This window comes from Arthrobacter sp. MW3 TE3886 (assembly GCF_041262145.1).
GTDB lineage: Bacteria > Actinomycetota > Actinomycetes > Actinomycetales > Micrococcaceae > Arthrobacter.
This window is the reverse complement of the sequence record NZ_JBGCAN010000001.1, coordinates 1-230686: the sequence shown is the minus strand read 5'-3', so window position 1 is coordinate 230686 and position 230686 is coordinate 1. Positions and strand designations below refer to the sequence as shown.

The 230686-nt window shown below is 67.3% G+C and carries 207 protein-coding genes, 2 tRNA genes, 1 rRNA gene and 6 pseudogenes (1 of these 216 cut by a window edge); 126 read left to right on the top strand and 90 right to left on the bottom strand.

The genetic code is table 11. The annotated features are described in order from the left end of the window. Positions 1–1470, top strand: the 3' portion of a protein-coding gene (pknB, locus tag ABH915_RS01080; protein ID WP_370116836.1) for a Stk1 family PASTA domain-containing Ser/Thr kinase. It extends 501 nt beyond the left edge of the window; the window shows 1470 of its 1971 coding nt (coding positions 502–1971); its start codon lies beyond the left edge, outside the window; it ends in the stop codon at positions 1468–1470. A gap of 66 nt (positions 1471–1536) precedes the next feature. On the opposite strand, the gene ABH915_RS01075 is transcribed toward pknB, so the two are convergent. Further along, positions 1537–2178 (bottom strand): aminodeoxychorismate/anthranilate synthase component II, encoded by a 642-nt coding sequence (locus ABH915_RS01075; protein WP_018775653.1) that lies wholly within the window; start codon positions 2176–2178, stop codon positions 1537–1539. A 170-nt stretch (positions 2179–2348) separates the two neighbouring features. Beyond that, positions 2349–3116 (bottom strand): class E sortase, encoded by a 768-nt coding sequence (locus tag ABH915_RS01070; RefSeq protein ID WP_370116832.1) that lies wholly within the window; start codon positions 3114–3116, stop codon positions 2349–2351. Positions 3117–3293: 177 nt separating this feature from the next. Between ABH915_RS01070 and ABH915_RS01065 the strand changes: the two genes are divergently transcribed. Together ABH915_RS01065 and ABH915_RS01060 are read left to right on the top strand one after the other, a co-directional pair. Beyond that, entirely contained in the window at positions 3294–3548 is a 255-nt protein-coding gene (locus ABH915_RS01065; RefSeq protein ID WP_026266806.1) for a cell division protein CrgA, read from the top strand. Positions 3549–3652: 104 nt separating this feature from the next. Beyond that, on the top strand, positions 3653–4258 hold the full coding sequence (locus ABH915_RS01060) for a DNA-3-methyladenine glycosylase I (protein ID WP_370116828.1): 606 nt from the start codon (positions 3653–3655) through the stop codon (positions 4256–4258). Positions 4259–5400: 1142 nt separating this feature from the next. Here the strand turns inward: ABH915_RS01060 and ABH915_RS01055 are convergent. Next, complete coding sequence (locus tag ABH915_RS01055; protein ID WP_370116825.1) at positions 5401–6270, bottom strand: rhomboid family intramembrane serine protease; 870 nt, start codon at positions 6268–6270, stop codon at positions 5401–5403. A gap of 9 nt (positions 6271–6279) precedes the next feature. After that, entirely contained in the window at positions 6280–6825 is a 546-nt protein-coding gene (locus tag ABH915_RS01050) for a peptidylprolyl isomerase (RefSeq protein ID WP_370116823.1), read from the bottom strand. A gap of 155 nt (positions 6826–6980) precedes the next feature. Here ABH915_RS01050 and ABH915_RS01045 point away from each other — a divergent pair, with 155 nt between their 5' ends. Together ABH915_RS01045 and ABH915_RS01040 are read left to right on the top strand one after the other, a co-directional pair. Continuing rightward, on the top strand, positions 6981–7979 hold the full coding sequence (locus tag ABH915_RS01045; RefSeq protein ID WP_370116820.1) for a hypothetical protein: 999 nt from the start codon (positions 6981–6983) through the stop codon (positions 7977–7979). Between the two features lie 188 nt (positions 7980–8167). Then, positions 8168–9040: a glycosyltransferase family 2 protein gene (locus ABH915_RS01040; RefSeq protein WP_370116818.1), complete on the top strand. Its 873-nt coding sequence runs from the start codon at positions 8168–8170 to the stop codon at positions 9038–9040. A 43-nt stretch (positions 9041–9083) separates the two neighbouring features. On the opposite strand, the gene ABH915_RS01035 is transcribed toward ABH915_RS01040, so the two are convergent. Next, on the bottom strand, positions 9084–10013 hold the full coding sequence (locus tag ABH915_RS01035) for a DMT family transporter (protein ID WP_370116815.1): 930 nt from the start codon (positions 10011–10013) through the stop codon (positions 9084–9086). 131 nt (positions 10014–10144) lie between these two features. Between ABH915_RS01035 and ABH915_RS01030 the strand changes: the two genes are divergently transcribed. Then, positions 10145–10513, top strand: coding sequence for a cupin domain-containing protein (locus ABH915_RS01030; protein WP_018775662.1), 369 nt, complete (start codon positions 10145–10147; stop codon positions 10511–10513). 58 nt (positions 10514–10571) lie between these two features. On the opposite strand, the gene ABH915_RS01025 is transcribed toward ABH915_RS01030, so the two are convergent. The 11 genes and pseudogenes from ABH915_RS01025 to dnaA form a co-directional block, all read right to left on the bottom strand. Then, positions 10572–10647 (bottom strand) — tRNA-Ala (locus tag ABH915_RS01025). Positions 10648–10719: 72 nt separating this feature from the next. After that, positions 10720–10836: a DLW-39 family protein gene (locus ABH915_RS01020; RefSeq protein ID WP_018775663.1), complete on the bottom strand. Its 117-nt coding sequence runs from the start codon at positions 10834–10836 to the stop codon at positions 10720–10722. A gap of 69 nt (positions 10837–10905) precedes the next feature. Further along, positions 10906–10979: transfer RNA gene (locus ABH915_RS01015), tRNA-Ile, on the bottom strand. A 98-nt stretch (positions 10980–11077) separates the two neighbouring features. Then, positions 11078–11710 (bottom strand): DUF3566 domain-containing protein, encoded by a 633-nt coding sequence (locus ABH915_RS01010; RefSeq protein WP_370116811.1) that lies wholly within the window; start codon positions 11708–11710, stop codon positions 11078–11080. Continuing rightward, positions 11703–14434 (bottom strand): annotated as a pseudogene (gene gyrA / locus ABH915_RS01005) (DNA gyrase subunit A). The gene ABH915_RS01010 and the pseudogene gyrA overlap by 8 nt, the downstream one beginning before the upstream one ends. A 61-nt stretch (positions 14435–14495) precedes the next feature. Then, positions 14496–16595, bottom strand: coding sequence for a DNA topoisomerase (ATP-hydrolyzing) subunit B (gyrB, locus tag ABH915_RS01000; protein WP_018775666.1), 2100 nt, complete (start codon positions 16593–16595; stop codon positions 14496–14498). Positions 16596–17009: 414 nt separating this feature from the next. Continuing rightward, positions 17010–17570 (bottom strand): DUF721 domain-containing protein, encoded by a 561-nt coding sequence (locus tag ABH915_RS00995; RefSeq protein WP_018775667.1) that lies wholly within the window; start codon positions 17568–17570, stop codon positions 17010–17012. Then, a complete protein-coding gene (gene recF, locus ABH915_RS00990; RefSeq protein ID WP_370116806.1) occupies positions 17567–18793 on the bottom strand; it encodes a DNA replication/repair protein RecF in 1227 nt (408 codons plus the stop codon). The genes ABH915_RS00995 and recF overlap by 4 nt, the downstream gene beginning before the upstream one ends. Before the next feature lie 45 nt (positions 18794–18838). Then, positions 18839–19723 (bottom strand): phosphogluconate dehydrogenase (NAD(+)-dependent, decarboxylating), encoded by an 885-nt coding sequence (gene gnd / locus ABH915_RS00985; protein WP_026266810.1) that lies wholly within the window; start codon positions 19721–19723, stop codon positions 18839–18841. Positions 19724–19822: 99 nt separating this feature from the next. Beyond that, complete coding sequence (gene dnaN, locus ABH915_RS00980) at positions 19823–20947, bottom strand: DNA polymerase III subunit beta (RefSeq protein ID WP_018775670.1); 1125 nt, start codon at positions 20945–20947, stop codon at positions 19823–19825. A gap of 585 nt (positions 20948–21532) precedes the next feature. Further along, the gene (gene dnaA / locus ABH915_RS00975) at positions 21533–22954 is read right to left on the bottom strand and encodes a chromosomal replication initiator protein DnaA (protein ID WP_018775671.1); all 1422 of its coding nucleotides are present in this window, start codon (positions 22952–22954) and stop codon (positions 21533–21535) included. Between the two features lie 464 nt (positions 22955–23418). Here dnaA and rpmH point away from each other — a divergent pair, with 464 nt between their 5' ends. From rpmH to ABH915_RS00935, 8 genes are all read left to right on the top strand, one after another. After that, on the top strand, positions 23419–23556 hold the full coding sequence (gene rpmH, locus ABH915_RS00970) for a 50S ribosomal protein L34 (RefSeq protein WP_003800212.1): 138 nt from the start codon (positions 23419–23421) through the stop codon (positions 23554–23556). 41 nt (positions 23557–23597) lie between these two features. Further along, positions 23598–24008: a ribonuclease P protein component gene (gene rnpA / locus ABH915_RS00965; RefSeq protein WP_026266811.1), complete on the top strand. Its 411-nt coding sequence runs from the start codon at positions 23598–23600 to the stop codon at positions 24006–24008. Beyond that, the gene (yidD, locus tag ABH915_RS00960) at positions 24001–24396 is read left to right on the top strand and encodes a membrane protein insertion efficiency factor YidD (protein WP_026266812.1); all 396 of its coding nucleotides are present in this window, start codon (positions 24001–24003) and stop codon (positions 24394–24396) included. Before rnpA ends, yidD begins: the two co-directional genes overlap by 8 nt. A 16-nt stretch (positions 24397–24412) precedes the next feature. Continuing rightward, complete coding sequence (yidC, locus tag ABH915_RS00955; RefSeq protein ID WP_018775674.1) at positions 24413–25390, top strand: membrane protein insertase YidC; 978 nt, start codon at positions 24413–24415, stop codon at positions 25388–25390. Then, positions 25390–25980: a protein jag gene (locus ABH915_RS00950; RefSeq protein WP_370116797.1), complete on the top strand. Its 591-nt coding sequence runs from the start codon at positions 25390–25392 to the stop codon at positions 25978–25980. Before yidC ends, ABH915_RS00950 begins: the two co-directional genes overlap by 1 nt. A 16-nt stretch (positions 25981–25996) precedes the next feature. Continuing rightward, positions 25997–26647: a 16S rRNA (guanine(527)-N(7))-methyltransferase RsmG gene (gene rsmG, locus ABH915_RS00945; protein ID WP_370116794.1), complete on the top strand. Its 651-nt coding sequence runs from the start codon at positions 25997–25999 to the stop codon at positions 26645–26647. An 87-nt stretch (positions 26648–26734) separates the two neighbouring features. After that, entirely contained in the window at positions 26735–27802 is a 1068-nt protein-coding gene (locus ABH915_RS00940; protein WP_081627369.1) for a ParA family protein, read from the top strand. A gap of 68 nt (positions 27803–27870) precedes the next feature. Then, entirely contained in the window at positions 27871–29133 is a 1263-nt protein-coding gene (locus ABH915_RS00935; protein WP_370116791.1) for a ParB/RepB/Spo0J family partition protein, read from the top strand. Between the two features lie 6002 nt (positions 29134–35135). On the opposite strand, the gene trxA is transcribed toward ABH915_RS00935, so the two are convergent. The 5 genes from trxA to ABH915_RS00910 all read right to left on the bottom strand — a co-directional run bounded on the left by trxA (position 35136) and on the right by ABH915_RS00910 (position 41138). Next, positions 35136–35462 (bottom strand): thioredoxin, encoded by a 327-nt coding sequence (gene trxA / locus ABH915_RS00930; protein WP_018775302.1) that lies wholly within the window; start codon positions 35460–35462, stop codon positions 35136–35138. A 37-nt stretch (positions 35463–35499) separates the two neighbouring features. Continuing rightward, positions 35500–36456 (bottom strand): thioredoxin-disulfide reductase, encoded by a 957-nt coding sequence (gene trxB, locus ABH915_RS00925; RefSeq protein ID WP_018775303.1) that lies wholly within the window; start codon positions 36454–36456, stop codon positions 35500–35502. Positions 36457–36737: 281 nt separating this feature from the next. Then, positions 36738–38291 carry an ABC transporter substrate-binding protein gene (locus ABH915_RS00920; RefSeq protein ID WP_370116787.1) on the bottom strand — a complete coding sequence of 518 codons (1554 nt, stop codon included), beginning with the start codon at positions 38289–38291 and terminating at the stop codon, positions 36738–36740. 172 nt (positions 38292–38463) lie between these two features. Then, positions 38464–40527, bottom strand: coding sequence for a murein biosynthesis integral membrane protein MurJ (murJ, locus tag ABH915_RS00915; RefSeq protein WP_370124906.1), 2064 nt, complete (start codon positions 40525–40527; stop codon positions 38464–38466). Positions 40528–40589: 62 nt separating this feature from the next. Further along, complete coding sequence (locus ABH915_RS00910; RefSeq protein WP_231386393.1) at positions 40590–41138, bottom strand: NUDIX hydrolase; 549 nt, start codon at positions 41136–41138, stop codon at positions 40590–40592. A 171-nt stretch (positions 41139–41309) separates the two neighbouring features. Here ABH915_RS00910 and ABH915_RS00905 point away from each other — a divergent pair, with 171 nt between their 5' ends. From ABH915_RS00905 to ABH915_RS00885, 5 genes are all read left to right on the top strand, one after another. Next, entirely contained in the window at positions 41310–42788 is a 1479-nt protein-coding gene (locus ABH915_RS00905; RefSeq protein WP_370116783.1) for a CCA tRNA nucleotidyltransferase, read from the top strand. Continuing rightward, positions 42789–43373, top strand: coding sequence for a histidine phosphatase family protein (locus tag ABH915_RS00900; RefSeq protein WP_018775308.1), 585 nt, complete (start codon positions 42789–42791; stop codon positions 43371–43373). 746 nt (positions 43374–44119) lie between these two features. After that, a complete protein-coding gene (locus ABH915_RS00895; protein WP_370116780.1) occupies positions 44120–44254 on the top strand; it encodes a hypothetical protein in 135 nt (44 codons plus the stop codon). A gap of 231 nt (positions 44255–44485) precedes the next feature. Then, entirely contained in the window at positions 44486–45964 is a 1479-nt protein-coding gene (locus ABH915_RS00890) for a glycosyltransferase family 87 protein (protein WP_370116777.1), read from the top strand. Further along, a complete protein-coding gene (locus ABH915_RS00885; protein ID WP_370116774.1) occupies positions 45961–47409 on the top strand; it encodes a phytoene desaturase family protein in 1449 nt (482 codons plus the stop codon). Before ABH915_RS00890 ends, ABH915_RS00885 begins: the two co-directional genes overlap by 4 nt. Here the strand turns inward: ABH915_RS00885 and ABH915_RS00880 are convergent. Next, positions 47406–48134, bottom strand: a complete 729-nt coding sequence (locus tag ABH915_RS00880; RefSeq protein WP_370116771.1) for an ABC transporter ATP-binding protein — start codon at positions 48132–48134, stop codon at positions 47406–47408. The genes ABH915_RS00885 and ABH915_RS00880 overlap by 4 nt on opposite strands. A 42-nt stretch (positions 48135–48176) precedes the next feature. Beyond that, on the bottom strand, positions 48177–49286 hold the full coding sequence (locus ABH915_RS00875; protein ID WP_370116768.1) for an FtsX-like permease family protein: 1110 nt from the start codon (positions 49284–49286) through the stop codon (positions 48177–48179). A gap of 206 nt (positions 49287–49492) precedes the next feature. Here ABH915_RS00875 and ABH915_RS00870 point away from each other — a divergent pair, with 206 nt between their 5' ends. The 14 genes from ABH915_RS00870 to ABH915_RS00805 all read left to right on the top strand — a co-directional run bounded on the left by ABH915_RS00870 (position 49493) and on the right by ABH915_RS00805 (position 67422). Then, entirely contained in the window at positions 49493–50935 is a 1443-nt protein-coding gene (locus ABH915_RS00870; RefSeq protein ID WP_370116765.1) for a sensor histidine kinase, read from the top strand. Then, on the top strand, positions 50932–51588 hold the full coding sequence (locus ABH915_RS00865) for a response regulator (protein WP_370116762.1): 657 nt from the start codon (positions 50932–50934) through the stop codon (positions 51586–51588). Before ABH915_RS00870 ends, ABH915_RS00865 begins: the two co-directional genes overlap by 4 nt. A 76-nt stretch (positions 51589–51664) precedes the next feature. Continuing rightward, on the top strand, positions 51665–53698 hold the full coding sequence (locus tag ABH915_RS00860; RefSeq protein WP_370116759.1) for a penicillin-binding transpeptidase domain-containing protein: 2034 nt from the start codon (positions 51665–51667) through the stop codon (positions 53696–53698). A gap of 35 nt (positions 53699–53733) precedes the next feature. Beyond that, on the top strand, positions 53734–55416 hold the full coding sequence (locus ABH915_RS00855; protein WP_018775317.1) for an ABC-F family ATP-binding cassette domain-containing protein: 1683 nt from the start codon (positions 53734–53736) through the stop codon (positions 55414–55416). A 119-nt stretch (positions 55417–55535) separates the two neighbouring features. Beyond that, positions 55536–56309, top strand: coding sequence for a DeoR/GlpR family DNA-binding transcription regulator (locus tag ABH915_RS00850; RefSeq protein ID WP_370116756.1), 774 nt, complete (start codon positions 55536–55538; stop codon positions 56307–56309). Further along, on the top strand, positions 56306–57508 hold the full coding sequence (locus ABH915_RS00845; RefSeq protein WP_370116753.1) for an MFS transporter: 1203 nt from the start codon (positions 56306–56308) through the stop codon (positions 57506–57508). Before ABH915_RS00850 ends, ABH915_RS00845 begins: the two co-directional genes overlap by 4 nt. Positions 57509–57584: 76 nt before the next feature. After that, positions 57585–59081, top strand: coding sequence for a bifunctional phosphatase PAP2/diacylglycerol kinase family protein (locus ABH915_RS00840; protein ID WP_370116749.1), 1497 nt, complete (start codon positions 57585–57587; stop codon positions 59079–59081). Between the two features lie 148 nt (positions 59082–59229). Further along, the gene (locus tag ABH915_RS00835) at positions 59230–60171 is read left to right on the top strand and encodes an ABC transporter ATP-binding protein (RefSeq protein WP_370116746.1); all 942 of its coding nucleotides are present in this window, start codon (positions 59230–59232) and stop codon (positions 60169–60171) included. A 3-nt stretch (positions 60172–60174) separates the two neighbouring features. Continuing rightward, on the top strand, positions 60175–61059 hold the full coding sequence (locus ABH915_RS00830) for an ABC transporter permease (protein ID WP_370116743.1): 885 nt from the start codon (positions 60175–60177) through the stop codon (positions 61057–61059). Positions 61060–61095: 36 nt separating this feature from the next. Next, positions 61096–62475, top strand: coding sequence for a sensor histidine kinase (locus tag ABH915_RS00825; protein ID WP_370116740.1), 1380 nt, complete (start codon positions 61096–61098; stop codon positions 62473–62475). After that, on the top strand, positions 62435–63169 hold the full coding sequence (locus ABH915_RS00820; RefSeq protein ID WP_370116738.1) for a response regulator: 735 nt from the start codon (positions 62435–62437) through the stop codon (positions 63167–63169). The genes ABH915_RS00825 and ABH915_RS00820 overlap by 41 nt, the downstream gene beginning before the upstream one ends. 285 nt (positions 63170–63454) lie before the next feature. Then, positions 63455–64918, top strand: coding sequence for an amino acid permease (locus ABH915_RS00815; protein ID WP_370116735.1), 1464 nt, complete (start codon positions 63455–63457; stop codon positions 64916–64918). Between the two features lie 238 nt (positions 64919–65156). After that, positions 65157–66050, top strand: a complete 894-nt coding sequence (locus ABH915_RS00810) for an intradiol ring-cleavage dioxygenase (protein WP_370124905.1) — start codon at positions 65157–65159, stop codon at positions 66048–66050. Positions 66051–66105: 55 nt separating this feature from the next. Further along, positions 66106–67422, top strand: coding sequence for a M18 family aminopeptidase (locus ABH915_RS00805; protein WP_370116732.1), 1317 nt, complete (start codon positions 66106–66108; stop codon positions 67420–67422). A 66-nt stretch (positions 67423–67488) separates the two neighbouring features. Here the strand turns inward: ABH915_RS00805 and ABH915_RS00800 are convergent, their stop codons facing one another. Further along, entirely contained in the window at positions 67489–68172 is a 684-nt protein-coding gene (locus ABH915_RS00800; protein ID WP_370116729.1) for a DUF1345 domain-containing protein, read from the bottom strand. Between the two features lie 278 nt (positions 68173–68450). On the opposite strand from ABH915_RS00800, the gene rpsF reads away from it, so the two are divergent. From rpsF to rplI, 4 genes are all read left to right on the top strand, one after another. Then, a complete protein-coding gene (rpsF, locus tag ABH915_RS00795) occupies positions 68451–68756 on the top strand; it encodes a 30S ribosomal protein S6 (RefSeq protein ID WP_026266755.1) in 306 nt (101 codons plus the stop codon). A gap of 55 nt (positions 68757–68811) precedes the next feature. After that, the gene (locus ABH915_RS00790; protein WP_018775330.1) at positions 68812–69387 is read left to right on the top strand and encodes a single-stranded DNA-binding protein; all 576 of its coding nucleotides are present in this window, start codon (positions 68812–68814) and stop codon (positions 69385–69387) included. 125 nt (positions 69388–69512) lie between these two features. Continuing rightward, the gene (rpsR, locus tag ABH915_RS00785) at positions 69513–69752 is read left to right on the top strand and encodes a 30S ribosomal protein S18 (RefSeq protein ID WP_003800144.1); all 240 of its coding nucleotides are present in this window, start codon (positions 69513–69515) and stop codon (positions 69750–69752) included. A gap of 17 nt (positions 69753–69769) precedes the next feature. After that, positions 69770–70222, top strand: coding sequence for a 50S ribosomal protein L9 (rplI, locus tag ABH915_RS00780; protein WP_018775331.1), 453 nt, complete (start codon positions 69770–69772; stop codon positions 70220–70222). Positions 70223–70326: 104 nt separating this feature from the next. Here rplI and ABH915_RS00775 read toward each other — a convergent pair whose 3' ends face one another. After that, positions 70327–70749 carry a DUF1801 domain-containing protein gene (locus ABH915_RS00775; RefSeq protein WP_370116714.1) on the bottom strand — a complete coding sequence of 141 codons (423 nt, stop codon included), beginning with the start codon at positions 70747–70749 and terminating at the stop codon, positions 70327–70329. A 136-nt stretch (positions 70750–70885) separates the two neighbouring features. On the opposite strand from ABH915_RS00775, the gene ABH915_RS00770 reads away from it, so the two are divergent. Beyond that, positions 70886–71512 (top strand): FMN reductase, encoded by a 627-nt coding sequence (locus tag ABH915_RS00770; protein WP_370116712.1) that lies wholly within the window; start codon positions 70886–70888, stop codon positions 71510–71512. 69 nt (positions 71513–71581) lie between these two features. Beyond that, on the top strand, positions 71582–71989 hold the full coding sequence (locus ABH915_RS00765) for a zf-TFIIB domain-containing protein (RefSeq protein ID WP_370116709.1): 408 nt from the start codon (positions 71582–71584) through the stop codon (positions 71987–71989). Positions 71990–72046: 57 nt separating this feature from the next. Here ABH915_RS00765 and ABH915_RS00760 read toward each other — a convergent pair whose 3' ends face one another. Next, positions 72047–72619: a hypothetical protein gene (locus tag ABH915_RS00760; protein ID WP_370116706.1), complete on the bottom strand. Its 573-nt coding sequence runs from the start codon at positions 72617–72619 to the stop codon at positions 72047–72049. Positions 72620–72622: 3 nt separating this feature from the next. Beyond that, on the bottom strand, positions 72623–73069 hold the full coding sequence (locus ABH915_RS00755) for a hypothetical protein (protein WP_370116703.1): 447 nt from the start codon (positions 73067–73069) through the stop codon (positions 72623–72625). Between the two features lie 694 nt (positions 73070–73763). Between ABH915_RS00755 and dnaB the strand changes: the two genes are divergently transcribed. Continuing rightward, positions 73764–75149 (top strand): replicative DNA helicase, encoded by a 1386-nt coding sequence (gene dnaB, locus ABH915_RS00750; protein ID WP_018775337.1) that lies wholly within the window; start codon positions 73764–73766, stop codon positions 75147–75149. 21 nt (positions 75150–75170) lie between these two features. On the opposite strand, the gene ABH915_RS00745 is transcribed toward dnaB, so the two are convergent. Then, the gene (locus tag ABH915_RS00745; protein ID WP_370116699.1) at positions 75171–76145 is read right to left on the bottom strand and encodes an acyl-CoA thioesterase; all 975 of its coding nucleotides are present in this window, start codon (positions 76143–76145) and stop codon (positions 75171–75173) included. Between the two features lie 168 nt (positions 76146–76313). Further along, positions 76314–76748: a DoxX family protein gene (locus tag ABH915_RS00740; RefSeq protein ID WP_370116696.1), complete on the bottom strand. Its 435-nt coding sequence runs from the start codon at positions 76746–76748 to the stop codon at positions 76314–76316. A 148-nt stretch (positions 76749–76896) separates the two neighbouring features. Here ABH915_RS00740 and ABH915_RS00735 point away from each other — a divergent pair, with 148 nt between their 5' ends. The 3 genes from ABH915_RS00735 to ABH915_RS00725 all read left to right on the top strand — a co-directional run bounded on the left by ABH915_RS00735 (position 76897) and on the right by ABH915_RS00725 (position 79366). Then, positions 76897–78252 carry an MATE family efflux transporter gene (locus ABH915_RS00735; protein ID WP_370116693.1) on the top strand — a complete coding sequence of 452 codons (1356 nt, stop codon included), beginning with the start codon at positions 76897–76899 and terminating at the stop codon, positions 78250–78252. 75 nt (positions 78253–78327) lie between these two features. Further along, positions 78328–78921, top strand: a complete 594-nt coding sequence (locus tag ABH915_RS00730; protein WP_370116690.1) for a hypothetical protein — start codon at positions 78328–78330, stop codon at positions 78919–78921. An 82-nt stretch (positions 78922–79003) separates the two neighbouring features. Next, entirely contained in the window at positions 79004–79366 is a 363-nt protein-coding gene (locus tag ABH915_RS00725) for a hypothetical protein (RefSeq protein WP_370116687.1), read from the top strand. Positions 79367–79413: 47 nt separating this feature from the next. Here the strand turns inward: ABH915_RS00725 and ABH915_RS00720 are convergent, their stop codons facing one another. Then, positions 79414–79956, bottom strand: a complete 543-nt coding sequence (locus tag ABH915_RS00720; RefSeq protein WP_370116684.1) for an ABATE domain-containing protein — start codon at positions 79954–79956, stop codon at positions 79414–79416. A 204-nt stretch (positions 79957–80160) separates the two neighbouring features. Between ABH915_RS00720 and ABH915_RS00715 the strand changes: the two genes are divergently transcribed. Both ABH915_RS00715 and ABH915_RS00710 read left to right on the top strand, forming a co-directional pair. Further along, on the top strand, positions 80161–81114 hold the full coding sequence (locus ABH915_RS00715) for a DMT family transporter (protein WP_370124904.1): 954 nt from the start codon (positions 80161–80163) through the stop codon (positions 81112–81114). A 32-nt stretch (positions 81115–81146) separates the two neighbouring features. Further along, positions 81147–81419, top strand: a complete 273-nt coding sequence (locus ABH915_RS00710; protein ID WP_028277626.1) for a DUF2277 domain-containing protein — start codon at positions 81147–81149, stop codon at positions 81417–81419. Between the two features lie 27 nt (positions 81420–81446). On the opposite strand, the gene ABH915_RS00705 is transcribed toward ABH915_RS00710, so the two are convergent. From ABH915_RS00705 to ABH915_RS00690, 4 genes are all read right to left on the bottom strand, one after another. Next, entirely contained in the window at positions 81447–83750 is a 2304-nt protein-coding gene (locus ABH915_RS00705; RefSeq protein ID WP_370116680.1) for a heavy metal translocating P-type ATPase, read from the bottom strand. 118 nt (positions 83751–83868) lie between these two features. Beyond that, positions 83869–84099: a heavy-metal-associated domain-containing protein gene (locus tag ABH915_RS00700; protein WP_370116677.1), complete on the bottom strand. Its 231-nt coding sequence runs from the start codon at positions 84097–84099 to the stop codon at positions 83869–83871. 67 nt (positions 84100–84166) lie between these two features. Continuing rightward, positions 84167–84526 (bottom strand): metal-sensitive transcriptional regulator, encoded by a 360-nt coding sequence (locus ABH915_RS00695; RefSeq protein ID WP_018775348.1) that lies wholly within the window; start codon positions 84524–84526, stop codon positions 84167–84169. A 214-nt stretch (positions 84527–84740) separates the two neighbouring features. Beyond that, positions 84741–85238 (bottom strand): universal stress protein, encoded by a 498-nt coding sequence (locus tag ABH915_RS00690; protein WP_370116674.1) that lies wholly within the window; start codon positions 85236–85238, stop codon positions 84741–84743. Between the two features lie 151 nt (positions 85239–85389). On the opposite strand from ABH915_RS00690, the gene ABH915_RS00685 reads away from it, so the two are divergent. The 3 genes from ABH915_RS00685 to ABH915_RS00675 all read left to right on the top strand — a co-directional run bounded on the left by ABH915_RS00685 (position 85390) and on the right by ABH915_RS00675 (position 87161). Beyond that, on the top strand, positions 85390–85602 hold the full coding sequence (locus tag ABH915_RS00685) for a hypothetical protein (RefSeq protein WP_370116672.1): 213 nt from the start codon (positions 85390–85392) through the stop codon (positions 85600–85602). A gap of 93 nt (positions 85603–85695) precedes the next feature. Further along, a complete protein-coding gene (locus ABH915_RS00680) occupies positions 85696–86820 on the top strand; it encodes a WD40/YVTN/BNR-like repeat-containing protein (protein WP_370116669.1) in 1125 nt (374 codons plus the stop codon). Between the two features lie 14 nt (positions 86821–86834). Beyond that, entirely contained in the window at positions 86835–87161 is a 327-nt protein-coding gene (locus ABH915_RS00675) for a MoaD/ThiS family protein (protein ID WP_370116666.1), read from the top strand. 4 nt (positions 87162–87165) lie between these two features. On the opposite strand, the gene ABH915_RS00670 is transcribed toward ABH915_RS00675, so the two are convergent. From ABH915_RS00670 to ABH915_RS00660, 3 genes are all read right to left on the bottom strand, one after another. Continuing rightward, positions 87166–87402: a hypothetical protein gene (locus tag ABH915_RS00670; protein WP_018775353.1), complete on the bottom strand. Its 237-nt coding sequence runs from the start codon at positions 87400–87402 to the stop codon at positions 87166–87168. 149 nt (positions 87403–87551) lie between these two features. Continuing rightward, on the bottom strand, positions 87552–89285 hold the full coding sequence (locus tag ABH915_RS00665) for an alpha-amylase family protein (RefSeq protein ID WP_370116663.1): 1734 nt from the start codon (positions 89283–89285) through the stop codon (positions 87552–87554). Further along, the gene (locus tag ABH915_RS00660) at positions 89282–90277 is read right to left on the bottom strand and encodes a TIGR03885 family FMN-dependent LLM class oxidoreductase (RefSeq protein WP_370116660.1); all 996 of its coding nucleotides are present in this window, start codon (positions 90275–90277) and stop codon (positions 89282–89284) included. Before ABH915_RS00660 ends, ABH915_RS00665 begins: the two co-directional genes overlap by 4 nt. Positions 90278–90382: 105 nt before the next feature. Between ABH915_RS00660 and ABH915_RS00655 the strand changes: the two genes are divergently transcribed. Then, positions 90383–91468 (top strand): ATP-dependent DNA ligase, encoded by a 1086-nt coding sequence (locus ABH915_RS00655; protein ID WP_370116657.1) that lies wholly within the window; start codon positions 90383–90385, stop codon positions 91466–91468. 141 nt (positions 91469–91609) lie between these two features. Here the strand turns inward: ABH915_RS00655 and ABH915_RS00650 are convergent, their stop codons facing one another. Then, entirely contained in the window at positions 91610–92926 is a 1317-nt protein-coding gene (locus tag ABH915_RS00650; protein WP_370116654.1) for an MFS transporter, read from the bottom strand. Positions 92927–93151: 225 nt separating this feature from the next. On the opposite strand from ABH915_RS00650, the gene ABH915_RS00645 reads away from it, so the two are divergent. From ABH915_RS00645 to ABH915_RS00590, 12 genes are all read left to right on the top strand, one after another. Further along, a complete protein-coding gene (locus tag ABH915_RS00645; protein ID WP_370116651.1) occupies positions 93152–93994 on the top strand; it encodes an IclR family transcriptional regulator in 843 nt (280 codons plus the stop codon). 181 nt (positions 93995–94175) lie between these two features. Next, positions 94176–95057 (top strand): shikimate dehydrogenase, encoded by an 882-nt coding sequence (locus ABH915_RS00640; RefSeq protein ID WP_370116648.1) that lies wholly within the window; start codon positions 94176–94178, stop codon positions 95055–95057. Further along, positions 95057–97087, top strand: coding sequence for a bifunctional sugar phosphate isomerase/epimerase/4-hydroxyphenylpyruvate dioxygenase family protein (locus ABH915_RS00635; protein ID WP_370116645.1), 2031 nt, complete (start codon positions 95057–95059; stop codon positions 97085–97087). Before ABH915_RS00640 ends, ABH915_RS00635 begins: the two co-directional genes overlap by 1 nt. Before the next feature lie 41 nt (positions 97088–97128). Beyond that, entirely contained in the window at positions 97129–98037 is a 909-nt protein-coding gene (gene pcaH / locus ABH915_RS00630; protein ID WP_370116642.1) for a protocatechuate 3,4-dioxygenase subunit beta, read from the top strand. 7 nt (positions 98038–98044) lie between these two features. After that, positions 98045–98620, top strand: coding sequence for a protocatechuate 3,4-dioxygenase subunit alpha (pcaG, locus tag ABH915_RS00625; RefSeq protein ID WP_370116639.1), 576 nt, complete (start codon positions 98045–98047; stop codon positions 98618–98620). Continuing rightward, positions 98617–100197 (top strand): lyase family protein, encoded by a 1581-nt coding sequence (locus tag ABH915_RS00620; protein WP_370116636.1) that lies wholly within the window; start codon positions 98617–98619, stop codon positions 100195–100197. Before pcaG ends, ABH915_RS00620 begins: the two co-directional genes overlap by 4 nt. After that, positions 100190–101008, top strand: coding sequence for an alpha/beta fold hydrolase (locus ABH915_RS00615; RefSeq protein WP_370116634.1), 819 nt, complete (start codon positions 100190–100192; stop codon positions 101006–101008). The genes ABH915_RS00620 and ABH915_RS00615 overlap by 8 nt, the downstream gene beginning before the upstream one ends. Further along, the gene (gene pcaC / locus ABH915_RS00610; protein WP_370116631.1) at positions 101005–101490 is read left to right on the top strand and encodes a 4-carboxymuconolactone decarboxylase; all 486 of its coding nucleotides are present in this window, start codon (positions 101005–101007) and stop codon (positions 101488–101490) included. The genes ABH915_RS00615 and pcaC overlap by 4 nt, the downstream gene beginning before the upstream one ends. After that, a complete protein-coding gene (locus ABH915_RS00605) occupies positions 101487–102701 on the top strand; it encodes an acetyl-CoA C-acyltransferase (RefSeq protein WP_370116628.1) in 1215 nt (404 codons plus the stop codon). Before pcaC ends, ABH915_RS00605 begins: the two co-directional genes overlap by 4 nt. Before the next feature lie 5 nt (positions 102702–102706). Next, entirely contained in the window at positions 102707–103366 is a 660-nt protein-coding gene (locus ABH915_RS00600; RefSeq protein WP_370116625.1) for a 3-oxoacid CoA-transferase subunit A, read from the top strand. Position 103367: 1 nt separating this feature from the next. Beyond that, a complete protein-coding gene (locus ABH915_RS00595) occupies positions 103368–104075 on the top strand; it encodes a 3-oxoacid CoA-transferase subunit B (protein ID WP_370116622.1) in 708 nt (235 codons plus the stop codon). Between the two features lie 60 nt (positions 104076–104135). After that, complete coding sequence (locus tag ABH915_RS00590; RefSeq protein ID WP_018775369.1) at positions 104136–104942, top strand: IclR family transcriptional regulator C-terminal domain-containing protein; 807 nt, start codon at positions 104136–104138, stop codon at positions 104940–104942. A gap of 67 nt (positions 104943–105009) precedes the next feature. Here the strand turns inward: ABH915_RS00590 and ABH915_RS00585 are convergent, their stop codons facing one another. Continuing rightward, the gene (locus ABH915_RS00585) at positions 105010–105249 is read right to left on the bottom strand and encodes a hypothetical protein (protein WP_018775370.1); all 240 of its coding nucleotides are present in this window, start codon (positions 105247–105249) and stop codon (positions 105010–105012) included. A 172-nt stretch (positions 105250–105421) separates the two neighbouring features. On the opposite strand from ABH915_RS00585, the gene ABH915_RS00580 reads away from it, so the two are divergent. Further along, positions 105422–106372, top strand: coding sequence for a diacylglycerol kinase family protein (locus ABH915_RS00580; protein ID WP_370116617.1), 951 nt, complete (start codon positions 105422–105424; stop codon positions 106370–106372). A 35-nt stretch (positions 106373–106407) separates the two neighbouring features. On the opposite strand, the gene ABH915_RS00575 is transcribed toward ABH915_RS00580, so the two are convergent. The 3 genes from ABH915_RS00575 to mscL form a co-directional block, all read right to left on the bottom strand. After that, complete coding sequence (locus ABH915_RS00575) at positions 106408–107289, bottom strand: ACT domain-containing protein (protein ID WP_370116614.1); 882 nt, start codon at positions 107287–107289, stop codon at positions 106408–106410. Positions 107290–107385: 96 nt separating this feature from the next. Then, positions 107386–107979: a DinB family protein gene (locus ABH915_RS00570; protein WP_370116613.1), complete on the bottom strand. Its 594-nt coding sequence runs from the start codon at positions 107977–107979 to the stop codon at positions 107386–107388. Positions 107980–108076: 97 nt separating this feature from the next. Then, the gene (mscL, locus tag ABH915_RS00565; RefSeq protein ID WP_370116611.1) at positions 108077–108607 is read right to left on the bottom strand and encodes a large conductance mechanosensitive channel protein MscL; all 531 of its coding nucleotides are present in this window, start codon (positions 108605–108607) and stop codon (positions 108077–108079) included. Positions 108608–108838: 231 nt separating this feature from the next. On the opposite strand from mscL, the gene ABH915_RS00560 reads away from it, so the two are divergent. Then, the gene (locus ABH915_RS00560) at positions 108839–109921 is read left to right on the top strand and encodes an FUSC family protein (RefSeq protein WP_370116608.1); all 1083 of its coding nucleotides are present in this window, start codon (positions 108839–108841) and stop codon (positions 109919–109921) included. A gap of 13 nt (positions 109922–109934) precedes the next feature. Here the strand turns inward: ABH915_RS00560 and ABH915_RS00555 are convergent, their stop codons facing one another. Beyond that, positions 109935–111197 carry an MFS transporter gene (locus ABH915_RS00555; RefSeq protein WP_370124903.1) on the bottom strand — a complete coding sequence of 421 codons (1263 nt, stop codon included), beginning with the start codon at positions 111195–111197 and terminating at the stop codon, positions 109935–109937. A 219-nt stretch (positions 111198–111416) separates the two neighbouring features. Here ABH915_RS00555 and ABH915_RS00550 point away from each other — a divergent pair, with 219 nt between their 5' ends. The 4 genes from ABH915_RS00550 (at position 111417) to ABH915_RS00535 (ending at position 115084) form a co-directional block, all read left to right on the top strand. Further along, positions 111417–112190: an IclR family transcriptional regulator gene (locus ABH915_RS00550; RefSeq protein ID WP_370124902.1), complete on the top strand. Its 774-nt coding sequence runs from the start codon at positions 111417–111419 to the stop codon at positions 112188–112190. Between the two features lie 96 nt (positions 112191–112286). Then, complete coding sequence (locus ABH915_RS00545) at positions 112287–113477, top strand: 4-hydroxybenzoate 3-monooxygenase (RefSeq protein ID WP_370116605.1); 1191 nt, start codon at positions 112287–112289, stop codon at positions 113475–113477. A gap of 117 nt (positions 113478–113594) precedes the next feature. Continuing rightward, positions 113595–113987, top strand: a complete 393-nt coding sequence (locus ABH915_RS00540; RefSeq protein WP_370116602.1) for a nuclear transport factor 2 family protein — start codon at positions 113595–113597, stop codon at positions 113985–113987. Between the two features lie 44 nt (positions 113988–114031). After that, positions 114032–115084: an FAD-dependent monooxygenase gene (locus ABH915_RS00535; protein WP_370124901.1), complete on the top strand. Its 1053-nt coding sequence runs from the start codon at positions 114032–114034 to the stop codon at positions 115082–115084. On the opposite strand, the gene ABH915_RS00530 is transcribed toward ABH915_RS00535, so the two are convergent. From ABH915_RS00530 to purB, 5 genes and pseudogenes are all read right to left on the bottom strand, one after another. Beyond that, on the bottom strand, positions 115023–115457 hold the full coding sequence (locus tag ABH915_RS00530) for an acyl-CoA thioesterase (RefSeq protein WP_018775381.1): 435 nt from the start codon (positions 115455–115457) through the stop codon (positions 115023–115025). The two genes, ABH915_RS00535 and ABH915_RS00530, sit on opposite strands and share 62 nt — an antisense overlap. A 119-nt stretch (positions 115458–115576) precedes the next feature. Continuing rightward, entirely contained in the window at positions 115577–116080 is a 504-nt protein-coding gene (locus tag ABH915_RS00525) for a GNAT family N-acetyltransferase (RefSeq protein ID WP_370116599.1), read from the bottom strand. 155 nt (positions 116081–116235) lie between these two features. Further along, positions 116236–121093 (bottom strand): annotated as a pseudogene (locus tag ABH915_RS00520) (NAD-glutamate dehydrogenase). A 141-nt stretch (positions 121094–121234) separates the two neighbouring features. After that, on the bottom strand, positions 121235–121906 hold the full coding sequence (locus tag ABH915_RS00515; protein ID WP_018775384.1) for a histidine phosphatase family protein: 672 nt from the start codon (positions 121904–121906) through the stop codon (positions 121235–121237). After that, positions 121903–123345 carry an adenylosuccinate lyase gene (gene purB / locus ABH915_RS00510; RefSeq protein WP_018775385.1) on the bottom strand — a complete coding sequence of 481 codons (1443 nt, stop codon included), beginning with the start codon at positions 123343–123345 and terminating at the stop codon, positions 121903–121905. Before purB ends, ABH915_RS00515 begins: the two co-directional genes overlap by 4 nt. Before the next feature lie 149 nt (positions 123346–123494). On the opposite strand from purB, the gene ABH915_RS00505 reads away from it, so the two are divergent. Then, positions 123495–123857, top strand: a complete 363-nt coding sequence (locus tag ABH915_RS00505; RefSeq protein ID WP_231494301.1) for a hypothetical protein — start codon at positions 123495–123497, stop codon at positions 123855–123857. After that, positions 123857–125308 (top strand): hypothetical protein, encoded by a 1452-nt coding sequence (locus ABH915_RS00500; protein ID WP_370116594.1) that lies wholly within the window; start codon positions 123857–123859, stop codon positions 125306–125308. The genes ABH915_RS00505 and ABH915_RS00500 overlap by 1 nt, the downstream gene beginning before the upstream one ends. Here the strand turns inward: ABH915_RS00500 and ABH915_RS00495 are convergent. Beyond that, positions 125259–125645 carry a phage holin family protein gene (locus tag ABH915_RS00495; protein WP_026537954.1) on the bottom strand — a complete coding sequence of 129 codons (387 nt, stop codon included), beginning with the start codon at positions 125643–125645 and terminating at the stop codon, positions 125259–125261. The two genes, ABH915_RS00500 and ABH915_RS00495, sit on opposite strands and share 50 nt — an antisense overlap. 128 nt (positions 125646–125773) lie before the next feature. Here ABH915_RS00495 and ABH915_RS00490 point away from each other — a divergent pair, with 128 nt between their 5' ends. From ABH915_RS00490 to ABH915_RS00475, 4 genes are all read left to right on the top strand, one after another. Then, complete coding sequence (locus tag ABH915_RS00490; protein ID WP_370116590.1) at positions 125774–126892, top strand: histidinol-phosphate transaminase; 1119 nt, start codon at positions 125774–125776, stop codon at positions 126890–126892. Positions 126893–127039: 147 nt separating this feature from the next. Beyond that, positions 127040–128320: a thiamine pyrophosphate-dependent dehydrogenase E1 component subunit alpha gene (locus ABH915_RS00485; RefSeq protein WP_370116587.1), complete on the top strand. Its 1281-nt coding sequence runs from the start codon at positions 127040–127042 to the stop codon at positions 128318–128320. After that, entirely contained in the window at positions 128320–129300 is a 981-nt protein-coding gene (locus tag ABH915_RS00480; RefSeq protein ID WP_370116584.1) for an alpha-ketoacid dehydrogenase subunit beta, read from the top strand. The genes ABH915_RS00485 and ABH915_RS00480 overlap by 1 nt, the downstream gene beginning before the upstream one ends. Before the next feature lie 9 nt (positions 129301–129309). After that, on the top strand, positions 129310–130851 hold the full coding sequence (locus ABH915_RS00475; RefSeq protein WP_370116581.1) for a dihydrolipoamide acetyltransferase family protein: 1542 nt from the start codon (positions 129310–129312) through the stop codon (positions 130849–130851). 122 nt (positions 130852–130973) lie between these two features. Here ABH915_RS00475 and ABH915_RS00470 read toward each other — a convergent pair whose 3' ends face one another. Continuing rightward, on the bottom strand, positions 130974–131312 hold the full coding sequence (locus ABH915_RS00470; RefSeq protein WP_370116579.1) for a hypothetical protein: 339 nt from the start codon (positions 131310–131312) through the stop codon (positions 130974–130976). Positions 131313–131554: 242 nt separating this feature from the next. Between ABH915_RS00470 and ABH915_RS00465 the strand changes: the two genes are divergently transcribed. After that, on the top strand, positions 131555–133198 hold the full coding sequence (locus ABH915_RS00465) for an AMP-binding protein (protein WP_370116576.1): 1644 nt from the start codon (positions 131555–131557) through the stop codon (positions 133196–133198). 4 nt (positions 133199–133202) lie between these two features. On the opposite strand, the gene ABH915_RS00460 is transcribed toward ABH915_RS00465, so the two are convergent. From ABH915_RS00460 to ABH915_RS00450, 3 genes are all read right to left on the bottom strand, one after another. Continuing rightward, positions 133203–133631, bottom strand: coding sequence for a universal stress protein (locus ABH915_RS00460; protein WP_026537949.1), 429 nt, complete (start codon positions 133629–133631; stop codon positions 133203–133205). A gap of 107 nt (positions 133632–133738) precedes the next feature. Next, positions 133739–135031, bottom strand: coding sequence for a PLP-dependent aminotransferase family protein (locus tag ABH915_RS00455; RefSeq protein WP_370116572.1), 1293 nt, complete (start codon positions 135029–135031; stop codon positions 133739–133741). A gap of 161 nt (positions 135032–135192) precedes the next feature. Continuing rightward, positions 135193–135756: an NAD(P)H-dependent oxidoreductase gene (locus ABH915_RS00450; RefSeq protein WP_018775397.1), complete on the bottom strand. Its 564-nt coding sequence runs from the start codon at positions 135754–135756 to the stop codon at positions 135193–135195. Positions 135757–135882: 126 nt separating this feature from the next. Between ABH915_RS00450 and ABH915_RS00445 the strand changes: the two genes are divergently transcribed. From ABH915_RS00445 to ABH915_RS00420, 6 genes are all read left to right on the top strand, one after another. Then, on the top strand, positions 135883–136515 hold the full coding sequence (locus ABH915_RS00445; protein WP_026266763.1) for a TetR/AcrR family transcriptional regulator: 633 nt from the start codon (positions 135883–135885) through the stop codon (positions 136513–136515). Positions 136516–136889: 374 nt separating this feature from the next. Continuing rightward, positions 136890–137876 (top strand): ABC transporter permease, encoded by a 987-nt coding sequence (locus tag ABH915_RS00440; RefSeq protein WP_370116568.1) that lies wholly within the window; start codon positions 136890–136892, stop codon positions 137874–137876. Between the two features lie 2 nt (positions 137877–137878). Further along, entirely contained in the window at positions 137879–138880 is a 1002-nt protein-coding gene (locus ABH915_RS00435; protein ID WP_370116565.1) for an ABC transporter permease, read from the top strand. Beyond that, entirely contained in the window at positions 138877–141045 is a 2169-nt protein-coding gene (locus tag ABH915_RS00430) for a dipeptide ABC transporter ATP-binding protein (protein WP_370116563.1), read from the top strand. Before ABH915_RS00435 ends, ABH915_RS00430 begins: the two co-directional genes overlap by 4 nt. 69 nt (positions 141046–141114) lie before the next feature. Then, entirely contained in the window at positions 141115–142812 is a 1698-nt protein-coding gene (locus ABH915_RS00425; protein WP_370116560.1) for an ABC transporter family substrate-binding protein, read from the top strand. A gap of 135 nt (positions 142813–142947) precedes the next feature. After that, positions 142948–144003, top strand: a complete 1056-nt coding sequence (locus tag ABH915_RS00420) for a Gfo/Idh/MocA family oxidoreductase (protein ID WP_370116557.1) — start codon at positions 142948–142950, stop codon at positions 144001–144003. A gap of 165 nt (positions 144004–144168) precedes the next feature. Here the strand turns inward: ABH915_RS00420 and ald are convergent, their stop codons facing one another. After that, positions 144169–145287, bottom strand: coding sequence for an alanine dehydrogenase (ald, locus tag ABH915_RS00415; RefSeq protein ID WP_018775404.1), 1119 nt, complete (start codon positions 145285–145287; stop codon positions 144169–144171). Between the two features lie 246 nt (positions 145288–145533). Here ald and ABH915_RS00410 point away from each other — a divergent pair, with 246 nt between their 5' ends. Next, a complete protein-coding gene (locus ABH915_RS00410) occupies positions 145534–146754 on the top strand; it encodes a PucR family transcriptional regulator (protein ID WP_370116554.1) in 1221 nt (406 codons plus the stop codon). Positions 146755–146762: 8 nt separating this feature from the next. On the opposite strand, the gene ABH915_RS00405 is transcribed toward ABH915_RS00410, so the two are convergent. The 3 genes from ABH915_RS00405 to ptsP all read right to left on the bottom strand — a co-directional run bounded on the left by ABH915_RS00405 (position 146763) and on the right by ptsP (position 149237). Then, positions 146763–147032, bottom strand: a complete 270-nt coding sequence (locus ABH915_RS00405) for a hypothetical protein (RefSeq protein WP_370116551.1) — start codon at positions 147030–147032, stop codon at positions 146763–146765. Between the two features lie 74 nt (positions 147033–147106). Next, positions 147107–147529, bottom strand: coding sequence for a helix-turn-helix domain-containing protein (locus ABH915_RS00400; RefSeq protein WP_018775407.1), 423 nt, complete (start codon positions 147527–147529; stop codon positions 147107–147109). A gap of 22 nt (positions 147530–147551) precedes the next feature. Beyond that, positions 147552–149237 (bottom strand): phosphoenolpyruvate--protein phosphotransferase, encoded by a 1686-nt coding sequence (gene ptsP, locus ABH915_RS00395; protein WP_370116548.1) that lies wholly within the window; start codon positions 149235–149237, stop codon positions 147552–147554. Between the two features lie 184 nt (positions 149238–149421). On the opposite strand from ptsP, the gene ABH915_RS00390 reads away from it, so the two are divergent. From ABH915_RS00390 to ABH915_RS00370, 5 genes are all read left to right on the top strand, one after another. Then, positions 149422–150150 carry a TetR/AcrR family transcriptional regulator gene (locus ABH915_RS00390; RefSeq protein ID WP_370116545.1) on the top strand — a complete coding sequence of 243 codons (729 nt, stop codon included), beginning with the start codon at positions 149422–149424 and terminating at the stop codon, positions 150148–150150. Between the two features lie 58 nt (positions 150151–150208). Then, a complete protein-coding gene (locus tag ABH915_RS00385) occupies positions 150209–152194 on the top strand; it encodes a PTS mannitol transporter subunit IICBA (protein WP_370116542.1) in 1986 nt (661 codons plus the stop codon). Then, positions 152194–153342, top strand: a complete 1149-nt coding sequence (locus ABH915_RS00380; protein WP_370116540.1) for a mannitol-1-phosphate 5-dehydrogenase — start codon at positions 152194–152196, stop codon at positions 153340–153342. Before ABH915_RS00385 ends, ABH915_RS00380 begins: the two co-directional genes overlap by 1 nt. Positions 153343–153701: 359 nt before the next feature. Continuing rightward, complete coding sequence (locus tag ABH915_RS00375) at positions 153702–153986, top strand: MarR family transcriptional regulator (RefSeq protein WP_370116537.1); 285 nt, start codon at positions 153702–153704, stop codon at positions 153984–153986. A 39-nt stretch (positions 153987–154025) separates the two neighbouring features. Then, positions 154026–155252 (top strand): MFS transporter, encoded by a 1227-nt coding sequence (locus ABH915_RS00370; RefSeq protein WP_370116534.1) that lies wholly within the window; start codon positions 154026–154028, stop codon positions 155250–155252. A gap of 119 nt (positions 155253–155371) precedes the next feature. Here ABH915_RS00370 and ABH915_RS00365 read toward each other — a convergent pair whose 3' ends face one another. The 3 genes from ABH915_RS00365 to rraA all read right to left on the bottom strand — a co-directional run bounded on the left by ABH915_RS00365 (position 155372) and on the right by rraA (position 159287). Then, a complete protein-coding gene (locus ABH915_RS00365; RefSeq protein WP_018775414.1) occupies positions 155372–156847 on the bottom strand; it encodes a sugar porter family MFS transporter in 1476 nt (491 codons plus the stop codon). A gap of 201 nt (positions 156848–157048) precedes the next feature. Beyond that, complete coding sequence (locus ABH915_RS00360; RefSeq protein ID WP_370116529.1) at positions 157049–158707, bottom strand: MDR family MFS transporter; 1659 nt, start codon at positions 158705–158707, stop codon at positions 157049–157051. Positions 158708–158810: 103 nt separating this feature from the next. Next, entirely contained in the window at positions 158811–159287 is a 477-nt protein-coding gene (gene rraA / locus ABH915_RS00355; protein WP_370116526.1) for a ribonuclease E activity regulator RraA, read from the bottom strand. A gap of 155 nt (positions 159288–159442) precedes the next feature. Between rraA and ABH915_RS00350 the strand changes: the two genes are divergently transcribed. The 7 genes from ABH915_RS00350 (at position 159443) to ABH915_RS00320 (ending at position 165732) form a co-directional block, all read left to right on the top strand. Further along, positions 159443–160708 carry an MFS transporter gene (locus ABH915_RS00350; RefSeq protein WP_370116523.1) on the top strand — a complete coding sequence of 422 codons (1266 nt, stop codon included), beginning with the start codon at positions 159443–159445 and terminating at the stop codon, positions 160706–160708. A gap of 181 nt (positions 160709–160889) precedes the next feature. After that, positions 160890–161447 (top strand): helix-turn-helix domain-containing protein, encoded by a 558-nt coding sequence (locus tag ABH915_RS00345; RefSeq protein WP_370116520.1) that lies wholly within the window; start codon positions 160890–160892, stop codon positions 161445–161447. 303 nt (positions 161448–161750) lie between these two features. Continuing rightward, positions 161751–162944: an NADP-dependent malic enzyme gene (locus tag ABH915_RS00340; protein ID WP_051533080.1), complete on the top strand. Its 1194-nt coding sequence runs from the start codon at positions 161751–161753 to the stop codon at positions 162942–162944. A 366-nt stretch (positions 162945–163310) separates the two neighbouring features. Then, positions 163311–163646 carry a hypothetical protein gene (locus ABH915_RS00335; RefSeq protein ID WP_370116518.1) on the top strand — a complete coding sequence of 112 codons (336 nt, stop codon included), beginning with the start codon at positions 163311–163313 and terminating at the stop codon, positions 163644–163646. Between the two features lie 64 nt (positions 163647–163710). Next, positions 163711–164211, top strand: a complete 501-nt coding sequence (locus tag ABH915_RS00330) for a DUF456 domain-containing protein (RefSeq protein ID WP_370116515.1) — start codon at positions 163711–163713, stop codon at positions 164209–164211. Between the two features lie 33 nt (positions 164212–164244). Further along, a complete protein-coding gene (locus ABH915_RS00325) occupies positions 164245–165294 on the top strand; it encodes a hypothetical protein (protein WP_370116512.1) in 1050 nt (349 codons plus the stop codon). An 81-nt stretch (positions 165295–165375) separates the two neighbouring features. Beyond that, entirely contained in the window at positions 165376–165732 is a 357-nt protein-coding gene (locus ABH915_RS00320) for a nuclear transport factor 2 family protein (protein ID WP_026266765.1), read from the top strand. 21 nt (positions 165733–165753) lie between these two features. Here the strand turns inward: ABH915_RS00320 and ABH915_RS00315 are convergent, their stop codons facing one another. Further along, the gene (locus ABH915_RS00315; RefSeq protein ID WP_370116509.1) at positions 165754–166416 is read right to left on the bottom strand and encodes a LysE family translocator; all 663 of its coding nucleotides are present in this window, start codon (positions 166414–166416) and stop codon (positions 165754–165756) included. A 117-nt stretch (positions 166417–166533) separates the two neighbouring features. Between ABH915_RS00315 and ABH915_RS00310 the strand changes: the two genes are divergently transcribed. Next, entirely contained in the window at positions 166534–166989 is a 456-nt protein-coding gene (locus ABH915_RS00310; RefSeq protein WP_079555658.1) for an Lrp/AsnC family transcriptional regulator, read from the top strand. A gap of 13 nt (positions 166990–167002) precedes the next feature. Here ABH915_RS00310 and ABH915_RS00305 read toward each other — a convergent pair whose 3' ends face one another. Next, positions 167003–167461, bottom strand: a complete 459-nt coding sequence (locus tag ABH915_RS00305) for an Lrp/AsnC family transcriptional regulator (protein WP_370124900.1) — start codon at positions 167459–167461, stop codon at positions 167003–167005. 332 nt (positions 167462–167793) lie between these two features. Between ABH915_RS00305 and gluQRS the strand changes: the two genes are divergently transcribed. From gluQRS to ABH915_RS00290, 3 genes are read left to right on the top strand one after another with little or no spacing between them, the layout of a single operon-like run. Further along, positions 167794–168729, top strand: coding sequence for a tRNA glutamyl-Q(34) synthetase GluQRS (gene gluQRS, locus ABH915_RS00300; protein ID WP_370116506.1), 936 nt, complete (start codon positions 167794–167796; stop codon positions 168727–168729). 9 nt (positions 168730–168738) lie between these two features. Continuing rightward, positions 168739–169434 (top strand): HD domain-containing protein, encoded by a 696-nt coding sequence (locus ABH915_RS00295; protein ID WP_370116504.1) that lies wholly within the window; start codon positions 168739–168741, stop codon positions 169432–169434. 2 nt (positions 169435–169436) lie between these two features. Beyond that, a complete protein-coding gene (locus tag ABH915_RS00290) occupies positions 169437–170438 on the top strand; it encodes an NADP-dependent oxidoreductase (protein WP_370116501.1) in 1002 nt (333 codons plus the stop codon). Here ABH915_RS00290 and ABH915_RS00285 read toward each other — a convergent pair. The 8 genes from ABH915_RS00285 to ABH915_RS00250 form a co-directional block, all read right to left on the bottom strand. Beyond that, positions 170428–171051, bottom strand: coding sequence for a hypothetical protein (locus tag ABH915_RS00285; protein ID WP_370116498.1), 624 nt, complete (start codon positions 171049–171051; stop codon positions 170428–170430). The two genes, ABH915_RS00290 and ABH915_RS00285, sit on opposite strands and share 11 nt — an antisense overlap. 29 nt (positions 171052–171080) lie before the next feature. Next, positions 171081–172397, bottom strand: a complete 1317-nt coding sequence (locus ABH915_RS00280; protein ID WP_026537917.1) for an ATP-binding protein — start codon at positions 172395–172397, stop codon at positions 171081–171083. A 94-nt stretch (positions 172398–172491) separates the two neighbouring features. Beyond that, a complete protein-coding gene (locus ABH915_RS00275; RefSeq protein ID WP_370116495.1) occupies positions 172492–174006 on the bottom strand; it encodes an amino acid permease in 1515 nt (504 codons plus the stop codon). A 27-nt stretch (positions 174007–174033) separates the two neighbouring features. Further along, positions 174034–175449 carry an aspartate ammonia-lyase gene (locus tag ABH915_RS00270; RefSeq protein WP_370116492.1) on the bottom strand — a complete coding sequence of 472 codons (1416 nt, stop codon included), beginning with the start codon at positions 175447–175449 and terminating at the stop codon, positions 174034–174036. Between the two features lie 8 nt (positions 175450–175457). Continuing rightward, positions 175458–176504, bottom strand: a complete 1047-nt coding sequence (locus ABH915_RS00265; RefSeq protein ID WP_370116489.1) for an asparaginase — start codon at positions 176502–176504, stop codon at positions 175458–175460. Between the two features lie 116 nt (positions 176505–176620). Next, complete coding sequence (locus ABH915_RS00260; protein ID WP_370116486.1) at positions 176621–177316, bottom strand: FadR/GntR family transcriptional regulator; 696 nt, start codon at positions 177314–177316, stop codon at positions 176621–176623. Positions 177317–177457: 141 nt separating this feature from the next. After that, positions 177458–178195 carry a YcnI family protein gene (locus ABH915_RS00255; RefSeq protein ID WP_370116483.1) on the bottom strand — a complete coding sequence of 246 codons (738 nt, stop codon included), beginning with the start codon at positions 178193–178195 and terminating at the stop codon, positions 177458–177460. 111 nt (positions 178196–178306) lie between these two features. Further along, positions 178307–178924, bottom strand: coding sequence for a hypothetical protein (locus ABH915_RS00250; RefSeq protein WP_370116480.1), 618 nt, complete (start codon positions 178922–178924; stop codon positions 178307–178309). Between the two features lie 335 nt (positions 178925–179259). On the opposite strand from ABH915_RS00250, the gene ABH915_RS00245 reads away from it, so the two are divergent. Then, positions 179260–179556: a type II toxin-antitoxin system Y4mF family antitoxin gene (locus ABH915_RS00245; protein ID WP_370116477.1), complete on the top strand. Its 297-nt coding sequence runs from the start codon at positions 179260–179262 to the stop codon at positions 179554–179556. Further along, positions 179553–180806, top strand: a complete 1254-nt coding sequence (locus tag ABH915_RS00240; protein ID WP_370116474.1) for a type II toxin-antitoxin system HipA family toxin — start codon at positions 179553–179555, stop codon at positions 180804–180806. The genes ABH915_RS00245 and ABH915_RS00240 overlap by 4 nt, the downstream gene beginning before the upstream one ends. A 67-nt stretch (positions 180807–180873) precedes the next feature. On the opposite strand, the gene ABH915_RS00235 is transcribed toward ABH915_RS00240, so the two are convergent. Together ABH915_RS00235 and ABH915_RS00230 are read right to left on the bottom strand one after the other, a co-directional pair. Then, positions 180874–181491: a uracil-DNA glycosylase gene (locus ABH915_RS00235; RefSeq protein ID WP_018776064.1), complete on the bottom strand. Its 618-nt coding sequence runs from the start codon at positions 181489–181491 to the stop codon at positions 180874–180876. Between the two features lie 445 nt (positions 181492–181936). Further along, positions 181937–183311: pseudogene (locus tag ABH915_RS00230) on the bottom strand (HNH endonuclease). 96 nt (positions 183312–183407) lie between these two features. On the opposite strand from ABH915_RS00230, the gene ABH915_RS00225 reads away from it, so the two are divergent. The 3 genes from ABH915_RS00225 (at position 183408) to ABH915_RS00215 (ending at position 186063) form a co-directional block, all read left to right on the top strand. Then, a complete protein-coding gene (locus ABH915_RS00225) occupies positions 183408–183551 on the top strand; it encodes a hypothetical protein (RefSeq protein ID WP_370116471.1) in 144 nt (47 codons plus the stop codon). Between the two features lie 208 nt (positions 183552–183759). Beyond that, positions 183760–185481 carry a serine hydrolase gene (locus ABH915_RS00220; RefSeq protein ID WP_370116468.1) on the top strand — a complete coding sequence of 574 codons (1722 nt, stop codon included), beginning with the start codon at positions 183760–183762 and terminating at the stop codon, positions 185479–185481. Between the two features lie 72 nt (positions 185482–185553). Continuing rightward, positions 185554–186063, top strand: a complete 510-nt coding sequence (locus ABH915_RS00215; protein WP_370116465.1) for a hypothetical protein — start codon at positions 185554–185556, stop codon at positions 186061–186063. On the opposite strand, the gene ABH915_RS00210 is transcribed toward ABH915_RS00215, so the two are convergent. Then, complete coding sequence (locus tag ABH915_RS00210; RefSeq protein WP_370116462.1) at positions 186060–187589, bottom strand: amidohydrolase; 1530 nt, start codon at positions 187587–187589, stop codon at positions 186060–186062. The genes ABH915_RS00215 and ABH915_RS00210 overlap by 4 nt on opposite strands. A 247-nt stretch (positions 187590–187836) precedes the next feature. On the opposite strand from ABH915_RS00210, the gene ABH915_RS00205 reads away from it, so the two are divergent. The 4 genes from ABH915_RS00205 (at position 187837) to ABH915_RS00190 (ending at position 191954) form a co-directional block, all read left to right on the top strand. Then, positions 187837–188172 carry a hypothetical protein gene (locus ABH915_RS00205; protein ID WP_026266881.1) on the top strand — a complete coding sequence of 112 codons (336 nt, stop codon included), beginning with the start codon at positions 187837–187839 and terminating at the stop codon, positions 188170–188172. Beyond that, the gene (locus ABH915_RS00200) at positions 188169–189224 is read left to right on the top strand and encodes a zinc-dependent alcohol dehydrogenase family protein (protein ID WP_018776072.1); all 1056 of its coding nucleotides are present in this window, start codon (positions 188169–188171) and stop codon (positions 189222–189224) included. Before ABH915_RS00205 ends, ABH915_RS00200 begins: the two co-directional genes overlap by 4 nt. 155 nt (positions 189225–189379) lie before the next feature. Next, entirely contained in the window at positions 189380–191083 is a 1704-nt protein-coding gene (locus ABH915_RS00195; RefSeq protein WP_370116458.1) for a DUF4389 domain-containing protein, read from the top strand. 91 nt (positions 191084–191174) lie between these two features. Further along, entirely contained in the window at positions 191175–191954 is a 780-nt protein-coding gene (locus ABH915_RS00190) for an SDR family NAD(P)-dependent oxidoreductase (protein ID WP_018776074.1), read from the top strand. Positions 191955–191958: 4 nt separating this feature from the next. Here ABH915_RS00190 and ABH915_RS00185 read toward each other — a convergent pair whose 3' ends face one another. The 4 genes from ABH915_RS00185 to ABH915_RS00170 form a co-directional block, all read right to left on the bottom strand. Further along, a complete protein-coding gene (locus ABH915_RS00185) occupies positions 191959–192618 on the bottom strand; it encodes a GntR family transcriptional regulator (protein ID WP_018776075.1) in 660 nt (219 codons plus the stop codon). 118 nt (positions 192619–192736) lie between these two features. Further along, positions 192737–193729: a transketolase family protein gene (locus ABH915_RS00180; protein ID WP_370116454.1), complete on the bottom strand. Its 993-nt coding sequence runs from the start codon at positions 193727–193729 to the stop codon at positions 192737–192739. Continuing rightward, the gene (locus ABH915_RS00175; protein WP_370124899.1) at positions 193726–194607 is read right to left on the bottom strand and encodes a transketolase; all 882 of its coding nucleotides are present in this window, start codon (positions 194605–194607) and stop codon (positions 193726–193728) included. The genes ABH915_RS00180 and ABH915_RS00175 overlap by 4 nt, the downstream gene beginning before the upstream one ends. A gap of 90 nt (positions 194608–194697) precedes the next feature. Next, positions 194698–196035, bottom strand: a complete 1338-nt coding sequence (locus ABH915_RS00170) for an MFS transporter (RefSeq protein WP_370116451.1) — start codon at positions 196033–196035, stop codon at positions 194698–194700. Between the two features lie 194 nt (positions 196036–196229). Here ABH915_RS00170 and ABH915_RS00165 point away from each other — a divergent pair, with 194 nt between their 5' ends. From ABH915_RS00165 to ABH915_RS00150, 4 genes are all read left to right on the top strand, one after another. Next, positions 196230–197054 (top strand): sugar phosphate isomerase/epimerase family protein, encoded by an 825-nt coding sequence (locus ABH915_RS00165; protein ID WP_370116448.1) that lies wholly within the window; start codon positions 196230–196232, stop codon positions 197052–197054. Between the two features lie 98 nt (positions 197055–197152). Beyond that, entirely contained in the window at positions 197153–197926 is a 774-nt protein-coding gene (locus ABH915_RS00160) for an SDR family NAD(P)-dependent oxidoreductase (RefSeq protein ID WP_370116445.1), read from the top strand. A 46-nt stretch (positions 197927–197972) separates the two neighbouring features. Next, on the top strand, positions 197973–199730 hold the full coding sequence (locus ABH915_RS00155) for a dihydroxyacetone kinase family protein (RefSeq protein ID WP_370116443.1): 1758 nt from the start codon (positions 197973–197975) through the stop codon (positions 199728–199730). 14 nt (positions 199731–199744) lie between these two features. Further along, positions 199745–200209, top strand: a complete 465-nt coding sequence (locus tag ABH915_RS00150) for a ribose-5-phosphate isomerase (RefSeq protein ID WP_370124898.1) — start codon at positions 199745–199747, stop codon at positions 200207–200209. 48 nt (positions 200210–200257) lie between these two features. On the opposite strand, the gene ABH915_RS00145 is transcribed toward ABH915_RS00150, so the two are convergent. The 4 genes and pseudogenes from ABH915_RS00145 to ABH915_RS00130 form a co-directional block, all read right to left on the bottom strand. Then, entirely contained in the window at positions 200258–201376 is a 1119-nt protein-coding gene (locus tag ABH915_RS00145; RefSeq protein ID WP_370116440.1) for a sulfite oxidase, read from the bottom strand. Positions 201377–201540: 164 nt separating this feature from the next. Beyond that, positions 201541–202396, bottom strand: a pseudogene (locus ABH915_RS00140) (SDR family oxidoreductase). 4 nt (positions 202397–202400) lie between these two features. Then, positions 202401–203405, bottom strand: coding sequence for an aldo/keto reductase family protein (locus ABH915_RS00135; RefSeq protein ID WP_370116438.1), 1005 nt, complete (start codon positions 203403–203405; stop codon positions 202401–202403). Positions 203406–203445: 40 nt separating this feature from the next. Next, entirely contained in the window at positions 203446–204081 is a 636-nt protein-coding gene (locus ABH915_RS00130; RefSeq protein ID WP_370116435.1) for a hypothetical protein, read from the bottom strand. Between the two features lie 290 nt (positions 204082–204371). Between ABH915_RS00130 and ABH915_RS00125 the strand changes: the two genes are divergently transcribed. After that, the gene (locus ABH915_RS00125) at positions 204372–204800 is read left to right on the top strand and encodes a YchJ family protein (RefSeq protein ID WP_370124897.1); all 429 of its coding nucleotides are present in this window, start codon (positions 204372–204374) and stop codon (positions 204798–204800) included. Between the two features lie 25 nt (positions 204801–204825). Here the strand turns inward: ABH915_RS00125 and ABH915_RS00120 are convergent, their stop codons facing one another. From ABH915_RS00120 to ABH915_RS00105, 4 genes are all read right to left on the bottom strand, one after another. Then, positions 204826–205605 carry a hypothetical protein gene (locus ABH915_RS00120; RefSeq protein ID WP_370116433.1) on the bottom strand — a complete coding sequence of 260 codons (780 nt, stop codon included), beginning with the start codon at positions 205603–205605 and terminating at the stop codon, positions 204826–204828. A 116-nt stretch (positions 205606–205721) separates the two neighbouring features. Beyond that, positions 205722–207734: an acyl-CoA dehydrogenase family protein gene (locus ABH915_RS00115; RefSeq protein ID WP_370124896.1), complete on the bottom strand. Its 2013-nt coding sequence runs from the start codon at positions 207732–207734 to the stop codon at positions 205722–205724. A 117-nt stretch (positions 207735–207851) separates the two neighbouring features. Beyond that, the gene (locus tag ABH915_RS00110; RefSeq protein WP_370116430.1) at positions 207852–208190 is read right to left on the bottom strand and encodes a hypothetical protein; all 339 of its coding nucleotides are present in this window, start codon (positions 208188–208190) and stop codon (positions 207852–207854) included. A gap of 204 nt (positions 208191–208394) precedes the next feature. Then, the gene (locus ABH915_RS00105) at positions 208395–208775 is read right to left on the bottom strand and encodes a PepSY domain-containing protein (protein WP_370116427.1); all 381 of its coding nucleotides are present in this window, start codon (positions 208773–208775) and stop codon (positions 208395–208397) included. A gap of 163 nt (positions 208776–208938) precedes the next feature. Between ABH915_RS00105 and ABH915_RS00100 the strand changes: the two genes are divergently transcribed. The 3 genes and pseudogenes from ABH915_RS00100 (at position 208939) to ABH915_RS00090 (ending at position 215040) form a co-directional block, all read left to right on the top strand. Beyond that, the gene (locus ABH915_RS00100) at positions 208939–210411 is read left to right on the top strand and encodes a DUF3375 family protein (RefSeq protein WP_018776092.1); all 1473 of its coding nucleotides are present in this window, start codon (positions 208939–208941) and stop codon (positions 210409–210411) included. 2 nt (positions 210412–210413) lie between these two features. Next, positions 210414–211277 (top strand): annotated as a pseudogene (locus tag ABH915_RS00095) (DUF4194 domain-containing protein); the annotation flags it as partial. A gap of 209 nt (positions 211278–211486) precedes the next feature. Further along, positions 211487–215040: pseudogene (locus ABH915_RS00090) on the top strand (ATP-binding protein). A 97-nt stretch (positions 215041–215137) separates the two neighbouring features. Here the strand turns inward: ABH915_RS00090 and ABH915_RS00085 are convergent. Next, a complete protein-coding gene (locus ABH915_RS00085; RefSeq protein WP_370116424.1) occupies positions 215138–215632 on the bottom strand; it encodes an FBP domain-containing protein in 495 nt (164 codons plus the stop codon). Between the two features lie 543 nt (positions 215633–216175). Between ABH915_RS00085 and ABH915_RS00080 the strand changes: the two genes are divergently transcribed. The 6 genes from ABH915_RS00080 to ABH915_RS00055 all read left to right on the top strand — a co-directional run bounded on the left by ABH915_RS00080 (position 216176) and on the right by ABH915_RS00055 (position 222747). Next, entirely contained in the window at positions 216176–217285 is a 1110-nt protein-coding gene (locus ABH915_RS00080; RefSeq protein WP_370116421.1) for an iron-siderophore ABC transporter substrate-binding protein, read from the top strand. Between the two features lie 9 nt (positions 217286–217294). Next, the gene (locus tag ABH915_RS00075; RefSeq protein WP_370116418.1) at positions 217295–218362 is read left to right on the top strand and encodes a FecCD family ABC transporter permease; all 1068 of its coding nucleotides are present in this window, start codon (positions 217295–217297) and stop codon (positions 218360–218362) included. Positions 218363–218523: 161 nt separating this feature from the next. Continuing rightward, entirely contained in the window at positions 218524–219546 is a 1023-nt protein-coding gene (locus tag ABH915_RS00070) for a FecCD family ABC transporter permease (protein ID WP_370116416.1), read from the top strand. Position 219547: 1 nt separating this feature from the next. Then, positions 219548–220378: an ABC transporter ATP-binding protein gene (locus ABH915_RS00065; protein WP_370116413.1), complete on the top strand. Its 831-nt coding sequence runs from the start codon at positions 219548–219550 to the stop codon at positions 220376–220378. A 119-nt stretch (positions 220379–220497) separates the two neighbouring features. Beyond that, positions 220498–221502 carry a siderophore-interacting protein gene (locus tag ABH915_RS00060; protein ID WP_370124895.1) on the top strand — a complete coding sequence of 335 codons (1005 nt, stop codon included), beginning with the start codon at positions 220498–220500 and terminating at the stop codon, positions 221500–221502. A gap of 396 nt (positions 221503–221898) precedes the next feature. Beyond that, positions 221899–222747: an SGNH/GDSL hydrolase family protein gene (locus ABH915_RS00055; protein ID WP_370116410.1), complete on the top strand. Its 849-nt coding sequence runs from the start codon at positions 221899–221901 to the stop codon at positions 222745–222747. A gap of 10 nt (positions 222748–222757) precedes the next feature. Here the strand turns inward: ABH915_RS00055 and ABH915_RS00050 are convergent, their stop codons facing one another. Next, on the bottom strand, positions 222758–223045 hold the full coding sequence (locus ABH915_RS00050) for a YciI family protein (protein WP_018776102.1): 288 nt from the start codon (positions 223043–223045) through the stop codon (positions 222758–222760). Between the two features lie 103 nt (positions 223046–223148). On the opposite strand from ABH915_RS00050, the gene ABH915_RS00045 reads away from it, so the two are divergent. Beyond that, a complete protein-coding gene (locus ABH915_RS00045; RefSeq protein ID WP_370116406.1) occupies positions 223149–223628 on the top strand; it encodes a MarR family winged helix-turn-helix transcriptional regulator in 480 nt (159 codons plus the stop codon). Positions 223629–223714: 86 nt separating this feature from the next. Beyond that, on the top strand, positions 223715–224476 hold the full coding sequence (locus ABH915_RS00040; protein ID WP_370116403.1) for an SGNH/GDSL hydrolase family protein: 762 nt from the start codon (positions 223715–223717) through the stop codon (positions 224474–224476). 8 nt (positions 224477–224484) lie between these two features. Here the strand turns inward: ABH915_RS00040 and ABH915_RS00035 are convergent, their stop codons facing one another. From ABH915_RS00035 to ABH915_RS00025, 3 genes are read right to left on the bottom strand one after another with little or no spacing between them, the layout of a single operon-like run. Then, positions 224485–225255, bottom strand: coding sequence for an FAD:protein FMN transferase (locus ABH915_RS00035; protein ID WP_370116400.1), 771 nt, complete (start codon positions 225253–225255; stop codon positions 224485–224487). 40 nt (positions 225256–225295) lie between these two features. Continuing rightward, a complete protein-coding gene (locus ABH915_RS00030) occupies positions 225296–225805 on the bottom strand; it encodes an FMN-binding protein (protein WP_370116397.1) in 510 nt (169 codons plus the stop codon). Further along, on the bottom strand, positions 225802–227244 hold the full coding sequence (locus ABH915_RS00025; protein ID WP_370116393.1) for a ferric reductase-like transmembrane domain-containing protein: 1443 nt from the start codon (positions 227242–227244) through the stop codon (positions 225802–225804). Before ABH915_RS00025 ends, ABH915_RS00030 begins: the two co-directional genes overlap by 4 nt. Before the next feature lie 503 nt (positions 227245–227747). On the opposite strand from ABH915_RS00025, the gene rpmB reads away from it, so the two are divergent. From rpmB to ABH915_RS00005, 4 genes are all read left to right on the top strand, one after another. Beyond that, the gene (gene rpmB, locus ABH915_RS00020) at positions 227748–227984 is read left to right on the top strand and encodes a 50S ribosomal protein L28 (RefSeq protein WP_011693744.1); all 237 of its coding nucleotides are present in this window, start codon (positions 227748–227750) and stop codon (positions 227982–227984) included. Beyond that, a complete protein-coding gene (gene rpmG, locus ABH915_RS00015; protein WP_003798558.1) occupies positions 227984–228151 on the top strand; it encodes a 50S ribosomal protein L33 in 168 nt (55 codons plus the stop codon). Before rpmB ends, rpmG begins: the two co-directional genes overlap by 1 nt. Positions 228152–228155: 4 nt before the next feature. Further along, positions 228156–228461, top strand: coding sequence for a 30S ribosomal protein S14 (rpsN, locus tag ABH915_RS00010; RefSeq protein ID WP_026266887.1), 306 nt, complete (start codon positions 228156–228158; stop codon positions 228459–228461). A gap of 676 nt (positions 228462–229137) precedes the next feature. Beyond that, positions 229138–230664, top strand: a 16S ribosomal RNA gene (locus ABH915_RS00005). The last annotated feature ends 22 nt before the right edge of the window (positions 230665–230686 follow it).

Below are 230686 nucleotides of genomic sequence, written 5' to 3'. Positions count from 1 at the left end.
GATTCAAACAGCGTCAAGGTCATGGACTTCGGAATCGCCCGCGCCATGGCGGACTCATCCGCCACCATGACGCAGACGCAGGCCGTCGTCGGCACCGCCCAGTACCTGTCCCCGGAACAGGCCCGCGGCGAAGCGGTCGACGCGCGCAGCGACCTGTACTCCGCAGGATGCCTTCTCTACGAGATGCTGACCGGCCGGCCGCCGTTCATCGGCGACAGCCCCGTCTCTGTGGCCTACCAGCACGTTCGCGAGATCCCCGAGCCCGCCAGCAGCCTCAACCCGGACGTCTCTGCCGCGCTGGACAGCGTGTTGATGAAGGCCCTGCAGAAGAACCGCGCCGACCGTTTCCAGGACGCCGCCGCCTTCCGCCGCGCCCTGCGGGCCGCACGCAGTGGCGTTCCGGTGACGGCGCCGTCCGCCAGCGAGGCCCCCACCGACCCCACCAACGCGGTTCCCCGGCACGACCCCCTGGCGCCCACGGCGGCTTTCTCCCTGACCGGAGCCAAGTTCCTCGACGATTCCCCCGGCGGCCGGCTGCGGCCCGCCGAAGAAACGCCCGACGACGAGGAAGTGCTGCAGCCGGCAGGCACCGAACTCTATGGCATTGCGGACACCGGAAGCCTGCCCCTGGCGCTGCCGGTCGAACGCGAGCACACCCCGCGCCAGAAGACGCGCCGCCGCACCTGGATCGCGACGCTCGTGGTCCTCACACTGCTGGTGCTGGCCGGCGGCGGCCTCTGGCTGTACAACCTCATGAATCAGGCCCCGCCACAGGCAACCAAGGTGCTGGTTCCCACAGTGACGTCCCTGACGGAATCGGAGGCCCTGCAAAGGCTGTACAACGCAGGCTTCAAGCCACAGCTCCAACGGCTGCAGCACGAGAGCATCCCCAAAGGCACCGCGATTGGCACCGTGCCGACGTCGGGGAGTTCCATGGACGCCAACTCGGACATCATCCTCAACATCTCCGAAGGCCCCAGCGCGATCACCATCCCGACGGACCTGCCCGGCCGGACCGAGGCGGCCGCCCGCGATCTTCTCCACCAAACGGGACTGACTGGCGCCCTCACCACCAAGATGTCCAACAGCCCCACGGTTCCGGTCGGCATTGTCATCACCACCAACCCGGCCCCGGGCCAGGTTGTGGCCGTGGCGGACCCGGTCGAAATCGTCGTCTCCACGGGCAAGGTGGCTGTGCCGCAGCTGATCGGGCTGCCGCTGGCGGAGGCGGAAGCGAAACTGAAGGAGCAGGGCCTGGTGCTCAAGGCCACCGAAGTGGAGAATTCCCAGGTGGCTCCTGGCAAGGTGACAGGCCAGGCCGATGCCGCGGATTCGCTCGTGGAACAGGGCAAGACCATCACCGTGACCGTGGCGAAGGCACCGGCTCCGCCTCCACCGCCGTCGCCCACGCCGTCGCCCACCAAGAGCGCGTCGAAAGAAGACGCAGCCCTTGGCGGACTGTTCCCCTAATCCGGTCGGGGAACCGAACGTGCCGGCGGCCGCCGCACTGTCCGCGCCGTCACGTGCAGTGCCGGGTCAGTGCTTGATGAGCGGGCTCAGGTCCGCTGCCCGTTCGGCAGCGCCCGCCATGCCGAGTGACTCCAGCCAATTGCCGAGCATCTGGTAGCCGCCTTCGGTCAGGACGGATTCAGGGTGGAACTGGACGCCGCACAGCGGGGCGGTGCGATGCTGCAGGCCCATCACCACACCGGTGCCCGTTTCCGCGGTGATCTCCAGGACCTCGGGGATGCTCTCGCGGACAGCGGCCAGCGAATGATAACGGGTGGCCGTGAGGGGCGAGGGGAGCCCCGCAAAGACGCTGGTTCCATGGTGTTCGACGAGCGAAGTCTTGCCGTGCATCAGTTCGGGAGCGTGCGTCACGGTTCCGCCGTAGGCCTCCGCCAGCGCCTGGTGCCCCAGGCACACACCCAGCATGGGCTTCTCGTGGCTGCCGCACCACTTGATCAGCTCAATGCAGACGCCGGCCCCCGCCGGATTCCCCGGACCGGGAGAGATGAGGACCCCGTCCCGCGCCTCGGCCATCTCGATCGCCTCGGCGAGCGTGACGTCGTCGTTGCGGACCACGGTGGTCTCCGCACCGAGCTCCTGGAGATAGCCGACCAGGGTGTAGACAAAGCTGTCGTAGTTGTCTACGACCAGGATCTTGGTTGTGCTCATGGGTGCCTTGCTGAACCAATCGTTGAATCTGTTAACTGGGTGAATTGCGCCAGCCAGGGAAAAAGGAACTGAACCATCAATACCAGTGCTCCGGCCACCAGCACCAGCGCGGTCGCAATCCTGAGCCACAAGGGCCCGGGAAGGCGGCGGAAAAGCCAGCCATACATGCGTCAGCCGGCCCCGGCCGCGCGGGCCGCCCGTGAAATTTCAGCCGGCGGTCCGGCGGAAAGGGACTGCCACCGCTCCAGCAGGGCGTAGGCCACAAAGCGTTCCTCGGAGCCAAACCGCGGGTTGCAGCTCGTCATGGTCAGGTAGCTCTCCGTCGGCGCGGCCCCCGGCCGCATTGGCACCGGTAACAGGACGTCGGTCCGCGACGGGAGGACTGTCTGGCTGTTCCGGAACACGTAGACATAGTAGCCCTCACGGGTCTGGACGTAGATCCGGTCGCCGGGCACCAGGGCGTCGATATGGTCCAGGACGGCGCCGTGGGTCTGCCGGTGCCCGGCCACGGCGAAGTTTCCCGCAGCCCCTGGCATGGCCGTGCCCTGATAGTGTCCGATGCCCAGGGTGTCCAACACTGCCGGGGTGGTTCCCTGAACGATGGGACGCGTGTATCCGGCGCCGAAACGGGGAACATACAGGATGCCGATAGTCGCGCCCTCCGCCGGTTCGGGCGCGGCGTCGGGTTCCGCGGCACCAGCCGCCGGCAGCCCGGGCGCCGCGGGAGCGGCTGCTCCATTCCCGCGGGCAAAGTCGTGCACAACCTCGCGCTGCCGGGCATCGGAGGCCACGTTCGTCCACCACAACTGCCACGCCACAAAGAGCAGGACGATGGCACCCGCGGTCATGAGCAGCTCGCCGGCGACCTGGACGGTGCGCAGGACCGGCCCGCGGCGGCCGCGAGCCGTCCGGCCGGATCCTTGCTCCAACTCCAGCACTGCGGGTTCTCCTCCAAGGCGGTTCCGGGGTCCACGGTGTGGCCGGAACTACAGCTAGAATTGTGCGACAAATGAATTTGAACTTGACCAAGAGCGCGTTGGCCGGCGGGGGCCTCGCTTCCTGCAGGATACCAAGCCACATTTGCCGCTCTTGTTCCAGCCCGCCAAGGAGGATCAGTGCCCGAGTCGAAGCCGCGTAAAAGGACTGCCCGTGTGGCCCCGCAGACTTCTGCCGCGGAGGCCTACAAGCCCAATCCGGTCTGGTTCAAGCCCGTCATGTTCGGCCTGATGATCATTGGCCTGCTGTGGATCATCACGTTCTACATCACCGAGGGCGCCTTCCCGGTTCAGGCTTGGGGCTCGATGAACATCGTCGCCGGCTTTGGAATCGCGATCATCGGCTTCCTGATGACCACACGCTGGCGTTCCTGAACCAGGCCCGCGCGGCGCACATCCCTGACGGGCCGGTACACACAGTGTGCCGGCCCGCCACCGTTAAACCACGGCATTAATCCCGGCCCAACGAAGGAATCCAGATGACTCCGGCAGTGAACGGCTCAACCATTGGCGACGACGGACTGGCGCGGCCGGCGTGGGCGGCCGTGGATCCCATGCTGCGCGAGTACTACGACTCCGAGTGGGGCATGCCCGTCCGGGATGAACAGGGCCTCTACGAACGCATCAGCCTCGAGGGGTTCCAGGCGGGGCTGTCCTGGGCGACGATCCTGCGCAAGCGGCCCGCTTTCCGCGCGGCGTTCAAGGACTTCGACCCGGAACTGGTGGCGCTCTTCACGGACGCCGATGTGGAGCGGCTCATGCTCGATGCCGGGATCGTCCGGAACCGGCTGAAGATCCAGGCAACCGTCACCAACGCCCGGGCCACTCTGGCGTTGAGGGACGAAGGCGGCCTGGTTGACTTCGTGTGGGCGTTCCAGCCGGCCGCCACACCCCGGCCAAGCTCCCTCGATCAGGTCCCCACCACCTCTGCCGAGTCCATCGCGCTCTCCAAGGCGCTGCGCAAGAAGGGCTTCGCCTTCGTCGGACCCACCACGATGTTCGCGCTCATGGAGGCCATCGGAATGGTGGACACCCATCTGCTGGACAGCCACCGGCGCGGGTCATCGGGCGTCTGGCCGCAGTGACCCGGCGGCGTCCCGCCTCCTTATCCACAGCTGTGCACAAGTCTGGGGAAACTTATCCACATTGTTCATAAGTTTCCGGGTCTTCATGCGGTTCGGCTGAGTTTCGAGGCCACGGCGGGGCGCAAAGCCACTGATGAGATTCCCGGCCGGACCTGAATTACACCCTTGTAAGTTATTAACAATGTGGATTTCCTGTGGACAAGCTCACCGGTCCGGGCAACAGGCCCCGGATGGCGCCGCGGCCCCGGCCGCACGCCGCACGTGCGTCCGCCTTGGAGCACGGCGGCCATACAACAAGGTGGCCTGTCCCGACACCTACGCACCGGCCGAGTTATCCACTTAATAACAGCCCACTACCCACAAGTTATCCACAGCTGGGGATAACGTTCGGGGATTCGGAGCCGCAATCCCCGCTGCGGGGCCATGAGCCGGGTGAATTCCCGCAGATGCTCAGACCATCAAGTTATTAACACTGTGAATAACCCTGTTGAAACACACCGCGGCAGGTCCGCGGCCCATAGTGTCCGGCTCCCGCCGCGGGCTGGCGGGCAGACCTGCGGGCGGGGACACACCGCACACGCTGGCAGCGCTCCGGCGACCGGCTGCTGGGCCGCATGGAGAGCGCGGGCGTGCGGCGTGCAGTCCGGTCCGGAACGCGACAGAGCTGGTCCGGTTCGGGAACCTTGAACGGAGGTCAGGCAGTCGCCCTGCGGCGCGTGCTGTGGGGCGGCGGGGGCCGGGTCCGGCCTGGCGCCGCCCGGGCAAGGCAACAGGCCCTCAGCGCGCAAAGTTGTCCACTTACTCACAGGGCAACCCACAGAAGTTATCCACAGGTGTGGAGATCCGGTCCGCCGCGTCGCCTCCAGGCCGGAAAATCGCCAGCCCGGGCGGTCAGACCCGGGTCGCCACCGTGAACTACACGCTTGTAAGTTATTAACAATGTGGATAACCACTGTGGAAAACTTTCGGATCCGCGCCTGTGAATTCAGACGTGGCGGCCCGGACAGCGTGTGCACCGGGAGAGGTCCACAGAGGGAGGGACCAGCGGGGGAACGGCCAAGGAACACAGCGAGAGAAAAACCAGGGAACAGTGAAGGGCACCCGGGCGGCCGTTTGCGGCCTGGATCGTCGGCAGGACCGGACTAGACGCCGGCGCCGGCCATCCGTACGACGGACACGGCGATCACCAGGGCCAGGACCACGGCGAGGCCGATGGCCTGCAGCAGGGTCTGCCGGGGGCCGCGGGGGGTGTAGGCAATGACGGCGGCGCTCAGGGCGCCGGTGACGAGGCCGCCGAGGTGGGCCTGCCAGGCGATCTGCGGGACCATGAAGCCGATGACGCCGTTGATGGCAATCAGGACCAGGAGTTGGCGGACTTCGCCGCCGCGTTGACGCTGGACCACCAGCAGGGCGCCGAACAGGCCGAAGATGGCTCCGGAGGCGCCGACGAGGCCCACCGGCCCGTTCGCCGGATACACCGGGGTCAGCAGAAGGAAGCCGACGGAGCCGCCGACGGCCGAGAGCAGGTAGATGGCCAGGAAGCGGGCGTGGCCCAGCAGCGGCTCAAGAATCTGGCCGAAAATCCACAGCGTGTACATGTTCAGGACTATGTGGAGCAGGAATCCCTGCGAGTGCAGGAACGCCGAGGTGAGCATCCGCCACGGTTCAACGCCAGTCAGGGCGGGGGCGTAGGCCAGTTCCTGGTAGATCCCGTCGTTCGGGACTATCCACTGCAGCGCATAGACAAGGGCACACAGCGCGATGATCACGTACGTGACCACGGGTTTGCCGGCGGTCACGGCGCCGCCGTAGACGGTCCTGACGGCCGGCGTCGTGCGTTTGGTTTCGTTGACACAGTCAACGCACTGGAATCCGACGGCGGCCGCCCGCTGGCAGTCGGGGCACGCAGGGCGCCCGCACCGCTGGCAACGCACATAGGCGGGCCGGTCCGGGTGCCTGGGGCATACCGGGACCTCTGCGGACGGCTCTGCCGCCGGAATTCCGTAGCTCATGGTGTGGGGTTAGAGCTTTTCGATGTCAATGCTGTTAATGGTGACATCCTCGACGGGGCGGTCGCCCATGCCGGTGCGGACGCCTTCGATCGCGTCGACGACCTTCTTGGAGTCGTCATCGGCGACCTCACCGAAGATGCTGTGCTTACCCTGCAGCCAGCCGGTGGGGATGGTGGTGATGAAGAACTGCGAACCGTTGGTGCCGCGGCCCATCTGGACACCGGCGTTGGCCATGGCCAGCTTGTACGGCTCGTTGAACGTCAGTTCCGGGTGGATCTCATCGTCGAACTTGTAGCCCGGTCCACCGGTGCCGCGGCCCAGGGGATCGCCGGCCTGGATCATGAAGTCCTTGATGATGCGGTGGAAGATGGTGCCGTTGTAGAGCGGCGTGCCGGTCTTGTCCTCGCCCGTTTCCGGGTGGGTCCAGGCCTTCTCACCGGTGGCCAGTCCGACGAAGTTGTCGACGGTCTTCGGCGCGTGGTTGCCAAAGAGGTTGACGACGATGTCGCCGAGGCTCGTGTGGATAGTGGCTATTGCGGTTGCGTTGGCAGTCATAGCGCCCATTCTTCCATGACGGCTCCGCCCGCATAGGGCCGCACAGTCAGTTCCGCGCTGGGTGAAATCCACTGGAAATCGGTCTGAAGAATAGCCGGTGCGTTCCTAGACACGTAGGCTAACAGCAGAACCGTCACATTAATCGGGAGGTAGTTGTGAAGAAAACGGATCGTATTGCCCGTGACCTGGAGCAGTCAGTCAGCACCGGAGTAGACAGCGCCAAGGATTGGGCGGCCCCGCGGGTTGAGGCTGCCGTGAACTGGGCTGTTCCGCGGCTGCAGCACGGACTGGACACCGCCTCTCCCAAAATCCAGGAGGGGCTCAAGTCGGCTGCCCACAATCTGGCCGGCAGCGTTGCCACTGTCACTCCCCGTCTTCAGGATGGCCTGGCCCAGCTGGCGCCGAGGATCCACGATGCCGCGGACAGCGCGACTCCGCGCCTGCACGAAGCTGTGGATAAGGCAGCCCCGGTCATCGCCAACGCACGCGACCGGGTTGTTGTCGAGTACCTGCCCAGGCTTTCCGACCAGATCGGACAGGCTTCCGTGGCCGTCCACCGCACGTTGGAAAACGCCCCGGCCCACGTCGACGCCGTCGCGCAGAAGCTTGTAGATTCCGGTGTGGTCACCGGCGTCCAGGCGCAGGCCCAGGCAGTCAAGGGACACGCCAAGAAGGCAGGCAAGAAGGCAGGCAAGAACATCAAGGCGGCCGCCAACGAGGTCACCAAGACGGCTAATGCCAAGCTCGCCAAGCAGCAGAAGCCCAAGCACCGCGGCCTGCTGATCTTCGGCATCATCGCCGCCGCCGTTGCAGCCGGTGTGGCCGCCTGGCGGGCGTCCAGGCCGGTGGAGGACCCCTGGAAGGTACCGACGCCGGTAACTCCCGCCCCCACGGCCGCCCCGGCCGGCGAATCGCTGAAGGACGCCGCCAACAAGGCCGGTTCCGCGACTGTCGCGGCAGCGGACTCCGCGGCTGAGGCATCCAAGGAGGCTTCCGATTCCGCAGCCACCGTGGCGGATAAAGCCGCGGAAGCGGCCAAGGACGCCGCCGGCGACGCCGCTGAGGCCGCCGACAAGGTTGCCACCGACGCCAAAACGGCCGTACGCAACATCGCGGCCAGCCTGAACAACGGCGCAGACAAGCCCGGCAAGTAGAACCCGGCTGGCACAGGCCGGCTGAGTCGAGACCTTGCCGCGGGCAGTCCGGCTGCCGGCAGGTGCCCTGCACTCTCCAAGGGAGGGATTCCGCCACAGTGCGGGATCCCTCCCTTTGTTTGACGCGCCTGTCCAGGGCGCGTCACGGTCCGTCTTCAAACCTCAGGCCAGGTGCTAAATTTGTGGTGATGTCACCCCATAGATCACCCCAGGATGCCTTGCTCCTTGCTCCGCCACCGGCTGTGTCTATTGTGATCCCGGCGTATAACGAGGAAAGCGTCATCCGGCAGTGCCTGATCGCCGCGGTCTACCAGTCGGTGCCTGCCCACGAAATCATTGTGGTGGACAACCTGTCCAAGGACCGCACGGCGGAGATCGTGCGGCAGATGCAACTCGAGTATCCGGAGAGCCCCATCATCCTGCTCAGCCAGGACCGCGACCAGGGGCTCATTCCCACGCGCAACTTCGGTCTGGACCACGCCACGGGCGATATCCTCGGCCGGATCGACGCCGATTCCGTGCTGGAACCGGACTGGGTGGAGCAGGTGCAGAAAGCCTTCGCCGACGAGTCTGTGCACGCTGCGACCGGTCCGGTGGTCTATTACGACATGCCCATGCGCCGGTTCGGGCTCAAGGCCGACGACAAAATGCGCCAGCTGATGCTCAGGCTCGCCAAGCACCAGTATCACTTCCTCTTCGGGTCCAACATGGCTCTGCGCCGCTCGGCCTGGGAGACCATCCGCGCAGAAACCTGCCGCGACGAGCGGGACGAGATGCACGAGGACATCGATCTTTCGCTGCACCTGGCCGACCACGAGCTCCGGATCCAGTACTGGCCGCAGATGATCTCGGGCATGTCGGCCCGGCGGCTGGAGGACTCGCCGCGCGATTACCGCTACTACGTGACGCGCTTTGACCGCACCTACAAGGCCCACAACGTCAAGAAGATGGCACTGAAGGCACCCATGGTGGTCTTCTTCTCGGTCTACTTCCCGGCGAAGCTCCTCCGCGCCATCCACACGGTCAACGTTCCCCAGCCAGCCCGCCGCGGCGGCCAATAGCGGCGGCCACGAGCCGCCACGAGATGCGGCCGCCGGGAGCGGCCTAGTCGGTGCCGAGCTCCGCCAGCCGCTCTTCGCCGGCTCCCTCCGCCGCCCTCCGGGCGGAGCGTGAACCTCGCTGCCCCAGGACCACGACGGCGAGCCCCACCAGGATCGTCGCCAGCCCCACGTAGGTCCCCGCCGGCAGCGTCTCGTCCAGGAAGGCTGCGGCCAGGAGCGCCGCTCCCGGGATTTCCAGCAGGATGATCATGGACACGAGCAGCGGGCTCATGGTCGCCAGCAGATGGTTGAATGCGGAGTGTCCCACCAGTTGTGCGCACACGGTGATCGCGAGGATCCCCAGCCAGCCAGCTGCCTCGAATCCTCCCAGCGGCTCTCTGGCCAACAGCGCCATGACCGCCACAACCGCGGCGCACATGCCGTAGCACAGGGTCGTGTAGACTCCGGTGCTCATGCTCTGCCGCGCCTTGCCTCCGGCGAGCGTGTAGATGCCCGCCAGGGCGCCGCCGGCGACAGCCAGGAGATCGCCCACGAGGGCCTCGGGCGAGGAGCCCATATCGAACCCGGTAATTGTCACCACGCCGCCGAAGGCGAGCCCCAGCCCCACCAGGACCGGCCAGCGGAGCCGGACTCCCCGGAAGAGCTGGAAGATCGCGATCCAGCCGGATTGCAGGCATACCAGTGCCGTGGCCGCCGCGACCGACGTCAGCTGCAGGGAGGTAATGAAGCACGCGAAGTGCAGGGCCAGTGCCACCGCCGCGGCGAGTGACCAGCGGAACTCTGCTCCAGTCACCTTTCCGAACTGACGGGGGTTGCGGACCACAACAGGACCGGCCATCACCACCGCTCCAATGGCGTTGCGCCAGAAAGCGATGGCGAGGGCACTGACTGACGTGGCGCCCAGCGTGGCGGCAATGAGCGGTCCGGACGAGGCCACCCCCAGCACACCTACGGCTGCAAGTAAGAAGTTCACGCTCCAACACTAATGGGACGGACCGCAGGGGCCTTTACAGCCGCTGCGCCTTGACCGGTTCCTACCGCAGTGCCACCCTTAAGTCGCGGTCTCACATCCCGGTTTCGCCATCATCGAAGAAGGAGACCATCATGGCGTCAATGATCCGCAAGAGCCTGGACAATCCCGAAGAGACACGCCCCGTTGCCGAGGGCATGGGCCAGGTGGATCTCGTCAACCTCGAGGCCGGCCCGGTTGGACGGGCCACCTTCCTTCCAGGCTGGAAATGGTCAGACCACGTCAAGCCGATCGCCAAGACTGACAGCTGCATGGCCAGCCATACCGGCTACACGATTTCCGGCCGCATCAAAGTCGTCATGGACGACGGCGAAGAACTCGAATTCGGGCCCGGCGACTTCGGCGTGATTCCGCCGGGCCACGACGCCTGGGTGCTCGGCGACGAGCCCTACGTGTTTATCGACTGGCAAGGGATGGCGGACTACGCCAAGCCGAAGGAGTGAGTGGGGAAGGCATGAAAAAAGCCCCGGACCGCGTTTCCGCGGTCCGGGGCTTTTCCTATGGTGGAGGCACGGGGACTCGAACCCCGAACCCCCTGCTTGCAAAGCAGGTGCGCTACCAATTGCGCCATGCCCCCATAAGAAGCAACCCGACAATCATACCCTAGGTCCGGAGAGCTGATTTCCAGCTTCCATCCCCGGGCTCCGGGCTAGTCAACCGTATCGGTTGAATTGCTCCAGATCACTTTCCGGGCTTCGGATTCCTGCACTTTCCTGTAGAGGAAGACGCCTGCGACCGTGGCTGCGATAACCAGCAACTTCTTCACATGCACCCCGTTCCGGTTCTGTCATGGACGAACCTTCACTTACCTCTGCCAGAACCAGTACCGGTTCCGTGGGCGTACCAGGACTTGAACCTGGGACCTCTTCGTTATCAGCGAAGCGCTCTAACCGCCTGAGCTATACGCCCCGATGCCTCATCGGGCCGAGATATGACTGTACAGCACATCCCGGCCCGATCTCAAATCGAGGCCCTTTTCCGCGGGATTCCGCGGAAAAGTTCGGGAATTAGTCGTCCGTGAGGGTCACACCGATGCCGCCGACGAGCGTCGCGGCAATGTTGTACAGCACCGCCGAAAGCATCGAGAGCGCCGTCAGCAGCACCACGTTGATCACGGCGATGATGGTGGCGAATGACGCCACCTGCCCCAGGGATGCAACCTTCTTCAATTCAAAGCCGCCGCCCTCGGAACCGGCGAGGGTCCCGAGCAGGCTGTCCACCTGGTCAAAGATCCCGGTCAGGTCCAAAACGGTCCAAAGCACGATCGCCGCCACGACGGTGACGATTCCCAGCGCCACGGAGAGCAGGAAGGCCATCTTCAGCACGGACCAGGGGTCCACCTTGCTGACCAGCAGCCTGGCACGGCGCACCTTGGCCTTGGGAGCGGGCTTGATCAGCCCGGGAGTGCCCTGCCCGCCGGACGGGGCGGGGCGCTGGCCCGGGGCGGCGGGGCGCTGGCCGGGTGCGGTGGGGCGCTGGCCGGGTGCGGGGGGACGCTGTCCCGTTCCCGTGGCTGCGCCGGATACGCCGGGGCGCTGCTGCGGACGCGAGGGGGCGCCTACGCGCGGTGCGGCGGCGGGTTGCCGCACTCCGCTTGGCACGCCGCTGCTCGGCTTGGGATATGAGTCGGAATTACTCACTCGTTACCTCCGGTGTTGTCTTCGTCCAGCTCGGCATTGCCTGATGACTCATCTGACTCCGGGGCCGGTACTGATTCTGCCGTTGCGGACTCGTCCTGCTGTCCGCCATCTTCAGCCAACGTTACGTCATCCGGCGTGGAAGCCCGATTTTCAGCGCCTTCACCGGCATTTTCGCCGGCGTCCTCGCCTTCGGTCGGTTCCTCGCTTTCCAGCCCGCGTTCGCTGTTGCGCGCCACCGCGATGATGCGGTCGTTCTTGTCCGGCTTGGCGAAAATCACGCCCATGGTGTCGCGGCCCTTGGCGGGGACACCGGTCACCGAGGAACGCACCACCTTGCCGCCCTCCATGACCACCAGCACTTCGTCTTCCTCGTTGACAATGAGGGCTCCGACCAGGTGGCCGCGTTCTTCCTGGTACTTGCCGACCTTGATGCCCAGGCCGCCACGACCCTGGAGCCGGTACTCCTCCACAGCGGTCCGCTTGGCAAAGCCGCCCTCAGTGACGATGAAGACGTACGAGCCGTCCTTGACGACGTCGGCCGCGAGCAGTTCGTCGTCTTCGCGGAACTTCATGCCGGTCACGCCCGAGGTGGCACGGCCCATCGGGCGCAGCGCATCGTCCGTCGCGGTAAAGCGGACGGACTGGCCCTTGCGGGACACCAGCATGAGGTCGTCGGTATCGGAGACCAGCTGGGCCGAGACGAGCTCGTCGCCGTCGCGCAGGTTGATGGCGATCACGCCGGCGGACCGGTTGGTGTCGTAGTCCTCCAACCGGGTCTTCTTGACCAGGCCGCGCTTGGTGGCGAGCACCAGGTACGGGGCGTGCTGGTAGTCGCGCAGATCCAGCACCTGGGCGATGTGCTCATCCGGCTGGAAGGCCAGCAGGTTGGCCACGTGCTGACCCTTGGCGTCGCGCCCGGCCTCGGCGAGCTCGTACGCCTTGGCGCGGTAGACCCGTCCGAGGTTGGTGAAGAACAGCAGCCAGTGGTGCGTGGTGGTGACGAAGAAGTGCTCCACGACGTCGTCCCCGCGCAGCTGGGCGCCCTTGATGCCCTTGCCACCACGCTGCTGGGAGCGGTAGTTGTCGCTGCGGGTGCGCTTGACGTAGCCGCCGCGGGTAATGGTGACCACCATTTCCTCTTCGGGGATCAGGTCCTCCATGGACATGTCGCCGTCGAAGCCCATGAGCACCTTGGTGCGGCGGTCGTCGCCGTGCTTGGCCACGATTTCGCCCAGTTCCGTGCTGATGATCTCGCGCTGGCGCTCTTCGGAGGCCAGGATCGAGTTGTACTCGGCGATCAGGGCCTCCAGCTCGGCATGGCGGTCCTGGATCTTCTGGCGTTCCAGTGCCGCGAGCCGGCGCAGCTGCATGTCCAGGATGGCCCGGGCCTGCAGCTCATCGATGTCCAGCAGTTCCATCAACCCGTCGCGTGCGGCCTCGGTGGTGTTGGAGGCGCGGATGAGCGCGATCACCTCGTCGAGCATGTCCAGCGCCTTGAGCAGGGCGCGGAGGATGTGGGCTTCCTCCTCGGCCTTGCGCAGCCGGTAGCGCGTGCGGCGGGCGATGACGTCCATCTGGTGGGTGACCCAGTGGCGGATGAACGCGTCAAGGCTGAGCGTACGCGGCACCCCGTCAACGATGGCGAGCATGTTGGCGGCGAAGTTGTCCTGCAGCTGGGTGTGCTTGTAGAGGTTGTTCAGCACCACCTTGGCCACGGCGTCACGCTTGAGCACAATCACCAGGCGCTGCCCGGTGCGGCCCGAGGTCTCATCGCGGAGGTCGGCGATTCCTGAGATCTTGCCGTCCCTGACCAGTTCGGCGATCTTGATGGCCAGGTTGTCCGGGTTGGCCTGGTACGGCAATTCGGTGACCACCAGGCACGTGCGGCCCTGGAGTTCCTCGACGCTGACCACGGCGCGCATGGTGATGGAACCGCGGCCGGTGCGGTACGCATCCTCGATGCCCTTGTGGCCGAGGATGGTGGCACCGGTCGGGAAATCCGGTCCCTTGATGCGCAGGAGGAGTTCTTCGAGCAGTTCCTCCCGGCTGGCCGTCGGGTTGGCGAGGTACCACTGCACACCGTCGGCGACTTCCCGGAGGTTGTGCGGCGGGATGTTGGTGGCCATGCCGACGGCGATGCCGGAGGAGCCGTTGACCAGCAGGTTGGGGAACCGGGCCGGCAGGATGGTCGGCTCCTGGTTCTTCCCGTCGTAGTTGTCCTGGAAGTCGACAGTTTCCTCGTCGATGTCCCGGACCATCTCCATGGCGAGCGGCGCCATCTTGGTTTCGGTGTACCGCGGCGCGGCGGCACCGTCGTTGCCGGGCGAGCCGAAGTTTCCCTGGCCGAGCGCCAGCGGGTAGCGCATGGTCCAGTCCTGGATCAGGCGGACCAGGGCATCGTAGATCGCTGTGTCGCCGTGGGGGTGGTACTGGCCCATGACCTCGCCGACGACGCGGGCGCACTTGTTGAAGGAACCGTTCCGGCCGGTAGCCGCCGTCGAACATCGCGTAGAGCACGCGGCGGTGAACGGGCTTGAGGCCGTCGCGGACGTCCGGCAGGGCCCGGCCCACGATCACGGCCATGGCGTAGTCGAGGTAGGAGCGCTGCATTTCGGTCTGCAGGTCCACCTGCTCGACGCGGTCGGTCAGTACGTCGCCGTCGAGGATGGCGCCTTCAAGGACGGGCTCGGAGCCGGCCGGCACCTCTGGTGTTTCGTCACTCATAGTCTATATTTTCCGTTTCAGGTATATATCAGTCTGGGCATATTCGGGGCGTGGTGGCCCGCTAAATGTCCAGGAACCGAACGTCCTTGGCGTTCTGCTGAATGAAGTTTCGGCGCGATTCAACGTCCTCGCCCATCAGGACCGAGAAGATCTGGTCTGCCGCCAGGGCATCGTCCATCGTGACCTGCAGCAGGGTCCGGTGGTCCGGGTCCATGGTGGTGTCCCACAGTTCCGTGTAGTCCATTTCACCGAGGCCCTTGTAGCGCTGGATGCCGTTGTCCTTGGGGATGCGGCGGCCGGCGGCCTGGCCCGAGAGCAGCTTCGCGTCGCGTTCGCGGTCGCTGTAGACGTAATCGTGCGGGGCGTTGGACCACTTGATCCGGTACAGCGGCGGCTGCGCGAGGTAGACGTAGCCGTTTTCGATCAGCGGGCGCATATAGCGGAACAGCAGCGTCATCAGCAACGTCGTGATGTGCTGGCCGTCGACGTCGGCATCGGCCATGAGCACGATCTTGTGGTAGCGCAGCTTGGCGATGTCGAAGTCCTCGCCAATGCCGGTGCCGAAGGCCGTGATCATGGACTGGACCTCGGCATTGCCGAGCGCCTTGTCCAGGCGGGCCCGTTCCACGTTCAGGATCTTGCCGCGCAGCGGCAGGATGGCCTGGGTCTCCGGGTTGCGGCCGCGCTTGGCCGAACCGCCGGCGGAGTCACCCTCCACGATGTAGACCTCGCACAGTTCCGGGTTCTTCGAGGAGCAGTCGGAGAGCTTGCCGGGCATGCCGAAGGATTCCAGCGGGCTCTTGCGGCGGGCGTTGTCCCGGGCCTTCCGCGCGGCCATGCGGGCCTGGGCGGCGGAGATGGCCTTGCGGATGACGTCCCGGGCGGGGCCGGGGTTGCGTTCGAGCCAGTCGCCCAGGCCGTCGGTGACAACGCGCTGGACAAAGCCCTTGACCTCGGAGTTGCCGAGCTTGGTCTTGGTCTGGCCCTCGAACTGCGGCTCCGAGAGTTTCACGGAAATGACAGCCGTCAGGCCCTCGCGGATGTCGTCCCCGGTGAGGTTGTCTTCCTTTTCCTTGATGATGTTCTTCTCCCGCGCGTAGCGGTTGATGAGTGAAGTCATCGCGGCGCGGAAACCCTCTTCGTGGGTGCCGCCCTCGTGCGTGTTGATCGTGTTGGCGTAGGTGTGGACGCTCTCGGAGTACGCGTTGGTCCACTGCATCGCCATTTCAAGGGCAATGTGCCGTTCCGTGTCCTCGGTTTCGAAGGCGATGACGTCCTCGTGAACCACATCAACCTTCTTGCCGGAGTTCAGGTGCTTGACGTAGTCCAGCAGGCCGTCGTCGTACTGGTAGACCACGGTGTGGAATTCCGCGGGGATTTCGCCTTCGGTGGGGACGGTGTCCAGGTCCAGGTCGTCGTCCTCGGACGGTTCCTCCGGAGCGCGGCGCTCGTCCGTCAACGTGATGCGCAGGCCCTTGTTGAGGAAGGCCATCTGCTGGAAACGGGCCCGCAGTGTTTCGAAGTCGAAATCGGTGCTCTCGAAGATGCTGGCATCGGGGTAGAACGTCTGGGTGGTGCCGGTCTCGGTGGTTTCCTCGCCCTGGACCAGGCCACCCTGCGGCTTGCCGCCGTCGGCGAAGGACATCCGCCAGACGTGTCCCTGGCGGCGGACCTCGGTGTCGACCCGGCTGGAGAGCGCGTTGACCACCGAAATGCCGACGCCGTGCAGTCCGCCGGAGACGGCATATCCGCCGCCGCCGAACTTGCCGCCGGCGTGCAGGATCGTCATGACGACTTCCACGGTGGGCTTGTGCTCGGTGGGGTGCATATCCACGGGGATACCGCGGCCGTTGTCGACCACCTTGACCCCGCCGTCGGCCTGCAGCACGATTTCGATGTGCGTGCAGTAGCCGGCCAGGGCCTCGTCCACGGAGTTGTCCACCACCTCATAGACCAGGTGGTGCAGACCGCGGGGGCCGGTGGAGCCGATGTACATGCCGGGACGTTTCCGGACAGCTTCCAGGCCTTCAAGTACGGTGATGTCGCTGGCGCCGTATTCCCGCGATGTCGCGGTCCCCGACGGCGCCGCCGCCGCAGCTTCTTGTTCCACCGCTTCCGCTACGTCTTCCACTGCCGGGATCTCTGCATTGTCGTTAGCCACAGGCGCTTTCGACTCCTCTATGTTCGTTGAAGGCCGGCCGTTGCCCCTTCCGTGGAAAAGGCTCCTGCCAACAGGCACGTCACTGACGACGCCGGGTGTTTCCGCTGACTTGGGGATCCCGTCCGCCGCACGCTGAAATTGCGTCGGAAACGGACTCAGTCAACGCTTCACCGGCGCCCAGTTATCTACACCGATTCTATCGTGCTATAGGGGCCAAACCCGCATTCCACGGCGCCAAACGGGCGGGAAAGTGCCGCTGGGAGGGCGCTGGCTCCCCCTGCAAGGCTTTCGGGGTCCAGCCCTAGGGTTCCTATACGACTCCGGGGCGTTCAAGCGCCCTACACGCCGCTTGCGGATTTTTCAAGGGTTTTTGCAAGAAGTGCTTCAGATCCGGTGCCCGCCAGGGGTCCTGCGCTATCCGTACGTGTCGCGGGGACCGCGGCCATTGACCGTCCGGAGGCCCTTGCGCCAGCTCGGGGCGGCGGGTCCGAGCACCTGGATGCTGGTGACCACGCCGTCGCCAAGCTCGGTCCGGAATTTTTCCAGCAGGCTGCTGCTCAGCAGCCGCAGCTGGGTTGCCCAAGCCGTGGAATCGGTCCGCACATGCAAGGTGGTGTCGGTAAAACTCTCGGGGGTGCAGTGCGCCGAGATCTCCGGGCCTACGAGCACGGCCCACTGCGCCATGACGGAGCCGACGGCCACCGGCGAGCTCCAGCCGCGTTCGGCCACGAGGCGTCCCACGACTTTTCCGAGGCCCAGCGGGTCCCTGCCGGTGCCGTGGAATTGGGAGAACCCGCGGGTTCCCCGGGCGGCGCGGGCGGGTTTCTGGCTGCCGGCACCGGAGCGCGGCACCGCCCGCCGGATTTCGCCCCGGGCCGCGGCGGCGTCGCGCATCCGGTTCAGTGCGGCCTGCGCGGCGTCGATGTCGTCGGGGTCACGGCCGGGCTGCAGGCCGCCGTCGGTATCCTTATTCATCGATTTTCCTGCTCATCGATTCCTCCCGGGATGACCTTCACCCGCCGTCCGGTCAGCTCCGCCGGGATGTCGTCCTCGACGGCGGCAGTGACCAGCACTTGCTCGGCGCCGGATACTATTGCCGCCAGTTTACGCCGCCGCTGCACGTCGAGTTCGGCAAAAACGTCGTCCAGGATCAGGATCGGGGGCGATCCGCCCGTGCGGGCGTCGTCGAGCATGACGTAGTAGGAGGCCAGGCGCAGGGACAGGCACATGGACCAGGTTTCCCCGTGTGAGGCGTAGCCCTTGGCCGGCGCCGAGCCAAGCACGAGCTCAAGCTCATCGCGGTGCGGCCCGACCAGCGAGATGCCCCGTTCCAGTTCCCTGCGCCGGGCTCCGGCGAAGGCCTGGATATAGCGGTCGGTGAGCTGTTCGACGGAGAGCAGCCGCAGGTCCTCCGCCGGTGCGGCCGCGTCCGTACCGGCGCCGTCCGCCGGGCCGGACTCCGCTGGTCTTGAGGTGGCGCCGTCGTCGTCCAGGCTGTCCTGCAGCGTGGAACGATACACCGCAGTGGCCTCCTTGGACCCGTCGGTCAGCTGCGCGTAAGCGTTTTTCAGGTGCGGTTGCAGCCGGTCCACGAGCTCCAGGCGCGCGTGCAGCAGCTCGGCCCCGGCCCGGGCCATGTGCTGGTCCCAGACATCGAGCGTTGCCTCGTGCCCGGTGCTGAATTTTCCGGCGCGGGCCGACTTGAGCAGCGCGTTGCGCTGCTTCAGGACCCGGTCGTAGTCGCTCCTGGTTGCGGCGTGGCGCGGCATGAGGCTGACCAAGAGCTCGTCCAGGAACCGGCGGCGGCTGGACGGATCACCCTTGACCAGGGCCAGGTCCTCCGGCGCGAAGAGCACCGTCTGGCAGATGCCGAGCAGGTCCCTGGCACGGACCGGATTGCTCCGGTTGATCCGTCCGCGGTTCGCCCGCCCCGCGTTGATTTCCAGTTCCAGCACTGTCGACTGCTCGCCGCGGACCAGCTTGGCCCGGATCATGGCCCGCTCGGCACCAAACCGCAGCAGCGGCGCGTCCGTGCTGACCCGGTGCGAGTTGAGCGTGGCCAGATACCCGATCGCTTCCATCAGGTTGGTCTTGCCGATGCCGTTGGAGCCCACCAGGACGGTGACTCCGGGCTCGAGGCTGAGATCGACCTGGGCGTAGCTGCGGAAATCTGTGAGCGAGAGTTTTTCTAGGTACACGCGGGATTCAGGACTTCACAGGAAGGAATAATTTGCCGGGCAGGATTACTTGGCCGGCCGGGTCGCGTGGCCGCCGAACTGGTGGCGCAGCGCCGAGACCATCTTCATGGCCGGCGAGTTGTCCTCGCGGGAGGAGAACCTGGCGAACAGCGCAGCCGTGATCGCCGGGGCCGGCACCGCGTTGGCAATTGCCTCCTCGACGGTCCAGCGGCCTTCGCCCGAGTCCTCGACGTAGTCGGAGATCGATTCCAGTCCCGGATCCTCGTCGAGGGCCTTGACCATGAGGTCCAGGAGCCAGGAGCGGACAACGGTCCCCTTTTGCCAGGCCCGGAAAGTGCCGGGAAGATCGGCGACGATCTCCTTGGCGGCCAGGAGTTCGTACCCCTCGGCGTAGGCCTGCATCAGGCCATATTCGATCCCGTTGTGGACCATTTTGGCGTAGTGGCCGGCCCCGACGCCGCCGACGTGCACGAAGCTGTCGGCCCGGTCGCCTGCGGGACGGAGCGCGTCGAAGACGGGCAGGGCCCGTTCGATATCTGCGGCATCGCCGCCCGCCATGAGGCCGTAGCCGTTCTGGAGGCCCCAGACTCCGCCGGACACGCCGCAGTCCGCAAAGCGGATTCCCTTTTCGGCCAGTGCGGCGCCGTGCTTTTGGTCTTCCGTGAAGCGGGAGTTGCCGCCGTCGATCACGAGGTCACCGGCGTCGAGCTTGGTGCCCAGTTCGGTGATCACGGCGTCGGTAATCTCCCCAGAGGGGACCATAACCCAGATGAGGCGCGGCGCCGGGACGGCGGCGATGAGTTCGTCCAGGGTGGCGACGTCGGCAACGTCGGGGTTGCGGTCAAATCCGGTGACCTCAATCCCGCCGTTGCGCAGCCGTTCGCGCATGTTGAAGCCCATTTTTCCAAGGCCGATTAGTCCGATGTGCACTTAGATGAACTCTTTTCTGCGCTGGGGTGCTTCGTTGGGGACGGCCGTGACGGCCCGCAGGGGCTGTGTTCCGGCGGTCCGGAACACAGCGGTGGCGGGCTAGTTGGGCAGCCGGACGGGCATGACGAGGTAGCGGTAGTCGCCCTGGTCCTCGCCTTCGGCGTCCTGCTGGGCCGTAATCATGGCTGGCTTGGGTGCGGTGGTGAAGGAGAAGCGCACGAACTTGGTTTCGATGACGCTCAGGCCCTCGATCAGGTAGTGCGGGTTGAAGGCCACGGTGATGTCCTCACCCGACAACTGGGCTTCGAGCTCCTCGGAGGCCTGGGCGTCCTCACCGGTGCCGGCGTCCAGGTGCAGCTGGCCCTGGGTGAAAGCGAGCCGGACAGGCGTGTTGCGTTCGGCCACGAGCGAGACGCGGCGCACGGCTTCGACCAGTTCCTGGGTCTGCACGGTGGCGTGGATGGGGGTGGAGTCCGGGAAGAGCGAACGGATCTTCGGGTAATCGCCGTCCACCAGGAGCGAGGTGGTGGTCCTGCCGCCGCTCTCGAAGCCGATCAGCCGGCTGTCGTCGTCGGCAAGGGCGATGTTGATGTCGCCGCTGCTCCCCAGGGTTTTCGCCACTTCGTTGAGGGTCTTGGCCTTGACCAGGGCGCTCGTGGAGATCCCCGGAGTCGCAGGCTTCCACGGGACTTCCCGCATGGCCAGACGGTAGCGGTCGGTGGCCAGGAGGGTGATGAGGTCGTCCTCGATTTCCATCCGCACGCCGGTCAGGATCGGCAGGGTGTCGTCCTTGCTGGCCGCAATGATCACCTGGGATACGGCCTGGGCGAACGAATCGCCGGGCACGGTGCCGCTGATCGTCGGCAGGGCCGGCAGCGGCGGGTATTCGGCCTCGGGCATCGTGGCCAAGTGGAAGCTGCTGCGGCGGCAGGTAAGCGTGACCTTGTTGCCGTCGGTTTCGACCTCGACGGGGGCGGAGGGCAGGCTGCGGCAGATGTCCGCGAGCAGGCGGCCCGATACCAGGATCGTGCCCTCGGCGCTGATGTCAGCAGGGATTTCGAGCCTTGCGGAGGTCTCGTAATCGAAGCTCGAAAGGCTGACGGTACCGGCTTCAGCCTTCAGGAGCAGGCCTGAAAGAACGGGAACGGGCGGCCGCGGAGACAACGACCGGGCGGTCCATGTCACGGCTTCTGCCAGGACGTCCCGTTCGACTCTGAACTTCACGGAAGGGTGCCGCCTTTCATTGCTGCTGTTAGTGCTGGAAATCGCTGAAACTGCTCAAGCTGGGGCGGACCCCGGCAGGGACGCCGAATTCCGTCAACAAGGGAATCGTCCGCCCACCCGGGCCCCATGGCCCGGTAGGGACCACAAAAGATGTCCGGGACGGACGCACTGCAGACAGCTTAGCCCCAAGGTGAGCGTTTCTCCCATCCCCGGGTTACATCGGTGTTGTTCGCGGGGCCGGTCTCCTGCGCCGGTCCGGAACGGGCCTGGGCGCTGCTCGGAGGTGGGAAGGAGATTGTTGTTTGAGGGAATTTCATTTTCTTGGGATTAGTAGTGTTAATAACTGCTGTGGAAACTGTGGATAACTCGATCCTGCCGCACGAATCCGCGGTTAAGCCCTGTTCATGGGCTGTGGGCGGAACAGGTTTTAAACAGGGTGTGGATGGGGACAAGATTTTTGGCCGGCTGGCCAATCCACAGGCACCTTAAGGGTTTTAAGCCCATTAACCGCGGTTGTCCCCTTAAGTATCCACAGGGTTGTCCACAGGGCCCTGTTAATAAGGTAAGAGTGCGCCGGCCGATGGCTCAGGAATTACGTTGCTGCTGCTTGATCCGGTTGGTCAGCTCGGTCACCTGGTTGTAGATGACCCGGCGCTCGGCCATGAGTTCGCGGATCTTGCGGTCGGCGTGGATCACGGTGGTGTGGTCGCGGCCGCCCAGCTCCTGCCCGATCTTGGGCAGGGACATGTCCGTCAGCTCCCGGCACAGGTACATCGCGATCTGCCGGGCGGTTACCAGTGTGCGGGTGCGCGACTTGCTGCAGAGCTCTTCCATGCTGAGCTTGAAGTAGTCGGCCGTCTGCGTGAGGATCTGGGCCGAGGTGATCTCCTGGGCACCGTCGTCGGTGATGAGGTCCTTGAGCACCATCTCGGCCAGGGCCACATCCACCGGTTGCCGGTTGAGGCTGGCGAAGGCCGTGACGCGGATGAGGGCGCCCTCAAGTTCGCGGATGTTGCTGGAAATCTTGGAGGCGATGTATTCGAGCGCATCGTCCGGCGCGGAGAGGCCCTCGCTGAGGGCTTTCTTCCGGAGGATCGCGATGCGGGTCTCCAGTTCGGGCGGCTGGATGTCGGTCAGCAGGCCCCATTCGAAGCGCGACTTCATGCGGTCCTCGAAGCCGGCGAGCAGTTTCGGCGGCTGGTCCGAGGTGATGACCACCTGCTTGTTGTTGTTGTGCAGGGCATTGAAGGTGTGGAAGAACTCCTCCAGCGTCCGGTCCTTGCCAGCCAGGAACTGGATGTCGTCGATCAGCAGCACATCCACGTTGCGGTACGTGGTCTTGAAGCTGGTGCCTTCATCGTCACGGATGGAGTTGATGAAGTCGTTGGTGAATTCCTCGGAATTGACGTAGCGGACCCGGATCCCGCTGTAGAGCCTGCGCGCATAGTGGCCGATCGCGTGAAGCAGGTGGGTTTTGCCGAGTCCGGAGTCGCCGTAGATGAACAGCGGGTTGTAGGCCTTCGCCGGCGCCTCGGCCACAGCCACGGCGGCTGCGTGGGCGAACCGGTTGGAGGACCCGATCACGAAGGTGTCGAAGACATACTTCGGGTTCAGGCGGCCGAATTCGTGCGAGGTGCTCGGCAGCATGGGCTGCGGCTTCAGCTCCACGGTCGGGTCGGCGGCCAGGGAAAGTTCGACGGCGGGTTCGGGCTCTGTGTGCAGCGGCACCAGATCCGTGTCGACGTCGATCGCGCAGCGGATTTCGTCGGAGAACACGCTGCGGAGGGCGTCGTCGAGGGCTTCCTTGACCTGGGTCTGCAGCACCTCGCGGGTGAGCTCGTTGGGGACGGCCACCAGGAGGGTGGAACCAATCAGCCCCTGCGCCTGGGCGAGGATGACGAAGCCGCGCTGCCGGGGAGAGACACGGTGGTCGTTCTCCAGGAGGCTCACCACCCGCCGCCAGGAACTTCCGACAGTGTTGGCTTGGTTGGCTTCGTCTACTGTCATCAATCAGTTCCTCAAACTTGCTGGCCTGCATTACGTGCATCCGCGCGGTCCGGAGCTGTCCACCGGCCGGCTCAATCCACAGGGTTATGCACAGTCCGTGGATAAGGGGTTACTGAGACACTGTAGGGGATGAAAACGCCAGAAGATAGCTGGGTTGAGTCCTGTGGATAATTACACCGTTGTGGTTCTCAAATGGGGCGCGTGACGCACTTCATCCACAGGCTGCGGGAGCAGTTAGCCACAGCTGGGGATAGCCTGCAGGGCGACCCCCGGTTTGACTCGGGAGGTCGGCAAGCCCTAACGTTGTGAAGTCCCATGTGTACGCTTTTCGCCTCATCTGAATCTCTCCTGACGCCCTGCGTTGCGTGAATTACAGAGGTAAGCGGCACATACCAAAACTTAGCGTCGGCCAGTTCTTCCCCTTGATCGGGTGGGCGCACCTTTGATCCACTGGAGTAACTAACGTGAGCAAGCGGACTTTTCAGCCGAATAACCGCCGTCGAGCCAAGAAGCACGGCTTCCGCCTTCGTATGCGTACCCGTGCCGGCCGTGCCATCCTGGCAGCCCGTCGTGGCAAGGGCCGCACCGAACTGTCGGCCTAAATAACTGACTCGTCGGTCCACATCCCTGTGCGAGTTGAACGGTGCTAGCCACCAGGAACCGTCTGCGGACATCAACCGATTTTTCAACAACTGTACGTTCCGGTGTCCGCAATGGACGCCGGAACGTAGTGTTATATACGGCAGCTATTGCTGCCGATGAACCAAGCCGGATCGGATTCATCGTTTCCAAGAGTGTCGGGAACGCTGTTGTCAGGAACCTCGTTAAGAGGAGACTGAGGGAAGCCGGTGCATTGTCGTTGCAGAAATACGGCAGCGGGTTCGCCATTGTGGTCCGGGCCCTGCCCGCCGCGGCGGGAGCCAGCTGGGACCAGCTGCTCGCCGACTATGACACCGCTTTGGAAACGACCATGAAACGGCTGGGCAACCGCCTTCCGAAGGCTGCTTCACCAGGTTCTAACGAGACGACACAGGAAGGGACCCCGCGTGCATAACTCAACTGCCGCCGTCGTCCCTCCCGCAAAATCCGCAGCGGCATGGTTGGGCCGGGCAGTCTGGAACTTGCCCCGCAATGTCCTCATTCTGTTGCTCCTGGCGTACCGCAAGGTGATCTCACCGCTGTACGGCCAGGTTTGCCGTTTCTTCCCCAGCTGCTCGGCCTATGCCCTTGAAGCGATCACCGTCCACGGCGCGGTGAAGGGAAGCTGGCTGGCTGCCAGGCGCCTGTTGCGCTGCCATCCCTGGAATGCCGGTGGCGTGGACCATGTCCCCGCCGGCAAATGCGAGTGGCCCGCAGACCGCACCCCCACAATTGTTGTGCTGAACAATCCGGACAAGTACCTGGCTGCTCAGACTGATGGAGAAGGCCGCTCTGCGGCCTAACGAATAGGGATATCGTATGGACTTCTTTGAAACAATCATGTTTCCGTTCAAGTGGCTTGTGTCCGCCATCATGGTGGTCTTCCACGATGGCCTGAGCGCCATCGGCATGCCCGCCGCCAGCGGCTGGACGTGGACCCTGTCGATTATCGGGCTGGTGCTGGTGATCCGTGCCGCCCTGATTCCCGTGTTCGTCAAGCAGATCAAGGCTCAGCGGGGCATGCAGCTGCTGCAGCCGGATCTGAAGAAGCTGCAGGACAAGTACAAGGGCAAGACCGACCAGCTCTCCCGCCAGGCCATGGCGCAGGAGCAGATGGCCCTGTACAAGAAGCACGGCACCAACCCCTTCTCGGCCTGCCTGCCCATGCTGATCCAGATGCCGTTCTTCTTTGCCCTCTTCCAGGTCCTCTCCGGCATCACGGCAGCGGCCACCAGCGGCAAGGGCATCGGCGCCATGAGCGCCGAACAGGTCGAGCAGTTCGATAAATCCACCATCTTCGGTGCCCCTCTCTCTGCTTCCCTGCTCCACGGCAGCACCGCAGGCGGCGAAGTTGCGGTGTGGGTTCTCTCCATCGTGATGATCCTGGCCATGACGGCCTCGCAGTTCATCACCCAGAAGCAGATCATGGCCAAGAACATGTCCGAAGAGGCCCTCGCGAGCCCGTTCATGCGCCAGCAGAAAATGATGCTTTACATCCTGCCGATCGTCTTCGGCGTGGGTGGCATCAACTTCCCCATCGGTGTCCTGATCTACTGGACCACCACCAACCTCTGGACCATGGGACAGCAGTTCTTCGTGATCCGCCGGATGCCCACGCCCGGATCCCCGGCCGCCAAGGCACTCGCCGACCGCCGCGCCGCCAAGGGCCTGCCCGCCCTGCCCCTCCTGGGCGGCAAGAAGGCCGACGCCGAGGCAGCCGAGGCCTCCGCCGCGGCCGCCGTCGAAGCCAAGACCCAGCGCGTCCAGCCGCAACGTAAGAACAGGAAGAGGAAGTAATGTCCGCCGAGAGCACCGAACACGCTATTTCCGCCGAGTTTGACGACGACCGGGACGACGCCCAAAACGCAGCCGAGGACTCCTCACAGGGCGTGGAGGCCGGCACCGGCAAGAGCGTTTCCGCCAGCCGCCTCGAAGAAGAAGGCGACGTCGCCGCGGACTACCTCGAGGAACTTCTGGACATCGCCGACATCGATGGAGACATCGACATCGAGGTCCGCAACGGCCGCACCTATATCTCGATCGTCGCCGAAGAAGAAGCCGCCGGGCTGGACAGCCTGGTGGGCCCTGACGGCGAGGTCCTTGAGGCCCTCCAGGAGCTGACGCGGCTCGCGGTCCTCTCCGCTACGGAGAACCGGTCCCGCCTGGTGCTGGATATCAACGGCTACCGTGCCGAGCGTGCCGGCGATCTGCAGAAGATCGCGGAAGACGCCGTCGCCGCTGTGAAGGATTCCGGTGAGGCAGTTGCCCTGGCTCCGATGAGCGCCTACGAGCGCAAGATCGTGCACGACGCCGTCGCCGACTTGGGACTCGTGAGCGAGTCCGAAGGCGAAGGTGCCGACCGGCACATCGTTGTCTCCGCAGACTGAACCGTTGACTAGCTTGATGGTTGAAATTACCGCCCCAGAACTCAAGGCAGCAGAGTCCATCTTCGGTGACCGCTTGGAACTGGCGAAACGCTACGTCGAGCACCTGGCGACGTCCGGGACCGAACGGGGCCTGATCGGGCCCCGCGAAGTGCCGCGGCTTTGGAGCCGGCACGTGCTTAACTGCGCCGTCATCGAGAGCCAGATTGCTCACGGAAGCCATGTGGCCGACGTCGGCAGCGGAGCCGGCCTGCCCGGACTGTGCCTGGCCATCGCCCGGCCGGACCTGGAATTGACCCTGATCGAACCGCTGGAGCGCCGTGTTATTTGGCTCCAGGAAGTGGTGGACGATCTTGGCCTCCAGAACGTCACGATCATGCGCACCCGCGCGGAACTCGCGGTGGGACTCGTGAACGCCGACGTCGTGACGGCCCGCGCGGTATCTGCGCTGTCCAATCTCGCCGGGCTGACCATTCCGCTCCTGGCCGGCAAGGGCGAAGTCGTCGCCATCAAGGGACGCAGTGCCGGCGAGGAAATCGAAAAGGCCGCCAAGGTTATCCGCAAACTGGGCGGCATTCAGACGTCCGTGGTGGTGGTGGGTGAAGACCTGTTGGAGGAACCCACCACCGTTGTGCGAATCGTAGTGAACAAGCCTCAAAAGATTACCTAGCACCGGCCCCGGTGCCCGGGGAGTCTGAGGGGAAGAGGTTAGGCTAGTAACCGGCAGTAAGAGCCGAATGAGAGTGAGCGTGTCATAGTGAGCAGTAGCGAAGCCTCCACACAACGGATCCCGCCGTTTGTGTCCCTGGGGTCCGCACGGGCGTTTACGGCTCCTGCAGTATCTTTTGACTACTCCGGAAATCACACGGCTTCGGTTGCGAAGGCGACCGGGATGGCCGGTGTTTCACGTGAAACATCCCTCCCTCACACGGGGAACGTGCTGGATTCCATCGACGACTCCAGCCCCATCGCCCGCGAACTCGCGCACGAAAACAAGCGCCGCGAGCGGTTGCTGGGCCGGCAGCTCCCCAAACCGGAGAAAACCCGGGTCTTTACCGTTTCCAACCAGAAGGGCGGCGTCGGCAAGACGACGACGACCGTGAACATCGCCGCCGCGCTGGCGGCCGCCGGCCTGAACGTGCTCGTGATCGACATCGATCCGCAGGGCAACGCCTCGACCGCCCTGGGAATCGAACACCACGCCGATGTTGACAGCATCTACGATGTGCTGATCAACGATGTCCCGCTGAAGGACGTCGTGGCTCCGTGCCCCGACATCGACAACCTGATTTGTGCGCCCGCCACCATTCACCTTGCGGGTGCCGAAATTGAACTCGTCAGCCTGGTGGCCCGCGAGCAGCGGCTGCGCCGCGCAATCGATGTGTACTCCAAGGAGCGCGCCAAGAATGGCGAGGAGCGGCTGGACTACATCTTCATCGACTGCCCGCCGAGCCTCGGTCTGCTGACGGTAAACGCTTTCTGCGCGGCCGGCGAAGTTCTCATCCCGATCCAGTGCGAGTACTACGCCCTCGAAGGCCTCAGCCAGCTCCTGAAGAACATCGAGATGATCCAGAAGCACCTGAACGCCGATCTGGTTGTCTCCACGATTTTGCTGACCATGTATGACGGCCGCACGAATCTCGCTGCCCAGGTGGCAGCGGAGGTCCGGGAGCACTTCCCGAAGCAGGTGCTCGGCGCTGTGGTGCCGAGGTCGGTGCGTATTTCCGAGGCACCGAGCTACCAGCAAACTGTCATGACGTATGATCCTTCTTCCAGCGGTGCCCTGTCCTATCTGGAAGCCGCCGCGGAAATCGCGGAACGTTAGAATCTTTTCGAGAATTGCACTAACCAGAGCCAGGTGAATCCCGGCTCTTCCACTGGAGGGATTTATCCATGAGCGATAAGCGACGCGGCCTCGGCCGTGGACTTGGCGCACTCATTCCAAGTTCCGCCGCGGCTAACGCCTCCGGAAACGGTGCTGCCCCATCCCGGCCCGTGGACCTCTTCTTTCCTGAAGCCCGAAAAAAGACAGCCGACGCCGAGGCGCTCCCGGACACCAGTGCCGCGCAGGCCAGGGAGCCGGAGTCCACACCCGTCAGCAACGGCGGTCGGTCTGATCTGACTGGTGACACCACGGAAGTCGCAAAAGCTGACGTCGACGCAGCTGCCGGCAAAGTCGACGTGGCTGCCCCCGCAGCGACCAAGAAAACTCCCGCCCGGAAGTCGGCTGCCTCGAAGTCGGCGCCCGCTGCTGCCAAAGCGGCTGACGCCGGCGAGCAGCTGGCGTTTGACTCCACGCCCGAGCACAGCGACGAGGGATCTGTTGAACTCGTAGAGGTGCCCGGTGTCAGGTTTGCCGAAATCCCGGTCACGGACATCCACCCCAACCGCAAGCAGCCCCGGTCGGTCTTCGATGAGGACGACATGGCGGAGCTGGTGCACTCCGTGCGGGAAATTGGCGTCCTCCAGCCAATTGTGGTTCGTACCTCAACCGAAGAGGGTGGCGAACCGTATGAGCTCGTCATGGGTGAACGACGGTGGCGTGCAGTACAGGCCGCGGGCCTGGAAACTATCCCCGCGATTGTCCGTGACACGACCGACGACGACCTCCTTCGCGACGCGCTGCTGGAGAACCTGCACCGCAGCCAGCTGAATCCGCTTGAAGAGGCGGCGGCCTACCAGCAGCTGCTCGAGGACTTTGGGACTACGCACGAACAGCTGGCGGACCGGATCGGACGTTCGCGGCCCCAGGTGTCGAACACCCTGCGGCTGCTGAAGCTGCCCCCGCTGGTGCAGCGCCGGGTTGCGGCAAACGTCATCTCCGCGGGGCACGCCCGCGCGCTGCTGGCGCTTCCGGACGCCGCGGCCATGGAACGCCTAGCGCAGAAGATTGTTTCGGAGGGCATGTCGGTCCGGGCGACCGAAGAGGCTGTGACTCTGTATCAGAGCCCCGCCTCGCCGGCCAAGAACAACATCCCGCGGCCGGGAGCCCGCCACGAGCGCCTGGACTACTTGGCATCGTCGCTGTCCGACCGCCTCGATACGAATGTGAAGATCTCGCTTGGTGCCCGCAAGGGTCGCGTCAGCATCGAGTTCGCCAGCGTCGAGGACCTGAACCGCATCATGGACGTCCTGACGCCAGGTGCGCCCAGCTAGCGCGCGGTTCGCCGAGTTCTCCGGGAGGGTCTGTTTCACGTGAAACAGACCCTCCCTTTTTGTTGCTCCCGGCCCCTGATGCCGGCGAGACCGGTGCAGCCGGCGGTTTCCGGAAGGCTCGCACCCGCCGTCGTCCTGGCTGCGGCTCCGGCGTACCGAGGCCTTGGGAGTGGGGCGGAGGGGTCGCTCGCTTTCCTGGTGGAGTCTGGGCTGCCGTTTCCTGGCCGGCTTCGGCGAGACCGGGGCGTATGTGCGGCCCGACGCCTTGGTGGGAGGCAGGGCGCTATCCCTGGATGAAGCGGGGACACCTTCCCCGGGTGTCCGCCGCCTCTCCGGTCTCCGCCCTGTCCCCGCCGTTTCTCCGGGGACAGGGCGGCGGATCGAATCAGCAGCTAACGGATCGCATGAACCGGTACGCGGATCGCATGAACCGTTGACGGATCGAAGGAGCAGCTAGGCGGATCCCGCCCGGACTGAACGGCGACTCGAGTTCCTCCACGACGACCGCGCTGATAAGCAAAAGCGATTGGCGGCCCGCTTCCCGGTGTTCATGCATTGTCCTTGGCTTGCGATCGATGTTTCACGTGAAACGGGGCGGCCAAATCTTGACTTCGACGCGCATCGACCGCGAGGCCGAGCAGACGACCATATGGCGGAGGAGGATTGAGGCGGAAGAATCCGGTCATCGGCTGGAGGTCGGTCGGCAATCGTCGGCCCCGGAACCCATGTTGGCCGGCGGACGGCCGGGCTGTATGCGGGCGAATCGAGCACAATCGTCCATCCGTAACCCGAATCAGGAGGAACGGCCTAGTACGGCTTGGCCGGTTCCTGGGATGGTGAGAGCTCGTCGCAGCAACAGACGAACGTGCGGGCGGCCGGAGCTTGAAGCGCGAGAGGGTGGGTGTTGCTTGCCGCCACGTCCTGGGGCGCCTCTCAAAGCGCCCTGCGCGCCGCTGGTGCGTTGCGTGGGCGTGCAGTTGGTTCCGTGACCGCGAAGCAGGCTGCAGGGCGCTGAGGCCTGGACACCGTGAGGTGCGTCGAAGCGGCCACTGCCCATCCTTCGGGAAGGTCGAGCACTCTCGCTGCCTACCGCTCTTTGTTCACGGAGGAACCCTTCGTCTAAGGGAATTGGGGTGGGGTACACGACTATAGCGTCCATTGTGTCGGGTGTTGCCGCCGCTTTGCTGTGGAAATCCGTTGATTGCGAGACGGCTCTTTGGCTAAGTTTTACGCTCAATGACTGGCTCTAGGCGATTGCTCCACAGCCGACCATTCTTGCCCCTGATACTTAAGCCCGTGGATTGTTGGGTATGGGTGACGATATTCGACGCTGGTCTGGCGGCGGTTGGTGGGCTTTTGGCCTCGACGTGCGGCTCTACACGATCCCTGAACCGAGGTCTGGATGTGGGTTTGGTAGGGGCATGCACGAGGCTCTCGACAGGCGCTACTACGCAGTGCGGACCTCGACGCGGACCTCGACACGGCCTTCGCGTGGGCATGGACGCGGCCTTGATATGCACGGCGTGCTGGCATCGGCGCCGCAGGAGAATCTTGGATTATGCCACTCGGCAGAGTGCCACTCATGGAGGTCCTATCGCCGACGCTGAACGGCACTTCCAAGCTTCACGGATCACCGGGTCCTTCGGCTCCCCCGCCAAGTTGCCGCTCGACGCATCAGTCAACTTGCACTCACATCCCTGATTCCGCATCCAGGTCCCGAATACACCGAGTCAGTTCGCCGGAACTCGGGCAATCGGCACTGGGGACTTGCCACACATACGCCACCATCGAATTGGCCTCTCGTGCGGTACCCGACAGCTCGCTCCCGCAATCCCGCCGCCGCACTCAGATGCAGTTGGCGCCATGCCGGCATGCCTGGCACGTGACATGACGGCTCCCCCACACAGTTCGACGCTGCTGCCGTAACCGTCGTCTGCCAGAACGTACCTTAGGAGAGAGCAGCACTGAACTTGTTTGGCCGCACGGCCATGGCCCTCGCTGGCGGAAGGTTTGTAAGAGCCCTCCTGCAGGAACTGTGAGCCAGCTCCGCTCTCCCTCGAGCGAGGACGGGTAGAGTCTGTGAGATGTAGGTGCCGGCGTCGTGTGCATTGAGACCATGGGTCGATCACGCCTGCAGCGCACTAAGCCTGGTCTGGATTATCGGGAAGGCCGATGTGTGGGCGCGCCCGCCGCCATCGCCGGGCAAGTGCCATGCTGCTACACGCCCAACTCCACAGGCTCCCCTGCCCGGCACGGCACACCGGTTCACGATGGCTCCGGCGGACGGATTCGTCAAGGCCCAGGGTCGGGATCACACTATGCGACCTGCAATCTGCGATCTGCGACCTGCGACTTCGAGCCGCGGGCGGCGGGCGGCGGGGGGCGGGACGCTGCAGGCTTCGGTTCGCTGACCGCACCGAAGCCGCAAGACGATACCGGAACCGGAGGGGACCGAACGCAAAGAAGGCACGTCGGCAGCCGGGTCAGTCTGGATAAGTTCGGGACTCGGGCCTGCGAATGTGAACAGTGTCCGCTCGAACGGTTCCGCAGTCGGGCCGCTCCCTCTGCCCGGATCCCCCAGCCCCACCGGCATGGGTTCAGCCGAGGCAAGCCCAGTACCGTCGCACGGCCAACAACGCCTGGAAAACCTCACAGTCGACGTCGGACTACGGGTAGGCACCAGCCAACGGTCAGGACGGCGGTCGCGAGCTCATACGAGTAGAGAATGCTTGAACCTGAAAGAACCACCGAGGACGTGCGGCCCCGAAGCTCTCACGACCCAGAAATACACGACGTCCTCCTAAGCTCATCGTGCCCGGGGCGCCCGTCGGGGCGGCATGGCAGGACGAGGCGAACCCATGGTCGGCACGCTGTCTGGAGACAAAAGGCTGAAACGACTGCACTCCCCCGGTGGTCTCGAAATCTGGTGTTCTCAAAATCCGACATTGCCCTGTGGGACAGCACGCTCCGACGTAGGGGCCAGGCGAGCCGATCTGACGCAGTCGGCCGTGCCGCTCGACGTGACATGGTTCGACCCACCTGGCTTTAAGACTTCGGCCAACGGTAGGGCGACCCCTTCCCGAGACTGCTGCACCGCAGGTCAAGGCAGACTCCAGGCGCTCTTGTCAGGGCCGTCCATGGCCCGGACTTTAGCCAGCGGCCCGTGGACGGAACGGTGGATAGAGCGGTGGATATTGCTGTGGATAACTTTGTGGATTAGTGGCCGGCTGTAGCCAGCTCGTGCCGGCAGGATCATGCTCCAACGGCGTCCGTGATATCTGCCCGGAAGCTCCCTTGCGGGCCAACTTTCTGTTTCACGTGAAACATGGTCAGCTCAGGCAGCGACGCTGGCCGGAGCGTTCGTGAAGATGCCCCAAATCGCCTTTCTACGGTTAATTTTTCACGGAATTTGGCCTTGCCTTTGTGATTGGCACCAGCATACTGACTGGTTGGCCTGGGCACATTCACTGCGAGGTGGAAAGCTAGTCAGGAATCCAATGCCAGAGGTCCCAGCCGCGCTTCGCAGCTCACGAAGAGAGGCATGTGAATAATCTCTCAGGCCCTGTGGATAACTGTGTGAATAACTTCTGTGGAGAAACTGGTGGATATCGATGAAGCACCGGATTTTACAGTCACCTGGGAGTGCCGGTAAGGCCTCACTGACGGACGCCATTGACCTTGGTCTGGGGCCCTGGGGAGGCAGTCATGACGGCGGGTGCAGTGTTCGTGGGACCAGCACCGCGTCATCAATACGGTGGCAATCTGTGGACGGATACGTGAGAGCTCGAAGGACCTCCCCGGCCGACAGCGTTGGCGTCTTCCCTGGGCGGGGTAGATTAGCCGCAAGAGCCGGAGTCCCTTGCGTTGGCGCAGAGGGGTCCACCGCGCTGCATTCCGGCTAGCAACGCATGGAATCGGAGATGGCACAGAGGAAGAAGTGCATCCTCCGGCACCGTGATTCGGACCAAACAGGGCAACACAAGGGCTGGCTCAAGGCCAGTCCCCTCTTCAGCGGAAGCGACGCGACCGGCTGCCGACGGGACGGGGTCTGGGCAAACTCCCTGCGGGTTGAGTGAGCTTGAGATCGAACGTGCCCGGGGACAGCGGGCAACGGTCAGCGCGCAGTCGATGGGCCCGAGGACAGTTGGCAGTAGTCACTACGGAGCTGATCATGCCGGGAACTGGACCGAGGTGATGGGTGACCAGAGGACCAGCAGTGGCACCTGGCAGAAACTTCGCGCCCAACGGATGGAACTCTCCCAAGTCCCTCGTCTGATCGGCTGGGCGATGAAGTGGGAGCCATGTCCCCCGCGTCCGACGTCGCGTAGCGTGCAGGCTATGTGCCGGCCGTAACTGCGGCGGGACGAGTAGCTCCGAAGGCCTCCTGCCGTGGCGGCCCAAAATCGGTCATCAAATCAGACAACTTAGGCCGTCGGAGTGGGCATTGGCCTGAGACCTCCAGCTGGTGTTCTGCCCCCAGCCCCAGCAGGGATTTGGCCCGCATTCAACTGCGCCCAAACGGGTCCAGTGCAGGCCGTAGCAGGCCCTCAGGTTTGAATACTGACGCGTGCAGCCGGCCTGACGAGTCCGTGAGGACGGAGGACAGTCCCCCAGCGGGGTCTACGCAGGGAAATTTGTGATGCGTCACTGCCTGGTCCGAGTCGGCGGACATGTTTCACGTGAAACTTGTGGCCCTGGACATGCTGCCACCGGGTCGGATTTCGTGGCAAACTGCGTGAATCCCGCCTGTAGTGCGAGATATGAGTCGCAGCCAGCAGCAGCGTGTGTTAGGCAAGGAGTTCTGCTGTTCGCGTTCGCGGAGCATCTCTCGGCTGCTCGGTCCGGAGCCACGCAGGCCGTCGAGCGGAGAGGCGCACACCAGGAAGCTCAATTGCGCACCTCCTCCACCCCTCCAGGCTGGCGACAGCGCGGTGCCCAGACCCGTGACCACTGAATTATCTAAGAGTTCACTGTCACTTGCTCGAGTAGGTGATTTGAATGCTCGGTCCTAGTGGTGGTTTCACGTGAAACATAGGAAGGCGGAGTGGGCTGGTAGCCCTTCAGCAGTCGGGTGACGATCGCACTGTTTCACGTGAAACCACCTGCGAGCCAGCAAGCCAGTCGCTGTGATGGTGTTGACTGGCAGCATGATCGCCGCTTGGGGGCGACGTGGACGAATATGTGCCAATCCCGCACAACTGTGGACATCCTCCGCCTGGGCACCCATTTCACCGCGGACGCGGTTCGCTCCAAACCACAACGTTCCACCGGCGGAGGTGCAGGAACTCTCGCGGCGCGCTGCCCTGAGGGGAAGACGCGGCCCCTGCCCGATCTCGTGTCAGCAGCGGTGCGTGGGGCGACAACGGAAAGTCGCCGGTCCAGTCAGTTCCCAAGACCAGGCTTCTGACCTAAGTGTGCCCCACGCCATCACTCCACCGACCGAGCCAATGGCGCGTCGAGTGCCTTTGGGGTCCGGGCCCGTCGCCGCAAGACCGATCCATGCGCGAGTTGTTGTTTCACGTGAAACACGTCGTGCTTACGAGGTGTGCATCGCGGTTCGGTCGAGTTCTAACGAACACGCAGTCGGGATCCGCCCACACAACGGGAAATCGGTGCAGCCCACGCATTGGAAAACCCCCGGCAGCAAACGCGCCCTTCACTGAGCCGGTTCACTACTGCGCAGCGCACGGCAAGCCTCATGTTTCACGTGAAACAAGTCCCCGGCGATATGCCGAACCGGCCGGCTCCCCGACACGCGTCCAGCTCTGTAGGGAACTGCAGCTGCCTCAACGCTGACCGGAGCCGCCCGGAACGGCGGACGTCCACGGAAGAGGTGAATTGCCCGCCGGTAGAAAATGGGGCCCAAAGCCACCCGGCAGAAGTTGCAGTATCACTTCTGACAGACTCCCGATGGGTCGAGGCAGGCCCACTCCCCTGCTGCGGGCCGTGGATCACAACAAAAAAGCGGCCCCCGCCAGAAGCGGGGGCCACTTTCGGTCAGCCTAGGACAGGACGTCCGCAAATTCCTTCTCGAAGAACTGCTTGGGCCGGGCACCGATGACGGTGCTCTTGACCTCGCCGCCCTGGAACAGGTAAACGGCCGGGATGGAGGTGATGCCGTACTCGGCAGCGATGGCCGGATTGTCGTCAACGTTCACCTTGACCACGTCAACCTTCTCGCTGTACTCGACCGAAATCTCGTCAAGAATCGGACCGAGCTTGCGGCAGGGGCCGCACCATTCGGCCCAGAAATCGACAATGACGGGCTTCTCGGAGGCCAGCACATCAGTGCTGAAGCTGGCGTCCGTTACGTCTTTTGCGTTGCTCATAACCTTTGTCTCTCTTCCGTTGGTTGCTGCGCGCCGGTTAGGCGTGAAAATCTGCGAGGTAGTGCTCGACGTCGAGGGCCGCCACACAGCCGGAACCGGATGCGGTGATCGCCTGGCGGTAGGTCGGATCAATCACGTCGCCGGCAGCGAAGACGCCCGGGACGCTTGTCTTGGAGGTGCGGCCGTCCACAGCGATGGTTCCCTCTGCGGTCAGCTCGAGCTTGCCCTTGACCAGATCGGTGCGGGGATCGTTGCCGATCGCCACGAACACTCCGGTCACGGCCAGTTCGGTTTCCGTGCCGTCCACCAGGTTCTTCAACCGCAATGCGGTGACTTTGTCCTGTCCCAACACGTCTTCCACACCGGTGTTCCACACGAAGTTGATCTTCTCGTGGGCCAGGGCCCGGTCAGCCATGATCTTCGAAGCGCGAAGGGTGTCGCGGCGGTGAACCACCGTGACGGACTTGGCGAACTTGGTGAGGAAAAGGGCCTCTTCCATGGCGGAGTCGCCTCCACCGATGACCGCAATGTCCTGGTCCTTGAAGAAGAAACCGTCGCAGGTTGCACACCAGCTCACACCGTGGCCCGAAAGCCTCTTCTCGTTCGGCAGCCCAAGCTCACGGTAGGCGGAGCCGGTGGAAAGAATGATGGAACGGGCCTTGAAGGTCTCCCCCGTGCCGATGGTGACGGTCTTGACGTCGCCGTCGAGGTCCAGGTCGGTGACGTCCTCGAACTGGATCTCCGTGCCGAAGCGGGCGGCCTGCTTCTCGAAGTTCTCCATCAGGTCCGGGCCCATGATGCCGTCGGGGAACCCCGGGTAGTTCTCCACGTCCGTGGTGTTCATCAGTTCGCCGCCGGCTGTAACCGAGCCTGCCAAGAGCAGCGGCTTCAGGTTCGCGCGCGCCGTGTACACCGCTGCGGTGTAGCCCGCCGGGCCGGAGCCGACGATGATGACATCACGTACTTCGGAGGCAGTGTTTTCTGCGTTGCTCACTGAACGGTGAACCTCTTCCTTTGTCGATGCGCCCGCCTCGATGGCCGGCCACATGGCACAACTATTGCCGGGCATTGAATATTCCGGCCGAAATGGGCGTCACGGAGCAACGCCACTACAAAGGGTACCGGTTTGCCGCGGCCGGAGCCGGAGACCGCCCCGGATTACAGTGCCGTCGGCGCAGGGCCGCCGCTGCACGGCCGCACCCTTACAGCGCAGCCTGACAGCAGCCTTCGAGCGCAGCGGCTGCTGTACAGCGCAGAGGAGCCAGGGCAGGTCCGCTACTGGACCTTGATTTCGGCCAAGCGCAGGCCGTACCCATAGCGGGTCTTGGGAGCGGCCAGCTTCGGAAGCTTCTTGATGGACACGATCACGTATTGCGCCGTGACGGGTTCAGACAGCGGCATGGTCAGGTCCGGTGACGTAAAGCTGTTGCTGCCAATCTGCTTTGCGCCGTCCAGGGTCGGGCTGTCATTGGTGAAGACGCTGATGTTGCCGCCAGAGGCCCCCAGCTGGCTCAGGGTGACGGAGGAGACCTTGGAAGGATCCTTCAGCTTGACCACGAGCGGAACTTCAGAGGCGAGACCTCCCCAGTCATCCGTGGCAAACTCCATGTCGGACCAGAAGCTCGCGCCGTTCCCGTCAATAGTCTTTGCGAGGTCGGAGTCGTAATTCCCGGCGAAATCGAAGTTGCCGAGCCGCGTCACGTCTTCGATGACGGGCGGACCGGCAGCGGGCGCCTCGGTGGCGGTCGAGGACGGTTGCGCGGTGGACGGTTCCGGTGCGCTGGACGACGCGGAGGTTGCGGCGTTGGTCTGCGGGCTGCTCTTGAAGAGGCTGCCAAGGTTGGTGACCGCGAAGATCAGGCCCACCACCAGCACGGCAGCCAGGAGCCCGCCCACCAGCCAGCGCATGGAGCGCGGCTCCCGGTTGGGCTCGTCTTCGTACTCGTACTCGTCCTCATCCTGGTCGACGGCCGCACGGGCGGAGGCGGGAAAGTTGCCCGGAGCCCGATCCGCGGAGTCGAAGCCGGCCCCGGCCACACCGGCGGCCGCGGCTGCGCCGCCGTCGTGCTCGCCGCCGCGCCGATCATCACCGGTGTGGTCGTCGTCGGACCACAAGGAAACTTTAGGTGCCGCCGCGGTTGCCGGCTGCTGCGCGGCTGGCTCGGCCTGGCGGGGCGCGGCGCCGCTCTGGACGGGCTGCGGGGCCGTCGAATGCGCCGCGGTCTCCTGTGGCGCAGTTGTGGGGGCTTTGGGGGCCCTGGCGGCCGCCCCGGCTGCTGCCGCGGCGCCTGCCGCGGCAGCGGGAGCCGACGCGGGCCGCGACGGTACGCCGGCGGGGGGTACCGCCGGGGAAACCGGCGGCTGGCCGGCTGTGCCCTGGCCCTGGCCATAGTTGATGTACCCGGCGTCGACTTCCTCGTCGTCGTAAAGCCCGTCGTAGGTTTCGGGTTCGTGGGAGCGGGCCTGCCCAAAGATCTCGCTGCCGAGAGTGTCCGTGAAGAAGGGTTCGACGTACGGCGGGTTGGACGACACCACAAGATCCAGGAGGTCCGCCGCAGAGGTGTGGTTGGTGATCAGGTACGTGGTGGCATCGCTGACGCCAAGATCCAGGATCTGCACGTTGCCGGGCCGTTCGCCCGTGGCCACTTCGCGGGCGCTCTGGGCCACCTGGTCGGCGTTGCCCGGGCCTGCGACGAGGATGCTCACGGGACGGTTAAGCACCTGGTCCACACCGTCCAGCACCAGATCCTGGTCATGTGAGGTCAGTACGGTGGCAGTGACCTTGTAGCGGCCACCGAGTACTGATCCGACATCGATCGGGTGGGACACGGGCTCCTCCTAGACTGTCCGGGACCTGCCGACGTGGTCGCTCCGAGAGCGACCGTGTGCCCTCCGGCAAGCCGGTTGACCGCTGGTCCGCAAACTTCCCTTGTTAGTCTTCGATCCTAGCCGATGCTCTGTCCGGGCCGCGTGAGCACGGCAGTTAGAAACGGGGCTCGGCTCATTTTTTCTTTTTCCCGCCAAACGGGAAGTAGGGGTTGTGGCCGGCCGGGCCCTGGTAGGTGCGGCGGCCCGGCAGGGGAACATCGCCCTTGCCCAAGCCGCCCTGCGCGGTACTGGGGAGGTCTTCGGCCGGCAGGTAGCCGCCCTCCGGGCCCGCCGGACGGCCGTACGGAAACGAATCCTCTTCGCGGATGTCGGGACCGGCACGGAAGGACTCGGCGTCGAACTCGCCGGAGATTCGCGGAATCAGGCCCGTGTCCACCGAGACGGTGGCCCGCTCCGGTGCCCTTCGCACCTCCGCGGCGCCGCCTGCCTGCGGCTCAGCGCCCGGCTCTGCGGCGGCCCTGCGCCGGAGCCGCCCCAGCAGCGGCTGCAGGAGGTCCTCCAGCTCGGTGACCCGGAAGAGCTTCAGCAGCAGGAAGTAAGCGGCCAGCATGACGGGACCGACGACGACGATTGTCACCAGCGCGGCGATCCGGTCGCTCCAGGCGTAGCCGTCCGGGTTGTAGCTGCCCAGCAGCCACAACGCCACGGCTCCGGCGAGGGCGGACCCCAGGGCCGCGTACCCCATGCGGATGTAGGAGCTGGCGATGCGGGGCCCGTCGAGGTGGCCCAGGAGCCGGCGCAGGAAGGTCGCGCTGACGATCACGGAGAGGATATTGCCGGCCGTGTAGAGGATCGCGATGGCGAAGATGATCTGATCGAACGGCAGGAACTGGATCGCGAACGCGGCCGCCAGGTTCACCAGCGCCAGGACCAGCTGGATGAAGAACGGCGTCCGGGCGTCCTCATTGGCGTAGAACACCCGCGACATCATGAAGTTGGCGCTCATGAACGGGGTGCTGAGGGCCAGGATCGTGAGGGTCTGGGCCAGCATGACACCGTCCTGGCGCTGCCCGCCGGAGAAGAACATGCCCAGCGGTCCGGCCAGCGCGAAGAGCGCCAGCGCGCCGAAGACGGTTGCCACGGCCATGGTCCGCAGCCCGTGGGAGAGCGCGTTGCGCAGGGCGGCCCGGTCTCCGTCCTGGGACGCCCGGGTCATCCGGTTGAACAGCACGGTGGCCAGGGACAGGGCAATGATGGAGTGTGGCAGCAGGTACAGCTGGCTGGCCACCTCCAGCACCGCGTTGCCCGGGATGCTGGTCGCCGCGGGGTCCCCCGCTTGCTGAAGGCGGAGCCGTTCCGCGCCCGGGATCGTCGCGATGCGCATGACGTAAAGGAATGCGAACTGCCCGACGGCGGCGGTCGCCAGGGTCCAGACGCTCAGCTTCGCGGCGTGGCCTAGCCCGACCCCGCGCCAGCCGAAGCGCGGCCGCAGCCCCAGCCGGAGCCTGAACACGGGAATGAGCAGCACGGCGGTCTGGGCGACGACGCCGATGGTGGAGAACCCGGCGACGAGGATGGTCTGGAACGGGCCCCAGTTGTCGATCGTGTGCGGGTTGGCGGCGTTGGCCCCCATGATGCCGATGAACATGCCCAGCCCGGCGATCGCCACGACGTTGTTGATGATCGGCGCCCACATCGCGGGCCCAAAGGCCCCGTGGGCGTTGAGGACCTGGGTCAGCAGGGCGTACAGGCCGTAGAAGAAGATCTGCGGAAGGCACCAGAATGCGAACGACACCGCGAGGGCCTTCTGCTGCGGCGAATAGCCCTGGGTGGTCAGTTGAATGACCGACGGCGCCAGCAGCGTGACCAGCAGGGTGAGCACCAGCAGCACCAGCACCGCCAGCGTCAGCAGCCGGCTGATGTAATCCGCTCCCTTGTCCGGCGCCTTGCTTGCCTTGATGATCTGCGGCACCAGAACGGCATTGAACACCCCGCCCGCCACGAGCAGGAAAATGAGGTTGGGAAGGTTGTTGGCGTTGATGAAAGTGTCGTTGACCGTCGAGCCCAGGCCCAGGGCGGCGGCCAGCATCCAGGTCTTGGCGAAGCCCAGGAACCGCGAAACGAGGGTTCCGGCAGCCATGATGGCGCTGGAACGGGCTTCTCCGGATTGGGCAGCTTTGGAATCGGCGGGGCCGGAGGGTACGGGGGCGGGTTTGGCTGATGACATCGTCTTCATCGTCTCACCCGCGCGGGGCATTAGTCGCTATCCAAGGACGTGACCGGCAGCACCGGGGGTCCTCAGCGGTCTTCCGGGAGGACTTCCTTGGCCAGATCCGCGATCCGGCGTTCATTGGGGAAGGACAGCTTGCGCGCCAGCTCCTGGATCGGAACCCACGCGACGTCCACGGCTTCTTTGTCCGGATCGTTTTCGATGGTGAGTTCCCCGCCGGTGGCCCGCAACAAGTAGTGGTGCACGGTCTTGTGGACGCGGTGCCCGCTCACGGTGAACCAGTAGTCGATGCTTCCCAGCGGTGCCAAGATCTTGCCTTCGATTCCGGTTTCCTCGGCGATCTCGCGGACCGCGGCTTCCTCGTTGCTTTCTTTGCCTTCCGGGTGGCCCTTCGGCAGGCACCACTCAAGACGTCCGCCGCGGTTCAGGCGCGCGATGATCGCTACCCGCAGGTCGGCGTCGGACATGTCCACTACGACGCCGCCGGCAGAGATTTCCTCCACGGTGGGCAGGGAGGCGTGGCCCGTGTGCTGGACAGGCGCGACATTGGCACCTATTGCCGACGGCAACGGTGCGTTTGTCCTCCTGCCGGGAGCGCTCGGTACGGGATGGGCCATGAGGTCCACTCTAACGACTCTTGCCCGCTGTTGATGACCTAAACATGGCCGGAAAGTGGACGGCCGGGAAAGTCGGCCCGCGCCGGTTCGTGCGCGGTCGTGACGAACCCGCCGGATCCTTGAGGGTTCCGGTGTGGTGCTGGCGCGGTTTTCTGACAAGCTTAAGTAACTATGGCGCACGCACATCACAAGACTGACTCCCACACCGTTTCTTTCCAGGTGGATCCGGTGGTTCTGGAGCTCGGGCAGCGCTTCGTCGACGCCGGCCACGAGCTGTCCCTGGTGGGCGGGCCCGTCCGTGACCTTTTTCTTGGCCGGGTCTCGCCCGACCTGGACTTCACCACTGACGCCACCCCGGACCAGACGGTTGCCCTAATCAAGAGATGGGCGGACAACTACTGGGAGATCGGGCGCGCCTTCGGCACCATCGGGATGCGCAAGGACGACTTCCAGATCGAAATCACCACCTACCGGGCCGACGCCTACGATCCGGAGTCCCGCAAGCCGGTAGTGGCCTTCGGAACATCCCTGACGGATGACCTGTTGCGGCGGGACTTCACGATCAACGCCATGGCCCTGCGGCTGCCCATGCTGGAGCTCGTCGATCCCTTCGGCGGCGTCCGCGACCTGCACGCCTCGATCCTCAACACGCCGGGGCCACCGGAAACGTCCTTCTCCGATGACCCCCTGCGCATGATGCGCGCCGCGAGGTTCGCGGCACAACTGGGCGTGTCGCTGCACGCCGAGGTCCGCGAGGCCATGGTCCGGATGGCGGAACGGATCAGCATCATCTCGGCCGAACGCGTGCGTGATGAACTGATCAAGCTCATCTGCGCCGCGCAGCCGCGGGCCGGCGTGGACCTGCTGGTCGATACCGGACTCGCGGACCTGGTCCTGCCGGAAGTCTCGGCCCTGCGCCTGGAATCCGATGAACACCACCGCCACAAGGACGTCTACCAGCACTCGCTGCAGGTCCTGGAACAGGCAGCAGCGCTGGAGTCGAAAGCGGACGGCCCGGTTCCCGGCCCGGACTTCGTGTTGCGGTTCGCGGCGCTGATGCACGACGTCGGCAAGCCGGCCACGCGCCGCTTTGAGCCGGGCGGCGCAGTGAGCTTCCGCCACCACGACATGGTGGGCGCCAAGCTGACCGCCAAGCGGATGAAGGCGCTGCGCTTCGACAACGACACGATCAAGGCCGTGGCCAGGCTCGTGGAGCTGCACATGCGCTTCTACGGCTACGGCGAGGCCGGCTGGACCGATTCCGCGGTCCGCCGCTACATCACCGACGCCGGGCCCCTCCTGGAGCGCCTGCACCGGCTCACCCGCTCCGACGTCACCACCCGGAACCAGCGCAAGGCGGACCGGCTGTCCTTCGCCTACGACGACCTCGAGGACAGGATCGCGGCGCTGCGGGAGCAGGAATCCCTCGACGCCGTCCGCCCCGACCTGGACGGTGGCCAGATCATGGCGCTCCTTAATCTCAAGCCCGGTCCCGTGGTGGGCCGCGCCTACAAATTCCTGCTGGAAGAACGCATGGAGCACGGCCCGCTCGATCCCGCCGTCGCCGAATCCCGCTTGCGGGACTGGTGGGCGGCACAGCCCGAGGCGGCGCCCGCCGGCGCCGAACTTTCCACCACTGAGGAGTCCTAAGTGATTGCACCATCCAACGGCCCCCGCCCCCAACTGTGGATCCTGCGGCACGGTGAAACAGAGTGGTCGAAGAGCGGGCAATACACCGGGCTCACGGACATGCCCCTCACGGTGGAAGGCGAGCAGCAGGCTGTGGAGGCGCGCAGGGTGCTCGAGACTGTCGACTTCGACCTCGTGCTGACCTCACCCCTGCGCCGCGCCCGGCGGACCGCCGAACTCGCCGGCTACCCCGACGCCCAGCTGGAGCCGCTCGCGGTGGAATGGGACTACGGCGACTACGAGGGCATCAGCTCGGACCTCATCCGCAAGGACAACCCCGAATACCTGATCTGGACGCACGGCGTGCCCAACGGTGAAGCACTCGACGACGTCGCCGCCCGGGCGGACAAGATTGTGGCCCGGGTGCTCGAATCGGGCCTGGACAATGTGCTGATCGTCGCGCACGGGCATTTCTCCCGCATCCTGACGGCCCGGTGGCTCGGACTGGACCCCCACGAGGGCCGGCATTTCGTGTTGGGGACTGCCAAAGTCTGCACGCTGGGATGGGATAAGAAGACGCCGGCAATCGTGCGCTGGGGACTCTAAAACCGGTTTTTGAAACAAAGTCGAAAAAAGTTTATGAATTCGGTAGGCAACTGCCGCATTCGTAGTGTATTTTTATTTCTGACCCCAGGGCGACTTGCCGGGGTCACGGCGCGCGTCGCCCGGCCAGTCAGCCGGAGCCACGGCAGAACAGAAAAGGAGGTTGGGAAAATGATGATTACTTTGACTAGCGGATGGATGTACTCCTCCACCGCCAACCCGGCCTCGTTCGCTGTGCCGCGCCCAAATGTCGGACTGACTGTTTCCTGACCGCTTTTCCGTCCCAGATAATGCACCCTGGGGCCGGCGGCAGCTGGCTTCCTCAACGGAAAGCTTAGAGACGGCACCCTGAACAGGCGGAACCACGCGGTTGCGCAGACTCCCCATAGTTCGGAACCCAGCTTCTTGTTGGGGTTTCGGCGCCATCGCGTCCAGGGGCCATTCTCCATCGAATAACTTCTTCCTATCCGGAATTCCGGCTTAATTAAATCCCGGGATTTCCGGGCTAATTGTCGCGCCCGGAAACAGCTATTCGAATTCAATTCGGCTACGGCTCTATTTGTCGCACCCAAAATATGCGTCCGCCCGTTTTAATCCGGCCATTCCTGCTGCCGCTCGTTAGCCCAGGGCGCGCAATCCCCCACCAACGAAAGGTCCTCGTGACTACCGCAACCACCGCTCCAACCCACCGCACAGCCCCACCCGCCACAGAGGCGCATCGGTCAAGTCCCCGAAGGGAGGTGAGAACCATGATGAGCAAGCTCTATTCGGTCCTGTTCCGAATGCTGGCACGCAGGGAGTCAACCCGCTTCAACGGCCAACTCCTGGACCAACGGCGGGACGATGCCTTCCTCGTAATGCATCAGGCCGGACTGATTCGCTGAATCCCTGATCTGCTGGCTGCCGGATACTTCCGTTTCGGGCATGACTGTCCGCAGCGAAGGAGGACCTGATGACTGACCTTGGAACCGATCCCTGGGAGCCCGTGCGTCGACGCACGGGCTCCCCCTTTTAAGCCTCCCGTTACGACCCGCCGGTGGGGCGGCCGGCGATACGACGTGCCAGCGAAGGCAGCGGCGCGGCGTGGGGCAATGGCCCCCGGTAAGCTCAAGGTCATGCAGGAGACAAAGCCGCCGGAGCGCAAACGGGTCCGATTGGTCATCCCGAGCCGCAGCGACCCTTTTCTCCGAAACTTCACGGAACTGGTAGGCGGTCCCTTGGGCCGCCGTTCGGCGCCTGGGATGGTTTCGCCGGGGTTCTTTACGGTGGAACGCGTTCTGGTGATCCTCACGGTCGTCGCCGCCCTGGCCGGGATTCTGCTCAAGAACTTCTGCCGCACCAACGGCTGGGAAACCCCCGGGCAGTTCTACGCCACGTGCTACTCAGACTTCCCGGAGCTGTTCCGCAACCGCGGCCTCGGTGATGGCGCCTTCCCCTTCATCACCCAGGGAAGTCTCTTCGAGTACCCCGTGCTGATGGGGTTCATCGCGGGTGCCACCGCACTTCTGGTGCCCGGCGCCGGCACCGACAATCCCCGCGTCCTTGGCTACTTCGACGTCAACGCCACGCTGATCGCCGCCGTCTGGATCATCACGGTGCTGGCCACGGCACGGACGAACCGCCGGCGGTCCTGGGACGGGGCGATGGTTGCCCTCGCCCCCGGCATTGTCCTGGCGGGCGTCATCAACTGGGACATGTGGGCCGTGTGCATGCTGGCTCTTGGCATGTACTTCTTTTCGCGGAAAAAGCTCGTCCTCGCCGGAATCTTCATCGGTCTGGGCACGGCCACCAAGCTCTACCCGCTGTTGATCCTCGGCGCCGTCCTGCTGCTGGCGCTCCGGAGCGGACGCATCCGTGCGCTCCTTATCACGGCCGGTGCCGCAACCGCGGCCTGGCTGGCGGTCAACGTCCCGGTAGCCGCGACGAACCCGGAAGGCTGGAAGTACTTCTACCAGTTCACGCAGGAGCGGCCGGCGGGCTACAGCTCGCCCTGGTTCGCCTACAACCTGGTGGCCGCCCGGCTGGGCTGGAATCCGCTTGAGGCCGGGGCCATCAACTCCCTGGCATTGGACCTGTTTCTCCTGGCCTGCATCCTGATTGCGGTCCTGGCACTGGCAGCACCCCGCCGGCCGCGGATCGCGCAGCTGGCGTTCCTGATCGTGGCCGCGTTCATCCTGACCAACAAGGTGTACTCGCCCCAGTTCGTGTTGTGGCTGATCCCCCTGATCGCCCTCGCCCGGCCCCGCTGGCGTGACTTCGTCATCTGGCAGGCCATCGAGGCGCTGCACTGGGGCGCCATCTGGATGTACCTCGGCCAGGCCACCAGCGGCGGCTCGACCCAGCACAACATCGACATGCCCTACTACGTCCTGGCCGTGGTTGCCCACATGTTCGCCACCGCGTACCTGATGGCGCGTGTCGCCTGGGACATCTGGGACCCGTCCGGCGACGTGATCCGCCGCCACCGCATCGATGATCCGCATGGCGGCCCCTTCGACGGTGCCCCGGACTGGCTGAGGATTAATCTCCGCCGGCCTGCGGCGTCCCTGGTGCCGTGGCGGAAGAGTGCCGTGACGGAAGGCCGCAGCGCATGACTGACGTCGCCGTCGTCGGTTCCGGCCCCAACGGACTGGCCGCTGCGGTGACCATGGCGCGGGCCGGACTCAAAGTCCACGTGTTCGAGGCGGCCAGGACGCCCGGCGGCGGGCTGCGCACCGCCGAACTGATGGAACCGGGCCACTTCCACGACGTCTGTTCGGCCGTTCACCCCATGGTTCTGGCCTCACCCTTTTTCCGCCGGTTCGAGCTCTCCAGGCGCGTGCCCCTGGAGGTGCCGGAGCTCTCGTACGGATCCCCGCTCGACGGCGGCCGCGCGGCACTGGCCTACCGGTCCCTGGAGCGCACTGTTGCGGAACTCGGGCGGGACGGCGCCGCCTACCGCCGGCTCATGGAGCCCCTCGTGCGGCGGGTGGAGGGCGTCGCGGACCTGACCCTGAACCAGCTGCTGCGGATTCCGGCAGATCCCGTGGCGGCCGCCGCGTTCGGCCGCCGCGCGCTCGAACAGGGTTCGCCGCTGTGGAATGCGAGGTTCAGCCAGGATCTGGCTCCCGCACTGCTGAGCGGTGTCGCCGCGCATGCCGTGGCGCCGCTGCCCTCGATCACCGCCGCCGGCGCCGGGCTGATGCTGGGCGCCCTGGGCCATGCCGGCGGCTGGCCGGTTCCGCGCGGCGGATCGGCCGCGATTGCCCGGGCACTGACCGCCGACATCGAAGCCCATGGCGGCGTGGTCGAGACCGGGAGGCGGATCACATCGTTCGCGCAGCTGCCGCCGGCCCGGGCCACGCTGCTGGATGTGGCGCCCCCCGCGCTGCTGCACCTGGCAGAGGGCATGCTCCCGGCACGCTACCGGAGCGCCCTGGCGTCCTTCCGCTTCGGGAATGCCTCCTGCAAGGTCGACTTCATCCTCTCCGGACCGGTGCCGTGGGCGGCGGACGGCCTCGCCGACGCCGGGACGGTGCACGTGGGCGGCACCCGAGCGGAAACCGCTGAAGCGGAGCGCCAGGTTGCCTCCGGACGGCACCCGGACCGGCCCTACGTTCTGGTCTCCCAGCCCTCGCGTTTCGATGCCGGCCGCGCGCCGGCCGGCCGGCACATCCTCTGGACCTATTGCCACGTTCCGGCCGGTTCCACCGTGGACATGAGCGATGCGGTCATGGCGCAACTGGAGCGCTTCGCGCCCGGGTTCCGGGATTTGGTGGTGCAGTTCAAGGTGACCACGGCCGCTGGGCTGGCGGCGTACGACGAGAACTTCGTCGGTGGGGACTTCGGCGCCGGCCGCATGGACCTTTGGGGCATGCTGCGCCGGCCGGTGCTGAGTCCGGTTCCCTGGCGGACGCCGCTGCCAGGGGTGTACTTGTGCTCGTCATCCACCCCGCCCGGTCCCGGCGTCACCGGGATGCCCGGCTTCCACGCCGCCCGGCATGCCCTCAAGGACATGTTCGGTCTCGGCGTCCCTGACCTCGGGTACCGGTCCCCCTAGCCCCGGCGCGGCGCCGCAGCGGCCCCCGTCGCCGCCATGGCGGACAGCCGTCCGTCGCGCATGCTCGCGACGGCGTCGGTGAGCGGGACGAAATCAGTGTCGTGGGTGACCATGACCGTTGCCGCGCTGAACTCGTCGGTGACCCGCCGCAGCAGCCGGATGATCGCTTCGCTGCGCTGGTGGTCAAGGGCCGCGGTCGGCTCGTCCACGAGCAGCACGGAAGGGTCTCCCATGAGTGCCCGGGCAATGTTGACGCGCTGGCGCTGACCGCCGGAAAGCTGGTGGGGCCGCTTCGCCAGGGCGTGCCCGAGACCCACAAGATCCAGCAGAGCCGCTGCGCGTTCCCCGGCCGCCCGGGCCGTCCCGCCGCGCAGGCGCTGGGTGATCACGAGCTGCTCCACCGCGGTGAGGGAGGGCAGGAGGTTGGGCTGCTGGAAGATGATGCCGATCTTGTCCCGCCGCAGTGTGGTGCGGCCCGAGTCGGGCAATCCTCCGGCGTCCTCGCCGTCGACCATCACCAGGCCGGCGCTGGGCCGGACGAGGGTGGCGGCGACGGCCAGCAGGGACGACTTACCGGACCCCGAGGGGCCGATCAGGGACACGAATTCGCCTGCGTGCACTTTGAGGCTGACGTCGTCCAAGGCCTTGAGGGTGCCGTCTCCGTCCGGGTACTCCAAGGTGACGTTGACGAGGTTCAGGGCGATGTTACTGAATGTGGGATTCACAAGATATGCCTTTCTGGGAATATATGGGGCGGCCGGAGCTGTTCAGTTGCCGCCGAGGGCGATGAGCGGATCGACGCGGGCGACGCTGCGGACCGCGAGGGCTGCGCCGGCCAAGCCAAGGAGCACGATTCCGGCGATGGGCAGCAACGTTGTCCAGGGCGTAAGAAGGAACGGCGCCGCCTGGGACGCGAAGACCCCGCCGGCCACGCCGGCCAGCCCGCCCACCGCTGCGCCGGCCAGCAGGACCAGTGCCGCCTGCGCCATGGCGTCCCGGAGGATGTAGCGGGCGGACCCGCCCAATGCTTTCAGGACGGCGATGTCCCGGGTGCGCTGGACCGTCCAGACCGTCAGGAAGGCCACAATCACAAGGGCTGAGATGCCGTACAGGAAGGCCTGCATGAGCAGCAGCGAGCCGTTCTCGCTCTTGTAGGAGCCCAAGGCCTGGAAGGATCCGTCGATCGTGGTGCTGACGGTTCCCGCGGCGGTGTTGGCGGCACCGAGATCGACGCCTGTTCCGGACGTGGCGTCAAACGTCACGGCCAGCACCGTTGCGGCGCCCGCGGATCCTGCGTCTTGGATATGTGCGAGCTTCTGCCAATCGGCCAGCGTGGTCCACACGACTCCGGTGTGTGAATACCACTGCTCCGGCACGACGGCCGTCACAACGAGGTCGGTGCCGCCCACCGAGGCGTGGCTGCCGATGCTGAGGTCCAGGTCCTCCGCCAGTCCGGCTCCGACAGCCATGGTTCCCTCGGCCAGAGGAGCCGGAGCCAGGCCGGCGCCGGCCTCGGTGCCGAACACCGCAACGCTGGCCGTGCGTGCCGGCATGCCGCCGGCGCCCAGTGCCTGGAAGCGGCTCTGGCTGATCCCTACGGCGTCGGCCCGGGCGACGCCCTCGCGCGCCGTCCATTGACTCTGTTGGGCGCGCGTGACTTCGGATTCGGTAAACGAGGCCTTGGGCGCGCTCCCGGCCGGGGCGCCGAAAACCAGCTGGTCGGCCGGGAGGGCGGCGAGGGCCGACGTCGACTGGTTCCCGAGTCCGGCCGTCAGTCCGGAAAGCATGACGAGCAGGAGGGTAATGAGGGCGACGACGACGCCCATCAGGGCGAACCGTCCCTTGGCAAAGCGGATATCGCGGATGGCGAGATACATGGTGTCCCTTTTTTGTGGCGTTTGTGGTGTTTGAGGCGTTTGTGGCGCTGCTTCCAGCCTTCCCTCCGCCCGGCTCCGGGGCATCGGCCGCCCGGTTGGACCGTCGGCACCGTGCGGACGGACCTGCGATCAACCAAAAGGTTGATTCCGCCGGGGGCGGGCAGTTTTCCGCAAGAGCCCCGCCGCACCGGCACTACGCTGGAAGCATGGAGGGCGACGCCGGCAACACGGTCCACAACGGCACAGGACACAAGGGCGCACCGCACGCCGGCGCAGGTCACACCGGCACAGATCACGCCGGCGCTGGGCATGCCGGCGCACCGGCGCCGGGCACGGAGCCCACCGGGGCGGCCGTCATTCTGCGCGTCCTTCGCGTGAGCCTGCACGTTGGCTTCGCGGTGCTGCTCCTGGTGGCGCTGGTCCGGCTCCTGGCCGGCGGAATCACGGGCCAGGACTGGATCACCCTGCTGCTGGCCGTGCTGCTCGCCGCCTTCTACCTCGTGGGCACCGTCCTTGAGAAGCGGCACGCCGCCCACCGGACCCGGTTCGATCCACGGCCCTACTCGGCCTGGTGGCTGGGCGGCGTCAGCCTCCTGTGGCTGCTGCTGATCTGGACCAGCGCCGACTTCGTCTGGCTGGCCTTCCCGCTGTTCTTCCTGCAGTTGCACGTGCTCCCACGCCGGCTGGCACTGCCGGCGATCGCACTCAGCACCCTTTTCGTCATTGGGGCGCTCTGGTTCCACAACGGCGTTGGCGCACCCTCGGGGCAGGCTGCTGCGGAGCCGGCCAGCGTGGCCCCGCAGCTGCCCATGGTGCTAGGGCCCGCGTTCGGCGCGGCCTTCGCCGTGGTCACGGGGCTGGCCTACCGGGCGCTGTTCCTGGAGGCGGAAAACCAGCGGCTGGCAGCCGAAGAGCTCCGCCGGACCCGTGCCGAACTCGCCCGGACCCAGCACAACGCCGGCACCCTGGCCGAGCGCACCCGGCTGGCCCGCGAAATCCACGACACCCTCGCCCAGGGCCTGTCCAGCATCGTGCTGATGGGGCGCGCGGCCGAGAAGGCCCTGGACGACGGCGAACCCGCCGTGGCACGGGAAAGGCTCCGCGTTGTCCGGGACACGGCCGCCGCCAATCTGGCAGAGGCCCGCAACTTCGTCCGGGCCCTCCAATCCCCCGATCTTGAGGACGGCTCCCTCGTGGCCGGACTCCTCCGGCTGTGTGAAAAGACCGAGGCAGAGACCGCAGCGCGGGGCACCGGGCTGCGCTGCCGCCTCGACGTCGAAGGTGTGCCGGCGGAACTCCCCGCCGCCCACCAGACGGTCCTGCTCCGGGCCGCCCAGGCGAGCCTGGCCAACGTGCGGGCCCATGCGCAGGCGGGCACCGCCGTCGTCACCCTTTCCTTCCTGGGCAAGGACGTGGCCATGGACATCTACGACGACGGCACCGGATTCGACCCCTCGGCCTTGCCGGCCCGTCCGGACGGATCCGGCTACGGGCTGACGTCGCTGCGGGACCGCGTGGCCGCCCTCCACGGCCAGTTGGACATCGAGTCTGCCCCGGGCGAGGGAACAGTGGTGGCCATCCGGCTGCCACTGGGCCAAGCACCCGGTCCCAACGCCGCCCCGGCGCCGGCCAGCGGGGACCGAAAATGAACAACATCCGGGTGTTCCTGGTGGACGACCACCCCGTGGTCAGGGCCGGGCTGCGGGCGATGCTGGGTGATCTGGAAGGCATCACCGTGGTGGCCGAGGCAGCCGACGGCGGCGCCGCCCTGGCCGGGCTGGCCAGGCTCCACACCCTGGGCGAGCCCGCGGACGTGGTGCTCATGGACCTGCAGATGGGCGCGGGCATGGACGGCGTCACCGCCACCGGCCGGATCAAGGCAGGAGAGGCCGGCGAGCCGGCGCCGCCGGTGCTCATCCTCACCACCTATGATTCCGACGCGGACATCCTGGCCGCCGTCGAGGCCGGGGCCAGCGGCTACATGCTTAAAGATGCCCCGCCGGAGCAGATCCGCCAGGCGGTGCTCTCCGCCGCGGCCGGCAGCACCGCGCTGGCCCCCGAGGTCGCGGCCCGGCTGATGGGCCGGATCAGAAATCCGGAGCCTGCCCTGTCCGCCCGCGAGATCCAGCTGCTCGGATTGCTGGCCACCGGGATGGGAAACCGGGCGATCGCGAAGCAGCTGTTCATTTCCGAGGCCACGGTCAAGACGCACCTGGTGCACATCTACGGCAAGCTTGGCGTGGACAACCGCACTGCCGCGATCGCCGTGGCAGCCCAGCGCAGGATCATCCGGCGGCCCTAGGCGTGCCCGGCGCCGGAGTCCGTTCCGGCGTTATGTGACAACGGAGTTGTCAGTGGTCCGGGGCATAATGGGCGCCATGGGGAACTCATCAAAACTTGCGCTGGCCCTTGTGGGCCTGGTTCTTGGCGGCTCGCTGGTCGCCTGCAGCGACGGACGTGCCGGCGCCGAAAGCGCTGCCAAACAGCTCGCCTCCGCGGTGTCCGCGCTCGACGTCGGATCCGTCGCCTTTGAGGGCAAAGACTCCGGCGCCGCCAACGAACAGCTCAAGGAAATATTCAAAGGGCTCGACCCGGCCCGGCCCGCAGTGGAAAGCGGCCAACTGACGCTGGAGTCCGACAAGGCCACGGTCCCGCTCAACTACAGCTGGAAGATCGGCTCAGAAGAGTGGAAGTACACCACCTTCGCCGAGTTCAAGAAGTCCGGGGACAAGTGGCTGACGGTCTGGAACCCGGCCACCTTGGTCCCCGAACTGGCCGAAGGCGAGCTCGTCAGCTCGGCAACCCATTCCCCGTCGCGTGCCGACATCCTGGGCGCCGGAGGGGTCCCGCTGGTCACGTACCGGCCCGTGGTCAATGTTGGCATCGACAAGCCCACACTCGGTGGCGCAGATCCCGCCGACTCTGCCACCAAGCTTGCCCGTCTCGTGGGGGTCGACCCTGCGGCGTACGGCCAGCAGGTCGCGGCGTCCGGACCCGAGGCGTTCGTTGCCGCCATCACTTTGCGCGAAGAAGGGCGGACCATCACCGACGCCCAGATCGGCGAGATTCCCGGCGCCCGTGCCATTCAGGACTCCCTTCCGCTGGCACCAAACCGCACCTTCGCCCGCGCCCTGCTGGGTACGGCCGCGGAGGCGAATGCGGAACAGATCGAGAAATCGAATGGGGCACTCAAGGCCGGGGACACCACGGGCACCGGTGGTCTCCAACAGCAATACGACGCGCAGCTTCGCGGCAGCGACGGCATCCAGGTCCTCGCGGGGAAGGCAGGCCTCACCGACGCCGAAAAGCAGGCTTTGCCCAATGAGGGACGTCGCGTACTTTTCCAGACAGAAATACAAGAAGGCACCCCGCTGAAAACCACCCTGGACCCGAAGCTGCAGCAGCTCGCGGAAGACGTCCTCGGCAAGGTCGGCCCGGCGTCGGCCATTGTGGCGCTCCGGCCCTCCAGTGGCGCCGTCCTGGCGGCCGCCTCCGGGCCGGGCAGCAACGGCTACGACACCGCGATGCTGGGACAGTATGCCCCCGGATCGATCTTCAAGATGGTCGATTCCCTGGCCATGTTCCGCAACGGCATGACGCCCGACTCCAAGGTGGACTGCCCTGCCACCCTGACGGTGGACGGCCGCACCTTCAAGAACGCCGAGGGATACCCTGGGTCCTCCCTGGGCTCCGTGACGCTGCGCGACGCCTTTGCGCACTCCTGCAACACAGCGTTCATCAACGCCCGCGACACCGTCAGCCAGGCACAGCTCGAATCCGCCGCGACCTCGCTGGGCGTGGCAGTTGAAGCACCCGCGCTCGGCGCGGGCGCATTCCTCGGCTCCGTCCCCGGGGATGCCGAAGGAACCGAACATGCCGCCTCCATGATCGGCCAGGGCAAAGTACTCCTGTCCCCCCTGGCCGCCGCCGTCATGGCCGGCTCGGTGGCCAAGGGAGCCCCGGTGGCTGCCCAGCTGGTGTTGAATCCGAACGAGGGCGTCAGTTCCCCGGATGCCGAGGGCGCCGCCCCCACGGGCACGGGTACAACCGGGGCGTCGCCCGCTACCCCGTCCTCCGGTGACGCGGCGGCGGACACGGCGACGCCGTCCGCCCCAGCACCGGCAGCGGCCGCCGAAAAGCCGGTAACTGCAGCGGAAGCCGCGGCGCTGGCTGACATGATGCGGGCGGTCGTCACCAGCGGGCACGCCGGGTTCCTGGCCTCCGTCCCGGGCGAGCCAGTCGGCGCGAAGACCGGAACGGCCGAGTTCGGCAACGACACCCCGCCCAAGACCCACGCCTGGATCGTGGCCGTGCACGGTGACCTCGCCGTCGCCGTGTTCGTCGAGGACGGCGGACTCGGGGCCACCACCTCCGGGCCGCTGCTTAAGGAGTTCCTCACCCGGGCCGGCTGAGCGGACGCTTTCCCGGCCGTGGGAAGATTGAACGCGTGGCTCATATTGACGTATCCGGCATCGACTACTTCCTCTCCGACGGCACCCAGCTGCTCAACGGCGTGACCTTCAAGGTCCCGGACGGCACCAAGACCGCGCTGATCGGGCCCAACGGGACCGGCAAGACCACGCTGTTCCGGATCATTTCCGGGGACCTCGTCCCGGACGAAGGCGTGATCGGCCGCTCCGGCAACATGGGGATCATGCGCCAGTTCGTGGGCCAGGTCCGGGACGATTCCACGGTCCGCGACCTGCTGGTCTCCGCCGCCCCGCCCGCCCTTGCCGCCGCCGCGCGTACCGTCGACGAGGCAGAGCTCGCCATGCTGGAGCACGACGACGAGCCCACCCAGATGGCCTATGCCCAGGCGATCGTGGACTGGGGGGACGCCGGCGGCTACGACGTCGAAACCGTCTGGGACGAGGTCTGCATGGCCGCCCTCGGCCTGCCGTTCGACCGGGCACAGCACCGCCCGGCGTCGAGCCTCTCCGGCGGCGAGCAGAAGCGGCTGGTCCTCGAGGCCCTCTTCGCCGGCCCCGACGAACTGCTGCTCCTCGACGAGCCGGACAACTACCTCGATGTTCCGGGCAAGCGCTGGCTCGAGGCCAAATTGAACGACTCGAAGAAGACCGTGTTCTTCATCAGCCACGACCGCGAACTGCTCAACAACGCCGCAGGCCGCATCGTCACGCTGGAACCGGGCATCAACGGCGCCGGCGCCTGGATCCACGGCGGCGGCTTCGGCTCCTACGTGGACGCCCGGGCCGACCGGAACGCGCGCTTCGAGGAGCTGCGGAAGCGCTGGGACGAGGAGCACGTCAAGCTTAAGGAACTCGTCAACATGTACAAGAACAAGGCCGCGTTCCGTTCCGACATGGCCAACCGTTATCACGCGGCGCAGACCCGGCTCGCGAAGTTCCTCGAGGCCGGCCCGCCCGAGGCCCTGCCGATCGAGCAGAATGTGCAGATGCGGCTCAAGGGCGGGCGCACCGCCAAGCGCGCCGTCGTGGCCGAGAAGCTGGAACTGACCGGCCTGATGAAGCCGTTCTCCACGGAAATCTGGTTCGGCGACCGGGTGGGCGTCCTTGGTTCCAACGGATCGGGCAAGAGCCACTTCCTGCGGCTGCTCGCCACCGGCGGCACGGATCCCGAGCGGGAGCACCTGCCGGTGTCCGACGTCGAGATCGCGGAGGTGCCGCACGAGGGCACCGTGAAACTCGGCGCCCGGATCCGGCCCGGTTTCTTTGCCCAGACCCACGTCCGGCCCGACCTGCTGGGTAAGACCCTGCTTGAAATCCTGCACCGGGGCGACGAGCACCGCTCGGGGATGGGCCGCGAAGCCGCCGCCGGGGCGCTGGACGGCTATGGGCTGGCGGGGCAGTCCGAGCAGAAGTACGAATCCCTCTCCGGCGGCCAGCAGGCGCGGTTCCAGATCCTGCTGCTGCAGCTCTCCGGTGCCACGCTGCTGTTGCTCGACGAGCCCACGGACAACCTGGACCTGCACTCGGCCGAGGCCCTGGAACGGGCGATCGACCACTTCGAGGGCACCGTCCTGGCGGTCACCCACGACCGCTGGTTCGCCCGCACCTTCGACCGGTTCCTGGTCTTCGGCTCCGACGGCAGGGTCTACGAGTCCGCCGAACCGGTCTGGGACGAAAAGCGCGTTGAGCGCGCCCGCTAAGCAACGCGGGGTCAGATACGGCCCGTTTCCGGGGCGGTTATGGGCGCTAAGTGACCCCGCGTTGCCATTTGGGTTGCGCATCAAATGATTAAATGATCACAAACCGTTAGCATTTGAGCATGAGCACTGATGAGCGGCACCGCCTGATCGGCGGAATGCTGCGCGACCGGGAACATGTGACGGTGGACGAGCTGATGGCCGCCTGCGGCGCCTCCGGTGCCACCATCCGCCGTGACCTCGACACATTGGCCCTGCATGGCGTGTTGCGGAGGGTCCACGGCGGAGCCAAGAGCCTGGTTTTTGGCGGTGAAAACCCGCACTACGGGCAACGCGAACTTGAGGACCACACCGCCAAGGTGCGGATCGCCGCAGGGGTGGCGGCCATGCTCGCGGACCGGGGACACCTCTGGCTGGACAGCGGCACCACCGCCACGGAGATCGCGCGCCTGTTGCGCCAGCGGGAGATGACGATCATGCCGATGTCACTGCGGGCCGTCACCGCGTTGTCCCCGGACGACGGTCCGGCCGGCCGCCGCCCCGAGCTCCTGCTGCCCGGCGGCAGCCTCGTTCCCGGCGAACTGTCGTTCCGCGGGCCCATGACGGAATCCAACATCCGCTCGCTGCGCTTCGACACCGCCGTCGTCACCCCGTGCGCCCTGAACCTCAAGGACGGGCTGTTGGCCCACGACCTCGACGACGCCGCGGTCAAGCGCGCCGGCCTGGAATCCGCCGCCCGGGTGATCGTCGCCTGTGCCGGTGCCAAATGGAACGCCAGCGCCGTCGCCCTCGTCGCATCCTTGGACGCCGTGGATGCCATCGTGACCGACCGGCAGCTCAGCGCTGAAGAACTTGACCAACTCGCGCAACACTCGGTGGAAGCAGTGATCGTATGACCAGTACCGCAACCGTCCCGCAACTGAAGGCTGCCACCGGGGCGACTTTCCTTGTCTTCGGGATCAACGGATTAGTCTTTGCCAGCTGGGCAGCCCGCATCCCCGCCGTGACCGAGATCCTGCACATCACCGCGGGCCAGATGGGAACCCTGCTGCTGTGCCTGGCGGTCGGTTCGCTGATCGCCCTGCCGACGGCCGGGTTCGTCGTCGGCCGGATTGGGACCGCCAACACCGTCCGCAGCGCCGGACTGGTGGCTGCGGTGGCCGGTGTCGGCGTCGCGCTGTCACTGATGGCGGCCTCCGTCCCGGGGACTGCCATTGCCCTGTTCTTCTTCGGGATCGGCGTCGGGTTGTGGGATGTTTCGCAGAACATTGAAGGTGCCGACGTCGAACACCGGCTCGGGCGCACCATCATGCCGCAGTTCCACGCGGCCTTCAGCGGCGGCGCGTTCGTCGGCGCCCTGATCGGCGCCGGATTGTCCACCCTGGGGGTCGGGCTCCCGGAGCACCTGCTGGTCATTGCCGCCGTCGTCGCCGTCCTGACCGCGGTGGCCCCCCGGTATTTCCTGCCCCATCTGCCTGCCGAGACACCCGCCGCGGGGGACGCGGACCGCGGCAAGGCCGGTTCGGCCTGGCGGGACGGGCGCACGCTGCTGATCGGCGTCGTCGTTCTCGGCGCCACCCTGACCGAAGGCGCCGGCAACGACTGGATTGCCAAGGCCGCGGTTGACGGCTTGGGCGCCGAACAATCGACCGGGGCGCTGCTGTTCGCCGCCTTCGTGCTGGCCATGACCGCCATGCGCTTCTTTGGTGGCCGTGCGATCGACGTCTACGGACGCGTGGCCGTGCTGCGCGCCAGCATGGCGGCGGCCACCGCTGGGCTCTGCCTCTTCGTGTTCGCCGGCACCATCTGGCTGGCCGCCGCCGGCGCCGTGCTGTGGGGCGTGGGGGCCGCCCTCGCGTTCCCGATCGGGATGTCCGCCGCGGCGGACGACCCCCGGAAGGCGGCCGCCCGGGTGTCCGTGGTGTCCACACTGGGCTACATCGCCTTCCTGGCCGGGCCGCCCCTGTTGGGCTACCTGGGCGACGTCACGGGCATCAGGACCGCCCTGCTGGCGATCGGGATTCCGATTGTGGTGGCGCTGGTGCTCGCCGGAGCCGCGAAGCCCCTGCCCGCGAAGCCCCTGCCCGCGAAGTAGGTGCCTGCGGGGCAGCTTCCCGCGCGCCCGCCGGACCCGGCCCCCCGCTGGCCGCATCCGGCAGTATGGTGGTCCAATGCGAACCATGCTGAGGAAGGCCCCCGGCCGCCTGTCGAAATTCGACCGCAATCTGGTGCGCGCCGTATCCAATCTGCCGGGCGGAGGCCATGACGAGTTCTTCCGCCGCCTGTCCGCCGCCGCGAACAAGGGCAAACTGTGGTTCGGCGTCGCCGGAGCCATGGCCCTGGTGCCCGGAAAGACACGCCGGGCAGCGGTGCACGGACTTATCGCGCAGGGCGCGGCCTCGGCGGTCACGAACCTCGTGTTCAAGACCCTCCTGCCCCGGACCCGCCCCCTGCCCGAACACCTTCCGGTCTTCCGCTTCGTGAACCCGCAGCCGACGAGTTCGTCGATGCCGTCGGGCCACTCGGCCTCCGCGGTGGCCTTCGCGCTCGGAGTCGGCATGGTCCGCCCGGCACTCGGGGCGGCGCTGGCCCCTGTCGCGGCCGGAGTGGCCTACTCCCGGGTCCACACCGGGGCCCACTGGCCCTCGGATGTACTGTTCGGTTCCGCGATCGGCGCCGGCGCGGCCATGGTGACGCGGAAGTGGTGGCCCGTCCGGCCGCCGTTCCCGGAAACCCGCCGCAGCGCCGCCCGGGCCGTGGAGCTCCCGGACGGCCAGGGGCTCGGCATCGCCGTCAACACCCTCGGCGGGTCCTATGCTGACGAGACCGTCGACGCCCTGCAGAATGTATTCCCCAAAGCGTATATAAAGGAAATCGGGCCCGACGAGTCCGTCGATGCGGGCATTGCCCACGTCGCGACCCGGCCGGGCATTGCGGCCCTAGGCGTCTGGGGCGGCGACGGGACCGTGGGCGCCGCGGCGGCCGCCGCCGTCGAACGTTCCCTCCCGCTGCTGGTGCTCCCCGGCGGAACGCTGAACCATTTCGCCCGCGACGCCGGGACCCCCACCCTGGCGGATGCCGTGCAGGCGGCGTCTCGCGGCGAGGCCGCCGTGGCCGACGTCGGCCACGTGAGCGTCGAACGCGGGCTCCCCGACAGCCCGGAGCAGCTCGAGCTGATCATGCTCAACACGGCCAGCATCGGCCTCTACCCGAACCTGGTCCGCCGGCGCGAACAGCTCCAGCCGGCGCTGGGTAAACCTCTGGCCGGAGTCGTGGCCATGGTCCGGACCTTCGCGGCCGGGACCCCCACCACGCTGATCGTCAACGGCGTGCGGCACCGGCTGTGGATCCTGTACATCGGCCGCGGCCGGTATTACCCGCGCGACCACGCGCCACTGGTGCGCCCGGTGCTGGCGGACGGTGTCCTGGACCTGCGGATGATTACTGCCGATGAGCCGTTCGCCCGGCTGCGGCTGATCTGGGCCGTGCTCACGGGCACCGTGGCCACGTCCGGGATCACCCATCTGAGCGAAACGGACCGGATCACGGTAGAACCCGGGAACGGGCCCATGGTCCTCGCCGTCGACGGAGAGGTCATGCCCGGGGTGCGGCACGTCGAATTCACGGTCCGCCCCGGCGCGCTGACCTACTACTCGCCCCTCAGGTGAACCCTGTCATCCTCGCGGACTACCCTGATTCGCCCCTGAATCATCCCTGAGACCGGCGAAATACGCCGCCGGCCTCGGTAGCGTGGTTTGCAGACGGGCCCGTGACTGCGGTGCCCCGGACCATCCCCGCTACGCAAAGGAAGCTTCCATGATCGAAGCACGAGGCCTGACCAAGGTTTACGGCGACAAGACCGCCGTCGCCGGCGTCAACTTCACCGTCGAAGCCGGCAGGGTCACCGGCTTCCTGGGCCCGAACGGGGCCGGAAAATCCACCACCATGCGCATGATCATGGGGCTGGACCGTCCGACGTCGGGCTCAGTGACGGTCAACGGGTCCCCGCTGACCGGGCACGCCGCCCCGCTGCGCGACGTCGGCGCGCTGCTCGATGCCAAGGCCGTCCACACGAGCCGCTCCGCCTACAACCACCTCCTGGCCATGGCGGCGACCCACAGCATCCCGAAGAAACGGGTCCACGAAGTCATTGAGATGACCGGACTGGCCGAGGTGGCCAGGAAGAAGGTCGGCGGTTTCTCGCTCGGCATGGGCCAGCGGCTGGGCATCGCCGCCGCCCTCCTGGGCGACCCGCAGACCGTCATCCTGGACGAGCCCGTCAACGGTCTTGACCCGGAGGGCGTGGTGTGGGTCCGCAACCTGGTGAAGTACCTGGCCTCCGAAGGCCGCACGGTCTTCCTTTCCAGCCATCTCATGAGCGAGATGGCCGTCACGGCGGACCACCTGATCGTGATCGGCCGGGGCAGGATCATTGCGGACGCCCCGATCCAGGAGATCATCACCGGCAAGGACCAAGGCCGCACGCGGGTCCGCACCGACCAGCCGGACCGGCTCATGCAGCTGCTGGCCGGGAGCGGCGTCTCGGTGGAGGTCCAGGAGCGCGAACTCCTCGAAGTCACAGGCCTGGACCCGCGGCAGATCGCCACTGCGGCGCTGGAGAACCACGTCATGATCTACGAACTCACCCCGCTGCAGGCCAGCCTCGAGGAGGCCTACATGGAACTGACCAAGGATGAGGTCGAATACCACTCGCTGATCACCACGGGCGCCGTTCCCGTCGAAGTCGGAGGCAACTAAGCCATGAGCTCCACAACCGTTGAATCCACGCCCTCCCGCCGCGGCGCCGACGCACAGCGGTCCGGAAACGGCAGCAGTTCCGGCCCCGGCCCCAGCTTCCTGCGGGTCCTCAACTCCGAATTCATCAAGTTCCGCACCCTGCTCTCCACGCTGATCCTGCTCGGCTCCACAGTGGTGGTCATGGTGGGATTCGGGGCGCTTTCGGCCTGGGGGACGGGCCAGTTCTCCGAGGCCGCAGCCCAGGACCCGCAGGCGGCCGCGACGATCGCGGCGCAGGGCGGGGACCTCGCCGTCGGCGTCCCCACCTCCGGCATCGCCTTTGCCCAGCTGATCCTGGGCTCCCTCGGCGTGCTGCTGATGAGCTCCGAATTCACCACGGGCATGGCGCGGTCCACGTTCGCGGCAGTGCCAAAACGCATCCCCGCGTTCGCGGCCAAGCTCGTGGTGGTGGTGGTGACGTCCTTCGTTGTCACGGCCGCGTCCACCCTGGCCGCCGGGTTCGTCTCCGTGCCGATCCTGGACAACTACGGACTCGCCCTGGACCTGGGCAGTTCGCAGTCGCTGAAGATGCTCATGGTCAACAGCATCTACGTGGCAGCAGTCGCGGCGATCGGTATGTCCCTGGGCACCCTGATCCGCAACTCGGCGGGCGGCATCATGAGCCTGGTGGGCCTGTTCTTCGTGGCGCCCATCGCCTTCCAGCTCATCCCGGGCGACTTCTTCGTGGAGGCCCGCAAGTACCTGCCCGGCAACACCGTGGAGCCGCTGACCGCGGTGGAGCACCTCCCGGACACGCTTGAAGCCTGGCAGGCCGGCCTGGTGCTGGGCGCCTGGGTTGTGACCCCGGTGCTCCTGGCCGCCATTCTGCTCAAGAGGCGGGACGTCTAGGCCGGCGCCACAGGCACCAGAGTCTAGGCTCAGAGCATGATCGATGCGGTACCTGTCAGGGACGCGCCGGCCGGACCGGCCGACGCGTCCCTCGCTGAACTCACGGCCCGCCGCCGCGGCCGGCTCCGGCGCTACCTGCTGGCCAACCCGCGGGTCATGGACGTCCTGGTGGTGCTCTGCTACCTGGTCCTGGTGACGCCGACGGCGGTCGAATCGATCATCCACGGCGACTGGCCGGTGGCCGTGTTGCTCGCCGCCGCCGCGCCCGTCCTGCTCTTCCGGCGGGCGTATCCGGTCCCGGTGGCGGCCGTTGTGGGGGCCCTGGAACTGGCGGTCACCCTCCTGCATCCCTGGGGATCCAATGTCTCCGCAGGGCTGTGGTTTTCGCTGTACGCCGTCGCCGTCGTCCGCACCCGGCGGTTCGCCCTGGCCGCCCTGCCCCTGACCACGGCCCCGCTTCTGCTCCTGTACCTCCTGCTGGCCGTCGGCCCGCTGGACGGGCGGCTCCCGGACATGGCGGTCCGCACACCGGAGAATTTCCAGCTGCTCACGGGCATCGCGGCGGGCATCGGCATCGCGCTCTCGAATGTGATCGCCACGGGGATCGGGATCTCGGTGCGGCAACGGCGCGAGCACGAGCACGAGATTGCGGCCTGGGCCGCCCGGGCCCAGCAGCTGGGCTCGGTCACGGAACGGAACCGGATCGCGCGCGAAATGCACGACGTCGTCGCGCACTCGCTCACGGTCATGATCAGCCTGTCGGACGGCGCCGCCGTCGTGGTCAAGAAGGATCCCGAGCGCGCCGCCGGCGTCCTGGCCGAACTCTCCCGGACCGGACGCGCCGCGCTGGCCGACATGCGGCGCGTCCTTGGCGTGCTGCGCGAGGACGCCGCCACGGGACATGCCCCGCGCGAGCCGCTGGTGGCCGGCGGCAGCCTGGCCAAACTGCTCGAGGGCTTCCGCACCGCGGGACTGCCGCTGCATTACACGCACACCGGCCCGTCCCTGCCAGCCGATGCGGCGTTCCAGCTGACCGTGTACAGAATTGTGCAGGAATCGCTGACCAACGTGCTGCGCTACGGCCGCGCGCTCAGCCGGGTGGACGTCAGCATTGTCCGGAACGGCTCCCGCGTCACCATTGAAGTGCTTGACGACGGCAGGGGCAGCGTTGACTCCGGCACGCCCGGAACCGGCGCGCAGGCAAAGCCGGACGCACTGGACTCCTTCGGCACCGGGCATGGAATCGCCGGAATGCGGGAGCGGGCCAGGATCTACGCCGGCACCGTGTACGCCGGGCGCGCCGGTGACCGCGGCTGGCGCGTGCACGCGGAACTGAACTGCAACGGCGAGAATGCCACGGAATCAAGGGGGAACCATGTCCGACAACGGACCGGTACGCATCCTGCTGGTGGATGACCAGCCGCTGCTTCGGATGGGCTTCCGCCTCATTCTGGAGGGTGAGGACGATTTGAGCATCGTGGGCGAGGCATCCAACGGTGCCGAAGCGGTCCGCCACGTCCGGGAGCTCGCGCCCGACGTCGTCCTGATGGATGTGCGGATGCCGGTGCTGGACGGGATCGAGGCCACCCGGGCCATCGCCGCCTCGGGATCCGACGCCAAAATCATCATCCTGACCACCTTTGACCTCGATGAATACGCCTTTGCAGCCCTGCGGGCCGGGGCCTCTGCGTTCCTGCTCAAGGACGTGGCGCCGGCGGAACTGATCAGCGCGGTGCGGGTGGTGGCCAGCGGCGATGCCGTGGTGGCACCGCGCGTTACACAGCGGCTGCTGGAGACCTATGTCCGCGGCGCCGGCGGCATGGATCCTGCAGGGACAGCGGGCGCCGGCGGCCAGGGCGCCGGCAGCCCCGCACGCCCGGCGCGGGATCCGTTGCTGGAGGACCTGACACCCCGCGAAAACGAGATGCTCGGGGCGATGGCGGAGGGGCTCTCCAATGCCGAAATCGCGCACCGATACTTCCTGTCCGAGGCCACCGTCAAGACGCATGTGCGCCGGATCCTGACCAAGCTCCACCTCCGCGACCGCGTCCAGGCCGTGGTGTACGCGTACGAGACCGGCCTCGTGGTGCCGAGCAACGCGGACTACTGACGGCCGCCGCCCGGCGGCCGCGAGGCAGGCTACCGGCCGGTAGTGCCTGAAGCAGTGGTTTCAGGCACATTGCCGAATTGCCCGTGAGGCAACGTTGGTTGCCTTCTTGGCCTTCCCGTTGGGGGATAGCCCGGTCTCACCCGGCGTCATTTGTGGGACTGCACAAGACGGACGGTGCGCCGCGCGGTCTAGTGTGAAACGACATTGTGGTCCGCCGCACAGCATGGATTCGATTCCGTGCCGGCACAGAGCGGGCCTGAACCCCCCACGAAGGACGGCGCCTCCATGCCCGCTGACCAGCAGCTCTCAAAATCCCTGAAACCCAGGCATCTGTCCATGATTGCGATCGCCGGCGTGATCGGCGCCGGACTGTTTGTCGGTTCGGGTGCGGCGATCCAGCAGGCCGGCCCTGGCATCCTGGTTGCCTATGCCGCGGCGGGACTCGTCGTCATCCTCGTCATGCGGATGCTGGGCGAGATGGCCGCGGCCAACCCGGAAACCGGCTCATTTTCCACCTACGCGGACAAGGCCCTGGGCCGCTGGGCGGGGTTCAGCATCGGCTGGCTCTACGCATGGTTCTGGATCATTGTCCTCGGCATCGAGGCCACGGCCGGGGCAGCGATCATGCACCGCTGGGTCCCCGGCATTGACCAGTGGGAGTGGGCGCTTGCCCTGATGGTGCTGCTGACGCTGACCAACCTCGGGTCCGTGAAGTCGTACGGCGAGTTCGAGTTCTGGTTCGCTTCCATCAAGGTCGCGGCCATCGTGCTCTTCCTGCTCTTCGGCGCCGCCGCGATCCTGGGCCTCGTCCCCGGCGTTCCGGCGCCCGGCCTGGACAACCTGATTGGCAACGGCGGGTTCATGCCCAACGGCCCCGGCGCCGTCCTGGCTGGCATCCTCGTGGTGGTGTTCTCGTTCTTCGGCGCCGAAATTGCCACCATCGCCGCCGGCGAATCCGAGAACCCGGTCGATGCCGTCAAGAAGGCCGTTAAGTCCACCGTCTGGCGCATCCTCGTGTTCTACATCGGCTCCATCGCCATTGTGGTCACCCTGCTGCCCTGGAACTCGGCCTCCGTCGCCAAGAGCCCCTACGTTGCGGTCATCGAGCTGTTCGGCATCCCCGGCGCCGGAACCATCATGGACATTGTGGTGCTGACCTCGGTGCTCTCCTGCCTGAACTCCGGCCTCTACACCGCCAGCCGCATGCTGTTCTCGCTGTCCCGCCGCGGCGATGCCCCCAAGTCGTGGATGCGGATTTCCAGGCGCGGCGTGCCTGCTGCCGCGGTGCTGGCCTCCACGGTGGTCGGCTTCGTCACCGTCGGACTGAACTACGTCGCCCCGGACACGGTCTTCCTGTTCCTGGTCAACACCTCCGGCGCCATCGCGCTGTTCGTGTGGCTCGTGATCGCTACTTCGCAGCTGATCCTGCGCCGCCGCATGGGGGCCGCCGCCAAGGACCTCCAGCTGAAAATGTGGCTCTTCCCGTACCTGACCTGGGTCTCGATCGTCAGCATCGTGGCCCTGCTGATCGGCATGGTGATCCTGGAATCCACGCGGGAATCGCTGCTGCTCTCGCTGGCTCTCGCCGCCGTCGTCGTGGGGATCGGGGTCATCCGCTACCGCAGGAACGGTTCGAAGGCCGCTGTTCCCGCAGCAGGTGCCGCCGGGACTGTCACCGGGGACGCCACGGTGGCTGACGCCGAGGCCGGCGCCGAGGACGCCACGGTGGGCGCCCGCCCGGTGTCGTAGCCCGGAAGGCCCCCGCGGGTCCCGGACCACCGGACATGCCCTCCCCCCGCGCCCATCATTGGACATAGCACCATTATGTCTACTGCTCGGCGCGAGGGGAGGGCATCTCCATGCGGGCCGCGGGACATGCCCAGTCCCGGGGCCGAGGGGAGGGCATGTCCCGCGGGAGCACAGCCGCAGCACAGGAAGGGACTAGCCAGCCCATAGCGCGGCCGGGTTCGATGGGCTCATGACAAAAATGCCCCAGCCCCCGCACGAGCCGCACCCCAACCATGACCGCGGCCTGGAATTCGATCTCTCCACCCTCGTGAGCCGCCGATCGCTGGGCATGTTCCTCGGCGCGGGAACGGCCGCGGCCCTCGCGGCCTGCAGCCCGGGCGGCACCAGCGGCACCGGCGGCAGCAGCGGCAGTCCGACGTCGGCCGCGGCCACGTCGGCGGCAACGTCGACCGCAGCGACTTCGGCCTCGGCCACTCCGACGCTGACCCGGGCAATCGCCGAGTGCGGGGTTGAAATCCCGCAGGAAACCGCCGGGCCCTTCCCCGGTGACGGTTCCAACGGTCCCAACGTCCTCGAGGCATCCGGTGTGGTCCGTCAGGACATCACGTCCAGCTTCGGGACCTCCACCAGCACGGCCGAGGGCGTACCGCTGACCGTCACCCTGACCCTGCTCGACAACGCCAACGGCTGCACCCCGCTGGCCGGTGCCGCAGTCTACGCCTGGCACTGTGACCGCGAGGGCAAGTACTCCATGTACGATTCCGGGCTTCAAAACGAGAACTACCTCCGCGGCGTCCAGGAGGCCGACGCCAACGGCCAGGTCACGTTCAAGACCATCTACCCCGGCGCCTACAACGGCCGCTGGCCACACATCCACTTCGAAGTGTTCGAGTCCATGAACAATGCGACGGCGGCCGGCCAGGTCCTGGCGGTGTCACAGATCGCCTTGACCGAGGCGGCCTGCAAGGAGGTCTACGCGTCGGCCGGGTACGAATCCAGCGCGCAGAACTTCCCCCGCACCACGCTGAAGTCCGACAACGTCTTCGGCGACGACGGCGGCATCTACCAGCTGGCCACCATGACCGGCTCGGTAGCCGCGGGCTACGCCGCCGGTCTCAACGTCACCGTCTAGGCACGGCACCGCCCGGCTCCCGGGGGCCCGTGCGCGCCGGGCTAGACTCGGAGCCATGCCAACACCGAGCACTGCCGCAGAGCACATCCAGGACCTCGGCGCGTACGTCAGCGCGTCGCCGTCGAGCTTCCACGCCGTCCACGAAGCCGCGCGCCGGCTGGACGCGGCGGGCTTCACGGGCCTGGACGAACTGCAGCCCTGGCCGGAGCCCGCGGCCGCCGCTGCCGGCAAGTTCTACGTGATCCGCGACGGCGCCCTCATCGCCTGGGTGGTGCCGGCAGGCGCCGGACCGACCACGGGCTTCAACATCCTCGGCGCGCACACGGACTCGCCGTCCTTCAAACTCAAGCCGAAGCCCACCACCGGCAAGTTCGGCTGGCTGCAGGCCGGCGTCGAGGTCTACGGCGGACCCCTGTTGAACTCCTGGCTGGACCGCGAACTCCAGCTCGCCGGCCGGCTCGTCATGCGCGACGGCACCCAGCACCTCACGGCCACCGGCCCGCTGCTGCGCTTCCCGCAGCTCGCCATCCACCTGGACCGGGCCGTCAATGAGGGTCTGGCCCTGGACAAGCAGCAGCACATGAATCCGGTCTTTGGCCTGGGCGATCCCGCCGGCGAGGACCTGCTCGGACTCCTCGCGGACCGGGTTGCCGACGCCGAAGTGGATCCGGCGCAGATCGGCGGGTACGACGTCGTCGTCGCGGACACCCAGGCCCCGGCGGTGTTCGGCGCCAGGGGCGAATTCTTCGCCTCCGGCCGGCTCGACAACCTCTCCGCGACGCACGCAGGGCTCACGGCCCTGGTGGCGCACGCCGCCACGCCGCTGCCGGACGGTGCGCCCATCGCCGTGCTGGCCGCCTTCGACCACGAGGAAATCGGCTCGGCGTCCCGGTCCGGAGCGTGCGGGCCCATCCTCGAAGATGTGATCGTGCGGATCTCGGACGGACTCGGTGCCTCGGCAAGCCAGCGGCGGCAGGCCTTCGCGGCCTCGTTCTGCGTCTCCGCGGACGCGGGCCACGCCGTGCACCCGAACTATCCCGAGCGGCACGATCCCGCCAACCGGCCGGTCCTCAACGGCGGTCCGCTGCTGAAGATCAACGCCAACCAGCGCTATGCGACCGACGCCGCCGGGGCCGCCCTCTGGGCCCGGCTGTGCACCGACGCCGGGATTCCGTACCAGGAGTTCGTCTCCAACAACGTGATGCCGTGCGGGTCCACGATCGGCCCGCTGACCGCCACGCGGCTGGGAATCCGGACGGTCGACGTCGGCGTCGCCCTGCTGTCGATGCATTCGGCACGCGAGCTCTGCGGTGTCGAGGACCCGCACCGGCTGGCCGTGGTGACCCGGACGTTTTTCCGGACGGCAGCCTGACGCCTGGCGGCGCCCCGGCAAGCCTGGCGGGGACCTCTGACGGGCGTGGCCGGGCCTGAGCCGGGCCTAGACGGTCAGCCCGACCACGAGGTTGAGTGTGGCGGCCAGGATGATGGTCCCGAAAACATAGGACAGCAGGCTGTGTTTGAGCGCCTCGGCGCGCACACTGTGGTTTTCCAGGGCAGTGTCCGAGACCTGGTAGGTCATGCCGAGGCTCGTGGCGAGGTAGGCGAAATCCGTGTACTGCGGGGGGCCGGCCTGGTTGAAGTCGATGCCGCCAACCGCCGCCCCCGCGCGGACGTCGGTGCTGTAGTACAGCTCGGCGTAACGCAGCGTGAACAAGGTCTGGACCAGCAGCCAGGACATCGCCACCGAGGACAGCACCAAAAACCCGCCGCCGAAGCGCGCCCAGGTGTCAGTGCTGTGGGAATCGATGACGACGGCGGCCACCGCGACGAGGCTCGCCGCATTCGTGGTCAGGATCAGCAGGTCGGTGACGCTGCGGGACGGGTCCTCGGCCGTGGCGTGGGCCCTGGTTTGGGTGGGGTCCAGCCGGCCGACCACCAGCCAGACCCAGACCACGTAGCAGGCCGCGGCGCAGGTCCAGCCGACCGCCGGCGCCTCCACCCAGTACCCTGCCAGCCCGGTCACCGCGGCGGCGATCACGCCGACCATCATCATGGCCGCGAACCGCAGCCGGCTGCGGCGTACCGGTGGCGGCACGGAGGAGGAATCGGTGTCGGTGTCCATTTTCAGATCATGGCACAGACCATGTCCCGGGAACCCGCCCCGCCGCGTTCCGTGCGGCGGTTTTCCACATGAGCGTCCCGCCAGCTTCCGGCGCCGGGCGCCCGGGTCTAGCGTGGCCCCATCAGGAATCGTCGAAACCAGCCCCGATGCACTAAGATATTGAAGTCTGTGCTGCGCCCTGCCTCCGTTCCGGCGGCCGGGCACTGCATGGCACCGCAAATGAACCTCCTGTTACGGAAATGCCGTAACCGCTTAGCCCAAAGGAGGTGGGTTCACATATGCGTCCTTACGAATTGATGGTAATCATCGACCCCGAGGTCGAAGAGCGTGCCGTTGAGCCGTCGCTTCAGAAGTTCCTGAACGTCATCACCAACGATGGTGGAACCATCGAAAAGGTTGACATCTGGGGCCGTCGTCGCCTGGCTTACGAAATCCAGAAGAAGTCCGAAGGTATCTACGCCGTGGTGAACTTCACCGCTGAGCCGGCTACCGCCAAGGAACTTGACCGCCAGCTGAGTCTCAACGAGACCATCATGCGCACCAAGATCACCCGCCCCGAAGAGCAGAAAGTTGTTGCTGAGTAATTCAGCGGGCAACCTTCAATCTTCATCCCCGCAGGAACGCACAAGGAGGCAGTAGATGGCAGGCGAAACCACTATCACGGTTATCGGTAACCTCACCAATGACCCCGAACTCAGGTTCACACCGTCCGGTTCGGCCGTAGCGAATTTCACCATCGCTTCTACTCCCCGCACCTTCGACCGGCAGTCCAATGAGTGGAAGGACGGGGAAACCCTGTTCCTCCGCGCTTCGGTCTGGCGCGAAGCAGCCGAAAACGTCGCCGAGTCCCTGACCAAGGGCATGCGCGTGATCGTCTCCGGCCGCCTGAAGAGCCGTTCCTACGAAACAAAAGAAGGCGAGAAGCGCACCGTTATCGAGCTTGAGGTCGATGAAATCGGCCCGAGCCTGCGCTACGCCAACGCCAAGGTCAACCGCACCCAGCGCTCCGGCGGTCAGGGTGGCCAGGGTGGCTTCGGCGGCGGCAACAGCGGCGGTGGATTCGGTGGCGGCCAGGGTGCAAACCAGGGCGGCAACACCGGTGGGACATGGGGCGGCAACCAGCCCGCCGCGCAGGAAGACCCGTGGGCCACGCCCGGGGTCAGCAATGCGGGCGGCGGCTGGGGCAACGGCCCGGATTCCGAACCTCCCTTCTAAACAACATCTAAGGTCCGGCAACGAAAACCGACTGGCCGCCGCAAGGCGGCCTGGTGCAGACTGCGCCGGATCACCACCATCCCGTGGATCAATATCCACGGGCTCCATCGAATAGGAGCTCCACGATGGCTAAGGCTGAACTCCGTAAGCCCAAACCAAAGTCCAACCCCTTGAAGGCCGCTGACATCACTGTCATCGACTACAAGGACGTAGCATTGCTGCGCAAGTTCATCTCCGACCGCGGAAAGATCCGCGCCCGTCGCGTCACTGGCGTCACGGTGCAGGAACAGCGCAAGATCGCCCAGGCAATCAAGAACGCCCGCGAAGTTGCTCTGCTGCCTTACTCCGGCGCTGGCCGCGGCTAAGGAAGGGATTAACTAAAATGGCAAAGCTCATTCTGACCCACGAAGTAACCGGTCTCGGTGCTGCTGGCGACGTTGTCGAGGTCAAGGACGGTTACGCACGTAACTACCTGCTGCCCCGCAACTTCGCCCTGACCTGGTCCAAGGGTGGCGAGAAGCAGGTTGAGTCCATCAAGGCTGCCCGCGTTGCCCGCGAGCACGCTTCCCTGGAAGACGCTCAGAAGCAGGCTGCTGCACTCTCCGCCAAGCCGGTCAAGCTGGTCGTCAAGGCTGGCGCAACCGGACGCCTGTTCGGCACCGTCAAGCAGGGCGACGTGGCCGACGCTGTTGAGGCCGCAGGCCTGGGCCGCATCGACAAGCGCAAGGTTGAACTGCCGGCACACATCAAGTCGACCGGTTCCTACCAGGCAAACGTCCGTCTCCACGACGACGTTTCCGCTGTGATCGAACTCGACGTAGTCGCAGGCAAGTAGCCCTCACCGGCTGCAGTCCTGAACTGCTGGAAGGCTCCCGCCTCCGGACCCCTCTGAGGGACCGAAGGCGGGAGCCTTCTGCTTTCAACTCCAGCGCACGGGGCCTAGCCGTGGTGCAGCACCGTGGTGACATGCCGGTAGCCGAGCCGGACCAATTCCGCCAGCACGGCCTCGTCGACGTCGTCGAGCTTGTTGACGTACAGGCAGCCTGCGCCGAGCTTGTGCCTGCCCAGCCTGCCGAGGAGTTCGGCGGCCTCGGGCCCATACGTCAGGCCGTAGAGCGACAGGCTGGATTTCCTGGGGGAGAAGCCGACCGCCGCGGCATCGCCCTCCCTGCCGCTCGCGTACTTGTAGTGGTAGCGGCCGAAGCCCACAATCGTCGGACCCCACATTTGCGCCGGTTCCCCCGTGATTTCGGACATCAGTGCCAGCAGGCGGAACCCGTCAGCGCGCCGGACCGGATGCTCGACGGCAGCCAGGAACTCCTGAACCGACGCGCCGGTTGCCTGTGTTTTGTTGTCAGCCATGAGGGAAGTCTGGCAGAGCGCGGCAGTCCTGTCAGGCCGGGCGGGTGCCCGGGAATAAATCCCCGCCCCCGCCGCTTCTAAAGGTAGATGCAAACGCATGTAGTCGTGTTGCCAGGATTCAACTTAGGAGCTCTCCGTGGAAACCCGCCGTATCACCGTTATCTCCGCCGGACTCGGCGTCCCCTCCTCGAGCCGCCTGCTGGCGGACCAGCTGGCTGCCTCGGCCGAGCGGCAGCTTGCCGCGGCCGGCTACGCAGTGGAGATCGAGGTCTTGGAGTTGCGGGACCTCGCCGTGGACATCGCCAACAACTTTGTGACCGGATATGCGGCTCCGCGACTGGCCGAAGTGATCGCCGGTGTCGAGGCCTCCGACGGCCTGATCGCCGTCAGCCCCGTGTTCAGCGCATCCTACAGCGGGCTTTTCAAGTCCTTCATCGACGTGCTCGACCCCAAGACGCTCGAGGGCAAGGCCGTGCTGATCGGGGCCACCGCCGGAACGGACCGGCACCAGATGGTGCTGGACTTCGCGATGCGGCCGCTCTTCACCTACCTGCGCACCCGGATCGCCGCCACCGCGGTTTTCGCCGGCCCGCAGGACTGGGGAAACAACGACGACGGCGGCTCGCCGCTCTCGGTGCGCGTGGACCGGGCGGCGGGGGAGTTTGTCGTCCTGCTGCAGGACTCAGGGCCGCAGCAGAAGCCGGCCGCGCTGGAGTCCCTGCCGTTTGAGCAGCTGCTCGCCGGGATCTCTGCCCAGCGGTAGGGCCCGCCGGCCCTCCGAACCTGCAGCGTCGGTCCGAACCTTTTCGGCCGCCCGCTCGTTGTCCGGGACATGAAGTGTCCCGTGGATTCTATTGACCTGATCATGAGTGAACGCAGCGGTGTGGAGATCGACTATTGCCCCCAATGCCGCGGGGTGTGGCTGGACCGGGGAGAGCTGGACAAGATCATCGACCGTGCGGCGGAGTCACTGGGCCCGGCAGCTGCAGGCCCCGCCGCGCCGTTGCCGCCGGCAGCGATGCCACCTACGACACCCGGTCACATACCGCCCCCGCTGTACAACCTCGACCCGCGCCGGGATGACCGGCGTCCGGATGACCGCCGCTATGACGACCGCCGGTACGATGAGCGCCGCGACCGTCCCCGTCCCGACCAGGCGAGGTATGAGCAGCCGCGTTACGATGACCGGCGCCGTCCCAAGAAGAAGGAAAGCTGGCTGGGGGACCTGTTCGACTTCTAGCCCTGCGGACTCCCGGGCCCTGAGGGTGGCCCGGACTGGGCGTGGGGCCCGCGGTGCTCAGTCGCCGAGCAGTGCGATGAATTCCCGGGCCTGCTTCATGGAAATATCCGAGTGGCGGGTCAGGGCGGTCGCTGCGGCCTCGGTGTCGCCGCTCTTGGCCAGGGTGCGGATCCTCCCGTAGATCTCATCATTGAGCATGTTGCTGCTCACCTCGCGGGTGACATCGCCCTTGCTGGCGATCGCGCGGTAGCGGTACGAGAACCGCTGCGGGACGTCGTCGTCGTCCGGAACGGCCGCCGGGGCTGGCTCCGGGGCGCGGAAGGGCTGGGGGTGGGCTGCCAGTGCCGCGACGGCGTCGCGGGACGCCCGGAGGCCCTCGCCTGTTGCCTCGAGGTAGACCTTGATGGCGGCCATGGCCTGCCCCTGCGCGATGAGCGCGTAGAGCTGCCGGTGCTGTTCCTGGGTGAGCCTGGCGGCCGCGGTCCGGGCCAGCTCAGCGGAGTCGTGGTCCGGCTGCGGCGTGGGTGCCGGACTGGAGCGTTTACCGCGGCGGCTCCACGCCCGGACGGCCATCAGCACAGCGGCGGCCACGAGCACCAGGATCAGTACGGGAATGAGCAGGGAGTCCATGTGCTAGAGCCGATCTACGTAATACTTTGCGGTCTTCAGATCCGAATGGGTCGACTGCCGCAGCAGCCGGGCGGCCTTCGTCTTCTGGCCGTCGCGGGCCAGCGACTGCAGCTGCAGGAGGAGTTGCGGACTAAGGTGTCCGATGGCGAACAGCGCGTCCTCGTGGCCGGCGCCGCCCCGGCCCAGCAGGGCGGAACGGGCGTGGTCGGCCTGTTGCGATTGCTGCTGGGAGTTCTGGCTGGGGCGCGTGGTCGCTTCAATCCGGGCGCGGGAGGCCTCGGCAGCATGGACCTGCGCCGCGTAGTGGGCCTGGGACTTAACCGCCAGTTCCTGCTGGTAGCGCTCGGCCTCTGAGATGCCGTGGTTCCGCGGCTTCAGCGCCGTGACCGCCGCCCAGAGCACCGCCGTGAGGATGAGGGCAGGCAACATGACTATCAGTACATCGCCCATGGTTAGAGCTTATGCCAGATTGCCGTTATCCACAGCATGTTCCGCACCTCGCGTACAGTGCGCGGCGGCCGGCGTCAATTCGCTTCGGTGGGATGAATCCGGTCACAAAATGTGCAAATCGGGCGGCAAATGTGGCCTCCTGCGCTGCCTCGTATCCCCAGCCCCAAGGTGCAGGCTGTGGATGAAGCTTGGCGGAAATTGTTTTGTGTCCACAAGATGAATCCAACATTTCCGCAGGTCAAGTACAGATTACAGGCTTAACTTTTTTTCTATCCACAGCTCTACCCACAGACTGTGCACAAGCATCAGGCACTAGTGCACAGGTTATCCACAGGGCAGCGGAGTTGCCGGGTTGGTGCCTGTCCCATCGGCGGATAACGTTGCAGGATATCGGGCGTGGGAAGCGGAAAACCTGCGGTCACCGGGTGGTGCCAACCAGGCCACCGACCCCGGGGCCCGATGCCCACGGAGCCGCACCAACACTGTGGATAACCGCGGTGGTCGGACCGCGCGAACTGTCGGAGCTGACTGGTAAGAATAAAGCGGCCGGCATGTGCCGGGGTTTGCCGCCGGCTTCACAGCGGTTTGGCTTCACGGCGGTTTGGCTTCACGGCGGTTTGGCTTCACAGCGGTCCGGCGTCACTGCAGTTCGGCGTCACAGCGATTCGGCATCACACAATGAAGGACGGCAGTTTTGTCAGTTACGCATCTGGACTCAGTCGAGGGTACGCGGGGAGCCGAAGGCAGCCGCAAGCCTCCGCAGGACATCCCCGCGGAGCAGTCAGTTCTGGGCGGCATGATGCTGTCCAAGGACGCCATCGCCGACGTCGTTGAGATCCTGCGTGGCCAGGACTTCTACCGTCCGGCGCACGAAACCATCTACGAGGCCATCATCGACCTCTACGGCCGCGGCGAGCCCGCGGACGCCGTCACCGTCTCGGACGAGCTGACCAAGCGCGGCGAAATCAACAGGATCGGCGGACCCGCCTACCTGCACGAACTCATCCAGACCGTCCCCACGGCCGCCAACGCCGGCTACTACGCCGAAATCGTGGGCGAACGCGCGGTGCTGCGCCGCCTGGTTAACGCCGGCACCAAGATCGTCCAGCTCGGCTACGGACAGGACGGCGAGGTCGAAGACCTGGTCAACCAGGCCCAGGCCGAGGTCTACGCCGTCGCCGAACGCCGGACCGCCGAGGACTACGTGGTCCTCAAGGACGTCATGGAATCCACCGTGGACGAGATCGAGGCCTCGGGCCACCGCGGCGAGGGCATGGTGGGTGTCCCCACCGGCTTCTACGAGCTCGATGAACTCACCCACGGCCTGCATCCGGGCCAGATGATCGTCATCGCCGCCCGCCCCGCCGTAGGCAAGTCCACGTTCGCGCTGGACTTCGCCCGCTCGGCCGCCATCAAGAACAACCTCGCGACCGTCATGTTTTCCCTCGAAATGGGCCGCAACGAAATCGCCATGCGCCTGTTGTCCGCCGAGGCCACGATCGGCCTCCAGGACCTCCGCAAGGGCACCATCAAGGACGAGCAGTGGTCCAAGATTGCCACCACCATGGGACGGATGAACGATGCGCCGCTGTTCATCGATGACAGCCCCAACATGTCGCTGATGGAAATCCGGGCCAAGTGCCGGCGCCTGAAGCAGCAGCATGACCTCAAGCTGGTGATCCTGGACTACCTGCAGCTCATGAGCTCGGGCAAGAAGGTGGAGTCCCGCCAGCAGGAAGTCTCCGAGTTCTCCCGTGCCCTGAAGCTTCTGGCCAAGGAGCTGCAGGTGCCTGTGATCGCGCTGTCGCAGCTGAACCGTGGCTCCGAGCAGCGCCAGGACAAGCGCCCCATGGTCTCGGACCTGCGCGAATCGGGCTCCATCGAGCAGGATGCCGACATGGTGATCCTGCTGCACCGCGAAGACGTCTATGACAAGGAGTCCCCGCGCGCCGGTGAGGCGGACATCCTGATCGCCAAGCACCGTAACGGCCCCACAAAAGACATTGTGGTGGCCTTCCAGGGCCACTACTCGCGGTTTGCCAACATGGCCGCCGACGCCGGCGGTGGCGGCGGCTTCTAGCCCCCTGGCCCCTGTCCGGCCCTAGCGGTCGCCGGCCGCGAGCAGGTGGTTGGGCAGCCGGTTCCCCGGGGCCCGGCCGCGGATTTCCAGCAGTTCGCGGGCGTGGGCGTGGAGCCGGATGTCTTCCGCGGACACCGGCACCCACTGCGGAATCGGAACCGAGGTGCCGGTCTCGTCGCGGGCGACCATGACGGTCAGGCAGTAGGTGGTCAGGTTCAGCTCGCGCCCCTTGGGGTCTCCGGACCGGACGTGGACGGCGATGTGCATGCCCTTCGTTCCGGTGTACACCAGCCGGGCCTCCACCTCCACGACGTGGCCGATCAGCAGCGGCCGGTAGAACCGCACACCGCCGGAGAATACGGCCACGGTGTCCTTGCCGCAGTAGCGGGAGGCGCAGACGTAGGCAGCCTCATCGATCCATTTCATGACGATGCCGCCGTGCACCTTGCCGCCCCAGTTCACGTCCGTGGGTGCCGCCATGAACCGCAGCACCACACGCTCGGCCGTGCCGGCGTCGGTATATTCCTGTGCGCTCATGGCCTCCACGATGTCCTCGCGGACTTTGATCCGGGCCAGCGCGTGGTCCCGCTGTTCGATTTCTTCCGGCGTCACGGGGACGAACTGCGGCACCGGTATCGGCTTGCCGTCAGCGCCCACGGCCACGAAGATCACGATGCACTGGCTGCGCATGGTGGCGGGGCCGCCCTTCGGATCGCCCGAGGACACCACGGTGCGGATATGCATCGAGGACCGCCCGGTGTACACGATCGTGGCCTCGACCTCCACCATGTCGCCGCTGTTGACCGGGTCCGCGAAGTGGATGTTCCCCACGTAGGCCGTCACGCAGTAGGACTTTGCCCAGCCGACGGCGGCGGCATAGGCGGCCTTGTCCACCCACTCGAGCACGGTGCCGGCGTCGACAGAGCCGCTGTGCCCGACATCGGTGGGGGCCGCCAGGAAGCGCAGGGTCACGGAATTGGGCGCGTTCTCGCTCATATTGTGAGTTTACTGATTGCCCCGGCGCGTGCCGCCGGCCGGCGACACAATCGCTGTCCGGCACGCCATAACCCAGCCATATCCCGAAGACATGCGACGGCGGGCGGCCACCAGAAGGTGACCGCCCGCCGTCGCGCACTGTAGGCCGTGAGCGAAGCCGTGGACGCCTTAGGCCAGGACGCGGAGCTTCGAGTCGGCGCGGCCGAAGAGGGCGCGGTCGGCGGAGAGCTTGCCGGCGCCGACGAGGGCAACGGCTGCGGCGGCGGCCGCCAGGATCAGGACGAGTTCATAGCCGCCGGTTGCGACGAAGACGCCGGCGGAGGCGTGGACCATGAACAGGGCGCCGAGCATGTCCAGTGCGAGGAGGGCCGCAAAGACGCGGGTGAGCACGCCCAGGATCAGCGCGACACCGCCGACGAGCTCGAGGGTGGCGACGACGGGAGCCACCGCCTGGGCTGCCGGAACACCCATCTGGGAGAAGGCGGCCTGGGTGCCGGCGATCGTGAATTCGTTGAACTTCTGCCAGCCGTGGGCGGCGAACAGGAAGCCGGCGATGACGCGCAGGATGGTTCGGGCGGAGGTGGTCAGGGCGGGCTGGTTCATGGGAAATACCGTTTCGTAAGGAGGAGGCGTCGCGGCTCTCTGGCGCCGCGGCTTCGGTTGCGTTCAAGATCCAGTCTCCCCGACATTTAGTTGAAATGTCAACTAAAAGACGCGCAAGGTCGATTCGCTGCCCGGCTAGGGTTAAGCCGTGCAACCTTCCCCGCAGCTGTCCACCGCCCCGCCGCCGTCCACCGGGCAGCGCCGGGAGATCCTGCGCCTGGCAGTGCCGGCCTTCGGCGCGCTGATCGCCGAGCCGCTGTTCCTGCTCGCGGATTCGGCCATTGTGGGCCACCTCGGCGTGGCCGAACTGGCCGGCGTCGGGCTGGCATCGGCGGTCCTGCACACGGCAGTCGGACTGATGGTGTTCCTCGCGTACTCCACGACGCCGGCAGTGGCGCGGGCCATCGGCAACGGCCAGCTGCCCAAGGCCCTCGCCGCCGGACGCGACGGCATCTGGCTGGCGCTCCTGCTCGGACTCGTCCTTGCGGTCGCGGGATTCCTGGCCGCCGGGCCGCTGCTGGACCTGATGGGCGCCCGGGGCGAGGTGCATGGGTTTGCCGTGGACTACCTGCGCGGGTCCATGCCAGGCCTCGTGGCGATGCTGCTCATCTTCGCGGGCACCGGCGTGCTGCGCGGACTCCAGGACACCCGGACCCCGCTGATCGTCGCCGCCGCAGGGTTCACGCTGAACATCGCCCTGAACCTGGTCCTCGTCTACGGGCTGGGCTGGTCCGTCACCGGCTCGGCCGTGGGCACCAGCATCGCGCAGTGGGCCATGGCGGCCGTCTATGTGCTGATGGTCCGGCGCAACGCCCGCACCAACGGGGTGTCCCTGCGGCCGGACTGGCGTGGCATCCGGGCCCTGACCGGAGTGGGTTCCTGGCTGATGCTGCGCACGCTTAGCCTGCGGATTGCGATTCTCGCCACGGTGGTGGTGGTCACCGCCCAGGGGCCGGTCAATCTCGCCGCGCACCAGCTGGCCATGACCATCTTCACATTCTTCGCCTTCGCCCTCGACGCCCTCGCGATCGCGGCCCAGGCCCTGATCGGCAAGGAACTCGGCGCGGTCCGGCCGGTGGAGGCACGTGCGCTGACGCGCACCATGACCCGGTGGGGGCTCGGCTTCGGCGTCCTGACCGGGGTCCTTCTGGCTGCCGCGGCACCGTGGGCGGGCGCCCTCTTCACGCCCGACGCCGAAGTCCAGGCTGCGCTTACCGTCGCCCTTTGGGTGCTCGCCGCCGGGCAGCCGCTGGCCGGATACGTCTTTGTCCTCGACGGCGTCCTCATCGGCGCGGGCGACGCCCGCTACCTGGCGATCGCCGGGGTCGTCAATCTCGCCGCCTACCTGCCGCTGCTGCTGGCCGTGCTGTCTTCCGGCGCTGGCGCCGGGACGGGATTGCTCTGGCTGTGGGCCGCCTTCTCACTCGGCTACATGGCGGCGCGGGCGCTCACGCTGGGCCTCCGGGCCCGGACGGACCGGTGGATGGTCCTCGGCGCGCGGTGAGTGCAGGCTGGGTGCGCACTGGGCCCGCCCGGCCGGCAGACGCGCTCAGCGGCGGCTTCGCACTAAACTGGACGGGTGACTCTTCCCGCAGCGCCTGACGCGACCCCTGCCATCCGCGCCGCGGCCGACCTCTTCAAGCCCGTGCTTGTCAGGGCGGCCGTTGCGCTCGTGTTTGGCGCGGTCACCGTGTTCTGGGCGGCGCCCCCGGAGTCGGGCATGGGCTGGGCCGGCGGCCTCTACCTGCTGGCCACTGGTGTGGTGATGATCTGGACGGTGCCCAAGACCGGATTCCGCCCGCAGGAAGGCGCCGGCAGGGTCCTCTCCGCCGGCGGAGCAGCCCTGGCCGGAGCCGGCGCGGCCGTGGCCCTGATCCCCGCCCCGCTGGTCTTCGGAATCATCGCGGCAATGGGCCTGGGCGTGGCCGGCGCCGCGGAGCTGTTCGCGGGCATTCGTAGCCGCGGCCGGTCCGTGCTGGCCCGCGACTGGATCGCCTCCGGTGTGATCGGGCTGGGCACTGCGATTGCGCTGCCGTTCTTCATCGGCCTCGGCCCGCACGCCCTCCTCGGCGTTGCCGGCGGCGGGGCCATCATCAGCGGCGTCCTGTGGATGCTGTCCGGACTGACCCTGCGCCATGATGCTCCGGGCGATTCCGCGGAGGCCGTAAACTAGTACCGACAGGTTCTACCCGGCGTAGAACAATTGCGGTAACAAGACAGCCGCGCCTTTGCGCGGGCTGCAGGAGGAAAACACCTTGGCACAGCAGAAACCCGGAGCGCCCCGCAGCCTGCGGACCTCGGTCAAGGGACCGCTCATGTTCTCCGCATTCTGGGCCGTGGTGGTTTTCTTCGGCGTCCTGATCTTCGCCTCGGGCGGCAGCGCCCGCGCACCCCGTTTCGATCTGGCGCTCATCGGCGCCGGGATCGCCTTTATTGTGATCCTGGTAGTGGCCGCCATGCTGGCCATGAGCCACAAGGAGAACCCCGCCGATCTGGGGAAAGGCTCCGGCGTTAACCTAAGTTCCAAGCGCACGCCCTCCGGCCATGGCGGCCCGGCAGCGCACCCCCGCCCCGAGGCCGGCCCCGGCGATTCCCGCGACAACGGGCCACGGGCCTAACAGCGGGGCTTAGCAGGCGTAGGCCTCACAGCGGCGCGCCCGCGGCGTCAGGACGCGGCTTTCCGGGCCCGGTACGCGGCCACGTGCGCGCGGTTGGCGCAGTTTCCCGTGTCGCAATAGCGCTTCGAGCGGTTGCGGCTCAGGTCCAGCACGACGGCGTCGCAGTCGTCCGCGGCGCACACCAGCAGGCGGTCCATTTCCTTGCTGCGGATCACGTCCACGATCGCCATGGCCGCCTCCGTGCTCATCCGGTCGGCCAGCGGCGCCTCCGGGGTGGTGGCGTGCAGGTGCCAGTCCCAGGGGTCGTGCTTGACCAGCTGGGGCAGCGCCCGGGCCTCGCGGAGCAGCCGGTTCACGGTCTCCGCGGCTGCTGACTCCCCGGCCTGCCAGAGCTCGGCGAGCTCGCCGCGCAGCCGCCGCACGCTGGCCAGCTCGGCCCCGTCCCGGGTGCGGGAACCGGTGAAGCCCTCGGCCTCCAGGAAGTCGTCCAGATCCTTGACCGTGGCCAAATGTTCCTCACCATTGGCCGCGGTGTTGATGAGGTTGACCACAGAACGCAGGGCAACTTCCGTGTCAGGGGCAAAAACCATCTTGACTCCTTACCTTGCCGGGGCGTAATGTCATGAGCATAACCCTACTTTACTCCTGACAGGAGAATGCCCGTGTCTGCCCCCCAGCGTCCCGTCGCCATCCCGGTCCGAGACCTTGCCGCCCAGCGGCCTGCCTCCGAACCGGGCGGCACCCTGCAGGACGCCAGGCAGGGCACCACGCGGGCCGCCGCGCCGTCCGGGTTCATGGCATCGGGCCTGGGCGTCGCCCTGTTTTCGTCCGCGGTGTTCGGGCTCTCCGGATCATTCGCCAAGGCGCTCCTGGAAACGGGCTGGACTCCCGGGGCGGCCGTCACGGCCCGGCTCACCGGTGCGGCCCTGATTCTGGCCGTCTTTGCTCTTCCCTCCTTGCGCGGGCGCTGGCACCAGCTACGGGACAACTGGCTGACCGTGCTGCTGTTCGGATTCATCGGCGTCGCCGCCTGCCAGCTGTTCTATTTCAACGCCGTATCCCGGCTCTCGGTCGGCGTCGCCCTGCTGCTGGAGTACCTGGCGCCGGTCCTGATCGTGCTTTGGCTGTGGGCCGCCAGCCGGAAACGGCCGCGGCCACTGACCATTGCCGGCACTCTCCTGTCCCTCGGCGGGCTGGTCCTGGTCCTGGACCTCACCGGAGCCGTCAAGGTCGACCTCATCGGGGTGCTGTGGGGGATCGCGGCCGCGGTGTGCCTGGCCATCTACTTCTTCATTACGGCCAAGGAAAACGACACCCTGCCGCCCATCCTTCTGGCTTCCGGCGGGCTCATGGTGGGCGCCATCGTCATGTGGCTGACCGCGGCTACCGGGCTGTTGCCGATGGCCTTCAGCACCGCCGACACCCGCCTGGCGCCCTGGGTCACCCCGTGGTGGGTGGCGCTGGGCGGCCTCGTGGTCCTGGCCACGGTGGTGGCGTACGTGTCCGGAATTGTCGCCGCGCGGGCACTCGGCTCGAAAGTCGCGTCCTTTGTCTCCCTCACCGAGGTGCTGTTCGCCGTCGTCTGGGCGTGGCTGCTGCTCGGCGAACTGCCCGGCCCCATCCAGCTCCTGGGCGGACTGCTGATTGTCGGCGGGGTGGTGCTGGTCCGGCTGGACGAGCTCCGGGCCCCGTCCGGCACCGGCGCGGCAGCGCTGGACCACGCGAACGACTGCGAGCCCGTGCCGTAGGCGGTTGTCCCGAAGGCCCTTAGCATGGAGATATGTGCCGAAATATCCGGACCCTCCACAATTTTGAACCCCATGCCACCACCGCGGAGGTGGAGGCCGCCGCGCTGCAATACGTGCGCAAGATCAGCGGCAGCACCAAGCCGTCCAAGGCCAACGAGGAGGCCTTCAACCGGGCTGTGCATGAGATTGCCCATGCGACGCAGCACCTCCTCGACTCCCTGGTGACCCACGCCCCGGCAAAGGACCGCGGGGAGGAGGCGGCCAAGGCCAAAGCCAGGGCTGCCATCCGCTATGGCGCGGCCTGAGGCGGGAGCGCCGGGGCTAAGGCCGGCCTACTTTCCGAAGCCGCGCAGCCGCAGCGAGTTGGCCACCACCAGCACGGAGCTGGCGGCCATGGCGGCGCCGGCGATCATCGGGTTGAGCAGGCCCAGAGCCGCCACCGGGATGCCCACGGCGTTGTAAAAGAAGGCCCAGAAGAGGTTCGTCTTGATGGTGCCGAGCGTCCGGCGGGACAGCTCGATCGCCTGCGCCACCTGCCCGAGGTCGTTGCCCATCACCGTCAGATCGGCTGCCTCGATGGCGACGTCGGTGCCGGAGCCCATGGCGATGCCCAGGTCCGCCTGCGCCAGCGCCGCGGCGTCGTTGACGCCGTCCCCGGCCATGGCCACAGTGGCGCCGGCCGCTTGCAGCTTCCGCACGGCCTCAACCTTGCCCGCGGGGAGCACACCAGCGAAGACGTCATCCGGGCTGATCCCGACGGCGGCCGCCGCCTGGGCGGCCACAGCGGCGTTGTCGCCGGTCAGCAGGATCGGCCGGAGCCCGAGCCCCCGGAGCCGGGTGACCGCGGCCGCGGAGCCGGGCTTCACGGTGTCCCGCAGGCTGATGAGACCGGCGGTTTCGCCGTCCACGGCAACCCAGACGGCCGTGGCGCCAGAGTCTTCGGCAGCCCCCAGTGCCTCGCGCTGCGCCGGGGCCGGGGCCACGCCGGACTCCAGCAGCCAGCCGGTGCGCCCCGCGACTACGAGCCGGCCGTCAACGGTGCCCCGGACGCCTCCGCCGGGTGCGGAGCGGAAGCCGGCGACGGCGGGGAGGCCGGCGCCGTCGTTGTTCACGCGCCCCGCCGCCGCGGCCAACGCGGCAGCGGCGATGGCCCGGGCGATCGGGTGCTCGGAGGCGTTTTCCACAGCCCCCGCCAGGCGCAGGACGTCCGCGTCGCTGTACCGCCCGAAGCTTTGGACGCCGTCCACGGCAAGGCGGCCGGTGGTGACGGTTCCGGTCTTGTCCAGCAGGATCGTGTCCACCGTCCGGGTGTCCTCGAGGACTTGCGGGCCCTTGATCAGGATCCCCAGCTGGGCGCCCCGCCCGGTCCCGGTGAGCAGCCCGACCGGGGTGGCCAGCCCGAGGGCACAGGGGCAGGCGATGACCAGCACGGCGACGGCGGCGGTGAAGGCGCTCCGGAGCTCGTCGGCGCTGACGCCCGGTGCGGCCGCCATCAGCCACGCCGCGAAGGTGAGGGCGGCAATGGCCAGGACGACCGGTACGAAGACGGCGCTGATGCGGTCTGCGAGCCGGGCGATCGGCGCTTTTCCGGTCTGCGCCGCCGAGACGAGCCTGCCCATCTGGGCCAGGGTGGTCTCGGACCCGACGCGGGTGGCACGGACCAGGAGCCGGCCGGAGGTGTTGATGGTGGCCCCGGTGACCTGGCTGTCCGGGCCGACTTCCACGGGCACGGATTCGCCGGTCACGAGGGAGGCGTCCACCGCAGAGGAACCGTCGATGACGACGCCGTCGGCGGCGATCTTCTCGCCGGGGCGGACCACGATCACCTCGCCGAGGCCCAGCTGGTCGGCCGGGATCTTGTGCTCGGTGCCGCCGCGCAGGACCGTCGCGTCTTTGGCCCCCAGGTCCAGGAGGGCCTTGAGGGCATCTCCCGCCTTCCGTTTGGCGTTCGCCTCGAGGTAGCGGCCAAGCAGCAGGAAGGTGGTGACCACGGAGGCGACCTCGAAATACAGGCCGCCGGAACCCATGCCCTCGGCCGCGGGATGTTCGGTCATGCCCGGGTCGGCAAGGAGCTGCCAGGCCGAGAACGAGTAGGCGGCAATCACGCCGATGGACACCAGGGTGTCCATGGTCGAGGCCAGATGCCGTGCGTTGATGGCCGCGGCGCGGTGAAACGGCCACGCCGCCCAGGCAACCACCGGCAGGGCCAGGATCGCGGCCGCCCAGCCCCAGTTCGGGAACTGGAACGCCGGGATCATCGAGATCGCGAGGACAGGGACGGTGAGCACGGCCGCCACAAGCAGCCGCGGGCGGAGCGAGGGGGCGGCTGTGCCGGGCGGAACCCCGGTGCCGGCCGGGAGTTCTGCAGGCTCCACCGGCGTGCCCGGGTACCTGGCGGACCGGATGGTGGCCTTGTAGCCCGCGGCCGCGACCGTGGCGGTGATTTGGTCGTCGGTGATGTCCGCGGGGACGCTGACGCGGGCGGACTCCAAGGGCAGGTTGACGCTGGCCTCGACGCCGTCGAGCTTTCCGAGCCTGCGCTCGACCCGGTTGACGCAGGAGGCGCAGGTCATGCCCTCGATATCGAGGTCAATGACGCGGCTCCCGGCCTGGTCCAACAACTGCTCGCTGCTCACGGCGCCCTTCTTGTCCCGCTCGATTGGTCGTCTGCTGTTCCGTCGTCTGCTGTTCCGTTGTCTGCGCCCCACGGCGTTTGCCGTTCCGGCGCCTGCGCGCGCCCGGCGCGGTTGTCCCTCAGGCTTCGCTGGCGACCACGAGGTAGCCGGCCTCGGCGACTGCCTCGCCGATTTCGGAGGACTGCAGTGCTTCGCTGGAAGTGATCGTGACGATGGAGATGCCGCCGGCGTTGAGGTCGACGTCGACCTTTTCGACGCCGGAGAGCGCCTCAAGTTCTTCGCTGACGGAGGACACGCAGTGGCCGCAGGTCATGCCGGAAACGTTGACGGTGGTTGAAACGGTGGCCATGGAGTGCTCCTTGTCGCTGGGCCGGGTGTGGTTCCCCGGCCCGGTGGTGTGGTGGGTGGTACGGGTCCTAGCGGAGCAGGCGTCCGATGGCATCGGTGGCCTCCTTGACCTTGAAGTCGATGGCCTCCGCACGGAGTTCCGGATCCGGCTCGGCGGCGGCGCCAACAACACAGTGGCCGATGTGCTCTTCGACGAGCCCCAGGCTCACGGCATGCAGGGCCTTGGTGACGGCGGCGACCTGGGTGAGGATGTCGATGCAGTACTTGTCCTCGTCGACCATTCGGGCGATGCCGCGGACCTGCCCCTCGATCCGCTTGAGCCGGCGAAGGTAGGCATCCTTGTTGGAGGTGTAGCCGTGCTCAGGGGGCCGGGCGTCAAGGGGAACAGTGTCCAGACTCGCCGTGCCGGGATCTTCTGACTCGCTCATGCCCTCAACATATACCCCCTAGGGGTATGTTTCAAGCCTGCGGTCCGGGACGGCGCCGATGTGGAACGTTGCGCAAAACAAAGAGCTCCGGAGTGCGTTATTGGGGGATACGCACTCCGGAGCAGCTTTGGGGTAACCCGTTCGTCCGGGCTACAGATCGAGCTTACTCGCCGGTAGTGGGATAACACCAGCGGTCCGAATAAGTACTTTCGCTTTATTTTCTTCCCGCCGGAGCGGCCGCCGGAACGATCAGGATTGGACGCTCCTGGTGGTGGCTCAGCCATGCCGCCACGGAGCCATTGAGCGCGGCGGAGATGCGGTGGCCGAGGCCGCGTTCGGGGGTCCCCACCACGATCACTGACGCGTTGGTGTCCGCGGCCAGCCTGCCGATCGCCCGGGCCGGGTCCCCGGCCAGGGTGCGCAGCGTCCAGTCGATCCCCAGGGGTGCGCAGAGTGCCTCAACGACGGAACGCAGCTCCTGCGTGGTGGCCCGGATCCGGGCCTCGTCGGCGTCCGGGTGCAGGGACAGGCGGTGTGCGGACCGCCCCGGATCCCATTCCACGAGGTAGCTGGCCTCGTCCACGTAGGCGCAGATCAGGGGCGCGGCGAGGGACTTCGCGAGGGATGCCGCCGTCTGCAGCACTTCCGGATGCTGTCCCGGAACCACACCCACTACGAGAGGCGCCGGGCCGTTGGCGGAGTCGTCAGGCATACTTCATTCTGGCGCCGGGGTACGGTCCTGAACAGGGGCTTACTTCCCGTTTGCCCGGCCTGGGACGGTACCGGCGCCGAATGCCGCGGCCTCCCTTGAACAGCCCGCGGGTGGGGCCTACGGTTGAAGGACACAGGAGGAGGTGGCCGCCGTGGAGATCTACATGTGGTGGTTGGATCTGGATTTGGCGAGCAAGGAATGGCTTCGGGAAAACCTGCGGACCATCGAATTGCCCGAGGCCGTGCAGCGGGGAATCGCGGACGCCGGCGGGCCCCGTCCGGCTGAACCGTCCGCCGCCGGCGCGGCCATACTGACGGCCGCGGACTGGGACTTCATCGAGACGCAGTCGGAGTTCGTCGACTGACCCACATGCCACCGGAGCGGTAGCGCACCCCGGCAACGCCGGTAGAACAGTGCCGGTAGAAAACCGTTGCGGCCTTCCGGCGGGGATGGTTGCATGGGACGCATGGCTACTGCAGAGAGTTACGTCCTGGCGATCGGGACCAAGAAGGGCCTTTGGCTGGCGACCAGCCCGGACCGGAAAGATTGGTCCCTGTCCGGGCCGCATTTTCTGATGAGTGAGGTGCCGAGCATCGCCATCGATACCCGCGATGGCAGGACCCGGATCCTGGTGGGGGTCCGCTCCGAGCACTGGGGTCCCACGGTTTTCCACTCGGATGATCTCGGCGGATCCTGGACCGAACCCGATAACGGTGCCATCACGTTCCCGGACGGCACCGACGCCGCCCTGGAACGGATCTGGCAGATTCACCCCGACGCCGACTCCCGCCCGGGCGTCGTGTGGGCGGGCTGCGAGCCGATCTCGGTCTGGAAATCCACCGACGGCGGCGAGCACTTCGAGCTCAACCGCGGCCTCTGGGACCATCCGCACCGCAGCGAATGGGGCGCGGGCTATGGCGGTGCTGCGGCGCACTCCATCGTCGTCGACCCCACGGGCGAGAAAGTCCACGTTGCCATGAGCACCGGAGGGGTCTACCGCTCGCTCGACGGCGGCGCCTCCTGGGAGCCGCGCAACAAGGGAATTTCCGCGTACTTCATGCCGGATCCCAATCCGGAATTCGGCCAGTGCGTCCACAAGATCGCGGCCGACGCCGCCGTCGACGGCCGCCTGTACGCTCAAAACCACCACGGCGTGTACCGCAGCGACGACGACGCCGAATCGTGGGAGTCGATTGCGGAAGGTCTGCCGGCGGACTTCGGTTTTGTGATGCTGACGCATCCGCGGCGGGCCGGCACTGCCTGGGTGGTCCCGCTGAAGGCTGACGGCGAACGTATCCCGCCGGACGGGAAGCTGGCCGTGCATCGGACCGATGACGCCGGCGCCAGCTGGAAACGGCTTGATGCCGGACTGCCGGAGGCCGAGTACAACGCCGTGCTGCGTGATGCTGCCAGCGTCGACGGTGCGGAGCCCGCGGGCGTCTACTTCGGGACCCGGGGCGGCAGTGTCTACGCCAGCCGGGACGAGGGGGAACACTTCACCGAGGTCGCCTCGCACCTGCCGGATGTCCTGTGCGTCCGGGCAGCCGTGGTCTCCGCGGCCCTGCTCCCTGCACAGCCGTGAAGGGGTAGAAACGCATGACCAGCGGCGTGATCAGCGGCGAAACCATGCCGGCAGACCCGGCGATCAGTGTGGTCCTGCCCAGCGTCCTCCAACCGCTCGCCGGCGGGCAGTCCATCCTGACTGCGCCCGCCGAGGCGGCGGTGACGGTGGAGTGGGTGCTGGATACGGTGACCGGGGACTATCCGGCGCTGTCGCGGCGGTTGCGGGACGAGACCGGAAGTGTTCGCCGTTACGTGAATATATACGTCAACGGGAATGAAATCCGGCGGCTGCAGGGTCTGGTGACTGCCGTGGCACCGGGCCAGGAAGTCGTCATCATCCAGTCAGTGGCGGGAGGCTGACCCCTCAGGCGACCCGCCAGACGCTGCATTCGTCCGCGTTGATGGCCTTGCGCATGCCGGTGTGGCGGTCCATGATCCAGACGACGCCGATTCCGGGCGCCGTTTCCTGAACGCTGCCGCGGCGGATCACGACGTCATCGTAGTTCGGGCCTACCCGCAGGCGGGCCTCGATCTCATCGCCGCGGTGCAACTGGTCAAGGGCGCGGACGCGGGTTACATGGGCTTTCGCTTCCTTCAACATGGCGGGGCCTCCTGGACTGGAGCTGGTGCCTGCTCTTGCCGGCACTTCCAGTGTCCTGCGCCAATGTTGCGTCCGCGTTTCGGTGCGGTAAGGGGCCCGTTAGATCTCGGGGGCGCGGCCGATACCGTCCCCCTTCAGGGCGGGGCGCCTCAGGGGAGGTGGCGTTCGCCCGGGCGCTCGACCCGGAACCACCGGTACCCGTAGCGGTCCAGCGGGACTTCGAAGGCGCCGTCGTCGGAGAGCGGGATTTCCTCGCCGCCGAGCAGGTCCCGGAGCACGGCCCCGGCGTACGAACGCCCCGCGCTGGCCTTTGCGTCCGGACCCCCCGGCCCGCCTTCCTCGTCCTCCGGCGGGACCAGCGCGGCCGTCACAGACGCCGGTTCGGCGCCAAAATTGTGGGCGGCCACCACCGTGGAGCCCTCCCACGTGCAGCGGTGCAGCAGCACCGCCGGTGCGGCCTGCTTGATGAGGTCGAACCTGCCCCAGCCGAGCTCGGGACATTCCCGGTAGCGCTGGATCAGCGTCGCGATGAAGTTCCACAGCGAATCAGGATCCCGTTTGGCGGCTGCGGCGTTGATGTGCGCCGGCCCGAACGGTCCGTCCACGGGCTGGGCCACGAGGTCCCCGGGAGGGGCCGTCGAGAAGCCGCCGTTCCCGGTGTGGTCCCACTGCATGGGGGAGCGGACGGCCGAGCGGCCCTTCGCGCGCAGGTCTTCGCCCATCCCGATCTCTTCGCCGTAGAAGAGCACCGGGGTGCCCGGCAGCGAGAACATCAGGGAGTAGACCATGCGGATCCTGGCCGGGTCGCCGCCGAGCATGGTGGGCAGCCGCCGCCGCAGGCCGCGGCCGTACATCTGCATGTCGGGATCAGGGCCGAAGGCGGCGAAGACCTCCCCGCGTTCGGCATCGCTGAGCTTGTCCAGGGTGAGTTCATCGTGGTTCCGGACGAACATGGCCCATTGGTTGTCAGGATTGATCTTCGGACGGCTGCTGAGCGTCCGCGCCAGCGGCCTGGCGTCCTGCCGGGCCAGTGCCAGGTACATGTTCTGCATTGAGAGAAAATCAAACTGCATGTTCAGTTCGTTGCCGGCCGGGCCGCCGAAGTACTTCAGCTGCTCTTTGTAGGGAAGGTTGACCTCGCCCAGCAGCACCGCACTGCCATGGCGGCGGTTGAGGAAGCTGCGCAGGGCGCTCAGGTACTGGTGCGGGTCGATTTTCGCGGCTTCATCCTTGGGCTCGCCGAGCAGCTCCAGGAAGAAGGGCACCGCGTCCAGCCGGAAGCCGTCCAGGCCCAGCTGCAGCCAGAATCCCATCGACTTCGCAATCTCGTCCCGCACCTTGGCATTCATCACGTTCAGGTCGGGCTGGTGTTTGGCGAACATGTGCAGATACCACTCGCCGGTGGCCTTGTCCTGGGTCCAGATGGACGTTTCCTCGCCGGGAAACACCACCTGGTCTGAGGTATCCGGCGGCGTGTCCTTCCGCCAGACGTAGTAGTCGCGGTAGGGGTTGTCCACGGACTTCCGCGCCTGGACGAACCACGGGTGCCGGTCGGAGGTGTGGTTGATGACAAAGTCCGCGATCACCCGGATGCCGCGGTCGTTGGCGGTGCGGATGAATTCCACCAGGTCCCCCAGGCTGCCGAGCCGGGGATCCACGCCGTACATGTCGGTGACGTCGTAGCCGTCGTCGCGGTCCGGGGAGGGATAGAAGGGCATGAGCCAGATGCACGTGACGCCGAGCGCGGCAAGGTAGTCCACCCGCTGGATCAGCCCGCCGAAGTCCCCGGTGCCGTCGCCGTCGCCGTCGAAGAACGTCTCCGGATCCAGGCAGTAGATCACCGCGTTCTTCCACCAGAGATCCGAGGTCTCGGCGATTCTCACAGCGCACCGTCCGTTCCGGCCCGGGTCTGCCCCGCCGGGCGGAGCTGGGGGAGGACATGTTCGGCGAAGGCGTCGATAAAGGGTGTCTGCTCCTGGCCGACAAAGTGCAGGTACAGCTCATCGAATCCGAGGTCCAGGTAGGCGGCCAGCCATTGGGCGTGCTGCCCGGCGTCGGCGGAGACGTTGACGACCGCCCGCACCTGGTCCTCCTGGACACCGGTGCTGACGCCGTCGAAATGGGCCGCCGTGGGCAGGTCCCAGGGAATCGGCGGCGCAAAGACGTTGGTGCGCCACTGGTCCTCTGCGATCGCGACGGCCTCTGCCTCCGTCGGCGCCCAGGACAGGTGGACCTGGAGGGCAGCCTTCCCGCGGCCACCGGCGTCCCGGTAGGCCGCCAGCATGTCCTTCAGTTTTCCCGGCGGCTGGTTGACGGTGACGAGTCCGTCCGCCCAGGCTGCTGCCCGGCGCGCTGTTTCCACGCTCACGGCCGGGGCAATCAGGGGCGGTTTGGTCTCCGGAACGTCCCAGATCCGGGCCTGCTCCACCGTGACGAGCCCGTGGTGCGTGACCACGTCGCCGGCGTGGAGCCGGCGGATGATGTCCACGCACTCCTCCAGCCGGCGCTGCCGCGTCTCCTTCGGCGGCCAGGCCTCACCGGTGACGTGCTCGTTCATGTACTCGCCGCTGCCCGGGGCCATCCAGAAGCGGCCGGGAAACATGTCCGCCAGGGTGGCTGAGGCGTGCGCGATGATCGCCGGGTGGTAACGCTGCCCGGGCGCCGTCACCACCCCGAAGCGCAGACCGGTGGTGGCCAGCGCCGCCCCGAGCCAGGACCAGGCGAAACCGGAGTGGCCCTGCCGGGCGGACCACGGCTCAATATGGTCCGAGCACATGGCGGCATCGAAGCCGGCCTGCTCGGCCAGCTGCACGTCCAGCAGGAGGCGGCGGGGGCTGATCTGTTCATGCGAGGCGTGGAACCCGATGATAGCCATCACCCATGTTTACCGCCGGGGCGGGCACGTGTCGAGGAAGCCTTGGTGGAGGAACCACTACGTGGGGGGTGGCGGTGCCGGGTCCGCGGCGCAAGAATGGGCGCTATGCACCTGCCGTTGATGCCTCCCATTGCGCCCATGCTGGCCAAAGCACTCCCCGCACTGCCATCGACGGACGCCGGAACGGGCTGGCTCTTTGAACCGAAATGGGACGGCTTCCGCTCCATCATCTTCCGTGACGGCGACGAGGTGGAGATCGGCAGCCGGAACGGCAAGCCGATGACACGCTATTTCCCTGAGCTTGTCGAGGCGCTGAAGTCGGAGCTGCCGGAACGCTGTGTGGTGGACGGCGAGATCATCCTGGTGGCGGCCTCCGGGGACCGGCTGGACTTCGACGCGCTCCAGCAGCGCATCCATCCGGCCGCCAGCCGGGTGAAACTGCTCGCGGAACAGACCCCGGCGCGCTTCGTGGCGTTCGACCTGCTGGCCCTGGGCGACGAGGATCTCACGGGCAAACCCTTCTCCGAGCGCCGCCGGCAGCTGGAGCGCGCACTCGCAGCCAGCGCGGCGCCGGTCCACGTCACGGCCGCGACCTCCGACCGGGACACGGCGCAGCGCTGGTTCCGGCAGTTCGAGGGCGCCGGTCTTGACGGGATTGTGGCCAAGACGCTGGAGGGCAGCTACCAGCCGGACAAGCGCGCGATGGTCAAGGTCAAGCACGAACGGACGGCGGACTGCGTTCTCGCCGGATACCGCGTGCACACCTCCGGTCCGGACCGGATCGGCTCGCTGCTCCTGGGGCTCTACGACGACGCCGGGGTGCTGGCAAACGTCGGCGTGGTGGGCGCCTTCCCGATGGCCAGGCGCGCGGAGCTGTTTACCGATCTGCAGGAGCTGGTCACCGGTTTCGACGGCCACCCCTGGGCCTGGGCCCGGCAGGAGGAGGGGGCGCGGACTCCGCGGAAAGCCGAGGGAAGCCGGTGGAGCGGCGGCAAGGACCTGTCCTTCACCCCGCTGCGGCCCGAGCGCGTGGTGGAAGTGAAGTATGACCACATGGAGGGCGAACGGTTCCGGCACACTGCCCAGTTCCTGCGCTGGCGTCCGGACCGCGATCCGCGCTCTTGCACGTACGACCAGCTGGAGGAACCGGTGAAGTTCGATCTCGCCGCAGTTCTGGGCGCCGCACCCTAGCCCGCCAACCACCGCAACGCCTTAACCCGTCAACGCCTTAACCCGTCAACGCCTTAACGACGGCGGCCCGCCTCCAAAGGGACGGGCCGCCAGCGTGTAGTGCGGTGCGGAAGTGCGGTTGAATCCGCTGCCGGTGCGGGGCTACTGCTGGCCGAGCTGCTTGGTGGGGACCCGGAATGTTTCCTTGGCCGTCAGCGCCGCGACGGTGGCGATCAGGCAGATGATTGCGGTGAAGATGGAGATCTGGACCCAGCCGCCGGGCTGGATGCCGCCCATGGCCGCCACGATCGCCGGGGCGAAGCCGGCCATCAGGAAGCCCAGCTGGGTGCCGATTGCGAGGCCGGAGAAGCGGACGTTGGTGCTGAACATCTCGGCGTAGAAGGAGGGCCAGACCGCGTTGGCCGCAGCATAGCCGAAGGAGAAGAACGCGATTGCCGTAAGGAACATCAGCGCGACGTTGCCGGATTCGAGGCTCAGCAGGAAGACCGGGGTCAGGGCTGCGCTGGACAGTGCGCCGTAGATGAACACCGGCTTCCGGCCGATCTTGTCGGCGAGCATGCCGAAGAGCGGCTGGGTGCCCAGTGCCATGAAGTTGGCGCCGACGACGAGCCAGAGGGTGGTGGTGCCGTCCACGCCGGCGACGTTCTTGGCGTAGCTGATGGCCAGGGTGCCGAAGACGGTGGACACTGCGGCGATGAAGGCGCAGGCGATGACACGGACGACATCGCGCCAGTGGCTCTTGAGGAGGTCGGCCACCGGGAGCTTGGAGATCTGCTTGGTCTTCTGGGCTTCCTCGAATGCCGGCGGCTCGTGCAGGGTACGGCGGATGAAGAACGCGACCAGCACCACCACGGCGCTGAGCCAGAACGGGATGCGCCAGCCGATCGTGTACTTGATCTCGTCAGGCAGGGCGAGGACCGGGATGAAGACGAGGGCGGCAAGGATCTGGCCGCCCTGGGTGCCGGTCAGGGTCCAGGAGGTGAAGAAGGAGCGGCGGTTGTCCGGGGCGTGCTCGAGCGTCATGGACGAGGCGCCGGCCTGCTCGCCGGCAGCGGAAAAGCCCTGGCAAAGACGCGCAAGCACCAGCAGAGCAGGGGCCCACCAGCCGACCGTCTCGAAGTCCGGCAGGCAGCCGATGGCAAAGGTGGAAGCGCCCATCAGCAACAGGGTGAACATGAGGACCTTCCGGCGCCCTATCCTGTCACCGAAGTGGCCGAGGACAACGGCCCCGACCGGGCGGGCAATATAGGCAAAGCCGAAGGTAGCGAACGACATGATCGCCGCGTTGGTGTCGGCGTCCGGGAAGAAGACGTGCGGAAAGATCAGCGCCGCTGCGGAACCGAAGATGAAGAAGTCGTAATACTCGACGGCGCTGCCCAGGAAGCTGGCAAGGGCCGCCTTCTTCGGCGTTGCTCCTGTGGCTATGCCCGGCGTCGTGGACGGGACAGTGTGGCTCATGGTGTTCCTTTGGTGTGACGACGTTGTCGCGGATGGATCAGGAAGGTCTCGGCTGCCGCTTGCTTAAGTTTGGTGCAGCCGGAGGTCCGTGGAAAGACCCGGACTAGTAGCCACATGGTGGAAGCTACTTGTGCGATGTAGCAATCATGACTGTGAGCGCAGTCACTTGTCAACAAAAATAATCACCATCTAGAAATAGCTCTCACTATGTGGGAACATCAATGCATGAGTGTGAATCAAACCACAGACGTTCCCGCCGCTTCCGGCTATCCCGCGGAGGCCCCTTCGAGGCCTGCCAAGGCCGCCAGGGAGGACTCGCGGACGGACATGGTGGGCAAGGCCCTGGGCCTGCTGGTCCTCCTGGGCGACGAGCCGCGCGGCGCCAGCGCCGCGGAGATCTCCCGCCGCGCGGACCTGCCGTTCAGCACCACCTACCGCCTGCTCGGCTCGCTGACCCGGGACGGGTTCGTGGACTACGAGCCGGACGGCCGGCGCTACCACCTGGGGCTGCGGGTCTTCCAGCTGGGCCAGCGCGTCTCCAACCACCACGGCTTCGCGGGCACGGCGCTGCCCATCCTGCGGCGCGTGACCGAGGAAACGGGCGAGGCGACCATCCTCTCCGTGCGCGACGGCATCCACCACCTGACGGTGAACAAGGTGGACGGCCCGCAGACCTTCCGGGTCACGAGCGATCCCGGGCATCTCGGGGCACTGCACACCACCTCGGTGGGCAAGGCGCTGGTGGCGTTCGCCGACGACGCCACTCGCGCCCAGCTCGTTGAGGAGCTGCCCCTGGAGCCGCTGACGGCGCTTTCCATCACGGACCGCGAGGCCTTCCGGGCCGAAATCGAGCAGGTCAGGCGCCAGGGCTTTGCCACCATGGACGAGGAAAACGAGCTCGGCATGCGCGCCGTCGCCGTCCCGGTCTTCAATGCCCAGGGGCACGCCTTCGCCTCGCTGGCCACGGCGGTCCCGGTCTTCCGCCTGAGCATGGAGGCCCTCGTGGCTCTCGTGCCGCTGCTGCAGGCGGCGGCCGCGGAGCTGTCGGCCCGGCTGCCCCAGCGGTGACGCCGGCGGGAACTGGCACAAGCCGTCGCCGCAACGAGCCGCCGCCGTAATAATATGTTCGTCATTCGAACAACAGTGCAACATGTGAACAAATTCTGTAATGTAATCCCTAACACCCGGTCCGCCGCAGACGCCGCAGGCGTCGCCCCCGCCGAGTGCCGTTGTCAAAGGAGCTAACCGGATGAGCAATCGAGCAGAGTCCTTCCTCGTGGGCCTCGTGGGAGACGGCGTCATGCCCTCCCTCACGCCCTATATGCATGAACGCGAGGGCGACGTGCAGGGCCTCCGGTACCTTTACCGCCCCATTGACCTCATCGAACTAGGCCTGCCCGGCCAGGCCGTGGGGGAGCTGCTGTCCGGCGCCCTGAGCCTCGGGTTCAACGGATTGAACATCACGCACCCCTGCAAGCAGCTCGTGCTCGAGCACCTCGATGAGGTCTCCACCGACGCCCGGCGCCTCGGCGCCGTAAACACCGTGGTCATCCGCGACGGCCGCTTCATCGGCCACAACACCGACTTCTCCGGGTTCGCGTCGGCGCTGGCCTCCGGGCTCCCCGGCGCCACCCTGGACCGCGTGGTGCAGCTGGGAGCCGGCGGCGCAGGCTCCGCCGTCGCCTACGCCCTGCTCACCGCGGGGGTCCGCGAGCTGGACCTTGTAGACACCGACGCAGCCCGCTGCACCGCCCGGGCAGCCGAACTCGCCGGGTTCTTCCCGGACCGGACCGTCACCGCCCGGACCACAGCGGAGCTGCCGCAGCTGATGCCGCAGGCCGACGGCCTGGTGCACTGCACCCCCGTGGGCATGGCCGCCCACCCGGGCGTGCCGCTGGACATGTCCCTCGTGGAGTCCCGGCACTGGGTGGCCGACATCGTGTACCGGCCGATCGAAACCGAGCTCGTCCGCGCCGCCCGGGCCAAGGGCTGCGAGGTGCTCGACGGCGGTCGGATGGCCGTGGGCCAGGCGGCGGACGCCTTCCGGATCTTCACCGGACGCGAGGCAGACGCCGACCGCATGCGCTCCCACTTCCTGGAACTTGTGGCCGCAGAAGAAGTGGCCGCCTGATGCGTACCGGAATCGCCACCGTCTGCCTCTCCGGCACCCTGCGGGAAAAAATGCAGGCCTGCGCCGTCGCCGGGTTCGACGGGATCGAAATCTTCGAACAGGACCTCGTGACGTCCCCGCTGAGCCCGGAAGACGTCCGGAAACTGGCTGCCGACCTGGGCCTCAACCTGGACCTTTACCAGCCGTTCCGCGACTTCGACAGCGTTCCCGAGGACTTGCTCGCCGCCAACCTGCGCCGCGCGGACGCCAAGTTCCGGCTGATGTCCCGCCTGGGCATGGACACCATGCTGCTCTGCTCCAACGTCGGCACCGCCACGATTGACGATGACGAGCTCCGGGCCGCCCAGCTCTCCCGGCTCGCGGCCCTGGCCGGCGACCACGGCGTCAAGGTCGCCTATGAGGCCCTGGCCTGGGGCAAGTACGTCAACGACTACGAGCACGCCCACCGGCTGGTTGACATGGTGGACCACCCCAACCTGGGCACCTGCCTGGACTCGTTCCACATCCTTTCCCGGGACTGGGACACTGCGCCGATCGAAGCCTTCAACCCGGAGAAGATCTTCTTCGTCCAGGTCGCCGATGCCCCCAAGCTGTCCATGGACGTGCTGTCCTGGAGCAGGCACTACCGGGTGTTTCCGGGGGAGGGCCAGTTCGAACTCGCCAAGTTCATGGGCCACGTGGTCCGCGCCGGCTACGCGGGCCCGGTGTCGCTGGAGGTGTTCAACGACGTCTTCCGCCAGTCCGACGTCGAACGCACCGCCGTCGACGCCATGCGGTCGCTGATCTGGCTCGAAGAGCAAAGCGCCCGCTGGCTGGAGGCAAATCCGGCCCCCGCCGCAGGCAAGGCTTCCGGCGCGGCGGCCCGTCGCCGGTACCCGATGGAGCTCGCCACGCTGCCGCGGGTGGCCGAGCCCGCCGGCTTCAACTTCGCCGAGGTCCGGGCCGGGGACACCGCCGGCCTGGAAACCCTGCTCGGCCAGCTGGGTTTTGCATTCAACGGGCGCCATCGGACCAAGGATGTGCAATTGTGGACCATGGGCCACGCCCGCGTGATCATCAACGAGGAACCCGCACCCTTCGGCACAGCGACCCCTGCCGGCGGAAGCCCTGCCGCCGGTACCGGCCAGCCGGCTCCCGCCGCCCCTGCCATCTCCGCCCTGGGCTTCGACGTCGACTCTCCCGTGATCGCCGCAGCCCGCGCCCAGCAGCTCAAGGCCCCCGCCGTACCGCGCAAGAGCCAGGCCAACGAGGAAGTCTTCCAGGGCTTCGCCGCGCCGGACTCCACCGAAATCTTCCTCTGCCAGGGCAGCCCGGACGGCACCGCGGCCTGGGTCGGTGAATTCGGCGAGCCACACGGCTCCGGCGAGGAACTGCCTCACGCCGCTCCAGGGGCCGGCCCCGTTCCCGGCGCGGGTGCCGCGGCCGGCGCCGTGATCGACCACGTGAACCTCGCCCAGCCGTGGCAGCACTTTGACGAAGCTGTGCTGTTCTACACGAGCGCCCTCGCGCTGGAACCGCAGCCGTATGCCGAGGTGGCCAGCCCCACCGGCCTGGTCCGGTCCCAGGTCATGCTCACCGAGGACCGGGGCGTCCGCCTGGTGCTGAACCTGGCGCCGCTGCTGCAGCAGGAAGCCGCCGACGGAACAAAGGAACCCGGCGCTGCCGGGCCCGGCCACCGCCGCACGTACCAGGAGCATGTGGCGTTCGCCGTGGATGACCTCGTGGCCACGGCCCGGGCCGCCCGGGACCGCGGACTGGACTTTCTGCAGATCCCGGCGAACTACTACGAGGACCTCGACGCCCGGTTCGCCCTGGACCCGGAATTCCTGGCCACGCTCCGCGAACTCAACCTGCTCTATGACCGCGACGCCGACGGCGAATTCCTGCATTTCTACACGGCCACCGTGGGCAGCGTGTTCTTTGAAATGGTGGAACGCCGCGGCGCCTACGACGGCTACGGCGCCCCGAACGCCCCGGTCCGGCACGCCGTCCAATACGACCACCTGCACCAGCTGACCCGCACTTCCTGACCCCATTCGAATAGCAAACACACCAATGAAAGGAGGCTGCTGTGCCTGAAGAAATCAACCTCGACATCTTCAACGCCGACCCGATCACCGAGGACGTGTCCGACGAAGCCACGGAGGCCGCACCGAAGACGCATGCGCCCGCTGGCCCTGCCTTGGATACTGCCGCGGAGTCGCAGGCGGACCTCAGCGCCGAGATGAAGGCGATCGGCGACGCCTACGCGCAGGCCCTCAAGAGCGGAGCCCCCGCCGAAACCCAGCCGCGGCTTGACTACGCGCCGTACCGCAGCAGCGTCCTGCGCCATCCCACCAAGGACCTGCACCACGCGGACCCGGAAACCATCGAGCTCTACTCGCCGGCGTTCGGGCACATGGACGTGCACGCGCTGGAAGCGGACCTGACCATCGCGCATAACGGCGAACCGCTGGGCGAACGCATCGTGGTTTCCGGCCGCGTGCTCGACGGCGACGGCCGCCCCGTCGCGGGCCAGCTTGTGGAAATTTGGCAGGCGAACGCCGCCGGCCGCTACATCCACAAGCGGGACCAGCACCCGGCACCGCTGGACCCCAACTTCACCGGCGTCGGCCGCTGCATCACGGGCGCGGACGGCTCCTACAGCTTCACCACCATCAAGCCCGGCGCCTACCCGTGGAAGAACCACCTGAATGCCTGGCGCCCGGCGCACATCCACTTCTCCTTGTTTGGGCAGGAGTTCACCCAGCGGATCGTCACCCAGATGTACTTCCCCGGTGACCAGCTGTTCCCGCTGGACCCGATCTACCAGTCGATCGTGGACCAGGATGCCCGCGACCGGCTCGTGGCCACCTACAACCACGAGCAGACCAAGCCAGAATGGGCTCTGGCGTACAACTGGGACATTGTGCTGACCGGGTCCAAGCGGACCTGGACCGAAAACGAGGCATTGGGCGCAGAAGGCGACGAGAATGAATAGGAGCGCCATGAGTAAACTCACCCCGACACCGGGCCAGACCGTGGGGCCGTTCTACGGCTACGCCCTGCCCTACACCAAGGACCGCGAGCTCCTGGCTCCCGGCTCCCCGGGCTCCATCCGGCTCCAGGGAACCGTCTATGACGGCGCCGGGCACCCCATCCCGGACGCGATCCTGGAGATCTGGCAGGCCGACGCGGACGGCAACGTTCCGCACCGTACAGGCTCCCTCGTCCGGGACGGCTACACCTTTACCGGCTTCGGCCGCAGCGCGGTCGGCAACACCGGCGTCTTTACCTTCACGACGGTGAACCCCGGCCCCACCGAGGAGGGCGCGGCGCCGTTCATCGCCGTCGCCGTCTTTGCCCGGGGCCTGATGAATCGCCTGTTTACCCGCGTCTACCTGCCGGAGGACGAGGAGGCACTGGCCAAGGATCCGCTGCTCAGCTCGCTCGAACCGGACCGCCGCCGGTCCCTCATCGCGCGTCGGGATTCCGACGGCGGCCTGACCTGGGACATCCGCCTCCAGGGCGAGGGCGAGACCGTGTTCCTGGATTTCAGCGGCGCCGAGGGTGCCGCCAAGTGACCTTCCTCGAAACCGACGGCGACGCCGGCCTGCACGGCGACTTTGGCCTGCTGAGTCCCGTGTCGGCGTCGCCGCTAGTGGCGGCGCTGACCGGGGACCGTGCAGTGCTCGGCGCCATCCTCAAGGTCGAGGCCGCCTGGGCGGCGGTCCTGGACGAGGCGGGCCTGGCCCCGGCGGGGTCCGCCGCAGTGGTGGCCGCCGCCGCGGACGTGCAGCGGTACGACGTTGCAGGCATCGCCGTGCGGGCCCAAGGCGGCGGCAACCCCGTCATCCCGCTGCTCGCCGACCTCCGTGAACAGGTCAGGAACCTGGACACCGCCGGACTCGGCGCCGTCCAGGCCATTCACACGTCGCTGACCAGCCAGGACGTGCTCGACTCGGCCCTGATGGTGCTGGCCGCCGGGGCCATCCGCGAACTGCTCGCGGAGCTCCGGGCGGCAACGGCCGCCCTCGCGGGCCTCGCCGAAGCCCATGCGCACACGCTTTGTGTCGCCCGGAGCCTGACCCAGCACTCGCTGCCCTACACCTTCGGGCTGCGGGCCGCGCAGTGGTTCAGCGGGCTGGCCGCCGCGGCCAGCCGGCTCGAGGCCCTCGAACTGCCGGTACAGACCGGCGGCGCGGCCGGGACCCTCGCCTCCGGCACAGTACTCACTGACCGCGCTGTGCTCACTGGCGGCGCTGGACTTACCGACGGCGCTGGGTCGGCCGCAGGGACGCTGACCGCGGCGCCGCTGTCCCCGTTTGATCTCGCCGACCGGCTGGCCGCCCGCCTGGGTCTCGCGCCCGTTCCTGCCCCCTGGCACACCAACCGGCTGGCCGTGACCGCGCTCGGCGACGCGCTGGCGGCGGTGACGGACGCGGCCGGAAAGATGGCCGCCGACGTCCTGTTCCTGAGCCGGCCGGAAGTTGCCGAGATTGCGGAACCGCGCGCCGCGGGGCGCGGCGTGTCCTCGGCCATGCCGCAGAAGCAGAACCCCGTGCTCTCCGTGCTGATCCGCAGCGCCGCCCTGCAGGCGCCGGCACTGGCCGCCCAGCTGCATCTCGCGGCCGCCAATTTCAACGACGAACGCCCCGACGGCGCCTGGCACAGCGAATGGGCCGCCCTGCGCCAGTTGCTCCGCCTGGCCCTCGGCGCCGCGGGACAGCTGCGGGAACTGGCCGAAGGGATGGAGGTCTTCCCCGGGGCGATGCGCCGCAACCTCGGGCTCGGCGGCCCGCTGCTGCTCTCCGAAGCCGTCAACGCCGCCGTCGCACCGCTTTTGGACGGGGCCGTTTTGGACGGCCGCGGCGCCGGGACGGGAGCGGGCCGGACCGGGAAACAGCGGCTGCAGGCCGTCGTCGACGAAACGCTCCAGGCCCGGGCGGCGGACCAGGCGGACACCTACCGGGCACTGCTCCGCGCGGCTGTCCCTGAAGAGCTGCTCACGGACGCCCGCCTCGAGGAGCTGTTGAACCCGGCCAACTACCTCGGCCAGGCCGTCGAGATCTCCCGCCGCATCCTCGCGGCGTATCCGGAATACACCGGCCAGGCCGGCGCCATTGCCCACCAACTCCAGAACGGAGCCTCCCGTGGCTAGACCCACCGTCAAAGCAGTCCTGCTTTCGCCCCAGCGCGAGCTGGGCGACAAACCCCTCCTCATCGTCGGGCCCTCGCTCGGAACATCCTCCCTGCTGTGGAGCCAGGCCGGCACGTTGCTGGGCCCCGACGTCGACGTCATCGCCTGGGACCTGCCCGGGCACGGGGTTTCGCCCGCGGCGGAGGAGGCCTTCACGGTCGCCGACCTCGCGGATGCCGTGATCGGCCTGGTCGATTCGATCGCCCCGGGCGCGCGCTTCCACTACGCCGGGGTGTCCCTGGGCGGCGCCACCGGACTGCAGCTTGGCATCAAGCACGGCGACCGGCTCAAGAGCCTCTCCGTGCAGTGCTCCGGCGCGAAGCTCGGCACTGCCGAGGGCTGGCTGGAACGTGCCGAAACCGTCCGCACGCAGGGCACCCCGGTGATGATCCAGGGTTCCGCGCAGCGCTGGTTCGCGCCGGGCTTCATGGAGAGCCAGCCGGAGCTCAGCAGCCGGCTCCTGCACAGCCTCCGGGACGCCGACCGTTTCAGCTACGCCTTCTGCTGCGAGGCCCTGGCCGGCTTCGACGTGCGGGACCAGCTCGGCACCATCCGCGTGCCCACCCAGGTTGTGGCGGGCGCCCTGGACGAGGTCGCCCCGCCGTCGATGGCCGGGGAAGTCGCCGCGGGCATCACCTCCGGCGGCGGCACTGCCACGGCCGTCAGCCTGGAGGGCGTGGCACACCTGGCGCCGTTCGAGGCGCCGGGCCACGTCGCCGAGCTGCTCAAGGGCCTCATCACCTGGACCGAAACCCAGGGAGCGGGAGCATGACTCGCTCCGAAACCAGCAGTGCCGAATTCCACGGGCCCGAACGCAACGGGGTGGTCCAGCCCGGCGCGACCAGCCAGGAAATCTACGACGGCGGCATGAAAGTCCGCCGCGAGGTCCTCGGCGCCGCGCACGTGGACCGCGCCAACGCCAACAAGGATTCCTTCACCGAGGACTTCCAGGACATGATCACCAGGATCGCCTGGGGCGGCATCTGGACCCGGCCCGGGATCAGCCGCCAGATGCGCTCAGCCGTCACCCTGACCGCCATGGTGGCCCACGGGCACTGGGAAGAACTGGCCATGCACGTCCGCGCCGCCATCACCAACGGCCTTAGCCGGGACGAGATCAAGGAAATCCTGCTCCAGACCGCCATCTACTGCGGGGTCCCCTCCGCCAACACCGCCTTCAAGACCGCCCAGCACGTCTTCCATTCCATGGACGAGGCGGCCAGGGACGAGGCAGAAACGGACAAGAACCCATGAATCAGGCATTTATCTATGACGCCGTGAGGACCCCGTTCGGGAAGTTCGGTTCCGGCCTTGCCGGGGTCCGCCCGGATGACCTCGCCGCGCACGTGATCCGCGAATCCGTGAAACGCGCCCCGAAGCTCGATGTTGAGCGGATCGATGAGGTGGTGTTCGGCAACGCGAACGGCGCGGGCGAGGAAAACCGCAACATCGCCCGGATGGGCACCCTGCTGGCCGGGCTGCCGGTCTCGGTCCCGGGCACCACGGTCAACCGGCTCTGCGGGTCCTCCCTGGACGCGGCGATCATCGCCTCCCGCCAGATCAATACCGGCGACGCCGACCTGATGCTGGTCGGCGGGGCCGAGTCGATGTCCCGGGCCCCGTGGGTGCTGCCCAAGACCGAGAAGCCCTACCCGGCCGGGGACCTGACCCTGGCCTCCACCACGCTGGGCTGGCGCCTGGTGAACCAGGCCATGCCCGCGGAGTGGACCATCTCGCTGGGCGAGGCCACCGAACGGCTGGCCGAAAAGTACGGGGTGAGCCGTGAGGCGCAGGACGAGTTCTCCGCCGCCTCCCACAACCTCGCCGCCGCCGCGTGGGACGAGGGCTTCTACGACGCCCTGGTCGCCCCGGTCCCGGGCACGGACCTGGTCCGCGACGAGGGCATCCGGCCCGGGTCCTCGGCCGGGAAGCTCGCCGGGCTCAAGACCGTGTTCCGGACCGAGAGCGGGACCGTCACGGCCGGGAACGCCTCCCCGCTCTCCGACGGCGCCTCCGCGGCGTGGCTCGGCTCCGAGGCCGCCGCCGGGCTGCTGGGGATGGAGCCGCTGGCCCGGATCGCCGGGCGCGGCGCGCACGCCAACGACCCGCAGTACTTCGGCTACGCCCCGGTCGAGGCCGCGAACAAAGCCCTCGCCAAGGCCGGGATCGGCTGGGACCAGGTCGGCGCCGTCGAACTGAACGAGGCGTTCGCCGCGCAGTCCCTGGCCTGCATCAACGCCTGGGGCATCGATGCGGGAATCGTGAACCGGCACGGCGGCGCGATCGCCATGGGCCACCCGCTCGGCGCCTCCGGCGCCCGGATCCTGGGCACCCTGGCCCGGTCCCTGCAGGCCGCCGGGCAGCGCTGGGGCGTCGCCGCGATCTGCATCGGCGTCGGCCAGGGCCTCGCCGTCGTCCTCGAAAACGTGTCCGCCGCCCCCACGGCACAACCAGTGAAAGGTTAAGGGCCATGCTGAATTTCATTGACACCGTCGGCGAGGCCGTCGCCGGCATCAAGGACGGCTCCACCGTGATGATCGGCGGCTTCGGCAACGCCGGGCAGCCGTTCGAACTCATCGACGCGCTGCTTGGGTCCGGCGCCACAGACCTGACCGTGGTGAACAACAACGCCGGCCAGGGCGACCAGGGACTGGCGCTGCTGATCAAGGAGGGCCGGGTGAAGAAGATGATCTGCTCCTTCCCGCGGCAGTCCGACTCCTGGCACTTCGACACCAAGTACCGCGCCGGCGAGATCGAGCTCGAACTCGTCCCGCAGGGAAACCTCGCCGAGCGGATCCGTGCCGCCGGTGCCGGGATCGGCGGCTTCTTCACGCCCACCGGCTACGGCACCATGCTCGCCGAAGGCAAGGAAACCCGTTTCCTGGACGGCAAGTGGCAGGTGTTCGAGACCCCCATCCACGCCGACGTCGCCCTGATCAAGGCCCTCACGGCGGACGGCAGGGGCAACCTCGTCTACCGCAAAACCGCGCGGAACTTCGGCCCCATCATGGCCGCCGCCGCGAAACACACCATCGCCCAGGTCTCCGGGATTGTCCCCACCGGCGGCCTGGACCCGGAAAACATCGTGACCCCCGGCATCTACGTCAACAGCATCGTGAAGGTGGCCTGAGATGAGCATCCCAACCAATGACCAGAGTCTGCGGACCGGCAACCAGGCTGGTCTCCAGACGTCCGGCAAGCCGCTGGGCCGTGACGATCTCGCCCGCCTCGTGGCCCGTGACATCGCCCCCGGATCTTTCGTGAACCTCGGCATCGGCCAGCCCACCCTGGTCTCGAACTACCTCGAACCGGAGCAGAACATCACGCTCCACACCGAGAACGGGATGCTCGGCATGGGCCCGGAAGCCGCCGGAGACCAGATCGACGGCGACCTCATCAACGCCGGCAAGATCCCGGTCACCGAACTGCCCGGGGCGTCCTACTTCCACCACGCTGACTCTTTCGCGATCATGCGCGGCGGCCACCTGGACATCTGCGTGCTCGGCGCCTTCCAGGTCTCCGCCACGGGGGATCTCGCCAACTGGCACACCGGGGCCCCGGACGCGATCCCCGCCGTCGGCGGCGCCATGGACCTCGCCACCGGCGCCAAGGACGTCTTCGTCATGATGACGCTCCTGACCCGCGACGGCGTGTCCAAACTGGTGGAAACCTGCACGTACCCGCTCACCGGGATCGGCTGCGTGACCCGCGTCTACACCGACAAGGCCGTCTTCCTGACCGGCCCCGACGGCGTCCAGGTGCGGGAGACCTTCGGCTGCACGCTCGAGGAACTCCAGGCCATGGTCCCGATGCCGCTGCGGGCGGCGGAGCCAAGCTGACAGTCCTGCGGCCGGAGAACCTGTGCCCCGCTAAAGTGATGCGGGACCGAGAGGCGAAAAATGATTGAGCCAGCCAAGAGCGGCGGCGCGCCCGCGGCCAGCGACCAGTACGTGCAGTCGCTGGCGCGCGGCCTCGCCGTGATCCGTGCCTTCGACACGGAACACCCCAAGATGACGCTGACCGAGGTCGCGGCCCGGACCGAGCTGACCCGGGCCACGGCCCGGCGGTTCCTGCACACACTCGCGGAGCTGGGGTATGTCCGCACGGACGGCAAGATCTTCGCCCTGACCGCCAAAGTGCTGCAGCTCGGCTACGCCTACTTGTCCGGGCTGTCCCTGCCGCAGCTCGCCCAACCGCACCTGGAAGAACTCTCGCTCGAACTGGGGGAGTCGACGTCGGCCGCGGTGCTCGAAGGCACCGACATCGCCTACATCGCCCGGGTGTCCACCCGGCGGATCATGACGGTCGGCATCACGGTGGGCACCCGCTTCCCCGCCTATGCAACCTCCATGGGCAGGGTGCTGCTCGCGGCCCTCCCGCCGGCGAAGCTGGAAGAGTACCTCGCGGCTGCCGAGATCCGGCCCCTGACTCCCGGAGCCATCGGAACGCGGGCCGCCCTCCTGGCGGAGCTTGATACTGTTCGCGCCCAGGGCTGGTGCCTGCTGGACCAGGAGCTGGAGCTGGGGCTGATGTCCATTGCGGCGCCCGTCCATGACGGGCCCAAGGTGGTGGCGGCGATCAACGTCTCGCTGCAGGCCCAGACTGTGTCCGCGCAGCCCGATCCCGATGCCTACCTCAAGGCCGTGCGTGAGGCGGCGTTGGCCACTGCCGAAATCATCTCCGAGGACCTGACCTCGGGACGGTGAACCGCGCCCCAGACGGCACGTCTGGAATGGATACGTCTGAGAAGAGATACGTCTCGGAAGAGAACCGTCAGGAGGAAGCGGGGCCCGGGATGGGCTTCGTTGAAACCGTGATCGTGACGCCCCCCGGTTCGTCACCGATTTTCAGGTGCAGGTCCCTGCCCACCAGCAGGGCATGGATGTCTTCGCTGTCTCCGGGCGCGATCTGCTCGGCCAGCCGTGTGAGCGCCAGTGCCATCGCCCGGCCCCAGTCATGGGGGTCAATGCTGGATGATTCTGCCGTCGCTGAGTAATTTTCTGATTCAGTCATCTGCCCCCGCTTTCGGCGTCCGGAGCGCAGCGTCCGGCACATCACGAGGCCCAGTCTAGTGAGCCTGCGGAGCGCACGTCCACGATTCGCGCTGGCCCTGCGCAGGTTACGCGGGCACTGCGGCTAGGATTTTAGTTCGGGTACTCTTCGCCCAATTGCCCCTAAGGACGCCATGACAGAGAACAGCACCGCGAGGCCGGAGACCCCGGACAACGCCGCGTCCCGGCGCGCCGCCGTGGTTATCAACCCCATGAAGTCTCCCGGCGAGAGCTTCCGCGCCTCCTTCTTCCGCCTCTGCGAGACCCAGGGCTGGGCCGAGCCGCTGTGGCTGGAAACCACAAAGGAGGACACCGGGCTGGGCCAGGCCCGCGAGGCGCTGGAGGCCGGAGTCGACGTCGTGATCGCCGCAGGCGGCGACGGAACGGTCCGCTGCGTGGCGGAAGTCCTCGCAGGCACCGGAACGCCGATGGGCCTGGTGCCCCTGGGGACCGGCAACCTGCTGGCCCGCAATCTCGGCATCGACATCACCGACCCCGTGGCTGCCAGCTACGACGTCCTGAGCGGCACGGACACCAAGGTGGATGTGGTGAAGGCGTCGCTGGACCACGCCGAGGCGGAGTCCACCTTCCTGGTGATGGCCGGTCTGGGCTACGACGCCGCCATCATGGCCAACACCGTGGACGAACTCAAGGACCGCGTGGGCTGGCTCGCCTATGTCGAAGCGGGCATCCGGCACCTGCCGGGCAAGCCCATCAGGGCGAAAATCAGCATTGACGGCCAGCACCCGGTACGGCGCCGGATCCGCAGCGTGATGGTGGGTAACTGCGGCAAAATCATGGGGGGCGTGGAGATCTTCCCCGACGCCAAGATCGACGACGGCATCCTGGACGTCGTGATTTTGGCGCCCATCGGCCGGTTCGGCTGGCTGGATGTGCTGGCCGGCGTCTTCGGCCGGAGGAACGCCAAGAACGCGTCGGTGGAATATTTCGCCGGAAAGTCAGCCGAGATCGAACTCGCCCACGAGCAGGAATTCCAGCTCGACGGCGACCCGCTCGGCAAGGCCAAGTACCTCAAGGTCACGGTCGAGCAGGATGCCCTCACCATCCGGATGACAGGCATCTGACCCCGGGCCAACCATTGCCCGGCCGGGCGGGCCGGCTAACGTGCCGCCGGCCGGTGCGCCAGGATCTCCGCGAGTTCGGCCAAACGGTGAGCGCGGGCGGATTCGGCAGGCGTGAACGGCTCGCCGGGCCGGGAAAACGTAATGGGGCCGTGCCACGCCGTAGGGATTTTCAGGACCGTCCCGTCACCGCCCGGCCGGGGCGAAGCCTCGGCCTTGCCGGCAGCCGGTCCGGGGATGATCCGTGCCCGCAGCAGTTCCGCGACCGCCAGCGGCAGCTCCTCCGGGCTGGCGGCGATCCGGGCGGCCAGGCTCAGCGCGCCGGTTTGCCCGTCGGCCATGGCCAGGGCGGTGGTCGGCCACACGTGCGGATCCGCTCCGCCGCCGGCCCGCAGCGCCCGGAGCAGCTCGGCTTCGCGGACTTCACCGGGTGCCGAGAGCACAAACTCGTCCAGCACACCGCCGGCCACGGGGTGAACATGAATGCTGAGGATGTTCGTGTTCAGCCCGGCCAGGGCCTGCGTCAGTTTCTGCAGCGACCCGGGCTTGTCTTTCAGGACGGTCCGCGCCCGCCACAGGGCGGGTGCGGCGCCGAGCCGTTTGCGGTGGCGCAGGGCCGGGGCATGCAGCCAGCCCCTGAGCATCCGGGCCGCCGACGGTTCGGCCACCCAAATCACCAGGATGGTCGCGGTCATGGTCAGAACCAGGACCTTGGCAACGTACGGCAGATGGGTTCCCACCACCGCCGCGTGCACCAGCAGCTCAATCGGAAGCATCACGGCGACATTGGCCAGGGTCAGCCGCGCCTTGGTCGGCTCGGGCATCTGGCCGCACACTTCGCAGCTCAACTCGGAGGTGGCCGGGGACTGGGCTTTGCCTGGGGTTTTGCCTGTGGTCTTGCCTGTGGCGTTGCGCGTCATGCTCCCATGATTCCGGCCGGCTGTTTCGGCCGGATTGCCGCCGGGTGACGGTTTCGCGCCGGAAACGGGACAGGCACACGTCAGGAGAGCGGGCTGTTACAGGCCCGGCCCAGCCTCCACGCCGTGCCGGAGCAAGCCACGGTGGGCGTAGAGGTCGCGGAGCAGGGCGACCTCGGCCAAGTGGTGGATCATCTCGCGGTTGATGTGCAGGACCAGTGCTGCCATCGGGGCATCGGCGAACGGACCCTCGGCCGGACCGCAGGGCGCCGCCAAACCCGCTTCATGGAGGCCCTTCACGCCCTGGATCCATCGGTCGTAGTACTCGTCCAGCTGGGCCAGTGCCCCGGCCGCGGTGCCGGGGTAGGCGAAGGACTGGTAGTCCACCGCAGGACCGCCAAAATGCGATGCCGTGCGTGCGCCGAGGACGCCGACCAGAATGTGGCACAGGCGCCACGCAATGGTTGTCACCGGAGCGGGAACGGGCTCCGGGTAGCTGAAATCAATGGTGAAATCGCCCGAACCCGGCGCGCCCGGGGGCGTTGAGGCGTCCTTGCGGCGGACATTCCAGCCCGGGGCCGGCTCCCAAAAGTACTCGTGGTCAGTCAACCCGTCCAGACGGGGGCGGGCCTGGTTGGCAAAGTGCCAGTCCAATTGGTCCACCAGCTCGTGGTTCCAGTGAACATCCGGCATGGTGTTCCTCCTTGGCATCCGGGCTCGCGCGGCGGGGGCGTCTACATCAAAGCACTCCGGAACCCCCGCCCGCCAGAGGGCGCACAGCAATGAGGGCTCAGGCGTGAGTTCGGCTTGCGACTCCGGCCGGTTCCGTCGACTGTGCCTTCCCGGACGGGTACTCCCCGGACGGGTACTCCCCCTCCGGGTGCTCCCCGACCCGGGCGCGGTTGGCACCGGCTTCCGGGCCTGCCAGATTGGCCAGAAGGTCGCGGATCTCGGCCAGCAGCGCGGTGTCGGCCGGGATCGGCTCTTCCTCGGGCTCGGCTGCGCTGAGCCGGCTCTTGACCATTCGGTTAATCCGGTTCATGGGGGCCACGAAGATGAAGTACACCACCGCGGCGGTGATGAGGAAGGTCAGGAAGGCCGTCACCACGGCGCCGATGTTGACGAAGGTCTTGTCGTTGCCCGGCCAGATGTGAAAGCCCAGGCCCTGGGTCTGGACGCCGCCGGCGGCCGCGAGGATCGGGTTGACGATGTTCGAGGTGAACGCGCTGACCAGGGCGGTGAAAGCGGTGCCGACCACGACGGCGATGGACAGTTCGATCACGTTGCCGCGCAGGATGAAATCCTTGAATCCTTTGAGCATGGGGAACCTCCGGTGTGCGTTGCGGGCTTGATTCAACCGATAGACGCTACCACTTCGCGGTGCAGCCGGCCGATCCCGATCAACGGATTCCGATGCCGCCACCGCGCCCTTCCGGCGTAAACTCCGTCTTGGATGCCAGCGCCGCCGTCGTAACACTCCGGCTGCAACGAAAGGCGTCCCGACCCGTGAGAACCCGCCCATGAAGGACTTTTTCGCTGTGAGGCCGGCGCCATGAAAGTGTTCGCCGAGATGTTCACCATCGCGCCGGGCAACAAGGACCACCAGGTTGCCTTCCGCTGCGCCGTGGGAGTCTTTGTTCCGCTGATCACGCTGGTACTGCTGGACCGCCTGGATCTGGCAATCTTCGCTTCCTTCGGCGCCTTCACCGGCATCTACGGCCGCAACGAGCCGCACGCCAGGCGCCTGACCCTGCAGGTCCGCGGCGGCGGGCTGATGCTGCTGGTGATGTTCCTGGCCGCCCTCACCGCGCGGGTGGACGCCCTGGCCGGGCTGTCGGCGGCCGGCACCACGTGGGTCCTGGTCGTGGCCACCACCGTGATCGCGTGGGGATGCTCCCTGGTTGTCGCGTGGTGGCGCCTGCGTCCCTCCGGTTCGCTGTTCCATATCTTCGCGTTCGCGGCCATCGCGTCGATCCCCAACCAGCCGCCGCTGTGGCAGGCCATGCTGGTGGCGGTCCTCACGGTGGCTTTCTCTTTGCTGCTCGGCCAGTCCTCGCGGGTGGCCCGGAGCCACCGGACGCCGTGGGTGAATCCGAGACCGGCGGCCCTCACTCCGGGGGAGAAGCACACCGCGTGGCACGAAAGCTGGGGCTACCTCGTGGCGGCAGGCCTGGCGGGAACGCTGGGTACCTTGGCCGGGGAATGGCTGGGCATTGGCCACAATTACTGGGCGATGGTGGCCGCCGTCGTCCCGCTCGTGGGCCACACCACCCGGCACCGCGTCAGCCGCGGCCTGCAACGCGTCGCGGGCACCGCCCTGGGGCTGGTGCTGCTCGCCGGAATCCTGCTCCTGCAGCCGACGCCCTGGCAGACGGTGCTCGTGATTGCGGCGTGCCAGTTCGGCGCCGAGATGTTCATCGCCCGCCAGTACATGCTGGCGCAGGTTTTCGTCACGCCGCTGGCCCTGACCTCCACGCTCCTCGTGGCGCCCGTGCCCCCCGGCCTCCTGCTCCGCGACAGAATCGTCGAGACCATCATCGGCGCCGCCGTCGGAATCGCCGTCGTGCTGGCGCCCGGCGCGTGGCGCAAACTCAGGGGCCGCCGCGAGGCGCAGGCCCCGGAGCGCTTCCCCTAGGAGTGGCTGACGGCTACGGGTGCCCGACGCTGGCGCCGGTGCGGGACACAGCCGGGACGGTCTGCGGGACGAAGGCGAGGGCGATGACCGCCAGGACCGCGGCGGCGGCGAAAACGTAGAAGCCCCACGGGTAGGCGATGCCGGCGGCCACCAGCGCGCCGGTGACGGCCGGCCCCAAAATAGCTCCCAGCCTGCCCACTCCCGCGGCGAAGCCAAGGGCGGTGCCGCGCAGGCGGACCGGGAAGAGCTGGCTGACCCAGGCGTAGACCAGAACCTGGGAGCTGAAGACGAACACGCCGGTGACAAAGACGGCGGCATAGAGCACCACTTCGTTCTGGATCTGGATGCTGAGCGCGGCCAGGAACACGGCGGAGAGGCCAAACCAGAGCAGGACGATCTTCTTGGTGCCGTGCCGGTCCGCCAGGACCCCGGCGATCAGCAGGCCTACCACGGCGCCCACGTTCAGGACCAGGAGCAAGGCGAGGCCGGCGTTCAGGCTGTAGCCGGCGGAGGCCATGAGCTGCGGCAGCCAGGTGTTCAGGCCGTAGACCAGCAGCAGCCCCATGAAGGACGCCACGGCCACGCCGGCCGCAATCAGCGGGTAGGGCTTGCGGCCCAGATCGCGGAAGCTGGCGCGTTCCTCCGCGGGCGAGGGCGCGGCCACTGCTCTGTCCGGGGTGGCCGCCGGGGTGCCGGCAGGGGAGGCAGCCGCAGACTTGGCGGTTGCGGACTTGGCGGTGGCGGGGATGTGGTGGACCGGCGGGAGGGTCTCCGGAAGCTTGAACCACAGGAAGGGGACCAGGGCGAAACCGGCCAGGCCGCCGGCCACGAACATGGTCCGCCAGCTCGGAATGACCATGAGGGCCAGGAATGCGGTGGCCACGGCGCCAACGTGGTACCCGGTCATGGTCCGGGTGGTGGACTTTCCGGCCGTTCCGGCGGGTGCGTAGTCGTTCATGTACGCCAGGGCGGCGGGCAGGCAGGCGCCCAGGCCGAGGCCGGCCAGCAGCCGGAACGTGCTGAACCACGCCACATTGGGTGCGAAGACGACGGCGATCGTAAAGAGGGAGAACCACGCCACGCAGGCCACCAGCAGGTTCCGCCGGCCGAGGCGGTCCGAGAGCGGGGCGATGAAGAGCGCGCCGAGCCCCACACCCACCAGGGAGACGGTTGCCGCGAACGTCGCCCCAACGGCATCGAAGCCAAGTTCCTGCGACTTGATGAGGGTCGGGATGACGGTGCCGAGCACCACCAGGTCAAAGCCGTCCAGCACCATGGCCAGCCAGCAGAGCCACACGGGCCACCGTGATTTCTGCCCCGATGACGGCTTATCCAATGACGACGTTGACATTGTTACCTCAGCATTAGTATTTATGTGATTCCGAGCGGCCGGCCGGTGCCGGCCGGTGCCGGCCGGTGCTCTTTCCATTGTGAGAGTTCTATCACTGCACCGTGTTGCATGGGACACTTAAAACCATTCAACGGAAGGGGCATGGTGGCCAATTCGAACTCCGGCGATTCGGTGGTGGACCGGGTCCTGCGCTTAATTGCCGCGTTCCCCGAAGGTGTCACGGCGCTGCAGCTCTCGGAGCTCGCCGCGAGGGCGGAGCTCCCCCTGACCACCGCGCACAGGCTCGTCCGGCAACTCGCAGGACATGGCCTGCTCGACGTCGGCCCCGGCGGCTCCGTCAGCCTGGGCCTGCGGCTCTGGGAACTCGCCAACCGCAATTCGCCCACGCTCGAGCTCCGCCAGGCCGCCCTGCCGTTCATGGAGGACATCCAGCAGGTGCTGCATCAAAACGTGAACCTCGCCGTGCTGGACGGGCAGGAAGCGCTCTTTGTGGAGCGGCTGTCCCGCCGCGGCTCCGTCGCCAACCGGGCGCAGGTGGCCGGGCGGATGCCCGTGCACGTGTCCTCCGCCGGGCTGGTGCTCATGGCCAACCAGCCCCGCCCCGTCCAGGCCGAATACCTCGAGGGATTCAGTGATCCGACCGGCCGGCTGGCCCTGGAGGACCTCCGTGCCCTCCTGAGTGAAGCCGCCCATCAGGGTTATGCCCAGCTGGCAGGCGTCGTAGACCCGGACACGTGGGGGATCGCGGTTCCCGTGCTGGACCGCAGGAAGCACGCGGTGGCGGCCCTCGGCGTCGTCGTTCCCCTTCGAGAAGTGCGCCTGCAGGCGCTCGTTCCCGCCCTCCAGACCGCGGCGCGCGGGATCGGGCGGCGGCTTGGCGAGCCTCGCGAGGCATTCCATTCAGCGGAATCTCTGTAACGCGCATCACGGCCGTGGGAGCACACTGTTAGCCAGACGAACCCAACCGGCCCCCAGGCGCCCGCCCCCGGGGACCCGCAACGAAGCGAGACGCACATGGCACAGCGAAAAGTCATCACCACCCAGGTAGCCATCATCGGGGCCGGTCCGGCCGGGCTCATGCTGTCCCACCTGCTGGCCAAGGCCGGCATCGAATCCACCGTCCTGGAGATCCGCAGCCACCAGGAGATTTCCGAGACGGTCCGCGCCGGCATCCTGGAGCACGGCTCGGTCAATATGCTGGTCGACAGCGGCGTCTCCGACCGCGTGCTGCGTGACGGTGACCGCCATGACGGAATCGAACTGCGCTTCAACGGCGAAAGCCACCGGATCGACTTCCAGGACCTCGTCGGGGAATCGGTGTGGCTGTACCCGCAGACGGACGTGTTCCTGGACCTCGCCGCACGCCGGAAGGCCGACGGCGGCGACGTCCGGTACGGCGTCACGGACACCACCATCCACGACATCGAAGCCCAGCCCAAGGTCTGGTTTACGGACGCGGCCGGCGTCGAGTACGAGCTCCAGGCCGACTTCATCGCCGGCGCGGACGGTTCGCGCAGCCACTGCCGGTTCCAGATTCCCGAGACGCACCGCAAGTGGTACTTCCACGAGTACCCCTTCGCCTGGTTCGGCATCCTGGCCGAGGCGCCGCGCAGCTCGGACGAGCTGATCTACGCCAACTCCGGGAACGGCTTCGCCCTGATCAGCCAGCGCACGGAGACGGTCCAGCGGATGTACTTCCAGTGCGACCCCAACGAAGACGTCGACAACTGGGGTGACGACCGCATCTGGGACGCCTTCCGCAGCCGCGTCAACGGCAACGGCTTCGAGGTCAAGGAAGGGCCCGTGATCGACAAGACGGTCCTGAAGTTCCGCAGCTTTGTCCACGCCCCCATGCGGCACGGCAACCTGTTCCTCGCCGGGGACGCCGCGCACACGGTGCCGCCCACGGGGGCCAAGGGCCTGAACCTGGCCCTGAACGACGTCAAGGTCCTCTTCGAGGGATTCGACAGCTTCTATTCCACCGGCTCCGCCGCGCTCCTGGATGCCTACAGCGACCGCGCCCTGGACAGGGTGTGGAAGGCCCAGCAGTTCTCCTACTGGATGACCTCCATGCTGCACACCCCGGCCGGCGCCGATGACTTTTCCCGTGCCCGCCAGCTTGGCGAGCTCCAGTCCGTGGTGTCCTCCCGCCACGGCAGCGCCTACCTCGCGGAGGCCTACACCGGCTGGCCGGGAGCCCGCTAGGACGCCGGCAGGATCCCCGGGAAGAAGCGCATATTTCCGTCGACAGGCACCGGGGCCAGGACTAGCCTTGAACCGTCCCAGCATGGCCCGACAAGGACGACGGAGAGGTGTCCGATCATGGGAACGGCAGAGAATGTTGAACTGGTTCGGCGGGGGTATGCGGCCTTCAATTCAGGGGATATGGCGACCCTCAGCGACATGTTCGCGGAGGACGCAGTCTGGCACGTTGCCGGAAGTGGCGTGCTATCCGGAACCAAACAGGGTCGCGAAGCGGTCCTGGCGTACTTCGGCGAACTGGGAGCGCGTACCCAGGGTTCCTTCCAAGCCAACCTCGAGGACGTCGTCGGCGGCGAAAACTACACGGTAGCTATCCAGCACACCCGCGGTGAAAGCAACGGCAAGACCCTGGACATGGCCACCGTCATTACGTTTGTGGTCCGCGACGGAAAGATCACGGAAGGGCGGGAGTTCTTCGAGGACACGGCCAAGGCGGACGATTTCTGGACCTGACCGAACAACCGCATGATCGGCCCCGCCCGCAAGCTGTTTCCATCATCGGCGGCGGCATCGCCGGGCTGGCTCTTGCAGCCCGGCTGGATCCCGCGCGTTTCGAGGTCACCGTCACCGAACAGCGGTATGGACTCCCGACCGTGGGGACATCCTTGGCCATGTGGCCCGCGGCCCAGCGCGCCCTCGGCGATTTGGGCATCCTGGACGCCGTCAGGGAGGCCAGCCCGGCAATCGACGGCATGACCGTCCGGGCGGCCTCCGGGAGGCCATGGACATCAGCGCAGGCGACGGACCTGATCGGCGTCTCCCGGGTTGACCTCATCCGGCTCCTCGACGCTGCCGTTCCGGGCAGCGTGCGCCGGGTGTCCGGCCGCCTCGACGTCGTCCGGCCCGGTCCCGCCGGCCTCGTGGTGGGCGCCGACGGTGTCCACAGCGCGGTGCGCCGCAGCTGCTGGGGCGCCCGCTCCGGTGCCCGGCCCACCCGCTACCTCGCGGTCCGCGGCGTGGTTCCCGGATCGCTGTGGCGGGGGCACACGGGCGAATACTGGGGCCGCGGGCAGCTCTTCGGGATTGGTCCCGCGGCGGCCGGGACCAACTGGTACGCGGCGTTCCGCTCCGGGCCGGGTCGCGGAAGCCTCGACGTCGCCGCGGTCCTGGCGGAAACCCGGGTCCGGTATAGCGGCTACGCCCAGGGCATTCGCGACGTCCTGGCCGCTGCGGTACCGGAAACCACCCTGGCGCAGCGGATCTGGACGGCGCCGCCGCTTGGTAGCTATGTCCGCGCCCGGGTGGCGCTGCTCGGCGATGCCGCCCACGCGATGACACCCAACCTCGGCCGGGGCGCCTGCGAGGCGCTGGTCGACGCCGTGGCCCTCGCGGCGCTGCTCAATACCCGGCCCGTGGACGAGGCGCTGAGCGCCTACAACCGGGCGCGTCACCTGCGCACCCAGGCTTTGCGGTGGGCGTCGTCGGCCGTGATGCGGCTGGCCCTGGCGGAGCGGGGCCAGCCTGTGCGGGACGCGCTGCTGGGCTTGGCTAGTCCTGGTCCAGGGTCTCGGTCAGGTGGTGCGTCGGAATCCGGTCCCGGTCATAAGTGATTTCGGTGTAGCCGTGCGGCTCGGGCTTCCCGGACGGGCTCAGGTTCACGAAGACGATCTCATCAATGGTGAGGATGCTGCGGCGCGTGATCATGTTCCGGACTTCGGCGCGCATGGTCAGCGATGTCCGGCCGAAGCGGGTCGCGGTCAGGCCCATTTCGATCAGGTCGCCCTGGACCGCGGAGCTGACGAAGTTGATTTCGGAGATGTACTTGGTGACGGCCCGGCCGTTGCCCAGTTGCAGGATGGCGTAGATGGCCGCCTCCTCGTCAATCCACTTCAGCAAGCTCCCGCCGAACAGGGTGCCGTTGGCGTTGAGGTCCTCGGGCCGCACCCATTTGCGGGTGCGGAAGGTGATGTCGGCCGGTTCCATAGTGCGAGGTTAGCCGACTCCGTGACGGGCGGCGTTGTGTGACGCAGCGCGGCACGGGCAGCGCGGCACGGCACCGCCCCAGCGGCACCGGCGGCGCCGATCTGCGGCGCCGCGCGGCCTTACGCCATGGCGGTGTGCGCGGCGCTGTGCGAATCGATCGGCTTCGCGTAGCAGTACGAGTGCACCACGCCGACATAGGGGCCGAAGTTCGGCACGGACACGAAGCCGGAGTTCTCGTAGAACTGCCGCCCGTCGGTCTGCACCGAGCCGGCCTCCGCCGTCAGGGTGGTGATCCCCAGCGCGTAGGCGTGGGCTTCGAGGGCCGCGAGGATGGAGCTCGCTACTCCCGAGCCGCGGGTGTAGGGCAGCACGTAGAGGCGTTTGATTTCCGCGGTGTGGGCGTCCAGCATGCGAAGGCCGCCGCAGCCGACCGGCTGGCCTGAGGCCTTGTCGTGCGCCACCAGGAACACCGCGGTGTCCGCTTCCGACGGCGGCGGGCCGGGTTCGTGGTCGGGGCGGCCGAAACGTGCCTCGAGTTCCGCCTGCTGGGCGGCCCTCAGGTCCGCGCCTACGGGGTTCGCCCAGGTGACCTGACGGATGTTGAGCCGCGGGTTGGTCTGCATGACTGCCTCGATTCGCCGAAGTGTTATGCAGTCCAAGGCTAGGCACCAGCGGTTTCGGCTGTGTTTCCTGCGGGTAAGCGTCCGAAGAACTGTGAGTTGCGGTGCACTTGCGGCTTCCAGCCCGACGTCCGGGTGGACCTGGCGGTGGCCACAGCCTAGCGCCGCACCAGTGTCCGCAGGAGTTTCAGCGCCACAGAGATCGAGGCGATGTCCACCTGCCCCGGTTTGGTCACTTCCGCGAAGGTGTCCTTGAGCCGGCCCAGCTGCTCCTGGTGCCCGCGTTCCCACTCCACGATGCGCTCCACGGCGTCGGATGTGCCGGCCTCTGCGGCACTGGGGCCGTGGGTGGTCTCCATCACCGAGACGGTCATGTCCGCTACAGCGGAATACACATCATCGCGCAGGGCGGCCCGAGCGAGGGCCTCCCAGCGGCTCTGCCGGGGCAGGTCGGTGATGCTGAGCAGCAGGTTCGCGGCGCCGATTCGCTGGAACACCGCGTAGTACACCTCGGCGATGGCGGCGATCGGTTCGCGTACTCCTTCGGAGATCAGGGAGATGTCCAGCAGCCCGAAACTCTCCAACAGGTCCGAGGCGCGCCGGCCCAGCTCGGGGGGCATCCCCACGGCGTCCCAGTGCGTGAGCCGCTCTTGCACGCGGTCCAGGTCGGAGCCGCGGAGGTAGTCCACGGTCCGGGTCCGCAGCAGGTCCAGGGTGGGCATGATCCTGCCCAAGGCGGCGTCCACGGGCTGGTCGCGGTGGTCGTGCGTCACGTACCACCGCGTGGCCCGGTCCAGGACCCTGCGCATGTGCAGGGTCGCTTCGGCGATGACTTCGTTGGGATATCCGGCGGGGAGGGCGGCCAGCCGGTTGACGATCCACGGCAGGTCGTAGGCTTCCCGCGCCACCACAAAGGCCCTGGCTATACCTGCGGCCGTCGCAGTGGTTTCCTCGATGGCGCGGAAGGCGAACGTGATTCCGCCGAGGTTGATCATGTCGTTGGCCACCACTGTGCAGACGATCTGGCGGCGCAGAGGGTGGCCCTCAAGCTCTGCTTCGAAGCGTTCGGACAGCAGGCGCGGGAAGTACCCGCGCAGGACCCGCCGGAACCACGGGTCGTCGGCAAGGTCGCTGGCATTGAGCTCTGCGGCCAGTTCGATCTTGGCGTAAGCGGCCAGCACCGCAAGTTCGGGCGCGGTCAGGCCCTCACCGGACCGCAGCCGTTCCCGGAGCTGTTCGTTGCTGGGCAGACCCTCCAGCCTGCGGTCAAGGTCGGTGGCGTTTTCGAGCCAGTCCATGGTCCGTTCGAACCCCGGGCTCCATGCCAGCACCAGGTGCCGGTCGTTGTAGAGCAGGACATTCTGGTCCGTGTTATTGGCCAGGACCAGGCTGGCCACTTCGTCCGTGAGGGAATGCAGGAAGCCCGCGCGTTCCGCCGGCTTCATCTTTCCCGAGGCGATCATCCGGTCCACGAAGATCTTGATGTTTACCTCATGATCCGAGCAGTCAACTCCGGCTGAGTTGTCGATCGCATCGGTATTGAGCAGGACGCCGGACAGGGCGGCCTCAATCCGCCCGAGCTGCGTGATTCCCAGGTTCCCGCCCTCGGCGATGATCTTCGTTCGGACCTCATTGCCGTTGACCCTGATGGGGTCGTTCGCCTTGTCGCCGACCTCGGCGTTGCCTTCCAACGAGGCCTTGACGTAGGTTCCGATGCCGCCGTTGTACAGCAGGTCCACGGGCGCCCGGAGGATGGCCTGAAGCAGCGTGTGGGGTGGCAGCGACACGGTGCCCGGGTCCAGGCCGAGGGAACTCCTGACCTGTTCCGTGATGCTGATCGCCTTGGCCCCACGGGAGTGGACACCACCACCCTTGCTGATCAGCGCTGGATTATAGTCTGCCCAGGAGGAACGGGGGAGGGCAAAGAGCCGCTGCCGTTCCTCGAACGAGGCCGCCGCATCCGGCGCCGGGTCAAGGAAGATGTGCCGGTGATCGAAAGCTGCCACCAGGCGGATGTGGCGGGAAAGAAGCATCCCGTTCCCAAAGACGTCGCCGCTCATATCGCCGATGCCGGCAACTGTGAAGTCCTCTTCCTGGCAGTTCACCCCCGAGTTCGCGGAAATGGTGCTTCACGGATTCCCAAGCCCCGCGGGCCGTGATGCCCATCTGCTTATGGTCAAAGCCCACCGTCCCGCCGGACGCGAAAGCATCGCCCAGCCAGAAGCCGTATTCCTCGGCCACCGCGTTCGCAGCATCGGAAAATGACGCTGTTCCCTTGTCCGCCGCCACCACGAGGTAATAGTCGTCGACGTCGTGCCGCACCACCCGCGGCGGAGGCACCACTGTTTCCCCGTGCGCGGTGGTGACCAGGTTGTCGGTGACGTCCAGCAGCCCGCGGACGAAGATCCGGTAGCACTGAAGGCCCTCCGTCAGCCAAGCGTCGCGGTCCATGGAGGGGTCCGGCAACTGTTTGGGATAAAAACCGCCCTTGGCGCCGGTGGGCACAATCACCGAGTTCTTCACGTTCTGCGCCTTGACCAGGCCCAGGACCTCGGTGCGGAAATCCTCGCTTCGGTCGGACCAGCGCAAGCCGCCCCGGGCCAGTGCCCCGAAGCGCAGGTGAACGCCTTCGACGCGGGGCGAGTACACCCAGATTTCGTATTTGGGACGCGGAAGCGGCGCACTGGCAATGGCGGCGGGGTTCAGCTTGAAGCTCAGGTGGAGCCGCCCCTGGAAGTAGTTGGTGCGGAGCGTGGATTCCACCAGGTTCATGAAGGTGCGCAGCAGCCGGTCGGCGTCGAGGACGGGAATGTCGTCGACCGCGGCCAGCAGTTCCTTCCGGGCCGCGTCGGTGTCCCCGGACCGGCCCGGCGCCTGCAGGTCGGGATCAAACTTGGCCCGGAACAGCGCCAAGAGCGCATGGGTGGCCCGGGCATTGGCCAGCAGGGTGTCGGCCATGAAGCCGTAGGAGGTCGTCGTGCCCAGTTGCTGCAGGTACTTGGCATAGCTGCGCAGGATTGCCGCCTGGCGCCACTCGATGCCCTCCCGGAGGACAAGGCCGTCAAAGCGGTCCGATTCCGAGTCCCCGCGCATGGCGGCCGCGAAGGCATCCCGCAGCAGCCCGCTGGTCCGGGCCGGATCCACGCCCGCTGGGTACCGGACGCCGAGGTCATAGAGGAACAACGGCCGGTCGCTCCCGCGCACAACATCGAAGGGCCGTTGGTTCAGCACCTCCAGGCCGAGGTTGTGGAAGAACGGCAGGATCCGCGTCAGGCTATGGGCGGTGGTCAGGTAGAGCCGGATCCGAGCGTCTTCGGCCAGCGTCGGGGCCGCAGCCGTGGGGACATGAACGGCCAGCTGAGGATCGTTCAGCGGTCGGCCGCCAGTTCCGTCGAGATCGAACTTCTCAAACCGTCTGATGTCTTCAACCGCGTCCTCGACGTCGAAATCAGCCCGGTAGCTGGCCGGGAAGGCGGCGGACCACAGCGTCGACAACCGGCTGGCCTCCGCGGACGGCAACCTGGCACGGAGCGCTTCGTCCAGGCCCGCGGCCCAGGTCCGCGTGGCGCTGATAATGCTCCGCTCCACGGCAGCGGAATCGACGTCGGGCATCCCGCCGGCAGGCAGTTGTATCCGGAAGAACACGCGGGCCATCGGGGATTCACTGAGCCGGACTTCGAATTCAAGCGAGGAGGACCTGAAAGCCTGTTTGAGCTCGTTTTCGATCCGGAGGCGCACGGCCGTGCTGTACCTGTGCCGGGGGAGGAACACCAGGGCTGTCATGAAGCGGCCATAGCTGTCAGAGCGCAGGAACACCCGTGTCTGGTGGTGCGCTTGCAGGAGCAGGATCTCCCGGGCAAGCCCGAAAAGTTCATCCAGGTCCCGATGGAACAGCTCGTCCAAGGGGAAGGACTCGAGGACGGTGAGAAGCTGTTTGCCCTGGTGGGAGGCCTCGGTGAAGCCGAAGCGTTCCCGGATGGCGCGCACCTTGTCCCGGATCATCGGGATGCGCCGCACGGACCGGCCCGTGGCGCCCGGGGCGAAGAGGCCCACAAACCGCACTTCTCCCGTGCCTTTCCCTGCGCTGCCGAAGGTCCGGACGAGGATTTCATCCAGGTAGGCCGGGCGGGGGACCGACGATCTCAGATCAGAAATGGAGATGGTGAGAACCTGTGAATGGGGTAGTCCCGTAACGGGCTGGCGGGCCTCCGGCCGACCGTCCCTGAGCAAACCCAGCCCCGTGCCCGGCCGCAACGCCACGGCATCGGTGCCCTCCGACGTCGAGTATTCAAATTCGCTGTAACCCAAAAACGTGAAGTTGCCGCGGTCCAGCCAGTCCAGGAGCTCGCCGAGCTGCTCCGGGGTCGGAACCGTGCCCGCGGGCAGCCGGTCCAGGGAATTGATGGCGCGGGCGAGGCTGGCGTGGATGGCGGGGGTGTCGTCCGCAACCAACTGGACGTCCGCCAGGACACGACGCACGTTGCCGGTGAGCTCCGCGACGGCCCGTGACCCCGGCAGGCGGCCAATCTCCGCCGCCACCCAGGTTTCGGACGACCACCCCGGCGGCTCCTGGGCGGCGCCGGTCGCCACAACGCCCGGGATGCCGGCGATTCGGCCCGCCGGTGCGGACTGCGAGGACCCATGCCGTATTTCCATCAGCCGGCCAGTCCGCTGATCCCGCCGCACCAGGAAATTGGGATGCACCAGCAACCGGATGGACTCGTTTTCGCGGGCCAGTTCGGCGGTGAGCGAATGGATCAGATGCGGCAGGGTGTCTGCAACCACCAGCAGGACGCTGGCGTCGCTTTCGTTCAGGATGGCGACGGCCGCCGTGCCCGACGGGCGGCTGTCGGCCAGTTCCGCATGGCGCCTGGCCCGCTGCTCAAGGTTTTCGGGACTGTAGCCTTGGAGGTCCTCGGGCGCAGCGTGCTCGTAATAGGCTGCGAGGAACTGTTCATCGAAGACGTGGCCTGCGCCGGCGGGCGCATGCCCCGGGTGTTCCGATTTGCGTGACATGCCCCTGCGCCTCCACTGCGCGGGATCAACCGCATGCCGCGGCCGACCATCCTGTCCCCACGCCTGCTTTCATCATCGCCGCGTCCGGGGGAGCAGTCCAGTCCCGGCATGCAGCGTACGCCCCGGCGGGTGCCCCGGCCGCTACGCCGGACGGCCGGTGGGATCCTCCGCCGTCGGATCCGCCAGGGCCAGTCCGCCCACGGGGCTGCCGTCCCAGTGGATGAGTTTCCAGCCGTTCGCGGGATCGCCTTCCAGCGCCACGATTCCGGTGTTGTCCAGCACGTGCCGGATGGCAAAGTCCGGTTCGATGTTCTCTGCCCGCAGGCCGGCCCACACCCGGATGGCGGCGCCGTGGCTGACCACGGCCACGGATCCTGAGTCCCCGGCCCCGTTTGTGCGGGCCGCTATTGTGGCGATCGCGGCGTCGTAGCGTTCAAAGAAGTCCCGTCCGCTGGGACCGGCAGGCATCCGGCGCTCGAGCTCGCCGTCCGCCCACGAAAAAATGGTGCCGATGTACCGCTTGTGCGATTCGTGGTCCGTCTGCTTTTCCAGCGACCCGGCTTCGATCTCGTGAAGGCCCTCAAGCACCTCGGTTTCCAGCCCGTGCACCCGGGCGAGCGGTGCCGCTGTGATTTGCGTCCGAACCAGGGTGGAAGCGTACAGGGCAAGGATCCGCTCGTTCGCCAGGGCGCGGGACAACACCTCAGCCTGACGCTGGCCGAGTTCGGTCAGCCCGGGCCCCGGGTGCGCCGTGTCCAGCTGGCCCAGGACATTGCCGGGCGTCTGGCCGTGCCGGATGAGCAGAAGTCTCATTTGAGGTGGTCCACCAGCTGGTCCGCGATGCCCGTGTACCTGCCCGGGGTCAGCGCCAGCAGGCGGGCTTCGGCGTCGGCGGACAGGCCGAGGCTCTGGACGAATTCCTGCATCCGGGCGGCATCCACGCGCTGGCCGCGGGTCAGGTCCTTGAGCCGCTCGTACGGGTTTTCCATGCCGTCGACGCCGGCGATGGCCTCGGCGCGCATGACCATCTGGATGGCCTCGCCGAGGACTTCCCAGTTCGTGTCCAGGTCCGCGGCGAGCACGTCCTCGGCAACCTTGAGTCGGTCCAGGCCCTTGGCAACGTTCGAGATGGCGAGCAGCGAGTGGCCGAACGCGACACCGATGTTGCGCTGCGAGGAGGAGTCGGTGAGATCGCGCTGCCAGCGGGAGGTGACCAGGGTGGAGCCGAGGACGTCCAGCAGGCCGGAGGAGATCTCGAGGTTGGCCTCGGCGTTCTCGAAACGGATCGGGTTCACCTTGTGCGGCATGGTCGAGGAACCCGTGGCGCCTGCCACCGGGATCTGCACGAAGTAGCCGATCGAGATGTAGCTCCAGATGTCGGTGCAGACGTTGTGCAGGATGCGGTTGAAACGCGCGACGTCGGCATAGAGTTCGGCCTGCCAGTCGTGGCTTTCGATCTGGGTGGTCAGCGGGTTCCAGGACAGGCCGAGGCCTTCGACGAAGCTCTTGGCGACGTGCTCCCAGTCGGCGCCCGGGACGGAGGCGACGTGGGCGGCGTACGTGCCGGTGGCCCCGTTGATCTTGCCGAGGTATTCGGTGCGGGCGATCCGGTCCAGCTGACGGCCCAGCCGGTGCGCGATGACGGCCAGTTCCTTGCCCAGCGTGGTGGGCGTGGCGGGCTGGCCGTGCGTGCGGGAGAGCATCGGCACGGCGCGGTTGTCCCCGGCCATGGCGCTGATCTGGGCGACGAGGGCGCGGGCCGCAGGCAGCCACACATCCTCTACGGCCCCCTTGATGCCAAGGGCGTAGGAGAGGTTGTTGATGTCTTCGGAGGTGCAGCCGAAGTGCACCATGGCGGTCAGCCGGTCGATGCCGATGCCGGGCAGGCGGCGGCCGATGTAGTACTCGACAGCCTTGACGTCGTGGACCGTCACGGCCTCGATCTCGGCCAGTTCGGTGACGGAGGCGGCGTCGAACTCCGTGACGATCGCGCGCAGTTGCTGCTGTTGTTCCGCCGTGAGCGGGCCGGCCCCGGGCAGGACGCTGTTGCCGGTCAGGTGGATCAGCCACTCGACCTCAACAGCCACGCGGTCGCGGTTCAGGGCCGCCTCGGAAAGGTAGTCGACCAGCGGCGCGACGGCGGACTGGTAGCGGCCATCCAGCGGGCCGAGCGCGATCTGGTGGTCGGACGCGGCGAGGGCCAGTCGTCCGGACGGCGTGCGGGTATCAGCTGTGGCGGCAGTTTCAGGCATGTGCCGATTCTTTCACGAAGTGCCGCCGGGCCTTAAGCGCCCCGTCCTTATGACATTGCCGGCTGGCAGTGCATGGCGGTCCGGGACGTTGTCCACATAGCCCGACGGCGCTCTTCAGCGGGCACCGGCCGCCCCGCTAGCGTCGTTTCATGACCAGAGGAATGACTGGTGGCTTCCCGCCGGGACCGGCGGGAAGCCTGGCAGTGCAGGACGTGGCGGTTCTTGGCGTGACGGCCGCCGACGCCCTCGAGTGCGCTTCGCGCAGTTACGAAATCCAGCAGTTCGCGGCGCGTGTGGCCCGGTGCGCCGATGAAGCTGATGCAGTGCTCGCCGCCCTCGCCCGCCTTGAGCTGCAGACCTGGCAGTCACCGGCCGGCCGCGCCTACCGTGTGGCCTTGTCCCTGCACGCGGCGGCGCTGCGCCGGAGTCGGGATGCCCTGCTCGATGCTGTTGCCGTGGTGCTCCGGCACGCCCGGAATGTGGCGCAGCCCGCGGACCGGACGGGACCCTGATGGCCGAGGCCACTCCGGCTGGCTCCGGCGGCAGTCCCGGGGTTTCCGCGCCGCCGCGCGACGGCAGCCTGCTCATCCGGGGCGGAATCGGCGGGGTGAGCTTCCAGTTTGAGGAGCTGCTGGCGGGTGCCGCGGAACTGGACGGGCTGGTCCGGCAGCTGCAAATGGTTGAAGTGGAGGCTGACACCGTCCGGCGCGCACTCTTTCCCTATCAGTCCGAGTCCTACACCAGCGGCAGCAACGCCATCATCGCCGTGGGGGAGGCCGGCCGGGAGGTCGGACGCGTCCGGGCGCAACTTCAGCGGATCGGCGACGACGTCCGCGCCAGTCACCGTGAATACGAATATGCCGAAGCCCGGAATGCCCTGCTGCTGCGGATGGGACTTCACGGCTCCGAGTACGGCGCAGCACCGGAGCCCTTCGCCCTGCCCGGGGTGCGCGGGATCGTTGAAGACTGGGTCGCCATGGCGCCCCGGAATCTCGCCGCGCTGCTTGGCCTGCCCGGGCCCCTGGCCGCCGTAGCCGGTGCCCTGGCCGGCCCCACTGACATCCGCCGCCTGGTCCGGGACGCCTCGGAAGCGCCGGGGCTCGTGTTCCTCAAACCCCGTCCGGTCAGCGTCGTGGGCCGGGAGACGTTTTCGGCCGACGTCGACCTCTCACCGGCCGGGCTGTTGCGGCGGGCCGGGGGAGTGGGAGAGCACGGCGGCCGGATCGAGGTTATCGAGGTCGACGGCGGATCCCGGCCCGCGTGGGTGGTGGTCATTCCCGGAACCCAGCAGGATGCCCTGCCGGAAGGCACCAACCCCTTTGACCCCGCCGGCATCGCCGAGGCCCTGGGCTATGACTCGGCGTCGACGGCGGAGGCCATCCGGGAGGCGTTGCGGCAGGCCGGGGCCGAGGCCGGCGATCAGCTCGTGGCCGTCGGTTACAGCCAGGGCGGGATCCACGCGATGAATCTCAGCAAGGACCGCGCAGTCCTGGCCGAGTACGACCTCAAGTTCGTGCTGACCGCGGGCTCGCCGGTGGGCGGTATCAGCCCGGGACCGGGGATCCGCAGCCTGCACCTGGAACATGAGCAGGACTGGGTGCCGGGGGCAGACGGACAGGCGAACCCGGACACCAGGGACCGGGTGACCGTGACCCTCACCAACCCGCTGGCTGTGCCGCCGCTCCAGGACTTCGGCCTGGGTCCGGGGCACCGGCTGGAGAATTACGCCGACGGGGCCGCGCTCGTCTCGGCGAGTCGGGACAACACGTTGCAGGACTCCACGGCGGCGCTGGCCGCGGTCGTGGGGACCGGCGGGGCGGCGACGGTGACCCGGTTCTCGCTCCGGCGCGAGGCCCGGCCGGAACTGCGGGCAACGCCCGCAACCACTTCGGGCCCGCGCGGCGCGGGCGCCTCTAACGATCGAGGGCGGGAAGGAAGCTCGCCACGAGGGACACCGCGCTGATGATGATGGCGGCGAACACGGCGGTCCAGAAGAACGAGTCAATGGTGAAGTGCACAGTGGTGTAGCTGCTGATCCAGGACGTCAGATAGAGCATCGCGGCGTTGATGACCACGGTGAACAGGCCCAGGGTGAGGATGGTGATCGGCAGCGACAGGAGGCTGACGATGGGCTTGACGAAGGCATTGACCAGACCGAAGATCAAGCCGATGAACAGGTAGCCCAAGACGGTGTTGATGGTGCCGTTGCCCTGGGTGGAAATGTCCAGGCCCGTGAGGATCCAGCAGGCGATTGCCAGGGCCAACCCGTTGATGATGACTCGTACGATGAATGAGCGCATGGCCCCATGCTGTCATACGCCCGGCGGCGACGGCAGGGACCATATTCCCCATGTCGGCAGCGGCCGTCCCATGGGGGCCGCGATCATCTCCCGCAACTGCGGCAGTGACCCGAAGTAGGCTAGTTGGCATGACTTCATCAGAAAGCCCGGCCGGGGGCATCAGGCCCCGTCCGGTGGTAGACCTCCTCCCCCGCTACGCGGCCGGAAAACCCCCCGTCCCCGTGGAAGGCCTGGCCAGCTACAAGCTGTCCTCCAACGAAAACCCGTTGCCCCCGATCCCTGCAGTGCAGCAGGCCATCGCGGCGCAGACCGACTTCAACCGCTACCCCGATCCGCTCAGCAGCAGGCTGCGTGAATCGCTCGCCCGCTTCCTGGATGTTCCCGCCGAGGACATCGTCACGGGCGCCGGCAGTCTGGGCGCCCTGAACCAGCTGCTGACCACCTTCGCCGGCCAGAACGACGACGGCAAGGCCGACGAGGTCATCTACGCCTGGCGCTCGTTTGAGGCCTACCCGATCTGCGTCGGACTGGCCGGTGCCGAGAGCGTCCGGATCCCGCTGACGGCCGACGGGCGCCATGACCTGGACGCCATGGCCGCCGCGGTGACTGCGCGGACGCGGATGATCCTGCTGTGCACGCCCAACAACCCGACCGGACCCATCTTGACGGCCGAGGAAACGGAGCGCTTTATCAACGCCGTTCCGGCCGACGTCGTGGTGGTCATCGACGAGGCCTACCAGGAATTCGTGCGCGCCGGCGACGCCGTGGACGGCATCGCCATGTACCGCAAGTACCCCAACGTCGGCGTCCTGCGGACCTTCTCAAAAGCGCACGGCCTCGCCGGACTCCGCGTGGGCTACAGCGTCTCGCGGCCCGAACTGACACAGCACCTGCGCGTCGCTGCCACCCCCTTCGCCGTGTCCCAGATCGCGGAAACGGCTGCCGTTACATCGCTCGAGCACTTCGCCGATGTTGTAGAAAGGGTACAAAGCCTGGTGGACGAACGGGACCGGGTCACGGGCGGACTGCGTGAACTCGGATGGTTCGTTCCGGAGGCCCAGGGCAACTTTGTCTGGCTCAATCTGGGAGAAAACAGCGCGGAATTCGCCGCCCTCGCGGCGGAACGGGCACTGTCCGTGCGTGCCTTCGGCAACGAGGGCGTCCGGGTCAGCATCGGCGAAACGGAAGCCAACACCCGTTTCCTGGAGCTCTGTGCGATCTATACAAAACCGCCGCAGCGTTCCTAGCGCTTAACACTGCGCGCTCAGGCCGCCCCGTGCGGATAAAGTAAGGACCAGTAAGCCAAAATATATGCCGGATCTGGAATGTATTCCCGGTCCGGCATTTATCCCAGCGATTGCGGCGCATTCGGATGCGGCAAGCAAGGAGACGGTATGGGCGCCACACATCTGCCCTCTACCGAGTTCGACGGAACCGAAATGGATGACCAGCTCGAAGCGGAGGCCGAGGTCCAACTCGGCGACCCCGCCGAGCCGATGGTGCAGTTGCTGGGCCCGGACGGCACCCTGGGCTCGGACCCGGTCTTCTCAAAGTACGCCGAGAAGCTGGATCCGGACACGCTGCGCGGCTTCTACGCGGACATGGCCAAGATCCGCCGCTTCGACGTGGAAGCCACCGCCCTGCAACGGCAGGGCCAACTGGCCCTGTGGGTCCCGCTCACGGGGCAGGAAGCCGCCCAGATCGGCTCCGGACGGGCTAGCCAGCCGCAGGACTACATCTTCCCGACCTACCGCGAGCACGGGGTGGCCTTGACACGGAATGTGGACCTGGCCGAGCTGCTGCGCCAATTCCGGGGCGTCTCCAACGGCGGCTGGAACCCGAAGGACACTAACTTCCACCTCTACACGCTGGTCCTGGCCGCCCAGACCCCGCACGCCGTCGGTTACGCCATGGGCATCCAGCGGGACCAGAAACTGGCGGCCGCCAACGCCGTCGCCAGCGGGGAAGCGGGACAGGCGGTGGAGCCGAACGCCGCCGTCATGGTGTACTTCGGCGACGGCGCCAGCTCCGAAGGGGACGTCCACGAATCCATGGTGTTCGCCGCCTCCTACCAGGCGCCCGTGGTCTTCTTCTGCCAGAACAACCACTGGGCCATCTCCGTGCCGAGCTCCGTGCAGACCCGCATCCCGCTGGCCAACCGCGCCAAAGGCTACGGCTTCCCCGGCATCAGGGTGGACGGCAATGACGTGATCGCGGTCCACGCGGTCACGGAATGGGCGCTGGAGCGTGCCCGCGACGGCCATGGTCCCGTGCTGATCGAGGCGTTCACTTACCGGGTTGGGGCGCACACCACGGCCGATGACCCCACCAAGTACCGCGCATCCGCCGAAGAGGGCCTGTGGCGTGCCAAAGACCCGCTGGCACGGCTGGAGAAGTATCTCCGGGCCGAGGGCCTCGCGGATGACAGCTTCTTCGAGCAGGTCAGGGCCGACGGCGACGAGCTCGCCGCCTACGTCCGCAAGACCACCCACGACCTGGAAACCCCGGACATCCGGACCGCCTTCGCCAACACCTACGTGGAGGCCCACCCGCTGGTGGCCGAGGAGCTGGCCTGGTTCGAGGAATACAGCGCGGGGTTCGCCGATGAGGCGTCCGCCGAAGAGGCGTCCGCCGAAGAGGCAGAAACTGCCCAGACAGACAGGGCGGCCCGCTGATGACCACCATGACCATTGCGAAAGCCATCAATGAGGGCCTGCGGGCCACGCTGAGCAACAACCCCCGCTCGCTGCTGATGGGCGAGGACATCGGGGCCCTTGGCGGCGTCTATCGGGTCACCGACGGGCTGATCGCCGAATTTGGCGCCGACCGCGTGGTGGATACCCCGCTGGCCGAATCCGGCATTATCGGCACCGCGATCGGCCTCTCCCTGCGCGGCTACCAGCCGGTCTGTGAGATCCAGTTCGACGGCTTCGTGTTCCCCGGGTTCAACCAGATCACCACCCAGCTCGCCAAGATGCACTCGCGCAGCAACGGCAACCTGACCGTTCCCGTCGTCATCCGAATCCCGTACGGCGGCGGCATCGGCTCCATTGAGCACCACTCCGAATCGCCGGAGGCGCTGTTCGCCCACACGGCCGGGCTGCGCATCATCACGCCGTCCAATCCGCACGATGCCTACTGGATGATCCAGCAGGCCGTCGACTGCCAGGACCCGGTAATCGTCTTCGAACCCAAGCGCCGCTACTGGCTCAAGGGCGAGGTCGACACCGAGGCCCCGGGCGCATCCGCGGACCCCTTCAAGGCGCATGTGCTCCGCGCGGGCACCGACGCGACCGTCGTGGTCTACGGCCCGCTCGTGCCCGTGGCCCTCGCCGCGGCCGAGGCCGCCGCCGAGGACGGCCACAGCGTCGAGGTAATCGACCTCCGATCCATCTCGCCGATCGACTTCGACACCGTCACGGCCTCGGTCCGGAAGACGGGCCGGCTGATCGTGGCCCACGAGGCCCCCACATTCGGCGGCATCGGCGGCGAAATCGCCGCGCGGATCAGCGAACGGGCGTTCCATTCACTGGAGGCCCCCGTCATCCGCGTCGGAGGCTTCCATATGCCCTACCCCGTGGCCAAGGTCGAAGAAGACTACCTGCCGGACATCGACCGCATCCTTGAGGCGCTCGACCGCGCCCTGGCGTACTGACGAGGACCCATGACGCTCAACAAGTTCAACCTGCCCGACGTCGGCGAAGGGCTGACGGAGGCCGAAATCGTCGCCTGGAAGGTCAAGGCCGGCGATACCGTGGCCATCAACGACGTCCTGTGCGAGATCGAGACGGCCAAGTCCCTGGTGGAACTGCCCTCACCGTTCGCGGGAACCGTCACCGAACTGCTGGTGCCGGAGGGGGTCACGGTGGATGTCGGCACGCCGATCATCAGCGTGAGCGACGCCGTCGCCGCCCCGGAGCCGGCCGCCGCGGCACCTGCCGCAGCGCCTGTCGCCCAGGAGCGGGCTGCCGCCGCGCCCCTGTACGGCACGCTGCCGGCTGATACGTCCGACGCCGGCGAAGCAGCCGGGCGCCCGGCCGGCGGGCCGCTGGTGGGCTCCGGTCCCAAGGCGGACGCCGTCAAGCGCCGGCGGCGGATTTCCGCCCCTTCGGCCGCCGGCCACGAAGCCCCGGCTTCCACGGCGGCTACCAGCGCTGCCGCCCCGGTGGCCGAGCGGGTCGGGGTAGAGGCCCACGACATTTGGATCAACCCGGACGCGGTCAGCCGCCCTGCCGACGCGGCCACAGCCCCCGATGACTCGGTTGACGCGCGCCCCACCCTGGGCGGTGCCATCAGCGGCCTGGTCGGCAAGGTGCTGGCCAAGCCGCCGGTCCGCAAGATCGCCCGCGACCTCGGGATCAACCTGGCCGACGTCGTGCCCACCGGCGCCCGCGGTGAAGTGACCCGTGAGGACCTGGTGAGCTACCAGGCCCAGCGTGACGCCGAGGTGGACAAGGCGGACTCGTTCTGGGGCAAGTCCGGCCGCCCGCAGGACCAGCGGATCGAGCGGATCCCGGTCAAGGGGGTCCGCAAGGCCACCGCAAAGGCCATGGTCGAATCCGCGTTCGCCGCGCCGCACGTCAGCATCTTTGTCGACGTCGACGCCAGCCGCACCATGGAATTCGTCAAGCGCCTCAAAGCCTCCCGCGACTTCGAAGGCATCAAGGTCTCCCCGCTGCTGATCCTGGCCAAGGCGGTTATTTGGGCCGCGGCGCGAAACCCGAGTGTCAACGCGACGTGGGTGGACAACCCGGACGGCAGCGATTCCGCGGAGATCCACGTCAAGCACTTCATGAACCTGGGCATCGCGGCCGCGACGCCCCGCGGGCTGATGGTGCCGAACATCAAGAACGCCCAGGACCTCTCGCTCAAGCAGCTGGCCCTGGCCCTGAACGAACTCGCCACCACGGCGCGGGCCGGCAAGACCCAGCCTGCCCAGATGCGGGGCGGCACGCTCACCGTGACCAATATCGGCGCCCTCGGGATCGATACCGGCACGCCGATCATCAACCCGGGCGAGGTCGCGATCGTGGCGTTCGGCACCATCAAGCAAAAGCCCTGGGTCCTGGACGGCGAAGTCATTCCGCGCTGGATCACCACCCTCGGCGGCTCTTTCGACCACCGCGTGGTGGACGGCGACCTTTCGGCCCGCTTCATGGCCGACGTCGCCGCCATCCTGGAAGAGCCGGCCCTGCTGCTGGACTGACCGGCGAAACGGGCCACGAAACGACAGAACCCCGCCGCTGAACCATTTCAGCGGCGGGGTTTGTCAGTGTTGGGGTTTCCCGGTCGTGGGGTTCCCAGGGGCGGGCCGCCTGGCCCGGGGGCTCAGTTCCCCGAGTATGCGGTCAGGATCTGGACCAGCGCGGGATCGCCGCTCATGCGGGCGAGGGCGGCCGAGGCGGCAAACATCAGGCCCGCGAGCCCCGCACTGCACGCGCTGATTCCCGTCAGGAACTTCCAGTCGTCACGGAGCACGCTGCGCATGGTGTCGGGCATGCGCAGGCCCGGGGCAATCAGGTTGGGTGCGCTGTCCGTTGATCCGTCGTCCAGGAACGCGACAACGCGCCCGGCACCGCGGTCCACGCGCATGGCGCTGATGTGGTTGCCGTGCCGGGCCAGCAGGATGTCGTGGCCAACCAGCTGGCGGCGCTGAAGAGTGATCATGGGGCTCCCTTGGTAGGTGGGTTCTCGAAACGTCCGCACCATCGCAGGGCACCTCCCATTTTACTGAGCCGGTCCGTGCCGGGCGGCCCGCTGGGCGGTGAGGCTGCCCACGGCTGGGGGTGATCCTCGTCAAGTCCAGTCGCAGTCGAGGCCGCGCCGTCCTGTCCCGCGGATACGCCCCGGCACTAGAGTGGCACCAGCCGCCGACAGCCCGGGCGGAAGCGGATCAAAGGAGATGTTGCGTGTTTTCAAGCCCGTACCCCGACGTCGATGTTCCCAACCTCGGCATTTACGACTACCTTTTCGGCGCGCTGTCAGAGGAGGACCTGGACCGGGTCGCCGTCGTCGATGGCGCCAGCGGTGCGGAGACCACCTACCGGGCGCTGCGCGGGCAGATCGACGCCCTCGCCGGCGCCGTTGCCGCCCAGGGCCTGGGCGTGCACGGCGTGGCCGCCATCCTGTGCCCCAACGTCCCCGCCTTCGCGACCGTCTTCCACGGACTGCTCCGGGCCGGCGCCACGGTCACCACCATCAACGCCCTGTACACGGCGGACGAGATCGCCGCCCAGCTCACCGACGCCGGCGCTGACTGGCTCTTCACCGTATCGGCGCTGCTGCCGGCCGCCCGGGAGGCCGCCGAAAGGACCGGGATCCCTGCCTCACGGCTCGTGGTGCTCGACGGCGCCGACGGCCACCCCTCGCTGGCCGACTTGCTCGCCGTGGGCGCTCCGGCTCCCCGCGTCTCGTTCGATCCCGCCACGCATGTGGCGGTGCTGCCCTACTCCTCCGGCACCACCGGCCGGCCGAAGGGGGTCATGCTCAGCCACCGGAACCTGGTCGCCAATGTGGAACAGGCCAGGGGCCTGCTCGACGTCGGCCCCGACGACCGGATCCTGGCGCTGCTGCCGTTTTTCCACATCTACGGACTGACCGTGCTGCTGAACCTCGCGCTGCGCCAGCGGGCCAGGCTTGTCACCATGCCCCGGTTCGATCTGCCTGAGTTCCTGCGGATCATCCAGGACCACCGGTGCAGCTACCTGTTCATCGCCCCTCCCGTGGCCGTGGCGCTGACCAAGCACCCGCTCGTAGCCGAGTACGACCTCAGCTCGGTGCACACCACCTTGTCCGGCGCGGCGCCGCTGGACGGCGAACTCGGCACGCGCCTGGCCGAACGTCTCGGCTGCCGGGTCCTGCAGGGCTACGGCATGACCGAGATGAGCCCGGTGTCGCACCTCATTCCGCGTGCAGGCCGCGATGGACTCAGCGTCCCCGTCAGTTCCGTGGGGTACACGGTGCCGAACATGCAGTGCCGCCTCGTGGACCCGGCCACGGGGGAGGAGATCCCGGTTCCCGCGGAAGGAACCAGCGCGCCGGGGCACCTGTTGTGCCGCGGACCGAACGTGATGCTCGGCTACCTCAACCGGCCGGAGGAAACCGCGGACACCCTGGACGCGGACGGTTTCCTGCACACCGGGGACATCGCCACGGTGCGGGCGGACGGGGTGGTGACGGTCGTGGACCGGCTCAAGGAACTGATCAAGTACAACGGCTACCAGATCGCCCCGGCGGAACTGGAGGCGGTGCTCCTCACGCACCCCGGCATCGCCGACTCCGCGGTGGTCGGCTCCCTCGATGCCGACGGCCAGGAAGTGCCCAAGGCGTTCGTGGTCCGCCAGCCGGGCGCGGACGGCGATGCCCTGGACGTGGCGGGCGTCGTGGACTTCGTGGCAGCCCGAGTGGCGCCGTTCAAGAAAATCCGACGGGTGGAGTTCATCGAGGCCGTGCCGAAGTCCGCCTCAGGAAAAATCCTGCGCCGGATGCTTGGGTCCGCAGGATCAGACACGGGCCAGGCCGCTGTGCAGGCGGCGGCGCCGGAGAAGCTGTAGCGCCTCAGCCGACGTCGGTCTTGGCGATGTAGACGTCGCAGGGGGCGTTGTGGGCCACGCTGTTCGCAACGCTCCCCAAGACCCGGCCGATCCCGCTCATGCGCCGGTTGCCGACCACGATCATCCGGGCACCGGTCCGTTCTGCTTCGCGGATCAGGGCCTCGGCGGGCTTGCCCCGGGCGGCGGCATGAGTGACGTTGGTGTCCGGGCGGCGCAGGCCGTCCGCCACCGTCCGCGCGACCTTCTCGGCGTTGCCGGCGTCGGAAACGATCCACTCGTCACTGCCGCTGCCGAAGACCTGGGTCTTGTCGCTGTCAAAGGCGCTGACCACATGAAGTGTCGCCCCCATGGAAACCGCGAGGTCGCGGGCGGTGTGCGCCGCCCGCAGGGCAGTTTCACTGCCGTCGACGCCGACGACGATAATTCCGGTCATGGACTGCTCCTCTTTCAACGAGTAATGCTGTTCAATGTGCCTGTCTGGCCGATCAACAAGGGCCGAGCCACGGTCGAGGCCCGGCAGGGGTCCTGCCGGTGCTCACGCTACAGGGCGGCCAGCGCTTCCCGCAGGACCGGCGCGAGACGCCGCACGCCCTCGCGGATCGATTCGGGCGGCACCGCGCTGAACGCCAGCCGGATCTTGTTCGACGGGTCATCCGTGTTCGTAAAGGCCGCGCCCGGAATGAAGACGACGCCGGCGTCGATGGCTTTCTTCAGCAGCGGGTAGGTGTCCACGCCGTCGGGCAGCGTGACCCAGACGAAGAACCCGCCCTCGGGGTGCGTCCAGCTCAGTCCCTCCGGCATGTATTCGGCCAGGGCGGCAAGCATTGCCTCGCAGCGTTCCTGGTACAGCCCGCGGTACGTCTCGATCTGGCCGCGCCAGTCGTAGTCGCGCAGATAGGCCGACACCAGCATCTGGTTCAGCGTCGGCGGGCACAGGGTGACGGCCTCCGATGCCAGGTAATACCGGCGCTGCAGGTGGGCCGGGACCAGGGCCCAGCCGATCCGCAGGCCCGGGGCGAAGATCTTGGAAAAGGACCCCATGTAGATGACGTCATCCGGGTTGGCTGCCCGCAAGGGGGTGAGCGGCTTGCCGTCGAAGCGGAGCAGTCCGTAGGGGTTGTCCTCCAGCACCAGAATATTCGCGCGACGGCATATATCCACCACGGTTTGGCGGCGTTCAGCGGACAGGGTGATGCCGGACGGGTTGTTGAAGCTGGGGATGGTGTAGAGGAACTTGACGTTCTTGCCCGCGGTCTGGAGGGCGGCGATCTTTGCCTCCAGCAGATCAGGGATGATGCCGTCACCGTCCATCGGCACCGTTTCGACCTCCACCTGGTAGGCCTCGAAGGTGTTGAGGGCCCCGACATAGGTGGGGTCCTCCACGAGGACCACGTCGCCCGGGTTGCAGAACACCTTGGTGGCTACATCCTGCGCGGACTGCGAGCCGGCCGTGATGACGACGTTCGCGGGGTCGGCGTCGAGGATGCCCTCTGCCGCCATGACCTCGCAGATCTGGTTGCGGAGTTCTTCGGTGCCCTGGCCGCCGCCGTACTGCAGGGCGGTCATCCCCTGCTCGGCGATGATCTTCGCGGCGGTCTGGCCCAGGCGTTCCAGCGGCAGCGACTGCAGGTAGGGGCTGCCGCCGGCGAGGGAAACCAGGCCGGGGCGCATCGAGATGTCGAAGACATCCCGGACTGCCGACTGCTTGATATTTGCTGCGCGCTCCGAGAACAGAATCTCGTGGCGGTGGGCGGACGTAGCCGCACGTTCGATTGCGTCAATGGCCTCGGCCGGAAGTACTGCTGCGGCGGCATCAAGTGTTTCGTGGGTCACAAACCCAAGGATACTACCCGTGTTGTCTGGGGGGAAACGTTTGTTTCCAGATGGCCCCGGCCTGAAATCCGCCGGGTGCGCTTCGGACGGCCCGGGGCCCCGGCAGCCGTGTGCTGCCGGGGCCCCGGGAGGTATCTGGAGCGGGGCGCGGGTGCGGTAGTTTAGGCCGCTTCCGCAGCGGGAGCCTCGGCCAGTGCGTCGAACACACCCTTGATCTGCTCGACGACTTCGGCGTCGTCCTTGGGGTGGACCTCGGCGAAGCGGACCATCGAGCCGGGGACTGCCAGCTTGACGTTTTCGAGGACCTGGGCGCCGGCGATGCCGACGGCCTTGCGGGCCTCGTCCTGGGCCCAAACGCCGCCGAACTGGCCGAAGGCGGTTCCGACAACAGCGGTGGGCTTCCCGGACAGGGCGCCTGCGCCGAAGGGGCGTGACAGCCAGTCGATGGCGTTCTTCAGCGAGGCCGGGACGGTGCCGTTGTGCTCCGGCGTGACCAGAAGGATGGTGTCGGCCTCGTTGGCGGCGGCACGCAGGGCGGCGGCGGCCGCGGGCACCTGGCCCTCGACGTCGATGTCTTCGTTGTAGAAGGGGATGTTGCCCAGGCTCTCGTGAATGACCACGTCCACCTGTTCCGGCGCGTTGAGCGCGATGGCCTCGGCGAGCTGCAGGTTGGTGGAGCCGGCGCGAAGGCTGCCGACGAGCGTGAGGATGGTCTTCTTGGACATGTGTACTCCTGTGCATCACGCCGCAGGGTGATTCCGGCGGCTGGTGGATCGTGAGGCTTTGGGGGCCTTCACCCATGCTAAACGGACTGCGGTCCGGTTATATTCCGGGGCGCTAGAATCAGCGGTGTGAGCCTCATCCCGATCCGTCCCGGTGCCCAGTCCGGGGGAGGGCGCCCCGCCGCGCCCGCCGCAGAATCAGCGCGCCGCGACGCGATGCGCAACAGGGAGCTCCTGCTCTGCGCCGCCCGGGAAATCGTGGAGGAATCGAGCGTCGATGCCCTCACCATGGACCGGCTGGCGCAGCGCGCCGGAGTCGGAAAAGGGACAATCTTCCGGCGGTTCGGCAGCCGTGCCGGCCTGATGATGGCGCTCCTCAGCGACGCGGAGGCCGAATTCCAGGGCCGCTTCATGTTCGGCCCGCCCCCGGTGGGGCCCGGGGCTCCGCCCCTGGAGCGGCTGATCGCCGTTGGCGCCGCCCGCATTGACTGGATCCTGGAATTCGGGGAGCTGGCGCGGGCCGCCGACGCCTCGGTCTACAACAGGTTCGATGTCCCGCCGGCCGTTCTCTGGCACCGCCATCTTGAGATGCTGCTGCGCGACGCCGGCGTGACGGCGGACCCGTGGCTCATGGCGTCGGCCCTGGGGGCGTCGCTGGAGCCGGAACTGCTGCTCCATTCCGTCGGCGTGCACTCAATTGCGCCGGAGCGCCTCGCGGACACCTGGCGGGAACTTGTCACGCGCGTAGTGTGCGGATCCTAGCCCTGCCGCCGATTCCGCCGCTGACGCCGGTTCCGTGGGCCAAATCCATTCCGCGGAGTTATTCATAACGATCTGTGGCGGAGCCGCCGTGTCGCGGCCCGTGGAAGCCCGGCGGAGCCCGGCCGATGTGATAGCTTCCTCTGGAATGTGACCCGCAACATAGCCCACAAGGGCTCAGCCGCAAGGCATGCGGGCGGCCGGAAACCAACTGGCCATACTCCCGAACCGGCCGCGGAACCCGCTGCCGGATGGGGACGACGGAAGGATCGAAGTTGTGACTAATCTTGTCCTTGGAACAGGCAGGCCCGCCCGTGCGGCCGCAGCCTTGACGCCCCGATCCGCTCAGGCAACGGCGATCCAGAACTAGCCGCTCCATGCTTCGATATCTCGCAAAACGTGCGCTCACGTATGTCTTCATGATCTTCCTGACCACCAGTGCCGGCTATCTCCTGGCCGTGAGCACGCTGCAGCCGGCGCTGCTTGAGCAGGAGCGGATTCCGCGGCCCACGCCCGAGCAGGTGGTCAATTCCTTCCGGCTCAAGGGGCTCGATCCCACGCTCAGCCCGTGGGAGCGCTACGTCGACTGGCTCACCGGCATACTCACCCGCTGGGACTGGGGCCGGAGCCCCAACGGCGCCTTCATCAACGCCGAATTCGGCGACCGGGTCTGGATCTCAACCCGGCTCTTCCTGGCCTCAATCATCCTGACCCTCGTGATCGGCGTCGCCCTCGGCGTCTTCACCGCGGCCCGCCAGTACAAGGCCTCGGACCGGGCCATCACCTCGTACAGCTACCTCATGTACATCGTCCCCGCGCCGATCGCCTACTTCCTGGTGCAGCTGGGCGCCATCAACATCAACGAGTCGGTGGGGCAGCGCGTCTTCTTTGTCACCGGCATCTCCACCCCGGGCCTCGACGGCGACGGGTGGGCACAGTTCGTCGACATGCTCGCCCACTACGCCGTGCCCACGTTCGCCATCACGATTGTGGGCTGGGGTGCCTACCAGATCGCCCAGCGCCAGTACCTGCTGGACAACGTCAACGCCGACTTCGTCAGGACGGCACGGGCCAAGGGCCTGACCCGCAACCAGGCCATCAGCCGGCACGCCCTGCGGGTGTCCTTCATCCCCGTGGCGCAGAGCATTGCGTTCACCATCCCGGCCATCTTCGCCGGCGGCTTCTTCGCCGAGAAAATCTTCGCCTGGCACGGGGTCGGGTCCTGGTCCATCGACTCGATCGCCCTGCAGGACGTCAACGCGGCCACCGCGACCCTCGCCTACGGCTCCGTCATTTTTGCGGTCGGAGCGATCCTCGCCGACTTCGCCACCACGCTCGTCGACCCGAGAGTGCGGGTGCAGTAATCATGACCAACCTCAACACGATTGACCCGGCCGCCGTCCTGGACGAAGGAAAGTTCGGCGACGACAACGTCGTGATCGGCAAGTCGCGGATCATCCTGCGGCGCTTCCTGCGCAACCGCACCGCCGTCGCCGGCCTGGCCATCTTCCTGGCCCTGACCCTCTTCTCCTTCATCGGCGGCTTCTTCAGCAGCTGGGACAAGGAGACCATCGACCCCTTCAACATCGGCATGCCGCCCTCCGCGGAGCACCTGCTGGGCACCTCCCAGGCCGGGATCGACCTCTACGCCCTGACCGTCGAGGGCACCAGGGTATCCATCCTGATCGGCGTCGTCGTCGGCCTCGTCTCGGTGCTGATCGCCGCCATCTACGGCTGCACCATGGCGTTCTTCGGGCGCAAGGTGGACAAGGTCATGCTGTTCATCCTCGAAGCCCTGATCATGATGCCGGCCCTGCTGGTAGTCGCGGTGGCCACGAGCGGCGGCGCCAACGGCCTGAAGAACACCGTCCCGAGCTGGCTGCTGCTCATCATCGTGCTGCTGGTCTTCAGCTGGATGGGCACCGCACGCCTCATCAGGTCCCTGTCGCTCTCACTCATGCAGCGTGACTTCGTCAAAGCCTCCCAGTACATGGGCATCCCGTCGCACCGGATCGTCTGGCGCCACCTCGTGCCGAACATCGGCTCCCTGCTGGTCCTCGAAGTCACCCGCGGGGTCACCGGCGCCATCCTCGCCGAGGTCGCGTTCTCCTTCATCGGCATCGGCATCAAGGTCCCCGACGTGAGCCTGGGCGTACTGATCGGCCAGTCAACCTCCCAGGTCTCCACGTTTCCGTGGATGTTCTGGGCCCCCCTGATCGTGATGTTCCTGCTGACCGGCTCGCTCGCCATGATGAACGACGGCCTCCGCGACGCGTTCGACCCCAGCTCCAGCTCCGTTGGCCGCGCTAAGAGGGTCAGCGCCACTGGCACGAAACAGTCTGGCAAAACACAGAAGAAGATCAAATGACCAGCGACACCACCGCACGGGACACCGCCCAAGGCACCGCCGAGCGCCTCCACGCCGCCGGGCTGCACGCCCCCACCGACGCGGTCCTCTCCGTCCGGGACCTCAACGTCAGCTTCAACACCGAAAACGGCGTGGTGCACGCGGTGCGCGGCGTCGACTTCGATGTGATGCCCGGCAAGACGCTGGGCATCGTGGGCGAGTCCGGTTCCGGCAAATCGGTCACGTCCATGGCGATCATGGGCCTGCTGCCCCCGACGGCGGAAATCACCGGCTCCGTCCGGCTGCAGGGCAAGGAGCTCCTGGGCCTTAGCGACAAGGCCATGTGCCGCCACCGCGGCAGCGACCTCGCGATGGTGTTCCAGGATCCGCTGTCCTCCCTGACCCCGGTCTACACGGTCGGCACCCAGATCATCGAGGCCCTGACCGTCCACAACCCGACCATGAGCAAGCAGGCCAAGGAAGCCCGCGCCGTCGAACTCCTGGGGCTGGTCGGCATCCCCAGCCCGAAGGACCGGCTCAAGGCCTTCCCGCATGAGTTCTCCGGCGGCATGCGCCAGCGCGTCATGATCGCCATCGCGATCGCCAACAACCCGCGGGTCCTGATCGCCGATGAGCCGACGACGGCGCTGGACGTCACCATCCAGGCGCAGGTCCTCGAGGTGCTCCACGCCGCCCAGGAGGAGACCGGCGCCGCCGTCGTCATGATCACGCACGACCTCGGCGTGGTCGCCGGCATGGCGGACGACATCATGGTGATGTACGCGGGCAGGCCGGTGGAGACCGGCAGCGTCGATGACATCTACTACAGCCCGCGGATGCCCTACACGATGGGCCTGCTCGGCGCGGTCCCGCGCGTGGACGTCGCGGAAAAATCGTCGCTGGTGCCGATCGATGGCATCCCCCCGAACCTCACCCAGCCGCCCACGGGCTGTTCGTTCGCGCCGCGTTGCCCGCTGGCCACCGAGGCCTGCCTCGACGGCGAACCGGATCTCCGGGCGGTGGCGCCCGGTGCCGGGCACAGCGCCGCCTGCATCAAGAGCGAGGCCCTCGCCGACGTCGATGTCCACACGGTTTTCGCCGTCCCGGCCGTGCCGGTGTCCCGCTTTGACAGCCTTCCCCGGCTCGAACGCAAGACTGTCCTGGAACTCCGCGACGTCAAGAAGCACTTTCCCCTGATGAAGGGCGCCCTGATCAAGCGCAGGATCGGCACGGTGAAGGCCGTGGACGGGCTGAGCTTCGATATCCGCGAGGGCGAGTGCTTCTCGATCGTGGGGGAGTCGGGCTGCGGAAAGACCACCACCCTGCTGGAAATCATGGAATTCCACAAGGACCAGGACGGCGAGGTGGTGATTGGCGGGCTGAGCAACAAGCAGGCCGCGGACGCACGGGCCAAGAGCGCCATGCGCAAGGAACTGCAGATGGTGTTCCAGGATCCCACCGGGGCACTGGATCCGCGCTTCACCGTCTACGAGGTCCTGGCCGAGCCGATGGAAAACCTGGGCATGCCCAAGGCTGCCATCCGGAAGCGGATCATGGAGCTCATGGAGCTGGTGGGCCTGCAGGCGGACCACGTCAACCGGTTCCCCAACCAGTTCTCCGGCGGCCAGCGCCAGCGCATCGGCATTGCCCGAGCCCTCGCGGTGAACCCCCGGCTGGTGGTCCTGGACGAGCCAGTCTCCGCCCTGGACGTGTCGGTGCAGGCCGGCGTCATCAACCTCCTGGACAAGCTCCGGGCCGAACTCGGCCTCAGCTACCTCATGGTGGCCCATGACCTCTCCGTGGTCCGGCACATCTCCAACCGCGTTGCCGTCATGTACCTGGGAAAAATCGTGGAGATCGGCGACGTCGACGCCGTCTTCGACAACCCCCGCCACCCCTATACCCGTGCCCTGCTCTCCGCGATCCCGGTACCGGATCCGGAGCTGGAGCGCACCCGCGAGCGGATCATCCTCCAGGGCGACCTGCCCTCGCCGCTGGAAGCGCCGGCGGGCTGCAACTTCGCCACCCGCTGTCCCGTGTTCGCAGCCCTGCCGCCGGCCAAGCAGGAGAAATGCCTGACCCTGGAACCGGCCCTCGAAGCGTCCGCCACCGACCAGCAGTTCGCCTGCTTCTACCCGGACGGCAAACTGGACGCGGACATGCTGGTTGTCCACGAAAACCACTGACTCACCTCACCAGCACACCACCCGAGAACCCACGCATCACACTCGCATGAAAAAAATGAAGGGGATCACATGAAAAATCGGACCAGGATCGGCGGCCTCACCGCCGTCGTGGCGGCCCTTGCGCTGACCGCCTGCGGCAGCGGTGGCGCCTCAACCACCGCCCAGAGCGCCAAGGCGCAGGATGCCTCCGGCGACCTGAGCAAGCTGGTCAGCGTCAACGCCAAGAAGGCCGCCGAGTTGCAGCAGGGCGGTACCGTAACGCTGCCCCTGGGCAACATCGGACCGGACTTCAACGGCTTCTCCAACGCGGGCAACTCGGCGGACAACACTGAACTGCACTACCCGATCGACGAGGCCGGCTACGTGGGCTGCTGGAAGCTGGACTTCGACGGCACCGCCAACCTCAACAAGAACTTCTGCGAAGACTTCAAGAGCGAGATCAAAGACGGCAAGCAGACCATCACCATCAAGATCAACCCGAAGGCCGCCTACAACGACGGCACCCCGATCAACGCCGCCACGTTCGAGAACACGTGGAAGATGCTCAACGGCCAGAACAAGGACATCGACATCGTCTCGTCCGGGGCCTACGAGTTCATCGACTCCGTCAAGGCCGGAAGCAGCGACAAGGAAGTCGTTGTGACCACCACCCAGCCGGTGTACCCGCTCAGTGACATGTTCGGCGGGTTCATCCCGCAGACCGTCAACACTCCCGAAATCTTCAACACCGGCTTCACGGGCGAACTGCACCCCGAGTGGATGGCCGGCCCGTTCAAGGTGGACAAGTTTGACTCTGCCGCCAAGACGGTCTCCCTTGTGCCGAATGACAAGTGGTGGGGCGAGAAGCCCGTCCTGGACAAGGTGATCTTCCGCCAGTTGGAAGCCAGCGCCGAGATCGCCGCCTTCAAGAACGGCGAGATCGACATGGCCGACGGCCGCACGCTGACCAAGTACAAGCAGCTTGAAGGCACCAAGAATTCCGAGGTCCGCCGCGGCCAGCGCCTCTTCGCCGGCGGCCTGAACCTGAACGCCCTGAAGGCCCCCCTCACCGACGTCGCAGTCCGCAAGGCAATCTTCACCGCCGTGGACCGTCCCGCGATCCGCGCCGTCCGCTTTGGCGGACTGAACTGGGAAGAGAACAGCTCGGGCTCGATGATGCTGATGCCGTTCTCGAAGTACTACCAGGACAACTACCCGGTCAAGGAAACCGGCGCCGATGCCGCCAAGAAGGTCCTGACCGACGCCGGCTACACGGCCAACGCCAAGGGCATCATGGAAAAGGACGGCGTCCCGGCGTCGTTCAAGATCACCAACTTCGGTGACGACCCCACCGCCCTCGCCACCGTGCAGACGCTGCAGAAGCAGCTGCAGGCGGCCGGCATGGACGTTGGCATCGACCAGCGCGGCGACGCCGACTTCGGCAAGGTGGTTGGCAGCCGCGACTTCCAGCTCACCATCAGCGGCTACACGGTAGGCGCCGACGCCACCTCCGGCGTGAAGCAGTTCTACGATTCCAAGACCAATGAGAACGAACTCGGCGACGCAGAGCTGGACAAGGCCATCAAGGACCTCGCGTCCATCCAGGATGACGCCCAGCGCAACAAGGCCGCCATGGACGTCGAGAAGAAGCACATGGAGAAGTACTTCTCGATGGGCGTCATCATGAACGGCCCGCAGATCTACTTCGCCCGCACCGGCCTGGCCAACTACGGTGCAGCCCTGTTCCAGACCCCGGACTGGAGCGTCGTCGGCTGGGACAAGAAGTAAGCCCCGCTGACTGAGCAGCACTGAGCAGCGGCCGAGGCCGGTGCCCCCGGAACCATCCGGGCGGCGCCGGCCTCGTTCGATTAAGCCCTGCCGGTCGGCAACCCGGGCTCCGGCCCAGCCGGTAGCCTTGGCACCATGAGCAACGATTCAACCCGGCCCATCCGCACCGCCGTCGCCGGCTTCGGCCTTTCGGGCAGCGTCTTCCACGCCCCGTTCATCGCAGCAAACCCCGCCTATTCGCTCGACGCCATTTCCACCTCCGACGCCGCCAGGAAGTCTGCAGCAGCACACAGCTATCCGGCGGCCAGGATCGTCGACACCCCGGCCGGGATCCTGGAGCTCGCGGGCGAACTGGACCTGCTGGTGCTCGGCACGCCGCCCGCCACCCACTACCCACTCGCGAAAGCGGCGCTGGAAGCCGGGCTCGACGTCGTCGTCGACAAGCCGTTCGCTGTCCGCAGCGCCGAAGGACAAGAGCTCATAGACCTGGCCGCTCGGCTGGGCCGGGTGCTCACGGTGTTCCAGAACCGGCGCTGGGACGGCGACTTCCTCACGGTGAAGGCCCTCATGGACACCGGAGCCTTCGGCACGGTCAGCCGCTTTGAGTCCCGCTTTGAGCGGTGGTCGCCCGACGTCCCCAAAGCCTGGAAGGCGGCCGCCACGGCGGACGACGGCGGCGGAGTGCTGTTTGACCTCGGCACGCACCTGCTGGACCAGGCCGTGCAGCTTTTTGGGCCGGCCACGGTCACGCACGCGGAGCTGGCCGTCCGGCGGCCCGGAAGCAAGGCGGATGATGACGTCTTCGTGGTCCTGCGGCACAGCTCCGGGGTGACCAGCCATCTGTGGATGAACATGCTGTGCGCCCAGCAGGGCCCGCGCTACCGCATTCTGGGCAGCGAGGGCGGCTTCACCAAACACGGCGTGGACCCGCAGGAACCCTACATCGTGGCCGGCGGAAGCCCGCTGGACGCCGACTACGGCGTGGAAGATCCGGACTGGGCCGGGCTGCTGGGACGCGACGGGCACCTGGACCGGCTGCCCACCGAACGCGGCGCCTACCCGGAGTTCTACCGGATCCTGGCCGCCAAGATCGCCGACGGCGGTGCCGCCTCGGCGCTGCCCGTGCCCGTCGACCCCGCGGGCCCGCTCCAGGTGCTGCAGCTGATCGAGCAGGCCCGGTCCCTGGCTTAAACACCCATCGACTGCTCCGCAACTGCCGTTCTGGGGGTCCAAAAGGGCGGTAACGGAGCAGCCGATGGGGTTCCCTGGCCGAGCTTGCGAGGCGAGGGGGCCGGTGGGGAGGAGCAGCCGATGCAGTGGTGGCTACGCGGAGATGTGTTGGTTACGCGGTGCTGGCTACGCGGAGACCAGCTCGTGCCAGTCGGCGACGAGGGGCAGGTTGTGCGCCTCGGAGACCGAGCGGTGCGCAACCTTGCCGCCGGCGATGTTCAGGCCGGCGGCCAGGGCGGCGTCGCGCTCAAACGCGGCCTTGACGCCCAGGTTAGCCAGTGAAACGGCGTAGCGCAGGGTGACGTTGGTCAGCGCGTACGTGGACGTGTTCGGGACGGCGCCGGGCATGTTGGCGACGCAGTAGAAGATCGTGTTGTGGACCTTGTACGTCGGTTCCTGGTGCGTGGTGGGGTGGGTGTCCTCGAAGCAGCCGCCCTGGTCCACGGCGATGTCCACCAGCACGGAGCCGGGCTTCATCCGGGCCACGAGCTCGTTGGTGACGAGCTTCGGGGCCTTGGCGCCCGGGATCAGGACCGAACCGATGACGAGGTCGGCGTCGACCACGGACTTCTCGATCTCGTACTTGTTGGACGCGACGGTCTTCAGGCGGCCCTGGTACTGGGCATCCAGTTCGCGCAGGCGGTTGATGTTGATGTCCAGGATGGTGACGTCGGCGCCCAGGCCCAGGGCCATGGCGGCGGCGTTGGTGCCGGCAACACCGGCGCCGAGGACAACGACCTTGGCCGGACGGACGCCCGGGACGCCGCCGAGCAGCACGCCCTTGCCGCCAGCCGGGGCCATCAGGGAGGTGGCGCCGACCTGCACGGACAGCCGGCCGGCAACCTCGGACATCGGGGCCAGCAGCGGCAGGGACCTGCCCTCCTGGACCGTCTCGTAGGCGATGGCGGTGACGCCGGAGTTGATCAGTGCCTGCGTCAGTTCCGGTTCGGCGGCCAGGTGCAGGTAGGTGAAGAGGACCAGGCCCTTGCGGAAGCGGTGGTATTCGGCCTTGACCGGTTCCTTGACCTTCAGCACCATGTCGGCGCGGCCCCAGACGTCGTCGGCTTCGGCGACGATCTCGGCGCCGGCGATCGCGTATTCCTCATCCGTGATGCCGGACCCCAGGCCCGCGCCGCGCTCGACGAGGACCTCGTGGCCGTGGGTCCGGAATTCGTGGACGCCGGCCGCCGTGATGGCGACGCGGAATTCGTTGTTTTTGATCTCTTTGGGTACGCCGATGATCATTTGTTAGCTCCAGTGGATGGTGGCCTCGTTGGCCAGAATGAGCGGGGGGATTCGTACTTCCAGAATAAATCCCGCTGTGAGGCACGCGACAGGTGCCGCCGCCGGGGGCGGGACGCCCGCCGCGTCATTCCGGGGTTTTTCAAATCCGGGCATAGACATTTGTCGAGGGAGCGGACGTCAGGTGTCGGCTCGTGTCCGTCGCGGATGCATTCGCAGTGCGGCGGGCCGGGGCAGTAGTCTGGCAGGATGCAGCAGCAGGACGTGGAGCAGCTCGTGGAGCAGGTGGCGCAGCGGCTGGGCCGCGGTCTCTCCCTCGAGGACCTCGACGGCTTACTCCTCGCCTACAGCTCCAACCAATCCCATGCGGACCGGGTCCGGGTGAACTTCCTGCTCAGTAAGCGTGTCCCCGTGGACGTCATCGCGTGGCAGCTCTCGCACGGGATTGCGACGGCGGTCCGGCCGGTCGTCGTGCCGGCCAACGCCGACCTCGGCATGCTGGGGCGTGTGTGCGTGCCGCTGCTGGTGCGGGGCTTCCGGGTGGGGTATCTGTGGGTCCAGCTCGACGCCGAGGAGCCTGGCGCCACGACCGTCCTGGCCCAGCTGCAGGATGTGGCCCCGGAGCTGGAGCAGCTGTCCTCCCTGCTGCTTGATTCCAACACGGCGGAGTCCGAGTTCCGGCGCCGGCGCGAGCAGGAGTTCCTGGCGGCCTGCGCCGGGGAGGCCAACGCGGCGGCGGCTGTCGCGGGCTGGAAAGAAGTCCAGGGCAAGGGACCCTGGCAGCTGGTGACCGTCCTGGACGCCGATGGCTGGGCCGGGGGCTCGGATCCCATCGCCGACACGCTCATTCACCGCTCCGCGGCGCTGCAGGCGACCATCGGGGTGGATGCCGCACTGTTCAGCGCCGGCACGGAGACGCACGCGGTGGTGCTCTTCAAGGAATCCACGGGACGCGCGGACCACGCCCAGGTGCTGGTCCACTACCAACTCGAACTCGCCAAACGCTCCGGGCGCACGGTCCGGCGGATCATCCTGGGCACGTCCGAGGGATTTGCCAAGCCGCGGGAACTGGCCGAGGCCTACCGGCAGTCACGGCAGGCGGCCCAGGCCGCGGCGGTGGATCCGCAGCTGGGCGAGCTCGTCGACTGCCGGGCCACCGGCGTCTACCAGCTGCTGGCCTCGGCCGGGGGCGGCGCGGGGGCCTGGGCAGATGCCGGTTCCGTGTATTTCCGCATCCTCGAGGACCATGACCGCAACCACGAGCTGCTGCCCGTGCTGGAGCTGTTCTACGACAACGACGGCTCGGTCCAGGAGGTCGCGGCCAAGCTGCACCTGCACCGGAGCAGCATCTACAACCGGCTCGGCCGGATCCGGCAGCTGCTGGGCGTGGACCCGCTGAAGGGAATGGTGCGGCTGGAACTGCATGCCGGGCTTAAGGCGCGGCGCTGGGCGGCCCGGCCCAGAATCTAGCGGGGCGCTTAGCCCTCGCGCTTGGAGGGGTCGGCGTCGAGGGCCGGCTTTGCATCGTTGCCAAGGTCCTGGCGAAGGTCCGGGCCGGGGCCGGCGGTGCCGGCGGCGTTCCGGCGGCGGGCAATCCGGCTGTCCACCCAGAGCGACACCGCTACGAAAGCGACGCCGCTGGCCAAGTAGGTGGCGGTGTTGTTCAGGCCCATCGCGGTTCCGAAGATGCCAGCGAGCAGCATGGCGGCGATCCCTGCCACGATGTGCCACCCTCTGAATTTACCCACATTCCAAGCTTAACCCGCGGGATATCAGTGCTTCCGCGCCGGACGGGGATCGTTGCTTGATCCTTATCACTGCTTCATGAAGCATCTGCTCCCTCGTCATCCTGGCCGGCCGGCGTCGCGGCGCCCGTACTATTCTTCTTCTGCGTTTCGAGCCAGGCCATGACATCGGCCAGCCGGATCCGGCGGTGCGTTCCCCGGTATTCCACCGGGATCTCGCCACGGTCGGTCATGTTCCGCAGATACGTGTGCGAGATCCCCGCAAGCTCCGCGGCCCGGGACGTCGTCAGCATTTCCTCGACGCTGCTGACCGTCACGGCCTCGCCGCGGCTGAAGCGGCCCAGCAGATCGACGACGGCGTCCCGCGCCGCCGGCGGCAGCCGGTGGACCGTGCCGTCCACGAACACCGTGATGTCGTGGCTGCCGTCGAGGGCGTACCTGAGGTTCTGCGCATCCTCGGCCGGGAGGCCGGCCGTGACCCGGGGGGCTATCAGTGCCATGAGTGCATCCTAGCCGCAGCCACTACAGCCCAAGGTCCTCCAACACCGGCAGCTTTGCCCGCACCCAGGCCCGGGCCTCGGTAGCGCTCGGCGCGGACAAGGCCAGCTTGGCCAGCTCCCGCGCCTCGGCCAGGGTGACGGTCTTCAGCACGGCGGCGACGGCCGCGATGGAACGCGCCGTCATGGACAGTGTGGTGACGCCCAGCCCCGTGAGGACGACGGCGAGGGCAGGGTCCGCCGCGGCCTCGCCGCACACGCCCACCGGTTTGTTGTGGCCCTCGGCCGCGGAACCTTCCACGGTCAGGCCCACGAGCCGCAGGACGGCGGGCTGCCAGGGCGTGTTCAGGGCGGCCAGCGGGCCGAGCTGGCGGTCGGCTGCCATGGCGTACTGGGTGAGGTCATTGGTGCCCAGGCTGGCGAAGCCGACCTCGCGGAGAATGGCCTCGGCCGTCAGTGCCGCCGACGGGACCTCCACCATGACGCCGGGCGTCTTGATCCCTGCCGCGGCGCACAGCGAGGCAAAGCGGGCCGCTTCCTCAGCGGTGGAAATCATCGGGGCCATCACCCAGACGTCGGCCTCGGATGCCTTCTCGGCCAGGGCAATGGCCTGCAGCTGGCGCTCCAGGACCCCGGGCGTGGTGAAGTCGGTCCGGTAGCCGCGGACGCCCAGGGCGGGGTTGGGCTCGGTGGCGTCGGTCAGGAACGGCAGCGGCTTGTCCGCGCCGGCGTCGAGCGTGCGGAGCACCACTTTCTTGCCGGGGAATGCGTCGAAAACGCCCTGGTAGGCGGCGGCCTGTTCCTCCACGGTCGGCTCGGTGTCCCGCTCCAGGAAGCAGAATTCGGTCCGGAACAGCCCCACGCCCTGGGCGTTCAGGCCGGCCGCGGCCACGGCGTCCTTGGCGCCGCCGACATTGGCCAGGAGCGGCACGAGGTGGCCGTCCGCCGTCGTGCCGGTCCCGTCGAAGGCGGCGAGCAGCGACGCCGTGGCGGCCCAGTGGGCTGCGGCCGCGCGCTGGGACTCGTCGGGGTTCGCGGTGATGAGGCCGGCCGCGCCGTCCACGTACACCTCGGTGCCGTCGGCGAGTTCGTCGACTCCGGCCGCGGCGACCACGGCGGGCAGACCCAGGGAGCGGGCAATGATCGCGGTGTGGGACTGCGGGCCGCCGCCGGCGGTGACCAGGGCCAGGATCTTCTCCGGATCCAGGGTGGCGGTATCGGCCGGGGCCAGGTCCTCGGCGATGAGGATGAACGGGGTGGGGGACACGGGAATGCCCGGCGCGGGGACTCCGCGCAGTTCCGCCACGATCCGGGAGCGGACATCCAGGACATCCGTGGCGCGCTCGGCCATGTAGCCGCCCAGGTTGTGCAGCATTTCCGAGACCGAGGCGCCGGCTTCCCAGATCGCCCGTTGCCCGGAGGTGCCGCGGCCGATCAGTTTCGCGGCGGACTTGAGCAGCATGGTGTCGGTGGCCATCAGGGCCGTGGCCTCAAGGACGGCCTTGCCGTCGCCCGTGACGGTCTCGGAACGTGCCTTCAGTTCGTCGTGGACGGATTTCGCCGCGGCCTTCAGCGCCGCCGTCGCATCTTCCGCCGTGACGCCGGCGGCGAGCTGCTCTCCGGCGGGCGGTTCGCTGATCGGTTTGGGCATCTGCCGGACGGTGCCGATGATGCGGCCGGGGCTAACGCCTACTCCTGGGAAGTTCTGCACTGAAGGTCCTCATTTTCTGTCGTAGGCCAGTGGCCACAAGCCGGTAAATCAAGTGCCGCCGCTGACCCTGCTGGTCAAATGCGCCTGCGGCTGACGGCTACGGCAGCGGGCGGGTCACGGCACCTGAAAAAATTGTATGTGATGCAGTTCATATAGCGTTGCTATAGGTGCTAGGGTAGCGGTTATGAGTATCGATGGCCAGCTACCACCCAAGGCCCGGCTGCTGCGTGCGGCCGCCGAGCTGCTGGCCAACTCCGGCGGATCCCCAGTCTCGACCCGCCAGATCACGCAGCAGGCCGGTGTTACGGCACCGACCCTCTACCACCACTTTGGTGACAAGGAAGGGCTGTTCGACGCCGTCGTCGCAGCAGGTTTCGACGAATATGTCGCGGGCGAACGTGATTTCGCGCCCTCTGGCCAACCTCTGGAAGACATCCGGAGGATGTGGGACAACCATGTCCAGTTCGGGCTGAAACAGCCGGAACTGTATCTCGTCATGTTCGGCAATATCCGCCCTGAGAGCCGCCCGGCCATCGTCGCCGATGCCGAGGCCCTCATGGAGGAAATGCTGAACAAGGCGGCTGTCTCCGGCCAGCTCAACGTCCCGCCCAAGGAGGCGGCCAGGTCCATCCTGGCGGCCAACGTGGGCATGACACTCATGCTGATCGCGGAAAAGGCGCCGGAGCGGAACCTCGAGCTCTCTGCCATGACCCGCGATGCCATGATCTTTGCGGTTTCCACCGAGCAGGCCCGGGACAACGGTTCTGTCGACAGCGGAAAGTCCTCAGTGGTTGTGGCGGCCATCGCATTGAACGCAGCACTGCAGGCGTCCCACTCGGACCAGCTCTCCAGCTCGGAACTCAAGCTCTTCCTCGAATGGCTCCACCGGATCTCCAACAGCTCCACCAGCTAGCTCGGCGAAATTATCGGACCATCCTGCAAAGCAGCGGGAATGACGGTTAGGAATTCACATGGCAACAGAGACAGTTGCGAAACCACGCACCAGCGTCCGCGTGCACGTCCAGAAATTCGGGACGTTTCTGTCCGGAATGATCATGCCCAACATCGGCGCCTTCATCGCCTGGGGCTTCATCACGGCCCTCTTCATCCCGGCGGGCTTCTTCCCCAACGCGGAGCTCGGCAAGCTTGTCGGGCCCATGATCACGTATATGCTCCCGCTGCTGATCGGCTACACCGGCGGCCGGATGGTCTACGGCGTGCGCGGCGGCGTGGTGGGTGCGGTGGCCACGATGGGCGTCATCGTCGGTACCGACATCCCGATGTTCATCGGCGCCATGATCCTCGGCCCGCTCACTGCCTGGATCATGATGAAGCTGGACAAGATCTGGGAAGGCCGCGTCAAGCCAGGCTTCGAGATGCTGATCGACAACTTCTCGGCAGGCATCCTGGCCGCCGCCATGGCGGTCGTCGGCATGCTGGTGGTCGGCCCGGTCGTGAAGGCCTTCAGCAATGGAGCCAGCGCCGTGGTCGAATTCCTCGTCCTCAACGGCCTGCTGCCGTTCACGAGCATCTTCATCGAGCCCGCAAAGGTCCTGTTCCTCAACAACGCCGTCAACCACGGGATCCTTACCCCGCTGGGCACGCAGCAGGCGCTCGAGCAGGGGAAGTCCATCCTGTTCCTGCTCGAAGCCAACCCCGGTCCGGGCTTCGGCATCCTGCTCGCTTTTTCAATCTTCGGCAAGGGTCTGGCCAAGGCGTCCGCGCCGGGCGCAGCGGTGATCCAGTTCGTCGGCGGTATCCATGAGATCTACTTCCCGTACGTCCTGATGAAGCCGATGACGATCTTCGCCGCAATCGGCGGCGGCATGACCGGCATCTTCACGCTCGTGGTCACCGGCGCCGGACTCCGGTCCCCGGCAGCCCCGGGCAGCATCATCGCGGTCTACGCCTCAACGGCACGCGACAGCTACGTCGGTGTGACGCTCTCCGTCCTGTTTGCCACCACGGTGTCCTTCCTGATCGCCTCGGTGGTCCTGAAGGCCAGCAAGGCGCCCGCCGAGGACGACCTCGACCAGGCCACCCACCGGATGGAGGCCCTGAAAGGCAAGAAGAGCTCGGTGTCCGCCGCCCTGATCGGTGAGGGCGTGGGCGCCAGCGGCGTCGCCGTCCTCGCCACCCCGATCAAGAACATCGTCTTTGCCTGCGACGCCGGCATGGGCTCCAGCGCGATGGGCGCCTCGGTGCTCCGCAACAAGATCAAGGCCGCCGGCTTCCCGGACGTCAAGGTCACCAACTCCGCGATCGCCAACCTCACCGACACGTACGACGTCGTCATCACCCACCAGGACCTGGCCGAACGGGCCAAGCCCGCAACCGCCAGCGCCGTGCATGTCTCTGTGGACAACTTCATGAACAGCCCGCGGTACGACGAGATCGTGGAACTGGTCGAGGCCAGCAACACCGAAGCCGTCACCACGGACGCGGGATCCGCCCCTGCCGCGGCCGACGCCGTCGGCACCCCGGAGGCCCCCGCGGCAGCCGAGGCCGAAGCCGAGGAGGGCCCCGCCGGCATCCTGGTGGCCGAAAGCGTCGTCCTCAACGGCCGCGCGACCACGCGGGACGCCGCGATCGACGAGGCCGGGCAGCTCCTGCTGGACCGCGGCGCCGTCGACTCCGGCTATGTGGACGCCATGCACGAACGCGAGGAATCCGTGTCCACCTACATGGGCAGCTTCCTGGCGATCCCGCACGGCACCAACGCCGCGAAGGACCACATCATGAAGTCCGCGGTCTCTGTGGTCCGCTACCCGAACGGCATCGACTGGAACGGCAAGGAAGTGAAGTTCGTCGTCGGTGTGGCCGGCGTCAACAACGAGCACCTGCACATCCTGTCCTCAATCGCCAAGGTCTTCACCAACAAGGCCCAGGTGGCCCAGCTCGAGGCGGCCACCACGGTTGACGAAGTGCTGGCCCTGTTCGGAAAGGTCAATTCCTAGTGAAGGCTGTTCATTTCGGAGCCGGAAACATCGGGCGCGGCTTCGTGGGCCTGTTGCTGCACGACGCGGGGTATGAGGTGGTGTTCGCCGACGTCGCGGACGCCCTCATCACCGAGCTGGCCGCCGCGGACAGCTACGAGGTCCACGAAGTGGGCGAGAACCCCGCCGTCCGTACGGTCAACAACTTCCGGGCGCTGAACTCCGGCACCCAGGAGGCCGCCGTCGTCGCGGAAATTGCGACGGCGGACATCGTCACCACCGCCGTGGGGCCGCACATCCTGAAGTTTGTGGCGCCCGTGATCGCCAAGGGGATTGCCGCCCGCCCCGCCGGGCTGGCGCCCCTGCAGGTGATGGCATGCGAGAACGCGATCAACGCCACGGACATCCTGAAGTCCGAGGTCGTTGCCCAGTGGGATCCGGCCGCGGGTTCCCTGGACGCGGCCGCCGTGTTTGCCAACACGGCGGTGGACCGGATCGTGCCGAACCAGGAGGCCGGGCAGGGCCTGGACGTCACGGTGGAGACGTTCTATGAGTGGGTGATCGACCGTACCCCGTTCGCCGGGAAGGAGCCGGTGGTCCCGGGCGCGACGTTCGTGGACGATCTGGAGCCGTACATCGAGCGGAAGCTGTTCACCGTCAACACGGGGCACGCCGCGGCGGCCTACTTCGGATTCGAGGCCGGCCTCGGCAAGATTTCCGAGGCCATGGCCGATCAGGACGTCGCCGCCGATGTGCGCGCCGTCCTGGACGAAACCAAGGAGTTGCTGGTGGCCAAGCACGGCTTCAACCGGGCGGACCAGGAGGCGTACGTGGAGAAGATCCTGGGCCGCTTCTCCAACCCGCACCTGCCGGACACCGTCACCCGGGTGGGCCGTGCCCCGCTGCGCAAGCTCAGCCGGCACGAACGCTTCATCGGTCCGGCTGCCGAGCTGGCCGAACGCGGAATTGTCCCCGAGGCGCTGCTCGGGGCCATCGCCGCGGCCCTGCGCTTCAACGATCCGGCCGACGCCGAGGCCGTGGAGCTGGCGAAAATCCTCTCCGCGTCCACGCCGGACGAGGCCACGGAGAAGATCACCGGCCTGGCGGCGGACCACCCGCTCTTCGCCGCCGTCTCCGCCCTCATCGAGGAGGCCAAGGCGGTCGTCTGATCAACGCCGCCCTAGCTGGGCCGACGCCGGAACTCACCTGAGTTCCGGCGTCGGCGTGTTTAAGCCGTCACCCGCGTTGCACCGACCAGTTGACTTTGCCCGGGTTTTAACGACCAGGAGTGATAGGGCAACGGGGCTTCTTGACCATTAGGTAGCCTAACTGTTAGGCTACCTAACTATGAACGCCAGTGATCCGGCCGACCCCGGGCTCCTTGCTCTCGCCGAGGACTTCCGCGAGGCCCTCCGCCACAGCATCTATCTCGTCCGCCGCCTGGACGCCGACGGCGAGCTCAGTGCCGCCCAGCTCAGCATGCTCAAGATGCTGATGGACGCCGGAACCGCGCGCGGGCGGCGTCAGGGTGGGCGAAATCGCCCGGAACCTCGGCGTCAAGGTGCCCAGCGCCACCGAGCAGATCATCAAGCTCGAGCGCGCCGGCCTCGCCCGGCGGGAACCGGACCCCGACGACTCCCGTGCCGTCCGGGTCACCCTCACGGACGCCGGCCTCGCCGCCGTCGCATCCGCCAATGAGCGCCGCAACACCGTCATGGCCGGCGTCCTCTCATCCCTTTCGGACGAAGACCGCGCAGCCCTCGCGGCCGCTCTCCCGGTCATCGGCAGGATCAACGCGACGCTCCTGGCCTGATCTTCACCCAACAATTCCAATCACTTAGGAGTGCCCCCCATGCACGGCCACCCCGCCGACACCCTGCCGGCCGCGGAAGTAACCCTCGAGGCCGAGAAGGCCTCACTGCTCAAACAGCCCAAGGCGGTGTGGGCGACGGCCCTCGCGGCGGTGTTCGCCTTCATGGGGATCGGGCTGGTGGACCCCATCCTGCCGGCGATCGCCAAGAACCTGGACGCCTCGCCGAGCCAGGTGTCGCTGCTCTTCACGAGCTATTTCCTGGTGACGGCCGTCGCCATGCTGATCACCGGCTACGTCTCCTCCCGGATCGGCGGGAAGCGGACGCTGCTGATCGGGCTGGCGGTCATCGTCGTGTTCGCCTCCCTGTCCGGCACGTCGGGCAGCGTGGCTGAGCTCATCGGCTTCCGCGCCGGCTGGGGGCTGGGCAACGCCCTGTTCGTGGCCACGGCGCTGGCCGTGATTGTCGGCGTCGCAAGCGGCGGCGCCGGCACGGCGATCATCCTGTACGAGGCCGCCCTCGGCCTGGGCATTTCCCTCGGCCCGCTCCTGGGTGCACTGCTTGGCGGCTGGCAGTGGCGCGCCCCGTTCTTCGGCACGGCCGTGCTGATGGCCTCCGCGTTCATCGCACTCATTGCCCTGCTGCCCAAGACTCCGCTGCCCGATCGGAAAGTCCGGCTCCGGGATCCGCTGCTGGCCCTGGGGCACAAGGGACTGCGGACGACGGCGGCCAGCGGCCTGTTCTACAACTACGGCTTCTTCACCGTCCTCGCCTTCACGCCCTTCATCCTCGGCATGGACGCCTACGGGATCGGCGGGGTGTTCTTCGGCTGGGGTGTGGCCGTCGCACTCTTCTCGGTCTTTGCCGCCCCCGTGCTGCAGAACCGCTTCGGAGCCGTGCGGGTCCTCACCGGCACCCTGGTCCTGCTGATGCTCGACCTCGTGGGACTGGGCCTGGCCGCCGGGTACTCGGTGCCCGCCGTCGTCGTCCTCGTGGTCATTTCCGGGGCGCTCCTGGGCATCAACAACACCATCTACACGGAGCTGGCCATGGGTGTGTCCGATTCGCCACGGCCGGTGGCCTCGGCCGGCTACAACTTTGTGCGCTGGATGGGCGGCGCCCTGGCGCCGTTTGCCGCCGCGCAGCTGGGCGAACACTTCGGCCCGCAGGTGCCCTTCTTCGCCGGTGCGCTGGCCATGGTGGCGGCCATCGCGGTGGTCTTCGGCGGACGCCGCTACCTGGCCGCGCACGAGCCGCACGTGGTCTAACAACGCCCGGCTTAGCGCCGAGCCCGTCGACAAAGAACGCCCATGTTTCCGCGGAAACATGGGCGTTCTCTGTCATCTCGCCGAGTGCAACGCTGACGTCACGTCACACCGGCACCGGCTCAGGCCCTGGCGGACTCTTTCGCGGATTCCTTGGCGGCTTCCTTTGCCGATCCCTTGGGAACGAACAGGGTTTCGGCCTGCTCCAGGGACATGCCGTTGGTCTCCGGCACCTTGAACATGACGAAGAAGAACGACGCCGCCGCGAACAGCGCGTACATGGCGTACGTCAGCGGCAGGGAGGCCGCCGCCATGACCGGGAAGCTCAGGGTGATGGCGAAGTTGGCGATCCACTGCGCGGCCGCGGCCAGGCCCAGGGCCCGGGCGCGGATCCGGGACGGGAAGATCTCCCCCAGCAGTACCCAGACCAGCGGTCCCCACGAGGCGCCGAAGCTGATGACGAAGACATTGGCGGCGACCAGCGCGGCCGGACCCCACGCCCCGGGCAGCGAGATCGCGTCCCCGGACCCGGTAGCCGAGCCGAAGGCCAGCGCCATGGTGCCCAGCGAGAGGGCCATGCCGATGGAGCCCGCCAGCATGATGGGACGGCGCCCGATCCGGTCCACCAGGGCGATTGCCACGAGCGTGACCAGGATGTTGGTGATGGCGGTGGCCACGGAAATCGTGAGTGAATCCTTTTCCTGGAAGCCCACGGCCTTCCACAGGGTGGTGGAGTAGTAGAAGATCACGTTGATGCCGACGAACTGCTGCAGCACGGACAGGATGATGCCGATCCAGACCACCGGCTGCAGGCCCAGGGCCTTGCCGCGCAGGGATCCCTTCTGGCCGGCGAGCTTGTCCTCATCGATGGCCTTCTTGATGTCGCGCAGGTGCCGGTCCGAGTCCTCGTCCGGGGCGATCGACGTGAAGACCTTGAGGGCCTCCTCGTCCTTGCCCTGGAACACCAGGAAACGCGGCGATTCGGGCAGGGTGAAGGCGATCCAGCCGTAGACGACCGCGGGGACGGCGGCGGCCATGAACATCCAGCGCCAGGCTTCCAAACCAAACCACAGGGCCTGGTCCGCGCCGCCGGCCGACGTCGCGAATACGGCGTCGGAGAGCAGGGCGGCGAAGATGCCGGTGGTGATCGCCAGCTGCTGCAGCGAGGCCAGGCGGCCGCGGACGTGGCGGGGGGAGATTTCGGAAATGTAGGCCGGCGCGATCACCGAGGCCAGGCCGATGCCGAGCCCGCCCACCAGGCGCCAGAAGATCAGGTCCCAGACGCCGAACGCGAATCCGGTGCCGATGGCGCTGACGAGGAACAGCAGCGCACCGACCTTCATGGCCGGGATCCGGCCGTAGCGGTCGGCAATCTTGCCGGCCAGGTAGGCGCCTGCCGCGCAGCCGAGAAGGGCCACGGCGACGGCGAAGCCGGTCACGGCCTCGCTGAGGGCAAACTCGTCCTTGATCGCGTCGACGGCTCCGTTGACGACGGAGGAGTCAAAGCCGAAGAGGAAGCCGCCGACGGCGCCCGCTACGGCCAGCCAAATGACCCTTTTCGGGATCTTGGCGGCGGTCTGGTCATGGGTGGTGGTCATACGGCTCCCTTGGCAGTTCGCGGTCCACGGCCTTCGCCGCAACTACCCAGTCTTACACCCGACCCGGCGTGCCCCCTGTCACAACCACCGGAAAGTGAGACGAAACATACACTTTGCAGCTGCTGCGGCGGGGGCAGACGACGACGGCAGGCAGTCCGGAAGACTGCCTGCCGTCGTCGTGTTCCAGCCCTCGGGACCGCCCTAGTGGGCGGCGGCCACGGCACCCTCCCGGGCGACCGTCTTCGGGTCCGTGAGTTTCTTGTTCGGCAGGGCGAACGTGATCAGGAAGGCGATGCCGGTGAGCACAGCGGCTGTGAGCATGACGGCGTCGATCGACTGCGCGAACCCCTCGGTGATGGGGCGCGTCAGTGTCGCGTTGGCGGTGTGCAGCCAGCTGGTGTCGTTGAGCGAATCGTTGCTGGCACCGTTATTGAAGAACTCGTAAAGCTTGGCGTTGGCAGGGTCGGCCGCCACTGCCGGGTCCTTGAGCACCTTGAGGTAGTCGGCATTCTGCGCGGCGTCCTTCATCCCCGTGGCGATCTTGTCCGCCGCGAGGCTGAAAAGCATCGAGATAAACACGGCCGTGCCAACCGCGCCGCCCATGGAGCGGAAGAACGCGGCAGAGGACGTGCCCACTCCCATGTCCTTCGATGGCACGGAGACCTGCATGGCCAGCGTCAGCGGCTGCATGCAGAAACCCAGTCCCAGGCCGAAGAACACGGCGATGGCGCCCGGGACCCACAGCGGCGTGTCCACGCCGAGGGAGAGGCCCATGACGACGGCGGCCACCGTCAGCGTGGCGGTGCCCAGGATCGGGAAGATCCGGTAGGTGCCCGAGGCTGAGATGGTCCGGCCCGCCGTGATGGAGCCGGTGAGGATGCCCACGGTGAAGGTGATCATCATCAGGCCGGCCTCGGTGGGGGTCAGGCCCTTGACCAGCTGCAGGTACATCGGCAGCATCGCGATGGCGCCGAACATGCCGATGCCGATGATGAAGTTCAGCAGCGAGGACAGGCCGAAGGTGACGTTCTGGAACAGCCGGAGCGGGATCAGCGCATAGTCGCCGGCTCGCCGTTCGGCCAGCAGGAACGCGATAATGCCCACGACGCCCAGTCCGTAGCAGAGGTAGGAGTTCGCGGAGCTCCAGCCCCAGGTACGGCCCTGTTCGGCCACGAGGAGGAGCGGCACAATGGCCAGCGTGATGGCCGCGGCGCCCCAGTAATCGATCTTCTGCTTCACGTGCTTGGCGGGGAGGTGCAGGTACATGAACACCACCGTGAGGGCCGCGAGGCCGATCGGGATGTTGATCAGGAACACCCAGCGCCAGCCGTCGATCCCGAGGATGGTTTCGGTGCCTGCGAAGGCGCCGCCGATCACCGGACCCAGGACGGAGGAGATGCCGAAGACCGACATGAAGTAGCCCTGGTACTTGGCCCGGTCCTTGAGCGGCACGATGTCGCCGATGATGGTCAGGGCGAGGGCCAGGAGGCCGCCGGCGCCCATGCCCTGGATGCCGCGGGCAATGGCGAGCTCGGTCATCGAGTGGACCGAGCCGGCGTAGAGCGAACCGGCGAGGAAGATCACGATGGCGATGAGATACAGCGGGCGGCGCCCGAAGATGTCGCTGAGCTTGCCGTAAAGCGGCGTGCTCACCGTGGAGGTGATGAGGTAGGCGGTGGTGGCCCAGGCCTGCAGGGAGAGGCCGTCGAGGTCGTTGGCGATCGTGTAGATCGAGGTGGACACGATCGTCTGGTCCAGCGAAGACAGGAACATGCCGAGCATGAGTCCCACCATGACGGTGATGGTCTGACGGTGGGTCAGGACCTCTCCCGCGGCGCGCGCGGAGGTGGTTTTGGACATGACTGCTCCAAGGTGAAGTGTGGGGATCAAGCGGATAGTTGCTTTCAGTAACTATGTTACTGGCAGAATTGTTCCCGCCACGACCTCAGAGCGAAGAAAGTCCTTAGCGTTCGACCAGAATTCCGTCCGGATCGCACCAGATCATCGCACCGGGGCGGATGGCCACGCCGTCGATCTCCAGGGGAACGTCGATTGCCCCGGCGCCGTCCTTGGCGCTCTTGCGCGGGTTGCTGCCCAGTGCCTTGACCCCGAGCGGCAGCCCCGCGATGGCGAGCCGGTCCCGGATGGCGCCGTTGATGACGACGCCGGCCCAGCCGTTCGCGACGGCGCTCGCCGCGATCATGTCCCCCATCAGCGCCGTGCGGAGGGAGCCGCCGCCGTCGACCACCAGCACGGAGCCGTGGCCCGGAGTGGCCAGCACGGACTTGACCAGCGCGTTGTCCTCAAAACACCGAATGGTCCGGACCGGCCCGCTGAAGTGCGTGTGCCCGCCCAGGGACTGGAACTGCACCGACACGGACTCCAACTCCCCGCCGCGCTCGTCGTATAGGTCTGCAGTATTGAGGACGGAAGCGTTCACGGTGACTCCTTGGGTAATAACCGGATGACCTGGCTGAGCGGGTTGGCAGCGTGTTTCATGACCGAGACTCGCACATTGCACCCAGATCTGCCGAGTCCCGGTAGTCTGGCTCCGCACTGATTACATATGCCTGATCATCAGTTCCAGGGGGAGCCATGAGCATGTCCGATACCACCGCGCCGGCGCTCGCCGAACCCGAACGCCGCGTCACGCCTGTCTGGACGGCAGGGGTGGTATTGGTCAACGTCGGCATCAACGCGGCGTTCTTCGGCCCGCTCCAGGTGCTCCTCGGCCAACAGGCGGCAGCCTTCAGCGAACCGGACAAGGAAGCCATCCTCGCCCTCGTGACGGGTGCGGGTGCGGCCGTCTCCCTGGTCGCCAACCCCCTCTTCGGCGCCTTCAGTGACCGGACCACCGCGCGCCGGGGCCGGCGGGTGCCGTGGGTGCTCTTCGGCGCCGTCCTGGGTGCAGCGGCCCTGATAGCGCTGGCTGGCGCCCCTGGCGTCGCCGCCATGACGCTGCTCTGGTGCCTCGTCCAGGCCGGCTGCAACGGCGCCTACGCGGCCATCACGGCGGCCATCCCGGACCGCGTGCCCGTGCCCCAGCGCGGCACCGTCGGCGGACTGGCCGCCATGGGCCAGACAGCGGGAATCCTGGCCGGGGCGGTGATCGCCGCCGCCGTCGCCGGAAACTTCGCCGCGGGGTACGTTGTCTGCGCGGTGGCGCTGCTCGCCGGCGTCGTGCTCTATTACTTCAAGAACGACGACGTTCCGCTGCCTGCGCAGGCCCGTCCGCCGTTCAGCCTGGGCGGCTTTATGCGGGGCTTTTGGATTTCCCCGGCCCGCTACCCGGATTTTGCCTGGGCCTGGCTGACGCGGCTCCTGGTGAACATCGGCAACCACATGGTCACCCTCTATCTGCTGTTCTTTCTCAACGACGCCGTCCGGGTCCGCGAAACCCAGGGCATCGAGCCCGCGTTTGGTGTCCTGATCCTCACGGGCCTGTATGCGGTCATGGTGATCATCACCAGCGTGGTCGGGGGCCGGCTGAGCGACCGGCTGGGCCGCCGGAAGCCGCTGGTCATCATCTCCTCCGCCGTGATCGCCGCGGCCTCCCTCATTCTTGCGTTCGCTCCCACCTGGCCGGGTGCGCTGATCGGCGCGTCCGTGCTCGGCGTCGGCTTCGGCTGTTATCTGGCGGTGGACTTTGCCCTCATTACCCAGGTGCTGCCCACGGCCCTGAACCGGGGCAAGGATCTTGGCGTCATCAACATCGCCAACTCGCTGCCGCAAGTGCTCGCCCCGCTGATCGCCTACCCCTTTGTTGCCTTCTGGGGTGGCTATGTTGCGCTGTATGTGGCGGCCGCCGTGATTGGGCTTCTGGGCGCCGTGTTCGTGGTGAAGATCAAGGGAGTGGACTGAGCCGCCCGGGTTCCGTTCAGGGGTATCCGGGGCCCCGGTCCACTCGCTGGGCGCCCGGATTCGTGGCGTATAGTGGACGGCAATTGCCGCGGCAGCGCGGTGGGCGGATCGCGCCCGGCTGCCGAGAAAAACGACCCCCGGAACGCTGCTGATGCCTGATTTTCACTCAGATCTTCCACCGATGGCCCCTCCACCCACTCTGCCCCGGCAGCGGCTCCGTTACGTGCGGATCCTTGACGTTGCCGCGGGGTTTGCCCGCAAAGACCTGGACTCTGTGGTCCTGTCCGTGGTGGCGGCCAAGGCGGACGTGCCACTGGGGACGCTGTACCGCTACTTCCCGTCGGCCACCCAGCTGGTCCTGGCGCTGTACCGCAAGCAACTGGGCGAACTGCTCGCGGGGAGCTCGCCCGCGGCGGGCAAGGTCGCGGCCCAGGCCCTCGCGGGAGTGGTGATGGAGATCTTCCATATGCGCCTGATGCAGCCCGCCGTGGAGCAGTCCCTCAACCGGGCGGTCTACGTCAAGGACAACGACACCACGCGGCTGCTGCGCGAGATCGATGCCACGGCCGAGAAGGCTGTGACGGCGGCGTGCGGCGACCCGGCAGTGGCCCGGGTCCTGCTGCTGACGGTCACGGGCCTGGTCCAGGCCGTCCGCTGCCGCCGGCTGTCGCTCTTCGAAGCGGAGGAAGACCTGAAGAAGGCCTGTTCCCTCCTGCAACGGGCCCCGCAGGCCGCGTAACTGGTCTAGACCAGCGGCCCGTTTTATGCTCTCCCATGCGTGATCCGGGTCACATATTCTGGAGAAGAAACGTTTCACCACGGCACTTTAACGCTCCGCGCCGGCGTAACGGGTGCGATGCCCTGTTTACCATTGCTGGACCGGATGCCGGCTGACGCCAGCAAACCGGGGCATCACCGGCGACCGCCACCTTTGGTCGCCGCCGCCCCTGCCAGACCAACTTGAGCATCCTTGCTTGAGCTTCCATGAGCCGTGCGCCCACGGTGAGCCCCAGGAGACAACGACGTGTCCACTGAAACGATCATTCCCGCCGATTCCACCTCCCCGGCTGAGGCAGTAGCCGTGCTCAGCGACGAGGAGATCTTCGCATCCCACGAGGGCGGCAAGCTGTCGATTTCCAGCACCGTCCCGCTCGCCAGCAAGCGCGACCTCTCCATCGCCTACACCCCTGGTGTCGCCCAGGTCAGCCGAGCCATCCACGCCAACCCGGAGCTCGCCAAGACGCTCACGTGGGCCCAGCGCCTCGTGGTGGTGGTCAGCGACGGCACGGCCGTGCTGGGGCTGGGCAACATCGGCGCCAGCGCCTCGCTGCCCGTGATGGAGGGCAAGTCCGCGCTGTTCAAGGCCTTCGGCGAACTCGACTCCATCCCGCTGGTCCTCAACACCACCGACGTCGACGAAATCATCGAGACACTTGTCCGGCTGCGCCCCAGCTTCGGCGCCGTCAACCTCGAGGACATCGCCGCGCCCCGCTGCTTCGAACTCGAGGAGAAACTCATCGAAGCGCTGGACTGCCCTGTCATGCACGATGACCAGCACGGCACCGCCGTCGTGGTTCTCGCTGCCCTGACCAACGCCGCCAAGGTGACCGGCCGGACCCTCGACAGCCTGCGCGTGGTGGTCTCCGGCGCCGGAGCCGCCGGGATCGCCGTCGCCGAAATCCTGCTGACGGCCGGGATCGGCGACGTCGTCCTCCTCGACTCCCGCGGCACCATCAGCAAGGACCGCGCGGACATCGCGGCCGATCCGGCCAGCAAGAAGGCCCAGCTCGCCGCCCGCAGCAACCCGCGGGGCGTCACCGGCGGCCCGGGGGAGGCCCTGCTCGGCGCCGACGTGTTCGTCGGCGTCTCCTCTGCCAAGCTGGACGAGGAGCACCTCAAGCTGATGAACCACAGCTCGATCGTGTTCGCCCTGTCCAACCCGGACCCTGAAGTCCTGCCCGAGGTTGCGAGCAAGTACGCGGCCGTGGTCGCCACCGGACGCAGCGACTTCCCGAACCAGATCAACAACGTCCTGGCCTTCCCCGGCATCTTCCGCGGCGCCCTCGACGCCGGCGCGCGCCGGATCACGCCGGCCATGAAGCTCGCCGCGGCCCGGGCCATCGCGGAACTGGCCGAGGATGACCTTTCCGCGGACTACATCGTGCCCAGCCCGCTGGATCCGCGCGTGGCCCCGGCCGTCTCCGCCGCAGTCGCCGCGGCGGTGGCCGCCGGGTAGCCGGACCGCGTCAGAAGGCATCCGAACCCGGTCGACGACGGCGACGCTTCCCTTGGGGGGGAGCGTCGCCGTCGTCGTTCGGCGGGAAACGATCAGCCCTCGGTCCGGAATCCGGAAAATTCGAGTATTGACTACTCGGGCTGCAGGCCACCGTGCCGCCCTACGCTGGGCTCAGCATTCCAGCCGCAGCGGACCCCACGGCCTGCTGCGGAGGTCTGCCGGCTGGGCGGGGAATTTAAGTCTCACTTCACACCAGGCATCCGGAAGCTCCGGGTCGCGGCTGTGGACTTTCCGCGGCCCAAACACCGGTGTCACGAGCAGTTCGCGGCACCGGGACCGTTTCCGATTCGTGAGAAGGAGCAGGACATGAAGAAGTTGCTAGCGGCGGGGGCCATCGCAGGACTTGTTCTCTTGGGCGGGGGGTTGGCGCCCGCCAACGCGGCCCCGCCGGAGGGCCAGCTTTGTCCGGAGTGGGATACCGGCAGAATAAGCGTGGCCGACGGCATCAAGTCGCTGGAGATCACCGCCCCCGACGGTCTGGAGATCATCGCGGTCTGCGTCAAGGCCGGCTCGGCCAATCAGGGCCTCGGCGCTCAGATTGACTACTTCTATTCGAGCCAGCTGTCGGTGACAATCTCGCACTACTCGGGCAAGGACATCTCGCATTACTCCGTCTTGTACGGCGAGCCGTCCGGAAGCTAGGAGCCGGCAGCCTCCGGCCCGGGGCCGTCAACGGCGGCCCCGGGCCCGGCCATAGACTGGGGCGATGAATCCCGAGATTGTCGTGACAGTGCTCTGCGGCCTCGCCATCGTGGTGGGCGTTGCCGGGACGATCATTCCCGTTTTGCCCGGCAGCATCCTGATCGGGGCGAGCCTGCTTGCCTGGGCCCTGTGGGGCGGCGCCGGGACCACCGGTTGGGTGGTCTTCGGGATCGGGATGATGTTCGTTCTGGCCGGCATGGCCGCCAGTGCCGTCCTGACCGGCCGGAAGCTCAAGGAGCACAGCATCCCCAGCCGTTCCGTGGTGGTGGGCCTCGTGCTGGGCGTGGCCGGCATGTTCGTCATCCCCGTGGTGGGGCTGTTTGTGGGCTTCGCCGCCGGGCTCCTGCTCAGCGAGCTGCAGCGCACCCGCGTGTTCGGCACCGCGGTGGCCTCGAGCTGGGCCGCGCTGAAGGCCACGGGCCTGGGCATGATCGCGGAATTCGGCCTCGCCTGCCTCGCCGCGAGCACCTGGGTGATCGGCCTCTGGGTGGCCTCGGCCGCCTAGCAGCGGCCTGCCGGAGCCTACTACCATGGGGGAATGAGCGCCGGACTTGGCGAATCCGCCCCCCAAATCCACGACGACCAGAATCCCGCTGGCCGGCTTGTTGACGGCCAAAGTCCCGACGGCCAGCGCAGGCCGTACACGGACACCCGCGACCTGACGCCGTTCCGCAAGGTTGTGGTCCGGACACCCGTCCGCGGCCTGGCCGGGACCGTCGGCGGCGCGGTGGCCGGACTCATGGCAGGCCGGGCCCCCGGGACGCTGGCCGCCGAAGGCGGGGTGCCCCGCCTGGGCAGGGTCGGGGGCCGGACGTCCGCCAAGAGAATAAAGGCCGTGCACTCCGCCGTCTTCGGCAGCACCGATCCTGACCGCCTGATTACCCTGGCCCGCGCCTACCCCGGCTGGGCCGGGGTCTGCTACCTCATGGCCGGGCTGCTGGCGTACGCCCACGGCGGGCATCTGCGCGCGTCCGAACTCCTGCAGCACGGCCTGAGACTGCGGAACGACGAGGACGCCAACCGCTACGCCGGCGTGTACCTGGCCGGCGTGGTCACCAGGGTGGAGGTGGCCGAACGGATCGAGGTTCCGGTGCTCTTCTCCGAGGAGGCCGTGTTCCTGGCCCTGTCGCATTCCCTGCGCGAGACCGGCCAGACGGAGGCGGCACTCGCGGCGCTGGCCGGGCTGCCGCCGTCGTTGCCGCTCGCCCTGGGGCGCTGTTCGCTGGAGGCCGAGCTGGGACGCGACGTCGACGTGGTGGCAGAGACCGAAGGCCTGCTGAACGCGGACGATCTGTCCGCGGCGCTGCTGCTGGTGCGGGCCCGGTCGCTGCGCAGGCTGGGAGCCTACACCGCCTCCCGCTCGGCCCTGCAGGAAGTCCTGCGGCGCAGGAAGACCGACTTCACCCTCCGCAGCGACGCGCTGACGGACACCGCCCTGCTCCTCCTCGAGGCGGGCCGCAAAACCCTGGGTGGCCGGGACTGGCAGCGCCACAAACCGGCACAGCTGGAGGCCGTGAAAGCCATCCGCAAGGACGCCGAAATGCACGAACGCTGGGACCGCGAATACGGGCGCGCCGACGACGACTGACAGGCTTCCAGGCCCGGCCACGGCCAAATCCACGTATTCACTACTCTTGCGGGCCCCATGGGCGGGGAGTAAAAACGAGGCATGAGAGATGCGGTGGAGCGCTGGATGCAGCACTACATCACGGCGTGGACGACGAACGATCCGGAGGACATCCGGGCGCTGTTTACCGAGGACGCCATCTATGCAACCAGCCCCCAGGAAGCCGAACCGTGGCGGGGCCGGGACGATATCGTGGAGCACTGGCTTGCCGGGCGCGATGAGCCGGACGACTGGACGTTTGAGTGGAAGCTGCTGGGGGTCGACGGCGGCCGGGCATTCGTGCAGGGCCTGACGACATATCGCGGCAACAGCCGGAGCTATGACAACCTGTGGGTGATTCAGTTGACCGCGGACGGCCGCGCATCGTCCTTCACCGAGTGGTACATGCAGCGCAAGTAGCCCTGAGGCGGATGCGCTCCCTTACGCGCGGGCCATGGCTGCGCTGACGGCGGGCACGATCTGCTCGGCGAGCAGCGTCGCGCCCAGGGCCAGCATGATGATCCCGCTGGCCAGCGTCACCTGGCGCGCTGCGCCCGGCCTGGCCTGGAGCAGTTTCCGCGCCAGGAGTGCCACGCAGCTGTAGATGACGCTCACGAGCAGGATGAAGGTCAGCCCGAGCAGTCCCGACTGGACCGGAACCGGCCATGCGGCGTCAGGGCTGACGAACTGCGGCACCAGGGCCACGAAGAACAGTAGGCCCTTGGGGTTGATCCCGCTGATGCCCATACCTTGGAGGAAGACCCGGAACTGGCTCGCGGGTGCGGCAGTACCGGGAGTCGAGGTGCCGGTGCTGAAGCTGGCCCCGCGCCAGGACCGCACGGTGCTGAAGCCCAGCCACAGCAGGTAGAGGGCGCCTGCGGCCGTCAGCCAGCCCAGCACGCCGGGCATTCCGGCCAGCAGTGCCGCCAGTCCCAGCACCAGCAGCGCCGTGTGGAGGACGTAGCCGCCGCAGAGCCCGGCGACGGCGGGCGCGAAGCTGCGCTGCCTGAGCCCGGCCGCGATCGAATAGGCCCAGTCGACGCCGGGGGTGCATGCCAGGGCGACGGCGACAACCAGGAAGGCGAGGAAAAGCTGGGGGTTCATGGCGGGCTCCAGGGGTGCGGCACCTCGTGGCGGGTACAAGGAAAACTCTAGGTAAATTCGGCCGGGAAGTGCTCGCCTATTTACCGAGGAATCGCCGATTGTGGGTAAGATAATTGCGTGATTGACGCCATTGACAGAAGTATTTTGCGTTACCTTAAGTCGGATGGCCGGATGACTGCCACGGCCCTGGCTGCCAAAGTGGGGCTGACCGTGGCCCCGTGCCATCGCCGGCTGCGGGATCTGGAGGCCGCCGGGATCATCCGGGGCTACCGGGCGGACATTGATCCGGCCGCCGTGGGCCTCGGTTTCGAGGCGATCGTGTTCGTGACCCTGCGGCAGGTGGACCGTTCCACCATGGAGATCTTCGAAAGCCGGGTGGCCGGCAATCCCAACATCGTCGAGGCCCAGCGGCTCTTCGGGTCGCCGGATTACCTGCTCAAGGTCATCGCGGAGGACCTGCCGTCCTACCAGCGCTTCTACGACAGCGAACTGACCTCGCTGCCCGGCGTCGAGCGCCTGACGTCAACGCTGGTCATGAAGAACCTGAAGGCCAACGCCGGCCCGCCGGTCTAAACGAGCCCGTCGCTCAGGCGCCGAGCAGCCCCGTGGTCCGGTAGGGAATGACCTCGCGCAGGAACATGCTCGTTGAGGTCCGGACGATTCCGGGGCACAGCCGGATTTCCTCGGACACGCGGTAGAGATCGTCCGGACTCTTGGCCACCACCCGGATCAGGAGATCCGTGTCGCCGGCCGGTGCGTGGCATTCGAGCACTTCCGGGATATTGCGCAGGGCGGCGATCGCTTCGTTGAGGTGGCTCTGGTCCAGTTCCGCGCTGACCGCGGCCGCCACGCCGCGGCCCAGGGCGGCCGGCAGTACCCGGCTGCTGTTCGGCCGGAGCGCGCCCGACGCCGACATCCGCTCCAGGCGGGATTGGACGGTGCCGCGGGCCAGGCCCAGCTTCTGCGCCAGCACCATGACCGGCACGCGGGGATCTTCGTCCAGCGCGGCGAGGATCCGCCGGTCCGTCGCGTCGAGCTCCTGCAAAATGACCACTTCCTGTTCACTGTCACGGCTGTAGTTGATCAGATTGGCCACTCCGGCGCCGGTCCGTTGCACCAACTGTATGTCTTCTGCTCAAATGGTGACAACAAGGGGACGGGGCCACCGCCACGATCCCGAAGGCTACGGACATCCCGGCACACCACCCGGGCTCCGGACGAGGCTCCCGCAGGGAACCGGCCGCTGATTGACTCTTGTTCACGCATCGTCACTCCGCACAACGCACCCGCGGCAAGAGCCCCTGAGCCACCGACGTCGGATTTCCGAAGTCATCGGTAGCTGAGGGGCTCTTGTGCTGCTCCGCATAGGCTAGTCACATGACTTCAGCTGGCCGTTTCGCCCCCAGTCCCTCCGGCGAACTGCACGTGGGCAACCTCCGCACGGCCATCCTGGCGTGGTTGTTCGCCCGGTCCGGGGGCCGGCGGTTCCTGCTGCGGGTGGAGGACCTGGACCGTGCCCGCGCCGGCGCCGAGGCCGAGCAACTCCGCGACCTTGCGGCGATCGGCGTGAGCTGGGACGGCGGCGTCGTGCGCCAGACAGAGCGTGAGCACCTGTATAACGCGGCCATCGCGGAGCTGACGGCGGCCGGCCTGACCTATGAGTGCTTCTGTACCCGCCGCGAAATCCAGGAGGCCCCCTCCGCGCCGCACGCTCCGCTGGGCGCCTACCCGGGAACCTGCCGGAACCTTAGCGGCAACGAGCGCGAGGCCAAGCGGGCCGCCCGGCCGCCGGCTGTCCGGCTCCGCTCCACCGTGGCCGAGGTGACGGTGCGGGACGTGCTGCACGGCGGCTACACCGGGGTGGTCGACGACTTCGTGCTCCGGCGCAACGACGGCGTGACCGCCTACAATCTCGCCGTGGTGGTGGACGATGCCGCGCAGGGCATCGACCAGGTGGTCCGCGGGGACGACCTGCTGCCGTCCACGCCGCGGCAGGCATATCTGGCGACGCTGCTCAATATGCCTGTTCCGGAATATGCGCATGTGCCGCTGGTACTGAACGCCGACGGCGCCCGGCTGGCCAAGCGCGATGGCGCCGTCACGCTCGCCGACATGGCGCTGGCCGGGGTGGGCGCGGACCAGGTCCGGGACACGCTGCTGGCCTCCCTCGGCCTCCCGCCGGGCCGGCTCGAAGAGGTACTGGCCGCCTTTGACCCGGCCACCCTGCCGCGCGAGCCCTGGGTGTGGCCCGGGGTGCCGGGAGCGCATCCGGGAACCGGCCTGCGGACAGGGACGGACAGCCGCGGCGCGTAGGCTGGATTCATGACCGAGCCCGCACACCCTCAGCCCCGCTTCACTGTCGAGACAGCCAAGGTCCTGGCCGAGGTGGCCCACAACCGCCAGAAGGACAAGCTCAAGCGGCCATACCGGGAGCACGTGCTCGCCGTCGGGGACGCCCTGGCGGATTTCGACGACGACATCCGGATCGCCGGATACCTCCACGACATCGCCGAGGACACCCCCATGACGCGGCAGGCGCTGTTGGACATGGGGGTCTCCGAACGTGCCGCGAACATCATTGAGCGGGTCACGAAACGCCTGCATGAGAACCCCGACGACTACCAGGCCGGCATCCGGTACATCGCCGAGGACCACGACGCCACGCTCGTGAAGATTGCCGACAACGCGCACAATTCGCTCCCCGAACGGGTCAAGGCGCTGGCCGAAAAGTGGCCGGACAAGCCCCCGGTCACCCGTTACGACGACGCCCGCCCGGTGCTCTACGCCGCCGTCCCTGTCGAGGAAACCCGGAAAATCCTGGCCCGGATCAATCCCTGGCTGTTGAACGAACTCGACGACATGCTCGACGAGGCGGACGACACGGACTACGAGTTCCTCTCCTACGACGCCCCGGAAGCAGACACGGCAGCAGACGCGGCTGCAGGAGACGCGGAAGCAGGCGCGGCTGCAGGAGACGCGGCGGCTGCGCCCGGCGAAACCGGGTCCGCGCGGGACTAAGCATGCGTGCCTACGTCCTCACACGCTACGGCGGCCCGGATGCCATGGAACTCCGGGACGTTCCGGCTCCCCAGCCCGGCCCGGGTGACGTCCGGATCAAGGTCGCCGCGGCCGGGCTGAACCCGGTGGACTTCAAGTTCCGCCGGGGCGCGCTCCGTCCCATCAGCCATGTCCGCCTGCCGATCGTTGCCGGCTGCGAACTCGCCGGGACAGTGGAGGCAGTCGGACCCGGGCCCAACCGCTTCGCCATCGGCGACCGGGTTTACGCCCGGGTGGACAAGGCCAGGCTTGGAGCGTTCGCCGAGCTGGTGTGCGTGCAGCAGGAATTGGTCGCCGCCATGCCGGCGTCGCTCGGATTCGCCGAGGCCGCGGGACTGCCGCTGGCCGGACTCACGGCGCTCCAGGCCCTCCGCGATGAACTCGGCGTGGGCCGCGGCACCAGGCTCTTCATCTCCGGCGGCGCCGGCGGGGTGGGAACACTCGCCATCCAGCTCGCCAGGTACTTCGGGGCCCAGGTCACCACCACGGCATCGGCCCGCGGCGAGGCGCTGGTGAGCCGGCTGGGGGCGGACGCCGTCGTCGACTACAGCCGGGAGGATTTCGCCGCGGTGCTGCACGGGTTCGATGCGGTCTTGGACCTGGTCGGCGGCGTGACACTCAGGGATTCCTTCCGCATCCTTAGGCCCGGCGGCCGGGTGGTATCCATCGCCGGCGTTCCCGAGCCGCTCACCGCGACGAAAGACCTGGGCTCCCCGCCGATGATCACCGCCGCGTTCTGGCTCATGAGCATGGGCCTCCGCCGCCGCGCCCGCAAGGCGAAAGCCAGCTACCGCTACCTGTTCATGCACCCCGGCGGGGATGATCTGCGCACCCTGGCGGCCCTCGTCGACGCCGGCCACGTGCAGCCGGTCATGGACCGCACCTACCCGTTCGCGGAAATTGCGGAAGCCTTCGCCGCGCTCGAACAAGGCCACGCCAAGGGCAAGATCGTCGTCACCTTCTAGTGGCTCCCGGCTGCCGGGCCCGCCACAGCAGGCCGATGTACACCAGGTCAAAGACGCAGCAGAGCATCCCCACGCCCAGGATGAGGGGTGAGTTGCCGTACCAGCCGAGGGCGATCGTAGGCGCGAGGGTGCCGATCCACTTGGCCACGGCGATCAGCAGGGTCTGGCCGCGTGAGCCGCCACGGGCGGCGAACATGGCGATGAACAACCCGGACATCAGCAGGTTCTGCAGGAAAGCCGCATAGCGGGCCGCGTCGTCCCAGCCGAACTGGACGACGAACAGCAGCTGCACCGCGAAGGACGTGACACCGAGCAGGAGCGCCCAGCCGATGAACAGCCGCCGCGTCACCCAGCCCGGCAGCTCGGAACGGCCGAACTTCAGGAAGGTATACACAATCACGACGTCGGCCAGTCCCCACGCGATATTGAAGACCCCCTGGGCGGTGATTCCCGTCGCGAGGGAGCGCGCGGCGTAGATGGCCTCCCAAGCGAAATTCAGGGCCAGCGCGGCGGCCGGGATCGCGTAGCTCCGGTCCTTGAAGCCGATCCGGATGGCATCGACGTAGACCGCGGTCCAAGCCAGGCCGCTCACAATCGTGAGAAACAGGATCACGCAGCCACCTCGGCTCAGCTACACAGCTTCTACACCCGGCCCAGGGCGTCGATGTCCTCGAGGAAGTCCTGGTGCACCTCATCGCTGACCGTGGTCCGGGTGTCGCGGATGGCATCGAGGTAGTCCTGGGTCGAGGGGCCCTTCCGGACAGCCGCGCGGGAGGCGGGATCGCCCCCGGACGCTGCGCCGCCGTCGTCGTACACCGCTTTTTCGAGAGCCCGCTGGGAGGCGCTGCGGGCCGCGTACTCAATGTCCGCGGGGGAGAAGCCCTCGGTGCGGTCCACCAGGAGCTCGACGTCGACGTCGTCCACGACGGCAACGGGGATGAAGCGCTGCCACATGGCCTCGCGGGCCTGCCGGTCCGGCAGGCCGATCGGGATGACGTAATCGAACCGGCCATGGCGCAGGAACGCCGAATCCAGGGCACGGATGAAGTTGGTGGCGCAGACCAGGAGCCGGCCGGGCTGTTCGCGGAAGGCGGGGATGATTTTCAGGAGCTCGTTCGTGACGCCCTGCAGGGGAGAGGGCGGTTCGCCCGAGCGCTGCGCGGCGATCTCCTCGACTTCGTCGATGAAGACCACAGCGTGCTCCAGTTCGGCGATTTCCAGGAACGTCTCGCGCAGCGCCCCGGCCAGTCCCTTCGGATCGGCGGCCAGCCGGGAGGGGAAGACCTCCACAAACGGCCACTCAAGCCGGGACGCGATCGCCTTGGCGAAGGTCGTCTTGCCGGTACCGGGCGGACCAAACAGGACGACGGCCCGCGGCGGCACTACACCGTATTCGTCGGCGAGGTCAGCTTCGGCGAGCGGAAGGACCAGCCGGCGTTCCAGGAGCTCCTTTTCGAGGCGCATGCCGGCCACGTTCTCCCACAGGTCACGGGCCAGGATGCGGCCGCCCAGCAGGCTCAGGGGTTCCAGTTCCTGGCGCTGGACCGGGATTTTCCGTTCGAAGTAGCGCAGGTTCTTCTTCAGCGCGAAGCCGCGGCCCAGGAAGGCCTCCACCCGGGTTTCGGATTCCGGCATCAGGGCCGAAAGTTTATTAAGCCCGTGCGGTGCCATCCGGTTCTCGACCGCGGCCAGCAGCGAGGTGCCGATCCCGCGGCCCCGGAATTCGGGCAACGTGGCCAGGAAAACGATCCAGCCCTGGTCATGGGCGGCCCGTCCGACGGCGGCGCCCACCACCTGTTCGCCCTGCACCGCGACGACGGCGTGGTCCTTCTCGCACGAGGCCAGGACCTCCGAGAGCGCGTAGACGGGCTCGACATTTGATTCTTTGAGCGACTCCCAGAGGTGCAGGATGCCGTCGAGGTCGGCCGAATGGAAATCCCTGATTCGCCAATTGGTCATGAGCTGTCTCCCGGGTGGTTCGTCGCTGAGCCATGTTGAGTCCTCCGCTGAGCATATGCGAACCGCGTGCACGAGAGGTTGCGGGGACGTTGCGTTACGCGGAGGCCGCGATTTCCAGGATGCGGTGCCGGCAGAGGCGCCAGCCGAGCATCAGGAGCGGGACGATGACCACGAGGGAGGCGATGGTCCACGTTCCTACGGGCGAATCGAATGCCATGAGGACCAGCACCGCCAGCAGAAAGGCCAGGGTGATCCAGCCCGTCACGGGTGCGCCCGGCATGCGGAACGCGGGCCGAAGCAGTTCCCCGCGGGCCGCGAGACGGGCCAGCTGCATCTGGCACAGGACGATCATGGCCCACGTGCTGATGATGCCCAGCGATGCGACGTTCAGGACGATCTCGAAGGCCTCGGCCGGCACCAAGGCGTTCAGGATCACGCCCAGGACAGCCACGGCGGCCGTGAGGGCGATGCCGCCGTAGGGGACGCCGGACTTGTTCATCCGGGCCGCGAATTTCGGAGCAGAACCGGAAATGGACATTGAACGCATGATCCGTCCGGTGGAGTAGAGGCCCGCGTTGAGCGAGGACAGCGCCGCGGTGAGGACCACGAGGTTCATGATGGCGTCCACGCCGTCCACCCCAATGGAGCCGAAGAACGTCACGAAGGGGCTTTCGCCGGCCTTGTAGGAGCTGTAGGGCAGCAACAGGGAGAGCAGCACGAGCGAGCCGACGTAGAACACCGCGATGCGCACGATCACCGTGTTGATGGCCCGCGGCATGATCTTCTCGGGGTTTTCGGTCTCGCCGGCGGCGGTGCCGATCAGTTCGATCGAGGCGTAGGCGAAGACGACGCCCTGCATCACCACGATGGCCGGCAGGAGGCCGTGGGGGAACATGCCGCCGTTGTCCGCGATGAGGCTGAAACCGACCTCCTGGCCGGCCACGGGCGTGCCGAAGATGACGAAGTAGATGCCGACGAGAAGGAAGGACACGAGCGCCACGACCTTGATGAGCGCGAACCAGAATTCCAGCTCGCCGAACACCTTCACGCTGATCAGGTTCAGGCCCAGGACCAGGATCAGGGCGGCCAGCGCCCACGCCCACTGCGGCACGTCCGCGATGGGCGCCCAGTACTTCTTGAAGAAGTTCATGTACAGCGCGACGGCGGTGATGTCCACGATCGCGGTCATGGCCCAGTTCAGCCAGTACAGCCAGCCGGTGACGAACGCGGCCTTCTCGCCGAAGAATTCGCGGGCGTAGGAGACGAAGGAGCCCGACGACGGCCGGTGCATCACGAGTTCGCCGAGAGCGCGCAGGATCATGAAGGCGAAGAACCCGCAGACGGCATAGCTGATGATCAGGGCCGGTCCGGCGGTGGCGAGCCGGCCGCCGGCACCCATGAACAGGCCGGTACCGATGGCGCCGCCGATCGCGATCATCTGGACCTGCCGGGGTTTGAGGCCCTTGTGATAGCCCTGGTCCTCGGCGTGGAGCGCGGCCTCCGTGGCGTGGGCGTGTGCCGGAATGGTGTGGTCGGAGACCGTCTGCTGCTGGGACTGCTGTTGTTGGGCGGGCTGATTTTGGGCGCGGGCAGTGTCAGGAGAAGTCATGGGGGTCCTTCGGGGTTCGGAGGTGCGCTACTTGCTCAGGTTGGCCAGGCGTTGCGGGCTGAGGAGGCTGGCGAGCTGCTCGGCGGTGAGCAGGCCGTGTTCGAGCACGAGTTCCGCGACGCCTTTGCCGGTGGCGAGGGCTTCCTGGGCGATGGCCGTGGCCGTGGCGTAGCCGAGTTGCGGGTTCAGGGCGGTGACGAGGCCGATGGATTGTTCCACGGTGAGGCGGAGGTGTTCGGTGTTGGCGGTGATGCCCCGGACGCAGCGGGCCGTGAGGGTGCGGCAGGCGGCTTCCAAGTGGGAGATGCTCTTGTGGAGGCTGTGGACGATGATGGGTTCGAAGGCGTTGAGCTGGAGCTGGCCGGCCTCGGCGGCCATGGTGATGGTGACGTCGTTGCCGATCACCTCGTAGGCCACCTGGCTGACCACTTCCGGGATGACCGGGTTGATCTTGCCGGGCATGATCGAGGAGCCGGACTGCACCGCGGGGAGGTTGATCTCGCCGAAGCCGGCCCGCGGGCCGGAGGAGAGCAGCCGGAGGTCGTTGCAGATCTTGGAGAGTTTCACGGCGACGCGCTTGAGTACGCCGGAGAGGTGCACGAAGGCGCCGACGTCCTGCGTGGCCTCGATCAGGTCCACTGCGGTGATCAGCGGCAGGCCCGTGATCTCGGCCAGGTGCCGGCAGGCGGCCTCGGCGTACCCGGCGGGGGCGTTGAGGCCCGTGCCGATCGCGGTGGCGCCGAGGTTGATTTCGTGGATCAGCAGGTCGGCTTCGGCCAGGCGGAGCCGGTCCTCGCCGATCGTGACGGCGTAGGTGCCGAATTCCTGGCCGAGCGTCATGGGGACGGCGTCCTGGAGCTGGGTGCGGCCCATCTTCACCACCGTGCGGAACTCGAGGGCTTTGGCGGCAAAGGCGTCTTCGAGTTCGGTGAGGGCCTGGAGCAGTTCCCGGGCCGCGAAGATCGTGCCGAGCTTGACCGCTGTGGGGTAGACGTCGTTGGTGGACTGGCTGAGGTTGACGTGGTCGTTGGGGTGCAGCCGGGCGTAGTCGCCCTTCGGGTGCCCGAGGATTTCCAGGGCCCGGTTGGCGATGACCTCGTTGGCGTTCATGTTCGAGGAGGTCCCGGCGCCGCCCTGGATGACGTCGACGACGAATTGCTCGCTGAGTTTGCCGTTCATGACCTCGGTGCAGGCTTCCTCGATGGCGGCGGCGCGCCCGGCGTCGAGCAGTCCGAGCTCGTGGTTGGTGCGGGCGGCGGCGAGTTTCACGGCGGCCAGCCCGCGGACCAGGTGCATGTTGGAGGACAGCGGCTGGCCGGTGATGGGGAAGTTCTCCACGGCCCGGAGGGTGTGGACGCCCCAGTAGGCGTCGGCGGGAACGTCCCGGTCACCCAGGAGGTCGTGTTCGGAGCGGAATTCTGCGCGTTCGTCGAGCGAGGTCATGGCGGTCCTTAAAGGGCGTCGGGGGCGGGGGAGATCTTGGGGACTGCGAGGAAATCGGTGGCCTGCAGCAGCCCGACGGGCCGGCCGCCGCCCAGGACTGGGGTGGCGGCGAGGCGCGCCAAGGGGGAGGTGTCGACGCCGAGCGCGGCCAGGACCCGGACGGTGACGGGCATCCGGGCGCGGTCACCGCCGTCGGAGACCTTCACGGCAAGGGCGCGGCCGTCCGGGAGGCCCACCAGCTGGACGCCCTCGAATCCGTCCTTGGCAAGCAGGCCGGGGACCAGGCGCATCAGCGCGGTGACGTCCCGATCCTCGCCCGCAACCATCTCGGGGTGGCGGCGCATGGCGCGGCCGACGACGGCTTCCGCTTCGCCGGATCCGCCCGCGGCAGCCGCCGCCAGCTGACCGAAGGCACGGGCCATGCCGTGCAGCGTGAGCGCAAAGAGCGGGGTGCCGCAGCCGTCGGTGGTGGTGCGCTGGGGGACCTCGCCGGTCAGGTCCGCCACGGTCCGGGCCACCAGCTGCTGCAGCGGGTGCCCCGGGTCCAGGTAGCCCTGGACCGGCCAGCCGTTGATGACGCAGGTGGCCGCCATGGCGGCATGCTTTCCGGAACAGTTCTGGGTCAGTTGGGTGGCCTGGCCGCCGCCGCCGAGCCAGTCTTCGCGCTCGCGGGCGCCGTAGGGGAGGTCGGTGCTGTTCTCGAGGTCCGCGGGCGTCAGGCCGTGCAGGTCCAGGATGCGCCGGGCGCCCTCACGGTGGCTGGCTGCGCCGGAATGGCTGGCGGCGGCGAGGGCGAGGAGTTCGTCCGGGAGGTCCAGCCCGGCGCGGACCATGGCCACGGCCTGCAGGGGCTTCAGGGCGGACCGCGGGTAGAACGGGGCAAGGGGCTCCCCGGCAGTCAAAAGGATCTGGCCGTCCGCTGCGGTGGCGATGACCGAGCCGTAGTGGACACTCTCGACCAGACCGTCCCGGGTCTGGACCGCCAGCGGGACGTGCTGCGGCAGCCGCTCCGGGGCCAGCGGGGTCGGGGTGTTGGCAAGGGCAGGGGAAGTCATTGCGTCCTTTGTCGGTGGATCGATGCGGCTGTGGTGGCTGGTCACGCTGTTGGTGCTGGCTTCGTTGGTGCTGACCCATTGCTGACGGCATTGCTCGCGGCACCAGGAGCCTGACGTCAGGCGTTGAGGATCGAGTCGAGGGCAATGCCAACGGCGTGCAGATGCTGGCTCATGGCGATGCGGGCCGTCGCCGCGTCGCCGGCTTCGATCGCGGCCAGGATGCGCCGGTGCTCCTCGTCGGACGCGTGCTGGCGGTCCGCCACCATGTTCAGGGTCTCGGACTGGTGGGCGAGGGCGTCCCGGATGTCGGCGACGACGTTTTCGAAGACCTTGTTCCGGCTGGCCCGCGCGATCAACGCGTGGAAGCTGGAGTCCAGGCCCACCCACACTTCGGGGTCGTCCTCGCCGCTCATCGCGGCAACGATGTCGCGCAGCGTTGCCAGCTCCTCGGCCGAACGGCGTTCTGCTGCCAGCCCGGCGGCAGGAACTTCGATATGGGGGCGTGCCTCCGTGAGGTCGCGGGCCGAGTATTGGCCCAGGACCAGGTCCTTGGCCACGCGGTTGGCGACGACGAACGTGCCCCGTCCGGTCCTGGTGACCGTCAGGCCAAGGGCGGTGCAGGAGCGCAAGGCCTCGCGGACCACGGATCGGCTCACGCCGTACTGCTGGGCAAGGGTGGCCTCGGAGTTCAGCTTGGCGCCGACGCCGAGCTTGCCGGATTCGATTTCGGCGCGGAGGACGTTGAAGACGGCTTCGGCGGCGCTGAGGCGAGCCAAAGGCCGTCCTGCTGTCCGGCTGTCTGACAGGTTCACGCTTTAAAACATGGCAGGGATCACACCGGGGTGTCAAGTGTGACGGCGGCCCCGGGGTGTACGGGGCCGCCGTCGCCGCTCGGGCCGGAGGTCCGGCGGCGGGCTACTTGCCTGGGTTTGTATCCGGGCTATTTGCCGGGATTACTGGGCCTTGGACGGGCGGGTGCGGACCAGTGCCGTGACGCCCGCGGCCAGTCCGGCCAGGCCTGCGGCCAGCCCGATCCAGCCGGCGGCGGATCCGTCGTCACTGGTCGTGCTCGCCGCCGCTGCCGCTGCCGGTGCCGCCGTCGTGGCTGCGGCGGGGACGGCTGCGCCGTGGGCGTCGGCGTCCTTCGCTGTCGTCACGAAGGAGGGTGCCGGGTGCTCGGGTTCGGCCTGTCCCTCGACCGTCTTCTCGTCCCACTTCACGACGGTTCCATCGGTGTAGGTCTGGGCCGTCGGCAGTGTCACGGTGGTTCCAGCGTCCGGCATGACGCCGACGGACAGTGAGAATGACTGGTACTCGTCCGGTCCGATCTGGTGGGCCTCGTCAGCGGTCCAGACCACGGAACTCGGGGCCTTGGTGACCGTGGCGCCGGCGATCGTGATCGGCTTTGGCAGTTCGCTCGTGGTGATGACGGCCTTCCAGCCCTCGACGGGCTTCACCGACACCGAGGTGAACGGGGTGTCCGTGGGCAGCGTGACTTCGAGTTTGCTGGTCTTGGCCGAGTCGGACTCGCTGGGGACATTGAACGTCAGGTGGCTGTAGCCGCCCGCGGCCGGCTCATCGGTGTCGACGTGGACGTGGGCGGAGGCCGCTGCTGCGCCGGCGGCGAGCAGGCCGGCGGTCATCGCAGCGGCGGCGGCGGTCTTGAGGGTACGGCGAAGGGAGGATTTCATGGCAAGGGGGCCTTTCACTGACGGATCTTCGGTGGGGGCCGTCCGGTGGGGTGTCCGGCCGGCGGTAGCAGCGGGTGGCCGCCTGCTGTCCCCGTCCGTAGGTGAAAGGGATTAATGCCAGGCGGCGGGCGACGGTTCCGGCGGGCCGCGCCTGGTCGGCAGGCGGAGGCCAACCCGGGCTTTGGGGAGGACCAGGTTGACCGCGCAGGGGCCCGGCACGCGCAGGGGCATGGCGGCGGAGGGCTGGGGTAGTTGCACGAGGGGGCGCAGCCAGGAAGCAAGTGCGGACAGGGCACGCTCGCTGTGGGCGAGCAGCAGTGCCGTGCCGAGCGTTGCCAACGCGTGTGCGGCGAACATGGCACCGCCCATGTCGGCGGCGGAACCCGCCATGGAAGGGTCGGGCATCGCCGGGGCCATGGCTGCCGTCGAATGGCCCGGATGGCCCTCGGCCATCCGCGCCTGGAGGGACGCGGGCGCCCCTGAGGACAGTGTGCCGAAGGACCAGTGCAGCCACAACTGCCCTATGCCGAGCAGGCCGGCCAGGGCAGGGAAGGACAGTCGGACGCGGGTCAGAACGGCCACGGGGATCATCGCCACGGCACATAGCGCCGTCACGATCGCCGGCTCGGGCAGCCGTCCGCCGCCGGCCAGGTGGCCGCCGGCTGCCAGCGCCAGGATGATGGATCCGATCAGGCCGGTGCGGAACAGCCGGAAGGGAGCGCGCGTCATCGTGTGCAGTCCTTTCCGGATTCCGTGGGGTCTGGTTTTCGCTTAAGTCCCTTAAATCTTACGGGCCATTGCGAACCGCTAGGCTCGCGCGCGGCAGAACCGCCCAACCTGTCGCAGCAGGGCCGCGCCAGCCGGGCTGTGACGGCGGGTGCCTTCGATCGCCGGCAAGTTGCCCCCCGCCAGCCACGGCACCGGTACGAACGTGCCGTTATTTCCCTGTGCAGGCGTCACGGCCCGGTCTATACTGAAATTGACCGCAAAGCGGCACGTTCGTACCTATCGCGTTTGTCTGCAGCGCAGGTCACTGGGACGTGGCTTGATCAACGGAGGTGGCCATGGGGAACGCATTTCCGGGCGAACTCGCTGCCGAAGCCCGTGCCCGGCGCGGGTCGCTCCGGCTGAGCCAGCGTGAGCTGGCCGAACTGGCCGGAGTCTCGGAGCGCTTCGTCCGGTTCGTCGAACAGGGCAAACGCACGGTGCAGCTGGACTCCCTGCTGGCGCTCCTGGATACGCTGGGGCTGGAACTCCGGGTCCAGACCCGGACCAGCGCCGCAGCCCGGGCCCTCGCCGGGCCGGTGGCCGGCCTGCGGTCCGACGGAGAACTGCGGGACGGCCCGGAAGCCCGGCCATGAGGCACCGCATCGCGGACATCTACAAGGCAGGTGTGCTGGCGGCGCGGCTGGAACGGCACGACGGCGGCACCAGGTTCAGCTATCTGCCGGCCTATCTGGCGTCCGGGGGCCCCGCCGTCGCGAGCTCCTTGCCGCTGACTCCGGAACCCGTCCTGTCCGCGGCGGGGGCCGCCCCGCCGTATTTCACCGGGCTTCTGCCGGAGGGCCGGCGGCTGAATGCGTTGCGCCGTTCCATCAAGACCAGCGTGGACGATGAGCTGTCACTGCTCATCGCTGCCGGTGCCAACCCGGTGGGTGACGTGCAAATCGTTGGCCACGGCGAGAAGCTCGACCCGGACGAGCACGCCGTCGAGCTTGACCCCGGAACGCCCGTGGATTTCGAGGCCCTGCTGGGCGACTCCGGGCTGATCGACCCGGTGGCCCTGGCGGGCGTGCAGGACAAGCTGTCCGCTGGAATGATCTCCATGCCGGTGGCCAGCGCAGGCCGGCGGTACATCCTCAAACTCAACGCGCCCGAGTTCCCGCACGTCGTCGAAAACGAGTTCGCGATGTTCCGGTACGCGGCGCGGCTGCGGATCCCCCTGAGCCGGGTCCAGCTGATCCGCGACGTCGCCGGGCGGCCCGGGTTGCTCGTGGAACGCTTCGACCGTGTGCCAGTCGCCGGTGTGTCTGGGCCTAAAGCGGCGGCCGGGTCGCCGGGGGCGGTGCAGCGGCTCGCCGTCGAGGACGGTGCGCAGGTGCTGGGCCTTTACCCGGCAGACAAGTACAACGTGGGATACGGGCAGGTGTGCCATGCGCTTGCGGCGTATTGTGCGGCGCCGCTGCCCGCGGTGCGGAATTTGGCCCTCCAGGCGGCATTTGCGTGGCTGACGGGCAACGGTGACCTGCACGCGAAGAACGTTTCCATGGTGCAGCAGCCGGCCGGGGAGTGGTCAATCGCGCCGGTATACGACATCCCGTCCACGGTTGTCTACGGGGACAAGACACTCGCCCTGACCCTGGACGGCAAGCGGACAGGGATTTCCCGGAAGCATTTCCTGGGCTGGGCCGCGGGGATGGGGCTGACCGAACGTGCCGCCGTCCAGGTGCTGGAACTGGCGTTGAAGGCCTCGGAACCGCTGCTGGCGGACCTTCAGGCGGGCACGGCGTTCCGCTCCATGACCGACGACGGCGCCTCGCCGTTTTCAGCGATGGTCACCCGCGACTGGGTCAAGGAACTCAAGCACCGGCGCAGGCTGCTGGCCGCGTGATGCCGTTGGTGCCGGCTCGGCTTGCGTCTGGGCCAGGTGCTGCTGACGGATGCCGCCGGGTGGAGCCTCAGAGGTGCTGGATGCCCGCCCGCTGCATGGCGTCTTTGTAGACCTCAACGTTTTTGGCGAGCAGTTCTTCCTGCTTGGCCGGGGACACTGCGAAGGCGCGGCCGCCAAGTGCGGTGGCCTTGTAGATCTTGACACCATGGTTCTTCAGCGAGGAATGGTACGTCTTCTCGAAAAGCGTCAGGAAAGAGTGGGCGTCCGCGCCGTGCGCAATAACGGCCGAGACGCGCTTGTTGATCTTGAGGAACTGGCGGAAGGGCCGCAGGCCGTCTGTCTTCTCCTGGACGTTCAGGGCCGAGGACGCCTCCGGATCGCGGATCCACGGGTAGGCGTTCCACGGCATCACATAGCGGGGGTCCAGCTCTGCGGCCTCGTAAATGGAGGTGGCGCGGCGGGCGGCTTCATCGTCGTTGAAGTGCGAGACAAAGCCCGATTCGGTGCCCTTGCCGGGGCTGACATGCAGGCTGACGATCCGGCATTCGTCCTCGTCATGGATGGGGTCGATGTACGGGACCACGGATCCAGGCTTCTTTTCCATGAGTTCGTCGCACAGCTGCGTCACCGCGGCGATGTTCGGCTCCTGCAGCAGGGTCTTCTTTTCGTCCCAGTCAATCGTCACGATTTCTCCCTCAGCACTTGGCGTCCAGAATCAGGCGGCTTCCTCCACTCTACGCTTTCGCGGCAGGGGGTGTTTCGGCCGGGACCTATTCGGCCGGGGTTTGCCCAGAGTCAATGGCCCTCTGGTGACGGCCGTGAGGCGGGCGTAGGCTTAAAGCGCCTGCAGGTAACCATCTGATGACTCCGGGTTGTTCGGGACATGGAAGTGTCCGAGCCGTCTCTTAGCGAGATCGCGAAGGTACCTGCAGGCCTGACGTCCGCCGCCGCTTAGGTGGGCGGGCGCTTTTCTTTGCCGCCGAACTGCTCGATGCGATGAAGCGTGGGGGGGAGCCCCGGGCAAGAGCCGCGAATCGAGTGCTTAGAATAGCGGCCGGTCGCGCGGTAACTGTGCCCCGAGGCCGAGCCAGTATTAGTTCGAGCCTGCACGGCAGCCAGCAGGCTGATCCCTATGCCGCAGCCCCAACCTTGAGCTTTCCACGCCTGAGCGTTTTGGCTTGGTGCCGGAGCTGGCGGCGGTGGCGGGAGCCCGGCTGGGACCCTGGCTGTTCTGCGGCTGATGGCTGAAGCGTCGTTCCCGGCAGCGGTGGCGCGGTGGAGTGGTAGGTGTGGCCGGTGGGGGTGGTGAGTTCGAGGGTGTGCCTGCTGCTTCTGCCGTTGCCGGGTTCGGCTTCAGGGCTGGGGCGTGCTTTCCAGCCGGGGGCTTCTTTGGTGTGGTTGCAGGCTTCGCAGAGTCCGGCGCCGTTGGTGCTGGTTGTTTCTCCTCCGTGGTGCCAGGGAATGATGTGGTCCAGGTGGCGGATGGGTGCGTCGCAGTAGGGGGTGCGGCAGGTGTCGTCCCTGGCCTGGATGAAGCGGCGCAGTCCGGGCGGGAAGAGCCGGGCGCGGGAGTCCATGGCGATGAGCTCTCCGGTGCCGGGGTGGGTATAGAGCCGGCGGAGCCAGAGGGTGAACGCGGGGTCATCGGGTTGAGGGGAACCGCCGGATTGGCCGTCAACGTTTGTGTCCGTGTTCGGGGCCGCGGCGCCGGGCCCAGGGGGACCACTGTGTCCCGGGGGAGTGCCGCCCTCGCCGCTGTGTGCCCTGCCCGGGGCCGGGTTGATGAGGGTGCGGGCCCAGCCGGCGGGGACGGTGCCGTAGCCGGGGAGCCGGGCGGGTTCGGAGTCTCCCTGGAAGAGGGTGCGGTCGGTCATGACGAGCTGGATTTCGACGCCGCTGATCCCGCCGGGGGTTCCGGTGGTGCGTTCGACCAGGGCATCGGCCATGAGCTGCCCGCGGGTGCGGCTGTCTCCGGCCGCGCGGAGGGTGTCGGCGTGCCCGCTCAGTGCCTTGTGGACGGTGACGCCGGCGGTCACGGGCAGCAGGGCGGTGAGGTGGCACATGGTGTCGGGGGCCGGGCGGAGGCTGACGTGCCGCTCGCTGGCGGCGTGCGCGGCGCGCTGGATCACGGAGCGGGGATTCGCGCCGGGCGAGGGCGAGTTGCGCGCCGATCCCGGCGCCGAGCTTCTCCGCCGGGACCCCGGCGGCGGCCTGGGCGCGGCGCTGGAGCAGGTCGAAGGCCACGGCGAGCCGGGCCTGCCGGGCTGCCATGGCGGACTTCAGGTCTTCCAGGTCCCGGATCTCGTCGATGATCCCGGCACTGTCCGTGCCCGGGCGGATGGCGGCCAGCAGGCCCGCCAGGCCCTCCACGTCCGCGACGGCCGTGTCCACGGCGCCCGGTCCGGCGCCCAGAAGGCCGGCTGCGGCGGCGAAGGATCGGGCGCCGCTGGGGCCGCCGTTGCCGTGTCCCGCCGGAACCACTTCGGGCCCCTGATTGCCGTCCATGAACCCAGTCTCCTCCGAGGGTACGACACTAACGGGAGGCCGAGGCGGGCGGACAGACCGCGGGGACCAACGAGTGGTCACCACGCCGATGGCGGCATGACAGACTCCGGGACCCCGCCCGCCGGCGCCCGCGCGGCCCCCGGCGCGGCCGAGGCCGCCGTCGCCGTGTCCCGCCGGAACCACTTCGGGCTCCTGATTGCCGTCCATGAATCGAGTCTCCTCCGGGGGGGCGGACATTAATAGGGGCAACCAGAGGAGGCCGCGAGGCTAGCGGGTGGGATTCGTTGGCGGTAGTGGACGTGCGGCCGCGAGTTCCCGGCGTCCGAAGACCCCCACCCGGCCGCCCCGCCCCTGTCTCAAACACCGGCCCGGGTCCATCATGGGAGAGGGCGTTAGCGCTGAGCCCCATTCGGGATCAGACAGGGCGGAATCGGGCGGAGGATTGTCCATGAACCAGAGGGAATCTATCGCGACGAGGATCGGCTCGCTGCCTTCGGACCGCCGCTCGCTACTTAGAGCGGTCGGCGTCGGGGCCGCGGGTATAGCGGGCATGCCGCTGCTGGCCGCCTGCACGGCCCAAAGTGTCCCCGGCGGTGCCGGAAGTAGTGCCCCTGGCACTTCCGGTACGCCGTCTCCGTCGCTGCTTCCGGCGCCGGAACCGCAGGTCAAGCCGCTCCTGGACCAGGAGAAGGTCAACGTCGCCTTGGCAAAGCTGGATGGGATGGTCCAGGGCGTGATGGAAAGTACTGGTGTTCCCGGCGTCGCGGTGGCCGTGGTCTACAAGGACCAAATGGTGTACGCCAAGGGCTTCGGCGTGCGGGAATCGGGCAGGCCGGAGACAGTGGACGCCGACACCGTCTTCCAAGTGGCCTCGGTGTCCAAACCCTTGGCCTCCACGGTGGCGGCCGTGGCCGTGGGCCGCAAGGTCATCTCCTGGACGGAACCAGTGATCAACCACACCCCCGGCTTCGCCCTGAAAGACCCCTACGTCACGCGGAACGCCACGGTGGCCGACCTGTTGTCACATCAAGGCGGCCTCAGCACGGGGGCGGGCGATCTGTTGGAAGACCTCGGATTCGACCAGTCCTATATTCTCAGCCACCTCAACCAGCAGCCGCTGGACTCATTCCGGTCGAGCTACAACTACAGCAACTTCGGCTACACGGCTGGTGCACAGGCTGTCGCCGATGCCATGAACAAACCCTGGGCAGACCTCGCCGAAGAAGTCTTGTTCAAGCCCCTGGGCATGACCTCCACGAGCTATCGCTACGCGGACTACCAAAAGGCGACGAACAAGGCCCTGATCCACGTCCCCGCCGGTAACAAGACCTGGGTGGCCAAGTACACCCGGGATGCCGACGCCGAAGCACCCGCCGGCGGGGCCAGCTCCTCCGTGCGCGACCTGGCCCGCTGGATCCGCCTGCAGCTCGCCAACGGCAGCTTTGAGGGAAGCGAGGTTATCGACCCGGACGCGCTAGGCGTCACGCATGTCCCGCACGCCGTCTCGGGCCCACCGGCGACGCCGGGCGCCCGCACGCGCTTCTACGGCTTGGGCTGGAACGTCTCCTACGACGACCACGCCCGGCTCATGCTCGGGCACTCGGGAGCCTTCAACCTTGGTGCCGCGACCGCCGTCTCACTGCTCCCCGGCGAGCAGCTGGGCATTGTGGCCCTGACCAATGGCCGGCCGCAGGGCATCCCCGAAGCCATCTGCGCCGCATTCCTGGACACGGCCCAGAACGGCGCCCCGACAGTGGACTGGATCGGATTCACCTCGGGCGTCTTCCAGAAAATCGATGAGGCGGAGAAGCCAAAAGTCGACTATTCCAGGGCGCCGGCCCAGGCGAAACCGGCGCAGGGCAACGATTTCTACGCCGGCAGTTACGCGAACTCCTACTACGGCCCGCTCACCGTCGCAGTGGAGAACGGCGTGCTGACCCTTGAGCTGGGCCCGGCCGGCAGGACCACCAAGTTCCCGCTCACTCATTTCGACGGCGACACCTTCAGCTTTGAATCCATCGGCGAGAACGCCAACGGTCTTGCCGGGGCAATCTTCGCCCCCGGCGCGGACGCCCCTGGCGCGGGCGCCGCGGCCGGAGGCGGCAAGGCGTCGAGCGTCAGGCTTGATTTCTACGATCAGACCGGGCTGGGCACCTTCATCCGCGGCTGAGCCCGGACTTCAGTGAGTGAGCTTCTTCCGTAAGCTTCAAAGGAACGCCACGAGCCCCGATCCAAGGAACCCATGCCCATCAACACACAGTCGCTGAAACAGGACGGATTCACCGGTTTCCGGCCGCTCCAGGACCTTGACATCAACCGGATCCCGCAGAAGCCCGGGATCTTCGCGGTGCTGCGGCCCGAGGGCTTCCGGCCGCAGTTCCTGGCCAAGAGCACCGCCGGCATCTTCAAGAAGAAGAACCCCACGCTGAAGACGGAAGCTCTCGACGCCGAATGGGTGGACGGCGCCGATGTCCTCTTCGTGGGAAAAGCCGGCCCCGGAAGCCAGGGCAACCGCGGACTGCGCCGGCAAATCCAGGAATTTGTCGACTTCGGCGAAGGCAAGCCGCCGGGCCACTGGGACGGCCGGCTCATCTGGCAGCTCGCGGTGCCCGGGTCCCTGATCATCGCGTGGAAAGAGTTGCCCGTTGAGCAACTCAACGCGGCCGAAGCCCGGTACCATGCCGCATTCGTCGAAGAATACGGCCGCCTGCCGTACGCCAACTTGGTCCAGGCGCGCGTCAAAGGTGCTTAGCCGCCGTACGTGAATCGTCCAGCCACCAACGTGGCCGCCACCGGCGTCGCCGCAAACTCCGCATCCGACACTGTCAGCGGGTCGCCGTCGAGCACTGCGATATCGGCGGGGTCCCCAACCCGGAGACGGCCGCGGCCGCGGGACGAGGCCGTGAGGGCCTCCTGCCGCGTGAGGGCCTGCTCGGCATGCCATGGCCCGCGGCCATCCATCCGGGCCCGCGCCGTGGCGGCGGACATGGCAATCCACGGGTCCAGCGGGGCGACCGGAGCGTCCGAGCCCAAGGCGAGAGTCGCCCCGGCGGCCAGCAATGAACGGAGCGGGAAGGACCGGTCCGTGCGCCCCGGCCAGTTCGCCTCGGCGGCGTCCCGGTCATCGAGGGCATGCGCAGGCTGGACGCTCGCGGTCACGCCCAACCGGCCGAAGCGGGCGAAGTCCTCGCTCCGGACAAACTGGGCATGCTCCACCCGTCCGGCGAGGCCCGCAGCCTCAAACGCATCCAAGGCGACTTGGTTGGCCGCGTCGCCAATCGCGTGGACCGCCGGCACAAAACCTGCCTGCCGGGCCCGGACCAGCAGGGCGAGCAGCTCCGCCTCGCTCACGGTCAGCAGCCCGTGGCCGCCGTTCGGATACGGGTCAACGCAGTACGCTGTGCGGGTATTGAGCGAGCCGTCGATCAACACCTTCAAGGGGCCCACGCTCAGGAGCCCGCCGGCGCCGGCCACCGCCAAACCTGTCCGCAGTCCCTCGGCCACGGCCCGGTCCAGATCCTGCGGATAGACGCCCGCCTCAACCCGCAGGGCCGCGAAGCCGCCGGAGATCCTCCGCAGCCAGGCGTCGGGGTTCCATGTCATCTCGAAGTCCACGATCCCGACCACGCCCCGCGCGGCCGCAGCATGACCTGCCTGCCGGACCCAGGGGTCCACCACCGCATCCGGCAGCTGGGCGAGCTCCCGGGTCAGGTCGAACGCCGGTTCTTCCCGGAGCAGCCCGCCCGCATCCACCGGCACGCCGTACTGTTGGGCGGCTGCGGAGTTGAGCCAGACACAGTGGAGGTCGTGGCTGATCAGCGCCGTCGGCCGGCCGCGCGTCACGCCGTCCAGGAGGTCCAGGCTGGGCAGGTCCGGCCAGATGGCATCGCGGAAACCGACGCCCACCAGCGTCTGGACGGGACCCGGAGCGCCGGCGACGTTTCCGGCCCCGGCGCCAGTGTCCCCGGCCATATGGGCCCCGACGACGGCGGCCGCCTCGCGCGCCGAACCGGCACCGGAGAGGTCAAGCCGGTTGGAAGCCAGCGCCCACTGCGTCATGTGGACATGCTCGTCCCACAGCCCAGGAATGACGTAGCGGCCGTCCAGGTCCACCACCCGGGTTGCAGCGGGGAGCGCACGCGAGTCCCGGCGCGACGGGATGATCGCCGACACCACCCCGGCGCGAAGATGAACGTCGAGGCATATTTCCTCCCCGGGGTGCCGCACGGAGGCCAGCACGAGATCCGGGGCGGGGCAGGGATCGAGCGGATCAGACATAGAACAAGGCTAGGCGTGCCACGGCGCAGGACCCAAAAGGCGCACACGGGACTTTCGCCCCTTACCCCCGCCACGAGCGCCCCCCAAGCTGAGTGTGTGTGGGGAGGTTGCTGCACGGCCAGTTGGGGGCCGTGTTGAGCGAAGAACCCTTCACGCAATACGGCACGGGTCTCACCGCGAATTGGGGAAGGAAATGGCGTTTTGCACTTTCCGGCTTCCGCAGGAAAAGGCAGGAGACCACGGCTACATGAGTATCCATCACCATTCGGGGGACCCTAAACTCAAGGTGCTCATCCGCCTGAACGCCGACGCCGAAACAGCTCGGATCGAGGTGCATGGTGTGGTGACCGTAGCCAACGTGCGGGCACTGTATGTCGTTTGCCGCCGCGTCACGACCAAGCTTCCCGGGTTCGAACTCGTGCTCGACCTCGCCCATGCCAGGGTGTCGGCCGCCGCGATCGAGGAACTCCGTGAGCGTGCCCGCGCCTCGTTGCTGTATTCGGGGATCGACGGCACGGAGACTCCGTGCCGTCTGCGCCTCGTGGACCCGCTGGTCATCCTCAAAACCAAGGAGCACGTATGAAAGCCCTCGTCTATGGCGGTCCCGGGGAGAAATCGTGGACCGAGGTCCCCGATCCCACAATCCAGAATCCCAGCGATGTGATCGTCAAAGTGGACACCACCACCATCTGCGGGACCGATCTGCACATCCTCAAAGGCGACGTTCCCGCGGTGGCCAAGGGCCGCATCCTGGGCCACGAAGGGGTCGGCACCATCACGGAGATCGGCGCGTCCGTGACCAGCCTCAAGGTCGGGGACCGCGTCATCATTTCGTGCATCAAGTCCTGCGGGCACTGTGCCAACTGCAAGACAGGTCTGTACTCGCACTGCCTGGGGGAGGAGGGAACCTCTGGCATCGGCTGGGTTTTCGGACATCTGATCGACGGCACGCAGGCCGAGTTCGTCCGCGTCCCCTACGCCGAGAACTCCCTGCACCTCCTGCCTGAGGGGGTCAGCGACCAACAGGCCGTCATGCTCTCCGACATCCTCCCCACCGGCTTTGAGATCGGCGTGCAGTACGGCCGGGTCAAGCCCGGCGACACGGTCGCCGTCATCGGCGCCGGCCCCGTGGGACTTGCCGCGATCTCCACGGCCGGCCTCTACGGCGCCGCGACGATCATCGCCGTCGACCTCGACGCGAACCGGCTTGAGAAATCCCGCGAATTCGGCGCCACCGATGTGGTCCTCTCTTCCGATGCCGACTGGAAGGAGCAGCTCATGCTGCTGACCGACGGACAGGGCGTCGACGTGGCGATCGAGGCCGTCGGCGTCCCGGCGACCTTCACGATGTGCACCGACATCGTGCGTCCCGGTGGCACCGTCGCCAACGTGGGCGTGCACGGCAAAGCCGTGGAACTGCACGTCGAAGACCTCTGGATCCGGAACATCAACATCAGCATGGGACTGGTCAACACCAACACCACCCCCATGCTGCTCAAGCTCGTGGCACAGCAAAAAATCCCCGCGGACAGTTTCGCCACCCACCACTTCACCTTTGACGAGTTCATGGAGGCGTACGACACTTTCGCCCGCGCCGCGGAGACGAAGGCCCTCAAAGTCGTCATCACGGCATGAAAGCGTTCGTTGTCCTCCACGCGGGCGGTGCCGGCATCATCGCCGAAGCCAAGCCGTTCGTGATTTCGCTCGGGCCGTAGCGGCCCGGGCCGCCAGCTTCCGGAAGCCACGCCCGGCCGGGCGTGGCAAACGGACCATCTGAAAGGACGGCGGCCATGAAAGCAGGCCGGATTGTCATGCTGGTGATCGGCTCGCTGTGCGCGCTGGTCGGTTTGGGATTGTTGGCGGGCGCCGGCTTTGCGGGCTGGGTCAACTACCAGCAACGCGACGGCAGGTACTTCATCACGCCGTCGGCGCCATTTTCAGGCAATTCCTACGCGCTAACGACCCCCCGTCTGGACCTCATGACCGGCGGCGGGGTGGACGGCGGCGTTCCAGTGGACTTTGCGGGCAGCGTGCTGCTCCGCGGTTCCTCCACCGATCCCGGCAAGGAAATCTTCATCGGAATTGCCCCGCGGGCCGACGTCGCGACGTACCTGGCCGGTGTCCGGCGCACCGAAATCGTCGACGTCAGGTTCAACCCCTTCCACGCGCAGTACCGCGAAGTGGCCGGTTCCCAAATCCCTTCCAATCCGGCACAGCAGACCTTCTGGGCCGCGACTGCCACGGGCCCGGGGGAACAGGAACTGACCTGGGACCTCCGCTCCGGAGCCTGGGCAGTGGTGGTCATGAATGCCGACGCGACCTCTCCGGTCAGCGTGAATCTGCAGGCAGGGGCGCGCACCGATCTGCTCCTGCCGGTGTTCATTGGTCTGCTGGTCGGCGGCCTTGTGATGCTGCTGATCGGGGTGCCCCTGATCGTGCTGGGCGCCGTTGGACTCGGCCGTGGCGGCCCGGGCAAAGGCGGGACGGGCAGCGGTGTCCCTCCCGGCTACCTGCCGGGCCAGCCCGGTCAGCCGTATCCCGCGGGTCCCTACCCGCCCAGGGCCACCCCGGGCCAGCAGAACAGTGCTGCCCCGCCGGGTGCCATAGCGGCCTACGCTGCCCCGCCGGGGACTCCGTATCCGGTGGCGCCGCGTGCGACGACCCCATACGTCTACCCCGCCCGCCTCCACGGCTACCTCGACCCGAACCTGTCACGGTGGAAGTGGCTCGTGAAGTGGTTCCTGGCCATCCCGCACTACTTCGTCCTGTTCATCCTCTGGTTCGCCTTCGGAGTGGTCACGATCGTGGCGTGGTTCGCGATCCTGTTCACGGGGCGCTACCCGCGCTCGCTGTTCAATTTCAACGTCGGCGTGATCCGCTGGAACTGGCGCGTGGCCTTCTACGCCTTCAGCGCGATCGGCACGGACGTCTATCCCCCCTTCACGCTGGCCCGTACCGATTACCCGGCGGACTTCGACGTCGACTATCCCGAACGGCTGTCCCGCGGCCTGGTGCTGGTGAAATCGTGGCTGCTGGCCATTCCGCAGCTGCTGATTATCAGCCTGCTGACGGGGACCGCGAGGACGTGGGAGTACCGGAACGGCGAGTGGGTGCAGCATGGGGTGGGCATCTCCCTCTTGGGGCTGCTGGTCCTCATTGCCGGCGTGATCCTGTTATTCACGGGCCAATACCGGCAGGGGCTCTTCGACCTCCTGCTCGGCCTGAACCGCTGGATCCACCGCGTCATGGCCTACGTCGCCCTCATGCGCGACGAATATCCGCCGTTCCACCTCGATATGGGTCCGGTCGATCCGGGCGAGCTGCCGGTGCCTACATACGCCGGACCCGCCGGACCCGGCCCCGCGGTCGGACCCGGACCTGGACCGGGCCCCGCGGTCGGACCCGGACCCGCCGCCGGGCCTGCCGGACCCGTCGGGCCCGGATCCGCCGAGACTGGACCAGCCGCCGGACCCGGGGGGCCGCCAAGAAGCTAAGGCCGCGCTGCTCCCGGTCCTCTTGCCACCGGCCCGCCGCAAGAACATAGTTGAGGGAATTCACGTACTCCGCGGCACAAGGCAGGCGACCATGGTGAACATCGGGATTCCTGAAAGCGGCTTGCTTCACGGCAAGACCGCCCTGATCTACGGCGGCGGCGGAGCGGTCGGCGGGGCGGTGGCAAGGGCTTTCGCGGCCGACGGCGCCACGGTGCACATTGCCGGCAGGACGGAATCACGGCTGGAAAAAGTTGCCAATGACATTCGCGAGGCGGGCGGCACAGCCGAAACCGCCGTCGTCGACGCCCTGGACGAAGAGCAGGTGGATGCCTTCGTAAGCCGGGTGGCGAAGAAGACCAAGAGGATCGACATCTCCTTCAACGTGATCTCGTTCGGCGACGTCCAGCAGCCACTCATGGAAATTGATGTGGATGACTTCACCCAGCCCATCACCCTGGCCGCGCGGACGCACTTCCTGACCACCCGCGCGGCCGCCGCCTACATGGTCAAGCAGCGCTCCGGCGTCGTGCTCATGTTCGGGGGCTCGGGCCCGCAGACGATCCCCGGCCTGGGCGGTTTCAAGGTGGCGCTCGACGCGATGGAGGGGCTGCGCCGGCAGTGGGCCCTGGAACTGGGAAAACACGGCATCAGGGTGGTCACCATGGTCACCGGCGGCATTATCGAAACCATCCCGTGGCAGGCCGAAGGCCGCGAGGAGATCGTGGTGGAGATTGCCAGGGCCGCGCACCTGAACCGCACGGCCACGCTGGCGGATGTCGGTAACGTGGCATCCTTCATCGTCTCGGACAAGGCGGCAGCCATCACGGACGCGACCGTCAACATCTCCGCCGGCGCGATCGTGGACTACTGACCGCTTAGGCCACCAGGTTGGCTGCGGCGACGTCCATGTGCTCGAGGACCGTCGTGCGGGCCAGTGTCGCGTTGCCGGTCTCGATCGCGGCGACGATGTCGTGGTGCCGGTCCACGCTCATGTTCTTGACGGCCCTCTCGATCCCGGCAAACATGATGGACATCCGAATGGAGCCCTCAAGCGACTCCCAGGAGTGCAGCAGGGTCTCGTTTCCGGTGAGCCGGCACAGTGTCCGGTGGAACTCCAGATCGGATTCAATCCGTTCCTCCAGGCTGGCCTCGGCGGCCGCGGCCATGGCATCGACGGCCGAGCGCAGGGAGGTAATCACGGAGGCCCGGTCCGGCAACTCACACAGCGTCCGGACCGCAAGCGATTCGAGCGCGGCCCGGACGGCGAAGATGTCCCGGATTTCCTTGCCGTCCAGGTGCCGCACGGACAGCCTGCCGCGCGGTCCGGCCGACAGCAGTCCTTCCTGCTCCAGCTGACGCAGGGCCTCGCGCAGTGTTCCGCGGCTGATCTGGAGCATGTCGGAGAGTTCGGTCTCCACCAGATGCCGCCCTGGCTCAAGCTCGCCGCTCGTGATGGCCGTGCGCAGGGCGGATAGCGCCTGCTCGCGGAGGCTCTTCTTTTCCAGTCCGAGAAGCGGGGCTGTTGCTCCGGCCATCGTTAGTCCTCACGCTCAGTGGTCAACTGTCTGTCAGTGGTCAACTGTCTACAGTTGGTGTGTTAACAGTTGATGGTACGGCACGGCGGGGCCGGTGACTGCCGGCCCCGCAAGATCCTCAGCCGAGTTCGGCGAGCACCTTGGCGACGATCCTCTGCACCGAGAGGCCGTAGCGTTCGTGCAGGGTGGGCAGTGCGCCGGCGTCCAGGAATTCGTCCGGCAGCGCTACCGGCACCAACCGTTTGCCCAGTCCCGCGGTGACCACGGCCGAGGCCACGGTCTCGAACAACCCGCCCACCACACTGTGGTTCTCCAACGTGACCGCCAGGCGGTCGGTGTTCAGCTCGGCGAGGACCGTCGCGGTGTCGAACGGCTTGATGGTGGGGGCGTGGACGACCGCGACATCCACGTGGTGCGCTGCCAGCGCCTCGGCCGCCTGGAGGGCCCGCATTGTCATGAGCCCGCTGGAGATGAAGACGACGTCACGGCCTCCACGCAGGACTTTCGCCTTGCCGAGCTCGAAGGTGTAGTCGTACTCGTCCAGCACGGTGGGGACGTTGCCGCGCAGCAGACGCAGGTATGTGGGCCCCTCGCTGGCCGCCAACTGCGGGACCGCCTGCTCGATGTCCAGCGAGTCGCAGGGATCCACGATGGTCAGGTTGGGCATCCCGCGGAAGATCGCCATGTCCTCGGTCGCCTGGTGGCTTGGACCGTACCCGGTGGTCAGCCCCGGGAGCCCGCCGACGATATTGACGTTGAGGTTCGGCTCGGCGGCATCCAGGCACAGAAAATCGTAGGCGCGCCGGGCAGCGAACACCGAATACGTCGAGGCGAACGGGACCAGGCCGGTCTCTGCCAGGCCGGCCGCGGCGCCGAAGAGCAGCTGTTCGGCCATGCCCATCTGGAAGAAGCGTTCCGGGAAGGCCTGGGCGAAAATGTGCATGTCCGTGTACTTGCCCAGGTCCGCGGTCAGTCCCACGATCTTGTCGTTCTCCTGCGCGGCCCTGACCAGGGCGTGCCCGAACGGCGCGGACGCGGTCTTCTGGCCCGGGTCCGCGAAGGAGGCGATCATGGCAGAGGTCTTCAGTTTCGGTGTTGTTGCGGTACTCATCGTGCGGCCTTTCCTTCGAAACCTGCGGTCAGCTGCTCGCGGCAGAGCTGCCATTCGTGTTCTTCGATGCGCATGAAGTGGGCTTTTTCGCGGTCCTCGAGCAGCGGCACGCCGCGGCCCACCTTCGTGTCGCACAGGATCACGGAGGGACGTCCGACGGCGGCCGCCTGGGCGGCCGCGTTGTCGAACGCGGCCAGCAGCGCGCCGACGTCGTTCCCGTTCACGCGCTGGGCGTACCAGCCAAACGCCTGCCACTTTTCGGTGACGGGCTCGGTGCGCAGCACGGTGTCGGTCTTGCCGTCGGCCTGCAGGGCGTTGATGTCCACCATGGCGGTGAGGTTGCCGAGCCGGTGGTGGTGGGCGCCCATCGCGGCCTCCCACGTGGAGCCCTCGTCGAGTTCGCCGTCGGAGAGGAAGTTGTAGACCCGGGAACCCGAACCCTGGTAGCGCAGGCCCAGGGCGGCGCCGACGGCGATGGAGAGGCCGTGCCCGAGGGAGCCGCCGGAAATCTCCATACCGGGGGTGTAGGTGGACATCCCGGACATCGGCAGCCGGGAGTCGTCCGAGCCGTAGGTCTCCAGTTCCTTGACGGGGATGATTCCGGCCTCGGCGAGGGCCGCGTAGTGGCCGATCGCGTAGTGGCCGGTGGAGAGCAGGAACCGGTCGCGGTCCTCCCACCCAGGATCGTCGGCGCGGAACCGGAGCTGGTCCGCGTAGACCGCGGCGAGCATGTCGGCCGCGCCGAGGGCCTGGCCCACGTAGCCTTGGCCCTGGACTTCGCCCATGTTCAGGGCATGGTGGCGGATCCGGTAGGCGGCCCCTTCGACCCGCGCCAGGCGTTCTGCCTCGACGCCGGAGGCTTTGCCTCGGGTTGTTATTTCCTGTGTTGAAACCACAATTCTGCCTTTCAAATATGACGTGACGAGCTGCTGGGGGCTGCCTTCGACGGCTTCCGGGGCGGTGCGTTTCTACGCGCTCACGTGGGTGGGGGTGCTTTTGGTGGCCTCGGCAGCGAGTTCACGTTCGCGCTTGCCCCAGGTTTCACGGGTGGCAACGGCGGCCCACAGGCCGATGGCGGCATAGGTGCCGAAGAGCAGTGCCGGTCCCATCCAGCCGAAGCTGACGAAGAGCAAGGTGGTGATGAACGGGGTGAACCCTGAGACCATGGCCGAGATCTGGTATGCCAGCGAGGCGCCGGAGGCTCGGGTCTTGGCCTGGAACAGCTCCGGGAACCACGGGCCCTGGGCGCCGGCCAGGGAGTTCTGGCAGACGGCGTAGGAAATCACGAGGGTGGCGATGATGAAGATGAACAGTCCGGTGTTGACCAGCAGGAACATCGGCACCGCGAAGGCCACGGCGAAGGCGCAGGACCAGATGTAGAGCGGGCGCCGGCCGATCCTGTCCGTCAGCCGCGCCCAGGCCTGGGTGGCGAAGATGCCGATTGCGGAGGCGATGCACAAGGCCACGAGCGTCTGGGACTTGTCGGCCAGGTGCTGGCTGTTCAGGTAGGAAATCATGTACGTGATGGACACGGCGTAGCCGGCGGTCTCGGCGATGCGCAGGCCGATGCCCTTGACGATGTTGCGCCAGTCGGTCTTCAGGACCTCCGTGATGGGCGACTTGACGATGTCGCCGCTGTCCTTGACCTCGTCGAAGACGGGGGACTCGGGGACCTTGGAACGGATGATCAGTCCGACGACGACCAGCACGATGCTGGCGAGGAACGGAACGCGCCAGGCGAGTTCGCCGCCGAGCTGGACGCTGAAGAGGAACACGAGGTTGGCCAGCAGCAGCCCGACCGGGAAGCCGGCCTGAACCATGCCGGTGTACTTTCCCTTCGATTTCCAGGGTGCGTGTTCGTAGCTCATGAGGATGGCGCCGCCCCACTCCGCGCCGAAGGCCAGGCCCTGGACGATGCGGACGAACACCAGCAGAGCCGGAGCCAACAGACCCACCTGGGTGTAGGTGGGGAGCAGGCCGATGACGAAAGTGGCGATGCCCATGAGGATGAGGGAGGCCACCAGGACCGGCTTGCGGCCGACTTTGTCCCCGAGGTGCCCGCCGATGATGCCGCCGATCGGGCGGGCCGCGAATCCGACACCCAGGGTGGCGAAGGCAGCCAGGGTTCCGGTCACGGGATCGCCGGTGGGGAAGAAGGCCGTACCGAAGTACAGGGCAGCCGCCGTGCCGAAGCCGATGAAGTCATAGGTTTCGATGACGGCGCCGACGCTGGAGCCGATCGCGACCCGTTTCGCTTCCCTGGTGCCGTGCACCGGGCCCCGCATGGTCAGAGCTTCGTTGCTCATGTCAATCCCTTTCGAAGAGAGCTGCCGACGCTTCCGCACCGACACTGTCGACTGTTAACAGATGATATGCCAGTGTGACCCGCGCCATAAGGCAATGTCAACAGTCAACTTCAAAGGTTGACTGTTGACAGTCGAATTTTGTAGTGTGGTCCATATCACCACCGCCTCCGGGCGCGACCAGAGGATCAACGACGATGTTCAATTCCCGACTCGGCTGCTCGTCCATCAGCTTCCGCCACCAGAGCCTGCCAGAGGCCCTGCGCACCATCGAGGGCCTCGGCTTTGAGGAAATAGATCTCGGTGCCCTGCCCGGAGTGTGCGACCACGTTCCCTACGACCTCGATGCCGATGCCGTCGCTGCCGTCACGGCCGAGGTGGTTGCCTCCGGGCTGCGGGTCCGGTCGGTTAACGGGGACATCGGGGACCTGAACGCTCTACTCGACGCCGACGCACAGTCAGCACGGAACCGGCACCTTGACGCGCTGCTCGCCTTGGCGGCCGGCACGGGCGCGAATGCGCTGGTCCTGCCCTGCGGCGCCCTCGGCCACGACCCGGTCCGCAGCCTCGACGAGGATCTGGACACCATTGCCGCGCAACTCACCGCCGCCAAGCGGCGGGCCGACGTGTTCGGCGTCGAGCTCTGGACCGAGTCCCTGCACTTCCTGAGGTTCTGCTGGAACCTTGAGCGCGCGGAAGAGCTGGCCGGGCGGCTGGCCGGTTCCGGGGTCGGGATCGTCATGGACTTCAGCCATATCGTGGCCGCCGGCGAGGATCCGTTGGACTACCTCAAGCGCCATCGGGGCCGGATCGCCCACGTCCACTTGCGCGATGCAGTGCCGGGGAACATCAACCTCAGCATCGGCAACGGCCAGGCCGATTTCGCCGCCGGCCTGGAGGCCCTCGCGGCTGACGGCTATACCGGCCACTTCTCCCTTGAGCTGGAGACCCGGGACGTCACCCACGGGGAGCGCCCCGCGGCGGCCGCCAAGGCCGCGAGCTTCATCACAGACCTCATCTGACCCAGCGATTGCTCCGAAACGGCCCTTTTGGACCCCCAAAACGGCGCCACTGGAGCAATCGATTCAATCCAAGACACAACACCAACCCAAGGAGCATCATGAGCACCATTCAGCGCACCGCCGTCCTCACCGGGGCAACCTCGGACCGGGGCATCGGCATCACCACTGCACGCCGCTACGCCAGCCAGGGCTGGGCCGTGGTGATCCTGGACCTCGACGGCGAGAAGTCTGCCAAGGTCGCAGCGGAGATCGGCAACGAGTTCACCGTTCCCGCGTTTGGCTTCGAGGTCGACGTCGCCAGCGAGGACTCCGTGACAGCCGCGTACAACGCTGTGGCCGCCGAAGTCCGCTCCGGCAGCCTTCCCGCCGTCGGGGCCCTGGCCAATATCGCCGGCATCACTTCCCCGGTGCCGTTCCTCGAGACCACCCTGGAGCTGTGGAACAAGGTCATGGCCGTGAACGCGACGGGAACCTACCTTGTCACCCGCGCCTTCCTGCCGGACATGATCGCCAGCGGCTGGGGCCGGATCGTGAACATGTCCTCGGTTTCCGCCCAGCGCGGCGGCGGCGTCTTCGGCAAGGTCCCGTACTCCGCAGCCAAGGCCGCCATCCTGGGCTTCACCAAGGCCCTGGCCCGCGAAATAGGCAGCACCGGCGTGACCGTCAACGCCATCACCCCCGGCGCCGTGGACACGAACATCCGTGTGGGCAGCACCGAAGAGCAGGAAGCGGCCATCAACGCCGGCATTCCGCTGGGGCGCAACGCCAGTACCGAGGAAATCGCGGCCGTCATCACGTTCCTGTCCTCCGAGGAATCCGCCTACCTCACCGGCACCACCATCGATATCAACGGCGGAAGCCACATCCACTAGCCGTCCCGCCGTCGAGAAGACCGCGAGCAGCTGAAAGAGCCCCACGATGACCAGAATATTTAACAACCCGTCCGATTTCGCCGAGGAAGCCCTCGCCGGCTTCTGCGACGTCCATGCGAACCTGGTGCGCCAGGTCCCCGGCGGCGCCGTCCGCCGGCACCGGCCCCGCCAACCGAAGGTGGCCGTGCTGGCCGGCGGCGGCTCGGGGCACTACCCGGCCTTCGCCGGGCTGATCGGCACCGGACTGGCCGACGGCGCCGTCGTCGGGAATATCTTCACCTCGCCGTCGGCCCAGCAGGCGTACTCCGTGGCCAAGGCAGCGGAATCCGGCGCCGGGGTGGTCTTCACCTATGGCAACTACGCGGGCGACGTCATGAACTTCGGGATGGCCAGCGAACGGCTCGCCGCCGAGGGGATCGAAGTGGAGAACGTCCTGGTGACCGACGACGTCGCCAGCGCGCCGCCGTCGGAGTCGGAAAAACGCCGCGGCATTGCTGGTGATTTCACGGTCTTCAAGATCATGGGCGCGGCCGCCGAAGCCGGCGCCGACCTGGCCGAGGTGGTGCGCCTGGGCCGGAAGGCCAACGACCTGACCCGCACCATCGGCAGTGCCTTCCACGGCTGCACCTTCCCCGGCGCCGAGGCGCCGCTGTTCACCCTCGAGGACCGCCAGATGGGCCTCGGCCTGGGCATTCACGGCGAACCCGGCCTGTTCGACACGGATCTGCCGCCGGCGAAGGAGCTGGGACAGGAGTTCGTGTCCCGGCTGCTGGCTGAGACGCCGCATGGTGCGGGAGACCGCATCGCCGTCATTCTCAACGGGCTCGGTTCCACTAAGCACGAAGAACTCTTCGTCCTCTGGCTCAGCGTCGCAACGCTGCTTCGCGCCGCCGGCTACACACTGGTGATGCCGGAAGTCGGCGAACTGGTTACAAGCCTGGATATGGCCGGTGTGTCCCTGACCGTGACGTGGCTCGATGACGAACTCGAGCCGCTCTGGACAGCTCCCGCTGAGACCCCCGCCTACCGGCGCGGGAATGCCGCGCTCCCCGGCGGCGAGGCGGACGAGCCGGCCACGGCCGAGGTCACGGAGGCGCCGGAGGCCTTCGCCGCGGCAGAAGCTTCACGCGCCTATGCACAGCAGTGCGTGGCCGCCCTGGCGGCAGCCCGCGAAGCCATCCACGACGCCGAGAAGTTCCTCGGCGACCTCGATGCCATCGCCGGCGACGGAGACCACGGGCGGGGCATGGTGCGCGGGATTGATGCGGCCAGTGCCGCCGCTGCAGACGCTGCGTCCCGCGGTGCCGGTGCCGGTGCCGCTCTGGCCGCAGCCGGCGATGCGTGGGCGGACAACGCCGGCGGCACCTCCGGGGTGCTGTGGGGCGCCGGCCTGCGGGCCTTTGGCGAGGCCGTCGGCAACGACCACGCACCCAGCGCAGCCGAACTTGCGGCAGCGGTGGCAGCCTTTGCCGCCCGGATCGCCGAGCTCGGCAAGGCCGACGTCGGCGACAAGACCATGGTGGACGCGCTGGTCCCGTTTGCCGAGACCTTCAGCCGGCTCACCAGCGAAGGGGCGGGGGCGGATGCCGGCTGGGCGGAAGCTGCCCGGGAGGCTGCCTCCGCGGCGCAGGCCACCGCGGCCCTGCGCCCGCTGAAGGGCCGGGCGCGGCCCCTGGCGGAAAAGAGCGTGGGCACACCCGACCCCGGAGCCACGTCCCTGGCAATGGTGTTCACTGTCTTCGGTCCGCACCTTGCCGGTGTGAATATTGCAGGTGTGCGGCAGGCTGCAGGGGCACGCCCGTGAGCCCGGCAGCAGGGATCCGGCTCATTGTGGGTGCCGACGAGGCCGGAGTGGATTACAAGGACCAGATCCTGGCGGACCTTCGGACGGACCCGCGGGTGGCCGAGGTCATCGACATCGGCGTCAACCGGGCCGACGCCCCGGCGGAGTTCGCCAAGCCGTACCCGTACGTGGGCATCGCCGCGGGCGAATTGATCCGGGACGGGCAGGCGGACCGGGCCATCCTGTTCTGCGGCACCGGGATCGGTGTCGCCATCGCCGCCAACAAGGTGGACGGCATCCGGGCCGCGACCGCCCATGACTCCTTCAGCGTGGAGCGCTCCGTGCTCTCCAACAACTGCCAGGTCCTCACGATGGGCCAGCGCGTGGTGGGGCTGGAACTGGCACGGCGGCTGGCGCGGGAGTGGATCGGCTACACCTTCGATCCGTCGTCCGCCTCGGCGGACAAGGTCAAGGTGCTCACCGGCTACGAGGGATGCTGAGCCCTGCCCCAGGCCGCCCGGCCAGGCGCGGGCCCGGGCTCCAGGCCGCTACGCCACGCTGACCTTGATCCGCTGCACCACGTTGTTGCCCATGCCCTGGTAGTTCCATGCCGGTTCCAGCGGCTGAACCGCGCCGGTGGCATCGGTGGCCCGGCAGGAGAGCTCGTGTTCGCCGGGATCGGCCACCCACGGCATCGACCACGCACACCACGCGAACGGCGCGGCGGGATGCTCCAAATGGGCCGGGGCCCACTTTCCGTCGATCCCGACCTCGACGCGCTGCACGGCGCCCTGCCCGGACCACGCCCGGCCGGTCAGCATCACCGGTCCCGGGGGCAGGATCCGGCTCCGGGTGAAGAAATCCGGGACGCCCGGGGGAACCATGAGCGAGCGGACCTTGATCCAGTTGACCGGGGTGCCGGGATCCTCGGCATCGTGCTGGTAGCGGTACGCCACCGCCTGCTGGAAACCGTCATAGGGCTTGGTCAGAACCTTGATCGAGGTCAGCCACTTCACGCTCGCCATGCCGTACCAGCCGGGCACCACGAGCCGGAGCGGATAGCCGTGCTGGGGCGGCAGGTCTGCGCCGTTCATCCGGTAGGCGAGCACGACGTCGGGCCGCAGGGCCTCCTCGATCGGCAGGCTGCGCGCGTACTGCTGGGCGACGCCGCCCTGGCTGCCGGCGTCGGCCCCGGTGAAGAGCACCTCCACGGCGTCGTCCTCTACTCCGGCGCGCGTCAGCAGGTAGGCGAGCGGGACACCGGTCCATGCGGCGGTCCCCACTCCCTCGAGTACCCACGGCTGGCTCAGCGGACGGGGCCGCAGGAGGGACCGGCCGTTGCCGGCGCACTCCAGGGTGACCGGGAGGGTGATGCTCGGTGCCCGGAGCAAAGCCCGCAGGCTCAGTTCGAAGGACCGCTGCACGGCGCCGCCGATCCACAGATGCCAGTGCTCGGCGTCGATGAACGGGATGTCGAAGTGGGTGAGCACGTAGTGCAGTCCGGGCGGTGTGGTGTCGCTCCGCAGGGCCTCGAGCGGCATGGAATGGTTCCGCACGGCGAGCTGGAGTTCCTCCGCCGTCAGCGGGCCGTGGCTCGGTTCGTCGGGATGCGACCGTTGCCCGGACTGCCGGCGCGGACTCTTCAGGACAGAAGAGTGTCTGGACATTTGCTTTGGCATGGCACGCCGCGATTCTTCTGAAGGACCAGCCCGGACTTGTGGAGGACCAGCCCGGTTTTATAGGTGTCACCTGGTTTCAGGTCTACGCCGCAGCCCGGAAACCGTCAACACCGCGTCGCGCCGGTCCCGTCCGGTCTCTTCCGACCCAGGGGCTACAGCGTGTGCGCCTCGGCCAGGAACTGCTCGAGGCTCAGCGGTTCGCGGCCCGTCAGCTCATGCACCGCCGACGTCGGACCGGCGAGTTCACCGGCGGCGATGGCCGTGTAGGTGCTCACCCAGGCGTCCATCTGCCATGGCGGGGGCGCCGTAGGAGGCGCGGGACGCGTAGGCCTCCGCCAGGGTCTCGTTGTGGAAGGTGATGGCCCGGCCGGTTCCGGCGGTCAGGAGTTCGGCGCCGCGGGCCAGCGAGATGTCTTCCGGGCCGGTCAGGTCATAGGTCCGTCCCACGTGCAGGGACGGGTCCCGCAGCACGGTGACAGCCGAGCGGGCAACGTCCGCCCGCGCCACGGCCGCCATCACGCCGTCCCCGGCGGGGCCGCGGATCACGCCGTCCTCGCCGGCCAGCAGCGGCAGGAAGTCCAGGTAGAAGTTGTCCCGCAGGAACGTGTAGTCCATGCCGGAGGCCTTGATGCGCTCCTCCGTCGCAAAGTGGTCCCGGCCCAGTGTGAAGGTGGAGTCCGGCGCCGCGCCGAAGAACGAGGTGTACACAATGTGCTGGACGCCGGCTGCGGCCGCCGCATCGATGAAGGCGTAGTGCTGCTGCAGCCGGTCCTCGGCCTCGGCTGCGGAGACCATGAACAACGTTTTCGCCCCGGCCAGCGCCGCCTTCGCCCGCTCCGGTTCGGCGTAGGTGGTCACGAAAGGGACGGCGCCTTCGAGCTCAGGTGCCCGGGCCGCGTCCCGCACCAGGAGCCGTTGCTGGCTGCCTGCGTGGGCCAGCAGCCTGGCCACCAGGCCGCCCAGTTGGCCGGTGGACCCGGTGACGGCAAGCTCGGGAGCGTTGGGCATGGGCCTAGGCCTCGCGGGAGGCGGGCGACTTGGTCTGCGCGGGGTCGCGTTCGGCCAGCGAACCGATGACGGCGTCGATCTTGTCCATGATCACCGCGTCCAGCTTCACACCCGCTGCCGCGACGTTTTTCTCGATTTGCTCCGGCCGGGACGCGCCCATGATCGCCGAGGCCACGTTCTTGTTCTGCAGCACCCAGGCGATGCTGAGCTGCGCCATGGTCAGCCCGGCCTCCTCCGCGATCGGCTTGAGCTGCTGGACGCCGGTGAGGACCTCGTCGGACATCCAGCGTTCGATCATCCGCGAGCCGCCCTTGGAGTCCGTGGCGCGGCTGCCCTCGGGGGCAGGCTTGCCGGGATGGTACTTGCCGCTCAGCACGCCCTGGGCAATCGGGGACCAGACGATCTGGGACAGGCCCAGTTCTTCCGACGCCGGAATCACCTCGGCCTCGATCACCCTCCACAGCATGGAGTACTGCGGCTGGTTGGAGATCAGCTGGAAGCCCAGCTCCTTGGCGAGGGCATGGCCGTCGCGGATCTGGTTGGCCGTCCACTCGCTGACCCCGATGTACAGGGCCTTGCCCTGCCGCACGATGTCTGCGAAGGCCTGCATGGTCTCTTCCAGCGGCGTCTCGTAGTCGTAGCGGTGGGCCTGGTAGAGGTCCACATAGTCCGTCTGCAGCCGCGTGAGGGAGCCGTTGATGGATTCCATGATGTGCTTGCGGGACAGCCCAAGATCGTTGTGGCCTTTGGGCCCGGTGGGGCCGAAGACCTTCGTGAAGATTTCCAGCGACTCGCGGCGCTCGTCCTTCAAAGCAGCTCCGAGGACCGTCTCCGCCACGGTGTTGGCATACACGTCGGCCGTGTCGAAGGTGCTGATACCGGCGTCGAGCGCGGCCCGGACGCACTGGGTGGCGACGTCGTTCTCCACCTGGGAGCCATGGGTCAGCCAGTTGCCAAACGTGATTTCTGAAATCTTGAAGCCGCTGTTCCCGAGGTATCTGAATTCCATGGGTTCCAACGTAGCGGACTTGCCTGCCCGGGGTAAGGGCTCAGCCGGCCTTGCGCTCCTGGACCGGCTGTTTGGCCTTCCCGGGCGGCAGGGTTCCGCGCAGGGACACGAGCGATCCGGTGTCCAGCAGGGACTTCGCTGCGGGCATGGGCGGCTTTTTGAACGCTCGCGGGACGGCGCCAAGTGTTCCATTGGTGTCCGTGGCCGACTGCACGAGGGCAGAGACTTCCTTGATGGCCTGTGCCGGTGCCAGGGGGTTGGGCAGGTCCCGGACGGTGACCCGGACGGCCGGGCCGGCCTCGGCTCTGGCCCTCGCGGCGGCGCGGGCATCTGCCCGGGCCACGGCGGCCGCCCACTCCGGGGACAGCGCCGGTTCCTTCTTGCCTGCGTTCCGGGCCGGGCGCGCGGCCTTCGCGGCTTTGGCCGGCTGGTGCCGCGTTGGCTCCTGTGCCGCATTCTCCCGTGCCGCATCTTCCCCAACCCCTGGTTCCCGTAGTACGGGGCTGCGGCGGAAAAGCCCGGCGGCGGCCAGGACAACGACTGCCGCCAGCCGGCCGAACCCTGCAAGCACGAGGGTGGCGGCGAAAACCAGGAAGAGGCCGAGGAACATGAAGAACGCCACGCCGAGGGTCCCGAAAAAAGTCAGGTTCAGCGCAATGGTCGTTGGATCCTCCATGTCACCTCTCCTTGCCGGCCTGCTTCAGCGTGGTCCCTGCCGCAAGCACGTGGCGGGCAGGAGCCCCCTTAACAATACGTACTTTTCGCCGGCCCCGTGCCGACCCCGGCAGTCGTGGCGAAGATGTGTCAAAGCCGTTATCCGCGGGCGGGGCACGGGGCCTCCCGGCCGGGCGTCTATAGTCAGAGACAGCCCCGCCGGCGTCGTCCGGCCCGCAGGAAGGACACCGTGTGACGCACGCCGCAGCAGCCGATTCCGAGCCCGCCGGAGCATCCGGCACGGACCGGTCGGTGAGTATTCCGGAAGCGGCATATTCCGCGCCGTATGAGGGGAACTGCCCGTGCCTGTCGGGCGAGGCGTATCTGCACTGCTGCGGCCGGTTCCATCGCGGGGACGCCGAGGCGCCGACGGCGGAGCAGCTCATGCGCTCCCGGTACAGCGCCTTCGTGGTCCGGGACGCGGGCTACCTGCTCCGGACCTGGCATCCGGACACGCGCCCCGCGGAACTGGAGTTTGATTCCGGCCTGCAGTGGCGGCGCCTCGATATCCTCTCCACCAGCCGCGGCGGCCCGCTGGACAGCGAAGGCGTGGTGGAATTCGCGGCGCACTACCGGCACGAGGGCGAACGCGGCCTGCACCGCGAAACCAGCCGCTTTGTGCGGGTGGACCGGCGCTGGTATTACCTGTCCGGCTACGAGTCCGGCGGCCTGGCCGGCTGACGCTTCCGGAGCCGGCGCCGTCGGGCTAGCGCCCGGTCGAGTTGTCCCTAGCTGAGTTGTCCCCAGCGGGGTGGTTCTCAACCGTTGCCGCCGGGCTGAAGCCGGCCCGGTCCACCTTGCGGTGGAAGCGCATGCCCGCGAGGCCGCCCAGCACTGCGCCCACCAAAGCCACCGCGGCCACGACAATCGCCGCGATGATGCTGAGGGTGTTCAACTCGCCCTCGTTGATCGGGATGCGCGGGAAGCTGTTCAGGTTGGCCAGGATGTTGAAGCGCTGCCCGGCGACCAGGCCCAGCGCGGCCACGACGATCGCGGCGATCAGGGCCCAGATCCAGACCATGAAGCCCTGCCGGGCGCCGTTGAAGCGGGCCATCCGCCCGGCGACATACCCGCCGCAGTAATAGGAGACCAGGAGGATCCCGAGCAGCACGATGATGCCGGTCAGCCCGACAGTCTGGTTGTTGGAGGCCTGGTCTACGGCGTCGTTCACATCAGTGTTGGTAGCCAGTCCGACGGCGGTGCCGCCGGCGGCGACCAGTGCGGTGAGCAACACGGCCGTACCCGTCGCCGCCAGCCAGCCGAAGAATGCCGAGCCGACCTTGATGCCGCCGAACTGTTCCTTCTCGCGGGCCACAACGGTCTCGCGCGTGGGGATCTCATCCACGACAGTGTCGGCAACCCCGTCGCCGACCGGTGCGTCGCGGACGGGGTCGTCGTGGCGGACTGCCGTCACCGGGCGGGTCGTGGCGTCTTCCTGCGTGGCGGGGCGTGTCGTCTTGTCGTCGGGGCCTGCGGTGCTGCTCATGAGGGCTGCTCACTTTCGCTGAATGACCGGGCACCCTGGAGGTGCCGGTCTGGCGTCAACCTAACCACGGCAGAATCCGGTTAGCAAGGATGCTTACTATCCGTGGCGGCTGCCCGTCAGCGGTACTTGCGGTGCAGGTCCTCCCGGACGGACGCCCGCCGGCCGGCGTCCGCGATCCACGGGCCGGTTCCTTCGGACTGGTCGAGGATCCCGGCCTCCAGCCAGGCGTAGTCGCCGGCAAGTGTCTTGCGGGCCAGGGCATGGTCGGCGTCGTCGGTGTTCCGCCACAGCCGGTCGAAATATTCGTCGACGCGAACACGGGCCTGTTCGCAGTACGCCTCGGCGAGTTCATACGCGGAGGCGCCGCGTTCCGGCTGAGTCCGCAGCAGCATCTCGGCGCGCGAACAGCAGGCTGCCATGGCAAACAGCTCGGCACCGATGTCCACGATCCGGCCCAGGAACGCCTGCTTGTGCTCAAGTTTGGCCTGCCAGCGGCCCATTCCGTAGAAGGTCTGCCGCGCCAGGCGCCGGGAGGAACGCTCCACGTAGCGCAGCTGTTTCGCGAGCCGGCCGAAGTCGCTGTAGGACCGCGGGTCCATGCCGGCGCCCGCCACGAGTTTGGGCAGCCACTTCGCGTAGAAGCCCGAGGCGCCGACGGCGGCCTTCGCCTTGTCGGAGAGGCGGGCGTCCTCCGAGGCGAGGTCTCCCGCGGCCGCCAGGTGCGCGTCCACAGCTTCGCGGGCGATCAGCAACCGCATGATTTCCGAGGACCCCTCGAAGATCCGGTTGATCCTCATGTCGCGGAGCTGCTGTTCCGCGGCGACGGCGCGCTCGCCGCGGGCCTCGAGTGAGTCGGCCGTTTCAAAGCCCCGGCCACCGCGGATTTGCACGAGTTCGTCCGCGATGAGGCAGCTGATCTCCGTGGACCACAGCTTGGCCAGGGCCGCCTCGATCCGGATGTCCTTCTGCCCGGCGTCGGCCATTTCCGCGGAGAGTTCAAACACGGCGTCCAGGGCGAAGGCGCTGGCCGCGATGAAGGCGATCTTCTTGCCCACGGCCTCATGCTGGCCGATCGGCCGGCCCCACTGCGTGCGGGCCTCGGACCATTCGCGGGCGATCTTCAGGCTCCACCGGCCCGTGGCGACGCACAGCGCGGGGATTGAGAGCCGGCCGGTGTTCAGCGTGGTGAGGGCGATTTTCAGGCCCTGGCCTTCCCGGCCCAGCCGGTTGGCCGCAGGGACCCTGACCTGGTGGAAGCGGGTGACGCCGTTTTCGATCCCGCGGAGCCCCATGAAGGTGTTTCGGTTTTCCACGGTAATGCCGGGGCTGTCCATTTCGACCACGAACGCGCTGATGCCGCCTTTGTGGGCGGTCCCGTCCGCATCGGTGTGCGGCGGCACGAGGGCCATGACCACGACGAGTTCGGCGATAACACCGTTGGTGGTCCACAGTTTGACGCCGTCCAGGAGGTACGACTCGCCGTCGTCGGAGAGGACGGCAGTGCTGCCCATCCGGGCGGGGTCGCTGCCGACGTCGGGTTCGGTGAGCAGGAATGCGGTGATGGCGCCGGCGGCGCAGCGGGGCAGGTATTCACGCTTCTGGGCCGGAGTGCCAAAGACCTTGACGGGCTCCGGCACGCCGATCGACTGGTGCGCGGAGAGCAGGGCGCCGAGGCTTGGGTGCACCGAGCCGAGCATGGCCAGTGCGCGGCCGTAGTAGACGAGCGTGAGGCCCAGTCCGCCGTATTCGCGGGGAATTTTCATTCCGAACGCACCGAGCTCGGCGAGCCCCCTGAGATAGTCGTCCGGGATCCGGTCGTCACGTTCGATGGTGCGTCCGGACATCGTGCGGCAGTAGTCGGCCAGCCGGGCCATGAACGCCTCGCCGCGTTCGACGTCGTCGGCGGGGGCCTCGGGCCACGGGTGAATCAGGGACAAATCGAAGCTGCCAAGGTAGAGGCCCTTCGCGAAGCTGGGCTGGCTCCAACTGGTTTCGCGGGCGGCCTCGGCAATGGCACGGGCATCGGCGGCCGTCGCGTCGGGGCCGACGTGCTCAGGCGCCCCGGCGGCCGACGGGCTCGGAGTATCTGGTGTTGGAGTACCCGGTGTCGGAGTACCTGATGCTGGAATACCTGACGCTGGAATACCTGACGCGGTGGCGGGGTCTTCAATGGCGGAGCTCACGGGGCATCTCCTCTAACCGGGTGACCGGCTTGAGCCCTGGATCCGCCGCGGGTGGAGGACCCTTCAGCTGTCCCGCAATACTACTCGCGGGTAAGTGCCTGTGCTAGGGGAGGACTGGCCCGGATAGTCGGCCCGGAAGTCCGTGCCGAAGTCGACCTGGAAATCGGCCGGCAACTCCACCGTTGAGGCGTGGTGGACCAGCCGGTCCCAACCGTGGTTGATGCCGTGGACCAGGCCTACTACCGCGCTGGCCACGAGGTACCAGGCGAGCCGGCCCACGCCGACCAGAACCATTGCCGCGAACGCGGACACCATCATGAAGGCGCCGATCATCACGGCAAACACGAGGGTTCCAATGACCACCATCGTGCCGGTTTCCACTGCGCTTAGGTCGAACTGCATTCTTCCCCCTGCACCATTGCTCCGGTTGAACCAGTAGCCCGAGCGTAGGGTGCCGGGGGTGTGCTGAACTAGGGTCCTTTGGACGTTCGTGGCCTCTTGATACGGGATCGAAATGCTACCGGGGCGTAGGTCACGGCGGAGTTGCGGCACCCTCACCAATCGCGGGTGTCGCCCCCTTGTCAGTGCCGGGATGCTGCCCTTGCGTCAGTCTTCGTCGTATTCAGGGGCGCTCTGGCTCATGACCTGGAAGTCCGCGCCGAGGGCGACTTCGACCTGGGACCCGTCGTTGAGGCGCACCTCGACCTCGTAGGCCGCGCCGGAATCGTCATCCCGCTCCACTTCGGTGACGCTGCCCTGGCCTACCTTCGCCAGCGCGGCACTTGATGCCATGGCACGGTCGGCGTCGCTGAGCGCCGGTCCGTTGGAATCGTCACCGATCTCAAAGTCCCCGATCTTGGCTGTGAGGGCGCCCGCACTTCCGGACCAGACATCCCCGGCCTGGGTGGCCCCGACCGCAATTGACGCTCCCCCCAGCACTACCGCTGCAGAGGCCGCCCCCGTGATCCAGATCGTTCTCTTCCGCATGATCGTCTCCTTTCAGCTGGTCATTCCAGTGTGCGCCGACATAGGGGAGCAGACAACGATGAATGCGGACGGGGCCCTGCGTTAACCTTGTAGCTGGCAGTTTTTCGAATCCGCTGCCCCGTAACGCCACCCCAAACCATCCCTGGCAGCCGAAGGAGAGCGCGTGTCCCGTTCCGCCGTGTCATCAGCCGACGCCATCAGCGCCCGGCTCCGGGACCTTGAGCTCCTCACCAAGGGACCTGCCTGGGCGCTGACGCGCTCGGCGCCGTGGGTGATCGCCGTGCTCCAGGCTTCCTTCACCCGCACGCGCGCTCAGCTGCCGCTGGAACAGTTCCACGCCGACGTCGACGCCTTCCTCGAGCAGCTCCGCCGGCAGGCCCCGGGCACGGGAGAGCAGCACAGCGGCTCGGCCAACGGCACACTCTCCGGAAAGAAATACGCGGACGAATGGACCCGCAAAAACTTCCTGACCCGCCGGAACCAGTCGGGCCAGATCGTTTACGAAGTCACCGAGCCTGCTGCCCGCGTCCTGGCCTTCCTGGACAGCCTCTCCAGCGAGCGGTCCACGCTGAACGGCTCCCGGCTCGGCACCCTGCTCGGCGACGTGGAGAAGCTCGCCAACGAGACCAACCCGGACCAGAGCGCACGCATTGAATCCCTCGAAGAGGAGATCGACGAACGCCGCCAGCTGATGGAAGACATCAGCTCCGGGGACTTCGACGGACTGCTCGACGACGACGAGGCCGTGGAGGCCGCCGGCAACATCCTCGATCTCGCGGCCAGCCTGCCCGCGGACTACAAGAAGATGCGTGACCGGATCGAAGAGCTCGTGGGGGAGCTGCGCAACCAGATCATCGAGGAATCGCTCAGCAAGGGCGCCACCATGGCGCAGGTCCTCGAGGCCGACAAGCGGCTGCGGCAAAGCCCCGAAGGCCGGACGTTCCGCTCCTTCACCGCGTTCCTGGAGGACCCGCAACAGCAGCTGAGGTTCCGGTCGGCGATCGGCGAAGTGCTGAGCCGGCAGTTCGCGGACGAGCTCAGCCATGATGAACGCGAGACGCTCAAGAACCTCGTGGCCGAACTCCGCAGCCAGCACAGCCAGATCCAGCGGATCTACGGCAAGCTCAGCGAGAGCCTCAACACCTACGTCCAAAGTGACGATTTCCGGCAGTCAGTCCGGCTCCGCAAGGTCCTGCGCGAGGCCGAGCAGGCGATCCGCTCCCTGCCGTACGAGCGCGAACGGCCCGGCCTGGTCCGCGGCCCGGTGCTGTTCAGTGCCGGCTTCGAGTCCCTGGCCATGGTCAAGCTCTTCGATCCTGACGAATTCGCGGCGCCGCCCAAACTGGCCGACCCCATCGCGTTCTCCGACTCGGACCGGGCGCGCTCGCCCCGGACCGCCAAGGCCAAGCCGGAAGCCATCCGCGCCGCGCTCGCGGGGGCCGCAACCCTCACCGAGGCCTGGGCGCAGCTGCCGGCGGAGGAACGCCACATCAACTCCATCCGGGCCCTCCTCTCGCAGACCCTCCACGAAGGCGCCGGCTTCGACCGCGGGGCCTGGGGCCCCATCGAATTCGAACAGATCGACGGCACCACCCGCACCGCCTACCTGCCCGTCGTCACGCTCGCGAAGGATTGACCATGACTGAAGAGACTGTGACCGAGACCCTGGCAGAGACAGAGACAGAGACAGAGACCGCGACGGCGGACCTGCAGTCCGCGACCGAGCCCGCCACAGCACCCGCGGACAGCGAGGGCGCCCACGTCCGGAGCGACCCTTTCACCCTCACTCCCCGGGACACGTTCGTCGACGGCGCCGCGCTCTTCCCGGGCGACACCGGCGTGCTGCCCATGAAAGTGCGGCAGGCGCTCGTGAAGCTGCTCAAGGGCCCGTACATCGACGGCGGCCGCGACGAAAAGCTGTGGACCACGCTCCTGGACAACCAGCTGATCCTGCGCAGCCGCCTCTCCGAACTCTTCCTCACCCTGCAGCTGGACCACGAACGCAAGGTCGCCGTCCTGCGCCCCGTTGACCCCGAGGCGATCGGCGGCAGTACCCGTTCCAGCATCCTGCGCCAGCAGCGTGCCCTGAGCCGGGTCGAGACGATCGTCCTGCTCCGCCTGCGCCTGCTCCTGGACCGCCACGTCACCGCCCAGACGGACCCGACGATCACGCGCGAGGAAATCGCCGAACTCGTCGCCCACTACCAGCCCACCGGCCAGCAGGACGCCCTGCGAGATGCCGACGTCGTCAATCGCGCCATCACCAAGCTCCTGGCCCGCCAGCTCCTCCTCGCCACGGGCCTGGACGAGGTCTACACCATCTCCAACGCCCTCCCGCTGGCCCTGCCGTTCGAAAACATCGGCGACATCCCGGCCCAAATCGAAGCTTTGGTAGCGGCCAGCACAGACCAGTCGGGAACGGAGCCACTCCTGGAACTCGACGACACTCCTCTGGCCGGCTCTGGCTCGGAGGATGATCCGGACGACGACGCCGATGCCGCTCCCGTCGGTGACGATGACAATGACGCAGCAACCGCTATGGACGCCAAAGGTGACCTGAACAGCGACGACGACGGCGATGCCGCCCCGGGAGTGGCATCGGGCCTGTCGGAGCCGGGCGGCTCGCTGCTTGCAGCAGAGCCGTCCGGCGAAGGGGCGGGGGCGGCATCGCCGTCGGCGTCTAACGCAACCACGAACACGGAGGCAGCCAAGTGAGCATCGCAACCATGCTGCCCATGGGCGAGCTCACCAACCCTGGCCAGATGCGCCTGGCCCTCGTCCAGGTGGTCAACTGGGGCACGTTCCATGGCGCCCACACAATGCACGTGGACCGCAACGGCACACTGCTGACCGGCAATTCGGGCGTCGGAAAGTCCACGCTGTTCGATGCCATGCTTCGGGTCTTCGACGCCCGTCCCCGCTCCAACGAAGCTGCGGCACAGCGGGCCGGCGGCGCTGTCGAGGATAAGCGCACCACGTTCACGTACATGCGCGGCAAGGTGGGCGACAAAGCCGTGGGCGAGGGCTCGGCGAGTGCGTTCCAGCGCCCGGGCGCGACCTGGTCCGCCGTCGCTCTGACGTTCGACAACGCCGCCGGCACCCGGGTGACGGTTTCGGCGCTGTTCGACCTGCCCAAGAACGGCACGGAATCCAGCGTCGGCCGGTACTACGTGATCGACAACAAGCCGCTGGACCTCGCGGCGATCGAGGGCATCGCGGAGAAGCGCTTCACCAAGTCAGCGCTGGACGCGATCTTCCCGGACGCCCAGATCTTCGACGTCCACAAGGCCTTCGCTGAACGCTTCCGCCGCCTTCTCGGCATCAGCTCGGATCAGGCCCTTCCGCTGCTGCGCGTCATCCAGGCCGGCAAGGGTCTCGGCGGCAGCGTCAACACCTTTTTCCGCGACCAGGTCCTCGATGCCCCTGCCACGCTGGCCGCGGCGGATGACGTCGTCGAGGAATTCAGCAACCTCATGTCCATCCGGCAGCGCCTCGAGGACGTCCGGCAGCAGCGCGACCAGCTGGCTCCCGTCCCCGGGCTGAACAAGGAATACGCGCAGGCGCTGCTGGACGCGAACCGGCTGCGGGACCTGTCCGGCGAGGAATTCGAGGCCTACAAGCAGCAGCTCGCGGTCACGGTCCATGAGAAGACCCTGGCGCGGCTGAAGGAACTGGCCCACGCGAAGGCCACTGACCTGGCCGCCGAACGCGCAGTCCGGGACGGCTTCGCCAAGGAACTGCGCCAGCTGGAGGGGGAGTACAACAACCAGGGCGGCAACGCGATTTCCGCGATCGAGCAGTCCCTGGAGAACGCAAAGGTGGGGCTCAAGCTGCGGCAGGAGGTGGAGGCATCGACCCGGAAGGCGCTGACCGACGCCGGGCTGGAACTCCAGTGGTCGGCCGCCGGCTGGGAACAGGCCCACGAGCACGCCGCGGCGCGCTCGGCCGAGCTCCAGGACGATTCCGAGGCGCTCAAGGAACTGCGCTTCGAGGCCTTTGACGGCCACGCCACCAGGAAGCGTGAACTCGCCGCGGCCCAGCAGGAGCTCGTCTCCCTGAAGACGCGCAAATCGCTGCTGCCGCCGTCGAGCATTGAAAACCGGAGCGCCATTGCCGCTGCCACGGGCGTGCCCGAGGAACAGATGCCCTTCGGCGGCGAGCTGATCGACCTGGCCGAGGGCCAGGAACAGTGGCGCCCGGCCGCCGAGCGTGCCCTGCGGAGCCTGGCCACCACGCTGCTGGTCCCGGGCGAGCACTTCGCGGCAGTCACCCGGTACCTCAACGACCATTCCGTGCGCGGGGCGCTGCGCGCCGTGGACGTCTCCCGGCCGCTGGCCGGCGGCGCACTGGCCGTCGAGGACGTGGCCGATCGCGATCTGCTGACCAAACTCAGCTTCCTCACCGACGCCCGGGGCTGCCCGCCGGGCCCCACGCCCAGGCGCTAGCACAGGCCAGTGCCTGGCTCCGCGAACGGATTGCCCTCGACTTCGCCTACCCGTGTGTGGACGACCCGGACGAGCTCGCCGGCCTGGACAAGGGCCTGAGCCTGGGCGGCGTGGTCAAACGCAACCGCCACACGGTGGAAAAGGATGACCGCTTCACGTCCCGCCAGGACTACGTCCTCGGGTTCGACAACGCCGCCAAGCTCGAACTGGTGGCGGCCCAGGTTGAGGACCTGCAACAGGAGCTGGCCAAGGCCGCCGAGCTGGCCCAAAGCCGGGAAGAGTCACACCAGGGCATGACCCGCCAGCTTGAAGCCCTGCGCCGGGTGGCCGAGGACCACCGGCCCTGGGAACAGGTCTCGGCCGCCGTGGCCGCGGAGGAGCTCGCCCGGATCGAGCAGCGCCTCAAGGACGCCCTCGCCGCGCAGGCCGACCTCGAACCGCTGCGCGCCAGCATCGAAGCCGCGCGGCACAAGCACCAGTCCAGCACCGAGTCCGCGGCCGTGCTGCAGAGCGAGTACAAGGCCCTCGATGCGCGCATGACCGCCGCTGATGCCCTGCTCGACGGCGCACGCACCCGGCTGGCGCAGGCACCGCCGTCGGACGCCGGCGTCGCCGCGCTGGAACCGTACTTCACCGGCTTTGGCGACGTCCTGGAGATGCACGAGCTCGACAACCTCGCCAACCAGGTCCGCACCCGGCTCCTGGCCGAACTGCACGTCGCCGAGTCCCGCGGGCAGGCCACCTCGGAGCGCCTCACCCGCATTTTCGAGGGCTTCGTCCGGGAATGGGGCACGGCGATTTCTGCGGACCACGGCACCTCGATCGGCGCCGCGGGGGAGTTCGAATCCCGGTACCACGCGATTGTCAGCGACGGGCTGCCCGCCCAGGAGGCCGAGTTCCGGCAGTTCTTCAACCAGCGGACGCACGAATCCTTTTCCACCCTGCTGCACCTGCTCGACGAGGAGCGGCGCGCCATCACGAGCCGCATCCTGCCGCTGAACGGGATCCTGTCCGAGGTCAACTTCCACGAGGGCAGCTTCCTGGAACTCGACATCAAACAGACGCTGCCCGCGACGGCGAAGCAGTTCAAGGACGCCATCCACAACGCGCTCAAGGTCCGGCACGCCCGGCCCGGCAAGACTGTTACTGCAGCGTCCGCTGCCACGTCCGCTGCTACGTCCGCTGCTGCGTCCGGGGCGGAGGGGGACGACGACGCCGAGCTCACCAGCCGCTACAAGTCGCTCGAAACGCTCGTGAAGCGGCTGGGCTCGCAGACCCCGGAGGACCGCCGCTGGCGGGCCGAAGTGCTGGACGTCCGCGGCCACCTGTTCATCCAGTGCAAGGAACACCGCGAAGTCCAGGGTGCCGGTTCCAGGGGCACCGGTCCCAAGGGGGCGGCGAAGGGTGCGAAGAAGACCGAGGTCTACATGCACGCGGACACCGGCTCCATGTCCGGTGGCGAGCGGCAGCGCTTCACCGCGTTCATCATGGCGGCGGCGCTGAGCTACCAGCTGGGCATCGCGGAACAGGGCTTCACCACGTACGGCACGGTCATGATGGACGAGGCGTTCGTCCTCGCCTCGGAGGAATTCGCCGGCGCGGGCATCAAGGCGCTGCATGAGTTCGGCTTCCAGCTCCTGCTGGCCGCGCCGGAGAACGTCATCGACCTCTCCCGGCACCTCGGCTCGGTGACGGAGATCCTCCGGGACAAGCGCACCAACCGTTCCGGCGTCCTGACGGCTCCGGTGATTGCCGCGCGTCCCGGCACGGAGGGCGCCTGGCGCTCCGAGGCAAACCCGGTAGACATCGTCCTGCGCTGACCCCAGCCCTCCCCTTAAAGCAACGCGGGGTCAGTTACGGCCCATAAACGCCGCTTTAATGGGCCGTAAGTGACCCCGTGTTGCTTGAAGCCGGGGGCTAGTTGCCCTGGACGCGGTCCACGAACTGGGCAGTGCGCGCCACCAGCCCGTCGATCTGCCGCAGCACGACGGCGGCGGGGTCCGGGTTGATCTCGTTGGCCGGAGGCTCCACCCGCACATTGCGGCAGCAAAGGAAATCGGCGCAGATCAAGGTGCCCAGCGTGTTGCCGTTGCGGCCGGACTGCCCGGCGCGCTTGGCCACCCACAGCAGGACGTCGTCCTTGGAGAAGACGTCCCGGCACAGCTCGCAGAGCACGGAACGGTTCTTCTTGGGCCCGCCTTCAGGGGCCCGGAGCATGATGCCGGTGGGACCCTTCGGCCCCTGCACCACGAGATAGCCGCGGAGGGGCATCTTCGCGTCCCGCCAGGCTAGGAAGTCCATTGTTTCCCAGCCCAGGGTGTCGAAGCTTTTGGGGAGAGTGAGTTTGGCGGCTTCTGACCGGCTCGCGTTGATGAAGGACGAGCGGATCTGCTGCGCCGTGATTTTTTGCATGGCGGACACTTTCGAAAATCGGCTGGCTCCGGCCAGGCGGGCGCGCGGCGCGCGGCGCGCCGGGCGGATTGTGGGCAGAAGACTGCCAGCCTGCGACTCCGGTGGGGCACGGCGTCTCGCGTCACTCGTCCCTGGTGGTTCGGGACTCGGCGGGAAGGGGCTGTGCAGGAAGTCCCTATGCGGGAGGGGCTGGCAGGAGCGCGGGAGCGTTGCAGGCCACAGCGGCCACCCCGCTCACCGTGGCAGCAGTCATCGTCGCGATGTCCATGCTCACTTCCCCCGTCCCAGCACACATCGCCGGTTCCGATTGTCCGGCGAGCCCATCCTTGCAAAGCCCGGGATTCGTGTCCAGTCAACTGCTCCCCGGCCACCCCAACGCGGGGTCACTTACGGTCCATAACCGCCACCGTCATGGGCCGTAAGTGACCCCGCGTTGTTGTTGTAGTGGCCCGATTGAGACAATTACGTTACTCAAACCTTTCTTAATTACACAAAGGATAGGCTAGCCTTACTTAGGTTTGCATCACTTACCTAAGGAGTTCCGTGGCTTCCGCCCTCTTTCCCCGTTCAGGCGGCCGCCCCGCCGGTCGCCGCCTCCGCAAGAGCGCAGGGCGGGCCGCGGCCCTTCTGGCCGCCGTCGCGCTGACCCTGACCGCCTGCTCTACCGGACCTGCCGGTTCGACGGCGGCGGACGCTCCCTCCCAGTCGGCCAGCACCGCCTTCCCGGTGACCATCAAGCACGTCTTCGGCGAGACCACCATCCAGGAGCAGCCCGAGCGCGTGGTCACCGTTTCCTGGGTCAACGACGATGTCGCGATCGCCCTCGGCGTGGTTCCCGTGGGCGTCCCCAAGAACGAATGGGGCGGCAATGACAAGGGCTCCACGCCGTGGAAGGACGCCGCGCTGGAGAAGCTCGGCGCCGGCTTCGGTTCCGAGAGGGCGCCCGTCCAGTTTTCGGAGGCTGACGGCATCAACTTCACCGAGATCGCCAAGCTGAACCCGGACGTCATCCTCGGTGCCTACTCCGGCCTGACCGAGGAGGACTACAAGAAGCTCAGCGAAATCGCCCCCGTTGTGGCGCATCCGGAACTGGCCTACGGCACGCCGTGGCAGGACTCCACCACCATCATCGGCAAGGCCCTGGGCAAGGAAGCCGAAGCCGCCAAGCTGGTCGCCGACACCGAGGCCACCATCAAGGACAAGGTCTCCAAGTACCCGCAGATCGACGGAAAATCCTTCATCTACGGCAACCTTGAGCCGGACAAGAGCGACGGCGTCAACGTCTACACCGCCAACGACAACCGTCCCCGCTTCCTGACCGAAATCGGCATGAAGCTCGCATCCGTTGTCGAGGACAAATCCAAGGGCTCCCAGGAATTCTTCATTCCGTGGTCCGCCGAAAAGGCCAACGAACTCAACTCGGACATCTTCGTGACCTGGGTGCCGGATGCCGCCACCACCGATTCCATCAAGGCTGACCCGCTGCTGGGCCAGATCCCGGCCATCAAGACCGGCGCGCTGGTTGCCGACGCGAACAACACGCTGACGCTGTCCATCTCCGCGTCCTCGCCGCTGAGCCTGCCGTGGTCCCTGGACACGTTCCTGCCGCAGCTGGCTGGCGCCGCGGACAAAGTCACCGCCGCAGCGAAGTAACACGCTTCCATGACGAACAGTACGACGACGGCGCCCGCCGGCCGTGTGCCCGGCGCGCCGGCCGCGCCCGCCGGGAAGAAAGCCCCCGCCAAGCAGGCCGCCTGGCTGCTGGCCGCCGTCGTCGCACTTGTCCTGGTCTGCGCGGCGTCCCTGGCCGTCGGTGCCCGGGGGGTCCCACCCGGCACCGTCTGGCAGGCGCTGACGCAGTTCGACCCCACCGACGGCGACCACGCCGTCATCCACGCCCGCATCCCCCGCACCGTGCTGGGCCTGCTGGCCGGCGGTGCCCTCGGGCTGGCGGGTGCGGCCATGCAGGGCGTGGCCCGCAACCCGCTCGCCGATCCCGGCATCATCGGCGTCAACGCTGGCGCGGCCCTCGCCGTCGTCACGGGGATCTACGTCTTCGGCGTTTCGTCCCTGACCGGCTACATCTGGTTCGCGTTCATCGGCTCCGCGGTGGCCGCCGTCGTCGTCTATCTGATCGCGTCCATGGGACGGGACGGGGCGACGCCGGTCAAACTGGCCCTGGCCGGCGCGGCCCTGAGCGCGGGGCTGTATTCGCTGATGAATATCGTCCTGGTTTCGAGCCAGGACACCCTGGACCGGTTCCGTTTCTGGCAGGTCGGCGGGATCGCCGGCCGGGACTGGTCGGTGGTGCTCCCCGGCCTGCCGTTCCTGGCCGCCGGGGCACTGATTGTCCTGTTCACCGGACGGATCCTTAACAGCCTGGCCCTCGGGGATGACATCGCCCGCGGGCTGGGCCAGCGCGTCGGACTGGCCCGCGGCGTCACCGCGCTGGGCGTCGTGCTGCTCTGCGGCTCGGCCACTGCACTGGCCGGGCCGATCGGATTCGTCGGCCTGGTGGTTCCGCACGCCGTCCGCTTCCTGACCGGCCCGGACTACCGCTGGATCCTGCCCTTCTCGCTGGTCTCGGCGCCCGTGCTGCTCCTGCTTTCGGACGTGGTGGGCCGTGTCATCCTGCTGCCCGGCGAAGTCCCTGCGGGCATCATGACGGCCCTGGTGGGTGCGCCCGTTTTTGTGTGGCTGGTCCGCCGAGGCAAGGGGGCAGGACTGTGAGCAGGGCAGACCTCGCCAACGTCAGGCGCGAGCTGGGAGACAACGCTCCCGCCGAGTGCGAACCGGCAGATCCCGCCGGTCCGGTGCGCGCCGATGGGAGGCCGCTGCGCAGTGTTTTGAGGGGCAGCGTTTTGAAGGGCAGTGTGTTGAGGGGCAGGCTGATGGGCCGAACGGCCCTGCTGGCCTTCGCCGTGGTGGTGCTCCTCGCCGTCAGCGTCCTGCTGGGCAGCTACACCGTCACCATCCCGGACTTCATCAGGATCCTCACGGCCCACCTCACAGGTGGCGAAAGAATCCCCGGCGCCAGCTTCATCGTGATGGAAAACAAGCTGCCGCGGGCCGTCATCGGCACCATGATCGGGATTGCCTTCGGGCTCTCGGGCACCCTGTTCCAGACCATGCTGCGCAATCCGCTGGCCAGCCCCGACGTGATCGGCATCAGCTACGGGGCCAGCGCGGCCGCCGTCACCGCCATCGTCGTTTTCGGCGCCTCCGGGGCGGCGGTTTCCGGCGCGGCACTGTGCGGGGCCGTGGCCGTAGCCGTCCTGATCTACACAATCTCGCGGAGCGGTTCCCTCGGATCAGGCGGTGGCAACCGCGGCAGCGCCGCCGGAAACCGGCTCGTCCTGGCCGGCATTGGCATCGCCGCGGCACTGAACGCCGTGGTCAACTTCCTCATGACGCGGGCGGACATCCGCACCGCGGCCGAGGCCCTGATCTGGCTGAACGGATCCCTGAACTCCGCCAACTGGGACCGCGCCGGAGTGCTGACCCTGGCGCTGCTGGTCCTGCTCCCCGCCGTCGCCCTCCTCGCGGGCCCGCTCCGGATCCTGGAACTGGGAGACGACGCCGCCGCCGGACTCGGCATCCGGGTGGGCCTTACCCGGCTGGGCGTGGTGGCCGTTGCTGTCGCCCTGGCCGCCGTCGCCACTGCAGCCGCCGGGCCCGTGGCCTTCGTCGCCTTCCTGGCCGGTCCCATCGCACGCCGCCTCACCGGCAAGGCCAGCCTTCCTGCCGGCGCGTTCGTCGGCGTCCTGATTGTCCTCGCCGCCGACTACTTCGCCGCCAACATCGCCCCCGTGCTGCTGGACGGCACCGTCCTTCCCGTCGGTGTGGTCATCGGCGCGCTGGGGGCACCATTCCTGCTGTGGCTCCTGGTCGCAGCCAACCGAAAGGACGCCTGACATGGCCGTTCTGAACGCCAAGGACCTGACGCTGCAGTACGGCCAGCGCCGAGTGGTGGAAGAGCTCACTGCGGAGATTCCGGAGGGTAAGGTGACCATGATCGTGGGCGCCAATGCCAGCGGCAAATCCACGCTCCTCCGCGGCCTGTCCAGGCTGCTGAAGCCGGCCGGCGGGACCGTGACCCTGGACGGCAAGGACATCCATTCCCGCCCGGCCAAGGAACTCGCCCGCATCCTCGGCCTGCTCCCGCAGCACCCCACTGCCCCCGACGGCATCCTGGTCCGGGACCTCGTGGGCCGCGGACGCTACCCGCACCAGGGCTTCTTCCGCAGCTGGAGCACAGGTGACGATCTCGCTGTGCAGCGCGCGCTGGAAGCCACCGAAACGCTGGAGCTCGCCGAGCGCAATGTCGACGAACTCTCGGGCGGGCAGCGCCAGCGCGTCTGGATCGCGATGGCGCTGGCCCAGGAAACCGAGGTCCTGCTGCTCGACGAGCCAACCACCTACCTGGACCTGGCCCACCAGGTGGAGGTCCTGGACCTGATCACGGACCTGAACCGGCAGCGCGGCACCACCGTGGCAATCGTCCTGCACGACCTGAACTTGGCGGCTCGGTACGCGGACCATGTCATCGCCATGAAGGGCGGCGGGATCGTGGCCGAGGGCACCGCCGTCGACGTCGTCACCGAGGACCTGGTCCGTGACGTCTTTGGCCTGGACTCGCGGGTTCTTCCCGACCCCATTTCCGGCACGCCACTGATCATCCCGCTCGGCCGTCACCACGCCGAGTTCCCAAAAGCCGAAAAAGCAACCCTGGAGTTGGTCCCATGAAGGCAGTTAGCAGCAGTGCAAGAGCCAGCAGTGCAACGGACAGGAAGGCAGCCGACATCAGCCAGGTGCGGGCACGCCGTGCGCCCTCGGCGGCACGGGGCCAGCCGACCACCGAACCAATGACCTTGGCGTTCGACGTGACGGTCGCCGCGGTGCAGGAGCTCAGCCCCAACTTCCGCCGCGTCACCTTCGGCGGGTACTCCCTGCGCGACTTCGGGGTCCACGGCGAAACTCTGGACCTGCGTGTGAAGCTGATGATCCCGTCCCTTGCCGGGGACGGCACCCAGCTGCCGCTGCCGGTGTTCCACATGGAGCAGGCCGGCTGGTACCAGGAATGGCTGGCCATGGATCCCGCGACCCGCGGCTCCATGCGCACCTACACCGTGCGGCAGGAACGCCTCGACTCCGTCTACCCGGAGATCGACGTCGACTTCGTCATGCACTTCGACGCCGCCGGCAACGGCGGACCCGCCGCGAACTGGGCCCTGAACGCCCGGCCCGGCGACGCCCTCACCATCATCGGACCCAACAACCGGGCCGCGCACTGCGTCACGGCCGGGACCTACTCCGGCATCGAATGGCGCCCGGGCCTGGCCCAGCGCGTACTGCTTGCCGGTGACGAGACCGCTGTCCCGGCCATCAGCGCCATCCTGGAAAGCCTGCCGTCGTACATGAGCGGGCACGCGTTCCTGGAGGTCCCCGAGGCCGCCGACTTCCTGGACCTGACCTCGGACGCCGACGTCGAAATCACCTGGCTGGCTCGGGGCGCCTCGATCGGCCGCTCCCGTCCGCACGGCGAACTCCTGCAGGAGGCGGTCCGCGCCGCCGTTCCCGAGCCCGGCTGGGTGGGCATCAAGGCCGCCAGCGGGGCAGGGCCGGAACCCGATGACGTGGACGTGGACCAGGACATCCTCTGGGAGACTCCCGCCCGGATGGATGCCACGGCGATCAGCGCCGGGCGGAACCCCGACAAGCCAGCCGGCACACTGCCCTTCTACGCCTGGATTGCCGGCGAAGCGGGCACCGTCAAGGAGCTGCGGCGGTACTTGGTGCGGGACGTGGGGATTGACCGGAAACAGGTCGCGTTCATGGGGTACTGGCGGCAGGGGAAAGCCGAGCTGTAGTCTTCGGCGTCGGGCCTCTTCCGGGCTTACGCCTGCGATCGCAGTTTTGCCGTCGCTCACCGTGTGTGGGTTCGCCCGCAATCGCAGTTTTGCCGTCGCTTAGACACCTCCCGCCGCCTCGTTCGGCCGCTGGCGGCCTCTCTCGGCTCTGGTCGGCGATGCGCTCCTTTGCAAAACTGCGATTGCGGTCTTGGGGGTGACTCACCGTCGCAAAGCACCCGCAGCGGTCTTGTAGTTGGCTCACCTTGGGTGCGTCCTACCTGTCACGTGGAGAATCATCGGTTGCGGTTGCGGTTGCGGTTGCGGTTGCGGTTGCGGTTGCGGCTCGTTCGGCCGGTCATCTTGGGTTAACTCTCCCTTTCCCTGCTGGCTTTTTAGGGTGGGTAGGGTGACGGGGTGGCTTCAATTCCTTTGCTTCCGGATCGAGGCGGGCGGCGGGTCTTTGTTGCCTTGGGGGATTCCTTCACTGAGGGCGTGGGGGACTACGATCCCCGCTTCCCCAATGGCGTGCGGGGCTGGGCCGACCGGGTCGCGGAGAAGCTGGCCAAGGCGCAGCCGGGGTGGGAGTATGCCAATCTGGCCATCCGCAGCAAACGACTGCGCCACATCATCGGCGAACAGCTCGGTCCCGCAGTGGCCATGGAGCCGACGCTCGTCACGTTGTACGCGGGCGGAAACGACATCCTGGATTTCGGCACGGACATCGGGGCCCTCATGCGGGACTACGAGTCCCTGGTGGCTGCGCTCGCCGACACGGGGGCAACGCTGGTGCTCTTCACCGGCTTCGACGTCAAGGTCTCCGCGCTGCTGGAGCCGCTGAAGAAACGTAACGCCTTCTACAACCGGCGCGTCCGCGAGATCGCCGGCCATTACGGCGCGGTGCTGGTGGACTACTGGTGCTTCGACGCATTCCATGACCCGCGGATGTGGGATTCGGACCGGCTGCATATGTCCAAGGCAGGCCACAAATACCTCGCCTCACAGGTCCTGGACCACCTCGGCGTGCCGCACAAGATTAAACCCAGGGAGTGGGAGCCGACAGTGAAACCGGGCCTGCGGGAGTGGGAACGCCGGCAGCGACGCTGGGTCCGCGACTGGGTGCTGCCGTTGTTCGGGCGGAAGCTCCGCGGCGTCACCCTCGGCGATCAGCTCCGGCCGCGCTGGCCCGAACCCGTGCGGGTCCCGCGCAAGGGCGGGCTGAAGAAACTGCTGCACGACCAGCGGGTCAGCGGCGACGCCGGGTAGCCGCCGGGACTCAGCTGTCCAGCAGGTTTTCGTAGCCCGGAGCCACCCTGTTGGCGTGGAACTCCATGACCTCGAATTCAGCCACACCATTGACGTAGAACGGATCCTTGGCCAAGGCAGCGTCAAGGCTGGCCCGGTCCGCGTTGGAGAGCAACAGGCCGCCGGTGCGGGGGATTTTGCGCCCCGCGACCATGAAGACGCCGTCGTCGAAGGCTGCCTGCAGCCACGTCACGTGCGCCGGAAGATGGAACTCCACAATGTCCTCGGGGACTTTGTATGTCAGGGAGACTACGTACATGCGGCCAGCCTACCGGTAGCCGGCCGCGGACAGGCGGGAAGTTTTCTGGAATTGCCCCGGCTGAAGTTGAATCGTCAAGCTTCCAGTCTCCTAGAATGTAGCCATGACCGAACCCCGCTGGCTCAACGCCGACGAACGCCGGGCCTGGCTGGCCCAGCTCAGCATCAATACCATGCTGCCGGCCGCCCTGGACACCCAGCTCCACGCAGCGGGCAAGCTATCCCTGTTCGACTACAACGTGCTGGCGATGCTTTCCGAGGCCGAAGGGCGCTTCCTGCCCATGAGTGAGCTCGCTGCGCGCACCAGCGCTTCCCTGTCCCGGCTCTCGCATGTGGTCACCAAGCTGCAGAACCGCGGCTGGCTTGAGCGCAGGCCGCACCCCGGCGACGCCCGCGTGACCACGGCCCACCTGACCGACGCCGGAATGCAGACGATTGTGCGGCTCGCCCCGGGACATGTTGAAGCGGTCCGCTCACTGTTCCTCGACGCCTTGAGCCCCAAGGACGTCGCGGACCTGGCCCGGATCGGCGAAAAGATCGTGGCCCGGCTCGACGACGACCACTGGATCCTGCGCGGCAACTAAGCGCGATAGCCGAATGCGCCGCCGTCAGCCCGACGTCGGCCATCCCCGTCTTTGTTGCTCACGGCAACTGCTGGCAGACTGGATTCATGGATTTCACGTCCCGCTACGTAGCCCTTGGAGACTCCTTTACGGAAGGCGTCGGCGACGACGACCCCACCCGGCCTAACGGCGTCCGGGGCTGGGCGGACCGGGTGGCAGAAGGGCTTGGCGCCGCCGATCCCGGCTTCGGGTACGCGAATCTTGCCATCCGCGGCCGGAAACTCCGCCAGATCATGGCCGAACAGGTCGATGCCGCCGTCGCACTCAAACCCACCCTGGTCAGCATCTACGCCGGCGCCAACGACATCCTCCGGCCAAAGGTCGACATCGATGATCTGCTGGCCGAATACGACGCCGGAATCCGCAAGCTCACGGCCACTGGCGCCACCGTGGTGATGTTCACCGGGTTCGATGCGCGGGGCTCCAAGATTTTCGGCACCATGCGCGGCCGTACTGCCATCTATAACGAGCTGGTTCGCGGCATCGCCGGGGACCACGGTGCCCTGCTGGTCGATTACTGGCGTTTCAGCGAATACTACGACTGGGGCATGTGGGCCACGGACCGGATGCACATGTCAGCTGCCGGCCACGCGAACATGGCCAAGCGCGTCCTCACGGTGCTGGCACACGACCACTCGATTGACGTCCCGCCCATGACGCCGGTGCCTGAACTGAGCCGGGTGGACGCCCTCCGCGCGAATGCCCGGTGGGTCCGCGAATTCGCCGGCCCGTGGGTTGTCCGGCGGGTCACCGGGAAATCGTCCGGCGACGGCCTGGTGCCGAAGTATGGCCAGCTGACCCACCTCTAGACAGCACCCTAGGCGCGGAACCCCGGCGTCGCGAGCAGTTCCCCGCCGCGGCGGACGGCGAGGACATCGATCTCCCAACCGTCCGTGGCCCGGTGCAGCATCGCGGTCCCGCCGGCCACGATCGCCGTCGCCAGCACATCGGCGGTGACGATGTCTGCCGCAGCCACGGAGACCTGGACGAACTCGGCGCCGGAAGAGCCAGCGGTCCGGATCCCGAAGCCCGCTGTCCAGATGTGGTCACCCCGCTCCGCCGAGCCCGACGTCGCCAGGGCGCACCGGGTGCCAGGTCCCCCCAGCTCGTAGGCGGCAAGCAGTGTCGAGCGGTCCAGCGGGTCAACGACGCCGGCCGCCCACGAAGCTCCGCTGCCCGGCACGGGAGAACCCGTCACCAGCACGTCGCCGCCGGCATTCAGGCACCAATCGGTGATCCCGCGGCTCCGCAACGCCTCACCGGCCTGCCCGATCGCGTAACCCTTGATAAGCCCGGAAAGGTCCAGCACGCCGTCGGGCCGTTCCGGGGAGAACGCGCCCTCCGTCCTAAGCCGCCAGGTGAGCGCATCCGCGTAGCGGTCCCGCATCCCCGCGGAGGAGTTCCGCAGGCAAAGCTCCCCGCGCGCCAGCCGGCTGGCCTCGGAATCGGGACGGTACAGGCTGAACGTTTCGTCCAACCCGGCAAAGACGCGCTCGACGGCGGCGGTTGCGGCGTCGAGCTTTGCCTCGCCGCCCGCAGCACCCGGAACGGCCCCCGCTGGAACGGTAAGGCTGATTACGGTGCCCATGGAGCTAAAAGTCCTGGCTCTCAGGGCCGGGCCGCCCAGCTCAGAGGTTGGCTGCATCGAGGGCCGCCTGGAGGGAGTTCAAGTAGGCGTCGCTGGTCACCGTGGCACCGCTGATGGTCTGCACGTCCGCGGATTGGGCGGCAAGGACCTCGGTGCGCAGGAGCGGGGCCGCCCGGTTGCTGATCTGCACGGACTTGCGTTCGGCATCGGTCAGCTGAAGCGCCGTGACGTCGGTGATCTTTCCGGCCTGCACCGTGATTTGCACCTGGACGGAGCCGAACCGGGTCTGGACGACGGAGCCTGCGTACGTCCCTACAGCCTTGGCCGAGGCCCCTGTGGCGCCGCCCGCGCTTGACGAGCTTGACGATCCCGACGAGCCGGAGGCCCCTGCCGAGCCGGACGTTCCGCTTGAGCCGGACGAACCCGTGGACCCGGCGGCCGCGCTTGCGACGGAGCTGCCGGTTTCGGCTACGTGGAGGCCCGACTGCCAGCCGGCAATGAGGATGCCGGCGGAGGCCAGGGCGGCTGAAACTGCTGCGCGGGTTCTCACCAGTCGAACCTTTCGTAGTGGATTTGGTCTTCCCGGACGCCGGCTGCACGGGCGTCTTCCAGCACGTTGTGTGCCCAGGCGGAGGGGCCGCAGACGTACACGTCGGCGTCAGTGATATTCGGGTGGTAGCTGGCCAGCCGGTGGCCGGCGCGGGCGGCGTGCTCCGGAAGCCAGGTCTGGATGCCGGCCGGGCGGGAGCCGGTCAAGTGGAAGAGCGTGGCGCCGCGCCGGCGGCAGAGATCGAGGATCTCCTCGCCCAGGTAGAGCTCGGATTCGCTGTGTCCGCGGAGAATGACAGTGGCGTTGCCGGGCTGGAATGGCGTGCTCTCCAGCAGGGCACGAACCGGCGTGATGCCGATTCCGGCTCCCACCATGACCACATGGTTGCGGCTCCGCGCGGCCGTGCTGAACAGCCCGTACGGGCCCTCCACTGCCACTTTGGTGCCGGGCTTCAGCGACGCCAGCTGGGACGATCCCCGGCCGAGGTTGCGGACAGTGATCCGCAGCGTGCCCTGGCCAGCGGCGTCGAAGCGGACGGGTTCGGCGGACAGGCTGAACGGATGCGGATGCCACCACAGGCCCGGAGCCAGGAACCGCCAGATAAAGAACCGGCCGCCGCTGCCTGCCAGTTCGTCCAGTCGAAGGCCGGACATTTCAATGCTGACCACTCCAGGGGCCACCCGCACCACCCGCTTGACGGTCAGCTGGTGCCTGAAAGTTGCCACCAAAGGCTGGACCACCCGGTAGTAGAGGAGTGCGGCGCCGGTCGCGATGCACAGAGCCAGCCAGTACCAGCGCTGCCAGGTGCCCTCGGCAAAGAGGCCGCCCACACTGAACTGGTGGGGGAGGGACGTCAGGACGGCCGCGTACGTCAGGAGGTGGACGGCGTACCAGAATTCGTAAGGGAACCGACGTCGGACCGCTACCAGGGAGGTGACGACGACGGCGATGAACAGGAGCATAGAAATGTAGGCCAGCCACATGTCAGGCACAAGGACCCAGAGTGCAACCGACTCGCTGACAGGGTCCAGCCCTTCCGCCATGCCGTAGCCGATGGCAATGAGGATTCCGTGCGCCAGTAGCAGGTACAGGGCCGGTTTGCCCAGCTTGCGGTGAAACTCAAGGGCACGGTCGTGGCCGACTGTCTGGTCGATAAGTGGGATTCGGGCCGCCAGCAGCAGCATGAGAAGCACCAGGTCCATGCCGGCGAGGCCGGCCACAATCCCCAGTGCGGTGAAGGATCCGGCTGGAGTCGAGAAGCCGGCGGCTCCGCCGTCGGCCAGCCACAAGGCGACCGCGCCTGCCAGCGACGCCCAGAAAAGGACCGTCAGCAGATCCGCTCTTAGCAACCGCCGGCGGTACTGCGCCCTGAACGGGTTCACAGCGCCACCGGAGCTGCGGCGAACCCCGGGACGGTTCGTCAGAAGTTGTGTGTTCATGGATCCAGAATTGCCCCGCTGCCTATCATTTCGCTGTGAAAAGGCTTCGTCGGGCATATGACCTGGAAGGCCCGGGCCTAGCGCATGGACTGGCCGTGGGGCACTGTCCTATACACCATTCAGCGACGGATTGGTCTTTAATTCGCCGAACTCGTAGACTTGGTAGGCGCTAGGTGGCGCGGAGCGTGCGCAATTGCTCCGGTTGGCAGGACCCGTCTGAAAAATCGACGGTCCTGGAGGCCGGTAGTTAGGGGCTCAAGTTGCGCGCATTCCTGTATTCGCCCAGCATCCCGGCACTTCGCAATGGCTGTCCAACAGGCGGCCAGCGTCAGGTGCCCGTGGCCCACAATCTTCGCCGCAGTGAGGAAACAGACGGTTTATGCCGTCTGGCTGAATCCCGCGGACACGGCGGTTGGGGGAGGGAGCCGGATGCGGACGCCGCCCAACGCACGGTCAACGGGAACTCCGTTAGCCGTTTCATTTATTTTTTGAGGAGAGTCGTCATGGCAGCACACTGCCAGGTGACCGGAGCCGAGCCGGGCTTTGGACACAGCATTTCGCACTCGCACCGTCGCAACAAGCGCCGGTTCGACCCGAACATCCAGAAGAAGCGCTACTGGGTTCCGTCCCTGCGCCGTAACGTCACCCTGCAGGTCTCTGCGCGTGGCATCAAGACCATCGACGTACGCGGCATTGACGTAGTCGTCGCCGCCATCCTGGCACGAGGAGTGAAGCTCTAATGGCAAAGGATAAGGACGTACGTCCGATCATCAAGCTGAAGTCGACCGCGGGCACCGGCTACACCTACGTGACGCGCAAGAACCGTCGTAACGACCCGGACCGTCTGGTCCTGAAGAAGTACGATCCCAAAATCCGCCAGCACGTCGAATTCCGAGAGGAGCGCTAAACACATGGCTAAGAAGTCAATGATCGCTAAGAACGAACAGCGTAAAGTCATCGTCGAGCGTTACGCTGCAAAGCGCCTCGAACTGAAGAAGGCTCTGGTTGATCCCAACTCAACCGACGAAGTACGCGAAGCTGCTCGCCTCGGCCTGCAGAAGCTGCCCCGCAACGCCTCACCGGTACGTCTGCGTAACCGCGACATCATCGATGGCCGTCCGCGCGGTACCTTCCAGAAGTTCGGCATCTCCCGTGTTCGCTTCCGCGACATGGCTCACCGCGGTGAGCTCCCGGGCATCACGAAGTCTTCCTGGTAATTCAGTACCCCTGAAGCCAGTGGCTTGAAGAAGGGCCGGCAACCATTTGGTTGCTGGCCCTTCTCGCATTTAACGTCCGGGCCGCCTACTGGCCCCCGGTTGCGTGCCGTGGTGATGCACTGCACAGTGGTGGTTTGTGGGGGTGGGGGGTCTGGTGGGGTTGTTTTGGGTGGGTTTGGGTTGTGGTGGCGGGGTTTTTGGGTGGTGGGGTGGGTGTGGGGGGTGGAGTTGCGGTGGGGGCGTGGTGGGTGTATTGTTTTCTAAGTCGCCGCGAGGGAGACCAGCGGAAATGCTGGGAACCGGAGGCGGCCAATCCCCTAAATTTCAAGACCGGATCTGGTCGGCGTTTTGTGCGCTCCGGGTTCGGGTGGGGCGGGTCGGATGGTTTGCGGGTCGCGGAAACGCTGATTTGCAAAGCGGTCCGGACTCGGGTAAGTTTGAAAAGTTGCTCCGGAGCGATCCTCGACCGAAAAGGTTGTGGTGGTGCCGGGTGTGTCTGTTGTTTGAGAACTCAATAGTGTGCCAAGTTTGTTGATACCAATTTATTGTATTGAATTGGTTGAATTTGCCGGGCCCGCCACCCCGTGGTGTGGTCTGGTGTTATTTGGCTGGTTTCAAATTTTGTGCAGCGTGTGCATCCCGTTTTCCCGGGGGCGCATGTTGTGTCTGTTTTACTTCAACGGAGAGTTTGATCCTGGCTCAGGATGAACGCTGGCGGCGTGCTTAACACATGCAAGTCGAACGATGATCCGGTGCTTGCACCGGGGATTAGTGGCGAACGGGTGAGTAACACGTGAGTAACCTGCCCTTAACTCTGGGATAAGCCTGGGAAACTGGGTCTAATACCGGATATGACTCCTCATCGCATGGTGGGGGGTGGAAAGCTTTATTGTGGTTTTGGATGGACTCGCGGCCTATCAGCTTGTTGGTGAGGTAATGGCTCACCAAGGCGACGACGGGTAGCCGGCCTGAGAGGGTGACCGGCCACACTGGGACTGAGACACGGCCCAGACTCCTACGGGAGGCAGCAGTGGGGAATATTGCACAATGGGCGCAAGCCTGATGCAGCGACGCCGCGTGAGGGATGACGGCCTTCGGGTTGTAAACCTCTTTCAGTAGGGAAGAAGCGAAAGTGACGGTACCTGCAGAAGAAGCGCCGGCTAACTACGTGCCAGCAGCCGCGGTAATACGTAGGGCGCAAGCGTTATCCGGAATTATTGGGCGTAAAGAGCTCGTAGGCGGTTTGTCGCGTCTGCCGTGAAAGTCCGGGGCTCAACTCCGGATCTGCGGTGGGTACGGGCAGACTAGAGTGATGTAGGGGAGACTGGAATTCCTGGTGTAGCGGTGAAATGCGCAGATATCAGGAGGAACACCGATGGCGAAGGCAGGTCTCTGGGCATTAACTGACGCTGAGGAGCGAAAGCATGGGGAGCGAACAGGATTAGATACCCTGGTAGTCCATGCCGTAAACGTTGGGCACTAGGTGTGGGGGACATTCCACGTTTTCCGCGCCGTAGCTAACGCATTAAGTGCCCCGCCTGGGGAGTACGGCCGCAAGGCTAAAACTCAAAGGAATTGACGGGGGCCCGCACAAGCGGCGGAGCATGCGGATTAATTCGATGCAACGCGAAGAACCTTACCAAGGCTTGACATGGGCCGGACCGGGCTGGAAACAGTCCTTCCCCTTTGGGGCCGGTTCACAGGTGGTGCATGGTTGTCGTCAGCTCGTGTCGTGAGATGTTGGGTTAAGTCCCGCAACGAGCGCAACCCTCGTTCCATGTTGCCAGCGCGTAATGGCGGGGACTCATGGGAGACTGCCGGGGTCAACTCGGAGGAAGGTGGGGACGACGTCAAATCATCATGCCCCTTATGTCTTGGGCTTCACGCATGCTACAATGGCCGGTACAAAGGGTCGCGATACTGTGAGGTGGAGCTAATCCCAAAAAGCCGGTCTCAGTTCGGATTGGGGTCTGCAACTCGACCCCATGAAGTCGGAGTCGCTAGTAATCGCAGATCAGCAACGCTGCGGTGAATACGTTCCCGGGCCTTGTACACACCGCCCGTCAAGTCACGAAAGTTGGTAACACCCGAAGCCGGTGGCCTAACCCCTTGTGGGAGGGAGCTGTCGAAGGTGGGACTGGCGATTGGGACTAAGTCGTAACAAGGTAGCCGTACCGGAAGGTGCGGCTGGATCACCTCCTTTCTAAGGAGCACCTACAACCACC

What these genes read in the sequence shown, in the direction of transcription:
- ABH915_RS00060 (WP_370124895.1), top strand. Translation starts at nt 220,498, where the DNA reads ATGACCTTGGCGTTCGACGTGACGGTCGCCGCGGTGCAGGAGCTCAGC.
- ABH915_RS00675 (WP_370116666.1), top strand. Translation starts at nt 86,835, where the DNA reads ATGACCAGCGGCGTGATCAGCGGCGAAACCATGCCGGCAGACCCGGCG.
- ABH915_RS00245 (WP_370116477.1), top strand. Translation starts at nt 179,260, where the DNA reads ATGGGGAACGCATTTCCGGGCGAACTCGCTGCCGAAGCCCGTGCCCGG.
- ABH915_RS00450 (WP_018775397.1), bottom strand. Translation starts at nt 135,756, where the DNA reads ATGTCCAAGAAGACCATCCTCACGCTCGTCGGCAGCCTTCGCGCCGGC.
- ABH915_RS00850 (WP_370116756.1), top strand. Translation starts at nt 55,536, where the DNA reads ATGAGCACTGATGAGCGGCACCGCCTGATCGGCGGAATGCTGCGCGAC.
- yidC (WP_018775674.1), top strand. Translation starts at nt 24,413, where the DNA reads ATGGACTTCTTTGAAACAATCATGTTTCCGTTCAAGTGGCTTGTGTCC.
- ABH915_RS00105 (WP_370116427.1), bottom strand. Translation starts at nt 208,775, where the DNA reads ATGCGGAAGAGAACGATCTGGATCACGGGGGCGGCCTCTGCAGCGGTA.
- ABH915_RS00560 (WP_370116608.1), top strand. Translation starts at nt 108,839, where the DNA reads ATGAAAGTGTTCGCCGAGATGTTCACCATCGCGCCGGGCAACAAGGAC.
- ABH915_RS00240 (WP_370116474.1), top strand. Translation starts at nt 179,553, where the DNA reads ATGAGGCACCGCATCGCGGACATCTACAAGGCAGGTGTGCTGGCGGCG.
- ABH915_RS01050 (WP_370116823.1), bottom strand. Translation starts at nt 6,825, where the DNA reads ATGACTGCCAACGCAACCGCAATAGCCACTATCCACACGAGCCTCGGC.
- murJ (WP_370124906.1), bottom strand. Translation starts at nt 40,527, where the DNA reads ATGAAGACGATGTCATCAGCCAAACCCGCCCCCGTACCCTCCGGCCCC.
- rpsN (WP_026266887.1), top strand. Translation starts at nt 228,156, where the DNA reads ATGGCTAAGAAGTCAATGATCGCTAAGAACGAACAGCGTAAAGTCATC.
- ABH915_RS00760 (WP_370116706.1), bottom strand. Translation starts at nt 72,619, where the DNA reads ATGGACTCCCTGCTCATTCCCGTACTGATCCTGGTGCTCGTGGCCGCC.
- ABH915_RS00800 (WP_370116729.1), bottom strand. Translation starts at nt 68,172, where the DNA reads ATGGACACCGACACCGATTCCTCCTCCGTGCCGCCACCGGTACGCCGC.
- ABH915_RS00590 (WP_018775369.1), top strand. Translation starts at nt 104,136, where the DNA reads ATGATTGAGCCAGCCAAGAGCGGCGGCGCGCCCGCGGCCAGCGACCAG.
- ABH915_RS00065 (WP_370116413.1), top strand. Translation starts at nt 219,548, where the DNA reads ATGGCCGTTCTGAACGCCAAGGACCTGACGCTGCAGTACGGCCAGCGC.
- ABH915_RS00440 (WP_370116568.1), top strand. Translation starts at nt 136,890, where the DNA reads ATGCTTCGATATCTCGCAAAACGTGCGCTCACGTATGTCTTCATGATC.
- ABH915_RS00600 (WP_370116625.1), top strand. Translation starts at nt 102,707, where the DNA reads ATGCTGAATTTCATTGACACCGTCGGCGAGGCCGTCGCCGGCATCAAG.
- ABH915_RS00935 (WP_370116791.1), top strand. Translation starts at nt 27,871, where the DNA reads ATGAGCGATAAGCGACGCGGCCTCGGCCGTGGACTTGGCGCACTCATT.
- ABH915_RS00160 (WP_370116445.1), top strand. Translation starts at nt 197,153, where the DNA reads ATGAGCACCATTCAGCGCACCGCCGTCCTCACCGGGGCAACCTCGGAC.
- ABH915_RS00710 (WP_028277626.1), top strand. Translation starts at nt 81,147, where the DNA reads ATGTGCCGAAATATCCGGACCCTCCACAATTTTGAACCCCATGCCACC.
- ABH915_RS00460 (WP_026537949.1), bottom strand. Translation starts at nt 133,631, where the DNA reads ATGACCGGAATTATCGTCGTCGGCGTCGACGGCAGTGAAACTGCCCTG.
- ABH915_RS00135 (WP_370116438.1), bottom strand. Translation starts at nt 203,405, where the DNA reads ATGGAATTCAGATACCTCGGGAACAGCGGCTTCAAGATTTCAGAAATC.
- ABH915_RS00410 (WP_370116554.1), top strand. Translation starts at nt 145,534, where the DNA reads ATGCAGCAGCAGGACGTGGAGCAGCTCGTGGAGCAGGTGGCGCAGCGG.
- ABH915_RS00390 (WP_370116545.1), top strand. Translation starts at nt 149,422, where the DNA reads ATGAGTATCGATGGCCAGCTACCACCCAAGGCCCGGCTGCTGCGTGCG.
- ABH915_RS00075 (WP_370116418.1), top strand. Translation starts at nt 217,295, where the DNA reads ATGACGAACAGTACGACGACGGCGCCCGCCGGCCGTGTGCCCGGCGCG.
- ABH915_RS00040 (WP_370116403.1), top strand. Translation starts at nt 223,715, where the DNA reads ATGGATTTCACGTCCCGCTACGTAGCCCTTGGAGACTCCTTTACGGAA.
- ABH915_RS00250 (WP_370116480.1), bottom strand. Translation starts at nt 178,924, where the DNA reads ATGACGCGCGCTCCCTTCCGGCTGTTCCGCACCGGCCTGATCGGATCC.
- rpmB (WP_011693744.1), top strand. Translation starts at nt 227,748, where the DNA reads ATGGCAGCACACTGCCAGGTGACCGGAGCCGAGCCGGGCTTTGGACAC.
- ABH915_RS00570 (WP_370116613.1), bottom strand. Translation starts at nt 107,979, where the DNA reads ATGCCGGATGTTCACTGGAACCACGAGCTGGTGGACCAATTGGACTGG.
- ABH915_RS00110 (WP_370116430.1), bottom strand. Translation starts at nt 208,190, where the DNA reads ATGCAGTTCGACCTAAGCGCAGTGGAAACCGGCACGATGGTGGTCATT.
- ABH915_RS00485 (WP_370116587.1), top strand. Translation starts at nt 127,040, where the DNA reads ATGGGCGCCACACATCTGCCCTCTACCGAGTTCGACGGAACCGAAATG.
- ABH915_RS00775 (WP_370116714.1), bottom strand. Translation starts at nt 70,749, where the DNA reads ATGGCTGACAACAAAACACAGGCAACCGGCGCGTCGGTTCAGGAGTTC.
- ABH915_RS00045 (WP_370116406.1), top strand. Translation starts at nt 223,149, where the DNA reads ATGACCGAACCCCGCTGGCTCAACGCCGACGAACGCCGGGCCTGGCTG.
- ABH915_RS00035 (WP_370116400.1), bottom strand. Translation starts at nt 225,255, where the DNA reads ATGGGCACCGTAATCAGCCTTACCGTTCCAGCGGGGGCCGTTCCGGGT.
- ABH915_RS00515 (WP_018775384.1), bottom strand. Translation starts at nt 121,906, where the DNA reads ATGAGACTTCTGCTCATCCGGCACGGCCAGACGCCCGGCAATGTCCTG.
- ABH915_RS00605 (WP_370116628.1), top strand. Translation starts at nt 101,487, where the DNA reads ATGAATCAGGCATTTATCTATGACGCCGTGAGGACCCCGTTCGGGAAG.
- ABH915_RS01075 (WP_018775653.1), bottom strand. Translation starts at nt 2,178, where the DNA reads ATGAGCACAACCAAGATCCTGGTCGTAGACAACTACGACAGCTTTGTC.
- ABH915_RS00470 (WP_370116579.1), bottom strand. Translation starts at nt 131,312, where the DNA reads ATGATCACTCTTCAGCGCCGCCAGCTGGTTGGCCACGACATCCTGCTG.
- trxA (WP_018775302.1), bottom strand. Translation starts at nt 35,462, where the DNA reads ATGAGCAACGCAAAAGACGTAACGGACGCCAGCTTCAGCACTGATGTG.
- ABH915_RS00680 (WP_370116669.1), top strand. Translation starts at nt 85,696, where the DNA reads ATGGGACGCATGGCTACTGCAGAGAGTTACGTCCTGGCGATCGGGACC.
- ABH915_RS00180 (WP_370116454.1), bottom strand. Translation starts at nt 193,729, where the DNA reads ATGAGTACCGCAACAACACCGAAACTGAAGACCTCTGCCATGATCGCC.
- ABH915_RS00050 (WP_018776102.1), bottom strand. Translation starts at nt 223,045, where the DNA reads ATGTACGTAGTCTCCCTGACATACAAAGTCCCCGAGGACATTGTGGAG.
- ABH915_RS00575 (WP_370116614.1), bottom strand. Translation starts at nt 107,289, where the DNA reads ATGACGCGCAACGCCACAGGCAAGACCACAGGCAAAACCCCAGGCAAA.
- ABH915_RS00290 (WP_370116501.1), top strand. Translation starts at nt 169,437, where the DNA reads ATGCGTGCCTACGTCCTCACACGCTACGGCGGCCCGGATGCCATGGAA.
- pcaG (WP_370116639.1), top strand. Translation starts at nt 98,045, where the DNA reads ATGAGTAAACTCACCCCGACACCGGGCCAGACCGTGGGGCCGTTCTAC.
- gluQRS (WP_370116506.1), top strand. Translation starts at nt 167,794, where the DNA reads ATGACTTCAGCTGGCCGTTTCGCCCCCAGTCCCTCCGGCGAACTGCAC.
- ABH915_RS00325 (WP_370116512.1), top strand. Translation starts at nt 164,245, where the DNA reads ATGAGCGCCGGACTTGGCGAATCCGCCCCCCAAATCCACGACGACCAG.
- ABH915_RS00820 (WP_370116738.1), top strand. Translation starts at nt 62,435, where the DNA reads ATGTCCGACAACGGACCGGTACGCATCCTGCTGGTGGATGACCAGCCG.
- ABH915_RS00205 (WP_026266881.1), top strand. Translation starts at nt 187,837, where the DNA reads ATGAGTATCCATCACCATTCGGGGGACCCTAAACTCAAGGTGCTCATC.
- ABH915_RS00430 (WP_370116563.1), top strand. Translation starts at nt 138,877, where the DNA reads ATGACCAGCGACACCACCGCACGGGACACCGCCCAAGGCACCGCCGAG.
- ABH915_RS01060 (WP_370116828.1), top strand. Translation starts at nt 3,653, where the DNA reads ATGACTCCGGCAGTGAACGGCTCAACCATTGGCGACGACGGACTGGCG.
- purB (WP_018775385.1), bottom strand. Translation starts at nt 123,345, where the DNA reads ATGCCTGAAACTGCCGCCACAGCTGATACCCGCACGCCGTCCGGACGA.
- ABH915_RS00435 (WP_370116565.1), top strand. Translation starts at nt 137,879, where the DNA reads ATGACCAACCTCAACACGATTGACCCGGCCGCCGTCCTGGACGAAGGA.
- ABH915_RS00495 (WP_026537954.1), bottom strand. Translation starts at nt 125,645, where the DNA reads ATGCGCTCATTCATCGTACGAGTCATCATCAACGGGTTGGCCCTGGCA.
- ABH915_RS00345 (WP_370116520.1), top strand. Translation starts at nt 160,890, where the DNA reads ATGGCCCCTCCACCCACTCTGCCCCGGCAGCGGCTCCGTTACGTGCGG.
- ABH915_RS00635 (WP_370116645.1), top strand. Translation starts at nt 95,057, where the DNA reads ATGCGTACCGGAATCGCCACCGTCTGCCTCTCCGGCACCCTGCGGGAA.
- ABH915_RS00190 (WP_018776074.1), top strand. Translation starts at nt 191,175, where the DNA reads ATGGTGAACATCGGGATTCCTGAAAGCGGCTTGCTTCACGGCAAGACC.
- ABH915_RS00640 (WP_370116648.1), top strand. Translation starts at nt 94,176, where the DNA reads ATGAGCAATCGAGCAGAGTCCTTCCTCGTGGGCCTCGTGGGAGACGGC.
- ABH915_RS00745 (WP_370116699.1), bottom strand. Translation starts at nt 76,145, where the DNA reads ATGAGCGAGAACGCGCCCAATTCCGTGACCCTGCGCTTCCTGGCGGCC.
- ABH915_RS00700 (WP_370116677.1), bottom strand. Translation starts at nt 84,099, where the DNA reads ATGGCCACCGTTTCAACCACCGTCAACGTTTCCGGCATGACCTGCGGC.
- ABH915_RS01055 (WP_370116825.1), bottom strand. Translation starts at nt 6,270, where the DNA reads ATGAGCTACGGAATTCCGGCGGCAGAGCCGTCCGCAGAGGTCCCGGTA.
- ABH915_RS00360 (WP_370116529.1), bottom strand. Translation starts at nt 158,707, where the DNA reads ATGTCCAAAACCACCTCCGCGCGCGCCGCGGGAGAGGTCCTGACCCAC.
- ABH915_RS00595 (WP_370116622.1), top strand. Translation starts at nt 103,368, where the DNA reads ATGAGCATCCCAACCAATGACCAGAGTCTGCGGACCGGCAACCAGGCT.
- ABH915_RS00740 (WP_370116696.1), bottom strand. Translation starts at nt 76,748, where the DNA reads ATGAACCAGCCCGCCCTGACCACCTCCGCCCGAACCATCCTGCGCGTC.
- ABH915_RS00170 (WP_370116451.1), bottom strand. Translation starts at nt 196,035, where the DNA reads ATGAGCAACGAAGCTCTGACCATGCGGGGCCCGGTGCACGGCACCAGG.
- ABH915_RS00840 (WP_370116749.1), top strand. Translation starts at nt 57,585, where the DNA reads ATGCGAACCATGCTGAGGAAGGCCCCCGGCCGCCTGTCGAAATTCGAC.
- ABH915_RS00475 (WP_370116581.1), top strand. Translation starts at nt 129,310, where the DNA reads ATGACGCTCAACAAGTTCAACCTGCCCGACGTCGGCGAAGGGCTGACG.
- ABH915_RS00215 (WP_370116465.1), top strand. Translation starts at nt 185,554, where the DNA reads ATGCCCATCAACACACAGTCGCTGAAACAGGACGGATTCACCGGTTTC.
- ABH915_RS00995 (WP_018775667.1), bottom strand. Translation starts at nt 17,570, where the DNA reads ATGAATAAGGATACCGACGGCGGCCTGCAGCCCGGCCGTGACCCCGAC.
- ABH915_RS00265 (WP_370116489.1), bottom strand. Translation starts at nt 176,504, where the DNA reads ATGACTTCCCCTGCCCTTGCCAACACCCCGACCCCGCTGGCCCCGGAG.
- ABH915_RS00835 (WP_370116746.1), top strand. Translation starts at nt 59,230, where the DNA reads ATGATCGAAGCACGAGGCCTGACCAAGGTTTACGGCGACAAGACCGCC.
- ABH915_RS00280 (WP_026537917.1), bottom strand. Translation starts at nt 172,397, where the DNA reads ATGACCAATTGGCGAATCAGGGATTTCCATTCGGCCGACCTCGACGGC.
- ABH915_RS00350 (WP_370116523.1), top strand. Translation starts at nt 159,443, where the DNA reads ATGAGCATGTCCGATACCACCGCGCCGGCGCTCGCCGAACCCGAACGC.
- ABH915_RS00275 (WP_370116495.1), bottom strand. Translation starts at nt 174,006, where the DNA reads ATGACTTCTCCTGACACTGCCCGCGCCCAAAATCAGCCCGCCCAACAA.
- ABH915_RS00645 (WP_370116651.1), top strand. Translation starts at nt 93,152, where the DNA reads ATGAGTGTGAATCAAACCACAGACGTTCCCGCCGCTTCCGGCTATCCC.
- ABH915_RS00490 (WP_370116590.1), top strand. Translation starts at nt 125,774, where the DNA reads ATGACTTCATCAGAAAGCCCGGCCGGGGGCATCAGGCCCCGTCCGGTG.
- ABH915_RS00585 (WP_018775370.1), bottom strand. Translation starts at nt 105,249, where the DNA reads ATGACTGAATCAGAAAATTACTCAGCGACGGCAGAATCATCCAGCATT.
- ABH915_RS00895 (WP_370116780.1), top strand. Translation starts at nt 44,120, where the DNA reads ATGATGAGCAAGCTCTATTCGGTCCTGTTCCGAATGCTGGCACGCAGG.
- ABH915_RS00480 (WP_370116584.1), top strand. Translation starts at nt 128,320, where the DNA reads ATGACCACCATGACCATTGCGAAAGCCATCAATGAGGGCCTGCGGGCC.
- ABH915_RS00185 (WP_018776075.1), bottom strand. Translation starts at nt 192,618, where the DNA reads ATGGCCGGAGCAACAGCCCCGCTTCTCGGACTGGAAAAGAAGAGCCTC.
- ABH915_RS00720 (WP_370116684.1), bottom strand. Translation starts at nt 79,956, where the DNA reads ATGGTTTTTGCCCCTGACACGGAAGTTGCCCTGCGTTCTGTGGTCAAC.
- ABH915_RS00200 (WP_018776072.1), top strand. Translation starts at nt 188,169, where the DNA reads ATGAAAGCCCTCGTCTATGGCGGTCCCGGGGAGAAATCGTGGACCGAG.
- ABH915_RS00715 (WP_370124904.1), top strand. Translation starts at nt 80,161, where the DNA reads ATGGCATCGGGCCTGGGCGTCGCCCTGTTTTCGTCCGCGGTGTTCGGG.
- ABH915_RS00370 (WP_370116534.1), top strand. Translation starts at nt 154,026, where the DNA reads ATGCACGGCCACCCCGCCGACACCCTGCCGGCCGCGGAAGTAACCCTC.
- ABH915_RS00825 (WP_370116740.1), top strand. Translation starts at nt 61,096, where the DNA reads ATGATCGATGCGGTACCTGTCAGGGACGCGCCGGCCGGACCGGCCGAC.
- ABH915_RS00130 (WP_370116435.1), bottom strand. Translation starts at nt 204,081, where the DNA reads ATGGAGGATCCAACGACCATTGCGCTGAACCTGACTTTTTTCGGGACC.
- ABH915_RS00905 (WP_370116783.1), top strand. Translation starts at nt 41,310, where the DNA reads ATGGCGCACGCACATCACAAGACTGACTCCCACACCGTTTCTTTCCAG.
- ABH915_RS01030 (WP_018775662.1), top strand. Translation starts at nt 10,145, where the DNA reads ATGGCGTCAATGATCCGCAAGAGCCTGGACAATCCCGAAGAGACACGC.
- ABH915_RS00695 (WP_018775348.1), bottom strand. Translation starts at nt 84,526, where the DNA reads ATGAGCGAGTCAGAAGATCCCGGCACGGCGAGTCTGGACACTGTTCCC.
- ABH915_RS00865 (WP_370116762.1), top strand. Translation starts at nt 50,932, where the DNA reads ATGAACAACATCCGGGTGTTCCTGGTGGACGACCACCCCGTGGTCAGG.
- ABH915_RS00910 (WP_231386393.1), bottom strand. Translation starts at nt 41,138, where the DNA reads ATGGCCCATCCCGTACCGAGCGCTCCCGGCAGGAGGACAAACGCACCG.
- ald (WP_018775404.1), bottom strand. Translation starts at nt 145,287, where the DNA reads ATGATCATCGGCGTACCCAAAGAGATCAAAAACAACGAATTCCGCGTC.
- ABH915_RS00660 (WP_370116660.1), bottom strand. Translation starts at nt 90,277, where the DNA reads ATGGCTATCATCGGGTTCCACGCCTCGCATGAACAGATCAGCCCCCGC.
- ABH915_RS00870 (WP_370116765.1), top strand. Translation starts at nt 49,493, where the DNA reads ATGGAGGGCGACGCCGGCAACACGGTCCACAACGGCACAGGACACAAG.
- ABH915_RS00815 (WP_370116735.1), top strand. Translation starts at nt 63,455, where the DNA reads ATGCCCGCTGACCAGCAGCTCTCAAAATCCCTGAAACCCAGGCATCTG.
- ABH915_RS00315 (WP_370116509.1), bottom strand. Translation starts at nt 166,416, where the DNA reads ATGAACCCCCAGCTTTTCCTCGCCTTCCTGGTTGTCGCCGTCGCCCTG.
- ABH915_RS00500 (WP_370116594.1), top strand. Translation starts at nt 123,857, where the DNA reads ATGGCCGAGGCCACTCCGGCTGGCTCCGGCGGCAGTCCCGGGGTTTCC.
- ABH915_RS00885 (WP_370116774.1), top strand. Translation starts at nt 45,961, where the DNA reads ATGACTGACGTCGCCGTCGTCGGTTCCGGCCCCAACGGACTGGCCGCT.
- ABH915_RS00385 (WP_370116542.1), top strand. Translation starts at nt 150,209, where the DNA reads ATGGCAACAGAGACAGTTGCGAAACCACGCACCAGCGTCCGCGTGCAC.
- ABH915_RS00790 (WP_018775330.1), top strand. Translation starts at nt 68,812, where the DNA reads ATGGCAGGCGAAACCACTATCACGGTTATCGGTAACCTCACCAATGAC.
- ABH915_RS00400 (WP_018775407.1), bottom strand. Translation starts at nt 147,529, where the DNA reads ATGGCACTGATAGCCCCCCGGGTCACGGCCGGCCTCCCGGCCGAGGAT.
- ABH915_RS00860 (WP_370116759.1), top strand. Translation starts at nt 51,665, where the DNA reads ATGGGGAACTCATCAAAACTTGCGCTGGCCCTTGTGGGCCTGGTTCTT.
- ABH915_RS00220 (WP_370116468.1), top strand. Translation starts at nt 183,760, where the DNA reads ATGAACCAGAGGGAATCTATCGCGACGAGGATCGGCTCGCTGCCTTCG.
- ABH915_RS00195 (WP_370116458.1), top strand. Translation starts at nt 189,380, where the DNA reads ATGAAAGCAGGCCGGATTGTCATGCTGGTGATCGGCTCGCTGTGCGCG.
- ABH915_RS00690 (WP_370116674.1), bottom strand. Translation starts at nt 85,238, where the DNA reads ATGCCTGACGACTCCGCCAACGGCCCGGCGCCTCTCGTAGTGGGTGTG.
- rplI (WP_018775331.1), top strand. Translation starts at nt 69,770, where the DNA reads ATGGCAAAGCTCATTCTGACCCACGAAGTAACCGGTCTCGGTGCTGCT.
- ABH915_RS01040 (WP_370116818.1), top strand. Translation starts at nt 8,168, where the DNA reads ATGTCACCCCATAGATCACCCCAGGATGCCTTGCTCCTTGCTCCGCCA.
- ABH915_RS00085 (WP_370116424.1), bottom strand. Translation starts at nt 215,632, where the DNA reads ATGCAAAAAATCACGGCGCAGCAGATCCGCTCGTCCTTCATCAACGCG.
- ABH915_RS00070 (WP_370116416.1), top strand. Translation starts at nt 218,524, where the DNA reads ATGGGCCGAACGGCCCTGCTGGCCTTCGCCGTGGTGGTGCTCCTCGCC.
- rpsF (WP_026266755.1), top strand. Translation starts at nt 68,451, where the DNA reads ATGCGTCCTTACGAATTGATGGTAATCATCGACCCCGAGGTCGAAGAG.
- ABH915_RS00845 (WP_370116753.1), top strand. Translation starts at nt 56,306, where the DNA reads ATGACCAGTACCGCAACCGTCCCGCAACTGAAGGCTGCCACCGGGGCG.
- ABH915_RS00155 (WP_370116443.1), top strand. Translation starts at nt 197,973, where the DNA reads ATGACCAGAATATTTAACAACCCGTCCGATTTCGCCGAGGAAGCCCTC.
- ABH915_RS00120 (WP_370116433.1), bottom strand. Translation starts at nt 205,605, where the DNA reads ATGAGCAGCACCGCAGGCCCCGACGACAAGACGACACGCCCCGCCACG.
- ABH915_RS00210 (WP_370116462.1), bottom strand. Translation starts at nt 187,589, where the DNA reads ATGTCTGATCCGCTCGATCCCTGCCCCGCCCCGGATCTCGTGCTGGCC.
- ABH915_RS00295 (WP_370116504.1), top strand. Translation starts at nt 168,739, where the DNA reads ATGACCGAGCCCGCACACCCTCAGCCCCGCTTCACTGTCGAGACAGCC.
- ABH915_RS00420 (WP_370116557.1), top strand. Translation starts at nt 142,948, where the DNA reads ATGAGCAACGATTCAACCCGGCCCATCCGCACCGCCGTCGCCGGCTTC.
- ABH915_RS00540 (WP_370116602.1), top strand. Translation starts at nt 113,595, where the DNA reads ATGGGAACGGCAGAGAATGTTGAACTGGTTCGGCGGGGGTATGCGGCC.
- ABH915_RS00655 (WP_370116657.1), top strand. Translation starts at nt 90,383, where the DNA reads ATGCACCTGCCGTTGATGCCTCCCATTGCGCCCATGCTGGCCAAAGCA.
- ABH915_RS00225 (WP_370116471.1), top strand. Translation starts at nt 183,408, where the DNA reads ATGACAGACTCCGGGACCCCGCCCGCCGGCGCCCGCGCGGCCCCCGGC.
- ABH915_RS00555 (WP_370124903.1), bottom strand. Translation starts at nt 111,197, where the DNA reads ATGGTGCTGGACGGCTTTGACCTGGTGGTGCTCGGCACCGTCATCCCG.
- rsmG (WP_370116794.1), top strand. Translation starts at nt 25,997, where the DNA reads ATGGTTGAAATTACCGCCCCAGAACTCAAGGCAGCAGAGTCCATCTTC.
- rpsR (WP_003800144.1), top strand. Translation starts at nt 69,513, where the DNA reads ATGGCTAAGGCTGAACTCCGTAAGCCCAAACCAAAGTCCAACCCCTTG.
- ABH915_RS00810 (WP_370124905.1), top strand. Translation starts at nt 65,157, where the DNA reads ATGCCCCAGCCCCCGCACGAGCCGCACCCCAACCATGACCGCGGCCTG.
- ABH915_RS00255 (WP_370116483.1), bottom strand. Translation starts at nt 178,195, where the DNA reads ATGAAATCCTCCCTTCGCCGTACCCTCAAGACCGCCGCCGCCGCTGCG.
- ABH915_RS00025 (WP_370116393.1), bottom strand. Translation starts at nt 227,244, where the DNA reads ATGAACACACAACTTCTGACGAACCGTCCCGGGGTTCGCCGCAGCTCC.
- ABH915_RS00335 (WP_370116518.1), top strand. Translation starts at nt 163,311, where the DNA reads ATGAAGAAGTTGCTAGCGGCGGGGGCCATCGCAGGACTTGTTCTCTTG.
- ABH915_RS00365 (WP_018775414.1), bottom strand. Translation starts at nt 156,847, where the DNA reads ATGACCACCACCCATGACCAGACCGCCGCCAAGATCCCGAAAAGGGTC.
- ABH915_RS00145 (WP_370116440.1), bottom strand. Translation starts at nt 201,376, where the DNA reads ATGTCCAGACACTCTTCTGTCCTGAAGAGTCCGCGCCGGCAGTCCGGG.
- ABH915_RS00950 (WP_370116797.1), top strand. Translation starts at nt 25,390, where the DNA reads ATGTCCGCCGAGAGCACCGAACACGCTATTTCCGCCGAGTTTGACGAC.
- ABH915_RS00320 (WP_026266765.1), top strand. Translation starts at nt 165,376, where the DNA reads ATGAGAGATGCGGTGGAGCGCTGGATGCAGCACTACATCACGGCGTGG.
- ABH915_RS00875 (WP_370116768.1), bottom strand. Translation starts at nt 49,286, where the DNA reads ATGTATCTCGCCATCCGCGATATCCGCTTTGCCAAGGGACGGTTCGCC.
- ABH915_RS00755 (WP_370116703.1), bottom strand. Translation starts at nt 73,069, where the DNA reads ATGGGCGATGTACTGATAGTCATGTTGCCTGCCCTCATCCTCACGGCG.
- ABH915_RS00580 (WP_370116617.1), top strand. Translation starts at nt 105,422, where the DNA reads ATGACAGAGAACAGCACCGCGAGGCCGGAGACCCCGGACAACGCCGCG.
- ABH915_RS00530 (WP_018775381.1), bottom strand. Translation starts at nt 115,457, where the DNA reads ATGGAACCGGCCGACATCACCTTCCGCACCCGCAAATGGGTGCGGCCC.
- dnaA (WP_018775671.1), bottom strand. Translation starts at nt 22,954, where the DNA reads ATGACAGTAGACGAAGCCAACCAAGCCAACACTGTCGGAAGTTCCTGG.
- mscL (WP_370116611.1), bottom strand. Translation starts at nt 108,607, where the DNA reads ATGCTCAAAGGATTCAAGGATTTCATCCTGCGCGGCAACGTGATCGAA.
- ABH915_RS00330 (WP_370116515.1), top strand. Translation starts at nt 163,711, where the DNA reads ATGAATCCCGAGATTGTCGTGACAGTGCTCTGCGGCCTCGCCATCGTG.
- ABH915_RS00545 (WP_370116605.1), top strand. Translation starts at nt 112,287, where the DNA reads ATGGCACAGCGAAAAGTCATCACCACCCAGGTAGCCATCATCGGGGCC.
- ABH915_RS00805 (WP_370116732.1), top strand. Translation starts at nt 66,106, where the DNA reads ATGCCAACACCGAGCACTGCCGCAGAGCACATCCAGGACCTCGGCGCG.
- ABH915_RS00890 (WP_370116777.1), top strand. Translation starts at nt 44,486, where the DNA reads ATGCAGGAGACAAAGCCGCCGGAGCGCAAACGGGTCCGATTGGTCATC.
- ABH915_RS00505 (WP_231494301.1), top strand. Translation starts at nt 123,495, where the DNA reads ATGACCAGAGGAATGACTGGTGGCTTCCCGCCGGGACCGGCGGGAAGC.
- ABH915_RS00765 (WP_370116709.1), top strand. Translation starts at nt 71,582, where the DNA reads ATGAAGTGTCCCGTGGATTCTATTGACCTGATCATGAGTGAACGCAGC.
- ABH915_RS00830 (WP_370116743.1), top strand. Translation starts at nt 60,175, where the DNA reads ATGAGCTCCACAACCGTTGAATCCACGCCCTCCCGCCGCGGCGCCGAC.
- ABH915_RS00525 (WP_370116599.1), bottom strand. Translation starts at nt 116,080, where the DNA reads ATGCAGACCAACCCGCGGCTCAACATCCGTCAGGTCACCTGGGCGAAC.
- ABH915_RS00425 (WP_370116560.1), top strand. Translation starts at nt 141,115, where the DNA reads ATGAAAAATCGGACCAGGATCGGCGGCCTCACCGCCGTCGTGGCGGCC.
- ABH915_RS00670 (WP_018775353.1), bottom strand. Translation starts at nt 87,402, where the DNA reads ATGTTGAAGGAAGCGAAAGCCCATGTAACCCGCGTCCGCGCCCTTGAC.
- pcaC (WP_370116631.1), top strand. Translation starts at nt 101,005, where the DNA reads ATGACTCGCTCCGAAACCAGCAGTGCCGAATTCCACGGGCCCGAACGC.
- ABH915_RS00270 (WP_370116492.1), bottom strand. Translation starts at nt 175,449, where the DNA reads ATGACCTCGCTCGACGAACGCGCAGAATTCCGCTCCGAACACGACCTC.
- rpmG (WP_003798558.1), top strand. Translation starts at nt 227,984, where the DNA reads ATGGCAAAGGATAAGGACGTACGTCCGATCATCAAGCTGAAGTCGACC.
- ABH915_RS00165 (WP_370116448.1), top strand. Translation starts at nt 196,230, where the DNA reads ATGTTCAATTCCCGACTCGGCTGCTCGTCCATCAGCTTCCGCCACCAG.
- ABH915_RS00650 (WP_370116654.1), bottom strand. Translation starts at nt 92,926, where the DNA reads ATGAGCCACACTGTCCCGTCCACGACGCCGGGCATAGCCACAGGAGCA.